Annotated in this window: 241 protein-coding genes, 7 tRNA genes and 12 pseudogenes (2 of these 260 running past the window's edge); 128 read left to right on the top strand and 132 right to left on the bottom strand. The window is 38.2% G+C overall.

The features are described from left to right. The 9 genes and pseudogenes from RQ359_RS02360 to RQ359_RS02320 all read left to right on the top strand — a co-directional run. Positions 1–1,511, top strand: partial view of a M61 family metallopeptidase gene (locus RQ359_RS02360; protein ID WP_156016165.1) — the 3' portion only. Its footprint begins 7 nt before the window's first position; 1,511 of the gene's 1,518 nt are visible here — the last part of the coding sequence; its start codon lies beyond the left edge, outside the window; its stop codon occupies positions 1,509–1,511. Further along, positions 1,511–2,923: an elongator complex protein 3 gene (locus RQ359_RS02355; RefSeq protein WP_156016166.1), complete on the top strand. Its 1,413-nt coding sequence runs from the start codon at positions 1,511–1,513 to the stop codon at positions 2,921–2,923. The genes RQ359_RS02360 and RQ359_RS02355 overlap by 1 nt, the downstream gene beginning before the upstream one ends. Before the next feature lie 123 nt (positions 2,924–3,046). Next, complete coding sequence (locus tag RQ359_RS02350; RefSeq protein WP_054838077.1) at positions 3,047–3,358, top strand: 4Fe-4S dicluster domain-containing protein; 312 nt, start codon at positions 3,047–3,049, stop codon at positions 3,356–3,358. A gap of 3 nt (positions 3,359–3,361) precedes the next feature. Then, on the top strand, positions 3,362–3,934 hold the full coding sequence (locus RQ359_RS02345; RefSeq protein WP_054838078.1) for a class I SAM-dependent methyltransferase: 573 nt from the start codon (positions 3,362–3,364) through the stop codon (positions 3,932–3,934). A gap of 23 nt (positions 3,935–3,957) precedes the next feature. Continuing rightward, entirely contained in the window at positions 3,958–4,530 is a 573-nt protein-coding gene (locus tag RQ359_RS02340) for an alpha/beta hydrolase family protein (protein WP_054838079.1), read from the top strand. A 40-nt stretch (positions 4,531–4,570) separates the two neighbouring features. After that, positions 4,571–5,905, top strand: coding sequence for a DEAD/DEAH box helicase family protein (locus RQ359_RS02335; RefSeq protein ID WP_157042940.1), 1,335 nt, complete (start codon positions 4,571–4,573; stop codon positions 5,903–5,905). After that, positions 5,892–7,318, top strand: a pseudogene (locus RQ359_RS02330) (DUF790 family protein). The gene RQ359_RS02335 and the pseudogene RQ359_RS02330 overlap by 14 nt, the downstream one beginning before the upstream one ends. A gap of 308 nt (positions 7,319–7,626) precedes the next feature. Further along, entirely contained in the window at positions 7,627–8,718 is a 1,092-nt protein-coding gene (locus RQ359_RS02325) for a zinc-binding dehydrogenase (protein ID WP_156016167.1), read from the top strand. Positions 8,719–8,760: 42 nt separating this feature from the next. Further along, positions 8,761–10,182: an acyl-CoA synthetase family protein gene (locus RQ359_RS02320; protein ID WP_156016168.1), complete on the top strand. Its 1,422-nt coding sequence runs from the start codon at positions 8,761–8,763 to the stop codon at positions 10,180–10,182. A gap of 51 nt (positions 10,183–10,233) precedes the next feature. Here RQ359_RS02320 and mvk read toward each other — a convergent pair whose 3' ends face one another. From mvk to RQ359_RS02305, 3 genes are read right to left on the bottom strand one after another with little or no spacing between them, the layout of a single operon-like run. Beyond that, positions 10,234–11,172, bottom strand: coding sequence for a mevalonate kinase (gene mvk / locus RQ359_RS02315; RefSeq protein WP_054838081.1), 939 nt, complete (start codon positions 11,170–11,172; stop codon positions 10,234–10,236). Next, positions 11,169–12,356 carry a threonyl-tRNA synthetase editing domain-containing protein gene (locus RQ359_RS02310; protein ID WP_156016169.1) on the bottom strand — a complete coding sequence of 396 codons (1,188 nt, stop codon included), beginning with the start codon at positions 12,354–12,356 and terminating at the stop codon, positions 11,169–11,171. Before RQ359_RS02310 ends, mvk begins: the two co-directional genes overlap by 4 nt. Beyond that, positions 12,353–13,621, bottom strand: coding sequence for an MBL fold metallo-hydrolase (locus tag RQ359_RS02305; RefSeq protein ID WP_156016170.1), 1,269 nt, complete (start codon positions 13,619–13,621; stop codon positions 12,353–12,355). Before RQ359_RS02305 ends, RQ359_RS02310 begins: the two co-directional genes overlap by 4 nt. Positions 13,622–13,678: 57 nt before the next feature. On the opposite strand from RQ359_RS02305, the gene RQ359_RS02300 reads away from it, so the two are divergent. Then, complete coding sequence (locus RQ359_RS02300; RefSeq protein WP_173571498.1) at positions 13,679–14,041, top strand: nascent polypeptide-associated complex protein; 363 nt, start codon at positions 13,679–13,681, stop codon at positions 14,039–14,041. Here the strand turns inward: RQ359_RS02300 and RQ359_RS02295 are convergent. Continuing rightward, on the bottom strand, positions 14,004–14,732 hold the full coding sequence (locus RQ359_RS02295) for a helix-turn-helix domain-containing protein (protein ID WP_420856763.1): 729 nt from the start codon (positions 14,730–14,732) through the stop codon (positions 14,004–14,006). The two genes, RQ359_RS02300 and RQ359_RS02295, sit on opposite strands and share 38 nt — an antisense overlap. Positions 14,733–14,777: 45 nt before the next feature. Here RQ359_RS02295 and RQ359_RS02290 point away from each other — a divergent pair. Further along, positions 14,778–14,852: transfer RNA gene (locus tag RQ359_RS02290), tRNA-Pro, on the top strand. A gap of 99 nt (positions 14,853–14,951) precedes the next feature. Here RQ359_RS02290 and RQ359_RS02285 read toward each other — a convergent pair. The 9 genes from RQ359_RS02285 to RQ359_RS02245 form a co-directional block, all read right to left on the bottom strand. Continuing rightward, a complete protein-coding gene (locus RQ359_RS02285) occupies positions 14,952–16,019 on the bottom strand; it encodes a sugar phosphate nucleotidyltransferase (RefSeq protein ID WP_054838084.1) in 1,068 nt (355 codons plus the stop codon). Then, positions 16,016–17,776 (bottom strand): glutamine--fructose-6-phosphate transaminase (isomerizing), encoded by a 1,761-nt coding sequence (glmS, locus tag RQ359_RS02280; protein WP_156016172.1) that lies wholly within the window; start codon positions 17,774–17,776, stop codon positions 16,016–16,018. Before glmS ends, RQ359_RS02285 begins: the two co-directional genes overlap by 4 nt. Before the next feature lie 82 nt (positions 17,777–17,858). Further along, a tRNA-Gly gene (locus RQ359_RS02275) sits at positions 17,859–17,934 on the bottom strand. 200 nt (positions 17,935–18,134) lie between these two features. Continuing rightward, positions 18,135–18,218, bottom strand: a tRNA-Ser gene (locus tag RQ359_RS02270). 17 nt (positions 18,219–18,235) lie between these two features. Continuing rightward, complete coding sequence (locus RQ359_RS02265) at positions 18,236–18,790, bottom strand: class I SAM-dependent methyltransferase (protein WP_420856774.1); 555 nt, start codon at positions 18,788–18,790, stop codon at positions 18,236–18,238. Further along, positions 18,768–19,493 (bottom strand): RNA-guided pseudouridylation complex pseudouridine synthase subunit Cbf5, encoded by a 726-nt coding sequence (locus tag RQ359_RS02260; RefSeq protein ID WP_054838086.1) that lies wholly within the window; start codon positions 19,491–19,493, stop codon positions 18,768–18,770. Before RQ359_RS02260 ends, RQ359_RS02265 begins: the two co-directional genes overlap by 23 nt. A gap of 64 nt (positions 19,494–19,557) precedes the next feature. Continuing rightward, positions 19,558–19,815 (bottom strand): tRNA pseudouridine synthase A, encoded by a 258-nt coding sequence (locus tag RQ359_RS02255; RefSeq protein ID WP_240899951.1) that lies wholly within the window; start codon positions 19,813–19,815, stop codon positions 19,558–19,560. Between the two features lies 1 nt (position 19,816). After that, positions 19,817–20,107, bottom strand: a complete 291-nt coding sequence (locus tag RQ359_RS02250; RefSeq protein ID WP_054838087.1) for a 50S ribosomal protein L14e — start codon at positions 20,105–20,107, stop codon at positions 19,817–19,819. 51 nt (positions 20,108–20,158) lie between these two features. After that, positions 20,159–22,903: a DEAD/DEAH box helicase gene (locus tag RQ359_RS02245; protein ID WP_156016173.1), complete on the bottom strand. Its 2,745-nt coding sequence runs from the start codon at positions 22,901–22,903 to the stop codon at positions 20,159–20,161. Between the two features lie 175 nt (positions 22,904–23,078). Between RQ359_RS02245 and RQ359_RS02240 the strand changes: the two genes are divergently transcribed. From RQ359_RS02240 to RQ359_RS02230, 3 genes are read left to right on the top strand one after another with little or no spacing between them, the layout of a single operon-like run. After that, a complete protein-coding gene (locus RQ359_RS02240) occupies positions 23,079–24,734 on the top strand; it encodes an ATP-binding protein (RefSeq protein ID WP_156016174.1) in 1,656 nt (551 codons plus the stop codon). Positions 24,735–24,745: 11 nt separating this feature from the next. Next, positions 24,746–25,111, top strand: a complete 366-nt coding sequence (locus RQ359_RS02235) for an RNA polymerase subunit Rpo13 (RefSeq protein WP_156016175.1) — start codon at positions 24,746–24,748, stop codon at positions 25,109–25,111. Beyond that, positions 25,108–25,860, top strand: a complete 753-nt coding sequence (locus RQ359_RS02230) for a beta clamp domain-containing protein (protein ID WP_054838091.1) — start codon at positions 25,108–25,110, stop codon at positions 25,858–25,860. Before RQ359_RS02235 ends, RQ359_RS02230 begins: the two co-directional genes overlap by 4 nt. Here RQ359_RS02230 and RQ359_RS02225 read toward each other — a convergent pair. The 6 genes from RQ359_RS02225 to RQ359_RS02200 are packed head-to-tail and all read right to left on the bottom strand — an operon-like array spanning position 25,832 to position 29,727. Further along, positions 25,832–26,944, bottom strand: coding sequence for an amidohydrolase family protein (locus tag RQ359_RS02225; RefSeq protein ID WP_054838092.1), 1,113 nt, complete (start codon positions 26,942–26,944; stop codon positions 25,832–25,834). The genes RQ359_RS02230 and RQ359_RS02225 overlap by 29 nt on opposite strands. Then, entirely contained in the window at positions 26,923–27,618 is a 696-nt protein-coding gene (locus tag RQ359_RS02220; protein ID WP_156016176.1) for a GTP cyclohydrolase IIa, read from the bottom strand. The genes RQ359_RS02225 and RQ359_RS02220 overlap by 22 nt, the downstream gene beginning before the upstream one ends. Next, positions 27,615–28,076 carry a 6,7-dimethyl-8-ribityllumazine synthase gene (gene ribH, locus RQ359_RS02215; RefSeq protein WP_156016177.1) on the bottom strand — a complete coding sequence of 154 codons (462 nt, stop codon included), beginning with the start codon at positions 28,074–28,076 and terminating at the stop codon, positions 27,615–27,617. Before ribH ends, RQ359_RS02220 begins: the two co-directional genes overlap by 4 nt. Beyond that, positions 28,057–28,521 (bottom strand): riboflavin synthase, encoded by a 465-nt coding sequence (ribC, locus tag RQ359_RS02210; RefSeq protein ID WP_156016178.1) that lies wholly within the window; start codon positions 28,519–28,521, stop codon positions 28,057–28,059. The genes ribH and ribC overlap by 20 nt, the downstream gene beginning before the upstream one ends. Further along, positions 28,514–29,176, bottom strand: a complete 663-nt coding sequence (locus RQ359_RS02205) for a 3,4-dihydroxy-2-butanone-4-phosphate synthase (protein WP_156016179.1) — start codon at positions 29,174–29,176, stop codon at positions 28,514–28,516. Before RQ359_RS02205 ends, ribC begins: the two co-directional genes overlap by 8 nt. 35 nt (positions 29,177–29,211) lie before the next feature. Continuing rightward, positions 29,212–29,727, bottom strand: a complete 516-nt coding sequence (locus RQ359_RS02200; RefSeq protein WP_156016180.1) for a hypothetical protein — start codon at positions 29,725–29,727, stop codon at positions 29,212–29,214. A gap of 37 nt (positions 29,728–29,764) precedes the next feature. Between RQ359_RS02200 and RQ359_RS02195 the strand changes: the two genes are divergently transcribed. Beyond that, entirely contained in the window at positions 29,765–30,541 is a 777-nt protein-coding gene (locus RQ359_RS02195) for a DUF2208 domain-containing protein (protein ID WP_156016181.1), read from the top strand. Here the strand turns inward: RQ359_RS02195 and RQ359_RS02190 are convergent. Then, on the bottom strand, positions 30,507–31,811 hold the full coding sequence (locus tag RQ359_RS02190; RefSeq protein WP_156016182.1) for a cobyrinate a,c-diamide synthase: 1,305 nt from the start codon (positions 31,809–31,811) through the stop codon (positions 30,507–30,509). The genes RQ359_RS02195 and RQ359_RS02190 overlap by 35 nt on opposite strands. Positions 31,812–31,858: 47 nt before the next feature. Between RQ359_RS02190 and pcn the strand changes: the two genes are divergently transcribed. Genes pcn through RQ359_RS02170 form a run of 4 tightly spaced genes read left to right on the top strand, consistent with a single transcriptional unit; the run spans position 31,859 to position 35,067 of the window. Next, the gene (gene pcn, locus RQ359_RS02185) at positions 31,859–32,605 is read left to right on the top strand and encodes a proliferating cell nuclear antigen (pcna) (protein WP_054838096.1); all 747 of its coding nucleotides are present in this window, start codon (positions 31,859–31,861) and stop codon (positions 32,603–32,605) included. Next, positions 32,605–33,570, top strand: coding sequence for a uroporphyrinogen decarboxylase/cobalamine-independent methonine synthase family protein (locus RQ359_RS02180; RefSeq protein WP_156016183.1), 966 nt, complete (start codon positions 32,605–32,607; stop codon positions 33,568–33,570). Before pcn ends, RQ359_RS02180 begins: the two co-directional genes overlap by 1 nt. After that, on the top strand, positions 33,566–34,597 hold the full coding sequence (locus RQ359_RS02175) for a methionine synthase (protein ID WP_338117015.1): 1,032 nt from the start codon (positions 33,566–33,568) through the stop codon (positions 34,595–34,597). Before RQ359_RS02180 ends, RQ359_RS02175 begins: the two co-directional genes overlap by 5 nt. Positions 34,598–34,602: 5 nt before the next feature. Continuing rightward, entirely contained in the window at positions 34,603–35,067 is a 465-nt protein-coding gene (locus tag RQ359_RS02170; protein WP_156016184.1) for a 30S ribosomal protein S15, read from the top strand. A gap of 125 nt (positions 35,068–35,192) precedes the next feature. Here RQ359_RS02170 and RQ359_RS02165 read toward each other — a convergent pair whose 3' ends face one another. After that, positions 35,193–35,579 carry a CbiX/SirB N-terminal domain-containing protein gene (locus RQ359_RS02165; RefSeq protein ID WP_054838178.1) on the bottom strand — a complete coding sequence of 129 codons (387 nt, stop codon included), beginning with the start codon at positions 35,577–35,579 and terminating at the stop codon, positions 35,193–35,195. A gap of 73 nt (positions 35,580–35,652) precedes the next feature. Between RQ359_RS02165 and RQ359_RS02160 the strand changes: the two genes are divergently transcribed. From RQ359_RS02160 to RQ359_RS02135, 6 genes are read left to right on the top strand one after another with little or no spacing between them, the layout of a single operon-like run. Beyond that, positions 35,653–36,291 carry a 30S ribosomal protein S6e gene (locus RQ359_RS02160; protein ID WP_054838100.1) on the top strand — a complete coding sequence of 213 codons (639 nt, stop codon included), beginning with the start codon at positions 35,653–35,655 and terminating at the stop codon, positions 36,289–36,291. A gap of 4 nt (positions 36,292–36,295) precedes the next feature. Beyond that, complete coding sequence (locus tag RQ359_RS02155) at positions 36,296–37,543, top strand: translation initiation factor IF-2 subunit gamma (protein ID WP_054838101.1); 1,248 nt, start codon at positions 36,296–36,298, stop codon at positions 37,541–37,543. Next, on the top strand, positions 37,522–37,956 hold the full coding sequence (locus RQ359_RS02150) for a type II toxin-antitoxin system VapC family toxin (protein WP_054838102.1): 435 nt from the start codon (positions 37,522–37,524) through the stop codon (positions 37,954–37,956). The genes RQ359_RS02155 and RQ359_RS02150 overlap by 22 nt, the downstream gene beginning before the upstream one ends. A gap of 3 nt (positions 37,957–37,959) precedes the next feature. Then, entirely contained in the window at positions 37,960–38,496 is a 537-nt protein-coding gene (locus RQ359_RS02145; RefSeq protein ID WP_054838103.1) for a DNA-directed RNA polymerase, read from the top strand. 6 nt (positions 38,497–38,502) lie between these two features. After that, entirely contained in the window at positions 38,503–38,700 is a 198-nt protein-coding gene (gene spt4 / locus RQ359_RS02140) for a transcription elongation factor subunit Spt4 (RefSeq protein WP_054838104.1), read from the top strand. After that, complete coding sequence (locus RQ359_RS02135) at positions 38,673–39,218, top strand: GTP-dependent dephospho-CoA kinase family protein (protein WP_156016185.1); 546 nt, start codon at positions 38,673–38,675, stop codon at positions 39,216–39,218. The genes spt4 and RQ359_RS02135 overlap by 28 nt, the downstream gene beginning before the upstream one ends. A 227-nt stretch (positions 39,219–39,445) precedes the next feature. On the opposite strand, the gene RQ359_RS02130 is transcribed toward RQ359_RS02135, so the two are convergent. Both RQ359_RS02130 and RQ359_RS02125 read right to left on the bottom strand, forming a co-directional pair. Further along, positions 39,446–40,693 carry a 2,3-bisphosphoglycerate-independent phosphoglycerate mutase gene (locus tag RQ359_RS02130; protein WP_054838106.1) on the bottom strand — a complete coding sequence of 416 codons (1,248 nt, stop codon included), beginning with the start codon at positions 40,691–40,693 and terminating at the stop codon, positions 39,446–39,448. 2 nt (positions 40,694–40,695) lie between these two features. Then, on the bottom strand, positions 40,696–42,948 hold the full coding sequence (locus RQ359_RS02125; RefSeq protein WP_240899953.1) for a CDC48 family AAA ATPase: 2,253 nt from the start codon (positions 42,946–42,948) through the stop codon (positions 40,696–40,698). Positions 42,949–43,004: 56 nt separating this feature from the next. Between RQ359_RS02125 and rgy the strand changes: the two genes are divergently transcribed. Next, positions 43,005–46,730: a reverse gyrase gene (gene rgy / locus RQ359_RS02120; RefSeq protein WP_156016187.1), complete on the top strand. Its 3,726-nt coding sequence runs from the start codon at positions 43,005–43,007 to the stop codon at positions 46,728–46,730. Position 46,731: 1 nt separating this feature from the next. After that, complete coding sequence (locus tag RQ359_RS02115; protein WP_338116942.1) at positions 46,732–47,604, top strand: carbon-nitrogen hydrolase family protein; 873 nt, start codon at positions 46,732–46,734, stop codon at positions 47,602–47,604. A 133-nt stretch (positions 47,605–47,737) separates the two neighbouring features. Here RQ359_RS02115 and RQ359_RS02110 read toward each other — a convergent pair whose 3' ends face one another. Then, a complete protein-coding gene (locus RQ359_RS02110) occupies positions 47,738–48,064 on the bottom strand; it encodes a 30S ribosomal protein S25e (protein WP_054838109.1) in 327 nt (108 codons plus the stop codon). Between the two features lie 43 nt (positions 48,065–48,107). On the opposite strand from RQ359_RS02110, the gene RQ359_RS02105 reads away from it, so the two are divergent. The 5 genes from RQ359_RS02105 to RQ359_RS02085 all read left to right on the top strand — a co-directional run bounded on the left by RQ359_RS02105 (position 48,108) and on the right by RQ359_RS02085 (position 51,223). Then, positions 48,108–48,830 (top strand): TrmB family transcriptional regulator, encoded by a 723-nt coding sequence (locus tag RQ359_RS02105; protein ID WP_054838110.1) that lies wholly within the window; start codon positions 48,108–48,110, stop codon positions 48,828–48,830. 54 nt (positions 48,831–48,884) lie between these two features. Then, positions 48,885–49,031, top strand: a complete 147-nt coding sequence (locus RQ359_RS02100) for a ribbon-helix-helix domain-containing protein (protein ID WP_054838111.1) — start codon at positions 48,885–48,887, stop codon at positions 49,029–49,031. A gap of 108 nt (positions 49,032–49,139) precedes the next feature. Beyond that, entirely contained in the window at positions 49,140–49,907 is a 768-nt protein-coding gene (locus RQ359_RS02095; protein WP_156016189.1) for a tRNA (adenine-N1)-methyltransferase, read from the top strand. 15 nt (positions 49,908–49,922) lie between these two features. After that, positions 49,923–50,255 (top strand): hypothetical protein, encoded by a 333-nt coding sequence (locus tag RQ359_RS02090; RefSeq protein WP_054838112.1) that lies wholly within the window; start codon positions 49,923–49,925, stop codon positions 50,253–50,255. Further along, the gene (locus RQ359_RS02085; protein WP_054838113.1) at positions 50,252–51,223 is read left to right on the top strand and encodes a V-type ATPase subunit; all 972 of its coding nucleotides are present in this window, start codon (positions 50,252–50,254) and stop codon (positions 51,221–51,223) included. The genes RQ359_RS02090 and RQ359_RS02085 overlap by 4 nt, the downstream gene beginning before the upstream one ends. On the opposite strand, the gene RQ359_RS02080 is transcribed toward RQ359_RS02085, so the two are convergent. Further along, entirely contained in the window at positions 51,188–51,532 is a 345-nt protein-coding gene (locus RQ359_RS02080) for a hypothetical protein (RefSeq protein WP_156016190.1), read from the bottom strand. The genes RQ359_RS02085 and RQ359_RS02080 overlap by 36 nt on opposite strands. Positions 51,533–51,588: 56 nt before the next feature. On the opposite strand from RQ359_RS02080, the gene RQ359_RS02075 reads away from it, so the two are divergent. Further along, positions 51,589–52,569, top strand: coding sequence for an aldo/keto reductase (locus tag RQ359_RS02075; RefSeq protein ID WP_054838114.1), 981 nt, complete (start codon positions 51,589–51,591; stop codon positions 52,567–52,569). Here RQ359_RS02075 and RQ359_RS02070 read toward each other — a convergent pair. Genes RQ359_RS02070 through RQ359_RS02045 form a run of 6 tightly spaced genes read right to left on the bottom strand, consistent with a single transcriptional unit; the run spans position 52,553 to position 56,114 of the window. After that, entirely contained in the window at positions 52,553–53,113 is a 561-nt protein-coding gene (locus tag RQ359_RS02070) for an XTP/dITP diphosphatase (RefSeq protein WP_156016191.1), read from the bottom strand. The genes RQ359_RS02075 and RQ359_RS02070 overlap by 17 nt on opposite strands. After that, positions 53,100–53,801, bottom strand: a complete 702-nt coding sequence (locus RQ359_RS02065; RefSeq protein WP_083476926.1) for a Kae1-associated kinase Bud32 — start codon at positions 53,799–53,801, stop codon at positions 53,100–53,102. Before RQ359_RS02065 ends, RQ359_RS02070 begins: the two co-directional genes overlap by 14 nt. Then, positions 53,762–54,757, bottom strand: a complete 996-nt coding sequence (gene kae1 / locus RQ359_RS02060; RefSeq protein WP_156016192.1) for a KEOPS complex N(6)-L-threonylcarbamoyladenine synthase Kae1 — start codon at positions 54,755–54,757, stop codon at positions 53,762–53,764. Before kae1 ends, RQ359_RS02065 begins: the two co-directional genes overlap by 40 nt. Next, positions 54,757–54,987, bottom strand: a complete 231-nt coding sequence (locus RQ359_RS02055) for a 30S ribosomal protein S27ae (RefSeq protein WP_156016193.1) — start codon at positions 54,985–54,987, stop codon at positions 54,757–54,759. Before RQ359_RS02055 ends, kae1 begins: the two co-directional genes overlap by 1 nt. Then, positions 54,944–55,279 carry a 30S ribosomal protein S24e gene (locus tag RQ359_RS02050; protein ID WP_457921267.1) on the bottom strand — a complete coding sequence of 112 codons (336 nt, stop codon included), beginning with the start codon at positions 55,277–55,279 and terminating at the stop codon, positions 54,944–54,946. Before RQ359_RS02050 ends, RQ359_RS02055 begins: the two co-directional genes overlap by 44 nt. Before the next feature lie 46 nt (positions 55,280–55,325). Then, positions 55,326–56,114: a sulfide-dependent adenosine diphosphate thiazole synthase gene (locus RQ359_RS02045; protein ID WP_156016194.1), complete on the bottom strand. Its 789-nt coding sequence runs from the start codon at positions 56,112–56,114 to the stop codon at positions 55,326–55,328. 228 nt (positions 56,115–56,342) lie between these two features. Between RQ359_RS02045 and RQ359_RS02040 the strand changes: the two genes are divergently transcribed. Beyond that, positions 56,343–56,978, top strand: a complete 636-nt coding sequence (locus RQ359_RS02040; RefSeq protein ID WP_156016195.1) for a UbiX family flavin prenyltransferase — start codon at positions 56,343–56,345, stop codon at positions 56,976–56,978. A gap of 171 nt (positions 56,979–57,149) precedes the next feature. Here the strand turns inward: RQ359_RS02040 and RQ359_RS02035 are convergent, their stop codons facing one another. Genes RQ359_RS02035 through glyS form a run of 6 tightly spaced genes read right to left on the bottom strand, consistent with a single transcriptional unit; the run spans position 57,150 to position 61,237 of the window. After that, positions 57,150–57,545: a hypothetical protein gene (locus tag RQ359_RS02035; RefSeq protein ID WP_420856775.1), complete on the bottom strand. Its 396-nt coding sequence runs from the start codon at positions 57,543–57,545 to the stop codon at positions 57,150–57,152. A 27-nt stretch (positions 57,546–57,572) separates the two neighbouring features. Then, the gene (endA, locus tag RQ359_RS02030) at positions 57,573–58,118 is read right to left on the bottom strand and encodes a tRNA-intron lyase (RefSeq protein ID WP_054838118.1); all 546 of its coding nucleotides are present in this window, start codon (positions 58,116–58,118) and stop codon (positions 57,573–57,575) included. Continuing rightward, positions 58,119–58,763, bottom strand: coding sequence for a hypothetical protein (locus tag RQ359_RS02025; RefSeq protein WP_054838119.1), 645 nt, complete (start codon positions 58,761–58,763; stop codon positions 58,119–58,121). A gap of 23 nt (positions 58,764–58,786) precedes the next feature. Continuing rightward, positions 58,787–59,185: a hypothetical protein gene (locus tag RQ359_RS02020; RefSeq protein WP_156016196.1), complete on the bottom strand. Its 399-nt coding sequence runs from the start codon at positions 59,183–59,185 to the stop codon at positions 58,787–58,789. Next, positions 59,182–59,526, bottom strand: coding sequence for a hypothetical protein (locus RQ359_RS02015; RefSeq protein ID WP_054838121.1), 345 nt, complete (start codon positions 59,524–59,526; stop codon positions 59,182–59,184). Before RQ359_RS02015 ends, RQ359_RS02020 begins: the two co-directional genes overlap by 4 nt. Beyond that, positions 59,519–61,237, bottom strand: a complete 1,719-nt coding sequence (glyS, locus tag RQ359_RS02010) for a glycine--tRNA ligase (protein WP_338117016.1) — start codon at positions 61,235–61,237, stop codon at positions 59,519–59,521. Before glyS ends, RQ359_RS02015 begins: the two co-directional genes overlap by 8 nt. Before the next feature lie 50 nt (positions 61,238–61,287). Here glyS and speB point away from each other — a divergent pair, with 50 nt between their 5' ends. Continuing rightward, positions 61,288–62,190: an agmatinase gene (gene speB / locus RQ359_RS02005; protein ID WP_156016198.1), complete on the top strand. Its 903-nt coding sequence runs from the start codon at positions 61,288–61,290 to the stop codon at positions 62,188–62,190. A gap of 48 nt (positions 62,191–62,238) precedes the next feature. Here speB and RQ359_RS02000 read toward each other — a convergent pair whose 3' ends face one another. Then, positions 62,239–62,385: a DNA-directed RNA polymerase subunit P gene (locus RQ359_RS02000; protein WP_083476929.1), complete on the bottom strand. Its 147-nt coding sequence runs from the start codon at positions 62,383–62,385 to the stop codon at positions 62,239–62,241. Between the two features lie 93 nt (positions 62,386–62,478). Here RQ359_RS02000 and yciH point away from each other — a divergent pair, with 93 nt between their 5' ends. After that, complete coding sequence (yciH, locus tag RQ359_RS01995) at positions 62,479–62,781, top strand: translation initiation factor (protein WP_054838122.1); 303 nt, start codon at positions 62,479–62,481, stop codon at positions 62,779–62,781. A gap of 225 nt (positions 62,782–63,006) precedes the next feature. On the opposite strand, the gene RQ359_RS01990 is transcribed toward yciH, so the two are convergent. Next, positions 63,007–63,939, bottom strand: coding sequence for a transcription initiation factor IIB (locus RQ359_RS01990; protein WP_054838179.1), 933 nt, complete (start codon positions 63,937–63,939; stop codon positions 63,007–63,009). A gap of 189 nt (positions 63,940–64,128) precedes the next feature. Between RQ359_RS01990 and RQ359_RS01985 the strand changes: the two genes are divergently transcribed. Next, positions 64,129–64,201 (top strand) — tRNA-Gln (locus RQ359_RS01985). 247 nt (positions 64,202–64,448) lie between these two features. On the opposite strand, the gene RQ359_RS01980 is transcribed toward RQ359_RS01985, so the two are convergent. The 11 genes from RQ359_RS01980 to RQ359_RS01930 all read right to left on the bottom strand — a co-directional run bounded on the left by RQ359_RS01980 (position 64,449) and on the right by RQ359_RS01930 (position 70,598). After that, a tRNA-Arg gene (locus RQ359_RS01980) sits at positions 64,449–64,526 on the bottom strand. Positions 64,527–64,559: 33 nt separating this feature from the next. Continuing rightward, positions 64,560–64,892: a transcription factor S gene (locus RQ359_RS01975; RefSeq protein ID WP_054838180.1), complete on the bottom strand. Its 333-nt coding sequence runs from the start codon at positions 64,890–64,892 to the stop codon at positions 64,560–64,562. Positions 64,893–64,916: 24 nt separating this feature from the next. Next, on the bottom strand, positions 64,917–65,174 hold the full coding sequence (locus RQ359_RS01970; RefSeq protein ID WP_054838123.1) for a hypothetical protein: 258 nt from the start codon (positions 65,172–65,174) through the stop codon (positions 64,917–64,919). After that, a complete protein-coding gene (locus RQ359_RS01965; protein WP_054838124.1) occupies positions 65,171–65,446 on the bottom strand; it encodes a DNA-directed RNA polymerase subunit L in 276 nt (91 codons plus the stop codon). Before RQ359_RS01965 ends, RQ359_RS01970 begins: the two co-directional genes overlap by 4 nt. After that, positions 65,418–66,005, bottom strand: a complete 588-nt coding sequence (locus RQ359_RS01960) for an exosome complex RNA-binding protein Csl4 (RefSeq protein WP_054838125.1) — start codon at positions 66,003–66,005, stop codon at positions 65,418–65,420. The genes RQ359_RS01965 and RQ359_RS01960 overlap by 29 nt, the downstream gene beginning before the upstream one ends. A gap of 1 nt (position 66,006) precedes the next feature. Next, positions 66,007–67,011 carry a diphthamide biosynthesis enzyme Dph2 gene (dph2, locus tag RQ359_RS01955; RefSeq protein WP_054838126.1) on the bottom strand — a complete coding sequence of 335 codons (1,005 nt, stop codon included), beginning with the start codon at positions 67,009–67,011 and terminating at the stop codon, positions 66,007–66,009. 14 nt (positions 67,012–67,025) lie between these two features. Next, on the bottom strand, positions 67,026–67,541 hold the full coding sequence (locus tag RQ359_RS01950) for a 50S ribosomal protein L16 (protein WP_054838127.1): 516 nt from the start codon (positions 67,539–67,541) through the stop codon (positions 67,026–67,028). Positions 67,542–67,570: 29 nt separating this feature from the next. Then, entirely contained in the window at positions 67,571–67,819 is a 249-nt protein-coding gene (locus tag RQ359_RS01945; RefSeq protein ID WP_054838128.1) for a KEOPS complex subunit Pcc1, read from the bottom strand. Beyond that, positions 67,809–68,831, bottom strand: coding sequence for a single-stranded DNA exonuclease (locus RQ359_RS01940; protein ID WP_156016199.1), 1,023 nt, complete (start codon positions 68,829–68,831; stop codon positions 67,809–67,811). The genes RQ359_RS01945 and RQ359_RS01940 overlap by 11 nt, the downstream gene beginning before the upstream one ends. Further along, positions 68,812–69,732 carry a lysylphosphatidylglycerol synthase domain-containing protein gene (locus RQ359_RS01935; RefSeq protein ID WP_054838129.1) on the bottom strand — a complete coding sequence of 307 codons (921 nt, stop codon included), beginning with the start codon at positions 69,730–69,732 and terminating at the stop codon, positions 68,812–68,814. Before RQ359_RS01935 ends, RQ359_RS01940 begins: the two co-directional genes overlap by 20 nt. An 11-nt stretch (positions 69,733–69,743) precedes the next feature. Beyond that, positions 69,744–70,598 carry a HesA/MoeB/ThiF family protein gene (locus RQ359_RS01930; RefSeq protein WP_156016200.1) on the bottom strand — a complete coding sequence of 285 codons (855 nt, stop codon included), beginning with the start codon at positions 70,596–70,598 and terminating at the stop codon, positions 69,744–69,746. A 67-nt stretch (positions 70,599–70,665) separates the two neighbouring features. On the opposite strand from RQ359_RS01930, the gene RQ359_RS01925 reads away from it, so the two are divergent. The 12 genes from RQ359_RS01925 (at position 70,666) to RQ359_RS01870 (ending at position 81,994) form a co-directional block, all read left to right on the top strand. Further along, on the top strand, positions 70,666–71,490 hold the full coding sequence (locus tag RQ359_RS01925) for a transketolase (RefSeq protein WP_054838130.1): 825 nt from the start codon (positions 70,666–70,668) through the stop codon (positions 71,488–71,490). Next, the gene (locus tag RQ359_RS01920) at positions 71,459–72,397 is read left to right on the top strand and encodes a transketolase family protein (RefSeq protein ID WP_054838131.1); all 939 of its coding nucleotides are present in this window, start codon (positions 71,459–71,461) and stop codon (positions 72,395–72,397) included. The genes RQ359_RS01925 and RQ359_RS01920 overlap by 32 nt, the downstream gene beginning before the upstream one ends. After that, positions 72,398–73,447: a chorismate mutase gene (locus tag RQ359_RS01915; RefSeq protein ID WP_156016201.1), complete on the top strand. Its 1,050-nt coding sequence runs from the start codon at positions 72,398–72,400 to the stop codon at positions 73,445–73,447. It begins immediately after the preceding gene. 15 nt (positions 73,448–73,462) lie between these two features. Continuing rightward, on the top strand, positions 73,463–74,458 hold the full coding sequence (aroF, locus tag RQ359_RS01910; protein ID WP_054838132.1) for a 3-deoxy-7-phosphoheptulonate synthase: 996 nt from the start codon (positions 73,463–73,465) through the stop codon (positions 74,456–74,458). After that, positions 74,455–75,510 carry a 3-dehydroquinate synthase gene (aroB, locus tag RQ359_RS01905; RefSeq protein ID WP_054838133.1) on the top strand — a complete coding sequence of 352 codons (1,056 nt, stop codon included), beginning with the start codon at positions 74,455–74,457 and terminating at the stop codon, positions 75,508–75,510. Before aroF ends, aroB begins: the two co-directional genes overlap by 4 nt. After that, positions 75,510–76,292, top strand: a complete 783-nt coding sequence (locus RQ359_RS01900) for a shikimate dehydrogenase family protein (RefSeq protein ID WP_054838181.1) — start codon at positions 75,510–75,512, stop codon at positions 76,290–76,292. Before aroB ends, RQ359_RS01900 begins: the two co-directional genes overlap by 1 nt. Next, positions 76,270–77,439, top strand: a complete 1,170-nt coding sequence (gene aroC / locus RQ359_RS01895; protein ID WP_054838134.1) for a chorismate synthase — start codon at positions 76,270–76,272, stop codon at positions 77,437–77,439. Before RQ359_RS01900 ends, aroC begins: the two co-directional genes overlap by 23 nt. Further along, positions 77,412–78,212: a shikimate kinase gene (locus RQ359_RS01890; RefSeq protein ID WP_054838135.1), complete on the top strand. Its 801-nt coding sequence runs from the start codon at positions 77,412–77,414 to the stop codon at positions 78,210–78,212. The genes aroC and RQ359_RS01890 overlap by 28 nt, the downstream gene beginning before the upstream one ends. Beyond that, the gene (aroA, locus tag RQ359_RS01885; RefSeq protein WP_156017844.1) at positions 78,187–79,422 is read left to right on the top strand and encodes a 3-phosphoshikimate 1-carboxyvinyltransferase; all 1,236 of its coding nucleotides are present in this window, start codon (positions 78,187–78,189) and stop codon (positions 79,420–79,422) included. Before RQ359_RS01890 ends, aroA begins: the two co-directional genes overlap by 26 nt. After that, complete coding sequence (locus tag RQ359_RS01880) at positions 79,415–80,053, top strand: type I 3-dehydroquinate dehydratase (RefSeq protein WP_156016202.1); 639 nt, start codon at positions 79,415–79,417, stop codon at positions 80,051–80,053. The genes aroA and RQ359_RS01880 overlap by 8 nt, the downstream gene beginning before the upstream one ends. Before the next feature lie 310 nt (positions 80,054–80,363). Then, on the top strand, positions 80,364–81,569 hold the full coding sequence (locus tag RQ359_RS01875; protein ID WP_156016203.1) for a hypothetical protein: 1,206 nt from the start codon (positions 80,364–80,366) through the stop codon (positions 81,567–81,569). A gap of 218 nt (positions 81,570–81,787) precedes the next feature. Beyond that, positions 81,788–81,994 carry an SWIM zinc finger family protein gene (locus tag RQ359_RS01870; RefSeq protein ID WP_054838139.1) on the top strand — a complete coding sequence of 69 codons (207 nt, stop codon included), beginning with the start codon at positions 81,788–81,790 and terminating at the stop codon, positions 81,992–81,994. 79 nt (positions 81,995–82,073) lie between these two features. Here the strand turns inward: RQ359_RS01870 and RQ359_RS01865 are convergent, their stop codons facing one another. From RQ359_RS01865 to RQ359_RS01810, 12 genes and pseudogenes are all read right to left on the bottom strand, one after another. Continuing rightward, on the bottom strand, positions 82,074–83,126 hold the full coding sequence (locus tag RQ359_RS01865) for an inositol-3-phosphate synthase (RefSeq protein WP_054838140.1): 1,053 nt from the start codon (positions 83,124–83,126) through the stop codon (positions 82,074–82,076). Then, positions 83,119–84,513, bottom strand: a complete 1,395-nt coding sequence (gene nuoN / locus RQ359_RS01860) for an NADH-quinone oxidoreductase subunit NuoN (protein ID WP_156016204.1) — start codon at positions 84,511–84,513, stop codon at positions 83,119–83,121. The genes RQ359_RS01865 and nuoN overlap by 8 nt, the downstream gene beginning before the upstream one ends. Beyond that, positions 84,510–87,890: a proton-conducting transporter transmembrane domain-containing protein gene (locus RQ359_RS01855; protein ID WP_156017846.1), complete on the bottom strand. Its 3,381-nt coding sequence runs from the start codon at positions 87,888–87,890 to the stop codon at positions 84,510–84,512. Before RQ359_RS01855 ends, nuoN begins: the two co-directional genes overlap by 4 nt. A gap of 21 nt (positions 87,891–87,911) precedes the next feature. Next, positions 87,912–88,199, bottom strand: coding sequence for an NADH-quinone oxidoreductase subunit NuoK (locus RQ359_RS01850; protein WP_054838142.1), 288 nt, complete (start codon positions 88,197–88,199; stop codon positions 87,912–87,914). Between the two features lies 1 nt (position 88,200). Beyond that, complete coding sequence (locus RQ359_RS01845; RefSeq protein WP_054838182.1) at positions 88,201–88,701, bottom strand: NADH-quinone oxidoreductase subunit J family protein; 501 nt, start codon at positions 88,699–88,701, stop codon at positions 88,201–88,203. Next, positions 88,685–89,176, bottom strand: coding sequence for an NADH-quinone oxidoreductase subunit NuoI (gene nuoI, locus RQ359_RS01840; RefSeq protein WP_054838183.1), 492 nt, complete (start codon positions 89,174–89,176; stop codon positions 88,685–88,687). The genes RQ359_RS01845 and nuoI overlap by 17 nt, the downstream gene beginning before the upstream one ends. A 116-nt stretch (positions 89,177–89,292) precedes the next feature. Continuing rightward, positions 89,293–90,348 carry an NADH-quinone oxidoreductase subunit NuoH gene (nuoH, locus tag RQ359_RS01835; protein ID WP_338117018.1) on the bottom strand — a complete coding sequence of 352 codons (1,056 nt, stop codon included), beginning with the start codon at positions 90,346–90,348 and terminating at the stop codon, positions 89,293–89,295. Between the two features lie 17 nt (positions 90,349–90,365). Then, entirely contained in the window at positions 90,366–91,544 is a 1,179-nt protein-coding gene (locus RQ359_RS01830) for an NADH-quinone oxidoreductase subunit D (protein ID WP_054838143.1), read from the bottom strand. 37 nt (positions 91,545–91,581) lie between these two features. Further along, the gene (locus tag RQ359_RS01825) at positions 91,582–92,061 is read right to left on the bottom strand and encodes an NADH-quinone oxidoreductase subunit C (RefSeq protein ID WP_054838184.1); all 480 of its coding nucleotides are present in this window, start codon (positions 92,059–92,061) and stop codon (positions 91,582–91,584) included. Beyond that, on the bottom strand, positions 92,058–92,447 hold the full coding sequence (gene ndhC, locus RQ359_RS01820; RefSeq protein WP_054838144.1) for an NADH-quinone oxidoreductase subunit A: 390 nt from the start codon (positions 92,445–92,447) through the stop codon (positions 92,058–92,060). Before ndhC ends, RQ359_RS01825 begins: the two co-directional genes overlap by 4 nt. Before the next feature lie 94 nt (positions 92,448–92,541). Then, a complete protein-coding gene (gene thyX, locus RQ359_RS01815) occupies positions 92,542–93,288 on the bottom strand; it encodes an FAD-dependent thymidylate synthase (protein WP_054838145.1) in 747 nt (248 codons plus the stop codon). A gap of 170 nt (positions 93,289–93,458) precedes the next feature. Further along, a pseudogene (locus RQ359_RS01810) lies at positions 93,459–93,625 on the bottom strand (zinc ribbon domain-containing protein); the annotation flags it as partial. Between RQ359_RS01810 and RQ359_RS01805 the strand changes: the two are divergent. Beyond that, positions 93,626–93,908, top strand: a pseudogene (locus tag RQ359_RS01805) (IS200/IS605 family accessory protein TnpB-related protein); the annotation flags it as partial. It lies immediately after the preceding pseudogene. Here the strand turns inward: RQ359_RS01805 and RQ359_RS01800 are convergent. Continuing rightward, positions 93,906–94,188 (bottom strand): annotated as a pseudogene (locus tag RQ359_RS01800) (transposase); the annotation flags it as partial. The pseudogenes RQ359_RS01805 and RQ359_RS01800 sit on opposite strands and share 3 nt — an antisense overlap. Before the next feature lie 164 nt (positions 94,189–94,352). Next, positions 94,353–94,685, bottom strand: coding sequence for a DUF2175 family protein (locus RQ359_RS01795; RefSeq protein WP_054838146.1), 333 nt, complete (start codon positions 94,683–94,685; stop codon positions 94,353–94,355). A 45-nt stretch (positions 94,686–94,730) separates the two neighbouring features. On the opposite strand from RQ359_RS01795, the gene RQ359_RS01790 reads away from it, so the two are divergent. After that, on the top strand, positions 94,731–95,882 hold the full coding sequence (locus RQ359_RS01790) for a hypothetical protein (protein WP_054838147.1): 1,152 nt from the start codon (positions 94,731–94,733) through the stop codon (positions 95,880–95,882). Here the strand turns inward: RQ359_RS01790 and RQ359_RS01785 are convergent. The 3 genes from RQ359_RS01785 to RQ359_RS01775 are packed head-to-tail and all read right to left on the bottom strand — an operon-like array spanning position 95,869 to position 98,305. Beyond that, complete coding sequence (locus RQ359_RS01785; RefSeq protein WP_054838148.1) at positions 95,869–96,552, bottom strand: Rossmann-like domain-containing protein; 684 nt, start codon at positions 96,550–96,552, stop codon at positions 95,869–95,871. The genes RQ359_RS01790 and RQ359_RS01785 overlap by 14 nt on opposite strands. After that, positions 96,549–97,637 carry a sugar phosphate nucleotidyltransferase gene (locus tag RQ359_RS01780; protein ID WP_054838149.1) on the bottom strand — a complete coding sequence of 363 codons (1,089 nt, stop codon included), beginning with the start codon at positions 97,635–97,637 and terminating at the stop codon, positions 96,549–96,551. Before RQ359_RS01780 ends, RQ359_RS01785 begins: the two co-directional genes overlap by 4 nt. 32 nt (positions 97,638–97,669) lie before the next feature. Then, positions 97,670–98,305 (bottom strand): superoxide dismutase, encoded by a 636-nt coding sequence (locus tag RQ359_RS01775; protein WP_054838150.1) that lies wholly within the window; start codon positions 98,303–98,305, stop codon positions 97,670–97,672. 333 nt (positions 98,306–98,638) lie between these two features. Between RQ359_RS01775 and RQ359_RS01770 the strand changes: the two genes are divergently transcribed. Next, on the top strand, positions 98,639–100,540 hold the full coding sequence (locus RQ359_RS01770) for a rhoptry family protein (protein ID WP_156016206.1): 1,902 nt from the start codon (positions 98,639–98,641) through the stop codon (positions 100,538–100,540). A gap of 133 nt (positions 100,541–100,673) precedes the next feature. Here RQ359_RS01770 and RQ359_RS01765 read toward each other — a convergent pair whose 3' ends face one another. The 4 genes from RQ359_RS01765 to RQ359_RS01750 form a co-directional block, all read right to left on the bottom strand. Further along, on the bottom strand, positions 100,674–100,892 hold the full coding sequence (locus tag RQ359_RS01765; protein ID WP_156016207.1) for a sulfurtransferase TusA family protein: 219 nt from the start codon (positions 100,890–100,892) through the stop codon (positions 100,674–100,676). A 110-nt stretch (positions 100,893–101,002) separates the two neighbouring features. After that, positions 101,003–101,776: a thioredoxin family protein gene (locus RQ359_RS01760; protein ID WP_156016208.1), complete on the bottom strand. Its 774-nt coding sequence runs from the start codon at positions 101,774–101,776 to the stop codon at positions 101,003–101,005. A gap of 1 nt (position 101,777) precedes the next feature. Then, positions 101,778–103,430: a helicase C-terminal domain-containing protein gene (locus tag RQ359_RS01755; protein WP_156016209.1), complete on the bottom strand. Its 1,653-nt coding sequence runs from the start codon at positions 103,428–103,430 to the stop codon at positions 101,778–101,780. After that, positions 103,431–103,721: a hypothetical protein gene (locus RQ359_RS01750; RefSeq protein WP_054838157.1), complete on the bottom strand. Its 291-nt coding sequence runs from the start codon at positions 103,719–103,721 to the stop codon at positions 103,431–103,433. 117 nt (positions 103,722–103,838) lie between these two features. Between RQ359_RS01750 and thiC the strand changes: the two genes are divergently transcribed. The 3 genes from thiC (at position 103,839) to RQ359_RS01735 (ending at position 106,267) form a co-directional block, all read left to right on the top strand. Then, positions 103,839–105,161 (top strand): phosphomethylpyrimidine synthase ThiC, encoded by a 1,323-nt coding sequence (gene thiC, locus RQ359_RS01745; protein WP_156016210.1) that lies wholly within the window; start codon positions 103,839–103,841, stop codon positions 105,159–105,161. Further along, entirely contained in the window at positions 105,136–105,441 is a 306-nt protein-coding gene (locus tag RQ359_RS01740; protein WP_054838158.1) for a Rieske (2Fe-2S) protein, read from the top strand. The genes thiC and RQ359_RS01740 overlap by 26 nt, the downstream gene beginning before the upstream one ends. Before the next feature lie 130 nt (positions 105,442–105,571). Continuing rightward, positions 105,572–106,267 carry an HAD family hydrolase gene (locus RQ359_RS01735; protein WP_054838159.1) on the top strand — a complete coding sequence of 232 codons (696 nt, stop codon included), beginning with the start codon at positions 105,572–105,574 and terminating at the stop codon, positions 106,265–106,267. On the opposite strand, the gene RQ359_RS01730 is transcribed toward RQ359_RS01735, so the two are convergent. The 3 genes from RQ359_RS01730 to RQ359_RS01720 all read right to left on the bottom strand — a co-directional run bounded on the left by RQ359_RS01730 (position 106,264) and on the right by RQ359_RS01720 (position 108,228). Further along, positions 106,264–106,425 (bottom strand): AbrB/MazE/SpoVT family DNA-binding domain-containing protein, encoded by a 162-nt coding sequence (locus tag RQ359_RS01730; RefSeq protein ID WP_054838160.1) that lies wholly within the window; start codon positions 106,423–106,425, stop codon positions 106,264–106,266. The two genes, RQ359_RS01735 and RQ359_RS01730, sit on opposite strands and share 4 nt — an antisense overlap. A 163-nt stretch (positions 106,426–106,588) precedes the next feature. Continuing rightward, a complete protein-coding gene (locus RQ359_RS01725) occupies positions 106,589–106,987 on the bottom strand; it encodes an OsmC family protein (protein ID WP_156016211.1) in 399 nt (132 codons plus the stop codon). Positions 106,988–107,037: 50 nt separating this feature from the next. Beyond that, a complete protein-coding gene (locus RQ359_RS01720; RefSeq protein WP_457921231.1) occupies positions 107,038–108,228 on the bottom strand; it encodes an MFS transporter in 1,191 nt (396 codons plus the stop codon). A gap of 211 nt (positions 108,229–108,439) precedes the next feature. On the opposite strand from RQ359_RS01720, the gene RQ359_RS01715 reads away from it, so the two are divergent. From RQ359_RS01715 to RQ359_RS01700, 4 genes are all read left to right on the top strand, one after another. Then, positions 108,440–109,324 carry an aromatic ring-hydroxylating oxygenase subunit alpha gene (locus tag RQ359_RS01715; RefSeq protein WP_054838163.1) on the top strand — a complete coding sequence of 295 codons (885 nt, stop codon included), beginning with the start codon at positions 108,440–108,442 and terminating at the stop codon, positions 109,322–109,324. Between the two features lie 95 nt (positions 109,325–109,419). Then, the gene (locus RQ359_RS01710) at positions 109,420–109,965 is read left to right on the top strand and encodes a hypothetical protein (RefSeq protein ID WP_156016213.1); all 546 of its coding nucleotides are present in this window, start codon (positions 109,420–109,422) and stop codon (positions 109,963–109,965) included. 342 nt (positions 109,966–110,307) lie between these two features. Next, positions 110,308–110,652, top strand: a complete 345-nt coding sequence (locus RQ359_RS01705) for a hypothetical protein (RefSeq protein WP_156016214.1) — start codon at positions 110,308–110,310, stop codon at positions 110,650–110,652. Positions 110,653–110,999: 347 nt separating this feature from the next. Beyond that, the gene (locus tag RQ359_RS01700) at positions 111,000–112,091 is read left to right on the top strand and encodes an MFS transporter (protein ID WP_156016215.1); all 1,092 of its coding nucleotides are present in this window, start codon (positions 111,000–111,002) and stop codon (positions 112,089–112,091) included. On the opposite strand, the gene RQ359_RS01695 is transcribed toward RQ359_RS01700, so the two are convergent. The 5 genes from RQ359_RS01695 to RQ359_RS01675 all read right to left on the bottom strand — a co-directional run bounded on the left by RQ359_RS01695 (position 112,081) and on the right by RQ359_RS01675 (position 118,294). Beyond that, complete coding sequence (locus tag RQ359_RS01695; RefSeq protein ID WP_054838170.1) at positions 112,081–112,632, bottom strand: hypothetical protein; 552 nt, start codon at positions 112,630–112,632, stop codon at positions 112,081–112,083. The two genes, RQ359_RS01700 and RQ359_RS01695, sit on opposite strands and share 11 nt — an antisense overlap. After that, complete coding sequence (locus tag RQ359_RS01690; protein ID WP_156016216.1) at positions 112,629–114,296, bottom strand: DNA polymerase domain-containing protein; 1,668 nt, start codon at positions 114,294–114,296, stop codon at positions 112,629–112,631. The genes RQ359_RS01695 and RQ359_RS01690 overlap by 4 nt, the downstream gene beginning before the upstream one ends. After that, complete coding sequence (locus tag RQ359_RS01685) at positions 114,293–114,499, bottom strand: hypothetical protein (RefSeq protein ID WP_054838174.1); 207 nt, start codon at positions 114,497–114,499, stop codon at positions 114,293–114,295. Before RQ359_RS01685 ends, RQ359_RS01690 begins: the two co-directional genes overlap by 4 nt. Positions 114,500–114,562: 63 nt before the next feature. Further along, the gene (locus tag RQ359_RS01680) at positions 114,563–117,649 is read right to left on the bottom strand and encodes a S41 family peptidase (protein ID WP_083476933.1); all 3,087 of its coding nucleotides are present in this window, start codon (positions 117,647–117,649) and stop codon (positions 114,563–114,565) included. 303 nt (positions 117,650–117,952) lie between these two features. Continuing rightward, on the bottom strand, positions 117,953–118,294 hold the full coding sequence (locus RQ359_RS01675) for a DUF2173 family protein (protein WP_054838054.1): 342 nt from the start codon (positions 118,292–118,294) through the stop codon (positions 117,953–117,955). Between the two features lie 269 nt (positions 118,295–118,563). On the opposite strand from RQ359_RS01675, the gene RQ359_RS01670 reads away from it, so the two are divergent. Then, positions 118,564–122,424 (top strand): protease pro-enzyme activation domain-containing protein, encoded by a 3,861-nt coding sequence (locus RQ359_RS01670; RefSeq protein ID WP_156016217.1) that lies wholly within the window; start codon positions 118,564–118,566, stop codon positions 122,422–122,424. Between the two features lie 214 nt (positions 122,425–122,638). Here RQ359_RS01670 and RQ359_RS01665 read toward each other — a convergent pair. From RQ359_RS01665 to RQ359_RS01640, 6 genes and pseudogenes are all read right to left on the bottom strand, one after another. Further along, positions 122,639–123,303 (bottom strand): annotated as a pseudogene (locus tag RQ359_RS01665) (DUF47 domain-containing protein). Between the two features lie 26 nt (positions 123,304–123,329). Beyond that, a complete protein-coding gene (locus RQ359_RS01660; RefSeq protein ID WP_156016218.1) occupies positions 123,330–124,448 on the bottom strand; it encodes a citrate synthase/methylcitrate synthase in 1,119 nt (372 codons plus the stop codon). Then, complete coding sequence (locus tag RQ359_RS01655; protein ID WP_054838050.1) at positions 124,435–125,559, bottom strand: DUF763 domain-containing protein; 1,125 nt, start codon at positions 125,557–125,559, stop codon at positions 124,435–124,437. Before RQ359_RS01655 ends, RQ359_RS01660 begins: the two co-directional genes overlap by 14 nt. Positions 125,560–125,619: 60 nt before the next feature. Further along, positions 125,620–125,922, bottom strand: coding sequence for a hypothetical protein (locus RQ359_RS01650; protein WP_156016219.1), 303 nt, complete (start codon positions 125,920–125,922; stop codon positions 125,620–125,622). 371 nt (positions 125,923–126,293) lie between these two features. Continuing rightward, positions 126,294–127,958: an oxidoreductase gene (locus RQ359_RS01645; RefSeq protein ID WP_156016220.1), complete on the bottom strand. Its 1,665-nt coding sequence runs from the start codon at positions 127,956–127,958 to the stop codon at positions 126,294–126,296. Positions 127,959–128,835: 877 nt separating this feature from the next. Beyond that, positions 128,836–128,910: transfer RNA gene (locus RQ359_RS01640), tRNA-Thr, on the bottom strand. A gap of 121 nt (positions 128,911–129,031) precedes the next feature. Here RQ359_RS01640 and RQ359_RS01635 point away from each other — a divergent pair. Continuing rightward, entirely contained in the window at positions 129,032–129,247 is a 216-nt protein-coding gene (locus RQ359_RS01635) for a zinc-ribbon domain-containing protein (RefSeq protein ID WP_156016221.1), read from the top strand. Here RQ359_RS01635 and RQ359_RS01630 read toward each other — a convergent pair. After that, positions 129,235–130,167, bottom strand: coding sequence for a S1C family serine protease (locus RQ359_RS01630; RefSeq protein ID WP_054838048.1), 933 nt, complete (start codon positions 130,165–130,167; stop codon positions 129,235–129,237). The genes RQ359_RS01635 and RQ359_RS01630 overlap by 13 nt on opposite strands. Positions 130,168–130,460: 293 nt before the next feature. Continuing rightward, on the bottom strand, positions 130,461–131,882 hold the full coding sequence (locus RQ359_RS01625; RefSeq protein WP_054838066.1) for an ABC transporter substrate-binding protein: 1,422 nt from the start codon (positions 131,880–131,882) through the stop codon (positions 130,461–130,463). A gap of 226 nt (positions 131,883–132,108) precedes the next feature. Between RQ359_RS01625 and RQ359_RS01620 the strand changes: the two genes are divergently transcribed. The 4 genes from RQ359_RS01620 (at position 132,109) to RQ359_RS01605 (ending at position 138,583) form a co-directional block, all read left to right on the top strand. After that, positions 132,109–133,068 (top strand): ABC transporter ATP-binding protein, encoded by a 960-nt coding sequence (locus RQ359_RS01620; protein WP_156016222.1) that lies wholly within the window; start codon positions 132,109–132,111, stop codon positions 133,066–133,068. Further along, complete coding sequence (locus RQ359_RS01615; protein ID WP_338117019.1) at positions 133,062–134,714, top strand: ABC transporter permease; 1,653 nt, start codon at positions 133,062–133,064, stop codon at positions 134,712–134,714. The genes RQ359_RS01620 and RQ359_RS01615 overlap by 7 nt, the downstream gene beginning before the upstream one ends. Positions 134,715–134,757: 43 nt before the next feature. Beyond that, on the top strand, positions 134,758–135,330 hold the full coding sequence (locus RQ359_RS01610) for a cyclase family protein (protein WP_156016223.1): 573 nt from the start codon (positions 134,758–134,760) through the stop codon (positions 135,328–135,330). A gap of 1,219 nt (positions 135,331–136,549) precedes the next feature. Further along, positions 136,550–138,583: a xanthine dehydrogenase family protein molybdopterin-binding subunit gene (locus RQ359_RS01605; protein WP_156016224.1), complete on the top strand. Its 2,034-nt coding sequence runs from the start codon at positions 136,550–136,552 to the stop codon at positions 138,581–138,583. Positions 138,584–138,670: 87 nt separating this feature from the next. Here the strand turns inward: RQ359_RS01605 and RQ359_RS01600 are convergent, their stop codons facing one another. Beyond that, positions 138,671–139,945: an ArsB/NhaD family transporter gene (locus RQ359_RS01600; protein ID WP_156016225.1), complete on the bottom strand. Its 1,275-nt coding sequence runs from the start codon at positions 139,943–139,945 to the stop codon at positions 138,671–138,673. Between the two features lie 37 nt (positions 139,946–139,982). Continuing rightward, positions 139,983–140,819: a DMT family transporter gene (locus RQ359_RS01595; protein ID WP_156016226.1), complete on the bottom strand. Its 837-nt coding sequence runs from the start codon at positions 140,817–140,819 to the stop codon at positions 139,983–139,985. A gap of 230 nt (positions 140,820–141,049) precedes the next feature. Here RQ359_RS01595 and RQ359_RS01590 point away from each other — a divergent pair, with 230 nt between their 5' ends. The 10 genes from RQ359_RS01590 (at position 141,050) to RQ359_RS01545 (ending at position 149,711) form a co-directional block, all read left to right on the top strand. Then, entirely contained in the window at positions 141,050–142,054 is a 1,005-nt protein-coding gene (locus RQ359_RS01590) for a precorrin-8X methylmutase (RefSeq protein ID WP_156016227.1), read from the top strand. Continuing rightward, positions 142,047–142,793: a precorrin-3B C(17)-methyltransferase gene (locus RQ359_RS01585; RefSeq protein ID WP_156016228.1), complete on the top strand. Its 747-nt coding sequence runs from the start codon at positions 142,047–142,049 to the stop codon at positions 142,791–142,793. The genes RQ359_RS01590 and RQ359_RS01585 overlap by 8 nt, the downstream gene beginning before the upstream one ends. Before the next feature lie 9 nt (positions 142,794–142,802). After that, on the top strand, positions 142,803–143,861 hold the full coding sequence (gene cbiD, locus RQ359_RS01580) for a cobalt-precorrin-5B (C(1))-methyltransferase CbiD (protein ID WP_156016229.1): 1,059 nt from the start codon (positions 142,803–142,805) through the stop codon (positions 143,859–143,861). After that, entirely contained in the window at positions 143,827–144,420 is a 594-nt protein-coding gene (gene cbiT / locus RQ359_RS01575; protein ID WP_156016230.1) for a precorrin-6Y C5,15-methyltransferase (decarboxylating) subunit CbiT, read from the top strand. Before cbiD ends, cbiT begins: the two co-directional genes overlap by 35 nt. Continuing rightward, entirely contained in the window at positions 144,417–145,067 is a 651-nt protein-coding gene (locus RQ359_RS01570; protein WP_156016231.1) for a cobalt-factor II C(20)-methyltransferase, read from the top strand. The genes cbiT and RQ359_RS01570 overlap by 4 nt, the downstream gene beginning before the upstream one ends. 1 nt (position 145,068) lies before the next feature. Further along, positions 145,069–145,872, top strand: a complete 804-nt coding sequence (gene cobM, locus RQ359_RS01565) for a precorrin-4 C(11)-methyltransferase (RefSeq protein ID WP_156016232.1) — start codon at positions 145,069–145,071, stop codon at positions 145,870–145,872. Positions 145,873–145,875: 3 nt separating this feature from the next. Continuing rightward, positions 145,876–146,838 (top strand): cobalt-precorrin 5A hydrolase, encoded by a 963-nt coding sequence (gene cbiG, locus RQ359_RS01560; protein ID WP_054838043.1) that lies wholly within the window; start codon positions 145,876–145,878, stop codon positions 146,836–146,838. 1 nt (position 146,839) lies between these two features. Further along, a complete protein-coding gene (cbiE, locus tag RQ359_RS01555) occupies positions 146,840–147,502 on the top strand; it encodes a precorrin-6y C5,15-methyltransferase (decarboxylating) subunit CbiE (protein ID WP_156016233.1) in 663 nt (220 codons plus the stop codon). Continuing rightward, positions 147,483–148,199, top strand: coding sequence for a transglutaminase-like domain-containing protein (locus RQ359_RS01550; protein ID WP_156016234.1), 717 nt, complete (start codon positions 147,483–147,485; stop codon positions 148,197–148,199). Before cbiE ends, RQ359_RS01550 begins: the two co-directional genes overlap by 20 nt. A gap of 672 nt (positions 148,200–148,871) precedes the next feature. Continuing rightward, positions 148,872–149,711, top strand: coding sequence for an undecaprenyl-diphosphate phosphatase (locus RQ359_RS01545; protein ID WP_156016235.1), 840 nt, complete (start codon positions 148,872–148,874; stop codon positions 149,709–149,711). Positions 149,712–150,129: 418 nt separating this feature from the next. On the opposite strand, the gene RQ359_RS01540 is transcribed toward RQ359_RS01545, so the two are convergent. Next, positions 150,130–150,684, bottom strand: coding sequence for a hypothetical protein (locus RQ359_RS01540; RefSeq protein ID WP_156016236.1), 555 nt, complete (start codon positions 150,682–150,684; stop codon positions 150,130–150,132). An 83-nt stretch (positions 150,685–150,767) separates the two neighbouring features. Beyond that, positions 150,768–151,115, bottom strand: a complete 348-nt coding sequence (locus RQ359_RS01535) for a helix-turn-helix domain-containing protein (RefSeq protein ID WP_054838040.1) — start codon at positions 151,113–151,115, stop codon at positions 150,768–150,770. Positions 151,116–151,212: 97 nt separating this feature from the next. On the opposite strand from RQ359_RS01535, the gene RQ359_RS01530 reads away from it, so the two are divergent. Beyond that, entirely contained in the window at positions 151,213–151,434 is a 222-nt protein-coding gene (locus RQ359_RS01530; RefSeq protein WP_156016237.1) for a hypothetical protein, read from the top strand. Here RQ359_RS01530 and RQ359_RS01525 read toward each other — a convergent pair. The 7 genes from RQ359_RS01525 to RQ359_RS01495 all read right to left on the bottom strand — a co-directional run bounded on the left by RQ359_RS01525 (position 151,406) and on the right by RQ359_RS01495 (position 155,663). After that, the gene (locus RQ359_RS01525; RefSeq protein WP_156016238.1) at positions 151,406–152,299 is read right to left on the bottom strand and encodes an Mrp/NBP35 family ATP-binding protein; all 894 of its coding nucleotides are present in this window, start codon (positions 152,297–152,299) and stop codon (positions 151,406–151,408) included. The genes RQ359_RS01530 and RQ359_RS01525 overlap by 29 nt on opposite strands. 5 nt (positions 152,300–152,304) lie before the next feature. Beyond that, positions 152,305–152,862, bottom strand: coding sequence for an adenylate kinase family protein (locus RQ359_RS01520; RefSeq protein WP_054838064.1), 558 nt, complete (start codon positions 152,860–152,862; stop codon positions 152,305–152,307). 116 nt (positions 152,863–152,978) lie between these two features. After that, entirely contained in the window at positions 152,979–153,140 is a 162-nt protein-coding gene (locus tag RQ359_RS01515; RefSeq protein ID WP_170267522.1) for a hypothetical protein, read from the bottom strand. Positions 153,141–153,143: 3 nt separating this feature from the next. Next, a complete protein-coding gene (locus RQ359_RS01510) occupies positions 153,144–153,701 on the bottom strand; it encodes a rhomboid family intramembrane serine protease (RefSeq protein WP_156016239.1) in 558 nt (185 codons plus the stop codon). A gap of 4 nt (positions 153,702–153,705) precedes the next feature. Then, positions 153,706–154,380 carry a zinc metalloprotease gene (locus RQ359_RS01505; protein ID WP_054838063.1) on the bottom strand — a complete coding sequence of 225 codons (675 nt, stop codon included), beginning with the start codon at positions 154,378–154,380 and terminating at the stop codon, positions 153,706–153,708. Positions 154,381–154,397: 17 nt separating this feature from the next. Further along, positions 154,398–155,027: a hypothetical protein gene (locus RQ359_RS01500; RefSeq protein ID WP_054838038.1), complete on the bottom strand. Its 630-nt coding sequence runs from the start codon at positions 155,025–155,027 to the stop codon at positions 154,398–154,400. Positions 155,028–155,099: 72 nt separating this feature from the next. Further along, positions 155,100–155,663, bottom strand: coding sequence for a LysE family transporter (locus RQ359_RS01495; RefSeq protein WP_054838037.1), 564 nt, complete (start codon positions 155,661–155,663; stop codon positions 155,100–155,102). A gap of 172 nt (positions 155,664–155,835) precedes the next feature. Here RQ359_RS01495 and cbp1 point away from each other — a divergent pair, with 172 nt between their 5' ends. Beyond that, positions 155,836–156,285 carry a CRISPR DNA repeat-binding protein Cbp1 gene (gene cbp1, locus RQ359_RS01490; RefSeq protein WP_156016240.1) on the top strand — a complete coding sequence of 150 codons (450 nt, stop codon included), beginning with the start codon at positions 155,836–155,838 and terminating at the stop codon, positions 156,283–156,285. On the opposite strand, the pseudogene RQ359_RS01485 reads toward cbp1, so the two are convergent. After that, a pseudogene (locus RQ359_RS01485) lies at positions 156,260–157,400 on the bottom strand (tryptophan--tRNA ligase). The gene cbp1 and the pseudogene RQ359_RS01485 sit on opposite strands and share 26 nt — an antisense overlap. 58 nt (positions 157,401–157,458) lie before the next feature. Beyond that, complete coding sequence (gene cdvB1/B2, locus RQ359_RS01480) at positions 157,459–158,094, bottom strand: cell division protein CdvB1/B2 (RefSeq protein ID WP_054838036.1); 636 nt, start codon at positions 158,092–158,094, stop codon at positions 157,459–157,461. A 116-nt stretch (positions 158,095–158,210) separates the two neighbouring features. On the opposite strand from cdvB1/B2, the gene RQ359_RS01475 reads away from it, so the two are divergent. Further along, positions 158,211–158,474, top strand: a complete 264-nt coding sequence (locus tag RQ359_RS01475) for a hypothetical protein (protein WP_054838035.1) — start codon at positions 158,211–158,213, stop codon at positions 158,472–158,474. Between the two features lie 198 nt (positions 158,475–158,672). On the opposite strand, the gene RQ359_RS01470 is transcribed toward RQ359_RS01475, so the two are convergent. Continuing rightward, positions 158,673–160,313: a cbb3-type cytochrome c oxidase subunit I gene (locus RQ359_RS01470; RefSeq protein WP_156016242.1), complete on the bottom strand. Its 1,641-nt coding sequence runs from the start codon at positions 160,311–160,313 to the stop codon at positions 158,673–158,675. A gap of 102 nt (positions 160,314–160,415) precedes the next feature. Further along, positions 160,416–162,335: a 4Fe-4S binding protein gene (locus tag RQ359_RS01465; protein ID WP_420856776.1), complete on the bottom strand. Its 1,920-nt coding sequence runs from the start codon at positions 162,333–162,335 to the stop codon at positions 160,416–160,418. 251 nt (positions 162,336–162,586) lie between these two features. On the opposite strand from RQ359_RS01465, the gene RQ359_RS01460 reads away from it, so the two are divergent. Next, a complete protein-coding gene (locus RQ359_RS01460; protein WP_240899964.1) occupies positions 162,587–163,909 on the top strand; it encodes an FAD-binding oxidoreductase in 1,323 nt (440 codons plus the stop codon). Next, positions 163,910–164,158 (top strand): hypothetical protein, encoded by a 249-nt coding sequence (locus tag RQ359_RS01455; protein WP_156016244.1) that lies wholly within the window; start codon positions 163,910–163,912, stop codon positions 164,156–164,158. It abuts the gene before it with no gap. Here RQ359_RS01455 and RQ359_RS01450 read toward each other — a convergent pair. Next, positions 164,142–164,537, bottom strand: a complete 396-nt coding sequence (locus RQ359_RS01450) for a hypothetical protein (protein WP_054838062.1) — start codon at positions 164,535–164,537, stop codon at positions 164,142–164,144. The two genes, RQ359_RS01455 and RQ359_RS01450, sit on opposite strands and share 17 nt — an antisense overlap. Positions 164,538–164,567: 30 nt before the next feature. Here RQ359_RS01450 and leuS point away from each other — a divergent pair, with 30 nt between their 5' ends. Further along, complete coding sequence (gene leuS / locus RQ359_RS01445) at positions 164,568–167,390, top strand: leucine--tRNA ligase (RefSeq protein ID WP_156016245.1); 2,823 nt, start codon at positions 164,568–164,570, stop codon at positions 167,388–167,390. A 159-nt stretch (positions 167,391–167,549) separates the two neighbouring features. Here the strand turns inward: leuS and RQ359_RS01440 are convergent, their stop codons facing one another. Then, positions 167,550–167,735, bottom strand: a complete 186-nt coding sequence (locus tag RQ359_RS01440; protein ID WP_083476919.1) for a zinc ribbon domain-containing protein — start codon at positions 167,733–167,735, stop codon at positions 167,550–167,552. A 76-nt stretch (positions 167,736–167,811) separates the two neighbouring features. On the opposite strand from RQ359_RS01440, the gene RQ359_RS01435 reads away from it, so the two are divergent. Beyond that, positions 167,812–168,744 carry a nucleoside hydrolase gene (locus tag RQ359_RS01435; RefSeq protein ID WP_156016246.1) on the top strand — a complete coding sequence of 311 codons (933 nt, stop codon included), beginning with the start codon at positions 167,812–167,814 and terminating at the stop codon, positions 168,742–168,744. Between the two features lies 1 nt (position 168,745). Here the strand turns inward: RQ359_RS01435 and RQ359_RS01430 are convergent, their stop codons facing one another. The 3 genes from RQ359_RS01430 to RQ359_RS01420 all read right to left on the bottom strand — a co-directional run bounded on the left by RQ359_RS01430 (position 168,746) and on the right by RQ359_RS01420 (position 172,040). Beyond that, positions 168,746–168,904 (bottom strand): AbrB/MazE/SpoVT family DNA-binding domain-containing protein, encoded by a 159-nt coding sequence (locus RQ359_RS01430; protein WP_156016247.1) that lies wholly within the window; start codon positions 168,902–168,904, stop codon positions 168,746–168,748. An 80-nt stretch (positions 168,905–168,984) separates the two neighbouring features. Next, positions 168,985–170,973: an acetate--CoA ligase family protein gene (locus RQ359_RS01425; RefSeq protein ID WP_156016248.1), complete on the bottom strand. Its 1,989-nt coding sequence runs from the start codon at positions 170,971–170,973 to the stop codon at positions 168,985–168,987. A gap of 89 nt (positions 170,974–171,062) precedes the next feature. Beyond that, complete coding sequence (locus RQ359_RS01420; RefSeq protein ID WP_218185284.1) at positions 171,063–172,040, bottom strand: tetratricopeptide repeat protein; 978 nt, start codon at positions 172,038–172,040, stop codon at positions 171,063–171,065. 88 nt (positions 172,041–172,128) lie between these two features. Between RQ359_RS01420 and RQ359_RS01415 the strand changes: the two genes are divergently transcribed. The 3 genes from RQ359_RS01415 to RQ359_RS01405 all read left to right on the top strand — a co-directional run bounded on the left by RQ359_RS01415 (position 172,129) and on the right by RQ359_RS01405 (position 173,416). Next, positions 172,129–172,440 (top strand): hypothetical protein, encoded by a 312-nt coding sequence (locus RQ359_RS01415; RefSeq protein WP_054838032.1) that lies wholly within the window; start codon positions 172,129–172,131, stop codon positions 172,438–172,440. 67 nt (positions 172,441–172,507) lie between these two features. Further along, positions 172,508–172,849: a hypothetical protein gene (locus RQ359_RS01410; RefSeq protein WP_054838031.1), complete on the top strand. Its 342-nt coding sequence runs from the start codon at positions 172,508–172,510 to the stop codon at positions 172,847–172,849. Between the two features lie 6 nt (positions 172,850–172,855). Next, positions 172,856–173,416 carry a hypothetical protein gene (locus RQ359_RS01405; RefSeq protein ID WP_156016249.1) on the top strand — a complete coding sequence of 187 codons (561 nt, stop codon included), beginning with the start codon at positions 172,856–172,858 and terminating at the stop codon, positions 173,414–173,416. A gap of 161 nt (positions 173,417–173,577) precedes the next feature. Here the strand turns inward: RQ359_RS01405 and RQ359_RS01400 are convergent, their stop codons facing one another. The 3 genes from RQ359_RS01400 to RQ359_RS01390 form a co-directional block, all read right to left on the bottom strand. Beyond that, positions 173,578–173,778: a hypothetical protein gene (locus RQ359_RS01400; protein ID WP_277022106.1), complete on the bottom strand. Its 201-nt coding sequence runs from the start codon at positions 173,776–173,778 to the stop codon at positions 173,578–173,580. Positions 173,779–173,844: 66 nt separating this feature from the next. Continuing rightward, positions 173,845–174,276 (bottom strand): DNA primase noncatalytic subunit PriX, encoded by a 432-nt coding sequence (priX, locus tag RQ359_RS01395; RefSeq protein WP_054838028.1) that lies wholly within the window; start codon positions 174,274–174,276, stop codon positions 173,845–173,847. 2 nt (positions 174,277–174,278) lie between these two features. Next, positions 174,279–175,229, bottom strand: coding sequence for an ATP-binding protein (locus RQ359_RS01390; RefSeq protein ID WP_156016250.1), 951 nt, complete (start codon positions 175,227–175,229; stop codon positions 174,279–174,281). Positions 175,230–175,288: 59 nt separating this feature from the next. Here RQ359_RS01390 and RQ359_RS01385 point away from each other — a divergent pair, with 59 nt between their 5' ends. Then, positions 175,289–175,978, top strand: coding sequence for a hypothetical protein (locus tag RQ359_RS01385; RefSeq protein ID WP_156016251.1), 690 nt, complete (start codon positions 175,289–175,291; stop codon positions 175,976–175,978). Positions 175,979–176,225: 247 nt separating this feature from the next. On the opposite strand, the gene RQ359_RS01380 is transcribed toward RQ359_RS01385, so the two are convergent. Continuing rightward, the gene (locus RQ359_RS01380) at positions 176,226–177,926 is read right to left on the bottom strand and encodes a glycosyltransferase 87 family protein (protein WP_156016252.1); all 1,701 of its coding nucleotides are present in this window, start codon (positions 177,924–177,926) and stop codon (positions 176,226–176,228) included. Positions 177,927–178,150: 224 nt separating this feature from the next. Further along, positions 178,151–179,395, bottom strand: a complete 1,245-nt coding sequence (locus tag RQ359_RS01375; RefSeq protein WP_206338975.1) for a hypothetical protein — start codon at positions 179,393–179,395, stop codon at positions 178,151–178,153. Between the two features lie 71 nt (positions 179,396–179,466). Between RQ359_RS01375 and RQ359_RS01370 the strand changes: the two genes are divergently transcribed. The 3 genes from RQ359_RS01370 (at position 179,467) to RQ359_RS01360 (ending at position 181,393) form a co-directional block, all read left to right on the top strand. After that, complete coding sequence (locus tag RQ359_RS01370) at positions 179,467–179,712, top strand: hypothetical protein (RefSeq protein ID WP_156016254.1); 246 nt, start codon at positions 179,467–179,469, stop codon at positions 179,710–179,712. A gap of 156 nt (positions 179,713–179,868) precedes the next feature. Next, positions 179,869–179,966 (top strand) — tRNA-Glu (locus tag RQ359_RS01365). A 38-nt stretch (positions 179,967–180,004) separates the two neighbouring features. After that, on the top strand, positions 180,005–181,393 hold the full coding sequence (locus tag RQ359_RS01360; protein WP_240899966.1) for a tyrosine-type recombinase/integrase: 1,389 nt from the start codon (positions 180,005–180,007) through the stop codon (positions 181,391–181,393). 82 nt (positions 181,394–181,475) lie between these two features. On the opposite strand, the gene RQ359_RS01355 is transcribed toward RQ359_RS01360, so the two are convergent. After that, positions 181,476–181,703, bottom strand: coding sequence for a hypothetical protein (locus RQ359_RS01355; RefSeq protein ID WP_083476918.1), 228 nt, complete (start codon positions 181,701–181,703; stop codon positions 181,476–181,478). 268 nt (positions 181,704–181,971) lie between these two features. Beyond that, a complete protein-coding gene (locus tag RQ359_RS01350) occupies positions 181,972–183,486 on the bottom strand; it encodes a restriction endonuclease (protein WP_054838021.1) in 1,515 nt (504 codons plus the stop codon). A 171-nt stretch (positions 183,487–183,657) separates the two neighbouring features. Between RQ359_RS01350 and RQ359_RS01345 the strand changes: the two are divergent. The 7 genes and pseudogenes from RQ359_RS01345 to RQ359_RS01315 form a co-directional block, all read left to right on the top strand. Next, positions 183,658–183,819 (top strand): annotated as a pseudogene (locus RQ359_RS01345) (RNA-guided endonuclease TnpB family protein); the annotation flags it as partial. Between the two features lie 513 nt (positions 183,820–184,332). Then, positions 184,333–185,178 carry an SDR family oxidoreductase gene (locus RQ359_RS01340; protein WP_054838020.1) on the top strand — a complete coding sequence of 282 codons (846 nt, stop codon included), beginning with the start codon at positions 184,333–184,335 and terminating at the stop codon, positions 185,176–185,178. A gap of 2 nt (positions 185,179–185,180) precedes the next feature. Continuing rightward, positions 185,181–185,732 (top strand): dTDP-4-dehydrorhamnose 3,5-epimerase, encoded by a 552-nt coding sequence (gene rfbC / locus RQ359_RS01335; protein ID WP_054838019.1) that lies wholly within the window; start codon positions 185,181–185,183, stop codon positions 185,730–185,732. After that, positions 185,733–186,089 (top strand): PaREP1 family protein, encoded by a 357-nt coding sequence (locus RQ359_RS01330; protein ID WP_054838018.1) that lies wholly within the window; start codon positions 185,733–185,735, stop codon positions 186,087–186,089. A gap of 177 nt (positions 186,090–186,266) precedes the next feature. Next, positions 186,267–186,845 (top strand): helix-turn-helix domain-containing protein, encoded by a 579-nt coding sequence (locus tag RQ359_RS01325; RefSeq protein WP_457921230.1) that lies wholly within the window; start codon positions 186,267–186,269, stop codon positions 186,843–186,845. Further along, positions 186,842–187,810 carry an aminotransferase class I/II-fold pyridoxal phosphate-dependent enzyme gene (locus RQ359_RS01320; protein ID WP_156016256.1) on the top strand — a complete coding sequence of 323 codons (969 nt, stop codon included), beginning with the start codon at positions 186,842–186,844 and terminating at the stop codon, positions 187,808–187,810. Before RQ359_RS01325 ends, RQ359_RS01320 begins: the two co-directional genes overlap by 4 nt. A gap of 11 nt (positions 187,811–187,821) precedes the next feature. Next, the gene (locus tag RQ359_RS01315) at positions 187,822–188,256 is read left to right on the top strand and encodes a GtrA family protein (protein WP_256201841.1); all 435 of its coding nucleotides are present in this window, start codon (positions 187,822–187,824) and stop codon (positions 188,254–188,256) included. Here RQ359_RS01315 and RQ359_RS01310 read toward each other — a convergent pair. The 3 genes from RQ359_RS01310 to RQ359_RS01300 are packed head-to-tail and all read right to left on the bottom strand — an operon-like array spanning position 188,253 to position 191,404. Then, positions 188,253–188,948: an alanyl-tRNA editing protein gene (locus tag RQ359_RS01310; RefSeq protein ID WP_156016257.1), complete on the bottom strand. Its 696-nt coding sequence runs from the start codon at positions 188,946–188,948 to the stop codon at positions 188,253–188,255. The two genes, RQ359_RS01315 and RQ359_RS01310, sit on opposite strands and share 4 nt — an antisense overlap. A 45-nt stretch (positions 188,949–188,993) precedes the next feature. Continuing rightward, positions 188,994–190,709 carry an ATP-binding protein gene (locus tag RQ359_RS01305; protein WP_054838015.1) on the bottom strand — a complete coding sequence of 572 codons (1,716 nt, stop codon included), beginning with the start codon at positions 190,707–190,709 and terminating at the stop codon, positions 188,994–188,996. Between the two features lie 2 nt (positions 190,710–190,711). Further along, positions 190,712–191,404, bottom strand: coding sequence for a hypothetical protein (locus RQ359_RS01300; protein WP_156016258.1), 693 nt, complete (start codon positions 191,402–191,404; stop codon positions 190,712–190,714). Here RQ359_RS01300 and RQ359_RS01295 point away from each other — a divergent pair. After that, complete coding sequence (locus tag RQ359_RS01295; RefSeq protein ID WP_054838012.1) at positions 191,404–192,315, top strand: thiamine-phosphate synthase family protein; 912 nt, start codon at positions 191,404–191,406, stop codon at positions 192,313–192,315. The two genes, RQ359_RS01300 and RQ359_RS01295, sit on opposite strands and share 1 nt — an antisense overlap. On the opposite strand, the gene RQ359_RS01290 is transcribed toward RQ359_RS01295, so the two are convergent. After that, entirely contained in the window at positions 192,293–194,779 is a 2,487-nt protein-coding gene (locus RQ359_RS01290; RefSeq protein ID WP_170267523.1) for an MMPL family transporter, read from the bottom strand. The two genes, RQ359_RS01295 and RQ359_RS01290, sit on opposite strands and share 23 nt — an antisense overlap. Positions 194,780–195,093: 314 nt before the next feature. Between RQ359_RS01290 and RQ359_RS01285 the strand changes: the two genes are divergently transcribed. Continuing rightward, entirely contained in the window at positions 195,094–195,597 is a 504-nt protein-coding gene (locus tag RQ359_RS01285; RefSeq protein ID WP_156016259.1) for a hypothetical protein, read from the top strand. Between the two features lie 9 nt (positions 195,598–195,606). Here the strand turns inward: RQ359_RS01285 and RQ359_RS01280 are convergent, their stop codons facing one another. The 3 genes from RQ359_RS01280 to RQ359_RS01270 form a co-directional block, all read right to left on the bottom strand. Next, positions 195,607–197,439, bottom strand: a complete 1,833-nt coding sequence (locus RQ359_RS01280; protein WP_054838009.1) for a cation:proton antiporter — start codon at positions 197,437–197,439, stop codon at positions 195,607–195,609. Positions 197,440–197,494: 55 nt separating this feature from the next. Further along, the gene (locus RQ359_RS01275) at positions 197,495–198,202 is read right to left on the bottom strand and encodes a phosphorylase family protein (protein WP_156016260.1); all 708 of its coding nucleotides are present in this window, start codon (positions 198,200–198,202) and stop codon (positions 197,495–197,497) included. Between the two features lie 569 nt (positions 198,203–198,771). Further along, positions 198,772–200,091, bottom strand: a complete 1,320-nt coding sequence (locus RQ359_RS01270; protein WP_156016261.1) for an APC family permease — start codon at positions 200,089–200,091, stop codon at positions 198,772–198,774. A gap of 211 nt (positions 200,092–200,302) precedes the next feature. On the opposite strand from RQ359_RS01270, the gene RQ359_RS01265 reads away from it, so the two are divergent. The 10 genes and pseudogenes from RQ359_RS01265 to RQ359_RS01220 all read left to right on the top strand — a co-directional run bounded on the left by RQ359_RS01265 (position 200,303) and on the right by RQ359_RS01220 (position 207,929). Beyond that, positions 200,303–201,400: a glycosyltransferase gene (locus tag RQ359_RS01265; RefSeq protein WP_156016262.1), complete on the top strand. Its 1,098-nt coding sequence runs from the start codon at positions 200,303–200,305 to the stop codon at positions 201,398–201,400. A 700-nt stretch (positions 201,401–202,100) separates the two neighbouring features. After that, positions 202,101–202,268, top strand: coding sequence for a hypothetical protein (locus tag RQ359_RS01260; protein WP_054838000.1), 168 nt, complete (start codon positions 202,101–202,103; stop codon positions 202,266–202,268). Positions 202,269–202,270: 2 nt separating this feature from the next. After that, positions 202,271–202,702 carry a conjugal transfer protein gene (locus RQ359_RS01255; RefSeq protein ID WP_156016263.1) on the top strand — a complete coding sequence of 144 codons (432 nt, stop codon included), beginning with the start codon at positions 202,271–202,273 and terminating at the stop codon, positions 202,700–202,702. A 347-nt stretch (positions 202,703–203,049) separates the two neighbouring features. Further along, a complete protein-coding gene (locus tag RQ359_RS01250) occupies positions 203,050–203,421 on the top strand; it encodes a hypothetical protein (protein WP_054837999.1) in 372 nt (123 codons plus the stop codon). 77 nt (positions 203,422–203,498) lie between these two features. Next, positions 203,499–204,077, top strand: a complete 579-nt coding sequence (locus RQ359_RS01245; protein ID WP_156017852.1) for a hypothetical protein — start codon at positions 203,499–203,501, stop codon at positions 204,075–204,077. Between the two features lie 391 nt (positions 204,078–204,468). Continuing rightward, a pseudogene (locus tag RQ359_RS01240) lies at positions 204,469–204,915 on the top strand (winged helix-turn-helix domain-containing protein); the annotation flags it as partial. Positions 204,916–204,924: 9 nt separating this feature from the next. Continuing rightward, positions 204,925–205,111 (top strand): annotated as a pseudogene (locus RQ359_RS01235) (IS1 family transposase); the annotation flags it as partial. Positions 205,112–205,275: 164 nt separating this feature from the next. Beyond that, the gene (locus RQ359_RS01230) at positions 205,276–206,112 is read left to right on the top strand and encodes a hypothetical protein (protein ID WP_156016264.1); all 837 of its coding nucleotides are present in this window, start codon (positions 205,276–205,278) and stop codon (positions 206,110–206,112) included. A 2-nt stretch (positions 206,113–206,114) separates the two neighbouring features. After that, positions 206,115–206,849 carry a 7-cyano-7-deazaguanine synthase gene (locus RQ359_RS01225; protein ID WP_156016265.1) on the top strand — a complete coding sequence of 245 codons (735 nt, stop codon included), beginning with the start codon at positions 206,115–206,117 and terminating at the stop codon, positions 206,847–206,849. A gap of 6 nt (positions 206,850–206,855) precedes the next feature. Beyond that, positions 206,856–207,929: a hypothetical protein gene (locus RQ359_RS01220; RefSeq protein ID WP_156016266.1), complete on the top strand. Its 1,074-nt coding sequence runs from the start codon at positions 206,856–206,858 to the stop codon at positions 207,927–207,929. A gap of 242 nt (positions 207,930–208,171) precedes the next feature. On the opposite strand, the pseudogene RQ359_RS01215 reads toward RQ359_RS01220, so the two are convergent. The 4 genes and pseudogenes from RQ359_RS01215 to RQ359_RS01200 form a co-directional block, all read right to left on the bottom strand. Continuing rightward, a pseudogene (locus RQ359_RS01215) lies at positions 208,172–208,866 on the bottom strand (helix-turn-helix domain-containing protein). 418 nt (positions 208,867–209,284) lie between these two features. Continuing rightward, positions 209,285–209,806, bottom strand: a complete 522-nt coding sequence (locus RQ359_RS01210) for a PaREP1 family protein (RefSeq protein ID WP_338116945.1) — start codon at positions 209,804–209,806, stop codon at positions 209,285–209,287. A gap of 349 nt (positions 209,807–210,155) precedes the next feature. Continuing rightward, positions 210,156–210,296, bottom strand: a complete 141-nt coding sequence (locus RQ359_RS01205; RefSeq protein ID WP_156016267.1) for a hypothetical protein — start codon at positions 210,294–210,296, stop codon at positions 210,156–210,158. 175 nt (positions 210,297–210,471) lie between these two features. Further along, positions 210,472–210,795, bottom strand: coding sequence for a hypothetical protein (locus RQ359_RS01200; protein WP_156016268.1), 324 nt, complete (start codon positions 210,793–210,795; stop codon positions 210,472–210,474). Between the two features lie 180 nt (positions 210,796–210,975). Between RQ359_RS01200 and RQ359_RS01195 the strand changes: the two genes are divergently transcribed. The 7 genes from RQ359_RS01195 (at position 210,976) to RQ359_RS01165 (ending at position 213,418) form a co-directional block, all read left to right on the top strand. Further along, positions 210,976–211,155, top strand: coding sequence for a hypothetical protein (locus tag RQ359_RS01195; RefSeq protein ID WP_156016269.1), 180 nt, complete (start codon positions 210,976–210,978; stop codon positions 211,153–211,155). An 86-nt stretch (positions 211,156–211,241) separates the two neighbouring features. Beyond that, positions 211,242–211,556, top strand: a complete 315-nt coding sequence (locus tag RQ359_RS01190) for a hypothetical protein (RefSeq protein WP_156016270.1) — start codon at positions 211,242–211,244, stop codon at positions 211,554–211,556. Positions 211,557–211,619: 63 nt separating this feature from the next. Next, on the top strand, positions 211,620–211,988 hold the full coding sequence (locus RQ359_RS01185) for a helix-turn-helix domain-containing protein (protein ID WP_156016271.1): 369 nt from the start codon (positions 211,620–211,622) through the stop codon (positions 211,986–211,988). A 62-nt stretch (positions 211,989–212,050) separates the two neighbouring features. Then, positions 212,051–212,533 (top strand): hypothetical protein, encoded by a 483-nt coding sequence (locus RQ359_RS01180; RefSeq protein WP_157042931.1) that lies wholly within the window; start codon positions 212,051–212,053, stop codon positions 212,531–212,533. A gap of 414 nt (positions 212,534–212,947) precedes the next feature. Then, positions 212,948–213,088 carry a hypothetical protein gene (locus tag RQ359_RS01175; RefSeq protein WP_240899970.1) on the top strand — a complete coding sequence of 47 codons (141 nt, stop codon included), beginning with the start codon at positions 212,948–212,950 and terminating at the stop codon, positions 213,086–213,088. Then, on the top strand, positions 213,085–213,249 hold the full coding sequence (locus RQ359_RS01170; RefSeq protein WP_240899972.1) for a hypothetical protein: 165 nt from the start codon (positions 213,085–213,087) through the stop codon (positions 213,247–213,249). The genes RQ359_RS01175 and RQ359_RS01170 overlap by 4 nt, the downstream gene beginning before the upstream one ends. Before the next feature lie 10 nt (positions 213,250–213,259). After that, a complete protein-coding gene (locus RQ359_RS01165) occupies positions 213,260–213,418 on the top strand; it encodes a hypothetical protein (RefSeq protein ID WP_156016272.1) in 159 nt (52 codons plus the stop codon). Positions 213,419–213,493: 75 nt separating this feature from the next. Here RQ359_RS01165 and RQ359_RS01160 read toward each other — a convergent pair whose 3' ends face one another. Beyond that, a complete protein-coding gene (locus RQ359_RS01160) occupies positions 213,494–214,534 on the bottom strand; it encodes a glycosyltransferase (protein ID WP_156016273.1) in 1,041 nt (346 codons plus the stop codon). Between the two features lie 72 nt (positions 214,535–214,606). Beyond that, entirely contained in the window at positions 214,607–215,533 is a 927-nt protein-coding gene (locus RQ359_RS01155; RefSeq protein ID WP_054838058.1) for a glycosyltransferase, read from the bottom strand. Between the two features lie 396 nt (positions 215,534–215,929). On the opposite strand from RQ359_RS01155, the gene RQ359_RS01150 reads away from it, so the two are divergent. The 5 genes from RQ359_RS01150 (at position 215,930) to RQ359_RS01130 (ending at position 220,767) form a co-directional block, all read left to right on the top strand. Then, positions 215,930–217,567: a hypothetical protein gene (locus RQ359_RS01150; protein WP_156016274.1), complete on the top strand. Its 1,638-nt coding sequence runs from the start codon at positions 215,930–215,932 to the stop codon at positions 217,565–217,567. After that, positions 217,564–218,088 carry a hypothetical protein gene (locus RQ359_RS01145; RefSeq protein ID WP_054837991.1) on the top strand — a complete coding sequence of 175 codons (525 nt, stop codon included), beginning with the start codon at positions 217,564–217,566 and terminating at the stop codon, positions 218,086–218,088. Before RQ359_RS01150 ends, RQ359_RS01145 begins: the two co-directional genes overlap by 4 nt. 460 nt (positions 218,089–218,548) lie before the next feature. After that, on the top strand, positions 218,549–219,073 hold the full coding sequence (locus RQ359_RS01140) for a glycosyltransferase family 2 protein (RefSeq protein ID WP_240899974.1): 525 nt from the start codon (positions 218,549–218,551) through the stop codon (positions 219,071–219,073). 192 nt (positions 219,074–219,265) lie between these two features. Beyond that, positions 219,266–219,748 (top strand): glycosyltransferase family 2 protein, encoded by a 483-nt coding sequence (locus tag RQ359_RS01135; RefSeq protein ID WP_240899975.1) that lies wholly within the window; start codon positions 219,266–219,268, stop codon positions 219,746–219,748. A gap of 125 nt (positions 219,749–219,873) precedes the next feature. Continuing rightward, entirely contained in the window at positions 219,874–220,767 is an 894-nt protein-coding gene (locus tag RQ359_RS01130) for an FkbM family methyltransferase (RefSeq protein ID WP_054837990.1), read from the top strand. 65 nt (positions 220,768–220,832) lie between these two features. Here RQ359_RS01130 and RQ359_RS01125 read toward each other — a convergent pair whose 3' ends face one another. From RQ359_RS01125 to RQ359_RS01115, 3 genes are all read right to left on the bottom strand, one after another. After that, positions 220,833–221,789: a glycosyltransferase family 2 protein gene (locus tag RQ359_RS01125; protein WP_083476916.1), complete on the bottom strand. Its 957-nt coding sequence runs from the start codon at positions 221,787–221,789 to the stop codon at positions 220,833–220,835. A gap of 85 nt (positions 221,790–221,874) precedes the next feature. Continuing rightward, positions 221,875–222,873, bottom strand: a complete 999-nt coding sequence (locus RQ359_RS01120; protein ID WP_054837989.1) for an FkbM family methyltransferase — start codon at positions 222,871–222,873, stop codon at positions 221,875–221,877. Next, the gene (locus RQ359_RS01115) at positions 222,873–223,907 is read right to left on the bottom strand and encodes a glycosyltransferase family 2 protein (protein WP_156016275.1); all 1,035 of its coding nucleotides are present in this window, start codon (positions 223,905–223,907) and stop codon (positions 222,873–222,875) included. The genes RQ359_RS01120 and RQ359_RS01115 overlap by 1 nt, the downstream gene beginning before the upstream one ends. Before the next feature lie 61 nt (positions 223,908–223,968). Here RQ359_RS01115 and RQ359_RS01110 point away from each other — a divergent pair, with 61 nt between their 5' ends. From RQ359_RS01110 to RQ359_RS01100, 3 genes are all read left to right on the top strand, one after another. Continuing rightward, positions 223,969–224,286, top strand: a complete 318-nt coding sequence (locus tag RQ359_RS01110; RefSeq protein WP_054837988.1) for a hypothetical protein — start codon at positions 223,969–223,971, stop codon at positions 224,284–224,286. Positions 224,287–224,391: 105 nt separating this feature from the next. Continuing rightward, positions 224,392–225,132 carry a glycosyltransferase family 4 protein gene (locus tag RQ359_RS01105; protein ID WP_240899984.1) on the top strand — a complete coding sequence of 247 codons (741 nt, stop codon included), beginning with the start codon at positions 224,392–224,394 and terminating at the stop codon, positions 225,130–225,132. Positions 225,133–225,530: 398 nt separating this feature from the next. Beyond that, the gene (locus tag RQ359_RS01100) at positions 225,531–225,875 is read left to right on the top strand and encodes a hypothetical protein (protein ID WP_240899986.1); all 345 of its coding nucleotides are present in this window, start codon (positions 225,531–225,533) and stop codon (positions 225,873–225,875) included. Positions 225,876–225,980: 105 nt separating this feature from the next. Here the strand turns inward: RQ359_RS01100 and RQ359_RS01095 are convergent. Together RQ359_RS01095 and RQ359_RS01090 are read right to left on the bottom strand one after the other, a co-directional pair. Then, positions 225,981–226,094: pseudogene (locus tag RQ359_RS01095) on the bottom strand (IS5/IS1182 family transposase); the annotation flags it as partial. A 685-nt stretch (positions 226,095–226,779) separates the two neighbouring features. Then, the gene (locus RQ359_RS01090; protein WP_156016277.1) at positions 226,780–227,865 is read right to left on the bottom strand and encodes a glycosyltransferase family 4 protein; all 1,086 of its coding nucleotides are present in this window, start codon (positions 227,863–227,865) and stop codon (positions 226,780–226,782) included. A 54-nt stretch (positions 227,866–227,919) separates the two neighbouring features. Between RQ359_RS01090 and RQ359_RS01085 the strand changes: the two are divergent. From RQ359_RS01085 to RQ359_RS01065, 5 genes and pseudogenes are all read left to right on the top strand, one after another. After that, a pseudogene (locus tag RQ359_RS01085) lies at positions 227,920–228,824 on the top strand (glycosyltransferase family 2 protein). Between the two features lie 20 nt (positions 228,825–228,844). Then, the gene (locus RQ359_RS01080) at positions 228,845–229,744 is read left to right on the top strand and encodes a glycosyltransferase family 2 protein (RefSeq protein WP_240899991.1); all 900 of its coding nucleotides are present in this window, start codon (positions 228,845–228,847) and stop codon (positions 229,742–229,744) included. 148 nt (positions 229,745–229,892) lie between these two features. After that, positions 229,893–230,051, top strand: a complete 159-nt coding sequence (locus RQ359_RS01075) for a hypothetical protein (protein ID WP_156016278.1) — start codon at positions 229,893–229,895, stop codon at positions 230,049–230,051. A 102-nt stretch (positions 230,052–230,153) separates the two neighbouring features. Beyond that, entirely contained in the window at positions 230,154–230,306 is a 153-nt protein-coding gene (locus tag RQ359_RS01070) for a hypothetical protein (protein WP_156016279.1), read from the top strand. Positions 230,307–230,358: 52 nt separating this feature from the next. Then, positions 230,359–230,686, top strand: the 5' portion of a protein-coding gene (locus RQ359_RS01065) for a hypothetical protein (protein ID WP_240899993.1). Its footprint extends 20 nt past the window's final position; 328 of the gene's 348 nt are visible here — the first part of the coding sequence; the start codon lies at positions 230,359–230,361; its stop codon lies off the right edge, out of view.

The following is a 230,686-nucleotide window of genomic DNA, read 5'->3' as shown; positions in this document are numbered from 1 at the left end:
TTAAAGTAAAGCCCTCACATAGGTACATAAAAGTTGAAGCCGAAGGCGTAGAAGGAAATGTTACTTTCCCGGTTTGGCTGCCTGGCTCCTACATTCTTAGGGAACTTGAGAGAAACGTAGTTCAGATTGAAGGATACAGGATATCCAAGAACAAGTTCAATGTAAGGGAAAAGTTCTCATATAAGGTTTATGCTATGAGTAACGATCAAAGGGAGGCCGTATCGACTAGCGACTACCTTTTCATTAACGGACCAGCAGTCTTTCCTTTCCAACTCTTCGACGAAGAATACTGCGTTGAGTTTTCCTTGCCAGAAGGGTGGAAACTTCATACAACGTTGAAGGAGAGAGGGGGAGCTTATTGCGCTGACAGCTATCACGAACTGGCGGACTCAAGTTTTCAGGCATCTCCTTACTTGAAAGAATATGAAATCGACGAAGGGCACTCGATTTCTACCATAGACGAGTTAAACGACGATCTGATAGAGAGAGTAAGGAAGGTGGTAAAGGATGAGGACAAAATTATTAATTCTGTGAACCATTCAATCACGTCGCATAAATACCTCTTTTACTTTAGATTTTCCACCTTACCTAAAGGTGGAATAGAGCATAGGGACTCTTCATCTATAGTTGCGTCGTGGAATGCAGACGTAAACTCCTTGACTACGCTCTTTGCACATGAATATTTCCACAGACTAAACGTTAAGTATCTCAAACCTAAGGACCTTGAATTGAACTATGAAAAGGAGAGTTATACTACCCTTTTATGGTTCGCCGAGGGAGTAACTGATTACATAGCCTACAAGTCTTCGTGGACCAGTAAAGCTATTCCCATTTCAGAGTTCCTTAAAAGGATAGCCAGTGCAATTTACCCTCTTACATTCAATGGAGGAGAAATGAGCCTATCTGAGTCGTCCCTCACTACGTGGATAAAATATTACAGGAGGGACGAGAACTTTCCCAACTCTGCGGTTTCTTATTACGACGGAGGTCTCCTGATGGGGCTCCTGATAGACCTTTCACTGTTCAAGGCTGGTTCAAAGATAGAGGATATATTTAAGGAAATACCGCGAGAATACACATTCCAAGACTTGGAGGAAGTTTTCACTGGGTATAACGTTGATTTAACCTTGGCAAATAGGCCTTCTAGAGAGATTGTGGAAGCTTTGAAGGACTTTATAAGCGTAGAGTTAACAGATAAAGGAAAGCCATTTCTAGGCTTAATCATGGACGGTGATACTGTAGCTTTCGTTGAGGACGGGTCTCCAGCGGATTTGTGTGGACTTTGTCCCAATGATAAGATTGTAAGCGTCAACGGGAAGGCTTCGGATTTAATCGCTAAGATGGATTCTAAAGAGCTATCTCTAACTATCTCAAGGGAAGGCAGACTGAAGGAACTGAAGTTGAAAATAGGACAGAGCCCAGGTCATAAGGTGAAAATTTCCCATAAGGACGTATCTAAGGCGTGGGCTGGAACTGATTTCTCATTTGAATTTGATTCTAAGGTGATGTAATGATTAGAAAGATGTCGAGACTGATGTCTGGAGTTACAATAGTTTCCATAATGACTCATCCGCATAGATGCCCTCACGGTAAGTGTATTTTTTGCCCTGGTGGTGTAGATTACGGAACTCCGCAGAGTTACTACGGAAGGGAACCAACCCTAATGAGAGCAATAGAAAATAATTATCATCCATATCTTCAGGTGAACTCTAGACTTTCACAATACGTGTCTCTAGGTCATGTACCAAGCAAGGTGGAGTTAATCATAATGGGGGGAACTTTCCTTTCTACTGACTTGGATTACCAGGAATGGTTTGTATCTCAAGCCATAGAGGCAATGAATAGGTTTCCTTCCAGGGAGAAGCCTGGTTTCGTCTACCTAGAAGACGCCCAGGAGAGAAATGAGACTTCTAGGGTTAGATGCGTCGGAATGACCGTGGAAACTAAGCCCGATTGGGGAAAGGAAGTTCATGCCAACATGGCACTGAAGCTCGGGGCAACCAAGGTAGAACTTGGAGTTCAAACTACCCACGATGAACTTTTATTAAAGAGCAACAGAGGACACACCACAAGAGACTCCGTTGAATCCACTAGAATATTGAAGGATTCGGGATTCAAGGTAGTTTATCACGTTATGTTAGGCATGCCAGGTTCTGATCCAGACAAGGATCTAGAGTCGTTCAAGGAAATAATGACAAACCATGATTTCATGCCTGACATGTTAAAAATATATCCAACTTTAGTAGTTGAGAGTTCTCCTTTAGCAGAGCTATGGAAAAAAGAGGAGTATCAACCATACGACAGTGACACTCTCGTTGATCTAATATCGGAAATGTATAGATATATACCGCCTTGGGTCAGAGTCATGAGAGTCCAAAGGGATATACCAGCTAACATAATTGTAGCTGGTAATAGGAAGGGAAACCTAAGGGAAATGGTAGAAAAGGAAGCTGAAAGAAAGGGAATAAACATCAAAGAAATAAGGTATAGGGAAGTGGGAGTATCCTTTATTCATGGCAGGGGGAAGTTAGAAGAGCCAGAGGTCGTAGTCAGGAAATATGAAGCTAGCAAAGGGATTGAAGTCTTCATTTCTCTAGAGGATTCCAAGGGAATATTGGTGGGTTACCTTAGATTGAGAATACCCTATAAGTCTCACAGAAAGGAGATTGACGATAAAACTTCCGTAGTTAGAGAACTTCACGTCTACGGTGCTGAGGTTCCAGTGGACGGAAGTCCTATAGTAGACGAAGCCTCCTTCCAGCATAAGGGTTACGGGAGAACTTTGTTGAATGAGGCTGAAAGGATCTCACTTGAGTTCGATAGGAAAAAGATAGCTGTTCTATCCGGCATAGGGGCTAGGGAATACTATAGGAGGCAGGGTTACTCTAAGGAAGGACCTTACATGTGCAAATCGTTATCGTAATGTTTAAACCATCATTTAATCTCCATCTGTTTTTTAATTCGGCAATCATTTTCAATAACACATTCTAGCCCTTTCACATAAGTCTTAAATATAGATCCACAAAAATCACATGGGTTAACCTATATGGGAATAGATCCGAACTACAGGTCCCTTCCTGTGGTCAAGGAGGAACAAGGTGTGAAGATATACGGCACATATGAGCCTCCCACAAAACTTGGAATTTGGGGGACTATTGTAGGTGTAGACTTCGACTTATGTATAGCAGACGGCTCATGCATAAACGCGTGTCCAGTTAACGTGTTTCAATGGTTAGACACACCCGGTCATCCGGCCTCAGAGAAGAAAGCCTTCCCGATAAACGAACAAGCTTGTATATTCTGCATGGCTTGTGTAAACGTGTGTCCAGTAGCAGCAGTAGACGTAAAGCCTCCATGAAACATGAACTGGGAGACTAAGAGAAAGCTTGTTGAAGCGTATAATAAGATAACATATAGAAGGAAACCCTTTTTAAGGATACTAGATTTTTCACCTGAACCTCCACTTCTTGACGTTGGATGCGGAGGAGGGCAGAACTGCAAAATTCTACGTGAAGTTATATGCCTAGACATATCTGTTAAACAACTAACAGACGCTCGGGAACATGGATGCAACTTTTTGGTGAACGCAGACATGGAGTTCCTCCCTTTCAGGGACGAATCATTTTCCACCTTGCTTTATATGGCTTCTCTACATCACTTGGATGACACGAAGACAGCTATCCATGAGGCTAAGAGAGTTCTCAAAGAAGGAGGAATGATCATGGCCACCATTTGGAGTTCCAACGTAAGAATGTCCTTCGTTAAATCAACTTCGTCTGGAGAGAGGTATTTCAGGCTTTATTATCCAGGAGAGCTGAAGGAGGAGATGGAGATATCAGGCTTCGAAACAATTCATGACGAGGAATTTGAAAGGCTATCTAACCTTAATGAATTTTATGTAGGAAGGAAACGTAGGGAGAGTAAGTCTATTTAATTGATTTCGGTTTCTTTAACAACATGAAATGTTTAGTTTTACATGGTAAAAACTCGTCTCCAGAGAAAATACGTTGGCTTACGGAACCCATTTCTAAGTTCGCTGAGGTAAATGCACCATACGTAGAGCAGGAGGTTGAAGAGATAGTCTTGCGTTTCAAGGACGATAGATATGAATGCGTAGCTGGGCATTCACGAGGTGGGACTGCAGCTCTCATCCTGGGGTCCTTGATGAAAGCAGAGTATGTCATAGCGGTTTCCTCTCCTACTGATAGGAATATGCAATTGGAATACCTTTCCATGTTTGAGGAAGGAACGGTACAAAGTCGTCTCTACAAGGATTTATCTGTACTTAAAAACCTAGACAAGACATCTCCAATAAATTACGCTAATCAATTAGTTAACTCTAAAGTATTGTTAATATATGGAGAAAAGGACGAGATCGTTCCTCTTGACCACGGAAGGAAAATGTGCGACATGTTGAAAGGAAACTCTTGTAATTTTGTCATAATACCAGGGATGAAGCACTCTCCTGCCGGACATCAGATAGGGGAGCTCTCAAAAGTCATAGAGGACTTTCTGGTATTACGGGTTTAGAGGGGGAATCGTTTATTTTCAATGATGTATAAATTCTCTAGTGGCTTACTTAAGGTATTCCAAAGGACTTTTGATGTCAGATATCTACGCTCCTCAACTCGAATGGAACGAGAGGGCAAAATGCTATATCGGATATGCGAAGAACTATCCCCTCGTTTTAAATTACTTTCAGGAATCAGAGATTGAATATAAAGACGACGTTCTAAACCTAGTTCCGTTTCCTAAAGTTAAAGAAGTAGAGAGCCTGAGGGACTATCAAAGGAAGGCTATAGAGGCGTGGTCTAAGAAAGGTAGAGGAATAGTTGTACTCCCAACGGGAGCTGGGAAGACCATGGTAGGTCTTGCTGCTATTTCTAAGACCAAGATCTCCACTTTGATAGTGGTACCAACAGTGGATTTACTATATCAATGGGCTAAATCCGTGGAGAACGTTCTGGGAACAAAACCCGGAATAATAGGCAACGGGGAGGACGATATAAGGGGAATAACTGTCATCACCTATGACTCTGCTTATACTAGGGCTGAGGGCTTAGGCAACAAGTTCGGCATGTTGATATTTGACGAGGTTCATCATTTGCCTTCGGAGGGGTATTCACAGATAGGGCTTCTCTTTGCTTCACCTTATAGGTTAGGACTCACAGCAACTCCGGAAAGGGAAGACGGTAGACATAGGGTTCTCCCCTCCTTGGTCGGTCCAGTTGTATTCAGAATGGACGTTAATCAGCTTAAAGGAAAGTATGTTTCAGACTTCGAGGTTAAGAGAATATATGTAGAATTAAAAGAGGAAGAGGTAGAACGTTACACTGAACTCAGGAAAAAGATGAACTCCTACCTTAGGAAGAAAAGGATCAAGATGTCTAGCTTAAAGGATTTCAGGAAGCTAGTTTACTTAGCCTCAAGGGAGAAGGAAGGTAGGGAGGCATTGTTGGCATGGCAGGAAGCTTTGAGGCTTGCAGTCAACTCTGAAAGCAAAATGAACAAACTGAGGGAAATCCTAAGCAACATGATTAACGATAAGGTGATAATCTTTACCAGGGATACGTTCATGGCTTATAAAATATCTAGAGAATTTCTCATCCCTGCAATTACGTATAAGACCCCCAAGGACGAAAGGGAGGACATCCTCAAGAGATTCAAGGAAGGAGAATACAAAGTCATTGTTACCAGTAGCGTGCTAGATGAAGGAGTTGACGTACCCGACGCGAACGTGGCTATAATGATGGCTGGGTACGGAACCAGAAGACAGTTTTTGCAAAGACTAGGTAGAATACTTAGGAAGAAGGAAGGAAAGAGCGCTTTGCTTATAGAGTTGGTCACTAAAAACACGTCAGATCACGGATTGAGCGTTAGGAGGAGGAAAAATGCTACAGTATGAGCTTGCTAGGTTTAAGGTTAAGGGAGAGGAAATCATACCTCTCTTTGCCAGACCAGATGAGGACGCGGCATATCACGTTATGGAGATCTTCAAGGAAGGCAAAAAGGTTTCAGAGATAGGCGAAGAAATTAAGATGCTATCTAAGGTTTACGATTATAAGCTAGTTAAGGGATTAGCCACGGTGATGCTTAGGCTTTGCGTTTTAGAGGGGAAGAAGGTTTCTTCGTTTTCTCCTACGGAATTAAGGAGGTTTCTTTTCAGCAAGGGTCCTGTGATAGACCACGAGGAAAGGGAGAGGATCTTGAGGGAGGCTCGGAGAAGTTCAAGGTTGACCCTATAGAATACATGTATTCTGACATGAAGGATGAAATGATTATATCCAAGGTTCCAAAGGTAACCCCTTATGAACTTGTGAGCAAGTACAATCTCAGCTTATTGCAAACCATATTGTTCAAAGCTTTTAGAATGAAGGTTCAAATAAAATCAGGATGGAAGGAAGTTATAAGACTTTCAAAGCTCTTAGGTCTAATGTATTACGCTTATAAGGACAACATTGTGGAGTTCATTGGACCTATGACCTTATTGAAGCTGAGCGAAAGATATGGAAGGAACTTAGCTCTTCTCTTGCCTGAAATAGTCAAGAATGATGGATGGAAAATAGAAGCTGAGGTTGTAGTTGGCTTAAAGAAGAGAATTTATAAGGTAAATATTGAAGATTTTCCTTTCGTAGATCGTAAGGCTCAAGACACAACCTTTGATAGCTCAGTGGAGGAAAACTTCTATAAAGATTTCAAGACGGTAGCGAAGGATTGGGAGATAGTCAGAGAGCCCGGTTACCTACTGGTGGAAGACGGTAGCGGAAGAGTAATGGTTCCAGACTTCGCAGTAAAGAAGGGAAAGTACTCCTTTTACATAGAAATAGTTGGATTTTGGACGAAGGAGTATCTTGAGGAAAAAGTTCACAAGCTCAAGAACGTAAAGGAGAAAGTACTGATACTCGTAGACGAGGAACTAGCAGGGGAGAAAATGAATTTCCCCGACATGATAACCTTCAAGAGGAAGGTCGACGTTACAAAGGTCTATAGGTGGCTCAACCAGAACTTGCCTAAACCCGCACTTGAGGAGATCGAGATAGAAGGAGATTACGTCAAATTGATGGACATTGCCAAGGAACAAGGAGCTACAATAAAGGAAGTGAAGTCGTTGGTTGAGAAGGAATATCCTGAATACGTAGTCCTGAAGACATTCGCAGTAAGGAAGTCTTTGTTTGAGGCAATGAGGAATGAGGACTTTAACGGCAAGGACGTTCAAGAGATAAAGAAAAAATATGGCGAGTTCGCCGAAGAGGCTATGGAATTTCTAGGTTACAAGGTAAAATATAAGGATCTATTTAATGCCGTAGTATGCAGGTAAGTTGTTTACATTTTATTCATATATGTCCTTGTTTAAAGAAGAGATATTTATTCAAGATAACCTATAACTGAGCTTAGAAATGTGTATTTTATTTATATGCATATATAATGTACAAAAATAATATAGTTGCTTCCATTTCCTTTTTCTTGTAAGAATATAAAGATATTTGAGAAGCTCTTCTTTTTCTTAAGATTATCAAAATGTTGAAAGACTCACCATGTCAATAAGAAATTCAGCTCTTAGAGGTATGAAGGTAAAGGAACGTGGAAAAGATCAGAGATTTAAATTAGTTTAAACCTTTTCTTAGTATGAAAGCTGCTGTTCTCTTCAAATACAAGGAACCCCTAAAAGTAATGGATAACATCGAGCTAGATCCTCCTAAGGAGGGCGAAGTTAGAATAAAGGTTGAAGCCACGGGAATGTGCCATTCTGACGTTAACGTCTTCGTCGGTGCGACTCCAGTTCCTCCACCAGTAATAGCGGGACATGAAATTGCGGGGATTGTGGAGGAAGTCGGTCCAGGAGTTACTAGAGTTAAGCCAGGTGATAGGATAATCTCTGCTTTCGTTCATCCATGCGGTAAATGTAGAAACTGTGTGTCAGGTCACGAGAACGTTTGTGAGGTATTTTCAGCTACTAGACTTAAGGGACTTATGATGGATGGAACTTCCAGACTCCACTTCAAGGACGGAACCCCTTTAAGGTTCTTCTTAGGTGGCGGGTTCGCAGAGTACGCTGAGGTAAGCGAGAACGCTCTTACAGTGGCACCTCCAGAGATCGATCTCAAGAAGGGCGCAGTTCTAGGCTGTGCTGGACTTACTGGATATGGTGCGGTGGACTCGCTGAAGTTAGAGCCTGGAGAGAGTGTTGCCGTAATTGGAGCTGGAGGAGTAGGTCTTTCCGCAATTCAGCTACTCAAAGCAGCTGGAGCTGGGAGAATAATTGCGGTAGGAACTAAGAAGTGGAAACTGGAGAAGGCAATGGAACTTGGTGCGACAGACGTCGTAAACTCTAAGGAAACAGATGCAGTGAAAGCCCTGAAGGAAATGACCAATGGAGGTCCAGATGCTATAATAGAGGTAGCAGGAGTTCAGGATACAATAAAGATGGCTCTGGATTCCGTTAGACTAGGAGGAAGGGTAGTGCTAGTTGGATTGCCTCCAGCTACGGCGGAAATACCACTTAGGGTAGCAACGATAGTGAGGAATGGTATCCAAGTGATAGGAAATTATGGAGGTAGACCTAGAGTTGATATGCCAAGATTAATGGAACTAGTGAAGAACGGAAAATATGATCCAACTAAGCTTGTTACTGGGACTTATCACTTGGAGGAAATAAATGAGGCAGTGGAGTCGTTAGAACGTGGAGAAGCCCTTAGAAGTATAATTCTCCCAGATTGAAAGAAGGTTTAAATTTTTTAAATAAATATGACATCGGACAATATGAGTTCATCCCTGCAAGAATATGAGAAAATTCATAAAGAATTAAAAGATGAGGGTTTTATAAGGCGCGACTACCCTCTGGATCCTTCCACTGTTCTATGGAACCAGAAAGTAATGACTATGAAGAGGGAGGATCTAGATAAGGTCAAGAGCTTTAGACTAAAGAGAATAGTTAAGTGGGCCTGGGAAAACTCGGAATTTTATAGAAAGTTTTGGAAATCTAAAGGTTTCGATCCAGACCAGATCAAAAGCTGGAAGGACATAGTGAAAATACCTATACTCAGAAAGGACGAACTAAGAAACGATCTGTCGCAGAATCCTCCCTTCGGTTCAATAATGGTGCCTGACCTAGCTAGAAGGATCAGATTCGTAGGTGCTACCTCTGGTTCAACTGGTATGCCTACATTTCAGGGATGGGGTGCTTTGGAGCTGGACTATTTCGAGGAGGCTCAAGCTAGATATCTGTGGACGTTTGCCAGCGTGAAGCCAACTACTGTATATGCCAATTATCTCAACATGTCCGGATTCTATAGTTGGGGACCACCACTTGTGGAGGCTGCCATGTGGAGGTGCGGTGCTACTGCTATAGCTGGAGGAGGAGAGACATATTTCAGCTGGAAGTCGAGGCATAATCTAATCTTCAAGCTATGGAAGGTAGACGTAATGGCCACTACCCCTTGGCTTCAAAGGCTCATAGGTGAAGAAGCCAGACTTGAAGGGTGGGAGAGCCCGTTTAAGGTGTTGTTACTTCATGGAGGAGCAGCCGCTGAGAATACTAAAAAGAAGCTATTCCAAGTACATCCAAATGCTAAATTGGCAATAAGCGTATGGGGAACCACCGACGGTCATATGGCTGTGGAAGTGCCAGGATCCGAAGGGCAGCTTGTTGTGTGGGAAGACCTCGAAATGTTTGACATAGTTGATCCGAAGACAGACGAACCCGCAAATGAAGGAGAGAGGGGAGAGCTTATTGCTACACTTCTGAACCACTTCACCATGCCTTTAATTAGGTATAGCCTCGGCGATTATGTTAAGAATGAGTTCATTACGGATCCAGATCCAAAGTTCGGAATAACTCACATGAGATTCGTGGAACCAATCCCAGGGAGAGTAGAATGGATGTTCAAAGTTCAAGGAAAGTTACTTCTTCCAATATATGTCGAGGACGCAGTGAACGAAATACCAGATACGACTGGTATGTTCAACATCTTTATATACGACAACAATATGGATAAACTCAAGATAAGAATTGAAAGTAGGAAACCCGTCACTGATGAGTATAACAGAGAAGCGAAGAAGTTGTTAGGGCAGAGAATCGGAATAGACCCAGAGAATGTAGATATAGAGTGGGTAAAGCCTGGAGAGACTATATGGACTGGATACAAGCTTCAGGTATTCGTGGATCAAAGAAAGAAAAAATAATAACGTAAAGAAGATGAATGCGCACTAAGAAAAGTAGATATATATAGATTATTATCTTATTCTCTTTATCGTTACTCCGCCTTCAGAAAATGATGCATTTATTACATATGCTCCAAACGATCTAAGTAGAAAAGCCGAGGGAGGATCTGGAGTCATTATAACTGATCCGCCTGCTCCTCCTCCGCTTATCTTTGCACCCTTTATTCCAACGTTCCTAGCTCTGGATATAACCTCGTCAACCTCTGGAACAGTAACCCCCATCGAGAACAATAATCCATGATTGACATACATCAACCTTCCAATTCCATCCTCATCATTATTGACCATGTATTCCTTAGCTTCCATCACCAGATCCCCTATTGAATCTATTATCCTTGAGAATAGATTATTGTTTTTCTCCTTGAATTCCTTTACTTTCCTCAGCATTTCTGCCGTGGTCATGGATCTCTTGAAGTAGCCAGAGACAAAGGAAAGTTTACTCTCTAATCTTTCCTCCTTATTACCATTAAATAGAATAATCCCGCCCAAGCTTTCAACGTATGTGTCCATTCTGCTTCCTATTCCTTGTACCTTAAGTTCGACCTCATGACTTTTCATAGCTATCTCCTCTTTAGTTAACTGATTCCCAAGGAAGGTGGAGTAAGCTGCTATTGTTCCAACGATCACGGCCGCGCTGGTTCCCAAACCTACTGAAGGTTCTACGGGAGATTCTATCTCCACTTTAACGGGTTCATTCCCAACGGCCTTTATGGATTCGCTAACATAATTAAGTAATCTAGAAACTTGCTCGTTCTCGACCTTCATATCGTCTAGGTTCACCTTCACTCCCTTGAGGTTTAGCGAAGGTGAAACAACGGTGAATCTGTCGGATTTAGTTACCTTAACTTTAAGGAATTCAGATATGGTAGCTGCTATGGCAGGCTTTCCATAAACTACTGCATGCTCGCCGAAGAGGGTTAACTTGAGTGGAACGCTGGCTTCAATTATCACAAGTATTCAAACTTCGGTCTACGTGATAAAAGTATTGGAAGCTTCCTCTTCAGCTTTAACTGATCTGCTGACATAACAATTGAGGCTATTTCCTCTACGGTAAGGCTCTTCTGTTCGGTCTCTTCCCTTATCTTCACCGTTAAAGAAGAAGTTTTTCTTTCCCTCTCTCCCAGAATTCCAACTAGGGGTATCCACTCCTTACCAGCTCTCCTTATCTTGTTGCCTAGTCCATCGTTTAAATCATCTATATCAACTCTAACGTCCCTAGATTCCAATTCCCCAGCTATCCTAATCGCGTCGTCTATGAAGTCCCTCTTTACTGGAAGTATTCTAACTTGAATTGGGCTCATCCACATGGGTAACGTAGGATACACCTTGTCTTTTACGCTCTGAATCATGAAATAGTAGGTTAACGCGTTTACGTTAATCTTGGTCACTCCTCCTTCATTAAAGATCACATCTACCTTGTTAGCCGAGTCATGGAAGGAGTAGGGAACGTCCATATCCATAACCCCACCGTAAATCGCTATGATATTTGGGTTCTCGTTGAGGCATGGGATTATTTTACCCTTCGCCTCAAAGTAGTTCACCGAGAACTCTCCTTGCGAAGGCTTGGTATTTCCTACCGTTTCTACTACCATATCTCTAGCCTTGCTCTTTACCCATTCCAATACGGCATTCCGCACAAAAGTTGCGTGGGGAGAACTTGGAAATCCGAATTTCTCGCAATATTTTATCTCCTCTGATTGTTTCATCAAGTGAACTGGGTTATCCTCTTCTTTCCCGATCCTTCTGGAGAGCTCGCTCAAAGGATGTCCGTAACACGATATGGTGAACGCCTTATACCATCCGAAAGGAGCTCTAATTACCTTAATTTTTTCAGATAGAGAATTTTCTATCTCCTTCATCAGGGAAACTGCAACGGAAGGTTTAGCTAGCTTATTGGATAGATGAGCATAAGGATATAGAACCACCATGGAGGGCTTAACCTTTTCGACGTCCTCCATGATGTATTCCATTGCCTTTAACGCTAAGTCTGAGTCGTCTCCTTCCTCAATCGAAATGAAGATTACAAGCACATTTTCTCCTTTAAATTCATTGATGGGATTCTCTTCCGCAGAACTAATCGCTTTTTCCCTTACTTCATAGGAAAAAAAGGAGGAATGTATCATCAACAATATCATAGCTTTATCTCCTGACCGTTCTCTGGAGCTATTACGTCTACTCCTATTTCCTCTTTAACTACTGCTGCAAAGTGCTCTGCGCTATCTGCGGAGGAGTGAACTATTATTAACTTCTGGAGGTTCTTTGCACTCCTAACTAGCTTCATCAGATCAGCCTTTCCTGAATGGCTGGAAAAATCAAAGAGCTCAAACCTAGCTTTAAGCATAGGTGAGAACTCATCGAACTTGCCAATCTCGAGGAGCTTCCTTCCAGGAGTGCTAGGTGCTTGGTAACTCACCAGAAATACCGCGTTCTTTGAATCCTCTGCAAGCTTCTTGTAATAATACACCGCTGGTCCTCCCTTTAACATTCCCGCACTAGCAACTATTACTCCCTTGTCTTTCCATACCTTTTTCCTTTCGTTAAATCCGTTCACGTAATGGAAACTGTCGTAAGCTTTCTTCAAAAGCTCTGGTTTGTGTAGATAGTCCTTGTGTTGAAGCATGACTTCCGTTATTTCCCTAGACATTCCATCATAATAAACTGGATAAGGAAAATCAACGGAAGCGAACAGAGACAGTAATTCTTGACTTCTATTCAGACTGAACGCCGGAACAAGAACAGTCCCTCCTCCTTCTATTACTTCCTTAACCTTATCCAAAAACTCCTTTTCCACGCTTTCCCTACCAGGGTGATTGAATCTACCGTATGTTGCCTCCATAATGAGGACGTCAGTATCCCTCAAATCGTCTGGATTGGCGGGGTTCATCAATTTCGTATCTGCGGTGTTTATGTCACCAGTATATGTGACCTTCATCTTCTCAGTCATTATATGGATTTGTGCACTTCCAGGAATATGACCCGCGTTAGTCATCCTAACCTTAAACCCTTCAATTTCCTCTTCCTTGTCGAATTCAATTGTATTGAAATTCTTAATAGCCTTATCAACCTCTACCCATTCGAACGGTATCTTAGGTCCAGAAAGCTTTACGAAATCTCGCAGTATTAAATGAGCTAAGGCCTTAGTCATTGGAGTTCCGTATATTGGCTTCTTCAGGGTAGATATTTCATAAATTGGAAGAGCACCTACGTGATCAAGATGCCCATGAGAGACCAAAAAACCTTTGACTTTCCCCGGCAGCTCCTGCAACGGAAAGTTGGGGTTGTCGTTCGAATCAAAGTTAACCCCGTAATCCATCACAAGGCTGCCGTTACTGTTGCCGATCTCGATGGCAGATCTTCCAACTTCTCTGCCTCCTCCGAGTATCTTCAGATAGTAGTCCATTTGTTTAATACCTCAGCACCGCAAACTATTAAGTTTGCTATGAATGAAAGTAAATTGATGAAGATCAAAAACAACGACCTGAAAAAACTTGAAAAGATGGGAATTAAAACAAATCAGATAAATGCTACGCGAGTAATCATAGAAACTGCAGATGGTAAGAGGATAGTAATCGAGGAGTGCCAAGTTGCTAAGATGTCTGCACAGGGAAATTCGTTCTATACTATAATGGGAGGGAACGAGAGAGAAGAAGAAGTAAAACCTGAGACTGTTGTTCAGATCCAGCCCAGCATAAACGAAGAAGACGTAAAGTTCTTAATGGAACAAACTGGAAAAGGCGAAACAGAAGTAAGGGACGCTTTGAATAAGAACGGAGGAGACATAGCTAAGGCTCTTGCCTACTTGACAGGAGAGACCTCATAGAGTTTATGAGTTCCTCCTCAGTTTTCTTGGTTGAAATCACTATGTTTATTCCTTCCTGTTCGCTCAGGTAAAGCGCGAGCGGATCTATTCTCACGGGTCTATGAAGTACAACAACCTTAGGTTTAACCGGGGCTACCTTAAGCGCTATCATTGGAGATCTTCCTCCAGCCACTTTTGTGAAGACTAAGACTCTATTCAGAGACAATGAAAGGAACTGGTAAAAATCTGTACCGCTCAGTGTAGATATTGCCTTTATGCTGTTTGCCACCATGTATCCATAAACTGTAAATTGATTTACAAAGGAGTTCAAAATTACTCCGTCAACAGCTCTTATTATTTCATGTGTTGGAAGAGGAGAAATGAAATCTCCCATGTCCATGATGTAAGGAAAGTTTAAGTTGAACATCTTTACGAGTTCTCCTATTACCTTGAAGCCGTTCTTTGCGTCACTTCTTATTAGAGCTGAAACGTATCTCTTTATGAATGAACTGCCTGGCTGTCTTCTTCCTCTCTCGTAATCTGCAATCACGGTCTGTTTCACGCCTAGTTCCTTGGCAAGCTCCTGTTGAGAAAGTCTAAAGGTTTCTCTCCATTTCCTTAAGGAATTATAAACGTCGTTACTCCATACTATGTCACCGGCTATTCTCTTGCCTACCATATCTATGACGAATTTGTCATAAACGTTTTCCATGCTCAATCGATGAAGTTTTATAAAACCAGCTAAAAATTAAATTATGGGCCCGTGGTCCAGCTTGGCTAGGATGCGACGTTCGGGTCGTCGAGGTCCCGGGTTCAAATCCCGGCGGGCCCATAACTTCTGAGATTTCATAGGTCTCTCACCGAAATCTTGAAGGCCGATAAAATAAGGAGAAAATACATGACCCATTAATCTCAAATTCTAAACATTGAATTAGCCCTCTGCGTAAAAAGGTTTAAGTACGGAACCGTGGTCCACTTTCCCTTTAGGAGGTATAACACAACCGAACTTATTAGACCTTCCTCTTACTACCTTGTTTGTCATAGATGTTTTAGTTATGGTTCCAGCTCCTATCTTGGCTTCCCTTCCTACTACTGAATAGGTTAGATAAGACTTAGATCCTATCTCCACTCCTTGTCCTACCAGCGTATGAGCGACCTCGCTGTAGGCTCCTATTATAGCGTTTCTCTCAATGGACGAAAAGGACCTAATCAGCGAAAAATTGCCAATATACGCATCTTTACCAATGTAAGCTGGTCCCTTGATAACTGCATAATCTTCAATTGTTGCTCTATCCTCTATTATAACCTGATTTCCCAAGACTGCAGATCTGGCCACATTTGCACCATCAGATATGAAAGTTCCTCTCCTTTCGTTAAGCAAGTTTTCTATTGCCGTCAGGATATCCTCGGGATATCCTATATCAACCCAAGGCCCAGACCATACGAAGTAAGATGGATTTAAGGATGATAGATATTCCTCGAAGTTGTCCATAGTTTCTGTGGGTAATACGTAAGCTCCAGCCAGAGCTAACGTGGATCCGGATCTCACCACCTTTATCCTTCCACCTTCTATTTCAACCAGACCATAAGTGTTGAAACCTTCGCCTATAGGTGTTAAGGATATAGACGGTTTACCGTTTGTGTAATAGAGTGAAAGTAGTGACGAATAAAGCTGGCTAGAAGTTATTATGTCCCCGAAAGCTAGAACGTAGTACTTGTCAGATATTTTCGATATTCCCTCGCTTATTGCACCCTCTATACCTTCCTTCTTCTGGTAAACTACCTCGTATCCTGCATCTGTATTAGGTAATTCCCTTTCAATTTCCCTTCCCTTATCGCTAGTTACAATAACGAACTCAGAAATGCCTGCCTTCATTAGACCTTCCATAACGTACGAAAGCACCGGTTTACCTAACACTGAAAGCAATTCCTTCTGTTGTCCTTCAGTTAAGGGATAAAGTCCCTCCCCTTTTCCTCCGGCCAATATCACGGCTTTCATTCTACTGTCACCGTCTTAGCTAAGTTCCTTGGTCTATCCGGATCTATTCCCTTGTTCACTGAAACGTAAAACGCCAAAAGCTGCAATGGCGGAGAAAGAGCAAAAGGTTCTAGATCTCTCTCAGATTTTACTATGACTTCGTTGTCGGTCAAATTAGTGTTCACTGTTGAAATGGAGAAGATCTTGGCACCGCGAGACTTCATTTCCTCCATGTTTACTTTAAGTTCATCCAAACCAGGATTGACGAAGATTACAGGGAAACCTTCAGAAACCAAAGCTATTGGTCCGTGCTTGCTTTCCCCTGCTGGATATGCCTCTGCATGAACGTAAGCTACCTCTTTTATCTTTAGGGCTCCTTCCATGGCTAAAGGTACTCCTATACCTTTGGAAAGGTAATAAACTGAAGGAAAATCTATCAACGTGCTCCACCTCTTCATCTTACCCTCGGTCTCTTCAACGGCGTCTTCTAAAATCTGTGGTGCCTTGGCTAAGTAACTTGTATCCTCATTTAGAACTCTGGACTTTAATATCATAAGTGAAGCTACTTGAGACACGAAAGTTTTTGTTGCCGCAACACCGAGTTCAGGTCCTGCTCTCATGTATAACTTAACATCACTTTCTCTAGAGATTGTGCTCTCTATCACATTAGTTATTGAAATGATCGACGCACCGTCGTTCCTGAACTTCTTAATTGCCATTTTAACGTCGAGAGTCTCTCCGCTTTGACTTAAAGCTAAAACTACATCTCCGGACTTAGCCTTGTAAGACGAATACTCTGAGGCTATAACTGGAATAGCTGTTAGACTTGAGAGATTAAGATATCTAGTAAAGAAGAGACCTGCGTGATAACTCGTTCCAGCTGCAACTACGAATACGCGGTTGGCGTTCGAGATTATCCTAGACGCTTCCACAACTGCTTCGTCTGATAGCATTGTGGAAATAGTCTCTTTCACAGCTAAGGGTGACTCGTGGATTTCCTTCAACATAAAGTGAGAATATCCTCCTTTAGAGGCAGAGATCACACTGAAGTTTAACTTATGAATTCTGTCGTTTATGTCAACTACCTTTCCATCTTTTTCAATATAAACAGAGGACGGAGTAACGAAACCTACCTCCCCGTCCTGGATAGTAACAACTGTGCTAGTAAAAGGTAAAAATGGTGCATACTCACTAGCAACGAAGTTCTTGTTATCCTCGCCTAATCCTATTACAAGCGGATTGTCTAGTCTGGCGAAGAATATCCTCCTTTCCCCCTCCATTATCATGAGTATTGCATAGCTTCCCTTCAATGAAGAGATAGCAGCCTTAAAGGCAGAGAAACTGTCCATACCCCTTTTCATGAACTCCTCTACAAGATGCGGTATAACCTCAGTGTCGGTGTCGCTTCTGAACTTGTGCCCTAGGGATTCCAACTCTTCCCTCAATTCCTTGTAGTTGGTTAAAGTTCCGTTATGCACAACCGCTATTTTACCCGTGCAATCTATGTGAGGGTGAGCGTTTTGATCGTTTGGGGCTCCATGTGTAGCCCATCTGGTATGACCTAAGAAAAGATATCCATTCATCTCGTTTATCTTCTTCCTTTTAACTACTTCGACTACCTTTCCCTTAGCCTTCCTTACATCTATTCCTCCCTCGTCTAAGGAAGCTACACCGACGCTATCATAACCTCTGTATTCTAGTCTTGCAAGAGAAGACACTAGTACATCGGTTAGCGTCCTATCCTTCTTGCTAGACGCTATTCCTATTATTCCACACATATTCGAAAAGCTATCGTAATTCATATTTTACTTTTTCCGTTATTCGCGAACATTTAGAACGACATTAAATCCAAATAAGAGGTGCGGCCACCGGGATTCGGACCCGGGATCTCCGGCTTGGGAGGCCGGCGTCCTAATCCAGGCTGGACTATGACCGCATTAGAAGTTTAAGCAATTTTCCTAATAACTTTTACTCTAAGAGGTTTCAGCATTTCCAGCGCATTTCATCGATCAATCGACCCTCTTCTCATCAGTGATAAAGAACAAACATCGCTTCGTTAAAAACGTTGCTAACTTCAGACGGGAATAATCATCGTCATTTAATCTGCCTACATCGAGGTCATCACAAGGAGCCCAACGCCGGGGACGGGATTTGAACCCGTGCAGGGATTTCCCCTAATGGCTCTCAAGGCCATCCCCTTAACCACTCGGGCACCCCGGCTTGCCCACTTATATTCCTCACTTCTTTTTTATTAAGATTATCGAGTAGCCTTTTACTCTCTTTATCACATTTATACTAGGAAAGTATGGAGAAAATTCCTTCTTGACGTTTTCTTCACCCCTGTAAACTACAATTTCCAAGAACCCATCTTCCTTGATTTTATCGTTAGCACACTTGGCGAACTTCTTTAGGAAATCTACGCCCTTTGAAAGTGGGGGATTGGAGAAGATTGCGTCAAGCTTCTCGTTTACGGCTGAAAGAACATCGCTTTTCATCACGGTGACTCTGGAGGACACTCCATTTATTTCAACGTTTTTCTTTGAAAGTTTTACTGCGTTCGGATCTATGTCTAACATGATCACCTTCAGGGAAGGATTCTTCAATGCTAAAAATATTCCTACTGGACCGTAACCACATCCCACGTCTGCTACGATACCTCTCTCCGGTATGACGAGGTTCTCCAAGAGTGCCCTCGTACCAACGTCCACTTTTCTCTTGGAAAATATTCCTGTACTAGAATAAAAAGAGAGAGGAATTCCATCAATTACGTCAAGAACTACCTCCGTCTTTATCACCCCAATGCTTGGGGTAAACGTCCCTATCTATGAATACTCTGTCAGTGCTGGCCACCTCTCCTTTATCAACCTTTGCTAACCTTCTATAATCCATTAGAGCCTTGCCTACGGAAACCAACTCCCCTTTGGTAGTTATTACGCATACTACGTCATCCTTTTTGAACTGTTGAAAACCAACCACTCCTGGCGCTGTTAACTTTGCACCATAAGCTATGGCACTAACTGCATTGTTATCAACCATTATTTTAGGGATTCCACAAGTTGCTATCTCCATGGGCATGATTATCTTCCTAATGAAAGATTCATCCTTACAATTCTTCCACATGTAGACAGCCTCAGAGAACTCATGCATGGTAACTAAGTTCCTCTCATCGAATATGCCAGTTCTAGTTCTCCTTAGCTCTCTCATATGAGCTCCATAACCGCTTAAGATTCCTATGTCATGGCATAGCTTTCTCATATATGTTCCGTGCTCTGAGATTACCTTCATTAGAACTAACCTATCCTCTATTTCAGTTACTTCAATATCGTATATCTTCCTAGTCCTTAGCTTTCTACTTACAGAGGATCTAACTGGAGGTCTTTGGTAAATCTTTCCCTTGAATTTCATTATCCAACTCTTTAAACTCTCCTTTTCGAAATCAGAGTGAACCTGCATCACGCAAACATACTCCTTGGTTGATCTTGAAACGTAATGCATTATTTTAGTGGCATTATCTAATCCTACGGGTAAGACCCCGGTAACTTTGGGATAACCCCGCCATTTACAGCAGCTCTAGGGTCCCGCCGTGTCCTACCCTGTTTAGGGAAAGCCTCTGCTTTATCCAGAAGGCTACCTCGTGGCTAGTAGGACCAGGAGGTTTATCCACATTAATTATTCCGTTTCTAATTAACGAGTTAATTTCCCTTTTATCTGGATAAGAACCATGAGACTCATCTATCTCAGGTTCCGTCTTGAACGTCCAGGGATTATCATATGAACAAAAAGAATCAATTGACTGGATGAAGTCGTAAAGCTTCATCCTAAATCACAGTCATCTTTGGCTTCACGACTTCCTTCTGGAAGTCAAGGAGGGAAGCCTGCTGAAGCGCGTTCTTTACTTCCTCATCTGTTGCACCCTTGTTTACTTCTATTTTCTTATCGGTTGGATCTATGTGAAGTATGTTGGTCCTCTTCCTCTTTACTCCGTTCACGTCTTTAGGACCGGTCACCAGAACGAAATTCTCATCTATTATATCAACTATTACGACTTTCTTTCCTGCGTCTTTACCCCTAGTTTTAACGCAAATTCTACCTACTTCTATGACCGCCATGATTTGATCTACCCATCTCTTCTGAAAAATAGGTAATTTTAAACTTACTGCCTACTGCCAAAACTTCCTGTTTTTCAAGAATCTCCTTTCCTCCTCTAAAAGGGCTGTATAGAACTGCTCTTCGCCTTCGCCTAGCTTGATTAGAGCTCTGCCTATATTAGAAGGACCTACTCCCGGCGTAGCTAGGGCTATCAGAGCGTTCCTGCCATAGGAGGAAAAGAAAGAAGCAACTTTCTTCACATTTTCCAATAATTTCTTCTCATTTTTGTCCAAATTATAACCCTTTAGAGCCTTCCTCACAGCCTTGATTGAATCCGTTTCAGACGTTTCTGAGGCTCCTATGAATACAGATCCACACTTAGGGCACTTTGAAGGAGAATACTTAACTTTCACCTTATCGCTCCAGCCGCATACTAGGCATACTAAATTAAACTCTTTCTCCAATAATCTTTCCTTCATCACCCCCATTATGAAGGGTGAGTTGTCCTCCCAAGATTGAAACGCCATAAGTCTGTTAAGGAATTGGGATGCAAGAGGAGAAGGAGATGGTACCTCAACAATTTCCCAGTTCAAAGTTTTCAATATAGAAATCGCTTGTTCGTCATAGTTCTTGACCAAAAGTTCTCTAACCGCCTCCCTACCCACTAAGGTGTCAGCATATGCCTTAAGTATTGTGCTTGATACATCGACGTCAGATTTAGGATCAATCACTCCGAACCTCTTGACTTCCACTAACAACTTCCATCTAAACTGAGGACTGTCCCTTATACCTCTTTCAAGTATTCCTAAAAGTTGTTCATAGGACAAGGACAGCATCTCGTCTTTTACCTTTCTTACATCCTCGGAGAATATTGGAACCATGGATGACAAAGCTACGTGGTAGGAATCCGCCCTGAAGGAGGATCTGGCCATCTTTATACCATTTAATAGCACTGAAAATAATGCACCTAAAGTGTTGTTTCCCCTATTACCTAGAGGAGAATGCAATATAATTAAATCGTGATTAATAATTTCTACTAAGACGGTGTCCCTTTTGACTTCAGGGTATCCTCTTTCCTTGTATTCCCGTATAAGTGCTTTACTCTCTTGAGGTAGAACTACGTCGTCTTTAATGTTACCTTTGAACATTTCGTTTATCCTGTCGTACACCCACATCGCAGTTTCCCTCTCCACCGGTATGGATTCACCGAACCAGCTAGGCAGAACCCCTTTCTTTAACTGCCCCCTTTCCACCAACACCTTATCCTGCTCTATAGTAACGACCTTCCAGAGTCTGCCTCCAAGGATAAATAAACTGTCGTCCTCAAGAGTGGATACAAAATCTTCATTAAGTGTACCCAGCTTCGTGCCAGTTAGTGAATCAATTACAGAAAAGCTCCTAATTGAGTCAGGAATCATGTTAGTTCCATAATAATATCTCCAAATTCTCCAAGATACACCTAACTTTCCGTCATCTTTCCTCTTAATAATCCTTGCACCTTGAAGAAGTTCTATTACTTCCTCAAGCTCTTCCCTCTTCATGTCCTTGAAGTATAGCGATCCTCTTAGAACCTTCTCTATCTCATTTACGTTATCATATCCTTCTAATACCATACCAGCAATCTGATGAGCCATCACGTCTAAAGGTGTATACTCAACCAGAGGTTTCTCCACATAACCTTGTTTGGCTAACCTTACTATAGCGTTACATTCCAACACATCATAAAGATCATTTCCAGGCATTACTATGCCCTTGGATATGCCTGATAAGTGATGGTTGCTTCTGCCTATCCTTTGAATTAACCTTAGGCTCTCCCTTGGAGACATGTATTGCACAACCAGCTTCACAGAACCTATGTCTATTCCAAGCTCTAAGCTAGACGTTGCTATTACAGCGTCAACGTTAGAGTTTCTAAAGTCCTTCTCCACAGTTACCCTTAATTCCCTAGATAGAGAACCGTGATGTGCAACTACTTTCATTTGAAAAACATTAGACATGGAATTTGCTAGGAACTCCGTCATTTCCCTTGTGTTAGTAAATACAAGGAGCGGTTTGTTTTCAGTTGCTATTTCCTTAAGTTTCCTAATCCTTGATGCAACCTCAGGTGATATTGAGTGAGACTTAGCTATCTTAAGATCTTCCTCAGTAACTTCTGGAATCTCTATTGTCACATCCATGTTTTTAGTGAGATCTACCTTAGCTACCTTGACATTGCCTGAAACGTTAAGATACTTCCTTGCCATATCCACGTCTCCGACTGTCGCTGATATTCCTATTAATTGCAACCTCCTTCCTACAAGCCTCTTAAGTCGCTCTAGCGTGACCGATAGATCTACACCCCTCTTCTCGTCAAGCATTTCCTGAAGCTCGTCTATAATTATCCACCTCAAATTCCTCATGAGTTCCCTCATCTTCTTATTGATCAGAAAATACTGAGCCGACTCCGGTGTCGTTATCAGAAGGTCTGGTGGATCATTGATTATATCCTTCCTTTGTTTCTCTGTGGTATCTCCGTGTTTCACTCCCACCTTAATTCCTAAAGCGGAGCCTATTCTCTTGAGTCTATCCTCTACATCGCGATTTAGTGAACGCAAAGGTGTTATATAAAGACATGAAACTTTCATGGGACGATTAAGGTAAATTGAGTAAAAGACTGGCAAAACTGCTGCTTCCGTCTTACCGAAGCCCGTAGGTGCAGTGATTAGAACGTCATTTCCTTTTTCCACTAAAGGAATTGCAATCTTTTGAATAGGAGTTAGTTCGCTGTATCCTATTGACTTTATCCTTGATATGAAGTCTTGTGCCTCACTCAACATTACTTAAAGAAACCATAAACTAAGATATTAACTTCCTGACTCCAAGTTTAAGGGAAGAACTAATCATATAAGGAAAATACTTTTTTGTGATAAAAAAGAGACGTCTTGCTAAGCTTGATCTTGATTTAATACGATGATAAGTTTTTTATTAAGGTTTCATTATTAACTCATAAAAATGTTGGAAGAGAGACACGTAGTGTTTGTTGCAATCCTAATTTCTGAATCTATCGCACTTACTGCGATCCCAGACTTCTTTCGCGGAGTGCAAGGAATAACTTCTTACTTCTTTTTCTTTTTCGTAGTTCTATTCCTTGACGCATTCTCTTCAGTGATAGTCTTCTACTCTCCATTAACATCGCTCATATATTTCTTGGGAGTTTATTCCTCATTTTCAATTATAGGAATAAATCTAATAGACCCCATAGACTTGAGCGTCTACCTATTTGGATTTTCTTCTGCTTCATTTATCCTATTTATTTCAAGGAGAAACTTTTCAGACTTTCTAATAAACATGTTATCTAAGCATAACGTATCTAAACCTACTAAAGGAAATTTGTTAATTCTTCTTTTTCTTACAATAATTGGATATTTGGTCTTCTTTTTATTGGGCTTTCCGTTTCTAGCCTTTGGCTGCGTAGCGGATTTCTTAGCTATGGTCTTCTCTCAGAAAAGAATATATCCCCTGATTTTCATGAGTTGGCTATCTCTTCCTTTGGCTCTATTCTCCATAACATCCACTAGCGGATCCGGAATTAATATAGGTAAAGTGACAAAAGTGCTATTAAAATCGTCTACTAGTTTTAGATTTAGGGGAAATTCATATACTTGGATTAAGGCAAATCAGGAGTTCAAAGTTAACTTAAAGGAAAGCAAAAACTATAATTCAGTAATAGTTGGCTCAAGCGGTTCCGGTAAATCTTTCCTAGTTAAATGGATCATAAGACAACTTAACGTTTCGTTTACAATATTCGACCTTCATGGCGAGTACCCTAGTGAAGGGGCAAAGAAAATAGATATGTCAAAGGTATCAGTTAATCCATTGTCCTTAAACAACACGTCCCCAAAGAAGAGATCTTTAGAAGTAGCTTACATGATCAAATCGATCTTCAATTTGGGTAATCTTCAGACTATTGACATGTTTAACCTTATTTCTGAAACTTACTTCGAAAGCGGTATTGAAGAGGAAGATCCTAGAACTTGGAACCAGAAACCGCCAACGTTTAGGGACGTGTTACTCTATTTAGAAAGGAAAAAGAAATTGTCCACGTCCACTCAAGACATTAACAGACTGTCCTCCCTTGAACCGTATCTGCTTTTTCTCTCAACTGAGGTATTCTCCAGGGACAGCGTAAACCTAGAAGAAATATTTGAGGGAAACTTCGTGCTAGACTTCTCTAGCGTTTCAGCCAACGAAATAAAGTATATAATGATAGAGACAATACTGAGGAATTTAAGGGACTATATGCTTAGAAGAGGACAATCCGACTTTTGGAAAGTTTTTGTGCTAGACGAAGCTCCATTCGTCCTATCAAAGGAAACTGGAAGGGACATTGTAGAGAGGATATTCGCAGAGGGAAGAAAGTTCGGAATTGGTATGATAGTTGTTTCCCAGTCCGTTGAATATGTAAAAAAATTGATGAATAACTCAGCGTCTTTCTTCATTTTCCAGCTATCTGAACCCAATGAGGTTGACTATATAGTAAGGTTTTTAGCCGGAGATTCGGAAGCTTATACGTTAATACATGATACAGCTTTATCTCTCCAGACAGGAGAGTTTTTAACGAGAAGTAACAGAGGAGATATCTTTTTAGTCAGAATAGATGTTGAGTAATCTAGATTATTATGTCAGAGGGAGAGGTTGACGAAAAAAGGGACATGCATGAGGACGATGAAACTGAACACGAAATAGAACGTGAGGACGATGATCTTCCATTTCTTTCAATTCAAGATATTGAAATTCTCATGAGAAATACTGAAATATGGGATAAGCTGTTACAGGGGAAAATAAACATAGACGAGGCTAGGAGAGAGTTTGAAGTGAACGGTAGGGTTTTCGACGGAATAGAGGATAGAAAGAAAGCTAAGAAACAAGCATCAAGAAAGAAGGCAACTAGGAAGAGAGCTACCAAAAAGGCCAAGAATGAGGAAAGCGAGGAGGAAGCTAAAGAAGTCGAACCTAAGGAAGACCATGAGGTAGAAGAGGGGTGACATTCTCCTTCGTTTATCCCAGCGCAAAGGATTTCAGCAGTTTTGTCTCTGCGCTATCAAAGGTAACTGACAACTTTGTGTTGAACATAACTGAAGAAGGAGTAAATGGCAGATATGTAGAACCAGATACTAAATCAATGATGATAATACTAGATATTCCTAAAACGTATTTCTCATTATTTGAAGTAGAAAAACCACTATCTGTTGAGTTAAACCTAAGCTCCTTGAAGAAAGTTCTCCTCAAAGCTAAAAGTAAGACAGCTACGGTAGAGGTAGCTGAAACGGATTCTGGAATAAGAATAACTGTAAGGGATCAAAAAGTAGGTACTAAGAGCAACATCTATTTAGCCTCCAATAAAGGGGACGTCAATCTTGGAGCCGAGCCGAAAGTGGAACATACTGTCAAGTTCTCTCTTGAATCTAAAGTCGTAGAAAGAATTGCAGGAGATTCGTCAGTCATAGGCGAGGAAGTAACGGTAAAAGGAGAAGGAGAGGAAGTGATGTTTTATACTTCTGAGGAGGGGAAGGAATACACTGCAATCCTTAGGAAGGACAAGCCCCTCAAATACCTAGAAGTGAATGATATTGCTGAATCCAAGTTTAGGATAGAGTTAATAAAGGAAGGAATAGACGTAGTATCCCAATTCTCAGATGTTGAAGTTAACATAGGCTCTAACATACCTATGAAATTAAGAAGCGAAGCTGACGCAGGAGGACAATTCACGGTTTGGATAGCTCCTGTAGTTTAACAATATAATCTCCTCCTCTTTTTAAAATTGCAATATATTTATTTTTTGCTCTTTTTATAGCCGAGTTTTCTACGTCAATTAAATTTAGCATCCATAAAGGAGTACCTTCCTTTACGGTATTCTTTATTCCAAAGAAGTCTGAAGGTTTGGTAGTTGCTCCCATCAAAATTTCCCTTGAGTAATCCGAACCAGGCTTCCTAATTCTAGATATTAGCAAGGCTAGCTCTAAGTCCCTCCATAGATTTGGGCTAATCCAAGCTGCATTATCGCTACCCAAGAAGAGATCTACTTCGGATTCTATGATAGAATCAACCTTTGGGATCCCAACCGAGAACCACATGTTGCTTCTTGGGCATATCACCAATGGAATTTTGCTCTCGGCTAATACCCTCAGTTCGTCATCTCCAAGCCAAGATCCATGAACTATAAATGAAGGTGAATATAAGTTCAAGAATTCCTCTAAATTGTATTTTAACCAATGTGATAAAGTCTCGGCGAAATGAGAAGCTCTCAACTGGAAGTAATTCCTAATTGACGAGTAATTGTACTTTACCGAAGGACTAGGAAGACCGTATCCGTCAGCAATGTCCTTCAGTTTCTTCAACGACACGTCTGAGAACTCGTCCTCCTCTAGCCTGCCAAGAATTATGTAGTTAAGTTTGGAACTTTTCTCTTTTACTTCCTTAGCATTCATGCTTCCCTTAATTCCCTGCTCCCTGAAGTCTACTACGGTTTTAACTCCTATATCGTAGGACAAAGAAAGGAACATCTCTATTGACTTCTTTAAGTCGTATTGAGTGGAGTTTATGACACTATATTTGAAGCTTTCTGGATCTCCCACGGCTTCCCTTATATTGAGATTATACCCGTCTTCCAAAATGAGGAAATCCCCTGAATGAACGTGAGAATTAACAAGGGAGGGCATAAGAAGTCCCCTCAAATGCTTAGCATTACCTACATAACCGTTTCCAACGTGAGTGATTATGCCTTCCTCTACTTCAATGTTAAGTTGCTCTCTCCAATCTAGCTCGGTACCTACTAATGAAAAGTCAACGTTGAGGGTTAAACGTCTACTAATTTCCATCTGGAATCCCTGCTTTCCCTAATCCTAGTTAAAGCTTCGGTAGACCTAGCTACCGCACAACGAGGATTGTTACAGATTCCTATGCCCATTTTCAATCCTTCTGGTATTTCACTCAACAAGTTCTTGATCTGATTTTCTCCTAAAAACATCATAAAGTTGTCACCTCCTAGGTATTGTAACAGACCTCCCATTGAGTATACCCTCCTTTGTAACTCTATCATAACATCCATGCTTCTCTTGAATGAGGTGTATATTGACGTGGACTCCGTAAATTCCGTGAAGGAATCAACGTCAGCATGGACTGCAACGACTTTAGAGTCTGGATAATCTTCAAGCCATATTTCTTGAGGGGAAAGTTCATTAACGCAGCGTGACGCATTTTCCTCAGCTTCCCTCAATGTATCTCCAAAGGAAAGACAACCCTTTAATGGAACTGGAGAGTACTTCTTCAGTTTGTTAAAGAGGAAAGATAATCCCTTGTTACTAACGCCGTCGGATATTATAATTAAGTTATCGAACCTAGTAACTAGCGGGAAAGCCCATATTCTAGAAGAAAGAAGATTAACAAAAAATGACAGTTTAGCTTGTGTTTTCTGAATTTTCCACTCCCTATCATAACCTAAAGTCTCGGTCCACTCTCTGTAATGGTGTAAACGTATTGCAAATACTTTCACTCAATTAACACCGTCTCCTGGGATTCCTTCATAGTCTCCAATTTTTTGTACCTTAATGCAAGCTTTACTGCAGATTCCACTGCCCTATTTGCATACTCCTCGATCCTTTCCACTGCTTGTTCATGGGTAGCCCCTGGTCCTATGACCCCTAACGTAACGGGCTTGCCGTATTGCAGAGAAAGATCAGCAATTAACCTAGCTATTTGGGCTCCTATTACTTCGTCATGTTTAGTCTCTCCCCTGATTACTGCTCCAAGGGTTACCACGGCATCGACGTCCCTCTCTAATAGCTTCTTAACTGCCAATGGCATATCGTAACTGCCAGGGACCTTGAATACTATCTTCACTTGTGCACCAAGGAACTTAGCGTGGGATATGGCCTTCTGTAGCATTAAGTATGTTATGTCGTAGTTAAAGTCAGCTACTACTATTCCTAACTTAACTGAGTTCTCCTGCATTTCTATACCCCTGTCTCAATCCCTTACCAGCATATCCCCTTAATGAGCTTTCCCCGTCCCTAACTAACCTTACTAAGTTGATTGCATGCTTAGTTGCTCTGTCCTCTGCTATCCTCACCAAGTCATCTGGATGCTCAGCTTCATCCTCATGAACTGTGACGTCTATAACGTGCTTGGAAGTGAGAATCTGAACCATGATTAGTCCTATGCTTGTAGAGAGGTAACTATACTTATCCAATTGCGTCCTTCCTACCCATCCTAGAGTAATAACCCCATCGCTTCCCCAGTCTATCAGCTTCTTAGCTGCAACTGGTAGGTCTTTTATCCCAGGAACGGTATACCTTTTTATTTCACAGTCATTGTCTTCCTTCTTTATAGTTCTCTCAGCTATATCTCCCATGTTTACTCTGGAAAAAGTCGTATCTACAACTCCGTATTTACGCAACCTTTAGCACCTCCAATATATCCTTCCCAGTAATCAGAGGAATGTCGTTGTTCTTAGCGTAAATTTCGGCTTTCTGCCGCTTCATGCTGTATCTTTCATCTAGCATTTCTGCTATTACAACGCTTTTCTTTAACCCTAGAAATTCCATTAAGGAGGACGTAAGTTCAGTGTGTCCTCTACGCTTGTTTAATCCCCTGGATAAAAGAACTGGGACATGACCGGGAGCCATGAATTCATTGAAGAACTTTTCCTTAGCTTCCTTCTCGTCTATCTGTAGCATCTCTATTGTTTTATGTAATTCGAGTATGGTCTTAGCTCTGTCCTCGTCTGATATTCCCGTTCTGGTGCTCATATGGTTTACCCACATGGCGAAGGCAGGCTCATCACCGTAAACTGGTCTCTTCACTAGTCTAGAATACTTCTGATAATTCCTCAGTTCGTCCGTTATGAGGTTCAATCCAAGCTTTTGTCCTTCTTCTTTTCCTGTGACGTAGCAAATGAGTCCTCCAGCATCCTTCCTCAAGGTATAAATGCTCTTCCACGAAACGCTGCCCCCATAAAAAACCATGTCTATTTCCTCCTCCCTTCCGTCGAAATCATATACCATTATGGGAAGTCCAGACAAGAGACGTTTTGCTAAATATTCTTTGTCCATCAAAATAGTCCATACGTAAAAATATAAAAGAGTGTTTACTTACGCTTATTAACATAAGTTAATAAAACATAAACAATTAAAGGAATTATGAATAACAATACTAAATATTCTGGGTTAAACCTTGAACCTTGATGAGATGAAGCTGTAGTAGTGTTGTATAGTTTTTGAAGAAATGATGTAACGTTAGCTTTAGGAGGATAAGTTCTGATCAACACGGTGCCGTTTCCGTTCTTGAAAAATACGTGAATCAAAAGGGTTTCTCCCTGAGGTGGTATTGCGTAAAACTCTATGAGCAACAAGCTTCCGTTAACCGATATGCCCGAAGTCAAGTTGTCGTTTATTCTCGTTATTGTAGAATTGAAGGTTAGTCTTATTCCATTTACCGATACAGATGAATTAAACGAAATTGGATTCCTTGAATTATCAGTGAAGCAGGCGCTAACATTGTAATTGGCCACGTTTAGTTGATTACATTGCAATGCAAGTGTGTCATCTACAAGCAATGAAACAGAAAACATCAACGTCAGTACTAAGTATAAGACGATTTTCACAAAGTATATTTAATGGCTCAGGTTATAGTTTATACTGATGTCATTAGGTTACGGTAACCCATACAGCAACTGGAGATACATTCTGTTATCTCAATTTTCCATCCTATTCATCTCTGCTTTGCTCAGCGTATTCCCACCTCAGTACTACATTTACGGGTATGTAATCTATCTTGTTGTGGTAATGTCGATAACTTTCTTCATATCATTCAGAAGCAATCCTCTACTAAAGGAACGTAAATACATGGGGGAAATTATGAAATCTAGAACGATATTCGAGGAAAAGGATGCTAAGGAAATTATGGAAAAGGACGAGGAATATATTAAGAAATACAAGGAAAGCCTAAAGAGGAACGGATACTTTATGCTTTATTTCGTTGTATACCTAGCAATAATTCTAGTTATATACGACGATGTTCTTGGAATATATAGGAAAATGTTCGCTGCAAACCACCTTGAACTATTCCTGGTTTTCTTCGTTACATTAGATGCAATTACCCTCATCAACATCTTCTTGTCTAGAAAGGTAATGAAAGGTGCAACGTCACAAACAATGGCACCTACAAAGTACAGAGTCACTGAGAGAGGTATAATATCTAATGATGCCACTGGAGTCTTCCTACACGCCAGACACTTGCCCAACTCTGAGGTTACTGAGAACAGGGAGAAACGTTACGTAGAGATAAAGTCAAACACCATCAAGTTACCCTATGACATAAGGCTTTATACAAAAGACATAGATAGATTGTTGGACGCTATAGAGAGAGTTAAAAAGATAGAGATCAAAAGACAACAGTCTTCTTCTTCCCAGAATTGAGAAAGTGAAAGTGGGAATAGGTTCCTAAACTGTTCTTGACTAATGCTCCATCTTTTCCATTTAATATTCCCTTCCCTATGACATTCGTGAAGACGAATTCTTTCTCATTAACACGAACGGGTGAAGAAACGTGAAATTCGTGTCCATTCATGATTTCTCCTTCCTTAATTTTACCTACACTTCTTGTGGCCTTAAGAGTAGTGTATCCTATAGTCAGCTTATCCTTTACCTTTATATCTATATCATATATTCCTACCATAGAATATTTTCTCTCTCCTATTAAATTTTCTGAGAGATACATTAAGCCGCCACACTCAGCTAATATTGGTATATCCCTATCTGAGGAGCGTTTAAGCCATTTCTTCGTCACGGAGTTAGACTCAAGGACTTCAAGGTGTAACTCCGGGTAACCCCCTCCAAGATATATTGCGTCTGCATTAGTTACTTCCTCGTTCTCAAGAGGGCTGAAGAAAACAAGGTTATAGCTGCCCTTAAGTAGATCTAAGTTTTCTTTATAATAGAAGGAAAATCCCTCGTCGAATGCTATCGCCATGATCTTCTTTTTTGTCTCTAGATCAATCTCATCATAATTGAAATCTATAGTGGAAGTCCTAGTTATCTCCAAAAGCTTGTCTAAATCCACGTTGTTTTCAACTACTTTAGATATTTTCTCTATAATCTGCTCCACTTTGTGGTTGTCCTCTACTGTAAGCAAACCCAAGTGTCTGCTGTTAACCTCCAGCTCTTTGTTAAAGGGTATTCTTCCTAATACCTCCACTCCATCAGGTATGGACTCCTTGCAGTAACCGTAGTGAGTGTCTGAACCAACCTTGTTAAAGATAACTCCTCTTACATCCACGTTTTCATATTCCTTTAAACCCTTCACTATGGCTCCTATTGTGGAGCTTGTATTGCTGCAATTCATGACCAATATTACTGGAGTACTTGTAACTTTAGATAGCTGAGCTGAACTGAAGCTCGTATGAACTCCATCGTATAAACCCATTACTCCTTCTATCACGGCGACGTCGTAACCCATAGAGTACTTAGACAAAGATTTGAGAACTCCATTTTCACCCATCATCCATAAATCCAAATTTATTGCTGGAGTTTTGGAAGCCTTAGTCAGATATCCCGGGTCTATGAAGTCCGGTCCGGCCTTGAAAGGTCTAACCTTAAACTTCCTCGATAATGCCCTCAATATTCCAGACGTAATCAGAGTTTTCCCTGATCCGCTCCTGTCAGAGGATATAAGAAACCTAGAAAACATCTTTCAACCTTAAAATTGTAGATCTAGATTAGTATATAGAGATTATCATGTTTAAGGTGCTTTACGCAAAAGCCTCAAACTTTAGAGCCATTTTGGACGTGCTCAGCCACATGGTTGATGAGGCGGTGTTTAAGTTCGATAGTAACGGAATGAGCTTAATAGCAATAGATAAGGCACATATATCTCTTGCCACAATAGAGATTCCGAAGGAAGCATTTAAGGAATATGAGGTAGACGAGGAATTCAGCTTCGGTTTCAACACACTTTACTTGTTGAAACTATTCAAGGGAATTTCTGGCAGTGATGAGTTAGAAATTAGCTCAGAATCTTCTGAAAACGTGAAAGTTTTAATATATGGCGAGACTCCAAGGGAATACGATATCAGAAACTTGTCAATTACTCAACCTACAATACCTAAGGTAAACATGGAATTGTCTGTGAAGGCTAGGCTATCTTCCAAGGGATTTAAATCCGCCGTCGATCAGATATCTAGCGTTTCCGATACTATTGTGATTTCAGCGAACGAAAAGTCCCTAATCATGAGCACACCAAAGGAAAACAAGGAAGCTCAAGTTGAGGTAGTTTTCGATGAATCGGAAGGGCTTCAGGAACTTGAAGTCAAATCTAACGCAGAAAGCTCGTATTCCTCCGATTACTTGGGTTATATAATGAGCTTAACCAAGATTTCTGGGAGTACTACCTTAAGTTTCGATGAAAAGAAACCAGTCAAGGTAGACTTCGAGAGCCAAGAAGGGGGGAAAGTTACTTATTTGCTTGCCCCTAAAGTAAGCTAATGCGTATCGCTAGATCGATAATCGGGAGCTACCCAAAAAATCCAAAATTGGCTAAAATTCAAAGTAAATATCTCTTGGGTAAGGTTGACAAAGAGAGATACGAAAAGGAACTGAAGACATGGACTTCAAAGGTATTTTCTTTAGCTAAGGAAATTAATGCTGAATATACAACCGATGGACTTCTCAGATGGGATGACGTTGTTGACGTCACCTTCAGCTTCCTGAGAGGAGCGTCAAAGGGTCCACTCATAAGATTCTATGACAATAACTTCTACTACAGAAAGCCTATAATTGAATCAAAGATTTCAAAGGACGACGAGAAACTGTTGGAAGCTATGAGCTTCTCCAGACAAGTGAAACAGGAGACCGGTTGCAGCTCTAAACTGAAGGCCGCGTTTTTAGGTCCGTTTTCTTACTACAGGCTGAGCGAGGATAAGCATTACAAGAGTCCAGAGAATCTAATGGAGAATTACGCTAACGTTGTAGCTGAGGTTATAGATGACCTAAAGGGCGTTGTGGATGCTGTAGAAATCCATGAACCTTCTATATTTGAAAAAAAGATAAAGGGAGAGTTAGTTACAAAGTTACCTGAAATATACTCGCCTATTTCGTCAACTAAAATGGAGAAGCACCTGATATCATACTTTGAAATGAATCATTTGGAAAGAATAACGGACTTTCTTACAATAAAGGCTGATTACCATGGAATAGACCTTTCAGAAAACTTAACTAAGGTAGCCAAGATATATCCCCACTTGAATGGCGTTAGACTAATAGCAGGCGTACTAAACACTAGGAATACCAAGATGGAAAAGGTAAGCTCTATTAATAAGGTTGTAAATAATCTTGCAAAACACGGTGCAAAGGAAGTGATCTTAAGTAATTCCTCCTTAATGGACTTTATACCTGAAATTATAGCAATTAAAAAGATTAAATTATTAAACAAGGTGGGTGATAACAATTAAGAATTATCCAGAAGTTCCAATACTACCAACTACCGTAATTGGAAGCTATCCTAGGCCTAAATGGCTTAAGGAGACTATTCAGTTAGCTAAGATGGGAAAAATTTCCAAAGCGGACTTAGAAGAAGCATTCAACGATGCTGTCGTAGACGTAATGAGGGATCATCAGTTAGCTGGGATAGACATACCTACGGACGGTGAAATGAGAAGAGACGAAATGGTAGAATTCTTCGCTGAGAATTTGAAGGGATTTACCTTCTACGGCTTCGTTAGAGTTTGGGGCGATGCTTATTATAGGAAACCTTCTGTAGTGAGTAAAATTGAATATAAGAAGCCCATGCTGGAGAACGAGGTTAGATTTGCCCAATCAGTTTCATATACTAGCAACTTAAAGGTTACAATTACTGGACCTTACACAATAGCTGATTGGTCATTCAATGAGTATTACAAAACCAAGGAAGATCTAGTGTTTGACTTAGCTAAGATAATAAATCAAGAATTGAGGAACCTAGTTAAGATGGGAATTCCATTCGTTCAAGTAGACGAGCCAGCTCTTCCAACACATGAGGAAGAGATACCTTGGGCTGTGCAGGCTATAAACGAGGCGATTAAGGGAATAGACGTAAAGGTAGGTTTACACATATGTTACGGAGATTATGCTAAGGTCATGCCGTTTGCAGAAGAAATGAAGGTTGATCAGTTAGCACTTGAGTTTAAAAACAGAGATTTCAAGGACTTGAACCTTCTGAAGAAGTTTGGATATACTAAGGAAATAGGCTTGGGAGTTGTCGACGTTCATTCCAGTGAAGTTGAGAGCCCTGAGGAAGTGGCTAAGGGAATAAAGAAAGCGTTGCAGGTGCTTGAACCTGAAAAGATATACGTTAATCCAGACTGTGGACTCAAGAGACTATCCAGGAGAGTTGCATATCAAAAATTAGTTTCTGTAGTGGAGGGTACTAAAATGGTAAGGGAAGAACTTAAAAAGAAAGGATTATCTACTATCCAGTTGAAGCCAATTGTCAATAGGTGAAGACGATGAATAAGAGGAGAGCTAGAGGTAAATCTCATTCAATTAGACCCGCAAGAGCAGGATCCCCTAAGTGGGTTAAGTTTACCAGAGAGGAAGTTGAAGTTCTAGTCGAAGAATTAGCCAAAAAAGGATATCCTCCTTCCATGATTGGACTTGTACTCAGGGACCAGTACGGAGTACCGTTAGTTAAGCAGATAACAAGAAAGAAGGTCAATCAGATATTAGAGGAGAGAGGAGTGGCACCTAAGATTCCGGAGGATCTATTCAACCTGATAAAGAAGGCTGTAAACGTAAGGAGGCATCTTAACGAGTATCCAAAGGATAAGAAGGCTAAGAGAGGTCTGGAGGAAGTTGAGTCTAAAATAAGGAGGCTTAGCAGCTATTACGTAGGCGTTGCGAAGCTACCTAAGGACTGGCGTTACGATCCTGCCAAGGCAGAGTTACTCATAGCCTCCGCAGAAGCCTCATGAAAAATATAACAGTAGAAACAAGTTTTTCTCTTTCTCATATGGGCTAAACTTATACACTTTTCTTCTTTTAATGTTACACTTTTTGTGCTTCGCAAAATAAGGGAGACACGCTACTACATAAAATTTCAATTTGGTTTAGAGGTTTCAATTACACCTTCAACTCTCTCCTTAAGAATCTCCGCTACTCTTTCATCTAATCCAATAGGCTGTGCTATCTTTACGTTTATCTTTTTTCCCAATACTGTATTATTTTCTCCTTCTATTCCTAAAAGTCTAGGTATATCCTTAAGGAAATGGGTACCCGTAGCGAAGAGTAAGGGAACTACAACTACCTCTTCTGCCCCTTTAGCAACTAGAGACTCTAATGCAGATCTAAGGTCAGGCGTATCGAACTCTAAAAAGCCATATTCGACTAGAGGAAAGTTCTCTCTAAGCATCGACGCATATCCTACTGCCATTTCTTTCCATTGGGGGATCTTACTCCCATGTAATACAAGAAGAACACCTAACAAGGCTATCATTGTATTCCTTTGAGTACGATTTTATATACTTGAATTAAGATAAGCTCATGAAGGTGGATGTATATTGCCAGACTTTAAACTCGTCATTTCTGATCCTAGCTCGACTTCTTCAAAGGTAGAGAACGTTAAGGTCAAGGTATCAGATAAAGTTCAAGCTCAGAGCGGAGAAAAAGAAGGTAAGAATTTGCCTATTGCAAAAATGAACGAGAAAATCAAGCAATCATTGAACGCTGATATGTTCGTAACTTTAGAGATAATCAAGCAAGAGGGAGACAAACTGTCTAAGATAAAGACACACTTCAGAATTGAGGTAGATTCGATGGTTCCTGACAACGAGATATGGATAAGCCAAGAGGCGTCCGAAAAGTATGGGGCTTCCGAGTTTGAAGCCAAAGCCTACAGAACTAAGGCTTTCCAGTTAACTATAGATCAGAATAAGTCCTCCTTAATTGGGCGTAAGATAGGTGACGTAGTGGAGTTGGGAACATTAGGAGTTCCACTTAAGTTGAAGATAACTGGTGGTTCTGATAACTCAGGTTTCCCGATGAGACCTGATGTTGGAGGAGGAGTTAAGAAAAGGTTACTAATAAGCGGACCTCCAGGGTATCATCCAGAGGAGGACGGCGAAAGGCGTAGAAAGACCGTTCGAGGTAACATGGTAGTTCAGGAATTAGTCCAAGTAAATGCAATAATTTTAAGGTGATGATTTGTCCTGGCCAACAGTACAACCCGAAGTAAACATAGGAGTTGTAGGACATGTAGATCACGGTAAAACTACTCTAGTCCAAGCAATAACTGGAACTTGGACCTCTAAGCACTCAGAAGAGCTAAAACGAGGAATGACGATAAAGTTAGGTTACGCGGAGGCCAGCATAGGATTATGCGAAACTTGTAGAAAGCCGGAAGGATACGTCACCGAGCCTTCATGTAATCAGTGTGGATCGGACGAGAAACCTAAGTTTCTGAGAAGAATATCGCTGATAGACGCTCCTGGACACGAAGTTCTTATGGCTACCATGTTGTCAGGAGCAGCGTTGATGGATGGAGCTATTCTGGTTGTTGCAGCAAATGAGCCTTTCCCTCAACCTCAGACTAGGGAGCACTTTACGGCTCTGGGTATAATAGGAATAAAGAACGTAGTGATTGTACAGAATAAGGTAGACGTAGTTTCGAAGGAAGAGGCCTTAGCACAATACAAATCAATCAAGGAATTCATTAAGGGAACTTGGGCTGAGGGATCGCCAATAGTTCCAGTAAGTGCTCTGCATAAGATTAATGTTGATGCGTTGATAGAAACAATGGAGAAACATATTAAGACTCCAGAAAGGGATCCGTCTAAGAGTCCGGTTCTGCTAATTATAAGGAGCTTCGACATAAACAAACCTGGTACATCTTACTTGGACTTAAAGGGAGGAGTGGTTGGAGGTACAATCATACAAGGAAGTTTCAAGGTAGGACAAGAGATAAAGATAGTCCCAGGAGTGAGGTTTGAAAAACAAGGAAAGGCTTACTTTGAACCATTATATACAAAAGTCTCCTCATTGAGGTTCGGAGACAACGAATTTGATGAAGCAAAGCCTGGAGGACTGGTAGCTATGGGGACTTATTTAGATCCTTCCTTAACAAAGGCGGATGGTCTTCTGGGAAACATAGTCGTACCTGCAGATGCAAAGGTAAGCGTTCTAGACAAGCTAACAATAGAGTATCAATTATTGGAGAGAGTTGTTGGAACCAAGGATTTGACTAAGGTTGATTCGATCAAGGCTAGAGAGACCTTAATGCTTTCAATAGGATCCGCTACTACCATAGGTGTAGTGAAAGCTTCAAAGGCAAATTCCATAGAGGTAGAGCTGAGGAGGCCCGTAGCTATATGGGATAACAACGTAAGAGCGGTAATCAGCAAACAAATCGGAGGTAGGTGGAGGCTAATAGGATGGGGGATAGTGAAATCGTAAACAAAGAAAAGGAAGGAGTTGTCCTGGATACTAACATTTTGCTCTACATCTATGAGGGTTTTGATCCACTTCTTTCTATTGTTGAAAGATTTGATTATAAGCCGGATTTTTACATACATAAAGCAGTCATAAATGAACTTATGACAATAAGAGGGAGAGAAAAGGGTTTCGCTAAAGCGGCCAGAGTTAACGTTGCTCTACAGTACCTCGATAAGTTCTCCAATAGCTGGAAGCTTATAGATATGGAATGCAGAAAGAGAGTCGACGAGTGTCTTCTTGACACGGCTAAAGAAATGAAATTGATTTTAATGACCAACGATAGCAGATTGAAGGAAAAGGCTCTCAGAAGTGGCATTAAAGTACTCTACATTCAGGGAAAGGGTAAAATTATAAAATCCTTAGTTCCATTGTAAGCTATGTATAAACTTATAAAGGCAAGGGGAATAGTCAGAATTCCTCCAGAGTCCTTTGGAAAGCCCTTAGAGGAAGTAGCGTTGGAAAACCTGAAGCAGGAATATCAGGAGAAGTTATCTCCAGAGTTCGGCTTAGTGCTGGCAATATTGAACGCTAAGGTAAGCGAGGAAGGGCAAATAATTTACGGAGACGGAGCCACATATCATGAAGTTGAATTCGAAATGTTATCCTACGTTCCCATGCTTCAAGAGGTGGCCGAGGGAGAGGTACAGCAAGTAGATCCTTACGGAGTTTACGTTAATTTAGGTCCAATGGACGGACTTCTACACATATCTCAAATAACGGATGAGGGAATGAAGTTCGACAAGAACAGAGGAATAATATATGCTGAAAAGACAAAGAAAATTGTTCAAAAGGGAGACTTGATGAGGGTTAGAATTGCAACTATAGCTACGTCAGCAGGAAGGTTACCTAAGATCGGATTAACCGCCAGACAGCCGGCCTTAGGAAAAGTGGAATGGATAACTAAGGAAAAGTGATGAGGATTGGCGAAAAGGGAGTTTAAGGCTTGTAAGAATTGCAAGGCTTTAACGACGCCAGATATTGCAAAATGCCCAGTCTGTGATGGACAGTACTTCACTGATGAATGGGAAGGAATGGTGATTATAATCGATTTGGAATCTGATATCGCTAAGCTAATGGGTGTACAGAAACCTTGGAAATATGCAATAAGCCTGAAGTAGACGTATGTCTAGTGCCTACCCCTCAAGCCAGAGTTGAGCTTTCTAGACCTTATGGAATGTTGATAGTAGACAAGGATTGTGTAGTAAACGTAACTAAAGGAAGAAGAATAATAACTGTAGGTGACTATGTAACTAAAATATTTGAGGACAGAAACGTAAAACCATTTTTAAGTATAATAGATGGAAAAACCATGAGAAACAAGTCAATGGAAGATGAACAAAAGGGAGATGAAGTAATAGAAAATGAAGCTGGAATTCTTAGATTATCCTCCATGGAAGTTGTAAAGAGAAAAATCGACGGGAAAGGCGGAAGACTATTTGTAAAGGGAGAAGAAGACATGCTAGCTATAGCATGTATACTGTTTGCAAACGAAGGTGACGCTGTGGTTTACGGTCAACCTAGAGCAGGATCTGTAGTAGTCATAGTTGATGGAATGATTAAGTGGAGAGTTAAAGACATCCTCTCAAAGTTTGAGAGAAAAGAGTGTCAGACCTGCGCGGGGTCTTCATCAATCTGACCTTTCGAGCCTCATCACGAACAGTATATTATGATAATACTTTCCAAGTTTTTATTTTCTCTTTAGTCTAATCCTTCTTCAGCTTTTCTGTATTTTTAATTAAAAATAACAAAAATGAGCTAAATCTATTCTATCTAGAGTAATAATGCACAACCAATAAGAACAAGGGAGAGGAGAATAAGAAGAAAAACGTTTATTCAGTCATTATCTTGTCTAGGTTATACATATCAGGCTCCGTACTTTTCTGCTCTCTGAGAGTAATTAAGTAGCAAGTTTAAGATATCCAGACCTCTAATCTTTAGTGAACCCTTCTTCGCGTCAATTTCGTTGAAGTCTTCCACGCTATCGTAAGATATCGGATAAGGTACATGAATGAAGATTGGCACTGGATCCCCTGCATGCTCCTTCTTCTCAACTGGTGTTGAGTGATCTCCTGTCAACGCTATTATCATATCGTCACCTACAGCGTCTAATATTTTACCTATTACGTAGTCTATTTTCTCTATCGCCTTAACTTTTTCTTGAATCTTCCCATCATGGGACGCTGCATCAGTAGCTTTAATGTGAAGGAAAACCAAATCATAATCATCGGATTTTAAGAAGTCTATTGCCGTATTAGCCTTAGAATCATAATCTGTATCTATCCCTCCCGTAGCCCCGGGTGGAGTAACTACGTTCATTCCAAGTTCCTTGCATATACCTTTAATTAGAGCAGTTGCTGCAACAGTGGCGCCCCTTAAACCCGCATAATCACTTAACTTTGGTAGCTTAACGTAACTGGCGGCTCCCCTAACTAACACTATATTAGCTGGAAGCTCTCCTTTCTTTACTCTTTCCTTGTTAATTTCGGATTCATTTAGTACCTTGTACATGGCTTCAGTGAGTTTGTTCAGCACTGAAGACGTTCTCTTGGCTTCATGGGAACCATCAATAGGCTCACTCTCCTTTACTCTCTTGCCTACTTCATGTGGGTCTGTATCTCCAACTTTATCGCTCAATGAATCTCCAGATAGCACAACAGCTACCCTATGTTCTGTACCTTTGTAGAAGGACACCTTGACGTCATCTATTGTCCCTATCTTCTGGTTTAATTCGTCAACTAAGGCTTGACCTTCGTCCAGTTTCCTTCCAGCCCTCCTATCCTTAACTATCATGTTGTTATCCACTGTAGCGAAGTTGCCCCTGAAGGCTACATCTCCGTGTTTTAGTTGTGCCCCTGCACCTAATGCTTCAAATGCTCCCCTACCTCTGTAGTACTTGTATGGGTCTAATCCAAATATTGCCAAATGAGAAGTGTCGCTCCCTGGAATTACGCCAGGAGAAATTGGATCCATCAGTCCTACAATGGAAGTCTTCAACAGTTTATCTATGTTGGGTTTTCTGGCATATTGAAGGGGAGTCATTCCTCCTAACGACGTGACCGGTCTATCTCCTAACCCATCTCCTATGACTAGAAGTATCTTATATTTCCTCATTTTTATATCACGCTTTGTTTCAACTGCTTTGACATGGTTTCGTATCTCTGTATGTCAGCTTTTGTTAAGCTTGGTGTGACTATCTTCATTCCTTCCTCCAAATCTTGGGTCGTAACTTTCACGTCTACGTTGTTCATGCATTCGTTCACTACCTTATTCTTACATTCTTCCTCCTTGCATTCGCTGTTTGCCTTTTCTACGCATCCTGAATATACGTTCCTTAGCTTGAGCATTACCGTTTCTCTAACTAGAGCCTCTATGTCAGCTCCGGTGTATCCTTCTAACTTCTTCGCTATCTCCTCCAAGTTCAGATCTGGGCTCGTTGGAACCGACTTAAGGTGTACCTTAAGTATGTCAATCCTTGCTTTGAGGTCTGGTGGTGGGACGTAAATTATCCTGTCGAATCTTCCAGGTCTAAGTAAAGCTGGATCCAATAAAGTAGCTCTGTTAGTTGCTCCTATAACTATTACTCTGTTTAGAGCCTCTATTCCGTCCATTTCTGAGAGAAGTTGATTCACTATTCTATCTGTTACTCCAGAGTCTCCATGTATTCTTTCCCTAGACGGAGCTATTGCATCTATTTCATCGAAGAAGACTACACAAGGTGCAGTTTGTCTCGCTCTCTTGAATACTTCTCTTATTGCCTTTTCGCTCTCTCCTACCCACTTAGAGAGAACTTCAGGACCTCTTACGGCTATGAAGTTTGCGTTGCTCTCAGTAGCTACTGCCTTAGCAAGCATGGTCTTTCCAGTACCAGGAGGACCGAACAAGAGAACTCCTTTAGGCGGTCTTATTCCGGTTTTCTCGAACAGCTGAGGGAACCTCATTGGCCACTCCACAGCTTCTCTCAACTGCTGTTTGACGTTATCTAAACCTCCTATGTCTGACCAGTGAACTGTTGGAACTTCAACATAAACTTCCCTGAGGAGTGTAGGCTGAACCGACTTCATGGCTTCCATAAAGTCGTTCATGGTAACCTTCAGCTCTTTTAATACATCTGCAGGTATTTGAGGAGTGTCAAAGTTAATCTTCTTTTCCTGCATGAATCTCCTCAAAGCTGCAATCGCAGCTTCCTTAGAAAGAGCTGCCAGATCTGCACCTGTATAGCCGTTAGTTAACTCGGCTATCTTATCTAAGTCAACCTTGTCTGGTCCTTCGTCTACTAGAGGCATATTCCTTGTGTGAACCTGAAGTATATCCTTCCTTCCTTTAGTGTCAGGCGGCCTAATTTCGATTTCCCTGTCAAATCTGCCAGGCCTTCTTAAGGCTTGATCCACCGCGTCGGGTCTGTTAGTAGCTCCGATTATAACAATTTTACCTCTACCCTTTATACCGTCCATTAAAGTGAGTAGCTGCGCTACTACCCTCTTTTCTACTTCTCCTGTAGATTCCTCCCTCTTGGGTGCTATTGCATCTATTTCGTCTATGAACACTATTGACGGAGCGTTTTTCTCAGCTTCATCGAATATTTCTCTAAGTCTTTGCTCGCTTTCGCCGTAGAACTTGCTCATGATCTCTGGTCCATTTATTGAAGTAAAATACGCACCTATCTCATTTGCCAATGCCCTAGCAAGCAGGGTCTTTCCAACGCCTGGAGGTCCATACAAGAGAACTCCCTTTGGTGGCTCTATACCGAGGTGCTGAAACACCTCTGGGTGCTTCATCGGTAATTCAACTATTTCTCTAATCTTGGACTTTACGTCTTCTAGGTCACCTATATCCTCCCATGTTACCTTTGGGAAGCTTGCCTGCTCCTTTACAGGTTCTTCCCTTATCTCTATCGCAGTGTTACTAGTGACATATACGCTGTTGGAAGGCGTTGTATTAATTACAACTAAATCGAGAGACCCCGTATATATGGGAATTGGTATTGTTTCGCCCTTCGAAAGTGGCTTATCTGTAAGCAACTCTTTTACATAATTAACGAAGGATTGATCGAATCTAATTGGCTGAGTTGGTGCAAGTACTACCTTATTGGCTGGAGACACACTAGCTTTCTTAACAGTGACTTCATCTCCTATGGAAACACCTATAGCCTTTCTAACGTAACCGTCTATCTTAATCTCGGAGTCAGACACGTCATAGGTAGGCATGGCCTGGACTATGGAGGAACCTGAAGGACCGACAACCTCCACATAATCTCCAGAATCTACGCCCAACTTATTCATGATGTTAAATGTAAGTCTACCTATCTTCTTCCCTACATCTCTCTGTCTAGCCTCAGATACTCTTAACCTTATACCGTTGGACGACATGTATGTAAATAGCAGAACCATTTAAATAAGTCTTTTCAGTAAAACACACGAGATACTTGTCTGATATTCCTTTTTCTACATATGCAGAGTCCTGTCCCAACTGCGGAGGGGACATAGATGCACTTAGACTAGTTAAGGGTTTAGTGTGTTCCAAGTGCATGCCAAAAGAAAGGAATATAGCAGACCTAGGTTCCCTTCTACAATATCTTGAAAAGGACGGTAATTTAAAGAACATGAAGGAAATCCTTTCAATATATAAGGAAACTCAGTTCATGTCCGAATTCTTCAAGCTAGCAATGAGAGCAGGTCCAGTAGGTCCTCAACGTTCATGGATAGTGAGGTTAGCTAAGGGAGAGAGTTTCTCGATCATAGCTCCTCCAGGATTAGGAAAAACCACCTTCGGGATTATATCTTCAGTTTACTTTGCTACGAAAAAGCAAAAACGTAGCTTGTTAATGTTCCCTACAAAAACGCTTGTGAACCAAGTTAAGCAGAAAATACAGGAGGTTGCCGTAAACACTTCGTCTAACATCAAGCTTCTTGTCTACGATTCTTCTATGAAACAATCTCAACGTTCTGAGTTCATGAAGAGTCTTCAAGCGGAGGACTTTGACATTGCTCTACTGAGTTCTAGGTTCGCCATGATGAACCTTCACACATTAACTACCTTGGACTTCGGATTCCTTTTTGTTGACGACGTTGACTCCGCACTAAAGTCAAACAAGAGCGCTATGGCGGTAACCATGCTTGCAGGCTACAGCGAAGAGGACATTTCTAGAGTTAAGGAATTGCTTAGAATATCATACAGAGATCCTTCAGCTTTCTCCAAGATCGCTGAGCTAAGGCGTAAAGATAAGATTGTTGTGTTCTCATCTGCTACAGTAAACAGGAGCAATCCAGTCCTTTCCTCACTTATGGGATTCAAGCCAGGAAGTTCAAACATTTATTTAAGGAAAGTAATAGATTCCTTCACAAATTTACCAGAAAACGAGAACCTAATAGTTAAAAAAGTGAAAGAAATTATAACTAGGTTAGGAACTGGAGGTCTAATTTTCGTTCCAATAGATAAGGGTAATAAGTATGCAGAGCAGCTAGCTAAGGAATTAGATGGCGAGAAAAGAGTAGTTTCGCTTTCATCTTCTTCCGTCAAGAAAATCGATCAATTCAAGAACGGTGATATAGACGTTATGGTAGGAGTTGCCACACATTATGGCGTACTAGTAAGGGGAATAGATATACCATGCAGGATCAAGTATGCAATATTTGTAGGAATACCTAAGTTTAAGTTCTCGATCGGAGAAACTATACATCCTTTAACTGCTCTAAAACTATTGACGCTGATAGCTCAAGTTAAGAAGGACAGTTCCATCAGTTCTATGCTTTATAAAGCTAAAAGGAGGCTAAGAAGAGCTAGCTCAGCTTCACTCTCTATGATAGCTAGGGATGTAAAGGACGGTAAATCTATCGACACTGTACTGAAGGATATGTATTCGACGCTGTACGATAACTTGAAGGACGAGATAGTCTTGGAGAAAATCTCTGAAATAGGAGACGTGGTCGTGAGGGGAAAATCTATAATGATGCCAGATTACGTTACATATATTCAGGCTAGCGGAAGAACGTCCAGACTTTTTGGATCGGAACTAACCACTGGCTTATCCTTGGTTATGATAGACGATCAACGCCTTTTTAGCATGTTGCAAAAGAAATTGTCCTTCATATTGGATGAAAACAACTGGTACGAATTCGATTTGGATTCAGGAAAAATTGGAGAGAAATCGCTCTCTCAAGTCATGTCAGATATAGATAGGGAAAGAAAGGAGATAAGTGTAGCCAGATCTGGTGGATATTTGGAAAACTCCATCTCAAAAATTAAGACTACTTTACTGATAGTGGAGTCACCACACAAGGCTAAGACCATCTCGGGATTCTTTTCCAGACCTACAGTGAGGGAAACTAACGGAATAAGAGTGTTCGAGACAGTAATAGGTGACAAGGTATTGATGGTAACTGCAAGCATAGGACATGTTTATGATTTAACCACCGAGGACAGAGGTCTTTACGGAGTTGAAGTGAAAGAAAGTAGCAGAGGAAATCAAGAATTCGTTCCGTACTATACTACAATAAAGAGATGCGAAAACGGTCATCAATTCACAACTGACAAGGAAGGTGTTTGCCCAAGATGTGGAGGCAGAGTTGTGAGTGATAAAAAGGTGGTGATAAACGGTTTACGTAAACTGGTCATGGAGGCGGACTCAGTACTTATAGGTACAGACCCTGATACTGAGGGTGAAAAAATTGCTTGGGACTTATACGTTGCGTTAAAGCCTTACAATAGAAACATAAAGAGGGCCGAGTTCCACGAAGTTACAAGGAGAGCTATAGTAAACGCCATAAACAACCCGAGGGAGTTCATGATTCCTTTGGTCAAGTCTCAAATAGTCAGGAGAGTTGAAGACAGATGGATAGGCTTCAAACTTTCATACGTGCTTAGAGACTTCTTCTGGAAGAGTTATTGCAACAAACTCAACGAAAAGAAATCCACTTCTTATTTGAAGGAAATATGCAACAAGAACGAGCCGTATTATAACCTAAGTGCGGGAAGAGTTCAAACTCCAGTCCTGAATTGGATAGTAAATCGTTACTTGAATGAGTACAAAAAGAATGCTAAAAAAATTTTAGTAATATCTCTAGATAAATTTAATTTCACTGTAATAAAAGAAAAGGGAATCAAAATAGGGGACAGCGTTAATGTTAACGTTAATAACGTAGAGATCTCGGAGGAAACCTTCGGTCCTCTTCCGCCTTACACTACAGATTCCCTCCTTTCCGATTCATCACAGCTTCTGGGCATATCGGCTCAAGAGAGCATGTCTGTGGCTCAGGACTTATTTGAGAGCGGTCTAATTACTTACCATAGGACGGACAGCACAAGAATATCTAACGTTGGAATCTCTGTGGCTGAAAATTACCTAAAACAACTCCTTGGGGTATTGCCGGAAGAATTCAAGCCGAGAGGATGGGGGGAAGGAGGAGCACATGAGGCTATAAGACCTACTAAGCCAATGGATTCAGATCAATTGTATACCGCAATAGAATCAGGAGACATAGAACCCTCTAAGCAGTTTAAGAGGCAACATTTTAGAATATATGAACTGATCTTTAAGAGGTTCATTTCGAGTCAATTGAATCCTATTATAGTTAAAAGAGTAAAATTACATTTGAATGCTGAAACAAAGGGAATTAATTTATCCTTGGACCCGACGGAGGTTAATTTACCTTTTTCGGTGTTAGTAAGTAACAATAAGGAAGTAGATTCCAAACTCAGGGACAAGGTTTACGTTCCTTTCAGGATTTACAATGAAGTCGAGGTCTACGTGAAGGGCATAATGGGAAAAACAGTAGAAGGTAAAATTACTAGGGAGTTTATAAAGTCCGAAAAACCGCTCTATACCGAGGGAGATCTTGTGACTGAAATGAAAAACAAGGGTATAGGAAGACCCAGCACTTACGCCACAATTGTTAACACATTACTAAGGAGGGGGTACGTCATAGAGAGTAAAAAAATTAAAAGGCTAATTCCTTCAAACCTAGGAATAGCAGTGAACGATTACCTCAATTCAAATTACGGTAATTTTGTAGGCGAAGAGAGAACTCGTCAATTACTATCCAAAATGGATAAAGTAGAAAGAGGCGAAATAAATTATACTGATCTACTAAATGAGCTTTATAAAGAAATACAGCTAATTGATAGAGTTAAGGAAAAAAATAACGGTGATTAACGTGCTTATAGCTCTTCTTCATTTAAAATTAAAGGAACTCTCGAGAAAACATAACGTTGAGAAGGCAAAGAAACTCATGAAAATGGCAAGGGACAGAAACGTTAAGTTGGTTGTCCTTCCCTCATTGTTTCCAGTTGGTAATACCTTTGAGATATATAGCAATGAAAAGAAACTTAGAAGCATGGTGAAGAACTTGGCCGAGAAGATACCTGGCAACAACACAGACATTTTGATAAACCTCGCAATGGAAGGGGAAATGCACGTTATAGCAGGTCCCTTGTTGGAACAAGCAGGACCTAAGATATTCCTTACCAGTCTGGTTCTTTCTCCACAAGGAGAAATAATAGGAAAATATAGGAAAGTGATCATCTCCGATAAGGACATAAAGTTGGGCATATCCGGAGGAAAAGAACCAGTGTATACACTGTTGGACAAGAGGTATGGCATAATTTCAGAGGACGATCTCTATTCTCCTGAAATTAGCAGAATTCTTTCAATTTTTGGAGCACAAGCAGTAATAGGAACAATGAAGGCAATGGCTAACAATCAAGAAATGTTAAAACATTTGGCAATAGTGAGGAGTATAGAGAACGGAATTCCGTACCTAATTAATGGGGAGGTTATCGAAGACGAAGAAGGCGAAATAAAGGGATCATCTCCGACGTTCATCACTACGCCTGACAATATGATATATAAAGAAGCTGAGGAATCTGATACAATACTCACCGTTGAGTCTGAAGTGTTAATTAACAATAAAGGAAAGAGAACAAATATGGCGATGTTGGACTCCGTCATAGGAGGGCTTTGTAAGAACTACAAGAAGCAGAAAATGGAAAACAGTAAGAAGAGCGTTGATGCTGACGAGGAAGATTAAATGGTCTCATTGAATAAAAAGGACAATTGAAGGAAATCCTGCTCTTTTAATTAGAAAGAATAAATCTTAAAGTTTAACTTTCAACATTTTAATGATTTATTTTCTAATCAGTCTTAAGATACTGAATTGCAAATCATGAGGATGCGACGTATAATGAAACTCTTCTGTTTTTAGATACAAGTTTCACTATTCCCTGCTTTTCCATCTCCTCAAGCATTTTCTTCGCTACGCTTATCGTCATTTCACTCTTGGAAGCTAGAGAATATGGAGTTACTATCTTTTCTCTCTTCAATTCATCCATAACCTTCTTCTTAGTTTCATTGTCCAAAGTGATGGTCTTGCTTATAACTTCCTTTCCGGTCTTGCTGCTCTTCTTTTCTACCTTCTTTTCCTCCTTCGCAGCTTCTTTTTTCATCTTTTTTTCTACGTTGCTTAAAGGTTTCTTAGATACTCCACCCATACGTTACACCAGTCTTTAATTCTCGAAGTGAAATAAATAATTAATGAGTAACCAGCTCCTCGACGAGATGATAAGTAGAATTTCTAAGTTCGCATCTATATTCGGCATATCAAGATCCGAACTGAAAGTTTACGCGTTCCTACTTCTTAATGGAAAGTCAACAGCTAGGGACATTTCCGAGAAATTGGAAATGTCTTATACCAAGGTTTACTCTATTTTAGCTAGACTGGAGGGAAGGGGTTGGATCATTAAAATAGCAAGGAGACCTACACTTTATGAGGCGGTTCCGGTAAAGGAGGTCTGGGTTAACATAAAGGGCGTGATATCTGCTAAGTTAGAACAGTTGGAAAGAGATTTCATAGAGCCACTTTCAACTTTCACCTTTTCGTCTCCTTATACTGTAATAATAGTGCCATCTAAAGATATAATCAGTGCAATGAGAGAATATTTATCTGAGAGCAGCCAAAGATATTTGATAGCAATATCTTATCCTGAGTTACTCGCGGAACAAGTAGTAGAATTGATAAAGGCTAACTCGGTAAAAGGAGACACCAAGCTAATCATATCTAAAAGCATACCTTTTCCGGATATACCTTCTATAAAGATTAAGAAAATAGATTCCATGTTCGGTAGTGGAGTGATCACCTCCTCTTCCATGCTTCTAATAGTTAAGTCTGGAGAGACGTTGCTAGGTTTATCATCCAGTCACAACTACTTCATTGAAATAGCCACAGTTTACTTTAATCATCTATGGGAAACGCATTGACGCGGGGCAATTGCTTATAAGTCTTTTCATGATAAAGAATGAAATCGATCTAATATGAAAATAATTACCGTAAAGTTACCCGAACAGTTCCTTGAGTCAATAGATGAACTAGTAAACACAGGAAGATATACTAACAGGAGCGAAGTTATAAGAGCCGCGCTAGGAGATTTTATACGAAAAGAACTCTGGATCTCAGAATGATGAAAGCTGGTATTTTTGATTTGTGATAGATGACATCAGAACTGAAAACCTAAAGTCAATACGTTTTGGTGTGTAATTATTTAAGTCACACTTTTCAATCATTCGAAGATGATAAAAGAAGGAGATCTAGTTGTAATTTGGATAGATAGCAGAAGAATCTACCTTGTGAAGGTAGATCCTCAGAAAAGATTCAGTTCAGATAAAGGTTACATTGACATGTCAAACTTGATAGGCAAAGAATATGGGGAAAGAATTTCTCTGTCTACAGGGAGGGAAGCATTTGTGTTGAAGCCTACTCCATTTGATATCTACAGAGGATTGAAAAGACCTACTCAAGTGCTCTACCCCAAGGATGTAGCTTATATCCTCTATATGATAGGCGCCAAGCCAGGATCTACCGTGGTGGAGGCTGGAACTGGCTCAGGATTCCTCACAATATCCATGGCTTATTTCCTTGGAGAATCATCAAAAATTATAACTTATGACGTAAGGGATGACACCCAAAGATCTGCAAAGAAGAATGCTGACTTCTTGGGATTGGCAGATAGAATTATATTCAAATTAGGTGACGTAAGGGAGAAGATAGAGGAAACAGACATTGACGCTGTGTTCTTCGATATGCCAGATCCTTGGAATGCCGTGAAATCAGCTTATGATTCACTTTCACCCTCAGGATCACTTGTTGTTTTCGTACCTACTATAATTCAAGTGGAAAAGACTTTCATGTCCATGAGGGATCTTTTCGTTGACGTACACGCAGAGGAGTTGATGTCCAGGGAATATCAACTGAAAGAAAACGCAGTTAGACCTAAAAGCATAGGGGTTTGGCACACGGGTTACATCATCTACGGAAGGAAATCGTTAAAAGGGGATTAGCATTATAATATCTCCATGTCAGAAAGCAACCCTGGTGTAAACGTTAAGCTTGTTATTAAATTTGAGAAGGAGTTTAAATCCTTAATATCAGACATAGCAGAAGATTCCAAGAAAATATTATCCCTTGCAGATTCCTCCTATGCCGCCCTTAAGGATGAGGCTGAAAAACGATTTTCCGAGATTCAAAGCACTATCGATAACGACAAGAAGGCAATTCTGGACGACATGAGAAAGGAATACGCACTAGACAGAGAAAAGAAGATATTAGCCATAAAGTCAGCTGGAGAAAAGAATCTAAACAAGGCAGTAGATATGCTTCTTGATTCTGTGCTCGGTGCCTTCAAATGAGCGCAGTTAACGCTTACCTACATTCAATAAGTAGAACCGTTAAAACAGAAACCCTCACCAGGGGTGATATGGGCGAACTAATGGCTGAGGACGACTGGAGGCAAGTTTTCAACACGTTAAAGGAAAAGGAATACATAGACGAAATTCCCGCAACCTTAGAGGAGGGAGAAAGGATCATAATTGATAGACAAACAAGAGTAATGGAAAAGTTGATGGGTTATTCCTATAATTCTAAGATTTCTAAGGACATAACTTCGCTTTACCTTTATGACATGATGCTGGACGAATTTAAGAACATAGTGACTTCTGTTTACAACAAGAGACAACTAAATGGACTAAAATTCCATAGGGAGTTATCAAAGTTTAACGAGGGAATTCCATCCTCAGAGGAGGAGCTTAGATCTGCAATCAACGGAACTATATTCGGAAACGCCTATAACTTCGCGTCAAGCTACGGCTACAAGAACGTGACACAACTTCTGTCCCTTTTAGACCTATACTTCATATATAGAATTTCTTCAATAATTGAAACATTGAGGGGAGATTGGAAAATGGCTGCAAAGTCAATAGTGTGTGGATATCAGGATTATTATGCCCTAAGTCTCGCCACTTACCAGGCAATGGTAACAAAGAACTTGTGCGAGACTAATGAAGAACTTATCAAGGATCTTGCGTCTACCGATTACAAGGGCAAGACTGAAGTGCTTAGAAGGTTTGAGCCAGTGAAGTCAATCTCCTCTAAATCTGCCCCTGAAATTCTATCCAAAATACTAAATAGAGCAAGGAAGATGGCAAGGAAGAACTCGTTGAACGTATTCATGGGCCAGACTTTCAGCCCGGTTATAGTAATGGCTGCTAGTGAAATGCTAAGGCTAGACAAGGGTGACATATTAGCTATTGCTAACGGAAAGAAGCTAAAGTTAAGCAACTCTTTAATACAGGAGCTCGTGTCGTACGATCTTGTTTAACATCCTTTCATCTAATATGTAAGTATTACCCTCCATTACTATGGTGAAATTTACAAGGGAAGGCGGATCAGGCATTTCGCCTATAGGTTTGCTTCTACCAAGGTAAATCCACTTGAGTTTTCCGTTTACTTTCATTATTTTGTACCAATATTTCCCTATATAGATATATTTCTTTTCTTTTTTGTAAACTATGTGATATGGCTTTAGATAAACTCCATAATCCTTTATTTTAGTATTATACCCATAAACTCGCTCCCTCAACTTATCAAGAAATTCTTCTACGCTTTCCTTAGGCACTTTGACTAACATAGTTATGTCATGTTTTTTATTTTTCTAAGCATAATGTCAATCAAGAGTGGTATTACATGAACTTCAGGAAGCTGAATCATACTAACGAGCAAGTATCAGAAATAGGTATCGGGGTTTGGAGCCTCGTAACTGATTGGTGGGGGGCTGACGTCTCAAAGGCTGAGGAAATTATGAAAAAAGGTTTCGATGAGGGGATAAACTTCTTTAACACGGCAGACATGTATGGAAACGGTAAAGGAGAGGAAATAATAGGAAAGCTTTTCTCTTCAAAAAGAGATAGGATAGTGATAGCTACAAAGATTGGATATGACTTTTATCATAAGAAAGACAATCACCTAAAACAGAACTTCAATTTAGACTACCTTCAGTTCGCGTTGAAGAAATCCCTAGAGAGGTTGAATACTGACTACGTTGATGTCCTCATGATACATAACCCTAAAATGGAAGTTATAGATAACGATGCCGTATTGAATTTCATGAAAGAAGTTAAGAGGGACGGAATAGCTAAGACCGTAGGTGTTGCCCTTGGACCTACCCTTGGATGGGGAGAAGAAGGTACAGCTGCCCTAAAGAAAGGATATGAAGGACTCGAATATATCTACAATATAATTGAACAGGAGCCTGGAGAGACTTTCCTCAAGAACCAAGAGGCGTTTCATTTAATTAGGGTACCACATGCCACCGACGTGCTTAATGAAGGAAAATGGCCAATAAAGGAGTCCCCAAATATGCACAGATCACTCAAGGACTTTGAGTGGGTCAAGAAAGCATATGAAAGGACTCAAGGTCTACTTGAGTTTTGTAGAAGGAAAAATGTCAAACTGTCACAATTGGCACTCATGTTCGTCCTATACAACCCTAATGTAACTTCGGTTTTCCCCAATATTTCCAACTTGGACGAGTTGGAGACTTTTCTCAAGGTTGAGGAATTTGAACCATTAAACGAGGAAGATATGAAGGTGATCTCTTCCTACTATAGACGTAACTACAAGGACCTTAACGTAGAGAGTATAGGAGAGACTATACGTTATAAGTGAGGAAGAAATCTAGAAACTTTTGAAAGGCTTTAGCTCTATGGGAATATAGGTTCTTCTCCTCAATAGACATTTCGGCAAAGGTCTTATCTGAACCATTGGGTATGAAAATTGGGTCAAATCCGAAACCCATCTCTCCCCTTGGGGACAATGATATCTCACCGTTCACCTCTCCTCTAAAAGTAATAATATTTTTTCCATCAACAAAAGTAATAACTGTCATAAACCTTGCACTTCTTTCCTTAATTCCGTTTATGAGCTTCAATATCCCTTCAATGCCTATAGTCTTCTTTACAAACTTAGTGTATGGTCCCGGGAAATCATTGAGGGCATTTATGAAAAGTCCGCTGTCGTCCACTATGAGCGGGGTCCTGAAACTCAAAAACGAATCTATTGCAGAATGCATTGAAATTTCCTCTAAGTTGTCACCTTGAACTTCAACCTTAGGACAGTTTACCCATTCTAATTCTATTCCACTTTTATTGGCTATGTCCTTCATTTCCAAGTATTTTCCTTTGTTCCCCGTGATTAACTTAATCGTCTTCATAGTCAAACACGTATTTCTTTCTTTCATCCTTGCTTACATACCTACCTCTTGACCTAATCTCTTGTGCAGTCTTAAAGACAGACTGGGTTCTTTCTTTCCCCATGACCTTTGAATATCCTTCTATGAAATGGACTAGAAGTTCATCCCTAGCCTCTGGATGAACAGTATCTAGTGATCTATAGAAAACCTCAATGTCGGTTCCGAAGTCCTCAATGTCGTCTGTTCTCTTTGACAGACCGAAGTCGATCAGGAAGAGCTCTCCTTGGTCGCTTACCATAAAGTTGTTGGTATTGACGTCGCCGTGAGAAATGCCTCGAGAGTGAAGCAGACCTATAAACCTGCCCATCTCTCTTAAAAATTCATAATCAATTTTAGAACTCTCTAATATTTCCTTGATTGACTTACCTTTTATATACTCTAAAACTAGAGTGAAATTTTCCTTATCAACAAACAGAACTGCTGGAGAGTTTACTCCAGCCTTCAATGCATTGTAAATGAAATGTGCCTCCATCATGGTTCTTTGACTGTTTATGCTTCTATCTACTATTGGATTTCTATAATGTTTAGACAATCTTTCCTTGAAAACTACATGATATCCTAGAAAATATCCTTCATAAATTATAGATTCTGCGCCCCTTTTCAGAACGTTCAGCTTCTCCATTTTACATCTACCTCGTCTACCCTCCATCTAGGTTTCACCTGAGATTTATCTACAGAAATAGTTATGCCGGATCTTGCTTCCAACGTTCCAGCGTATGCTATCATAGCTCCGTTATCTCCTGAATACTCTGGGGGAACGATCTTTAACTCAACTCCCCAGTCCCTACTCAGGGCATCCAACTTGGACTTTAGACTAACGCTAGCTGCAACTCCGCCCACGGCTAAAATCTCCTTCTTTCCTGTTAACGCTAATGCCCTTTCTGTAGCTTCCAATAACATGTCAAAGGCTATTTCCCTTAAACTCAAGCAAACGTCTTCTTTCTTATTTTCCTTCAGTGCCTTTTCTGATGCTGTCAACAGACCAGAGTATGATATGTCTTGCCCCTTAACTACGTATGGCAAATCTATCAACTTATCACCCTTGTCAGCACAAATGTCTATAACGTGTTTCCCACTCGTAACATAAGGCGGGGCTAATCCAGCGTCTCTAGAGAATGTATCCATGAGGTTACCCAGAGCTATATCCAAGGTTTCTCCGAATACCCTAAATTTACCTTTATATAGCGTAATTATTTGTGTGTTTCCTCCAGAAAGGTACAAAACTAAGGGGTCTTTAGCGTTAGTAGTTAAGTAACCTATTTCTATATGCCCAATTCCGTGGTTCACTGGTACTAACGGTTTGCCATATTTAAGCGAAAGAGCCCTTGCTACTGTGGCTCCTACCCTCAAAGCAGGACCTATACCAGGGCCCATTGAGAAGGCTATATAATCTATATCGTCAATTCTTAGCTTTGCCTTGTTTAAGGCGCGTCTAATTATATCGGGAGCAACGGAAGCATGGTGAGCTAGAAGATCCGTAGGCCGCATTCCTCCCTCTTTCGGCACGTAGGTATCTCTCTCATTAGCTAAAATAAAGGGGTATTCGTCTTTCGCTATACCCACGCCAAAAGTATGGGCGGTAGACTCGATACCTAAAACAAACATTACTTACCTTTCCTACCTACATATTCAGTATATTTACATTTTCCGCAAGACCATCTTTCAACGGGTTTCATGTGATGCGCCATTATGCTACCGCATCTGGGGCACTTCTTGTTCTTTAGTTTTATTTCTTCACCTTGAACTTCATAATAAAGCCTAACTACGGCTTTAGATCCTCCTTCCTTTTTGTTAGCCATTCTTCTTACCTCCCTTCTGGGATTTAGTTCCTGCATCTCTATCTAATATATGTTTTAGTTCCATTTTCTTCATTGTCTCCTCCGAGTCATAAACATGAACACGAGCTAAACTATAGCCTGCACCATAAGGTGTATCTATTTTCCTGACTACCACTAGTCCTTCCTTCGACTGCAAAAGCGAGGCAATTGCATTCCTAAGCTCCTTTCTAGATGGAGTCGAGCCGCCTATATGATAGATCCTTACTGTTAACTCTTCTCTACCTATTACGCTGTTCTTAACCCTCTTTTCTACTACGCCTTCAGCCTTTTCGGAAAGCTTAACCTTCATTTCAGACAAGGCAATCATCAATTAATGTCATGTGTAAGTTTTAAGACTAACGGATATCCCTTAGTATGTCCTCAGCGACCTTTCTACCTGAAAGTAACATTGCACCGAATATAGGTCCCATTCTCGGTAGACCTCTAACCTCAGCTGTCGCCATGCCTGAGCTATAGAGCCCTTCGGCTACCTTGCCTGAATTTACGACTACCAATTCCTCAGCTATCTCGCTATACGCTGACTTCTCTCCAGGTATTTGGACGTTAAGCTCTGGTAACTTTCTTGAAGCAACGGAGATAATTTCTGCATCGTGTCCAGTTGCATCCAATACAGCCTTGGCAGAAACGAATAATGGATCAACGTGAAGTCCAGACATCTGAGTGGATGTCCATTCAACGGCGACTCCAGCAACCCTTAGCGGGTCTTCCCTGAATATTACATCGTCTACTGTTACACCGTGGAGAATCTTAACCCCAGCATCTACTGCAGCTGCTCCCAGTTTAGCCATGAACTCAGCGGTATCCACTATGAAAACTCCGCTTTCAACCTCTGTCATTCTTACTCCTATCTCCTTTAGTATCTCCTCTGCAGGACTCTCAATTACCACCTTGTGAAAGTTCATGGCACCACCTCCTATACCTCCCCCGAAGCTTAGTCTTCTCTCGAAAACTACCACCCTCTTCCCAGCCTTAGCCAAATAATATCCAGCGGTCATACCTGAGGGACCAGCCCCAACTATCACAACGTCTGAATCCACTATGTTCATCCAATCTTCCATTGTATATTTAATAATATATTGACTAATTTTCTTCTCATCTATCTGCTTAATTTTAACTTCTTGCATGCGTAAAGTGATTATAACTAGCTTATAAACTAACTTATAAAAGGAAATGCGATAAATAATTTATTAATTTATGAGATGTTCAACTATTATGCCATTAAAAATTGAATATGACACTACGTCAATAAAATGTGACTGGTGTAAACAAGTAATTAAAGGAAAACCTTTAACTGTTAAGACGTGTTGCAACAATAAGCCGTGGGTTTTCTGTAGCGAAAGGTGTTACAGACAATGGATGACGGAGTGGCTCAGAAGACAGGAACAAATAAAGGGAAAGAGGAAAACGGGCAAGTTATTGTAGGAATAACGGGAGCGAGCGGAATAATATATGGTATAGAAACCGTTAGATGGCTCAAAAGATTAGGATATAAACCTTTAGTTATAATATCTAGAGCCGCAGAGCGTGTTGCAAGGATAGAGAACGATTTAGACTTGAGGGAAACCATAAGAAAGGAAGCTGAGTTTTACATGGAGGAGGAGATAGATGCTCCAACTTCAAGTTCAAGCTTCACCATAAAAACGTTAGGCATGGTAATAATACCGTGTAGCATAAAGACGCTTGCAGAAATAGCAGGAGGTATATCCTCTAACTTAATATCAAGATCCGCATTAAACTACTTGAGGACTGGGGGTAAACTTATCCTTGTTATAAGAGAAACCCCTTTAGGTGCTATAGAACTTGAAAACGCCCTAAAGTTAGCTAGATTAGGATCAATTATACTACCTGCCTCCCCTGGATTCTATGTCAAACCTAAGACTGTGGAAGATATGGTCAATTTCATAGTTGGAAAAGCTTTAGATGTTCTAGGAATAAAACACGACATTTACGAGACATGGAAGGGAACGAGAGAACCTAATTTCGAATAATTCTTTAATAAATATTAAAAAAAGGTAAGTATCATTTCTTTAAGTAAAACGTGCAACACGTTTACCCTATACAAAACTATGATAATTTAAAAAATTAAGGAAAAACATAAACTTTACTTCCAACAATCAAAAATGCATGGTTTAAGATCATATATGCTGTCATGATTTTGCTTAGATGATATCTATATCTCTTTTTCCAAACTTCTTCGATATTATGTCTTTTACTTTATCTACCTCATCGTCTCCAGCCAGATCCTTCTCCAAATCATCTTCATTCTTTCTAGAGTTCGCAAAGGCACATTTGTTTCCAGGCAAAAGAGCTCTCTTCTCGCAGTATGCGTACTGGCAGTCGCCAGTAATGCAAGTATCGCCTACCCATCTGCACCAACCTACCTTTTGTGGATTACCCTTGTTGTACTTCTGTTGTATTAAAAGAGCTTTCTTATTGCACCTAAAATAAGGGCAAAGATAGTTACATTTACCCCCTATGGGTAGAGGTTTCGGCTCTCCCTGAAGGGGCACTTTATCGTTGAAACGAGCTTTATTTTGCTGATCTCTCAAGCAGATTAACCCCCATTCTACTTTTATATCAAGTTACATTTTTACCCATTTAAACATTACGTACTTTATCACGTCTCGTTGCAGGTCTACCAGTCCCAAGACTAAGGTTTTCCTAGTACTATGGGATACCCTTCCAAAGCTCATAAGCTCAACTGGTGATATCTCGTTCTTTAGATCTAAGGCAATCACAACAAAAGGAGCGTGTTCTATTCCTGGTCCTATGGTGTACACTGCGAAGTCAGCTCCGAACTTAATCCCTGATCTTACAACGAACTTCCTCTTCCTTAGATCGGAGTAGATTTTATAAAGAATATTGAATTTATCTACTCTCTCCTTTGCGTATTCCCTTAAAAACTGAGGTGAAACTGAGTTTCCTTGCTTGTCTACTACATTTATAACTGAGTTTTCCATTAGGTATAATGCTTCTACCAAAGATAACTCCAGTGGCCTGTCAATGTCATTAGGACCCTTCGGTTTAGATACACCAATCGGTTTACCGAAGAAACCGTTACCGTAAATTTTCTTCGCTTCCTCAACGTTAAGTATAACGACCCTGCTTTCAAGTAACAGACCTTGCATTTAGCTCCTCTCTAGAGCTAGATAAGTTACTGTGTCAGAAGAAACCTTCAACAAGTCCTCCGAATCTTCCAGTCTGTCAGCAACGTCCTTAGCCAACATAATGTAGACCAAATCGTTACCGCTCTTTTCATAAAGTTTCAGTTCAAAGCTTCTATACAGTTCGTCAACGTCCTCTTCCATTCTCACTACAGCCTTCGAGCTTTCGAGGCTCTTATTTGGATTCACCGATAGAAGTCTAATGGATTCGCTGAGTTGTGTTATGGTAGCCATTAGCTTTTCAGCCATAACTACTAACAGCCTATAAGTAACGTCGTCCATCTTGTTTCCCCTAGATAGAATAACGCTATATCTGTAACCCGCCGCATCTATATTTTGGGCGCTCCTTTCAAGATTGTTTAAAATCTCGAGGTAGAGATCACCGTCTTGAATTGCCTCTCTAACGCGAATTATGTACTCTCCTAACTTGTACTTGGTGACCTCCACATCATCCTTCACACTACTTATCTTTGAATATACCTGAAGTGGATTAACATTCAACTCCTGATTTGTAAGCAGTTCGTAGAATATTCTTATTTCATCTAGCACTTTAGAGCATATTTGCTGTAGTTGCTCTTCTATGGTTAGGTTTGCTATACCTCCACTCATCGTTATAAATCAGCCCAAAGGGTTTAAAAACTAAATCTAGAAATGTTGTTTAAAATTCTTTGAATTTGATCTACATCTTTTTCCAGATCGTTTTGTATACCTCTCTTCGTTAGGCTATCCTTGAGCTGCATCAGCATTTCCTTCTCTTCTTTTAATCCGACAGTCATTAAATAGTTCAGAATACCCAAAGCCTCTTCCTTCATGTTTGTTTCCGACATAGACTCTACGTTCTGAGTTATTACGTTAATACCGCGTTCCAAATCCCTCCTAACTCTCCTCATCCTCTTGATAAGCCTTTCAGCTTTTTCCACGTCAAATTCAGGAATCTCAATCATGTTCTGAAGTTCGTCCAAATAGAAAGAGTGATCCTTTATTATAGTCTCAAATTCAAAAAGAATTCTACTTACTTTTATATCGCTCATTGAGATGCCCTCACAGTAACGGTGCTATTGTCCATCAAGCCTAACTCTATCATGTCTGGCGAACTAGCCCATATCTCATAATCAACTATTCCTTCTTGTACTACCGCCTTAAACTTCTCCCTTCTTCCCTTAACTGAAATTTCCAATGAGCCCTTTATGGACAATTCTGACGCCAGCTTTGCAGATATCAATACAGTTCCTTTTCCTACGTCAGCCCTTTTCCTTATCTTGACTCGCTTCTCCTTTAGTCCCTGACGCGTATTTCCCTTTAAGGCAGAGGCAGGAGGTATTACGTTCAACAAGGACTTTACGTCCTCCTTCTTTTCTGAGTCCTCACTCATTGTTATCCGCCTTTTCTCCTATGTTATTGAGTTTTGTTCCGTTAAATAGCTTTTCTAAAGAGCAAACCAGAGAATCTACCTTTACCCTTGATTGCTCCCAAGTGTCCCTATCCCTAATTGTGACCGAGGCGTCATCTAACGACTGCGGATCAACAGTGATATCAAATGGTATTCCTATTTCGTCTGCTCTAGCGTATCTCTTGCCTATACTTCCGCTCTCATCGTAAAGAACAGTGTACTTGGCCTGCAGTAAATCTCTGATTTCTTTAGCTTTCTTGATGATTTCTTCCCTTTCAAGTAGAGGAAATACTGCAACATCGTAAGGAGCAATATCCTTAGGTAAAGAAAGAATTATTCTATCCTTCTTTTCCTTGTACGAGTTAACCACTACTAAATATAGGGACCTCTCTACTCCAAAGGAGGGCTCAACTACATGTGGGAAGAACTTCTCTCCATTTACTTTCTCTTCCCTTTCTGTTATGGAAACCACTGAGGAGATTGGAACCGAGTCTACCCTGAAGTCCTGCCTTATGAGTTCCTCTATTTGTTCTGCAGTCAGGCCGCTGATCTTCTTCATTATTTCCTTTCCTACGTCCTTTAGAGAAGAGATCTTTTGTTTATTTATTACTACAGTCTTCTTTTTAACTATTTGTGGAGTATCATATTTTTTAAATACAGTTAGGTCCTGCCCGCTAATCCTTGAATGACCTGAAAGATCATAGTCTCCCCTGTAAGCATGACCTGAAATCTCAACTTTTTCTCCTCCCACTATGGCTATCTGATCAAAAGTCTGCTTTGAGTAATGGGCCCTCTCTTGAGGTAACTTTTCCTCGAAGAAGAACTCGTTTATACCCAAGGAGTTCACGAACCTTGAGGCCTTTGCCATCCAGTAAGCCATCCAAGGATGAACTACGACTTTTTCGCTCACAAGTTCTTTGACAGTGAAAATGTCCAGTTCCTCTCTTCCAGCTTCCTTGGTTTGTGCCCTAAGTATCTTGACCTTATCGTTTTCTAAATCAGCCAATGGAACGTCCGTTTCCTTTGGGTCCATGAAGAACTCTACCTCCATTATGGAGAATTCTCTCATCCTCACTAGTCCTTGCCGGGGGGAGATCTCGTTTCTAGCAACCCTTCCTATTTGAGCTATACCTAAAGGTAAACGTTGCCTATAGCTCTCGAATACCCTCTTAAATGCGGTGAACATACCTTGAGCTGTCTCTGGCCTAAGGAATCCCCTTTCTCCCGTATAAGGACCTATTGTTGTCTCAAAAAGTAAGTTGAAATACCTTACTTCGCCGAGATCTCCACCGCAGCTGGGACACTTTATTCCGTTTTCCTTTATGACTGAGTCTAACTGGCTGGGAGAGAGGGACTCCACGTTTTTATGTAATATTTCTTCCACCAAATGATCTGCCCTGAATACCTTCTTACATTTGGAGCATTGAACCACCGGATCTGTGAAGTTCTTTAAGTGACCGCTGGCCTCAAATACCTTTTCAGGGGTAATCATTGGAGTCTCCACTTCCACTACCATTCCCATGGTAGATTCGACGAAGTACTTCCTCCACAAGCTTACTATCTTGTTCTTTATCATAGTGCCTACTGGTCCGATGTCATAGAGTCCTGCAATTCCCCCGTAAATTTCGTAAGAGGGCCAGAATATTCCTCGTCTTTTGGCTAACTCTACCGCCTTATTATATACGTCACTCACATGACTTAGACCTACAGAGAGTTTATAAAGTTCCTTCATTTATGACCACTATGAGCGATCCGAGGTTACTTTACCTTAACGAAAGCTCAAGGAAATTTGGAGGCTTTGAGAGAAAAGACTCAAAGTTCACGGTAGTAGGTCTACCAATGGATATAACTAGTAGCTACAGACCGGGGAGTAGATTTGCACCGGCCTATATAAGGGAAGCTACTCAATATATAGAATTTTTCTCCCTTAGATCTAATGTTAATGTAGCAGATATAGGCTTCTATGATGTAGGAGATGTAGTGATGCATCCCTCGTCTGTGGAGGAGAACTTGAAGAGAATATCCGAGGTAATAAGTTATTATCAATCTCAAGGTAAAATCACGGTATCAATAGGAGGAGAACATACAGTAACGACTGGCGTCATTAAGGGAGTAATACAATATCATAGAAAGAACCTTTGTGTACTTAGTTTCGATGCCCATTTGGACTTGAGGGATGAATACATGGGTTACAAATATGATCATGCATGCGTGATGAGAAGAATATCCGAGATGGGAGTAAAGGTAGTAGAAGTAGCAACTAGGGCTGTAGGTAAGGACGAAATAGAGTATGCAAGTAGAGAGGGCATACCTTTCATCACTGCCAAAGAGGTTAAGTTGCTAGGTCACAGAGAGGTTGCAAGGAAGGTCAGTAAGACACTTGAGGAATGCTCCTCAATTTATATATCTTACGACATGGATGGGATAGATCCGAGCTTTGCCCCTGGAGTCGCTACTCCGGAACCAGAAGGTATTGATCCTACTACGGTTTTGGACATAATGTCGCTCATAGTCGACAAAAGAATAGTAGGATATGATGTAGTAGAGGTGTCTCCTCCATACGATCCGTCTGGAATTACTGTAGTTCTAGGTTCAAAACTAATTCTAGAAACTACAGCTGCTGCAGCTAAGGCAACACAACAATAAAAATTTAGAATAGAAATAATTGACATTATTCAAAAAACTCATACATTTTTAAGTTGCCTTTACGGTCTTTATTCCCGGTCTTCTAACCATGTAAATTATCTTGTAACCGCAGTATGGACATCTTATACCAGGTAATACTTTCAACTGCTCGTCAGAAAAGGTTTTCCAACATCTACCGCATCTATAATTTGCCATAGACTAAAACCTAATAATTCGGCTTTTAAGCTTTTCACATGAAATGCCATAGAAAAGTTAAAATGGAGGATATACTTAAAGTCTTATTTGAGAATGGCAGATAATCTGTGCGGAGGTTTACCCGCAGATATATGTGAGCAATTAAATAAGGAGGAGCAATTTATAAAAATTAAGTTAGAAAAAAGAAGATATGGAAAAGAGGTTACAATAATAGAAGGGTTAGCAGATTCAGACGAAGAGTTAAGAAAGAAGGCCTCAGAGCTAAAGTCTAAACTCGCCGCCGGTGGTACAGTGAAGGATGGGAAGATTATAATTCAAGGAGACCATAGAGAAAAAGCTAGAGAAATACTGATAAAGATGGGATATCCTGAATCTAACATTTTAACCATAGAATAGGTGTATATCCAAACGTAATTTATAATTTAATTATCACTTCTTAAATTTAATGTTAATTTTTAGATTTTTATGTTTGTTGAAGAATTCTTCTCATTTTTACAATCAATGTTAAATATTTCTATAATTTACAACCATAAAGAAAAGTTTTCGATTCAAAACAATGCTATAAAACGAAGTAAAATATTTCTTTCTTATTTAAAAAATAAATGAAATAAAATTTAAATATTATTGCGTAGGTATTTGTATTTTTAGTTCATTTATCAACTCTTTATATCTGTTCCTTACTGTAACCTCAGTGACACCAGCCACTTGTGCTATCTCTTTCTGAGTTCTCCTATCGTCGTTCTGAAGCGCTGCTATGTAGATTGCTGCAGCTGCCAAACCGGCCGGATCCTTCCCTGCAGTAAGGCCAACTGTCTTAGCCTTATCTAATATCTCTGCTGCAGTCTTCATTACAGCTCCGCTAAGGCGAAGCAATGATCCTATTCTTGTGACATAATCCTTAGAGTCACTTACTGGAACTTCAACGTCGAGCTCTCTAAGTAAAAGTCTATAACATCTAGCCACCTCCTTCCTGTTTGCCTTCGTGTATTGAGATATTTCATCTAAAGTTCTAGCTATCTTCATTCTCCTGCATGCTGCATATATTGCAGCTGCTACTACGCTCTCTATGCTCCTTCCTCTTACTAGACCTTTCTCCACTGCCTTCCTGTATATTAGGGCTGCCTCGTCCTTTACGGACTTAGGTAAGCTTAGTAGGTTTCCTATACGCTCCAGCTCATTCATCGCCTGAGCTAGGTTACGGTCTATTGAGCTTTGAATCCTGGCTCTTATCTGCCATTTCCTCCAACGTAGAGCCTCCAACCTTCTCCTGGGATCAAGTGTCCTGCCCATTGCGTCCTTATCCTTCCAATCTATAAGGGTTGATAGACCCCTATCATGTATAGTCTGATTTAGAGGACCTCCCACCCTGCTTCTCTTCTCCTTCTCTTCAGGAGTGAAAGCTCTCCACTCTGGACCTTGATCTATAGCTCTCTCCTCTATGACCTCTCCGGTTTCAGTACAGATATACTCTCCCCTTTCCGCGTCGAAAATTATTTTATCTTGTGGACATGGAGATGAACTGAACTGAGAATCCTTTTCCGAATCTTGAGACATGTGTTGACCACCTAAAGGTTTGCGGTTAGCCACAAACCTTATAAACTTAAGCATTTTCCTATATATAAGCCTTTCGGTATTCATATAACTGCACTTTAACGTTAAGTTAAAAAGGACATAAAAGAAGATAAGTGTCTTTACCAATTAACGAGAAAAAGTTTTAAATGAGCGTAGAACGATAAGAAGATTAGCCGGGTAGTCTAGCGGCCAAGGATCTAGGGCTTTGGCCCCTGGGACCAGGGTTCGAATCCCTGCCCGGCTATAAGGTCCTGTGGTTTTGCCACACCTTGGCCTCTTTTTACCTTGGGTTTCAACTAATTAGCGATAATTATTAATGTTACAATTATTCTTTGCTATATTCTTAAAAAATCTGAAATTAGAGATGAATAATGCTACTAAACCTCAATTCGATAAGAAGCTCTTTTTTTATCGCCAACTAGACGAAAAGATTTAGCCGAAAACCTCCAGTCATGGATGAACTAGAATGTAAGAGTGGACCCAGCCGAATGTGGCGGACCCGGGGGGATTCGGACCCCCGACCACTGACTTAGAAGGCCAGCGCTCTATCCTAGCTGAGCTACGGGTCCACACTAACATAAAACTGCCTTTATTAATAAGATTTACTCGTACTCCCTCCAAACTTTGCCACATTTAGTGCATTTATAAAATCTGGTTGCAGGCTCGTCAGCACTCCTAGTTTGCAGCATCCAGAAATATGCCTCACCGTTACCGCAGGAAGGACATGAAACTCCTTTTATTAACTGTGCTCCCTCTGGTTTGTCACCGTCCTCTAATACCAAAGTTTTTTCCTTAACTGAGTGCTTCACCTTGTTGGTTATTACTACGCTCTGTTTAACCTCTTCTTCGTAGCCACACTTGGGACACTTGTAGACGGTTCTACCTTGAGACTTTCTTGGTGACATCATAGAGTTGCATTTTGGACAGAACTTCAAATCGACCACCAGAATAGAGACTCTTTATTGTTTTATAGTATTTAACCTTTCTGATATCCTAGAAACAATTCTATTGCAAATCGTTTCCAATTCGCCGGTATATTTTTCCTTAAAGCCGAAGTTGCTTTCCATGACTTCTTCCTTAATTGAACTGGATAAGAACTTACTTTCTACATCCTTTAAATCTAGAAACAGTCCCTCTAAGAACTTGCCTCTAAATATACAAATTCCCTTTAGGTTTCCCGTATCAACGTAGATTGCCGTCCTACGTTCAGTTTTCATTTTAACGACTTCATCTCCTCCATGTATTTTCTAGAGTATTCCTTCCCTAGATTTATGGCTTGTTTTAGAGCATCCTCGGGAGTTAATGACCCGTCAGTCATTACTTTTATCACTATTTTATCGATAAGAGGGTGGGGCTTATAGTAAGAAGCGAAGGTTACCCCTTTTACTCTCTGTAACATTCCAGCCATTAAATTGCCTAAAGTATGCTCTTCACCTTGCACTTCCAACTCTAAGTAATTTTCACTCTTTTTGAGAACCTTTACGTCCATTCCTCTTCACCACATATAAGCCTATTTTCCTAGTTTCCTGATTGTTACAGTAGGTGCACCTTAAATGTTCTTCGTCCTCCTTGAACATAATATTACCGCATACGGAACACTTAGCAAGGATAACCCCGCAGTCGTTAGGTTTTGTAGTCAGGGATATGGGAATTCTTCCCGTTATAGGTTTAGCCCTTATTATGTCACCTACCTTTATATAGGTTGAAATCGATTTTACTCTTTTATTGGCGATTTGTGATATATGTAGAATTGCAGAAATTGAATCTCCAACGTTCTTCTCTTCAACGCTATAGACGGAAACTTTAGCGTTTTCTCCAGTCACGGAATCTACAACTCCTATGACATATTTCGCCTTCTTGAGGTTAATTAAAGGAGATTTCTTTACCATTATTACGTTACTTTTTCTATTTAACATATCGTAAAATATTTTTCCGACTATTGAAGATCTTACAATACCATTAATTTCATAGGTTCCATCGCCCGCCATGAACTCTTCAGCTACGGCCAGGTCTTCCCCAGGAAGCGCTAAGTCACCTTGTTTTTTCATCTTACCACGGGAAAATGTATGGCTCCAGCTTATTATTAATAACCATTTTAGTTTCTCCAGGAGTAAGCACAGGTTTCTCATAGGTATAAAGGTCATCTGTGGGCAACCTAGGACAAGAGGTAACAACGAATGCATCTATGTCTTTTCTATCCAGGTTACGCATGGTCTCAAGATTCAGGATCCTGGAGGATATTACAAAAGTTGTGAACCTCTTTTGTCTCATGCTGGACTCGAGGAATTTAACCATTAAAGGTCTGTCTTGTCCTGTCATAACCCCGCGTATTATTACCCAGGTCTTTGCAGACATTGCCTGCATTATCTTGGCGTACCTTATCTTGAGGAATTTGTAAACTTCTCCGCTTATATCTTCGGCTCCGTTCATGTATGGATCCACCTTAATTACAGGCTTCCCCGTGGCTAAGCCTAAACCTAAGGAATGAAAGAGACCTCCTGAAATGTTGACGTAAACGTCTGCATTAACATTGAGACCAGCCTTATAATCGCAACCTAAAACTTGACCCTCATGCATGAATGGACTAGATGCCTTACCTACTTCTACCTCTATTCCAGCTTCTTCAATCTTGGATTTAAGCCTCGGTATAAGCTTAACGTGCTGCAACGTAGCTGTAATCCCAACCTTCTTAGGTGAGTATTTAGATACAAGCTTTAAGGCTTCATTTACCATCTTATCCGTCAAAATTAGATCACTATGGGTCTCCACGAAAATTGTGGGAAACTTAGGATAATACCAAGTATAAGGCGAATGACCGTAATGTACTATCAAGTCAACTCCAAGTTCCCTAGCTTCATGCTCAGCTACGTCACATGCTCCCCAACTGGAATCCCCAGATATTATTACGTCAACGCTAGGTAAACTTTCCTTAATTTTCTTTGATATATCAGTTGAAAAATACCTTAGACCCTCAGGAAATTGAAGGAGGACTTTCTTAGCCCCCCTTTTGCGTATTTCGCTTATTACATAAGCGTCCTGAAAGTCATACGGCAAAAGAAAATAACACCTTATTTCTTTAAAGGAACGTATTCTACTCTCACATCAAGAGGTACCTTAGATGACGCTATTTTCATAGCTTCCTTTGCAAATTCTAGGTGCTCCTTCTTTACCTTTAGCAGCATTATCGTTTCTCCCAACTTTTCTATTCTAGCCGCTGTACCAATAGGTTTTCCGAACGACAAGCGCATCCCGTCCTGAAGCCTGTCTGCTCCTGCAAAAGCCATCATCTTGTTTTCCCTTATTACATGGTGAGGGTACTTCAATACCCAAAGGTAAAAGCCAGTTTCGGAACCTGTCTTCTTGGTCATATATTTAAGTGCCATCTGCCTAGCCGACTCCAAAGCATTGTGCCTTATCTGTCCGGTTTGAGTTGCTACAAGCCTAACCTCAAAGTCATAGTCCATCTTAGCGTCACCCATGGTAAATTTGGTTATCTTTGGCATAGGTATTCCTGCTATATACTCCTTTCTCGTGTAAGCTGGTCCAGAGAATTCCCTATAACATCTTCCTGGTCTTAGTCCCATTTTTATCAGCTAACCTTTCCTTCCATTTCCTATATATTTAACCTTTCCATAGTCTTGACCAAGGCTTCTACGTGCCTCATTATCTCATCTGCGGTACTCTTCAGAGTAAGCAAGTCCTTGGGTCTAGAAACTTCCATTTTCAAGTTAATAACTAGAATATTTTCACCTTCAGTTACCATGTTAATCGTCATTCCATTAGGAAGGTCAACGTTATCAACGTCAAGTGACTTCCGTATTTCCTCTGCGTCCTCATGCTCTATCCTTATTTCAATTGACATTATCAATTCTCATCAACCCATTGCTCTTTAACTGAGGGAAAAAGAACTTAGTGGAAAACATTTTGCCTCCATCTACTATTACAACTGGCTTGCTTTTGCCTTTCTGCTGTAACGCTATTAAGTGAGCCAACTGAGGGGATTTCAAGTTAGTTTCTACTTTATACACGTTCTTTTCATCCCTTATGTCGAAGAAGAAACCCTTCATAGCATGGGATCGGAATTCGTCTATCATAGTCTCAGCGAAGGAAGGATTGAAAACCATTTCAAGTATTCTATTAGGACCGTGAAAGTCTAAACTTAACAAGGAAGCAAAAGCCATTTCCAAAATGTCATATTCCATAAGAAATATTCTACTTACAATTATGTCTTCGCTTGTAGCTTGTCTGTATTTAGACATTGAAGCCAACATCCTGAATGCCAAGGTATTGCGTTGTGTCTCGTTAAGTTCCTCCAATTTAGACGTTTCGTTCTCTCCAAGTTCCTTGACAAGTTTTATGGAGTTTTCTCTATTTCCTGTGAGTTCAGGCAAATAAGGATCTATAGAAAGCATTATGGAGACGAATAAAGGAAGTTGTTTATAATTGGGTATTTTGAAGCTGTTTTCAACGCTGACGCCTAGAGATTGGGAACTTTCAACCATTTTTTTCTCAGTCTCAGTCAATTGTCTTCTTTCCTGTATGGCTGAGGTCATCATCCCAGTTAAAATAGGAAGAATATCGTTCACAGACAAGGAAAAAAGAGAGGAAAAGGAGGTCTTTCCCAGGAAATATTTACCTATGTTAGGAAACTCAATCCATCTACCTGAGGCCTCATTTCTTAATAGCAAATCACAGCCTTCCGTAGAGGAAAATGACAAATAAGCGTTTCCTGAGGAGTACTTCATCAATAGCCCGGAAAAAATGATAGAGTCAAGATCAAATGGCAAACATATTTTTAAATTTTCGTTTTGAGTTAATCCTATAACGTTACGTCTTATCACTTCGTAATTTGGATCAGTCAAGAAGTTTTCCATTTCTCTCTTTACTAATTAATGTGATCCCATTTTTAACTTCCTTGAAGCTCAAATCTCCGGAAAAGAGAAATCCGCTCGCGTTGGATATAAGATAGGAAATTCTGGTTATAATAACGTTTTGAGGAGATAGAAGTAAAGATAAAATCAGTTCTCCTACTCCAGCCTCAGACGGGATGGGTATTAATGCACCTACCATATATATGCCCATTATAAAGGAAGATAGAATAACATTATGAGTTATAACATAGAAATATAAACCTTGAACCCAGAAGCTAGCAAAAGATATTATTAAAAGCAATGGAAATTTATCCTTTATTCCGCTTCTTATGTAGGACTTGAATTCCATGTAATTTAACGTCAGGCTATCTAGCCTTAAGGAGTTCATTATGTAATCCTCTATTTTTCCGATTCTATCATGTGTATGATATATAAAAGATATGCCTATTCCCCAGCCTAAAATGTTACCCAAGGCTACCAAAATAAAGATTAATTGAATAGAGGAGAAGTAGAACGGAAGGAAGACTAAATACAGAAGGCAAATTGCAACTGTATCTATGAAGCCTTCAGCTATGGAAAAGCCCAGACCCTTCTTTAAGTTCTTCAACTTAGGGTTATAAGACAAAGCTCGAGTTAACTCCTGTCCCATCCAGCCTGGTAATATCAACCCGTAAGCGTTTCCAGTTAACCTAGCCTTTAGGACAGTCCAATAAGGTAAATTAGTGATTAGTTTGTCCCTTATGGCGTCGATCATGTTCTGCAGTAAATAAAAACCTAAGAACATGAGTATAAGAAAAGGCTTTTGCTGTATCACGCGGAGGGGATCTATCTTGTATATGGCTGAGTATACTGCTATCACTATTATCGGCAGAAGTCCATAGACGACGTTCTTCAATGATTTCATTATATGAGCCTCTAGCTTTTTACCTTCTTAAAACATTTCCCATTTTCATGACAGATAATAACGTCCTTACCTCTAATCACAGTAAAACCTTTCCCTTGGATTTCTCCAGAGTTGATCCTTATTAGTCCACAAGTGGGCTTTAGATTTTCATTAAGGTGAGGAAACTCTCTCTTCACGCACGTTTTACATTCTGGATTCTTGCCTATCTTGAAGGACTTGACGGTTAGATCTTTCATATCAATGTAAAATAGACTCTGATCTGGATTTCCGTTCAGCGCCTTTAACATCAAACCCACTTGAATTGAAACCACTGCTGAAACTACTATTCCCAGGGTTCCCGTGACTTCACATGCATCCTCCTGGGATTCAGCCATAAAACATGAAAGACAAGGACCTTGAGAGGAAACGAACATCGCAGAACCGTACCAGGAGGTAACTCCTCCGTAAATCAGAGGTATTCCTGACTTTACACAAGCGTCATTTAATATCAATCTATAAAAAGGAGTATCAAGAGCATCGAAAACGAAATCTGAACCTTTAATTATATCCTCAACGTTTTTTCCATCGACAACATCAAGAATGTAAGAGACGTCTATTTCGTGATTTATCTTTCTCAATTTCTCGGCACAAATCTTCGCCTTTGGCTTTCCCACATCTTCCTCATCAAAAAGGGAAACCCTATGTAAATTGGATAGCTCCACAACATCTGCATCAACCAGCTTTATTGAACCCACTCCTAAGCGTGCTAACTCCTCGCTTAACTTGGATCCAAGTGCTCCACAGCCTACAATTGTAACTTTCAATGAGGATATCTTTTCTTGTCCCCCAAGCCCTAATACTAGTAGTTGTCTAGAGAACCTTTCCATGGTTTCATTAATAAAAATACTTAAAAATAAGTGTTAGATAGACCAATTGGGGTCTGATATTGCTCCAATGGGAATAAAAGGTGAGCGTGATGGAATTCCAATATCAATAGATGAAATAAATAAGCTACGTATAGTAGCTTCTAAGGCAAGGAATAACGTAATAAAAATGCAGTTCTACGATCATTCTATACACGTAGGTTCTTCGCTAAGTAGTATAGAAATCTTAACGACGCTAATTTTCAAGTATATCAGAGATTCTCAATCCAAATATGATAGGGATTGGTTAATATTAAGTAAGGGTCATGCAGCTCCTGGCTTATATGCTGTGCTAGCAGAAAAGGGACTAATACCGGAAGAGGAACTATGGAAAATTCAAGACATAAGCGGTCTACTTCAAGGACATCCAGAAGTCTTTATCCCCGGTATTGACATGTCAACTGGAAGTCTTGGACAAGGATTAAGTTTCGGAATAGGAGTAGCAACAGGAATAAGAATGCAGGGAGGAAAAGGAAGAGTTTACGTAATAATGGGAGACGGAGAACAAGATGAGGGAGAAATATGGGAAGCTATGACACACGCTGTTACCAGGAAGTTGGATAACTTGATCTCTTTCATAGAAGTTAACAATTACCAACTCGACGATTCCACCGATGCGGTAAAACCCAAACACTTCCTTCCAGACGTATGGAAGGCGGTGGGTTGGAGAACTTTGTTCTGCGATGGGCACGACTTCGCAAGCATAGTAGACGCGATAGAAGAAGCTCATAAGATAAGGGCACCTGTTGTAATATTTGCTAAGACTCTAAGAGGTAAAGGTTTCCCCGTAATAGAAAACACGAAAGTACAGAGGGCGAGTCCAGATGATGCAAGGAAGTATCTTATCAATGCGTGATACATTAGGTAAGCTCCTTGTGGAGCTTGGAGAGAAGGATCCTGACATAATAGTAATGACAGCTGATGTTGGAGACTCAACCAGGGCCTCCAAGTTCAAAGAGAGGTTTAGCGATCGCTACTTTAACGTAGGGATATCGGAACAAGATCTGGTAAACTTCGCAGCGGGGCTTTCCGCAGTGGGAAAGAAGCCAGTAGTGGTAAACTTTGCCATGTTCCTTATGAGGGCTTGGGAACAAATAAGGAATTCTATAGCTAGAATGAACTTAAACGTAAAATTGGTAGTTACGCATTCAGGATATAGCGACAGCGGTGATGGATCCAGTCATCAAGCATTAGAAGATATAGCACTGATGAGGACGCTTCCTAACTTTTCAGTGGTTATCCCGGCGGATTCTGCAGACATCAGAAGAGGACTTCCAAAGATACTTCAGCATAGCGGTCCAGTGTACTATAGAGTAGGAAGAGAATATTCACCTCAAATCACAGAGAACATGGATTACGAATTCGAGATAGGCAAATCTTACGTCCTAAGGGAGGGATCGGATATTACTATAATAGGAGCAGGGGTACTACTATGGGATGCAATGAAAGCAGCAGAGGAGTTGGAGAAGAAAGGGATAAGTGCAGCAGTCATAAACATATCCTCGGTAAAGCCAATAGACGAACAGACAATTGAATACTATGCCAGAAAAACAGGAAGGATAGTTACAATAGAGGAACATAGCATTTACGGTGGAGTTGGCTCAGCTGTAGCTGAAGTAGTAGTAAAGAAATATCCAGTTCCAATGAGATTCGTCGGAGCTACGACCTTCGGCAGATCTGCCAGAAGCCAGAGGGACTTAATAGACTTCTACAAGGTTAACTATGAAAGCGTAATAAAGGAGTCCCTAGAATTGATGAAGTGAATGACTGATATTTCGTGGGTAAGAGAAGAGATAGATAAAGTAGACGAACAGATTTTATCTTTAATTTCTTTAAGATTTAAATTAGTAGGTGAAGTAGGTAAAATTAAGCAGAAAGATGGTAGAACGATAACTGATAAGAGAAGAGAAAATGAAGTGATGGAAAAATGGATATCCAGAGCCAGAGGTTTAGGCATACCAGAGTCGTTTGTAAAGTCAATTTTACCTTTAATTTTCTCTTATTCTAAAATGCTTGAGTTAAATCCAGATGAGAAGAGAAGAGTTGTGATATTAGGATATGGAGGTATGGCTAGAAGCCTCACCTCCCTTTTATCGTTAGTTGGTCATGAAGTAGTAATAACTGGAAGAAACCTTCAGAGAGCCTCAAACTTGGCGTCTGAATTCAGAACAGTAAGCATGAACATGAAGGATGCCTTGAAATGGGGCGAGTTTATAATCGTTGCTATACCCCCTGCTGCAATAGTTTCTGGATTCTTAGACAATGTTCTTCCCTTAGCTAGGGGAAAGACATTAATGGACATTAGCTCGTCGAAAAACTACGTTTTCTCATTTCTGGAAAAAGCCTCCGTGGAGAACGGATTTCGGTTCGTGTCAACGCATCCGCTCTTCGGTCCGTCGCTTTATCCTGTTGGAGAAAAAATAGCAATCATTCCGTCGTCTACGTCCACTAACATAAACGACGTTATAGAATTCTGGAGGAAGTCCGGTTTATCAGTAATCGAGACTGACCCAGATTCTCATGAAAAGGCTATGTCTATTGTTCAAGTTCTGGTACATTTTTACATGATGGGACTTAGCAAGGCCATAGACGAGATCTCTTCTGAAATGGGAGTTAACCCTTCAGATTTCGAAACAACAAACTTCAGAGAAGTCTCCAAATCGCTGCAAAGAGTGAATTACCTTAAGGACGTGATCATGGAAATTCAGGAAAATAATCCGTACTCAAGGCAAGTGAGAGAAGCTGGGATTGATACTCTTAAGAGAGTGAATGAAGAGATAAACCTGAAAAAAGGTAAAGAAAACAAGACTTGAGAAGTGTGAGAAAAAATGTACATGTTTATACTTAAAAAAGGAATAGATGAGTCTACACTTAAAGAAAAATTAAAGTCAAGTTCTGCTTCGTACAAGTTCGTGAATATTTACGGAATGGAGATTGCGTTGGTGTGGCCAGACTCCGAGGCCGAGAAAATATACGATTATGCGATAGAAATTTCCACTAAGATAAAGAGACCTTTCCCGTTGGCAAGCAATGAGTGGAAGAAGGAACCCACTAAGATAAGGGTAAAGGACGTGGAAATAGGTGGTGATAAGATAGTCGTGGCTGCTGGTCCATGCGCTGTGGAAAGTGAGGAGCAAACCCTAACGGTAGCCAAGGCCGTGAAGAGGGCAGGAGCTTCACTCTTAAGGGGAGGAGCATATAAACCTAGAACTAATCCATATTCTTTCCAAGGATTAGGAGAGGAGGGAGTTAAGATACTCATGAATGCTAGCCAAGAGACTGGATTGCCAGTAGTTACAGAAATAATGGATACGAGAGACATTGATGTATTCAGGAAATACGTGGATATGGTTCAGATCGGAGCAAGGAACGGACAAAACTTCAACTTGCTAAGGGAAGTAGGGAAGTTAGGTAAACCAGTCCTTCTAAAGAGAGGTATGGCAAATACAATAGAGGAGTGGCTTCAAGCCTCAGAGTATATACTCTCGGAAAACAACGGCAATGTAGTCCTATGTGAACGCGGAATAAGGACATTTGAGAAAGCTACTAGATTCACATTGGACATAGGAGGAATGATAGCTGCAAAAACCATGACTCATCTTCCAGTTTGTGCAGATCCCAGTCATCCAGCAGGAAAGAGAGAACTAGTTCACTCGTTAGCATTAGCTTCAGTAGCTGCAGGAGCTGATATGTTGATAATCGAAGTACATCCACATCCAGAAATAGCTTTAAGTGATTCGGAACAACAGCTGACTCCTGAGTCATTCGAGGTATTAATGAACAGGATAAGGGGAGTTGCCAACGCGTTAGGTAGGAAGTTATGATTGAGTTCTATACAGGGATAGGCGACAAGGAAGTTAGAACGATTGTTGGAAAGGGAGTACTGGAAGACGTAATCCTTTCTGCGAAGGAAAAGAAACTATTGGTTTATCCAACTTCACTTAAGGAATACGTTAACAAGTTGAAATCTGATGCAATAAAGTACGAGGTTCAGGACGGAGAAGGAGTTAAGGACTTAAACAGAGCAATGGAAATCGTTGAGTTTATGTTCTCTAAAGGCTTCGACAGAGGAGACACCGTAATAGCTATGGGAGGAGGAACTATATCTGACGTAGTGGGATTTGTAGCCTCGGTATATATGCGCGGACTGAACCTAATTATTGCACCTACTACACTCCTAGGTATGGTGGACGCTGCCATAGGCGGAAAGAACGGAGTTAACTTCAAGAACGTTAAGAACGTAATAGGTACTTTCTATCAGCCGTCAACTATAGTAGCAGATATAGATTTCCTTTCTACTTTGCCTAGACAGGAATTAACCAGAGGCATGGCTGAAGTGATAAAGTATTCCATAGTTCTGGACAAGGATTTCTATGATTTCCTTGCGATGAACCAAGAGAAAATAATGGAAGGTGATCAATCTGCAATGGAGGAGGTAATAACTAGGTCCATACGTAACAAGTTAAACATAGTGTCTCAAGATGAGAGGGAGACTAAAGGTATTAGAATAGTCCTCAATTTCGGTCACACAATAGGTCACGCTATTGAGGCTGGCTCTTCCTTCTCTGTGCACCATGGGCTTGCAATTTCTGTTGGTATGACTTGTGAGGCAAAGATATCAGAAGAAATAGGTTACTCCGAGGAAGGTATTGTGGAGGACGTAACATGGATGCTATCTTCGTATGGATTACCTATCACTATTGATGAATTAGAAGGCAAAATAGACGTTAACTTAGCTCTATCCTCAATTTCAAAGGACAAGAAAGTGAGATCGGGTTATCTAATGATGCCGCTTCCCACAAGGTTGGGGCAGTGGAGAAGAGTAGATATACCATTGGAAACTCTTAATGGCTTCGCCAAACAATGTCTCTCTTGATGATAGATCAAAACACTAAGCTGTTGGGAGTAGTTGGACAGAATATAAGCTATACCTTATCTCCAGCCATACATAACTTCTCTTTTTCAAATCTAGAAATAAACGCAGTATACTTATCCTTTGATATAAAGGAGGACAAGTTGAGAAGGGCTGTTGACGGTCTAGTGGAGGTCGCCAAAGGTCTTAACTTTACAATACCTTACAAGGAAAAGGTAATTGAACTTTTAGACGAAGTAGATAAGGCTTCTGAAATGTTGGGTGCGGTGAATACAACGATGGGAAGAAAAGGCTATAACACAGACTTTCTTGCCGTGAAGTCGCTTGTACAGGAGAAGGTAAACTCCTTAGATGAGAAAGTATGTTTAATATATGGAGCTGGAGGTGCGTCTAGGGCGGCAGCTTTCGCTCTAGCTGAATTGGGATGTTCGCTGGAAATAATCAATAGAAGTAAGGAAAGGGCTGAGGAGGTAGCCGATAGAGTTAGATCCTATGGCTATGAGGCGAAGGTTGTTGAAGAATGCAGGGAAGCATATGTGACTGTTAACACTACACCTGACTGGGAGAAGGTACCTTGTAATGGAAGTAAATTGTCTATCGAATTTGTATACAAACCGTTAGAGACTACCTTAATTAGGGCGTCAAGGAATCTAGGAATAGATGTGATAAACGGAATACAAATATTAGTGAGACAAGCGATGGAAGCTGAAAAGATATGGTTTAATAGTTCTCTTCCTGATGAAAAAGTGCTGGAGTATCTTTATGCCAGGAAGCTCATTTGGTAGGCTCTTCAGGATCACAACCTTTGGCGAAAGCCATGGCCCTGCAGTGGGAGTAATAGTAGACGGAGTACCTGCTGGGTTACCTTTAACAAAGGAAGACGTAGAATTTGAGCTTTCTTTTAGAAGACCTGGGAGACTTTTCGTGTCGGGTAGAAGGGAAAAGGATGAACCCGAAATACTCAGTGGCATATTTAACGGAAGAACTACTGGATCTCCCATTGCAATCATGGTTAGAAATAACGATATAATATCATCTCTGTATGAAGAAGTAAAAACTAAGCCACGTCCAGGCCACGCTGACCTTCCTTTCATATTCAAGTACGGCTATGAGAACTGGGACTACAGGGGAGGAGGTAGGTCCAGTGCTAGGGAAACTGTAGGTAGAGTTGCAGCAGGTGCAATAGCAAAGAAGTTAATCATGTCTAAGGGTACACTGGTTGCAGGTTATCTTAAGTCGTTAGGTCCTGCCAGCACTAACGCAACAGATTTTCATTCAATTATATGTTCTAAATACAGTCCAGTTAGAGCTCCAGACAAGGAAACTGAAGAAATATACGAGAAACTGGTAAAGGAAGCTACAGTTGAAGGGGATAGTTATGGAGGAATAGCGGAAATTGTTGCTGACAACGTTCCTAGAGGATTAGGAGAACCTGTTTTTGATAAAATAAAGGCGGACCTAGGTAAGGCAATAATGTCAATTCCTGCAGTTACAGGGTTTGAATATGGACTTGGATTTAGGGCAGCGTCAATGAAGGGAAGCGAAGCCAACGACGAGATCGTGTCAGAAAGCGGGGAAATAAAATGGAAGGATAACCTATCGGGAGGAATACTGGGAGGAATAACCACGGGGGAGAGGATAGTAATTAGATGCTCGTTTAAACCAACGAGTTCGATCAGAAAGCCTCAAGGGACCGTGGACTTGAGGACTGGAGAAAAAACTACAATCTCGGTTAAGGGAAGACATGATCCTGCAGTTGCAATCAGAGGAGTTACAGTTGCAGAGTCCATGGTTGCTCTAGTTCTGGCTGACCACATGCTTAGATCTGGAGTAATTAGTCTTTCTAAATTGGAAAAGGAAGAGGCTGAAGCTTCTCAAAGAAACTGGGAGAGGTATGTAAAGGAATGCGTGCCTATGGAGGGATCTCAATAGTAAATGCAATACCTTGTTGGTTGGGGTCTTCAGCAGCAGTGGACCTGAAAATCAAAGTATCAATTGAGGAAACCCGAGAAAGAGACCCTTCTGAATCTAGACTAGTGAAAGAGATCTTAGACTTCTTCGAGAAAAGATGGAACATACCTCACGTGAAGGTCAAGGTTGAAAGCGACGTACCCTCTAGAAGCGGGCTAAAGAGTAGCAGTGCGGTCTCCGTTGCCCTCATCCATGAACTTTACAGTAAATTCTCAATAGAAAATTATTTATCTCCACCTAAACTCTCAGCAATTCTATCAATTAAGGCAGGAGTTTCATATACCGGAGCTTTGGATGATGCTGCGGCCTCCTATTACGGAGGGATATCGTTTACAGATAATAAATATCTAAAGATATTGAAAATGTCCAATCCGCCTAAGGATGTAGTAGTCATGATCCTGCCAAGAGGAGATAGACCTAATGTGGATTTAAACAAGCTCAAGCAGTTCTCTTCCTCCTTTGCTGGAATATTCGAACTAGCTAAGAGGTCAATCTTTGACGCGATGAGAATAAATGGAACTTTAATCGCCGAGATATTAGGATATGATAAGACTCCTATAAATGAAGCCATTAAAAGGGGAGCCATAGCTGCAGGCATCAGTGGTAACGGACCATCGTATTTCGCGTTGTCAAAAGAGGGGGAGGAGGGACCAATCTACGACTCACTTAAAAAATTTGGAGAGCCTATATTAACAAGGTTCGTTGAGCTTGAGGGCGATAATCAAACGATCTAAGGTTGGGGGAAAAGTAAGGGCTCCTCCATCCAAAAGCCAAGCTATAAGGCTAATCTTCTATTCACTGCTCTCGAAAGTGGAAATAGAGGATATGCCTGATTCCGAAGACATAAAGGATGCAATAGATGCTGTAACAGCCTTAGGTGTGAAAATGGAGGGACGTGAGTTAATCCCTCCTCCAAGTCCTTATGTTAAAGAAAATTACGTAAAATTTAGAGGATCTGCGACAACCCTTAGGTTCTTCATACCTATAGTCGCCTCAATAGGCGGGGAGATAGTCATAGATGCGGATTATCCTTTAAGGGATAGACCTATAAGGAGAATAGTGGAAGCTCTTTCAACTAAAGGAGTGAGTTTTTCCTCTCATTCTCTCCCTGTGAAATTATCTGGCAAGATAAAAGACGATATAGTTGAAATTCCAGGGGATGAAAGTAGCCAATACGTTTCAGGCTTGATTTACGGCATGATTATGAAGGGAGGAGGAAAGATTATCATAAAACCTCCAGTCTCTTCCTCATCTTATATTAAAATGACCGCGTCGTTATTAAAGAACTTTGGCGGTAAGGTGGATTTCCAAGGTAATGTAATTTCGGTAGAAAGAGGAAAAGACATGATTCCTTTCAAAGGGAAAGTCCCAGGGGATTATGCACTATCCTCGTTTTACGCAATATCGTCCATAATAACTGGGGGAAGGCTCAAGATAACTGGTTTAGACGTTCCTGAGGATTATTTCGGAGATCATTCAATAGTTGAAATATTTAGAAACATGGGCGTAACGAGCCAATGGGAAGACAACAGTTGGAACGTTGAGCAGGGCGAGCTCAGGGGAATAAAGGTTAACGTAGATGACGCACCTGATCTAGCAGTTTCAATTTCAGCCTTAGCTACCGCTGTTCCGTCCTTAACTATCATTGAAGGAGTTGAAAGACTCAAAATAAAGGAGAGCGACAGAATATCTACAATAATAACTACTGTTAAGGCTTTTGGAGGAGATGCGCATTACGATAAAGGTAAAATAGAAATAGTAGGAGGAAAGATAAAGGAGGGTTTCATTTCCTGTCCTTCGGATCATAGGATAGCAATGATGGCTGGAGCACTGGCGACTTATGATGGAGGTGTAGTAGACAATGCATGCTGTGTCAACAAGAGCAACCCTAGATTTTGGAAAGATTTAGCCTCATTAGGAGCTAAGGTGAGTCTTGTTGGATAAACCTAAGGTTGTGGCGTCGCTCCCTGTAAGGAAGCCGGAGGACCTATCCAACATAAAGGAGATAGAATCGGACTTAATAGAACTGAGACTAGATTACTCTTCAAATCCATTTTTCATAATTGATGAATTAGATAAATTTTCCAGCCTTTCAAGTAAATTAATATTCACAATAAGAGACGTAAACGAGGGAGGAATAAATCAAGTATCTCCAGATATAAAGAAAAAAATATACGATAAAATCTATGATAGTGGGTTCATTTATGACGTAGAAGCCAAGTTCGCAAAAAGATATGAGATAAACGTAGACTGTAGAACAATTTTGTCTCTACATTATTTTAGTGATGTACCTAGCTTAGAGGAGGTAGTTGAACTCTTTGAGCCTTTCAAGGGAAAAGATCCACTATTCAAGGTTGCTATAATAGGCAAAGGAAAGTATAAAGAAGTTCTATCTTCTCTTCTTTCTCTCAAAAAGGTAGCCGTGATGCCTATGGGAGTAGATCCTTTAGAAAGGATAGCCTTCGGCATTCTTGGATCCAGGCTAATATATGCCTCAGTAATTGAGAGCACTGCTCCTGGGCAGATGAATTACAGGGAAGTTAAGCGAACGTTAGATTGCATATTTAGAACTTAGTCATTATTGATTAATAATTAATTACTTTTCTCTTAATTCTAGTCAATTATACCCGTAATTGTTATTCTTAAAATTCATGAAGCGTATTTTAGTACTCTTCGTACCGTTAAAAGTAGTGATGAAACGTCTAAGCTATTCTTCATTTCGCTTTTTATATTATAATAATGTAAAAAATAATTTTCTATTACAGCTTGCTCTTTTTCTTGCTTATGTAATATAGTACAATTAAACTTATTCTTGATATTTATTAGAGCTAGTGAAATATGGGAAAAGCTTATAATTATAGATTAGCAATGAACTTAGAAATAGAATGGCAGATATGAAAAATGTAGGATTGGGTATTATAGTTCTCATTCTTATAATTATAGCGGTAATAGGGTTTTTTGAGTATAACTCAATAAATTCCAATTACATGTCATTGAGTTCCTCTTACTCGTCACTGTCCGCATCCTACAGTAACATAAGTTCAAGTTATAACGCACTCCAATCGAATTACACTAAAATTAAGGCTCAAGTAAACCTAGAGCCTATGTTCGTTGAGAACGGGATAGAAACGGTAACAATTAATTCGTCGTCTAAATTGCCTTATCTTCTAAAGGTAGGTTCAATAGAGGTTACTGTAAAACCAGGGACAATGGCTGAGTTCAATAACGGTACTTTAATGAAGTCTTTCCAATTCTCTCTGGTAACTTTCAGCTTGAAAAACGTGAATTCTCCAGAGAAGGGACTTACTCCAACTTACGCGTTCGCGTTTATGGTAAACGGAAAAATCACCCCTGAAATAACATTAGTTCATAACGTAAGTGGAAAGCTAGTACCATATGCACCCATAACTATAGTATCGGCAAGCGACAACACAACCTCGTGGACTTGGCTAGGAGGTAAACTCTACAGTAATGGAACTTACATAGGAGGAAAATACGCCTTTGCAGATAAGTGGTTATATGGAAACAACACGATAGTGAACACGTTATTTGTAAAACCAGTAATTTGGATCTTTGAAACTCAATCTGAGTCCGCCTTGAGTCCAAAGCAAATTTCCCTGCAACAGAGCCAAGTTTTTGGACTCACTCCTATTACATCTTACACCTATATGGTAAATGGAACTGAGGGTGCTGTAATAAACGCTGGTAACATTTTAGTAGTAATTCAACCAGATACTATGATAGACACTGGAAAGGCTAACTTAACTACTTTTAACTTCTCCGTAGTATTCTACCCGGTTTATAACGTATCTACCCCAGGAGGAGGTTACGTACCATTTGAGGTTTTCGCCTTTGCCATTAACGGAAATGTAACTTTCGATTACACCAGCTTGAATCAGATGAGTGGTAAACCACAACCATTCTTAACTATCATGAACGTACCAACCTCAAGCCCAGTAGAAATGTTGACTTGGGGTGGCACATCTGGAAACTACCAATACGTCCTTCACGATCCTATATTTGTGTACGATGGAACCCTAGTTAACTACTCATTCGTAAAACCAGTACCTTGGGTTGTAGCTATAGAATAAAAAAGAGATATATAAGATAAAAATTTTTTATAAATATTTCCCCTATTTATATATACATTTATAAGATCTAAAAAGAAGATTAAAATTTATTCTATAAAGGATCAAGAAATGACTTATCTTAGCCATGAAATAAAAATCCATTAGACAGAAAAGGATAAAGTAAGCTGAGAATTGCCTTTCTGGAAAGTTAATTAATTATCAGGAGGAAGTTAGTATACATGATAAGAATTCTCAATTCTAAAGGAAAACAGATCGAAGGAGAAGTAGCTGCAAAGTGCGCTATGGGTTACTACAAGGTAACCATAATTGTTGATGAAGGAAAGCTAGTTGATTCTTCATGTGAATGCGGAGAGAAGATATGCAAGCATGCAATTAAACTGTACATGAGATACATGAGACTAAAGGGAGAGGGAATAATAAAGTAAACAAGAACGAAGTTAACGTGTAAAAATGAAATAAAGTCTGTATGTTAACTGTATTCAGCACTCACACGAATAGCATCATTTATTCAGTCCGGGGTTCTCTCATCAAACTTTTCGTAAATTTATCTAATGCTAACTTTGCCTCTTCAAAGGAATTATATTTATCTATGCTATTCTTGAAGTAGTAACCACATACCTCTTTGATTGGACCACCCATATTGTTATCCTTAAGCATTTTTGAGTACCTAATCAAGTCTATTAATGGAGCTACTGCATTAGGTGCGTCCATAGTCTTAAGGGATATGTCAACCCTTATTGGTACTCCGATGGAGTAAGTTCCTTCAATAACCATGTAACTGACTCTCTTGTCTCTTAAGAATTCAACATAGTCTGATGTTCCAGCTACAACGTCAGCATCGGAGTGAGACGATAGAAAAGATGATTTTATACCTTTCTTTAAATCCTTCCTCTTGTCCTCTAGGGTTACAAGAGCTTCGGTAGTGCCTGCAATATCTATTTGATAAGATCTGGTTACCTTAACACCTCGTGACTTTAAGAAGTCTATTAGACCTGCATGAAAAGCCGTTCCTCCGATTTGACTTAATAAGTCATCTCCAAGTAGAGGCAATCCAGCCTCCACGAATTTATCGCCTAACAGTCTGGTGACAGGAGAAGGAGTAGCGTTAATGAAAGATGAACCTGCTTCTAAGGATCTCTGAGCGTAATAAATTGAAGCTTTATCTGCTCCGGTAGGAAGAAGATTTAGAACTACCTCTGCGCCTGACTGACGTATCTCCTCCGCCACATCAACTGGTTTATCCTCTGATTCCTCTATAATTTCACCTAATACTCCTTCCCTTCCATCTAATGTAGGTCCTCTCTTCACCATAACGCCCCAATCTCTAACCTGAGCTAAAGGTTCAACTACATTAGGTCTTTCAAATATTGCCCTAGATAGGGGTAATCCTACCTTTCTCTTATCAACATCGAAAGCTGAAACTACCTCAATATCAGAAGGACTCAGTGGAAGATCTTCTCTTATCCCCTGAACTTTAGAACCGTTCTTAACCATTTCCAAGGATTGTAGCAAGGCGGAAGCTACGTTCCCTACGCCGATTATCGCCACTTTAACCAAGCTGTGACACCACTATCCCAAATAGAAGTGGGGCTAAAATTCCCAACGCTATGCTAAGTACGGCGGATGAAATGACAGTATCTCTGGAAGTAGAATTTACTTTGACGAATTCTCCATCTCTAAACATTTCTCTCATTATTGGTATGTAGTAACCTGCGGATATGGCGCTGTTTATTACTGCTATTATAGTCAACCAAGGATAAGCGAAGGATGACTCGAAGACGAATAATTTTCCCCAGAAGCCAACTATCGGAGGTATTCCCAGCAAGCTTAAGACTAAGATAGTAGCTCCAAATGCAAGCCATTTATCTGATCTAGCCATTCCACGAAGACCCGATAAATCAGCAGTGCCCGAAATTCTTTCAAAATGATCTACAAAGTGAAACAGACCAGCTTGTGCTACTACATAAGCTATGCTCTGTATTAATATTGCTACAATAGCAACGTTTAGGTCGGAGAAAAGCATGGCAAACGCAACTAAGAAGAAGCCCATTTGGGACACGGATGAAAATGCCAGTATGGAGGAAACGTCTTGCCTAGAGAACGCTATGAAGTTTCCTACGAATAAGCTAGCTATGGCTAGAGCTATGTAAATTACTAGCTCGTACTTGTTTGGATCACTGTAAACTAAAACCTTGAAAAGTGGAACTATCCCTATCAATTTACCTACACTGGATATGATTGAGATTGACGTTCTGTCAGACATGGAATAAACGTCAGGCAGCCAACCCTGGAAAGGAAATGAACCTATCTTGAATAAAAATGAAACTGAAAGCAATGCCACGGAAAGTAAGAATAAAGGCTCATAGAGAACTTGCTGTGTAAATACTAGAGATCCAGTAGATGCAACGTAAAGAGCAAATCCCATTATCATTAAAGAACTTGATATTAATCCCATTACTAGATATTTTATTCCAGCCTTAGTTGATCTAAAGTCCTTCCTTGCCATTGCGATTACGTAAGTTGCAGCTGAGGAAACAGCCCAGGAAACTAATATCATTATCACGCTAAATGAGAACGACATGTAAATTATTCCTAACACAAGTAACATAGTTAAAGAGATTAAGGAAGCTCTGGCCTTCCAGTTCATGATGTTATCGTAGCCTCCCAGAAGTCCTATTATTCCTCCCAATAAGGCTGCTATGGAAAAGAGGTAGGCTTCCACGTCTATATAAACGTTCTTAGAGAAGAGGTAAAACCCATATATACCTTTAGCCCAGAACACTACCTCTGCCGCTAAAGTAACTATCATGGTAATTATCGCTAAGTTAAATGAAATGGAAAATCTATCCTTCCTTCCATCGTCTATGTAAAGCACTGCAATAGAAGAAAATACCAGAAGAATTGAAGGTATTATTAAAGGTAAGTAATCTACGAAGGATATCATCCGACCACCCCTAAGTATAGCAAGAGTAGTATGAGAATGAACGCAATTCCCCAAGTGTAAAGGGAAACGTAGTTTGACAGAACTCCGTTCTGAACCGTTTTATATATCCTAGAACCAAATTCAGTTATGAAAGCAGGCAGCATCTCGTTTATACCTCTATCAAGTATACCTTTCTCTATATAACTATAGACTCTTGTCGCTAAGGAAGCGTATCCGTAACCTATTAGGTCAAATATGGGATAAACTAACCATCCGTAATAAGCGAAGTTTATTAAAGGCATTATAGGCTTAACATTAATGTTCTTAAGATAAATCGTAGAGATTCCTATTCCAACTAGAGATAAAACTATTCCCACAACATCTATTGAGGTGTACGAATACAAAGTCGGAGTGATCGATTTAAAATAGGAAAGTAAAGTGAAGACACTTACTCCTAATATAACTGAACCAAGAACCAGGAAAGCCGAGGAAATAATCATCAATGGACTTATCTTATGCCCGTGTTCCTCAGAATGTGGCTCTCCCTTCCATAAGAAGGTCTTTATTATGTATCTCAAGATATACAGTGAACCTAGAAACTCCACTATCAAGTATAAGTAAAAGAAACTTGATGCGAAAGCAATATCTCCTATGAAGTCATGAGCCCAGAAGCCAGCTAGTGGGGGTATGTTAGCCAAGTTCAATGAAGCTATCAATTGAAGAACAAACACAGCTTTCAATTTTACATATAAATTAGGATAAGATTGAACATACCTGCTTTCTGTAAAGTGAATCACTGATCCTGCGTTCATGAATAAAGATGCCTTATACAATCCGTGTGCAAATAGCTGGATCAGTCCTACTAAGATTCCCACTAGTGGAATTCCCAAGATGACTCCTAAGGAAGATGAGAAAAGCATCAATGAAATCTGATCTGCAGTTGAATTAGCTAGTATGACTTTTTGTTCATTGCTGACCAAAGCGTTGATGCTTGTGTATATGGCAGTGAAAATGGCGAGTGACGCTATTACGTAGAAGAAGGTCGAAGTGTTCCCATTAAATGGAATGTAAGGGAATAAGAGGAAGGACAGGATTGCACCTAAATTGACCATTGTTGCAGCATGTATAAGTGAACTAACCGGAGTCGGACCTGTCATCGCAGTCAGTAGCCACTGGGTGAAGGGAAATTGTGCGCTCTTCGATAGACCTCCCAAGAAAAGAACAAGCAGTATGATCCACGCATATGGCATCAAGGAGATTGTTTCTAGAGCCTCAGTTAAGTTCCTTCCATCGAAAAGGGAGAACAGAAGAGTTATTCCTCCGTTCTGATTTCCAGTAACAACGTAAATGAGGTATCCCAATCCCATGAGGAAACCTACGTCAGCTGACCTAGTGAATATCAATGCTCTTATTCCACTGGTAGTTGGACGCGATAAGAAAGGTATTCCTAGAACTTTTCTATCGAAGTCACCTACAACGTTCTTATCGTTGTCGTCCAGCCAGTAGCTGATTAAACCGTAAGATGCTAGGCTAGTTCCCTCCCATCCAGCTACGAGTGACAAAGCGTTATCTGACAGAACTGCCATTAGCATGAAGGAAACGAATATTCCGAAGAAGCCCCAATATCTCCTTAATACTGAGTCTTCCTTCATATAGCCTATGCTATAAATTGAGATGAAGAACGATAGCCCTGAGACAAAAACTGCAAGTATGGATTGCAACAAAGTTGTGCTGAACTGAAGATAGCCTAGCGAGAAAGTGAAGGAAGGAGAACTAAAGAAAGGTTTGTCTATGTTTTGGGTAAGCAGGTACCCAGAAGCCAACACGGATACTCCGATAAACAAAGCATTTATCGCGCCTCTCAAGTCCTGGTTTAAAGACCTTGGGGTAACTAAAGCTATAAATGAACCTAGAGCAGGCATGAATACAATTAGGGGTAACAAGTATGTGTTAGTGTTTAGAGGTTGAATGAAGTTATAGAACGATAAATCCGCCAATTGAGGGAAGAAGAAAAGTATAATGCTGACTGCAGCCAAGAATAGCATAGGTATGGAATATTCCTTTACTCCATCTATTTCCTTAGCGTTCTTAAGCCCTGAGTAGACCTTCTTGAAGAGTATTCCTCCGTACGCCGAGGAAATGCCAATAGCTATGAAAAGCAATAGGAGCAGAATTAGGAACCATCCGACACCTAAGGCATTATATGTTTCTCCTGCAGCAAAGACCAAGAGAGCTTCGCTGATTAGACCTATTGATGGTGGTAGACCTAAAATGTTCAATAAACCTACAAATGATAACGTAGTATGTAGAGGAGAGGACCTGAAGAGACCCCCAAGCTGGTTCACGTTTCTATTCTCAAGCTCTGTTATGGATGCGCCTGCACTCATGAATAGCAATGCCTTTCCAAACCCATGTGATACATATATTAGAACTGAAGCCAACACGCCTATTGGTAAGAAGGACACGTTCCCCGTAAGGCCCAAAAGGAACGATATCGAAGCTCCTAGCAACATGTAGCCCATTTGTGAGACGCTGGAGTATGCTAAGAACCTCTTGAAGTCAAATTGAGATATTGCGTTTATTCCTCCATAAATCATAGTGAGTAAGGCCCAGCCTAAAAAGATGGGCGCTAGGAAGGACAATGATGGAAATAGGTAATAATAAATTAGAACGACGAATATTCCAAGACCTACCATGTTAGGGCTAAGAAGCACCGAAACTGGCGTAGGTGCCTCACCGTGGGCGTAAGGAAGCCATACATTAAAACCTGCCATTGCTCCTTTTATGAACATGCCTATTACCGCAATTAAGAACACCAATGATGCAAAGGAAAGACTAGAGTAATTATACAAGGTGTCGTATGAGGAATAAATGTCCATTCTTCCGCTTTCTAATCCAATTATTATAATGGATGCTAACAGAAGTATTGTTCCTACATGCGTCCAAATGAAATACATTAAGCTAATTCTCTTCCTGTCTCCGTATCCATATACTGCTATAAGCACGAATGATGTCACTAGTGCCACTTCTAGGAATATGTAAAGCTCTAGCAAGTTAGTTGAGAGTATTACGTAAAGCATTGAAACAGCAAAAAGTGTAAACATCCCATAATAGAGCCCCCAACTTTCATTTCCTTCAAACTTATGTTTCATGTATCTTAGGGAGTAGGGGACTGTAGCTATTGTCACACCCAGTATAGTGATGATGAATGGGAAGTTTAGATCGTTAATCACCAGACCAAAGTTCCCTATATAAGACCCTAGGTAGAACTCCTCAAAGAGCCCATATCTGAAAAGGAAAAATGAGTTTACTGCTATAGATATTCCAGAGAGTAAGGCTGAGATCCTCTTATCTTTAACCAGTAAAATTGAGGAGGCCAATATTAGACTAATTATCATAACTATGAAACCTAGCACCTTTCAATCCACCTCTAAAGAACCCTTTTGACGATAGTAAAGTATTATGGCCGCAAAAGCGACCACTACTTCAGTTAGAGCCATACCTATCGCAAAAACAGAAAAAATAATTGGCTTATAAACTAAACCTAATACTAGGGATACTGAAAAAAGGAAAAGTATTGACGCATTTAGAATTATTTCTGAGGATAGTAGAACCCTGATCACGTTCTTGCTAGCTATGATCCCATATAGACCTACAGCCACAAGAACTATGGACAAGGAAAGAGACATATAACCTAAGAGTATCATCCTAATCCCTCCTTGCTAGAGTTATAGCCTCAATTAAGGTGGTAAGTAAAGCTACCACCAAAACTATAGCTGGAAACCAAAAACTAGTTAATAAATCAGTAGCTAATTCTTGAAGTGAAACCGGAGGAACGTTTGTACCTGAAGAGCTGGAAAGACCAAATATAACTGCTAAGAACAAGGCAACAGCCGTAACTGCGACAGCTATTCCCGAAGGTGTGACTCTTTCCTGTTTAACGTAAAGATCTTTAAATATTACCATTGAGATAGATAAGAATACTACAGTAGCACCCACGTAAAGTAAAATATGGAAAGCCGAGTAAATAGAATAGGAAGCTGGAGCAAGGTCTGCAATCAGGACAGCTATTGCTATTCCCAGGAATGCAAGGCTAACTGCGGCGTAAAATACATTCTTGGAATTTATTATATACACTGCTGCTATTAAGGATACAACAGAGAAAATTCCGAAGATTATCAATTGTAGCAGTTCACTCGTCAGGAACATACCTGATCCCTTTCTTTTCATCTATTACGGTCTTCATTTTTCTCACAGGTTTGTCCATAGAGACGGGTTGATCAAAGTTACGATTGAACTTGTCAGGATTGAAAACCAGGTCCCTCCTGTTAGAAAAGGCAACGTCGTGAACTCTGGTTTCCTTTAGAGCGTCGACAGGACACACGTCAACACAGAAACCACAGAACACACATCTACCGTAGTTAATCATAGGAAGTTTTTTCCCTTCCTCCGTAGCCATCTTCATCGCGTCGGCTGGGCATATTAGGGCACATAACGTACAGCCTATGCATACATCCTTGTATAGCCTAATTAACCCACGGTAGCCCGTAGGGAGGGACAAGGCTTCTTCTGGGTAGAAAAGAGTTATCCTCTGAGGTTTGACAAGATACTTTAGTCCAGTTCCTATGCTCTGTACATGTTCGGCGAATAGCTTCAGAGGATTAGCCTTCTGATATTCCTTCATTTTGGGAGCTCCTCCTCTTTTCTCCTTGTTCTCCCCGCTACTTTGTGGAGAATTCTGAGCTTGAATATTTTTGTTCTGTTCTTCCTTTAATTCATCTTTTTTATCTTCCTTCTTATCTAGAGCCATAAATAACCCACCATCATACCTATAACGAGAGAAACTAATGAGAGAGGAAATAAATACTTCCAACCTCCCCTCAAAGCCTGATCTACTCTATACCTACCATAAACCGACCTTAAAAATACCGCAAAGAGTACGATTAGCGCGGCCTTGAATACCGTAAATATCAAACCCGGGAAGCCCGAGAATGGTAGCCAGCCTCCTAAGAAAAGATCCGCGAAGAGCAAAGCGTAAACTAAGTTAACAATGTAAGTTCCAGCCATATTAAGCACGAAAAGGAAACCGCTATACTCAGTATAAGGACCTATAACTACTTCGGTCTCCGCTTCAACTATATCAAAGGGAAACCTTGAACTTCCTATCAACATAGCGACAAGGAATACAAAGGCTGCAATAGGATCTGCAATAACCCCTGGAATGCCACTTTGTACTATCTCTACTATATCTAAAGTATGATATTCTAAAGCTAAGGAAAGAGTTGACATTAGTATCAGAACGTCGTAAGATACAGAAAGGAAAGTTTCCCTTATTGCACCTACTATTGCAAACCTATTATTTGTAACCCAGCCTAGGAAAACTACAAATATTGGATATATTGCCTCTAAACCTAATATAATCACTAAGTTGAACCTTGTAAAGTAACCCGCGACAACGCCTAAGTTGAGTCTAGGATCTAGGAAGGAATAATAATAAGGGGAAAATATTGAACCAGTCTTAGGTATTACGGAAACTGGTAACAGTACTATAGGGATGAATGATACGACTAAAACTAATACTGGGCTTAAAATATACAACGTCCTATTAACACCGCTTGGTATTATTATTTCAGAGAAAACGAACTTGAAGGCGTCAGCGAAAAGTTGGAAGAAACCTCCAATTCTCTTAGAGGCATAATAAGGACCTACCCTCATTTGAACCCTTGCGGCGGCCTTACGTTCAAACCATATAACGAAGAGCAAGAAAACTAGAGCGAATATCGCACCAGGAAATATCACTGTAACAAAAAATGAGGGATAAAAGATATAAAATTTCAATAAAGATAATATAGTAATGAAGCTAATCATCTGGATCACCTATCAGCTTCTGGGGGGAAATAATCTAAACTACCATAAATGGATACTAGGTCTGCGAATCTGGATCCCTTTAGGAGCTGTTTGAAAGGGTATATCATTCTGTATGACGGAGTGATCATCCTAAGCCTGAAGGGTTTAGGGGAGCCGTCGCTTACTAAGTAATAGAAGAGCTCTCCACGGGCAGACTCAACCCTGGCTGTAGCCTCCCCCTTTGGAGGCCTAAAGGATGCATAATATCCTGGAAGTACTATCCTATGCTGTCCTTCCCAATATTTCTTAAGTCTTATAGGAGGTATCTGTTTGAAGAACCTGTCCGAAAGTATATTACCTTCAGGTATTTCCTTTATAATCTGCTCTAAGATTCTCATGCTCTGTTCCATCTCATCTAGCCTAACTAGACCTCTCGCTAGACCGTCTCCCTCCTTGTAAACTGGAATTTCGAAGTCCAGTTTAGAATATGCAGCATAAGGATCCGCTCTTCTAACATCGTAAGGTACACCAGAAGCTCTTAGGTTAGGGCCAACAGCTCCCCATTCAATTGCTTTTTCCTTAGTCATTACACCTACGTTTTCCAGCCTGGCTCTAATAGTAGGATTGTAGAAGAATATTTTCCTCCAGTCTAGGAGTTTCTTTCTGGTGTATTCGATAGCCTTCTTTGTCATATCCATTATAGAAGGAGTGATATCCCTTCTTACTCCTCCAGGGATTATATATGAATTGGTTACCCTGGCTCCTGTTAAAGCCTCAAGTATTGTGACCCATACTTCTCTATCTCCAAAACCCCACATAAAGGCTGTAGAATGACCTAGAAATATTCCAAGGATACCTAAGCCATACAGATGACTAGCTATTCTATTTACTTCTGCAGCAAAGCTTCTAAGGTACTGTGCTCTTTCAGGAACATCCGTCGCTATTATCTTCTCCACTGCCATTACGTAGCCCAAATTCATATGTATCGAGTCAAGGATCGCAGGTCTCTCCACGAGCGGAATTAAGTGCATGTAGTTCCTGTTTTCAGAAAGCTTCTCCACAGCCCTATGGACGTATCCTACGTCCAGCTCTGCGTCATCTATTATATCGCCGTTGAGCTTTACGTAAATCCTCATATGACCAGATCCTGGATGTTGAGGACCTACATTGAGCTCTCCCTCAACTGGAACTATATCTATTTCCATCCCAGTTGAGGACAAAATTTTATTCATATCAGATATATCAGACTGGCTTGTCAATGAAAACACCTTCCAACTTTATCTTAAAGGACTTTCTTAGAGGGTAAACACCCTCAAAGTCTTCAGGGAGGAACATTCTCCTCATATCCGGATGGTCTCTAAAGTATATTCCCAATGTTTCGAAAGTTTCCCTCTCTCCAGTCCATACGCTTTCGAAAATAGAATAAAGCGACGGGAAGTTAGGATCCTCGTATGAGGTTGAAGATCTAAGGGCAACTATGGCATCTTTCAGTTCCTCTACGGTATAGGAGGAGAAGTGATATACAACCTCCAACTTTGACTGCTCTTGATAGTCCATCCCAGTTACTGAAATAACATGATCGAAGCCCTTGCTCTTCAGCAACGATGCTATCTCCCTTAATTTATCCTTATCTACTACGAGTGTAGCTCTATTGGGAGATTCAAGCTTAGCTTGTAGTTTGAGGGATTGAAACTCCTTTATTAATTCGGATAAGGTCGTCATCTTCTCAACTCCCAATTGAGGACTATGTTGATTTGCTTTATTGCATAATTAAGAATTGGATAGAGTACCACTATGAAAGTCCCAACTACTGCGACTAGGTTCCTGAAAAGTATTAAGTTACCAGAGTAAGATGCTGAAGCTACTAGGAATAGGAAAACTATGAGAGGTTCTAGCGTAGTATATACCAACAAATATCCATAATATTGAAGGGGAAACCATAGTCTTCCTTCTCCAGTCGGAATGTTGCCTGCCTCGAATCTACTAAGTTTCACTGGGTTGGGTTCGGATGGGACTATAAGAGAAATTATCTTGTACCCTCCCAAACCAGCACCTAGAAATATTATTATCGGTAGCCCGAAGGCAAGAAAAGCCTGTGTTAGAGCCATAGCATCTTAGTAGAACGTGGAAGGGCAAATAAGGGTATATTCAAAAAGTTTGTTTAAAAAGTTTAAGTAAAGACGTATACTATCATCACAATTACTAGAAATGTTTTGAGTTAGATATACACTTTACTATACCATCCCTTGTAACCCCTTCTATGCACCTTTCAGATACGAAGGTTCCCAGAGTTTCAAGAGTCATCGGTTTCTCCCTTATGAAGTTCTCATGTATTAAACATGATGGACCAGCATACTTGAAGAGGCGAGGATGGACTTTTTTCACTTCGTCCAACATTGCCCATGCGATTTTTCTGATCTCCCATTGAGCCCTTGAACACAGACGAAGAGAGAAGAAGTTGTATAATTCACGGGCGTTCATTGTAACGACAACGTTAGTGTTGACTCCGTTGGGTAGAAGATAACGGGCATCCTCTTCTGGAACGCCCTGGGATAATAACGAAAAATATACGTCGTATGCCTCCTTGTAACCTTTCTCTGCAAGCTCTGCGGCTCTCTTCTCCATAGAGGGAGGTACAATAGGTTGATAATACTCGTCCACGGGCTTTGCGAAACGATGGGACATCTGAGTATACGACGCGATACGGTGCCTTACCAGTTGATGGGAGGCAACCCTCGACACGCCTTCTATCGAGAAGGTGTAGGAGGAGTGTTCAAGGGGAGACCAATAACCGTGGAGAACTGCGTCCTTTATCCAAGTCTCCGCTTCTTCATCAGACATGGTTTCTTCATGGTGACTCCATCCCTTTCTGCTTCTGGACATCTTTGACGCTATTGCGACGACGCGTTCTCCGTCGCGAGTATAAGAGACAAGCTTAACTGAGAACATTTGATTTAACATTTTATGAAAGCACTTTTTAAGACAACAGGCACGGAAGCGAAATTAAAGTGTCCAATTCATAGATAGATAATTTTTCAGTATAGGCAAGGCTATACAATTTCTATAAATAATTTGTGAACTTACCTGCCCTTAAGGACAGCGCTTCCTGCCTCCTAGCCTCACCTAGCAACGCAGAGGACGAAGCTACACAGTGAGGGTCGTTCCGACCCCGATCTCCTCAGAATGTTAGAGAAGCATTTAAATCAAGATCAGTGTCTAAGCCGCAGTTGAGACAAGAAAAGATACGATCAGCCGAAGTTAGGTCGTCCTTAACGTGACCGCACCTAACTGGTTTAAGGCAAAGAATAAGCTAGCAAGGGTTCATGAGCACCTTACTAACTTGAGGAAGAACATGTAAATGAAACTTGGCAAACACTTAGCTGAGCGTTACGACATCATGGTCATGGAGGCCACGTGAAGCAACTTATAGGTAAGTCTCTCCGAAGGCTGAGGATAAGGCTACACAACGTTGCTCTTCATGAGCTTAGGAACATCATGACTATCAACCGGAAAAACACGGTAAGAAGCTTGTCTTTGTGAGCTCTGCATACAATTTAAGAACTTGTGCTACGGGAAAGGAACATCTTCCTTGAAAGGGCTTTGTGGAGTCTCTTAGTCTTGTTGAATGCCTTCTCGTAAGGTCTCACGTTGGGACCTTTCTCCATCTGACTTAGTAAGAAGTTTCTCTACACCAACGTCAACAGCAACAGCTTTCCCTGTCTTGGAGAGTTGAGGGTCCTCGTGGTCTTCAACTAAGATGATGTAGACTCTCTTCCTGAAGGTGTTAGTTTCACTATCACTCTTTGCACCTTGTCTATTAAAATCCCTATGTACAGTGACGTTGAAGATCTTAGCAAGCTATTATCAAGGTTTAGCTAATTTTACAACAAAATACTCTCCTTTGATCTATATACTCTCTGCATACATTTCCTTAGTTAGTAAATGATAAAGAAAGAGTAGAAAAATTGATTTAACTTAAAAATAGATTTTATATATTAATCTCCTAAATTAGATTATCCCTCAATTTGGCTGTTAACCGCTGCTATCCTGGTCAATACGCCTGACTGCTTTTCAGCGTCTTTTTCTATCTGATCTAAACTTTTCTTTATTTCCTCGTTTGTTATAGATGACATTACCTTCTTATATTCGGTAATTCTGCTAAGTTCTTTTTCTAGTAGATCTAGGACTGTCTGCATCTCGTTTGGTGGAATCTTGGATGTCTTCATTGCTTTGTCTCTGAAGCATGTATAGTGAACGACTCCACTCTTCATGAAGGTAAAAAGTTCGTCCCAATATATTGTATTTCCACAAAAGGCGCATGTCCACTTTGTTGCTGGTCTAGACATCAGAAGTAGTAGAAATTAAATACAAATAAGTGTTACGCTTTAACAATGATAAGCGAGAAGACACTAGAGGATGCCAAGTTCTACGGTAAAATGATAGCGTTAGTTTTTAGTGTAGATAATCTTGAACCCGTGAAGGAATTAGACAACGTTCTAGACAAGTTCAGCGATAAAATCACTAAGATTTATGTGAACGCAAGCGAATACCTTCAATACGCTATTAGGCTTACCGCAGGAAGGTATCCCGCAGTTACTTTAATTTCTCCAGAATTTAAGATAATATCTTTAATAGATAGAATAGACCAAACATTAGAAAATAGAATCAGGGAATCCATAGATGCTTTCAAGTTCAAGGGCTTCAAGGGAGTTGAACTATCAGAATTCGTACCAGTACCTATAGATCCAGATCCATCTTTGTTCTTCAATTCAATAAATTCCCTCATGATGGGGTACCCAGTGGATTTAAGGGGCCTAGAGGTATTCAGAACCTACTGCAACGTTTACAAGGAGTACGGTAGAATGATAGAAAAGTTGAATTTGGATAATGACTCTTCAGCTTTAATTAAAGGGGGAAAGTCTATCGAAACTATATATACGGCACAGCTTTCTTTGCAGGCTTACTATGGACTCAGGAAAATCGAGGAGATAATAGAGCTATCCCAGGAAGATGGAAAGGTTTACAGAAGTAAGAGAAAAGAAAACAGAGGTTTACTTGTTGATCAGTCTTACGCTGGGAGTGCAATCCTAAATGAATATGAGAGAACAGGAAATACTGAATATCTAGATAAATCATTAAAAATAGCAGATTACATTCTTAACAACCTTAAACATGAGAAGGGATTCATGGACGTAGAAGGAAGGGATCCACTCACTTCAAAGGTAATGTTAGAACCTCTAGCTAACGCCGAGGCTTCAATATTCTTTGCAAAGCTCTATCAAGTTACGGGAGAACAAAAGTACGGTGAAGCCTCCAAGCTAGCTATGGCGAGTGCCAACGGAGGTGCTCCTCATAGGATCGAAGTTCAAGAGAGGGTCATGATAGCTTATTTAAAGTTAAATGAGGGAATCAAGAGCAACGACGCGTCATTTTTAGGTAAAGATTGCAGAGTAGAATTACCTAAAGAAAAACCTCAGTGCAAGTTGCAGCAAGACGACAAATGCTATGATGATATTTCTATGATTCAGTTCAAATCTTTTTAAAGTATTTTTTGATTAACGCTGAAAGTTCGCTTCTACCACCTTCGCATACTACCCTCATACCCTTCTTTCCGTCCAGAAACTTCGAAATTCCTATCAAATTAACTCCATACTTCCTCAGTGTGTGAGGTGCATATATAGATGAAAACCCCAGAACGGCTATATTGTCAGAGGAAACCTGAGATAATATCTTGTCAATGTAACCGTTTACTATCGCAGAACCATAAATTACTACGTTAACGCACCTATCTCCTTGAAACGAGGAAAAACTTTTCCTCTTCTCGGTAGGGTTTTCAACATCGTAGAAATCATAAATGACGTAGTTTTCCGACGAAAAAGAAGGGCTATAACCAAACACGCATGTTTTTCCCTCTTCTAGAAAGTTAATCAAATCGCCCTCCTGAAATCCCTCCACAGTATTCAACGCTGATAAAATTGACAAGGAAAGCGAACGTTGAAGGGGAGTTTCCAGATTCTCACGAACCACTTCAAATGCGTTCTTGCCGATCAATGAACCTGCTCCATTTATCTTACCTTCTCCTATCGTATGGGAAATCCCTACTTCTCCGTTGTCAAGAAGCGTGGAAGTGAAAGAATAACCCACACATGTATTTAAAATCTGCCTTCTCTTTAATTCGACCTTTATCTCGTCTACAATTTCCTCCAATATCATAATATGATCTTACCCTTTTCAGTTACTGAATCCGAGACTTCTTTATATGGTAGAATTATCGTTTTCTGATTTAACATGACCCCGTCCTTTGTTATAACCTCTTCTCCTAGTATTGAGCCTTCCATTATCCTATTCCACTTACCTATCCTACTGTTATCCGCTATTATTACGTTAGAAATGTAGCTATGATCTCCAACTTTTACTCCTTCCATGAGTAATGCCTCTTGTAAGTAAACTCCCTCACCTATTTTACTCCTCTTCCCTATTACCGTATTTGGATTCACATAAGTGTCACTTCCAATTGAAACTTGGTCACCTATGAAATATGGAGGATTTAGAACTGACCTCTCGCTTACCTTGGCTGTAGGAGATACATAACCCTTAGGATGTTTTTTTACCAATAATTGAAAGTTTAACTTAAGATAATCTGAAGGTAATCCTATATCAGCCCACACTCCGTTGTATTGATAAACTGAAACACAGCACCGTCTCAAAATCTTCGGCATGAAGTCCTTGCTGATCGAATAAGGAAACCTATCTATCTCCTTAAAGAGCTCCTTTTTAAATACGTACATTCCTGCGTTTATTAGATTAGAGATTGGATTCTTCGGTTTTTCTATTAACTCAATCAGCTTCTCATTCTCTTGGTAAAGAACTCCATATCTCCTTGGATCGTTTACTCTAGTGCCTACAATTGTAGCACTACATCCATTTTTCATGTGAAAGTTTATTAAATCCTTAAAATTCATTTCACTAAAGATATCTCCATATATAACTACTACGTCATCATCGAGGTCAAAATTTTGATGTATATATTTAAGTGGACCGCCGTCACCAAGGGGTTCTTTCTCAATTATAGGTTTCACATAAGAATTAACACCAGCAGACTCTACGTAACTTATGAGCTTATCAGCCATGACTCTTAATGAAAGATATATGTTATTAACCCCTGCTTCCTTTAGTGCTTCTAACGTGTACTCTAGAATGGGTTTATCCAGTAAGGGAAAAAGCGATTTGGGCTTTGTCAGGCTAAGAGGCCTTAACCTAGTTGCATATCCTCCAGCCAAGACTATAGCAGAAACCATAAAATAATATAAAGGAAAAGATAGAAAAAGTTTTAGCTCTTTAGGTATTTTTGCAACTTCTTCTCTGCTTCATCCCAGTTGGCTAAGTTCCACCAGGCGTTGATGTAGTCCGTCCTCTTGTTCTTATACTGTAGATAGTAGGCATGCTCAAATTCGTCTACAATCATAACTATAGGTAGTTCAGCTATATGATTCTGGAAATGGTTCTCAAATGTCATTATTTGAAGGTTTCCGTTTTCTTGATCGTAGTAGAGAACTGTCCAACCTGTGCCAGGCAGGGAGTTGGCTGCGTCATTAAACACCTGCTTAAACTTCTCAAAGCTACCATATTGCTTGTCAATTAAATCTGCCAGAGCTCCTCCAGGCTTTCCTCCACCTTTTCCATTAGGAGCCATCATGTTCCAATACATTGCATGTAGCTTGTGCCCGTTTATATTGAAGACCAATCCTCTCATTAGACCCATCATATCGTACTGTCCTGAAGCTAACTCTCCCTTCACTAACTTATTCATCCTGTCCAAGAACGAATTAGCGCCATTTACATATCCCTTATGATGACCGTTGTAATGAACGTCTATTATATCCTTGCTTATATATGGTTCTAATGCATCTAATTTGTATGGAAGAGGAGGCAGTTCGTATTTTTTAAATTCTACTTGAATAGCCATGGGTGAAATAAGACGTCATCGGTTATATCTTTTATGTTAATAGAGTTCATATATCATGAAAAATCATTTTAACTAGAAGATATACCTAAAGGAATATATAGTACTTATAATTATTATTATTGTTATCTTTAATTAGTTTTTATAGTAAATAGTCTATTTACTACAATAATGTAATAATAACTCAAATGTAAAGACTTGGAATCGAATTTCAAAAACAAACTACACTACGCTGAGTTTATAAATAGTTAAATTGGAGACCTAATATCTAATTATAACAATGAATATCTTCTAGAGAGATAAGTCTATTTATTAGACATTATAAATCAGTATATAATGCCTATTAGATTTCCTACCGTAGACAAATTATACAGTTACGTTGATAGAGGTTTAATTGGAATATTAGCTGGATTTCTATCCTTTTATTTGCTTAGAGCAGTTTCACTTCCTGACGGAATAAATTATTTCGTAACAGCGTTAATAGTTGTATCCTCAGTAATTTTAGCAGGACTAATGCCAGTTATATTATTGGTTGCAGCTATAATACTACAGTTCCTAAAAAATTACACCGTATTGGGAACTTACGTATTGGGAAAGCCTAGTGTCGAGTTCCTAGTAGCTTCTATATCATCGTTTATATTGCTGATCATCGTCCCTACTGTAAATTACGCTAAATTCGTAGATCTCAGCTCTTACGTAATCTCCATGGGTATAATTGCATCAATAATTGGGCCTAATGTCAACTACTTCCTAGTCAACTTCCCTATTTTATTAGGCATAACGTTTTTTGCAACCACACAGAAGAAGACAACCCTAATTTCTGCCATTATATCACCTCTGCCATTATTTTCACTTATTCTACTTAACTTATATTCACCTGATAGGTTTTACATAATTGCTGCGGTTATACTGCTTGAAATATCGAGCGTGATAGGTTTCGCCTTGAACAACGGTGCTGCAATGGTAAGCGCAGTTCCTGCAATAGTTTCAGCTTTGCTATTTTCAAATTCGTTCTCATATTCTAAAACTTTGACGCTTCTTTCATCAGTTCTAGCAACTGCAGGAATTGCTATTTATGTGGGCTATTCATACGCAGTGGCTAAATCTGTGTATAGTAATGAGTTAAAACTGAAAAAGAAGAGCCTGACAGATGATCTGCAGGAAACTCTTAAAGGACTCAAGGATCTGGAGACTATGAAGAACGACAACTTCCCTATTACTAACAGCGTTGAGATGACAATAGCTAAGATAGAGGACATAAAAAAGAGGACCGAGGAATGCAGTACCCCAAAATGCGTGGATGAACTTAGGACCGAGATGGAAGCCTCAATAAAGAGCGTTTCGAACTACATCAATGATGTGATCTTTGAGAAGATAATCGCTTTCAACAACGTAGCTGAGGAGCTGAAAAGTAAGGGTCTGGTTATAGAGAAGATAGAGATACCAAAAGATGAGTTCAAAATAGATTCGAACTTAACCTATTCCATTCAAAGAATAATATCTAAAATAGAAATGGAGTATAACTCATCTGCCCAAGTGATCTTAAAGATAGCTGATAAATTAAAAGAAATAACTGGATTGGAAATGCAGAACGAAATTAGGGTACTACCGAGTATGGATAAACTGCCATCGCTCTACGATAAAGTTGCTGATCCCGTAGTTATGGAGAAAATAAACAGCTGTTTAGATAACCTCCTAGTTCTACTCCAGAACATAAATGAAATGAAACCAGAAAAGGAGAGAGACACAGATATATTTAAGTCTATAATTGACTCCAAGCAACTTAACGGAATAAATAAGATAAACTACTCCTACGATACTATAAAGAGAGGGTTAACGTATGTACAGAACTTCATAAAAAACCTCATCCAAGAGAGCACAGCGTTAACTACAGCTTATCCGTTCCTAAACGACGTGATAAACATCAACGTCGTAGAAAGAATTCAACAGACATTATATGACCAAGGAGTTCCCATGTGCAGAAAAGTTACGTTACTTTCATCATCAATTAAGATTTTAGAGGATCTTTCTTTGGTAGTAAGATATAAGGAATATGTAAGAGACTTAAACGGTATACTGAACAACGTAACGAAAGAACTACTATCTGATGGGAAGGAGTGTGTTCCTTTGGCTGAACTAGGCATAAGAAAGGATCTAGCACCTTTGATTAGAGCAAAAATAAAGGAAAACGGAAACGGAGTAAGCTTAAGAAATGATAGTATTTGTAGAGGAAATTAGGGATTTTAGCCAAGAAAGTTACATATTATAACTTAGTACTACATTGTTACGATATGCCTTTTTGCTCGTTTTATATTATACTACATTTATGCATGGATATTACAGATAGCATCAAAATAATCCTACTTCACTGCTATCTCATCCTTCTTATCACTATTTCAGCATGATCACCCACAGTATCGGCCTTGAATACAAAACGTGGGGCATTCCTTAGAAGCTGATGAGTGCATATTATTCTGTCCTGATCTGTGACTACCTTTAAGCTATCTCCTACCTTCAAGTTCACCAGATATTTTGAAATTTCGAGAATAAATTCCTCGCATGGTTTTCCACGTAAATCTAGCGTTTCCATACGTATTAAACGTTATCATTGCTTATATTTTCTTATCTAATCAATAAAAAAGATAATAGTCATTTATATAAAATGAAAGTTACAATAGTGTTACATAGACTTATAAAAGATTAGCTATTCAGAACCTCTCCCTCCTCTAACTTTCTCTGCTCATTTATGACTTTATCCCATAGTTGATCATAATTTTCAAAAACATAAAGATAAACTTCACTTATTCTAGATAACACTGCAGAGTCAGAAAGTGGATATATTCTCAAGCCTACCCTTCCAAGCGCACCTCCCCTAACCATTAGCCAGTGAGCGAAAACCTCTAAAGGATATTTTGAGGACACCTCTTCCTTACTTAGTTTACGTTGATATAACCAATACATTTCCCTAATGAAATTGGAAGATATATTTCTCTTCATTCTCTCCTTCCATTTATCCAGGAGTTCAGTTCCATTGGCCTTTACTCCTTCCTTAAGGGCTTCGTATAGCTCATCCCTCTTTTCGTCGTTTATTATCCCTGTGACTGCCATGACGAAGTCTTTCTGTTCTACAAAATGAGGAAGATCATTATTGACATATATCCACGCTGTGGCTGCGAATGAGTCTACAATACCCTCCATGAGCTTGTTTATAAGGTCTTGCTCGGAGATTTTCTTGTTTATTTTTTCTCCATTTAATATTTTCTCTAACTCTACAAGATCAACTTGACCTGCGAAGATGAGTTCACCGTCAACGAAAATTGAAGGTGTGGAGATTACTCCCCTTTCAAATGCCATGAAAGGATACTTCTCAGTATCTATGACGTCAACCTTATCCAGAAGCCCCTTTTCCTTCAGAAAGTCTAAGACTATGTGACACTCAGTGCAATTCCTATGGGTAAATATTTCAACTTTCATCTTACAGACGAACGAGTTTAGGATTGAAACATTTAATGTTTTTCTTCCACCATATGTTGTTAAAACGCTTATCTAAAAGCCAAACTTCGCTCTTATCTTCAGGGCTCCTTATACTTCTGCCTATTGCTTGTCTCACTGCTATGTAAGCGGGCATCTGCATAAGCTCTTCCAAATAGTTCCTCCTAGTCCTTTTAGAGACCTCCTCCGATCTAGCCTTCATGTAGTCGTCTAAAGGAGGATAAGGAATGCCTACTATAGCTACGTCGTTTATTAAACTTCTACCATTTTGAGATATCTCAATTCCTTCTGATAGTTTCCCCCTTGCAGTTGCCATTATCATGATCTTTGGCGTATTTCTAGCATGCTCAATTAGATCGTCGACCTTAGTGATAGGAGTTTCCGTAAAGGTATTCACGGATCTAAGATAAAGCGAAACTTTCTCTATCATTTCATAGCTAGGAAATACGGCTAAAATATGACCCTTGGCTTGATAATATATTCTTAATAAATAGGAGGCAAACCTCTTATTCATTTCCTCACTTCTGAGAGAATAAGACGAAGTTACATCTAAGGCAATGAAACACTCATAGCTTCCCCCCACTTTACCAACTTCCTTTTCTACGTCAACGTAAAATGTGTCTTTTGATAATCCTAAGACTGATGAAAAGTATTCCTTGGGCTGAAGTGTACCAGACATAAATATTGCCTTCACGTTAGATCCGTTGAAAATGCTCATATATTGGTCTGAGGTCACTGGCTTAGCTATGATACTATTTTCAGAGGAAAATACCCTAAATCGATCCTCTTTAACCGAGTTGAAGAACTTTACTATTGACATCAAGTGGTTAGTTACTATTTTCCTCTGAGTTATCATACGTTGAGACAGATAACTGGCTTCCTCTTCAATTGCGTCAAGCTCATCCTTGAGTAACAAAGACTCCACTTTTTCCTTGCTTAAGGCTATGAACTTCTTTTCCTTGAATGTAATCTCAACTACCTTTGCCTTTAGCTTTTCCAATATCTGCTTAACCTCTAATCCGAAGGATTGTTTAATAGCCATGTTTATTGAGTTAGGGGATAGCCTTCTTTCCTCCAAGTCTATGAGACTATCGACGTTATGCGCCTCGTCTACTATAACCACGTAGTCGTCTAAGGATATTCCTATTGTGTCCCTTAAAGAAGGTATGAATAAATAGGGATAAGTTACAAGTATAACGTCGGCATCCAACGCGGAATTCAATATGGAGTGATATGGACAAAATTTTTCATTTACCCCTTCCTTTTTCAACTTAGCTAAGGTCTCAAAGGGCGATCCGTAGAAGTCAATCTTTTTCCATGTTAAAAACTCACAGCCAGAACACGTTATATCTTCAGCCTTAACCTTCTCTGATGCGATAAGACAACCGTTGGACCTACCTATTAAGAATGCGTACCTCTTTCCATGAAAACGATTTGCTATTTCTCTATAAAAAGGGTAGAATTCGTTATGTGTTCTCACAGCTACAAGTACTTTATTTCCTACAGAGAATGCTACATCTAAGGCAAAAAGAGTCTTTCCACTTCCAGTCGGAGCTTGAAGCAGAACTACCTTGTTGTTCTTTAACTGAAAAATTATCTTTTCCCTTAAAGATGATTGCCATTCTCTATAATTCAATTAGTATTCCGCCAGAGAGCTTATTACTATCTCCTCCAACATTATGTACTTTACATATTCCTTCTGAGCTAAGGAAGCTACATCCTTAGCTTTTCCTTCAACTTTTATTACAGACATAAAATTATACACTTTATTTACTTTTACGGAGGATGATACGTCCTTGACTATTTCCTCTGATGGAGGAACGTTAGTAAGGACTATCGCTTTTACGTCGGTAGAAGGTGAACTCTTTGAAACCTCTACAATTCTATAGTCCACCTTAGACCTTATGGAATCCTCTAAACTTATCATAAGCACTACCTCTTATTTACTTATAACGAAGTCTGACATTATAAATTAAACCCCAACTCTTATCAATAAGAGGAACCTATATAACTTAGTTATAAAGTAGATTATATTGATCTTATAATGCCAACTCAGATTGAACTAGCAAGAAGGGGTCAAGTAACCGAGGAAATGAAAATAATAGCAGAAAAGGAAGGAATTGACCCAGTTTTCCTGAGGGAAAAGGTAGCATCAGGAAGGGTAGTAATCTTCAGAAACTTGGTCAGAAATAACATTACAAGGCTCACGGGAATAGGCGAGGGATTAACAACTAAAGTTAACGTAAACATAGGTGCATCTACAGACCATTACAACGTAGAAGAGGAAATGAAGAAAGTTGAAATAGCTAACGAGTTTGGTGCTGACACAATCATGGACCTCACGGACGGAGGAGATATTGATTACATGAGGAAACAAGTAATCTCTAAGGCAATCATGCCTGTAGGTACGGTACCAATATATCAAGTATATTACGAGATGGTGGCCAAAAGAAAATACGTAATAGATTTCACTGAGGATGATATTTTTCGAGTAATTGAAAAACAGTTCAAGGACGGTGTAGATTACGTAACAGTACATACAGGGGTAACTTTGGAATTAGCAAGAAGAATACCTAAAGCTAACAGGCTAGCTGGAGTTGTAAGCAGGGGAGGAACAGTAATGGCTGCATGGTCAATATATAACGAAAAGGAAAATCCTTTGTATTCCAACTTCGACTATTTAATGGAATTAGCGAAGGAATACGACGTAACCTTGAGCTTAGGTGATGCTCTGAGACCTGGAGGTACTGCTGATGCCCATGATGAGCTTCACGTAGGGGAATTAATGGTGAATTCTAGTTTAGCCAAGAGGGCCGTAGAACATGGCGTTCAAGTTATGATAGAAGGACCGGGGCACATGCCACTAGACCAGATAGAGATGGACGTAAAGCTTGAGAAACAGCTCTCCGGAGGAGTACCTTATTACGTTTTAGGAATATTAGTGACTGACATAGCTGCAGGATACGACCACATAGCTGGGGCTATCGGAGGTGCAATAGCTGCGCAAGCTGGAGCCGATATGTTGTGCTATCTGACCCCAGCTGAGCACCTATCTTTACCTACCCCGGAGCAAGTGAAGGAAGGATTAATTGCATTCAAAATAGCAGCTCATGCCGGAGACATGATAAAACTAGGAGATAGAGCAAGACAAATAGACAACAAAATGAGCAAAGCTAGATCCTCCCTAGACTGGAAGACCATGTTCTCATTAACGTATGACCCAAATAAGGCAAAGTCAATTTACAGACAATATAAAGGAATGGAGGCAGGATCATGCACCATGTGCGGTGATCTATGCGTTTATTTAGTACTACCGAGAGCAGTTAACAAGAAGATAAACAATGCCACTCAGGGTAAGAAAATCTGACATTAAGGTTGGAGAGAAAAAGGTTTTCAAGGATGGAGAGAAAGAAATTTTAGTAATTTATTTAGGTGGAAATAAATTCATTGCAGTAAATAACAAATGCCCTCATCTTGGCTGTAAGTTAGATAAAACCGGAGTTATAATACGAGAAGAATTAATATGCCAGTGCCATTTTACTCACTTCTCTCTTTCAACTGGAGAGCCGAGAAAGGGAGCCACAAAGAAGCAGCTGATAATTTACAAGGTAAATGATAAAGGCGATGAAATAGAAGTAGAAACGTAAGTAATTGTTAAATGTTTGCGTAGATAATTGTACAATGCTAGACTCTATTTTAATCCTCATTCACGAAAGTTCTTTTCTGAAAGATTAAATTAAGAAAAGGCTTTTAGTTTGTTATTGAATTAACTTCTATATGATAAAAACCGTATCGCTGGATCTTGGGGATACTTTAGTGTACAACAAACCATGGGGGTACGAGGTATTAGCTGAACTATTGAGGGATTTAGGTTACAACGTTAGCGCCAGTGAACTCTTTAGAGCTTCGGCTAAACTTAGAGGCAGTAAACTTAAACCTAACCCTAACGGAAACAACACTCCCTCACTAAGGGAAGTATTATCCTCAATCGGAATCTTTCTAACGGAAGAGCAGATACTAAGCTTAGAAGAAGCAAATAGAAAGGCTGAAAGGGAAGTCTTCCTCTATGATGATGTAATAGATTTTCTTGAATGGAGTAAAAACGTAGGGATTACGCTTGTCCTTATAAGCAACGCAGCAGTCAACGGTAAAGCTAAGAAACACGTGGAAACTTTTTCTCTATCCAAGTATTTCGATAGAATGGTTTTTTCCTTTGAGGTGGGCCTTGTTAAGCCAAACCCAGAGATATTCAAGGTTGCTCTATCAGGTTTCATAAAACCTATACATGTAGGCGATATATACGAAGTTGACATAAAAGGAGCTAAAATGGCAGGTTACGATGGAGTTCTCATAGATAGGAGAAACGTATATCCAGAGATTGAAAACAGAATTAAAACTTTAAAACAACTCATGGAAATTTTAGAAAAAGAAAAAGAGGAAGGGGAACTAAAACAACAGGATTTAATAGATTAGAAACCTTTAGTATCAAATACCTTTATTGTAACTTCGTTCTTCCCTTCATCGAAGGTTATTTTTACTAAATCCCCTTCCTTTATTTGGAACTTTTGTCTTACCTTTGCAGGTATAGTTATCTGGTAGTTTCTTGACACTTTTACTATTTCTTCTACCATGAAAAAAATGTTAGTAATCGACTCTTATAAATTCTTTGATTTGAGCAGTAATCTTGCACTTTTTAAAAATTAACAGTTTAATCATGACTAGGTAGTAATACTTTAACATTTTTAACAAAAGTACGCTATTGTTTTATATTTTTCAAGTTAAATTAGTTTTAACTTAAGAACTGGAAGCGACAGATTTGGATTCTATCTCTATTTTTTCAGGGAAGGAATTGTAAACTGGACAATCGTTCTTAAGTTCCTCCACTACCTTCTTAGTCTGTTCCTCAGTTAGACCTTCCAACTTTATCGTAACTAAGATCTTATTTATTACCGTCTTTCCCTCAGTTCTTTTTTTCTCATCATCAATAATGAAGGTTGATTCTATCTCTACCGAATTAGGCTTCAGATCGTTCATGAAACAGACTTGTCTAGCCATCACGAACATGCAGTGCGGTATAGATACCATGAAGGCGAAAAGCGGACCTTGGTCGTACATGTCCCTCAACGATCTAGTTACTCCGCCTATCTCAACTTCAGGATTTACTCCTCCCTTTAAGGTAAAAGTCATTTTCATATAAAAATACTAAAATAATTAAAGTTTAAAAGTTTTAGTCTTAAGAGAATTCACTTCTTTGCCTTTTTATCAAGGTTGATTCCTCCTTCGGCTTCTTCAGAAGCGTCAAATAGAGGATTCCGCTGATCGCTTGTATAATTCCTCCAAGGAAAAGGGGATATAGTAAGTCCATTTCCATGAGGGGCCCCACTCAGCCCCGAGCTCATTTGAGCTCCTCTCGTAGCAAGGCCTTCTATGCTAGAGGCAGCGCCGAAGTCCTCAGACTTCACGCCCCTAATGTTTACAGCTGTTCTGTTTGGAGCACCCATGCCAGCGTTCATTCCCCTTATCAAATATAAGGCTGAAGCTAAGACAAACCACGGCGATAGCGCCATGAGAATTAGAAAGATTCCGTTCATTACTCTTGTTACCGAAGCCACTTTTAATACGTCAAGGTGAATCCTCGTAGCAAGAAATGAACCAAATGACGTAAACAAATAGGATAAAGTGAAAACTACGCCTATATCTGAGGAGTTAACACCATACCTTATCTCGAACCAAAGTGGCAAAAGTGGAATTGCAAGACCTATTCCAAACCCAGCTAGAGCGTTAGTTATCATTACCTTGTAAACGTACCTAAGACTACTCATAGAAAGTACCTTCGATGTCTTCCTTGGTCTCGGATTCTCCTTAACATTGATAATCGATAAAAGCGAAGCCAATAAGAAGAATGAAGATAGAAGAAATAGAACCCTATAATTTTCTACGCTTCCGAAGGGAAGATAATTGTGAAGAATCAACATAGAACTACCTGCTATTGAGGCTAAGGAAGCTGAGGAAGTAAGTATGCCCATCCTTCTTACCCTTTCCCGTTCGTTAGGCCAATTGCTTACTACTAACGCGGATAAGCCAGGAGAATAAACTCCCCTCATTCCTCCAGCAGCGCCTCCTATGCCAGCTATCATAAGCGATGCAGTAATCAGGTAAAAATTAGTTGATAATGCGAAAAGGAATGTACCTATGGTAGAAATGGATTCACCTATTATAAGAGACTTCTTATAACCATATCTGTCACCTATAATACCTAGAGTTAAAGACAAGGCTGAGTTAAATCCTATAACGCCCAGAAACACAACGCCTATCAGGACAAGGGATACGTGAATTAGGTTAAGATATAGAGAAGATGAAAGGGTAATGAAGATAATCCCAATGCTCCTCATAATCCTGGAGAAAACTATCCACTTGAATCCCATGTCCTGCATGACTAGAATACTACAATGTTTAACTTAAAAATTATCTTTAAGAGTAACAAAGAAGTTTTTCATAACCTAAACTATTGCATAATTAAATTATATCCTACCTAAATTGTTTGTTAATATAAATAACTCAAAAGATTGGAGGAAGGAACGATCCGGTATTTTAGACAGTTAAAAAGAATATTTTATTCTTTGTAACATTACTCTATTAAACAAAATGTGGTACGCTGTTTCAAGGGATTCTGGAAATCCAATTCACGTATTAGTTAAAGGTCGAGACTTAGTTTTATGGAAATCGAAGAATGATTGGATAGCATTTGATGATAGGTGTCCCCATAGAGGGGCTAGCCTCTCTTTAGGCAAGGTTAAGGACGACGTATTAATATGCCCTTATCACGGCTGGGAATACTCAAGTGAGGGTTACGCAATTAGAGTTCCAGCTCATTCAATGAGGGGACCGGCTAGGGCAAAGAAATACGAGGTGAGTTATAAGTACGGTTTGCTTTGGGTGAATCTCGATGAGGGATCAGAGGAAATCCCAGACTTCAGAGAATACTACGATAATTCCTTTATGAAAGTAGAATGTGGACCTTATCTTTTCAATGCTTCGCCCTTTAAAGTAGTAGAAAACTTCTTGGACGTCAGTCATTTTCCGTTTGTGCATGAAGGACTTCTGGGCACACAAGAGACCCCTGAGATACCTAAATATGAGGTGAATGAGGAACATGGAAAAATAATAGCTAAAAATATAAGAATATATCAACCTGATCCTGACGGCAGCGGAAGGGGAGGCTGGGAGAACTACACTTACGAGATACTATCTCCGTATTCGGCCTATTTCATCAAAGAGGGAGACGGTTCAAGAAGTTTTTCCATTTTTATGACTGTAACCCCGCTGGAAGAGAGGAGAACTTTAATGTGGATGATAATAGCAGTCAATTATCCAGGAGATCCTAAAAAGATGAGAGAATTTCAAGATACTTTAGCTGAGCAAGATAGAAAGGTAGTAGAAAGCATAAAGGAAGGCCAGGAAACTTTCGTAAGTTCTGACGCGATCGTAGTTGCGTATAGAAAGTTATTGAAGAGAATGGGCTATATATAATTAAAAATACACGCATAGGATGGAGAAAAACGTAAGGAGAAGATTTGTAATTAGATTCAGCAAAGTTATTTAAGTGACTCAAGTGCTTATTAATTGTGAAAGGTCCGTTCTCATCGCTTACTTTAAAGTTACCGAGTAGGTTTGAGCTTAACGACGGAGAGACCGTATCCCTCAAGAATGAGGATTTAGTAAAGGAAAGGACTTTCTGTTTAAGGGTCAGCCCTAAACATGTGGACGACCTTGCGTCCTCCCTGTTTAGGGTAGGCTTTAAGAAGCCTTCATTATCCTTTAGAATGGGTGAGAAATACTCCCTTTCTAAGGTATTGATCTTCCCCTGGGAGCTTCACATGAGAATATACAATAATGGCTGTATCTTTTCCCATATAGAAGTACAAAGAAAGTATATTCAACATTTGTTGGGTTATGTTCTTCCCTCCTTGGAGGAGAGCTTCTCTATCATTTCCAAGTTTCAGGACGTAGAGATAAACTATGAGTTAGATAAGAAGCTAAGAAAGGTATTAGAATACTCAGTCTTCAAGCTAAATGCACCAAGGTTCCTCCTACCTTGGCAACCGTTCTTCATGCTTTCTGCATTTCTAGTAGGATTTAATTTAACTAAAAGAAAGATATTCAAACACTAGATAAAACTAATTCCTAAATATAGGACGAACACCTCGTTCTTGATCTACCCTTTAACTAAGACAACAGCATTAACTGGGTCTTAGTATTTCTTCTTTAATTTTTATTTCTAATTTTATTTTAGAAACAATGAAGATATCAATATGTAATCAATTTTTAAAACATGAAAACCTACGCTCCTTTCCTCATATCATATAAGCTGTCCTAATCTCAACTATATAGGTTAATAGATCTATATTCACTATATAGAAGATAAAACCTTTATCATAGTTATATTCCTAAATATTTAGTCATAAAATGAAAAGCTTAAATTTGTTAAAACATTAGTATTAAAGGTGATACAAATGAGCAGAGCTACTAACAATAAAAAAACGTTGGAATTGCCGGGAGTATACAGAAGCTGGTATGAAATAATGACATGGATTGAAATGAACGAAGACTTCGGACCGGTGGGAACTATTGAAGGCCTAAGCGAGTTGGAGAATTTGCTGAAGGAACTTTCGTTCGATAAGATGAAATATGATAGTGACACTGACATATATGAGAGAAATGTAAAAGAAGGAATCTATAGAGTTTACATAATAAAGAGCTCTTGCTTTATAGCAGGAGAGCTTTTCCCTAGGGAAAATAAGTTTGAGAAGATAGCTAGGAATTTCATTAGAAAGCTCAAATCAATATTCATCTATTAACACCTATGAACTTACATTAGAAAACGTTGTTTGATCTTATAATATAAACAAAAAAGTTAAGGAGAGTTTGGCATTTAATATGAACTATATTAAAGTAGAAACGAAACATACTAGGGAAAGAAGAGGCAATACGTGAAACGTATAGTCTATAGGGATAGAAACCTGCTAACCGCCTTACACATTCTTACTGTATATCATTATATATATGTTTGTTAAATTAATAATAACATTCAGAATACATTTTTCGCAAGCTACACTTTCTTCAATTGACTTAGTTCGAAAGATGTAGCCTTGAACTTTCATTGTTAAAAGATAGCTCTATATAATAAACTATCCCAACGTGAAGTATGAATAGACTGCTGTTTCTGATTGTCTCTTCAATGATTACCGGAATTACGTGGGGGGCTAACTCCCTCTTAATGCCGCTGTATCTTAAGGATTTAGGTCTAACACCGTTGGACATAGGAACGATAATAGCTTTATCTATACTTTTCTCAGCGTTCATGTCCCTCATTTTATCAGCTTATGCAGACGCATTTGGTAAGGTAAAGGGTCTAACAATACAGACTTCTCTTTCTATTTTAGGTCTAATTCTTCTTATAGCCGGAATACCATTTGGTTACCTTACTCTGGGAGGTTTTGGAGGTGGAACAATAAAGATGGCTATGATATCGGATTTAAGCGATAACATGGAAAGGGACCTAAGTAGAGTTAACTCTGGATCTATCCTCTTCTCTGTTCTAGGATCCGCCATGGCGGGACTTCTCTATCCTAAATATGTTTTCCTAATTGAAATAGTGTTATTCCTTGTTTCCATATCTCTTGTAGTAATTGTGGGAGAAGTTGGAAAGCCAACCGGTAAGTTCAAGCTAGGCATAACGTCAAAAAGGACCGTATTTAAGTTCTCGACGGATTCCCTCATAGGCTTAGGTGCCGGTATGGTAATACCTCTGATGTCACTTTGGTTCTATCTAAAGTTTGGAGTAGGAAGAGAAGAATTGGCACCGATATACATTATATCTGAGTTAACTTTAGCAGCGTCCAGCATGTTATCGCCTATTCTATCTAGGAAGATAGGAACTGTAAATACCATATTCCTCACCGAGTTGGTATCAATACTCCTTTTAGTTTACCTTCCGTTCACGGGAAGCTTCATTCTAGCTTCTGCTGTATATGTAGTTAGAAACGTGCTCATGAACATGACTTCTCCGATAAGGGAAGCATTCATATTGAAGCTTATACCGAGGGAGGAGAGAACTAGGGGAAACGGAATAGTGAACATGTTTCACGCAATACCCAGAGCTATAGGACCTGAGATAGGGGGAACTCTATTTAATCTGGGCAATCTAACTTTACCCTTTCTAATTACGGCTTCCCTTTACTCAGTTTCTGGATTAGCGTTCTTTTTAATGTTCAGGAAGACTTCAGCTAGAGGTTAACCCATTTCAATATCCCTTGTTCTTGCCTGAAATAGAGGATACGAGTTGGAAACGTCATTCTTAGATTTGGATATGAAGGGCTTTTCCTTACTATGATAGAGAAGAGGTTTCTTTTCTCAATTTTTTCTATATCGAGAATTGACGTCTCTGCCCTCAAACCCAATGGCTCGTTCAAGTAAAAGAGGAAGGTTTTTCCTTCCCTTCTTCTCATCAGACTATCGTAAACGTTACCATATACATAAGGATTCACTATGATTAGGTTTCCGTACATTGATTCTATAGTGGGGAAAACGTCTTCCCTCTTGAATGCTCTCTTTACTTTAATTCCATCTAACGATTTACCAAGTATTCTTGAGAAGGATAGAAGAAGGTAAGGTTCTAGAATTCTACACCTTTCTCCAAGCAAGATTAGGTTCACTGGAGCTGACTCAACCAGAGCCCTATGATACATTATCTTCATCAACTTTCTGTCTTGAAACCTAAAACCAACGACTCTATCCTTTTCTATTATCTTGTCTATCTCCTCTATTCCTATCTTCAAGAGAACCAGCCTTTGAGTTCTAGAGCCGCCCTTTTCACGAAGTTTTCGTAATAAAGCGGATCATGACCCGCATATCTCCATGCCTTGTACAACCTCTTTCCCTTAATATAAGGTATTCCCTTTATCTCCATAACGTAATCCGATGGATCTCCAAAGTAAGCTCTCCTGAGGTATTCCTCAGTGATCTGAGGTAAAGATTCTCTAACAACCCTTTTAACATCGTGAGAGTTAGCCTCCCTTGAAGCTACGTTTAAGATGTCAGTGAGGAAATCCCTAACAAGTTTAGGTTGATTCCTCCTTATGACTCCCCTTACCTTTAGATTTCCAGAGGGAGTTCTACCAAAGTATCTCTGAGGATAAGATTCCCCCTTTCTAGATGAAGTGAAGCATATCCAATCGAATTCCGTGTCTACCTTAAGTCCTATTTTCGTTTTCCTTTCTATGTTCTCTATCAACGAATAAATTCTGGAACTATCCCCCCTTACTACGAGGGAGTCTATCAGCCCATGTATTACTTCGAAACCCATCTCCTGAGCCTCCCTTATGGCTATCCTCATCGTCTTTCTAGCTAAGTAAGTGACTAATTCATATGCTTCAATTTTTCCAAATCTAGAGTTCCTATAGCCTAAATAACCGAATGACGCTACAAGAACCCATTTTATAGCCTCAGCCCGTACTTTATCGACTTCCTTCATTTCCTGTTTCCTCTTGACTAAATATTCCAAGGATTCAGGTACTATACCCCTTTCATTAGCACAAATAGTATGCCCTAATTCGGTTGTAATTTCACGTCCATTGCATTTTGAGTTAACCGTCTCTGCGGAAATATTATAATTGATTATAATGTTGGGATACATCGAATTGAAGTCTATCTGAATTGCATCATCGTAAAGCCCAGTAACCGGAAATACTATAAGACCTCCCTTGTCGGCTTCCCTTATTTCGGTTATTGTCCTTTCCCTTTCTACGTTAGGCCTAGCATCTGGAACTATGAATTTCCTTTTTATTGCTGTCCATGCCTCATTAGTTGTTAATATCTTTCCTATGCTAGAGCTCTCAACTTCACGTAATGGTAACTTAGAGATTATACTCCATTCTATTAAGCCCTTAATCCCTAGTTTGATTCTAAGATTGCTCGGGTCGATTCTAACCTCAGAATTTACCCTTATCCATTTTGGTGCAATTGCAACGTCTACCTTAGTTTTCTCAAGTTCGTCTAAAGTAGCATCTTCATTGTTAATTCTAACCTTAACCCTTCGCCTAGAAATTGGCCATTGGAATTCCACTTCTGCTACGCTTATATTTACAGCCTCACCAATTGTCGCCACACTACCTGAGATTTCCACTTCATGAAAGGGAGAAAGACCCATTCTCACGTAAGCTTGAGCCCAACTTGGAGGGAATGAATTGAACACCTTAGCTCTAATTTTCATCCAAGGATTGAGGCTATCAACTCTTAACAAGTTAACCTTTCCTTCAAAGGAATTCCACGTCTCTCTTTCCACTTTCAGTACGTCTGGATTTGAATACAGAGAAGACGAAATCCATCCATCATCGGCTAAGTAAAAAGGATAAGTGGTCTTCAAGTAAGTTGTCCTACCTTTATCAAGAACTAACTTAAGCCTGCCCCACTCAGGCACAATATCCAGTAAGGTCCCCCTCATTCTGACACCAAAATAGCTATCATTATAACTTCTAAAGGATCCGTTAGTTCGTCTTGTAGGGCTTCCTCAACTATCCTTACATTCTTCCTCACATTGATAAGTTTCTTGCTCATCTCGACGTTTCTAAGCTTCTTTGATACACGTTCCAATTTCTCTATTTCCTCTTCAATAGCTCTTGTAAGGGAAGGCTGAGTTCTGCCCATTTTTCTCTAAAAAAATTGCGGTTATTTAAAAGGGAGGGATATAACTGAAAGTGCCGAGAATACCTAAACGTTTTTCACTTTACCTGCAACGATACTTTCCCTGTCCTTTTCAGCTTCCTCTAGGATATCCTTACTCTTTTCCATAGCCTCTAGGCTAGCCTTTATTCCTTCGTCTAGTTGAGGGTCAATCCCGTTCCTATAGTCCTGAGGTGAAATGTCTACCCATAGATCTGGATCCACGCCGTAGTTTTCAATGCCGAACTTAACATCATCAAACCAGCTTGCGAACTCAGGTTGTGTAACCGTAGTGCCATCTATCAATCTAATTTTAGGATTTATACCAATTACTCCTCCCCAAGTTCTTACACCGATCACTTTACCTAGTTTAAGCCTCTTGAAAACATGGGTAAATATATCACCGTCAGAGCCGGCATGTTCGTCAGTTAGGCAAACCATTGCTGGAGGTGGAGAGAAGGGCAAATATGGAGATGGCTTCCTATCCCTAGGCAGATCGGCGCCTATTCTCTGTCTCGAAAGGTAGCTTATTATTAAGGGCGATACATGACCTCCTCTGTTATATCTTACATCTACTATCATAGCTTTCTTATCCATCTGATGCGTGAAGTCCTTCACGAACTCAGCAAAACCCATTGGCCCCATATCTGGTATGTGTATGTAACCAACTTTACCTTCAGTTTTCTTTTCAACGTATTCTCTGTTCCTCCTTACCCAATCTCTATATACCAAGTAGCTCTCGTTCCTTACGGTCTTTACGCTGACTGAAACTTCCTTTCCGTTATGAACAATCTTAACAAGTACTGGGACGTCTTGTTTGTTGAGCAAAATCTCCTGTGGAGTAACTTCCTTAGTTAGCTTCACTCCATCTATGGAAGTAATGCAGTCGCCTTCCTTCATGTCTAAGCCAGAGGATAGCAGGGGGCTCTTCTCGTTTTCAGCCGATAGATCACCATAGAAAATCCTGGTAATCTCGTAACATTCTCCGTTAAACCTTACTTGTACTCCGAGTCCTCCTACAGTATAAGGTTTCTCAACCCTCAATTCGTTAACAATTTGATAGGAATGCGAAGTTCCGTTTTCACCTTGAAGTTCATTTATTACGTCCATGAGCTCGTATCTAGTGTTTACCTTTTCCAGCAGTTTCTCGTACTTATTCAGGACTTTATCCCAATCTTCATCAAGTCCCTTCCAATAGTTATGCTTCATTAAGTACCACGTCTCCTTAACCATCTGCCTCCATTCCTTGGCTGGTTCCACCCTTATCTTAATCCTGCTCAAATCAATGACTCCGCTCCTTCTCCCTGGATCCCTTGAAGTGAGGTCTGGTCTCTTATCCACGTTTATAATTCTCATTAAGTTACCCTTCTCCCTGACTATGACGTTACCTTCTAACACCTCAAAGTCAATAGCGTCGTTTACAACCTCTTCCTGCTGACCTGTAGTCATGTCATATATTATAAGGGAACCAACCCTTTCAGCTGAGGAGTAAAGCCAATATTTAGCTCTTCCTTCTATGGGGGACTTCAATAGTGCTACTTTGCCCTCCTTTACATGTCTAACCTTTCTGTATATTCCTGCATCAATTGGGAATGCCTCTACTCTCCTTATTGCATCGTCGGGGTTGAACTCACCATCACCCTTAGTTGAAAGGAAGGGAGAGGGAACTCCCTTTTTCATTACGGCAACAAAAGGCTTAGTTGAGGCTGGGAAGTCATAGTTAAAGACAATTTCGTCTAGAACTGGATCAAAATGCCTAATAGATAGGAAGAAGAGGTACCTTCCATCCTTGCTAAACGACGGCATAAAGTCCTTTCCCGTCGGGTTGGTAATTCTGTACTTCTTTCCGTCTAGAGAGGAAACCCATATTGATGAGGTTTCTGTCCCTTCCGGTTTAGAGTACGCTATCCAACCATCTGGTCCAACGCTGAAGTCAGAAAGTTCTCCATAATCTGATTTGTCTAAAACTGTCTTGTTGCCTGAGGATAGAACTATCAATTCACCACGCTTGTTTGCTATGATCAGGTTTGACTTGTAAACTGCGATCCTAGTTATCGTTCCTACGTCTGGCTTGAGTTCCTCCTTCAGATTCCCTTCCTTATCGTAAAGCTCAACTACATCGTCATACTTAACTACAGCAACAGTCTCTCCGTCAGAATGAATCATCTTGTACCTAGTGAACCCTGTGTTATCTCCCAAGGGTAAAGGTGCACCTTCCCAAGGGTTTAACAAGAAAGCCCTGCCCCTAGTTATGATTCCTATCTCCTCGCTTGAGATAGGATAATAATCGCTCACGTTTCTACTTTCGTCGAAGAAGATCTGTTTCTGCTTTCCACTAACCGGTGCCCTTATGTCGAGTTTTATTAATTTTTGATCATCGTACAAATAAATGTCTCCTCCTGCTTGGAACACTATCCTCTTTCCGTCAGAATTGGCATTTCTAACGTAGAAGTCGTTCATATCAGTGTGTTTCCTTAAGTCCTTCCCTTCTAAATCAACCGAGTAAAGATTGCCAATCCCCTCATGGTCTGAGACGAAGTAGAAACGATCCCCGATCCATATTGGCGAAGTTAGGTTGCCATTCAAGTCGAGGAATTTAACGAAGTTACCAGTGTAACCCCTATCTATCCAAAAGACTCCTCTAGTTCCGCCCTTATACCTTTTCCAATAAGTTAGGTCATAATTGTTCCTTCCAATCACTAGAGCTTTCTCACCGTACGCGATTGAGGTAACGGGTCCTAGATCTAGCCTCTTGGGCTCTCCTCCGTTAGGATCTATCTCAAATAGGTTCCTCCAAGCTGCGAAAGGAGATTGGAAATCGGAGGACACTATCACTTTGCCTTCAGGACTCCAACCCAAAACGTTAGTTGTTGGACTCCCGAACCAAGTGATCCTCTTTGCCTCTCCTCCTTCGCTAGGTATAACGTAAACTTCAGCTATCGAGCTTCCCGACGTCTGAAGTCTGGTGAATGCTATAAGGGTCCCATCGTTAGAAAATTTAGCTCTAGTCACAGCACCCAGACCTGAAGTTAACCTTAAGGGTTTCCCATCGTTTAAGTCCATAACCCAAAGGTCGTCCTCCGTAACAAAAGCTAGTTTGTTTCCATATATATCTGGATACATTAAATAGGCCATTTCGTCTCTCTGTGATTACAACTTGATTATAAATTCGTTTTAGCATTAGCTACAAAGATTAGGAGCTGTCTTTGTTTGTGTTTTCACGAGAGAAACGTCAACGTTGTTTAGATCGTAATTCATTAAGTCACTCCTCAATGGAGATTAGGTCGTGATAATATCACAACTTTATAAGATTACTTTATCTAACTCAGTTAAGAATAATTATATTTAAATTAACTAAAAAATATATTTATTGTGTATAAACATAAATATATATTTATTATTTCCTTTCTAATCTAAATAAAAAAAGATAATAATGTTTTACCCCTTATGCGCAACCTCGTGGAGAACCTTGAAGACCTCATTAAAGTCTGTTTGGTTCAATTGTAGGAAGACTCCATAGTTACCCTCTACACATACCGCATAGTCGCCTGCAGCTACTGCCCAACCAACTAGTGGACTCCATTTCATCCCAGTCATCTTTGAGAACCCTTCAGCCTGCATTTTAGCCATCATCGTGTTTGCAGCACACATCATAGCCACCATCTTAGCTAAATCCTCTGGCATCTCACCCTTATACGACACAAGTTCTCCGTTCTCCTTAAACTCTCCTGCGGCTACCGCGCCTTTTAATTTCATTAAAGTCTCGAGCTTTTCTTGCATGGACACACCTATCTTTATCTATTTTATTGCATATATATAAGATTTTCTATTAAACAATGTTAAAAAAATAATTATTGATTATTAATCTAGTTAAATGTTAAACGATTCTATAATGATAAATTATGGGACACCGTGGCTTGAGACGACCTATGGAAGTTAGAAATAAACATATAGAAAATTATAAGGAGTTTTACTTAATCTAGAATTTAAAAGAAAGTATTTTACATCCTGATAATTTTTAAATATTAGTTATTAGCCTTTATCTAGACATGGAAGATACAAAAAATTTTGGTGTACTACTTTTAACAATAATTTTAATCACAATAGGATCTTCCATGACAATTTCGGCAAGCAACGTGCCTACATCTAGTCCAATGGAATTGCAGAACCCAGAGACGCCACAAATAAACGGATTTCATTACGAAGGAAAGCTAGATCCATCAACGAATGTAGTAGTTACATTTTCAATACCGTTGAGAAACTTGAACATGCTCTATTATTATGCCGAAGAAACCTCGAACCCTTCATCATCGTTGTATCATCACTTCTTGTCAAAGGAACAAGTTGAGAAACTGTTCTACCCATCGAGTTCATATCAAAAGTTAATGTCGTGGATAAATGAGGAGGGACTGAAGGTAATATCAACGTCTACTGATTCAGTTGTTGTTGTAGAGGGCAAAGCTTCGCAGTTCGAGAAATTAGGGCTATCCTTCTCTGTATTTAGCAACGGAAGCGAAAGCTATTATATAGCAAATGGGCAATTTAACCTTCCAGTTCATGCCTTCATCTATTCGAGCAACATATCCAACTTATTCTTTGGGCATCCTTCTACTCTGTTTAATAAAGCTAGAAGCTTTGGAGTTAACTCTACAACCCCAATTGAAGCGTATCCAATTAAGGCTTTAAGAGAGGCATATAACGTTACTCCCCTTTACTCTAACAACGTAAAGGGAAGCTCCAACTATAGCATAGGAATCTTGGACTTTTACGGTGATCCTTACATAAATCAGGAACTAGCGTATTACGATCAACTATATAACATTTCGAATCCTCCTTACTTCAAGATAGTCCCAATTGGGCCATATGATCCTAACTTAGGAATAGAGACAGGCTGGGCTGGAGAAATAAGTCTAGACGTAGAATCTTCTCACACAATAGCTCCCAATGCAGGAATAACCCTTTTCATAGCTAACGGAAATCTTCCTTTGTATAGCATCATTTCTTACATAGACGAAATAGGAAATGTGACTGACGTTTCTCAGAGCTTTAGTATACCAGAGACTTATTTTTCGCAGTTTAGCGGACCTCAATTTTACTCATGTGTTGTCCTGACTGATCAGTACTATGCTATGGGATCAGCTGAGGGAATTACTTTCTTAGCATCTTCGGGCGACGCTGGAGGAAGCGGTTACAGCGCAGGTCCTCTAGGTACAGTTGGATACCCTGCCACTTCTCCTTGGGTCACCGCAATGGGAGGTACGACTACCTACATAGACTTCGGAAAAGGCTTCGTCACTACGTCATGGTCAAATTACGGTTTTATCCCCAACGGAGTAAATTACGGAGGTAGCACAGGAGGAATAAGTATAATTGAGCCTGAGCCATGGTATCAAGAAGGATTAAGTGCACCTTCCTCTTACCCTGATGGAAGGGAAGTCCCAGATCTTTCTGCCAATGCTAACGTTTACCCAGGGGTTTATATAGTGTGTCCGGGGAACGTCACCGAAATTAGCGGCGGAACAAGTGAGGCATCCCCCCTTATGGCAGGAATGGTAGCCTTAATGGCTCAATATCTAGGGCACAAACTTGGAGACCTTAACCCCATCATATACGAGCTAGCAGATAACTCTACAGACTATCAAAAGGCTTTCGTGCCAATAACTTTCGGATACAATATTCCTTGGACTGCACATTACGGATATAACTTAGTTAATGGCTGGGGATCCATCAATCTAGGATATTTGTCGAATTTAGTGAAGGAATTATCAGTGAAGCCATCATTGAGCGTGTCAATAAAAGTGCTTAACGGTACACCTAACGTTACTCTACCAGAGGAAATATATCCGGGTCAGAACTTAACAGTCGTCGCTAACGTAACCTATAACGGAACTCCTGTGAAAGCTAATGTTACGTTATATCTAAGTGACGTTATGGGTCAAGTGCTAAAAGCTGAGATGACAAAAATGAACGGTAGTTACTATGCACTTGTAAAAGTGCCCTCAAATGATAGTGGAATTACCTACTTTACCGTTAATGCTACTTATATGAATCAGAGCAAAATTGAAGGTGTTGGCATGGTGAGCAGTTTCGCTGGATATTACATTTGCTTCCTAAGTCCTATAATAATGAAACCTTATTCCGTAGAAAATAACGTTACAGTTGAAGCACAAGTCGAGAACGTGTACGGAGAACCATTCCCTCACTCTCACGTGGAAGTAGCAGTATATTATTACAACTTCACTTCCAATCAATACATCAAAGTTGGAAATGTAACTCTAACGTTTAATAATTACACCGACCTATGGACTGGATATCTTCAAGGAAATTATAACGCTGGTGTAATGCTCCTAATGGGAGAGAACGCTTATGGCTTTGTATCGTTCTACAACGGATTTGATTTACAGAGCTTGTTCATTCTACCTCAGGTAATATCCGAGCCTGGAGCCGTCGGAGGAGGGCAATATGTCATCATACAAGGTAACATAGAGCCTCCCGTTAACATACCGCCCTCAACTATGTCAGATTCCGTTTTCGGAACTACAATAAACGCCTCGCTTACTTTCAACGGTAAATCGGTGAGTTCTACTCAGCTGCTAATGACGTCTCAATTACAATACTTAGGCTTCCTATACGTGCCTAAAAACGTGAGTGGAGGGCTTTACAACATTATACTTAACGCGCAGTATCAGTCCTTCTCTTTAGGTGAAAACATCTCGGGATACTTCTATGGTCAGATCTACGTTAGTCCTTCAGTTTCTACTCCTGTAGTTGAAACGTCAAATTACTCAATACAAGGGCAACTACTTGAGATATATGCTAACATAAGTTATCCAAACGGTACTCCAGTAAGATTTGGAATGTACTCTGCTACGGTATTCCCAGTTAAGTTATCCTTCGATTATTCATATATTAGTAACTTAGTCGAGATTCCGCTCTATTTTAACTATACGTCCGATCTCTGGCAGGGAAACGTAACTTTGCCTTCAATATTGAACGACGGAAATCTTTCTTATCTAGATAACTCTGTAGTGCAGGGTCCTTTCAGAATACTTGTGACCGGGGAAAGTTATAACGCAGTTCCTACTAACGTCAGCCTGAAGTACGCAAAAACGATAAATGTGGAGCCATTCAGTCTAATAGAGAGCCAGAAGATAACTGAACCCACAGATAATTCGTACTTTAAGAACGATACAATATTGGACTTCTCAGGAGAGCTGATGAACGATGTGTTCTATAATACCACAGTTGAAGGTGGAACTCAGGACATTTTGATGGCAACTGGATCCATGAGTTTGATGGACGCTAACAGCACGATAATTCAGGGCAATCTAAATGACGTGTATGCTTACGACTCACATTTGACGCTGATAGATAGTCATATAGAAGAGCTAAAGCTAGTTAATAGCACAGTAACTTTAATTGACTCTAACGTTTCATCGATATCTCCATCTGCACCGGAAATAGTTACGACAAAGTACATAAATGCAACGTATAATGCATCGTTAACGTTTAACGTAATCGGAGAGAACATAAAGCAGGTCGTAGTTACATTAAATGGAACGCCGATAGGAGAATTCTATACTAATGGCACACATTCTGTAACCATAAATACTACGAAGCTGCCTGATGGTACATATAGCTTGGAAATTAGGGCTACACAGAGTGATGGCATTTCGTCAACGTACACGACGTTATTGAACGTTAATGGACAACTGGAAAACCTTAACAAGAATTTAGGAAACTTGTCTACACAATTCTCTAACAAAACCTCCTCCATCGACTCAGCTTTATCGAGCCAGTCTAAAGAGGAAGGTAAGATCATGACCTATGCAGACGTAGGGATTGTTCTCGCTATAATTGCATTAATAATAGCTATAGTAGCCTTGATAAGAAGGAGTAAGAGCACGTAACAAAATAAATAATTTGTCCCTTTTTGTGTTTTTCCTCTATTACAGAAAAGAGATTCTTTTTTCCTCCCTTGTCTCTCAGCTCATGGTCTGTTACCTAATTATGATACCCACGCACGATTTCCAGACATTAAAATAATATTAAAATAATAATAAGGATAAAAGGAAGAAAAGACTCTACCATTGCGAAAATCACACTTCCAAAGAAGGCAATTGATTATGCCTTCATTGTAGCGTAGAGTAACTCCACGCTTATTGTGGCTCCTCCATGCTGTCAAGTATTTCATCTATAAATAGAATTATATCCTTCATTTGAAGTATTGAAATTATATCTACCTCTTTTTCCATATCATACAATCTCTGCAACAAGGTATCCTTTATTTCATCTCCTTGTCTTTCCATGGCTTGTATTTCCTTTCCTACCTTAATTGCCTCTTCCATGTCAACCTGAATTGCGGAAATCAAGTCAGAGGTCTTCTTAGATGCCTCATTTACTAGAGAGAGATAGGTCAAAAGCCCCTCTGATAATGATATTATGCATCTCTCATTGGGTGTTCTAGAGCTCATGGCTCTAGAGGCGTCCTTTACAGCCTTCACCGTACTGTAAAGCGACTGCGTAAGCATAACTATTGTCTCCTTGAAGTCTGGAAGAAAAGCCTCACCGTAAAGCGTGGAGAGTATCTCTTCCCTAAGCATGGCTATTCTTTCGTGGTAGCCTTTTATCCTTATCATCTCAGAAGCTATCGGGTCCCTATCTCCTCTCCTGATGGCTGAAAACTCATCCTGTAATGTGGTTACAGCTTCCCTAATCATGGACGACATCTTCATTAGGTTCGAGTAAATTTGTCCTTCTTTATTACTAAGTATTCTAAACTTAAGCATCTGAATATTTATAAAAAGAGTATTATTTAAGATCTATCCTCTATAGGAACGTATGGTTTTTCCACGTCGCCAACGTAAATTGCCTTGGGTCTTATAAGCCTATTATCGTTTAGATATTCCATCACTTGAGCCGTCCATCCCACAACCCTAGACGAAGCGAACACAGTCGGGAAGAACCCAGGTGAGAAACCTAAGCTGTAGAAAACTAAGCCTGAATAAAAGTCAACGTTAGGGTAAATTCCCTTTTCACCTAAAGTCCTTACCGCCAAGTCCTCAACCTTCCTAGCTATCTCGTATAGATGATGATTTCCCTTCAGTTTAGTGACCTTATCTGCATAAGACCTTAGAATTATTGCCCTAGGATCGTAGGTTTTATATATTCTGTGGCCGAAACCCATCAATCTCTCCTTTCTAGATAACCTCTTGTAAACGTACTCCTCAACCTTTTCTGGAGACCCAATTTCTAGAAACATCTTCAATGCCTCTGAGTTAGCTGCACCGTGAAGTGGACCCTTAAGGGCTGAAATACCTCCAATAACTGAAGAATATATATCTGATAACGTAGAGGCTATGACTAGGCATGCGAAGGTAGAGGCGTTCATCTCATGGTCAGCATGAAGGATCAATGCAACGTCCATAGCCCTTTCCTCAATTTCCGTTGGTTTCTCTCCGCTCAACATGTAAAGGAAGTTGGACGCATGAGATAAAGACGGATCAGGAGGAATAGGCTGTTCTCCAGATCTTATCCTCTGGAATGCGGTAATAAGGGTAGGTATCTTAGATGTTAGCTTAATTGATTTAGTCATTATGTCGTCCTGTGAGGTATCTGCTGTGCCTATCATGCTAACAGCCGTCCTTAGAACGTCCATAGGATTTGAAGATGGATCAACGTTAGTAAGGTATTCCATTACTTGATCGGGCAGGTCTCTGTGTTCGCTCATGGTCTTCTTGAAGGACTCTAGCTCTCGCATGTTGGGTAACTTGTTCTTCCAAAGAAGGAAGGCAACCTCCTCGAAGGAAGAAAACTCCGCCAGGTCGAAAATTGAATAACCTCTGTAAAATAGCCTTCCCATTTTACCGTCTATGTAAGTTATAGAAGTCTCCTTTACTGCTATGTCCTCCAAACCCTTCTTAAGTACGTCCAATACTCTCCTTTAACCTTCTGAAGGCTATCTTTTTATCTTTTCTATCGAGTTTCGATCTTTCTATCATGTTCTCTAAAGTTCGAATTACCTCATATGCCACACGTCTATTTACGGGATAAGGTACGCCATCCTTACCTCCTACTGCAAATGCATACTTGAAAGGATCATAAGGAATATTGGCTACGTCTGAGTATGACGGTGGCTCCCTATATATTAGATCTGCAACCAAATACAACGCTTTTGCAGTTGAAGGGCCCAAACCCTGCAAAAGGGCCTCATCAAACGAGGCGGGGGAAAATTCGTTCAATTTTGAAATTACCTCACCTATTTTCTTTATATCTATAGGTTTCATATAAACCAGTTTAGCTTGAGGAGAAACGAAGGATTCAGTGCCACCGTTAACCCAAAACATTATGTTTGACCTGCCCTTCAACATAGATTCTGCCTCCTCTATCTCCCTAATCACTTTCCTCGGGTCCTGCCTTATTAAATCCAGGACGACCCTCCTGGCCCCTTGAGCTTCATCCATTACTACGTTAACTGAGGAATTAGACTTCAAGCCAGCAACGTCATGAACAGAAGTAGTGGAGGCTTGATTCACCCAGTGGTAGCGCCTAGCGAACTTGGTTTCTTCGTTCATCCCTTGTTGTATTATGCCCCATTTACCTTCGTCTGACACTATAAGACTCTGATGGTAGAGTTGATACCCGTCTTGTATTGCTGTAGTGTCCACTTTTGCTACAAGCTTTGATACTTCCTTCAGCTTTTCCTTATCTACGTCAAAATTTAACGAATCTATCTCTTCCGGTATACGTAAAGAACTTTTTCCCTTGCCTCCAAGTATGGCCAAGCCGTACTCATGTCCAACAACCTCCTTCAATATTCCCAGCGTTACTGTGGTTGACCCTGATGAATCCCAGTCCATCCCTATTACGTTATTGAGTCCCTGAAACCACAGAGGGTTAGACAGCCTTTCCACTACTTTTGACGGACCCCATTCATCTATCATTATCCTGATTATCCCGCTGGAAAGTCTTCGCATTATCGGAATGAGATAAGGGGGAACGTGACCTGTATGCAAAGGTAAGTCGGCTATGCCTTCAACTTCCATTGTTCTATATATAAGGTAAAAAATAATTTTTAATGTTTCTCATTTAGCCTTTTAAATCTATTATTGATTTCCTTCCCCTTTTTCGTCATTATTCCCCTTCTTTGCCTTAGTTAGAAACTGTGCAGTCAGATTATCTATCAAATTGTTTATCTTCTCTATTAATGAAGGACTAAGCCTACTTTCTATTGTACCTTTGAGTACATTAGAGAGAGTCTGAAACGCTATATAACAAGCTATAGTATCGTCGTCGCTCTTTTCCGTATCCTGCAAATATTTGTTCATATATTCGTTAAAGTACTCCATGATTAAGTCCATTAATCTGTCCTCTCCATTGACACCAGTTCCATCAGTTCCGTCTGCCATGAAAAGAGGTGTGCTTTCTATACTATTAAGTGTTTAGAGTTTCCGTTGAAAACAATTCTACGTATAAATTTACTTGTAACTTTAATTATATTTTAGTAAAAATCAAAGTTTACTCTATTCCATTTGAAGGGATAGACACTTCATTATACCAGGATATATTTGTTATTAATATATTTATTTTTCTATTTTATTAGAATAATTTGTAGACAGTTATAGATACCTTGTAAAGAAGATCATTTTATTTCATTTTGTTCCATTTTCTCTTTAAGAACTCGTAGCTATATCTTTGTTCTCAACTTTCTTATTTATTACTGCATTACTGCTTGCCGCTTTACCGCTATTTAAAAACAACATCATGAAAGTAAGCAAAATTATCTCAAACTGAAGGTTCTACCTAACCAGTATCCCCTTTGGATTGACTTGCCTATTGTTGGCTGATCCCTGACCCTCTCGTTGAATATAACGTCAAAGTTACCGGTAGCCTTTTGAACGAAATTCACGCCCACTTCCTTCAAATTCTCCTCCAACAGAAACTGTCTGGTTCTGTCCAAGATAGAAAGTGAATCCTCGGTCATGTAAACTTCGTTATCCTTAGCCAAATAGAATGCATAGTCATGGTACGCGTATAAAGTTGAATCTATTAGTATTCTCTTTCCCTTAAGTTCTGGAGGTTCTGGACTACGCTGTTCCGGAACCGCATAGATACACTTCCCGTTGTCACAATTCACCTCACTTCTAAGCTTGATTTCTACTCCCAATCTCTCCAACTCGTTCTTGTAGAAATCAACGATAGAGTTGAACTCATTAATCTTCCAAGGATCCTTGAAGAGAAGGAATTGGCCTCCTAATTTATCCTCCCTTTCGTATAACGTTACGGAAAACCCCCTTTTTGCCAATACCCTGGCTGCCTCCATGCCCATCGCTCCTCCTCCTACAACTTCTACCTCGCCATTACCTCTCTCCATGGGCGGTAAAATTTCCCAGCCTAGCTCTGGGTTAACATCACACCTAACTTCCCTATATACCATACCCCTACACGACTGGTTACACCTTATGCAAGGCCTTATGGGTTCGTTAGTTAAGGCTTTCTTCAACCAGTACGGATCCGCAAGCAAACTTCTCCCAAGCACCACAACGTCTGCCACTTCCCTAGCTTTTAAGGCGTCATGGAGGTTCATTATAGAACCTACAATGAATAGAGGTACATGAATTTTATCTCTTATTGATTCTATTTCTTCCAAGAACGATAGGTGCTTATAATAGAAGGGCATGCTTGAATTCATAGGACCGTCCCTTCCAGCAGATAGGTGAACGTAATCTATTCCAGCTTTCTCCAGCCTTTTTACTATCTCAGCTACATCTTCAGGATGCAAGCCCAAATCGTCGAACTCCGTCACGCTTAGCCTTATTCCTACTGTCATCTTTGACTCCTTTATTCCCTGAACTATCTCCTCTACTAGCTTTACTCCATCCTTGTATTCATCATTTCTCCTGTTTACAGCAGGAGACATGAACTGAGCCAACAAATACCCGTGAGCGCCGTGCAACTCTACACCGTCAAACCCTGACCTTCTAGCCCTAATAGATGCCGAAATGAATTCCTGCTTTATCCTCCTTATATCGTTAAGGTTCATTTCCCTTACTTCGTCCGTCAGAGGCATTGGGGAAGGTGCTATGGGAGTATTACCCCATATAACATCCCTCTTAGTTTTCCTACCCGCGTGGACTAACTGTACAAATATTTTACTTCCTAATGCATGAATCATTTCAGTAAGTCTCATAAATTTAGGAGTTAATTCATCAGAGTAAAGACCTAGTTCGTTTACTGCGCCCCTGGAGTCTAATTTGTTGATATAGGTATATTCAGTGATTATTAGTCCCACTCCTCCCTTAGCTCTCTCAGACAAGTAAGCAATGTAAGCATCTGTAGGATAACCTTCAGGCGAACCCAGGTTGCTTATCATAGGCGACATTGCTATTCTGTTTTTAAGGTAAACATCGCCTACCTTAATAGGTTCTAGAAGAGAAGTTGTCATAAATTGTTTACTCTATAAGAGATAAAAGACTAACTTAATTTTTTGATATCTAGTTGCTTGTAGTAAATTATCTTAATTGATTAAGGTCTCATTAGTTAATCTTATGCCGTTTTTTTTGAATAGCTAATTGAAGATTTTAATGTAATATTACTCTAGATAAATTGTATAAAATATTAGTCAAGTTATGAGAATTTTTCAAAGTATTAATACTATTCTTTTGTATCAAGAGTAGATAGTGGAATGCGTAACATCTTTTAGGTGATCAATAGTAAAGGGATCATACCTTAGACCGTTATATCATGAGATATGGATTTCGAACCATTATCGACTTAAACTGTATAAAAAGTATAACTAAATATTTAATCGTTGATAATGAGTATTTTGCTCTATTTGGTAGAATTTCTGTTTTACGTTTTTAGTTAGGTACTGCCCTTAACATTTTTTAGCCTATCTATTATAGCTATTATCTTATTATTGTACATTTTAGCCCCTAGAATATAAGGGAACTTGAAACGAGACAATTTTTACAGTAATTCTAGCTAAAATGCTCTTTAACAAAATTCAAACCAGAGGATTGAGTAGAGAACTGACACTACCATAGAAGTGGCCTTAACACTAGTGATTCTGATAGATATATCAATTACTTTCACTTACTTATTATTTTCAGATCTTTTTAACTTAAAGTGTAACTTCACGCAATAATTACGGCTAATCTTCCCTTTAACAATTAATGCGATATAATAATTATTACTTAAAATAACAAAGAATATGACTCGGTAAAACAAAAAGGCAGTAATCGATTATCGTACCATAAACTGACATCGAGGGAGAGGGATCTTCCAAATAAAGTAGAATTAAGAATTTTCCCATTAAAACGAGCCGCGGCCGGGATTTGGACCCGGGACCTCTGCCTTACCAGGGCAGCGCTCTAGCCAGGCTGAGCTACCACGGCATAATTGATAAGGAAAGAATCGTATAAAATATTAACGCTTAAGCTTTGCTCCGTTTCCAGCTATTTTATAAGGGCATAGTCACTCTAACGCTTATATTTGTCCAATTTATCTTTTTACTTAATGGTTAAATATTGTCCAAATTGCGGACATCCTAACTACGATTCCAACGAGATTTGCATAAATTGCGGTTTTAACTTTAAGGCTGCACCTTTCGTTAGGGAGAACGTTAAGAAAATAGAGAAGGAGAAACCTGGGCAATTCTCTAGGAAGGATTACGTGGCTATAGCAATGTCTATCATTTTAATAGTGATAATACTTCTACTTTATTCTAAGTGACCTTGATGTTCAATTTTACGTCCCTCAACTTCTAATCTAGCAGCGTATTTTCTTCCATCCCTTAGGACTATCAGGTTTAGAACTCCTGGGGCTACCCTCTCGCTCACCTCCCAAAGGGATAACGTACTTGGGGTTTCCGCTCCGTTGGCGTATAATATTACGTCTCCAACAGTTAAACCAGCTCTCTCTGCAGGGCTACCAGGTGAGATCCTCTGAATCATCAGACCACGTTCCACGGGTAGGTTGAACATCTTTGCAATTGTTTTATTTACAACTCTAACCCTCTCAATTCCGGTATAAGGAGCTACATATTGTCCATTTTTGGAAACATTTGCTATGAAGCTATTTAAGGATATCATGGGTACCATGAAATTTATGTTCTCGGATTTCTCCAAATGGCTCTGTGCTATGCCGACCACTTGACCATCCATGTTAATTACAGGACCACCACTGTTACCAGGGTTAACCGCTGCATCCGTCTGATGGACTATCATGTTATAACCAAAGGGCGACTTAATCTCCCTGTTTGTTGAACTAACTATACCAAAGGATACGGTTAGATCTCCTAAATCAAAAAGGAAAGGACTTCCAAGAACTATTACGAAATCGCCTATTCTAACGTTGTTACCCTTTGGTAAGCTGGGAACTTCTATGTTTGTCTCTATAAGAGCTAAATCCGTTATCGGATTTACATGGACCACCTTCCCCTTTATAGTAAGTGAATCCTTAGTTAATATCTGAACTTCGTCTGCTCCTTCAACCACGTGCATGTTAGTTGCAACGTAATTCTTAGAGACGAAGAATCCTGAACCTCCTTGAATGGTTCTTCCTTGAACGTAATCGTTTATTGAAAAGGGTCTGGAAACTATGGTGACCACTGATTGCGAAACCCTTTCTATCAAATCATTGAGGCTTATCATCAACTGAAATTATCTTCATGTATAATAAGGGTTTAAAGTCGCTAAATAACGGAAAACAACTATATCTAATCAAGCAGAATTAAGAGAGTATGTGTATATATATGATTAGATTTAAACTAGAAAAACATAATTTTGATTTCTTTTGTATCAATCTAGAAGTATTGAAAACTAAATGGTTAAAAATAAACTTGTAAATACGTTACATTTTTCTTCCTTTGTCTGGATAAAAATAGAAATAAAACAAAAATATATATACCTATATAGTTTTAATATGTGTATAGCTTATATTTCTTTTATGAATAATATGACTGAAGGCTTGACATCCACTCATTTGCGGCAGTTTGAAGCGCAGACGATGGTGAAACCGTAGTAGAAGTTAGATAATTGAATACCTGATTATTGAAATCACTTATGAGATACGTATACGTTATTGGTATGTTGGGTGGGTTCGCAAATGCATTGGAAGACGCTGTGTAAACTTCCTCTAACCATTCCATTTTCTGTGCTCCCAACGATGAGTTAGACATTAACATCTGAAATGCCTCCTTTGACACAGGGAACTTGCCATAATTTAGGAACCCCTCTTCTTGTACCTTAGGAGACACTAAGAACTCTAAGAATTGCAATGCTATTTTCTGCTCCGATGCTGGTATGTACTTGTTTATGCCTAGGAAATCTGTTCCTGTCTCAGCATAACCTCCTGGTAATGGCGCTAAGTACGTATCTGAAGACACATTAGAGGAAATTGAACTCAGCTGTGTTGTAAATAGAAAAGCACCAGGGGCTTGACCTGAGGAATATATTTCCGGCAGATTTCCGTACTCTATTTGTTCAGTAGAAGGTGGTATTTCATAAGAAACTAGAGTTTTATACACTTCCAGTGCAGTTATACCACTACTAGAGTTAAAGGAAGGTAAAGGATATTTGTACCCTGGAAGAACGTAACCCTCAAACATTATATTGAAACCTGAAATTCCAGAGTAGTTACCATGATTTAGAGAATAGTCTCTCATATAATAATAGCCGTAGACTGCAGGGTATGCGTCAATTATACCATGTTTTACATGGTCATCTATCAAGAAGCCATACTTAGTTATATTATTAGAAGTTAAAAATTGATCTACGTCCTCTACCACGGTCCAGTTCTTCCAAGTGTTAGGAGAGAAGTTCATATGATATTGAGAATAGAACTCGTTAGCTAGAGTCGAATTATCGAATATCTTAGCGTTATAAGCAGTCAGATATATTGCAGTTTCGTAAGCTATTCCTATCATCTCATAGGAGTGAGTAGTAGTATTGTAAATTATACCTCCGAAGTCTTCCTGCGGTGCAATTATATCGCTCATATTAAAGTCAGACGAGTTGAGTTGAAGGAGATATTTAGATATGTCTTGTGCTGAAGTTGAAGTATAACCTAAAATTGCGTACTGAGTCCCGTGATCTGCAAGGGACGTCTCTTCGTCGGTTATGTACTCGGAGAAAGGCTCTTGTATAACCTTTATATTAACGTTTGGATGTGAAGACATGAACTGATCTGCTGCATACTGTATAAAATCAGCAGATTCTCCGCTGAATGTAATCACGTTTAACGTAACCTTTGAAGATGGTTTACTTACTAGCATATATCCTCCTATAGCAGCTATTATTACTACAGCCACTATAATTAAAACAACAATGGTTTTACTTATAGCTTTCCATTTGCGGTTCAAATGCATAAGTTCTGAATGCATTGTCACTTAAAAAAATGTAGGTTGGAATTAACTTCTGTCTATGCGGTAATAAATAGTGTCTAAATAGTTTAAGAAAGATAGTACACAACTATACTTTAATGGAGGCTAGTTCTCTTCTAGGAACTAATAGATTGTGGGAGATTTTTAAACCGAGACAAAGAATTTAGATCGATGCCAGAAGAGAGGATTAGGAGAGACGGGGCGATGACGAATGAGCCTTGAGGTTAACGATATTATTAAGGCATTTAATAAGAAGATGATCCTTGACAAGATTACCCTGAAGGTAGAGAAAGGTGAGTTCTTCGTTATATTAGGTCCATCTGGATCGGGTAAGACTACTCTTCTAAGAATAATAGCTGGATTGGAGAAACCAGACGACGGCAAAATAATAATAGATGGAAAGGATGTAACCACATTACCTTCAGGAAAAAGGAACATAGGAATGGTTTTCCAAAACTACGCTTTATATCCAAGCAAGAAGGTTAGAGAAAACTTGTATCTACCTTTAGAGTCAGTTGGTGTAACAAAGGAAGAGGCAATAAAGAAAATAGAGTTCATTTCACGTAGACTTGGTATCGAAAACTTACTGGACAGATTTCCATCAGAGCTTTCAGGAGGACAACAACAGAGGGTAGCCCTAGCTAGAGCCTTGGTAAGAACTCCTAAGTTGTTCCTAATGGACGAACCATTGTCAAACCTCGACGCTCCACAAAGGGTTTCCGCCAGAAAGTTGATAAAGGAAATTCAAGAGGAATATTCGATTACGTCAATATATGTTACCCACGACCAAACTGAGGCAATGGCACTCGCAGACAGAATGTGCATTATAGATCAAGGTAAGATACTTCAGATTGGAACTCCAGAGGAAATATATGAGAACCCAAATAGCGAAGAGGTTGCAAGCTTCATTGGTAATCCTCCCATGTCTATTATTGACGGCAAAATTCTTGGAATAGATGGAGCAGTCGGAATTAGGGCTGAAGACGTTAAACTTGAAGGGGGGCAACTTAAGGGAAGGGTAGCAGATTGTGAATTCATGGGTGATAGATATCTAATTCATATACACCTTGAAAACGGAGAAATAAGGGCTTTCAGCAAAAACAAAATCAAGGAAGGATCAGATGTATCCTTCGAGGTTTTAAGGTTTAAACAGTTCGGTGGTAAATCGTGAAGTACTCAATACCTTATATTGCATACATAACCGTGTTCGCAGTTATTCCTTTCATCTCCACTTTCGTCATAGCTGGAGTTAATTACAACCTCAAGCCAATAGACCTAATACCACTAGAAGAAGTACTATATAATACTTTCATTTTTTCTGTATTTACTGCAATATTTTCAACAATAATAGGGTACTTCCTGGCAATAGCAGTGGATATGTTGACTAGAAGATGGGCAAGGATAATGTCTTTGTTAATAGTTTTACCATTCACTATACCTTTCACCGCATCTGCTTTAATCTGGTCAATTAGCCTATACGGTGGAGGGTATGGATGGTTTACGTATTTACTTCACATACCATACGATCCGCTTTACTTTTCGTCTACAGCCATATACAGCGTAACTATGGTTAGCATATGGACGTCAATTCCTTTCGCGTTTCTAATAATATTTTCATCACTTAAGTCAATACCTCAGGAGATTACTGAAAGTGCGAGGGTAGATGGACTTAAGCTTTCTGAATATTACTTCAGCATAGCAAATCCTTTAATAGGAAAGGCATTTTGGACCGCTTTCATACTCAACTTCGTTCTGTCACTAGGTAACTTCGACCTACCATACGTGATGACAGGAGGTGGCCCAGGTTATGCATCTACCACATTACCTTTGGTTGTATATCAAGAGTTTTTCCTTTTGGGCAATGTGCCTGCCGGCGCTTTCTTCGCAGCCATCTTATCTATTATTGCAACAGTTCCTTCAATAGGGCTCCTTTACGCGATAAAAGGAAAGAGGAGCCCCATGCCGTCGATTAAAATAAGGATTAACGACAAGGTATTCAAGTCTATACTTGCAGCCTTCACTGCAGTCATCCTGTTCTTCTTGGATATGCCAGTGTATTGGATGGTAATCGTATCAATAAGGTCACCTCTAGACGACTTCGTATCGCCTCCAGACTTTCTCCCAAGTAAAATAGATCCTTCATACCTTATTTTAGCAGCGAAAACTTCCGTTCCTTACATCATAACTAGCCTAGTAGTAAGTATTTCTGTTGCAATTATTACTATATTAATATCATCTGCAGCCTCATTTGAAATAAACAAGAACAAGAAGCTTTCCTTCCTGTTACCTCTTTCAATATATTTCTACTCCTTACCTTCTGCGTCTTACATCATCCCAGTATATTTGCTGATAGGTTTCTTAGGACTACTCAACACTTGGTGGGGTCTGATACTGGCTAGCCCGGTCTTCACTGCCACCTATAGCGTTTGGTTGATGTTCAACTTCTTTTCAGGACTACCCAAGTCATATGAGGAAGCTGCAGACGTATTTTCAATTAAGAACAAATTCATAAGAATAATATTACCCTTAAGCAGACCAGTTTTAATCTCGTCCTTTCTACTGTCGTTTATTTTCTCATGGCATTTGCTCTTCTATCCTCTAGTTTTGACTTCTACACCTTATTGCATGGACTTTCCACCTCAAGGTGCACAGACAGTTACCATATTCGCATTAAATTCAATAGGTAATCTAACCATTAATTGGGGAATACTTGCATCTTCTGCTTTAATATCCTCTATACCAGTTTTAATTGTGTCTTGGTACGCTATAGACAGAGTTATAAGAGGAGCGTATAGAGGAGGAATAAAGTTCGTCTAACTTTTTTTAAAAAGAAAGAAAGAAAAAAAATAAGTGATGCCAATTGATACTTGACTTGAGCCTTCCAATTGAGGAAGAGATGCCATTCTATCCAGGGGATCCTAAACCTCAAGTAAGGAAATTCCTTTCCATACCTAAGGATGGATATGACGTTAGCGAAATCATAATTGGGACCCACACCGGTACTCACATTGACGTACCTGCGCACGCAATACCTAACGGGAAGACAGTTGATGAAATTGACATATCGAGCTTCATTGGGAATGGAAAGGCTTGCGGGATAAACGAACCGGAACTTGATACAGAAGTTCTATTGATATACACGGGTACAAACAAAAGATGGAGAAAGGGCTGGAACATGGAAAATATCGAAACTATAGACGAGAACCTTGCAAATAAGATTGTTAGGAAAGAAATTAGGATTGTTGGAATAGATTCTCCTAGCATAGGTTCAATAGATGTACATAAAATCCTTCTATCAAATAACGTGATAGTAGTTGAAAACTTATCCGACAAACTGAGCTACCTAATTGGAAAGAGGTTCGAATTTTATGCAATTCCACTACTCATAAACAAGGGTGACGGTGCCCCAGCGAGAGCTTTCGCTAAGTTATAAAAAATTCTAAAAAGAAATCTCTAATTTTAAATCTTAAAAAAGTATTTTTATTATCATTATATATACACATGTTAGTCAAATACAACTTATTTATCTATAACGCACGCTACTAGACTACACTTATCATCTACGCACTCATATAGTCCATAGCCCGTCTTGCAGGTCATGGTTTTCATTACGGTGAAATATTTGTTTGTCTTCATTCTAATCATCCTAAAATGGTTTTCTTAACTAAAAAACTTTATTAAAGAAAATTTAGCATGACTTTTTAAAGCCTTCATGATGGATGAAAGTGACATTATACTTGATAATACCTATAGCGCATAGTCTAAAACAAAAAGAGCAAAGTATATACAAAATGAGTGTTATAAAAGTAAAATTATAAAAATTTAAGTATGGTATTACGTACGAAAAGAAATAATATCAGTTATTAACTTATGACTTGTAATACTTTACGCTCTACTTCAAGCAGTCTTCCGTTGGAGAAATAAATTGGAGCACGATAAAATACATTAATTCTAAGGGTGTACTGAAGTTCAACCCAGCTCCTGTTAACTGGACTTGCATTTCACATTAATTAGCAGGTTCTTCTACTTGGAAATAACCAATTCTCTAGCCGGAAGGTCTATTGCTAGCAATATTTGTAAATCTGTAATACTGCCCATTGACGCTATAATGTGCCATAGTGACAGTACATGATATACATGGAAAGCAAAAACTAGGATAGTCTACGGATTCTCATCACCCTACTACTTCCCTACCTTCCTAATGAAAATAGTAAGAATTAAGTTCCAGTATTATCATTAACACTATTGATAATATTATGTGGATTACTTCTGCTACCATCCCCAACATGACAAGTGCTGGTCAACATAATATCTTCAACTTCAGTGTTCGCATGCATTATGAACGAAATTGCTCTGGAATCTCCTAAGGAGGACAACATCATGCATGGACAGATATTTTAGGCTTAAGAATTCTAAAATATTGACACCATTATCAATGATATCTACTAGGCTAATAATATGCTGAGAAAGGTTCAGCACGCTCTTCTACGTAGTCGCCGCGACAATGTTTGGATTATTAATGTTTTATATTTACTATGCTTATAGATCATTAAAATTAAAGAAGGAAACCTAGCCTTCGATATTGATGAAACCTGAACTTTTAAGCGTAATCTTTACACGATATTTTAAAATCAAGACACAAAACTATTTTAATGAAAAGAAGTGATCTTCTATCTATTATTAAAGGTAAAGGAGAATACTTGGACGATCTTCCTTTCTCAGGATACCATGCAGTTTTCGTAAGGAGTCCGTATGCTCATGCTAAAATAAGAGGAATAGACGTTAGCGATGTAACTAGAAAAGGAGGATTGGTATTAACCGGAAGGGAGGTGTTTAATGCGATAAATACTTCATCTGATGAAGAAGGTAGCTCTGCCTCAACTCCTCCCATCGCATTAGATAAGGTAAGGTTTTACGGAGAGCCAGTTGCCCTTGTGTTGGGAAGAGACCCATATGAGGCACAGGATCTAGCTGAGTTAGTTAACGTGGACTATGAACCGTTGGAACCCGTAATGACCATAGATAGAGCGTTAAAGGATGATATATTGGTATTCGAAGAAAAGGGGAGTAATGAGGTATATAGACGCACAACAGAGTACGGTAAGATGCCTTCGGATAGAAGGATAGAGCTAGAGCTCTACTGGAGTAGATCTTCTGGAAATCCAATTGAAACTTTTGCGTCTTTTGTAATACCTGGCGATCCTTTAGTTATTTATACCAACATGCAAGCAGCAGCGTATCAATCATCATTTCTATCTCCCTTAGGTAGAGTAAAGTTGAACCCAGTTAGACAAGGAGGTAGCTTTGGGTCTAAGTTTTCCTTGCTAAAATACGTGATTGCCCTTGGCGTTGCTTCTAAGAAGTTTAATGTTCCAGTCAAATGGGTTGAAACTAGGACTGAACATTTAGCTGCATCGAATTCCTCAGGACCTGAGAGGAAATTCAAGATAGAGGCATCATTCAAGGATGATGGAACAATCACGGGTTTGAAATTTAGAGTATGGGAGGACGTAGGAGCTTCCTTGTTCAACGGCCAAGCATTCAAGCCGCAAGGGATATTAGCTGGACCTTATAAGGTTAAGAACATAGTTTACGACGCCTCTTTGATAGCTACAAATAAAAATCCTGCAGGAGCTTTCAGGGGTGCGGGAACGCCACCCCATACTTGGGCCATAGAGAGAGTGATTGATGCTATAGCAGATGAACTTGGAATGAATAGAGCCGAGGTTAGGAGAAACAACTTAGTGGACCAATTCCCTTACGAGGCACCTTACGCAGTTTACGATTCAGGCAACCCCAAGAAATTATTGGAAATGGCGTTGTCTAGAAACGATTTATGGTCTATGAGGGAAAAGGGGTATGGGGTCGGAATAGCGTGCTCTACTGACCCTAGCACTCCAAATGGAAGTGAGGAGGTCTCAATTAGGACCGGAGAGGGAAAGGTAATTCTCTCTGTAGGATATGGACCAGAAGGACAAGGTAATGAACACGTTGCCAAGGAACTTTTATCGTCAATGCTTAAGGTACCTATGGAAAAAATAGACGTTGAAGTAGATGGTACTCTCCATAGCTTTGGTCCGGGCGGAAGCAGAATGGCTGTTTTCATGGCTGGTGCAATCAAAGGGTCCGTGGAGGAGCTTATCGCTAAAGCGGAAAGAAAAACTGGCGGGAAATTCGTGGAAGGGAAGATAAGGACAAGCGAAGGAATAATTGATATAACTGATGTTAATGTTGAAAGTAAATACACATTCTCGTTACAGGGAAAATATAGGTTCAACGCATATCCTTTCGCATGCGATATAGCAGTGGTAAAGGAGGTTGAGGGGAAGATAACCCCCGTGAGGTTCGTCGTTTATCTGGATCCGGGAACCCCATTAGACGAGGATGTAGTAAAGGAACAAGTGATCGGGGGCACAGCTATAGGAATATCAGTAGCGCTTTACGAAAGATATATCTACTCTCCTGAGGGACAGCTCTTGACTTCGAATCTAAACGATTACGGTTTACCTGCTGCTCCTGACTTACCTCCCATAGAGGTAAACTTGATACCGTCTCCCTCTCCATTTACACCTCTTGGCGCTAAGGGAATTGGAGAGATACCAGTAGGAGTAGCAGCCGCAGCAATTACAAGTGCAATAGAAGATTTAACTAAGAAAAGAATAACTACTATTCCCTTCGAGAAATGATAGGGAATGTTTCTCCTATTATGTACAAAATTTAGATGTTTTCTCTCTCCTAATATTTTTATATAGTTGATATGGTTGTAAGATGTATCATAGAAATAAAATCCATAAGGAGAGAATAGTTGCCACTAGAACTATAGGCGTAGTTATCAGACCTAAGTAAACATAAATCCTTAGAGGTATCTTTACGCCGTGTTTTCTTTCTAAGGAATATATCCAGAGTAGAGTAGCCAAGGACCCTATAGGAGTGAACTTAGGTCCTATGTCATTGCTTATTACGTTTACTAAAGCTAAAAGGAAATGATTAGTAGAATGGGTAGAGTTTATAGCTAGAGAATTTATCATAACTGAAGGAAGATTGTTCATAAAGGCTGCGGTAAAGGCAAAAAGTAATCCTTCCATTATCACGTTAAATGGGGACGGAAGGCTAAACAAGGTAGAGTCAGTACTAGCTAAGAAATTAGTAACGCCTTGCTTCCCCATGCCGAAAACTACTATGTACATGCCCAAAGAGAAAAGCACAATCTGCCAAGGTGCCTCTCTTACAACCTTATATATATCTATTTTTTTCCTACGCTTAGCTATAATACCTAACAGGGTGGCCGCAGGAATGGCAACCATTGCAACTGGGATCTTGGCAAATGAAGTAAGAAAGTAAGCTAGAACTAATATTGCTATGAAAGGAAAGCCTAGCTTAACCAAAAGTTGATCATTGATTGTAGGTTGAAAACTAGGCAATTCTTGATTCTTATCGGTCTTTCTAACTAGAAGAAAATAATAAAGTATTACTGAGGTTATTACAGATATTATAAAAGGAAATATCATATATTCTGCATAAAGGAGAAATGAAATATCAAAATATGTAGCATCTATTATATTTACTAAGTTACTTATTATGAACGGGAGGCTTGCAGTATCTGCGACGAAACCTATTCCCATCATAAACACAATCTTAGAACGCTCATCAATGCTGCTCCTAGATATTATTGAAGTGGCTATTGGAGTCATGACTAACGCTGCTCCATCGTTTGCAAAGAGCGCGGAAACTACAGCGTCAAGCAAAAGCAAAAGAACGAAGGCTTTGCCTAACCTATTTCCTAATCCCAATATTTTGTACGCTATATAGTCGAAGAAACCTGCTTCATCCAATATTAAAGTCATAATTATTATAGCAACGAAAGTAAACGTAGCGTCCCACACTATATCGAAAACTAACACAACGTCGTGAATATTAGAAATACCCAGAATTAGAGTAAGGGCTCCACCAATTAGTGCTGAATACCCTATTGGAATTCCCTTGGGTTTAAAATTAACCAACAAAAGCGTAGCTACGAATATTAGAATTGCAATCAGTAACTTCAGCATCCATTTTCAACCTAAGATAAACACTTTTAACATTGTCTCAAAATGTATCTTTTCCTTTCGATAGGGATAAATACACACCAAATAAAGTAATAGCAGATCCAACGATTTCTAGAGAAGTAGGTAAATCACGAAGAATAATGAAAGTCATAAAATACGACGTTACTGGAACTAGCAGGGATGACGAGGAAGCAACCACACTACCCATTTCCTTAACCATGTTAAACCAGATAGTATATCCCACTACTTGAGCTAATATCGCCAAAGATATGAGCATTAGAAATGAAAATGGACTAACCTTGAAGTAAAAGTCAACTGGAGTGAAAGGGATCAATATAGGTATTGATATTAATGACATAAACGCATTGAGCTTTATAACGTCAGAATCGGGTATTTTCCTCGAGAAGAATACAGTTCCTCCAGCCCAAGTTAATCCTCCCACGAGAGCTATTATTTCACCTATTCCAAAGTTGGAAGAAGAAATTGAAACTAATACCCCTAAAAATCCTATTACAATTCCTATGACCGCCATCTTATTCAATCTAGTTCCTAACAGTTTCTCTAAAACTAGAACAAAAATAGGTTGAGTGTATATCATGACGGATGCTAGACCAGGATTAGATGACAAAGCCGTGCCGAAGTTCAACAAAAGCATGAAGAGGGCAACGTTAAGTATACCAACAATAAGCTCATTTTTACCACGTTGCATTTTTCCTCTTGTTATGGCCAGGAAAAATATGGAAGAAACTATTACTCTAGATAAGGATATTATCACAGGAGATGCATAAAACGCAGTGATCTTTATAAGAGGATAAGAAGAGCCCCAAACCAATGCCAATAGAACTACTAATCTTAGCCCTCTAGGTGTTACTGCCATCAAGGAAACAGAATTGCATAGTTAAAATGATTGTGTTTAGTCTTTATCGTAATTATTGAATGATCAGTTTTTAGTTATATAAAAATAAAATTATAAAATAATAAAAAAATAATTAAAAAGAACTCAGGGAAAATATCTATCAGATAATCGAAGTTTATCTTTTAATTAATATAAGGATATAGAACTTTCTCTGTCAATAACGCTTTTTAACCCAGTTAATCATCTAGCCTATGGATAGCTTATCCAACTACGCTGTTGTATTGATAGGTCATGGATCAAGGAGAAACACATACAATGAGGATATTGAAAGGATGGCTAGGTCCCTAGGAGTTGAGATGAAGGTTCCAGTTTATCTTTCATATAACGAATTCAACTCCCCCAACTGGAGAGACCTTTTACCAAAACTACTGGAGAAGGGCATTACTAACGTTATTTTTGGGCTAGTCTTCCTTGGGAGAGGAAATCACGTTTACCACGATATAATGGGAGAGATGGGAGCAACTAAGATTGGGGAATGGGAAGATGTTCATTACTCAGGTAAACGCATGAAGGTTTTCTTTACCGAAACTCTTGGTAGATCTCCGTTAGTTAAGATCGCCCTGAAGTATAGGTTGAGCAGGGCTATCGGTACACTACCAGGAATTGAGGATGTTCTTATGGACCCAGAAGCCATAGAGGACGGTTCAATAAGCAAGATATTGGAAAGGATTGACGAAAAGGACGACACAAAGAGGAAAATAATAGCCAAGGCAGTTTTCGCTGCAGGAAATCTGGAAGTTTCCAAATATATGTACATCTCTGACGATGCCATCCAATCTGGAATCGAGGCTTTGGCTTCTGGTACTTCTATTTTAGCTGACGTAAAAATGGTTAGCGCTGGAATAAGATGGAAAAACGTTCGTTGCCTCATTGACGATCCATACGTCATAAAGAGTGCAAAGGAAAAGGGAGTCACAAGAGCATCAGAGGCTATAAGGAAGGGGCTTGAAGAACCTAGCATAGTTGTAGTAGGAAACGCTCCAACAGCCTTAGCTGAGGCTTTACAAATGGCTAAAGAGGGACGTGACGTACCATTGATAATAGCTACGCCTCCTGGCTTCACTAATGCTGTGGAGGTTAAGGAAAAACTGGTTAGGTCCGGAATACCAAGCATAGTGTTAAGGGGAACAATGGGAGGTAGCGGGATAGCTGCATCCATAACCAACGAAATAGTGAGGATGAGCAGAAATGGGTAACGGAAGTATTTTTGTGGTAGGGCTGGGCCCAGGTAGCAAGGAGTATAGGACAATAAGGGCACAGCAAGCCTTAGAGGAGGCCGACGTGATCGTGGGCTATAATACTTACCTCAAGATAATCAGAGATGTAACTGAGGGAAAGGAAGTAATAGGAGCAAAAATGAAGGAGGAACTTTTCAGGGCAAGAATCACAATTGAGAAAGCTCTAGAAGGGAAGAAAGTGGCTTTAGTATCAAGCGGTGACCCTCAAGTTTACGGAATGGCCAGCTTACTTCTGGACATGATGGCGAAACATGGATATGACATACCAGTAGAGATTATTCCTGGGGTCACCGCGGCTTTAGCCGTATCATCTAAATTGGGTAGTCCTCTCTCGCTAGATTATGCTTCAATTAGCCTAAGCGACTTGCTCATTCCTAGGGACGAGATATTAAATAGAGTAAGGAAAGCCGCAGAAGGTGACTTCGTTATTGTTCTCTATAATCCAATCAGCAAACCTCTGCTTGAAGCCTCCATGGATATCATAAGGGAGATTAGAAAGAATCCCACACCTGTAGGAATAGTTGATCATGCGTTCAGGGAGGATGAGAAGGTCATTATTACAGATACTGAAGAGTGGAAGAAGTTTGAAAACGTAATAGGCATGGTTACTACAATAGTCGCAGGAAACTCTAAGACGTATGTAACTGGGAATAAGATGATAACCCCAAGAGGATACGAAAGAAAGTACAGTTACTAGGCGATCCAATTGTTAGATACGCTAAAGCGTTTTGGCATAACCACTGGAGGGGCAGCTGCTGCTGCCGCCAAGGCAGCGACGCTATTCATGATGGGTATAAAATGTGATCGCGTTGTCGTACCCACCCCAGTAGGTTTGAGGATAGAGGTTCCCATAGATTCCTTTGAAGAAAAGGGAAAGGAGTTCTGCGCGACCGTGAAGAAATTTGCTGGCGATAATCCGGATGTCTTGGACGGAATAGAAATAGTAGCTTGTGTATCTTCTTCAGAGGTGTTCACGTTGGAGGGAGGAGAGGGTGTGGGCGTGGTAACAAGACCAGGACTGAGAGTAAAGGAAGGTGATAAGGCGATAAATCCCATGTCAAGAAAAATGATAGCTGAAGCCGTAAGCGAAGCTTATCCTGATATGAAACTGAAGGTTAGAATAGAAGTCCCCCGCGGAAGGGAAATCGCATCAGACACTATGAATAAGGTAGTCGGAATAGAGGGAGGGATATCAATTCTTGGGACTACCGGTGTTGAGTATCCGGTTAGTGATGAGGATTACATTGAGCACATAAAGTGTGAGCTTGATGCCCTGAGATCTTCCTTTACTTCCGTGGCTCTGGCTCTCGGAAATACTGCGTTCTCCTTTGCTAAATCCAAAGGGGAGAACGTTGTAAAGATAGGGGATAGGGTTGGAGATTCCCTCGAACTAGCCTGCGAGAAGGGATTTTCCCACATATCCCTTTATGGAATGCCCGCTAAGCTTATGAAAGTAGCAGCGGGAATTATGAATACACATAACAAATTCGGAGACGCCAGAATTGAAACAATGGTTTTTCTTGCCTTCCTGGCTGGCGTAGATAATGAGACAATCCTTAAGATAGCTAATTCCTACTCCGTTGAGGAGGGTTTCCATTATATGGGAGATATGAAGTTTAAGGTGGCTAAATTGTTAGCAGAAAGAGTTATTTTCAGAATAAAAAATATTAAAAATATAAGAAATAATATTCAAGAAAAGAAATTAAGTCTTAAAGTTGTGGTGGTAGGATATGAGGGAGAGGAGCTTGCAGAGATGGGCATTTGAAACTCCTGGAATACCTGATTCCCTTTTTGTAAGGGATGAGGAAGTACCGATGACCAAAGAAGAAGTGAGGGCTATGGTTATCTCTAAGCTAAGACTAAGGGAGGGACAAGATGTCTTAGACGTGGGATGTGGAACCGGAAGCGTAACGGTGGAAATGGCACTAGTAACTGGATATGCAGTTGGAATAGACGAAAATGAAAAAGCCATAGAGCTAACCAAGACTAACGCTGATAATTTTAAAGTAAATATAAAACTAATTCAAGGTCACGCACCAGATGTCATGAGGGACTTAGATAAATTTGATAGAATATTCATAGGTGGCGGATCAGATATGCTAGAATCAATCTTAGAAGAATCCATGATGCACCTAAAGGAGGGAGGAAGAATAGTGTTAGATGCAATCCAGCTTGAGACCGCAACTAGAGCTATTTCTATAATGTCAACCAAAATGGATGTTGAAGTGACCCAAATCACTATTTCGAAGGGAATGAGAACGAAGACTGGAACTGCAATGTTAGCTAGAAACCCCGTCTTCATAATATCGGGTGAACTGAAATGAAACTAAACGTAATAGGCTTAGGTCCAGGCAGCCCCGACTTGCTAACAGTAAGAGCTGTAAATAGAATAGCTGAATCAAGAGTGGTTTTCGTGCCTTATTCTAGTAGTACCGGTAGAAGCTTAGCCATGGAGGTGGTTAGGGAATACGTTAAGGGTAAGATTGTGGAAGTAGGGTTCCCCATGGGAGAGCATGTGGATGAAACTACGCTCCAGGGACTTGGAGAGAAAATTTGCCTTGAGGCAGAAGATCCTTCAGCTTTCGTTACCCTAGGAGATCCGGTTCTATACAGCACCTTCTATAGGGTCAAGAAATTCCTAAATTGCTTTAGCGAATATGAAATAGTCCCTGGCGTTTCATCAATTACGGCTTGCGCTTGTAGAGCTGACATCAACTTAGCCAGTGAAAAGGAAGCCATAGCTATTATCCCGTCATCCAGAAGAGATCTACTTGAAGCTGCAAAGAACTCTTTTGAAACGATAGTTGTGATAAAAGGTAGCTCTGGACTTGAGGAAGCTTCACAAATATTGAAAGAGTATGACATTACCTATGCAAGACGATGCTTCATGAAAGAGGAGAAGATAGAGACATGGAAGGGAAAAAGTGACAGAGACTATTTCTCTATGTTGATTGCAAGAAGGGGTGAATGATATGTCATTTCAGGTGACTAAAGGTAAAGTTTACTTCATCGGTTCCGGTCCAGGTGATCCTGACTTAATAACTGTAAAGGCAATGAAGGTAATACAGCAGGCCGACGTAATATTGTATGCTGGTTCTTTAGTTAACCCTCTAATAATTGAAAGATACGCCAGAAAGGATGTCGAGGTTCATGACACTTCTCCTCTGACCCTTTCTCAAATAGTAGAGATCATGGTTAAGTCTTCCACAGAGGGAAAGACAGTTGCAAGGATGAAGTCTGGGGATTCAGGAATTTACGGCGCCCTGATGGAGGAAATGTGGGGATTGCAAGTAGCAGGCGTTCCTTTTGAAGTAATTCCAGGGATAACTGCTGCGATAGCTGCAGCGTCGGTGATTCCGATAGAGTTAACTGTTCCTAAGCTAGGTCAGACTGTCATAATAACCAGAGCGTCTCTCAGGGTTCCAATGAAGGGATCTTTGAAGGATATGGCCAAACATGCGAATAACGGTGCTACGTTAGTGATATACACAGCAATACACGTAATCGAGAGAGTGATAAATGAACTAAAGGAGGGAGGACTCTCTGACGATACTCCAGCCATCGTAGTTTACAGAGCAACGTGGCCCAATCAAAAGATTATAAAAGGAAAACTATCTGACATAGCCTTAAAGGTGCATGAGGCTAAAATATACAGAGATTCTGTGATTATAGTTGGACCTGCGGCTAACGAGGATGAAGTAAAGCAGTACGTTAGGTCAAGTGTTTATGATCCATCATTCAACCATTCATATAGACCTTGGAAGGTGGAGGAATAGAACTTGATCGAGAACTTATGGAGAGGAGTCGCAATAATATATACAAAAACGGGAGAGGAAACTGCAAAGAAAATAGAAAATTGGATAGAATCCGAAAAAGAAGTGCCTGCGATATCCTTTACGTATTCTTCTACAGACTTAAGCTACATCTGGTCTTGTTATGACGCAATAATTTTTGTAATGGCAATTGAGGGTGTAGTTAGAAGCGTATGTAAGCTAGCGTCATCCAAAGACAAGGATCCTCCTGTTATAGCTGTAGATGACGCCGGGAACTTTGTGACTCCGATTCTAGGCGGACATTGGGGGGCAAATGAGATTGCCAAAGAAATTTCTTCTATATTAGGTGGAAAACCTATAATAACTACAGCATCAGAAATATTTGGAAAGGATAGCGTGGAATCGATAGCTAGAAGATTAATAGCTAAGATAGTTAATCCTGAGGCTATAGTCAAGATTAATTCTGCGATCCTAAGAGGAGAGGAAATATGCACTGATGGGTTTTCAATCCAAGGAATGAGAGAAGGTAAAGATTGCAAATATATTATAACCACGTCGAATTTCCAAGACCCCAACAAAGTAGTCCTTAAATTGAGACTACTGCCTTTACATGTAGGTATAGGGTCTAAAAGGGAAGTTGACGTAAACCTGATTTATTCTGGACTTATGGAAGCATTATCAAAAATGAACATAGAGCCTAGTAGGATATCCTCAATTTCCTCCGTTAGGGAAGAAGTAGGTAAGATAGCTGAGATGTTGAAAGTTAAGTTCATCCTTTATAATTTAGAGGAAATAAGAATCTTCTCGAACCCTTGTTTAACTCCTCAGAGCGAAAAGTTAAAGGAGGTTGGAGTTAAAGGAGTTGCCGAGGTATGTGCTCTCATGTCTTCGGGTCTGAATCCCAGACTTGTGTTGAGGAAAGTTAAGCTGAGTAAATCTGCTACCATAGCAATAGCAACCGGTGAGTAACTTGATAATCATAGGAGTTGGACCGGGAGACCCTGACCTAATAAGCGTGAAGGGAAAGAGGGCGATAGAGGAGTGCCAAGTTATTGTCGGATGGGGTTCAGTGATAGATAGATTCAACGACATAATAGGTAGAAAGGAGGTAATCAAACTTTCATATAAAAAGGAGTCTGAGGGCTTAGAGAAAGCATCAAAGCTAGAGAAACAAGGAATCAAGGTATGCGTGCTTGATCATGGAGATCCAGGCGTTTCAGATTGGCAGTTCATAGACAAACTTAGATTGTATTTCGAGAAAGTTTCTATAATTCCAGGAATCTCGGTGGTTAATGCCGCATTAGATGAGCTAGGGGAAGACCTTGGTAGAAACTGCTTTGTAACGCTTCATGTAAGAGGAGAAATCGACAAGTTCCTGAAAGATATAATTAATTGCTTGGAAATGGAAAGGGGAGTACTAGTTAATCCAGAACCATACCCTGACGGTCCTCAAAGGGTTGCAAAGTTTCTCTTAAATAACAACATAAATGCTAAAATAATAGTTTTAGAGAACCTAACTTTATCAACTTTTTCTAGAAGCGAGTTCACCTCAACTAGCTTGTCAACGTCAGATAGGAAGTTCAGCGATCTCTCGATTATGCACGTGAAGAGAATTGATAGAAATAAAAGTTAATTCTACTATCAAGATAGGCGGTAAAAGGGTAAAAGGAAGCTTATTGATAACTCCCCATAAAACCCAGGAGATTAAGGACTTAGAGATTGATTATCCTAAATTCCTTAAAGTTGAGAGACGGACAGACAGGATGTGGAATGAGTTCTTAGATATCGAAATGAAAGACAAGGTTGAAGCTGAAATTACGATCTCTTATTCCCTCTATAGGAGACCAATAGGTGACATTAGTGGAGAGGACTTTCTCAGCGAGTCAAGGTACATTAAGTTCAAAGATATACCTAATTTAGAAGGTGAAAATTTAACAAAAGTGAGGAATGCCCTAATGATTATAAAGGGAAAAATGAAATATGACAAGGAGAAGGCCAAGGTAAAAAGTGCTAGTTCATCGTTGAGGCTTGGCTATGGAGTCTGTGTAAACTTCTCCCACGCTTTCATAGCAATGATGAGAAAGAATGGAATTCCAGCAAGAATTGTAGTGGGAATACCTCCAGGCATTTACGATGCGGCTCATGCTTGGGTTCAAGTAAAGTTAGACAAACATTGGATAGATGTTGATCCTACTGTAGGAATAGTTACACGATTTTTGCCTTATGCACCGTGGGGCATAGGAGAGGATGAATCTGAGGTTAAGTCAAAAATCATAGGTATAAATCCTCATATTTTCGAAAAACATATAACTAAAATAATTAACAAGTAATAATATAATATTTGTAACCTTAGATCTTCCTGAGTTGAAAAATGCTTTTGGATTTAGTAGCTAGATCTCCTTTATCTCTGCTCTTAGGTACAGCTTTATTTTGGACTGCCATTGTGGAGCACTATCTTCGGAATCATATCTAATTTCAAGGGAAGAAAGGTAGTATACGGTTATTGAGACTCTTTTGCTATCCATAGATCAGTTTTATGTGTCTTCTCAGTGAAGGTACACGAGCTTATACTTATTCACATGATATTTGGAAGGAATAGAGGGAGATTTCGTCATGTATCCTATAGTCTTGGGTGAGTTCGCCAATAGAAAGGATAAAGAAAATTACTAGCTTTCAAAGTAGTATTTCTGAACCCATAGGAAGCGTTACGAGTATATTGACCTTAGTTATCTTACTTATCCTTAGGTATAAGAAATAATATATCTTTAACAATAGTTCCGTACCAACTTTGTTCATAGTTCCTGAAATTAAGCCAGGTAAGTTTGGAAGATAGCTCTAACGAAGACCTCTGGTTTAATATAGAAAGTCCGCAACGAATTGGATCTTTCAGATATTAAGTTGGCTATATAAATAACATAGGGATTTATGACATTATATTTCTATATAGGATATATATCTGTTATCTACTAATATTTAAATTAATAATTTGTTATATGAGTTGCATGAATCCTCTGATTCTGGGCTTGGTCCTTGGCGTAGTCCAAGGAATAAGTGAATGGGTACCTATAAGTAGTAAAACGCAAATTTTACTTGTATCCTCTTTCATTTTAGGTCTAGGATTCGCCTCCGGCTACGCTTTCGGCTTGTTCATGGAAATAGGAACGCTCGCTGCGGCTATTATCTATTTCAGGAGGGAGCTTTACGGTGTGATTCTGGCAATTTTTAGAAAAGGAACAAGGGAGGATGAGATACTCTTGAAATATTTGATCATATCTACAATTATCACGGGTTTAATGGGAGTTCCAATTTATTTGTTTATAGTAAACCTAGTTAAAGGACCCATAGTTGGAATTCCAATGATGATGCTGGGCTTTGTTCTTATTGTTGATGGAATTACGATATATTTTACTAGAAAGTCATATATACTGAAAAAGGAACTGTTCCAACTTACGTGGAAGGATTACGTTATAGTTGGCTTGGCACAAGGTTTAGCGGCACTCCCTGGAGTTAGCAGATCTGGGATGACTACCTCTGCTCTGATTTTGTTGGGCGTTAAGCCGCAAGAGGCTTTCAGGCTGTCCTTCTTGGCACTAATACCTGCATCAATTGGTGCAATAGGCGTCACACTACTGTTTTCTAGACATGCTATAGAGAGTACCTTGGGTTTGATAAGTTATGATGCTCTAGGCATTTCCATCTTGGTAGCTACGCTAGTAAGTTTAGTTCTAATAGAAAGTTTACTGAAGTTTGCTAGAAGCAACAAGATACTTTTATTGGTTTTCACTCTTGGAATTCTAGCCATCATAAGTGGTTCAATAAGTTCAATAACAGGATTTGGGTAATATGAAGTTTCAATTAATCTTTTTATAAAAATTATCTTTTTATTAATTAAAAATATTACTATAATAATTACAGCTAACTCTAAAATTATAACTGGCCTATAAAAGAAGTTCAAACTAACGTTTACGGTCATGGTTATGGGAGAAATACCTTAGGTCTATCAATGTACAGTTCTTCAAATTGACAAGCCACGATCTAGCTATAATAAGAAATTCTATGAAGAAATGCAGCTAGGACAACAAGAAATAATAATATAGGATAATAAATGTAAATTATTCACTTCCTCGCAATTTCTAAGATGGTATTATCTCCGTATAAAGATTACTTTTTAAATATTAGATTCAAAAATTTTCAAAGATAGGTTACGCGTTAACGATCAATTAGTTAATTTTAAAAAACGTGGTTTATTTACACTTAACTTTACCAATAATACGAAATTCTGCTGCTCTTCTGTCCCTGCTTAAATGCTGTATACGAAATCACGAATCCTATTCCGAAGGCTATAAGGAGAATTACTATTACATCTAAAACTGAGAAGTCACTGGAATCTATTGATCTCCTTATATCTTTCCAAGATGACATAAAGCCTGAAATGTAATCCCATGCATCAAATATCGTTACAAAAGCATCATAGCCTGCCACTAGACCTGCTATCCAATTATGAGAACCCCTAAATGCCATTATGCTGGTCAATGTTGCTATTATACCCCATATTATAAACGTTAGACCAAAGAAAAGAAAGTTAAAAGATAAAATAAAGTAAAAGGTGGATAACGAAATATAGCCTAAATATCCTAAAAAGAAGGACACTAGAGCAGAGGCCACATAAGACATCGGCAATAAACCTCCAAAAATATAAAACAACTCTCCAATTCCCCTCCTAGTGGGAAATATTTGGCCTGCATTGTAACTATTCCATATGGAGAATACTAAATCTAGCACTATAAAAAGAAAGTAAATTATCTCCCCTAACATGTGGTCAATTTATGGGGAGAGAAATAAAAAATTATTGGAAATTCTCTTTTATTCGTCTTAATTACTAAAGAGAGTTTAACTTCCTAAACCGAGGATACTATCTCTTGTAGGTCTTGGCAAAGTTCTGCGGCCTTTTTGGATAGCTTGTTGCGTAATTCTGGCTTATTTACGGAATATACGAACTTAGGTCTACCTCCTTTGTTAACTGGACTCTTCTGTTTCTCTATTAATCCGGCGTCAGACAACTTCTTTAGTATAAGACTAGCTCTACTTTTACTTATCCCTAAATCACTAGATATAGAATCTACATCCTTGCCTTCTGCACTTTTCACTATTCTAAGGAACGCATCAACGTCAGCTTCAGAAAGTGCATAGGCCACAATCAAGAATCTTTTTAATAAAAAGCTTTTTTCATTAATTTCATAATTCATTAAACTTTCACCTATGTTAATTAAGTTTTTTTTAAGTTTTTAAATTTTCCGCTAAAAACTCCTTAAACTTATAAACTGTATGGCTTGATTTAAGTTTGTGGACCAGAAAGCCATGGTTGAAGAGGAAATAATTACTCTTCTGAAAGAAGGAAGTTTAACATCGACCGAAATAATGGAGAAAGTAATAAGAAAAGGGATAGACGCTACAGCTGAGGACATTAGGCAAGTGCTAGCTGATATGGTAAGAGAGGGAAAGGTAAATAAAAAAGTTGATTATGATAAAAAGAAATTTATTTTTTATCTGAACGTAGAGAGTTAACTATAGCGTCTGCTATTTTAAGAAACTCCTTTGATGCTGGACTTTCAGGATGAGACAGGAAGAATGGTTCGCCTGCGTCGTTAGCTTGAGCTATAGAAGGTTCTAAGGGAACTTGACCCAATAGAGGAACTCCCATTTCATCTGCCATCTTCTTCCCCTTACCTTCGCCGAAAATGTAGTAAGGTTTGTTATCTGAAGGACACATGAAATAGCTCATATTTTCAACTACGCCGATAATCTTGGTTTTCACAGCTTTAGTGAAATTTATGGATTTCTTTACAGCAAGAGTAGAGACCTCAGATGGGATAGTTACTATGACAAATCCGTCTAAAGTAGGAAGTAATTGTGTAATTGAAAGTGCTTCGTCTCCAGTGCCTGGTGGCATATCGATGAGAAGAAAGTCTAAGTCTCCCCATATCACATCTCCTAGAAACTGCTTAATTGCGGTATGCTTAATAGCTCCTCTCCATACCACTGGAGTATCATCCCTTGGTAGGAGAAAGTCAATTGAAACTACTTTTATCCCGAACGGGCCGGTAACCGGATTTATTCCATTATCATCGGCAGTAAGGAATTGACCCCTAACCCCTAACATTTTAGGCACCGAAGGACCGTGAAAATCAATGTCTACAATACCTACCTTATTGCCTGAAGCAGCTATTGCCATTGCCAAGTTAGAGGAAACGAAAGACTTACCTACTCCACCTTTTCCGCTCAAAATAGCTATCTTATATTTTATTTGTTTCATCTTTGCTTCAATTTTTGGGTCAGATTGTTGTATTGAAGGCGGGGATTTCCTAAGATCCTTGGGTTGTCTAGCTGGCTTCGGAGAGGCTATTCTGAATGGGTTATTTCCTTCGCTCATAACATTTAATGTTCTGAATATCTGCTAATAACATTATCTAAGAAAGAAAGAAATTCTTCCATACCATCATAAGACAGCCAATCCACCTTGTCCATGCACTTCCTTGAAATAACCAAATTAGCAGTTTCTTCTACGTTTAATTTAGTAACGTCTATCTCACAGACGTTAACGAACGTATCCCAAGCTTCTGAAGCTACATAACCGATAGCTTCAGACATAGCGTTTTCAGCTGACTTAAGCTCGCTCCATCCTCTATTTATAAGTTCTTTATATAGGATTCTGGGGTCCTTACGTAGAAGAACCACCAGATCAGGATTTTCTATCACTGATGGATAAATAGTTTCTACTATAACGTTCCCTTTCTTTAGTTCGTCCCTCAATGCGTCAACAAGTCTATCCTCGTCTATTACATAACTTTTCCTAAGCTCGTCGTAGTCCGTATAGAGCTTCCTTTCAATCACAAATTGGGAAACAGATAATATACTTAAAGATAACTTCTCACTCAGTACTTTAGCCAAAGTAGACTTTCCAGTCCCTGGCGTGCCCGTAATGACCAGTAACATTTGGAGAAATATACACTTGAAACTGAAAAGGTGATTGGTAAAAAGTATCATTTATCATGTCATTATATTTCCTAAAAATAGTATAATACTGTGTGTATATATATTATCATCTATTTTCATCTAATAGTAAGTAAAGCCTCTACTAAGAAGAGAGCAGCGGAAGTACCTATAATACTCAGTTTGGTCTTAAGGGAACCGTCGCCTTTCATTATCTCGTAAATTCCATATGGGAACATGAGTAAACCTATGACTAGAAGAATTTCCTCAAGGAGTAGCATAACCTAATATTTGCCCGATTTGCTTTTAAGAGATATACCTCCCGCTATGGTAATTCCGCTTAGAATTCCGCCTATATGCGCTGCCACATCTACGTTGGACAAGAATACGTCACTGAGAAGAAAAACCACGAGCAAGTAGAGTAGACCGTAAATACCTAGCTCCCGTTCTTTTACGAAGTCGTAGAAAACGTAGAATGATAGGATAGCAAAGATTCCCCCTGACGCACCTGCAGACAAGGTTATGAGAGGGTAAAAGAAAAGGGAAAATACATTCCCTATTATCCCTCCTGCTAGGAAAACTAATAATTCAAGCCTTCCTGCCTTGTTTCTGAAGAGAAGGTAAATTACATACATTGATATTGAATTAAAAGCAAAATCAGCAAAACTATTTGTAACAAAAATGGACGTGATTACTTCATAAAAGAAACCGTGAAAGACTAAATAATTGAATTGCTCACTATAAAGCAAATAGTATGGGTTTATTAAATATTCTATCTCACCTAATATAAATCCTATAACTATTAATGATATTATTAAAAAAGAATAATTCAACTTCCCCATTTAATCACACTATTATATGGTAAAAAGGCACAATAAAAGTCAGCACTAGTGAAGGTATGAGTAATGCTAGCCATACCTTGAAGTTCCACCTTATAACCTTTAGACCGTCTAAGACCCAAAATGGGATAAGGTTAAAGAATGCTACATAGGCGTTAAAGTTTGCAAGCTCAAGGAAAAAGTAGCCTAAGATTATTTGAGGTACTGGCGATGTAATTAAAGGTGGTACTAGGTAATACATTACCTCCGAAATTACGGCGATTACCAGATTTGTGGCTGGACCTGCGGCTGCGGTTTTCCCCTGAATTGCGTTATCAAAATTGCCTCCAAATATACAGTTAATTCCAGTATAACCAGAGAAAAATACTAAAAATCCGAGAAAATGGTTCAAGAGATTTATTATGAGAGTTGCCAGAAAACCCCTAAAGCTGAGTATAAAACGGGATCTACACCCAAACCTTCTAGCCATTTGTCTATGAGCCAACTCATGAGGAATTACAGCAAGAACAGCTACAGCTATAGATATAAGTGCCAGAATACCTGCAAATAAAAGTCCATAATAAGGTATGGAAAAAAGGAAATTCACTATAAACGCAACAGCTAAAGATAAGGAAGCTAAGAACAAGGCTAATAATTCGTTAATATTAGCATAATGATATTCCATTTCCTTTAATTTTACCATTAGATTATCAAAGAAGCTCAACTATAGTCGCCTTCTATTAGGCTCTTCATTTTATTTGGTATTAATTCGTTACTTATATAATCAACCTTTGGCGTGTCCACTTCCCAGATCAAGGACTTAGCCTCAGTTTTAGAGAACATGAAACTTGATCCGTTCATTCTAACTATACCTTCTATTACATTATTATACACCTTTTTGAATGCGTTGAATGTATCAAAGACAACAAACATATAAGGAAAAGTCATCACGATACTACTGCAGTCATACTTGACATTGTTTGAAAGAATAGTCTTCGCTAGTTCACCGAAGAATTCAGGGTAGACGAAACGTAACTCCCCCACACTGCCTAGTCCAGTCACAGTCATTATCACATGGGTTGATTTAACTGCATCAGTAATCCACAGATCAATCACCTTAGTTACGTTACATTTGTTTTGATTTTCCTTCATAGAAACTAAGTAGCTAGAAGATATTCTGGATCCGCTCTCGTTAAAGTCAGCTATTACTTCGCTCAACATAGACGGAGAAATTCCACTACCTTCGCATTGCTCAACTAATTCCCTAGATAATGTCACCAATCGCCCATCTTTGGTAAGGAATCGCCTCCCATAAGGCTGCAGGATATCCAAGGAGGCTTCAAATCTCATAAAAGAAAGTTGTTTAATCAAAAATTTAAAAACTTTTTGGAGGCAGGAGCTCAAATATTATTTAATATTCTGTCAAAAAACTTGAGTTAGACCGCTATATATTATAAATAATGCAAAGACAAATATAACAAGAAAGGAGGCTATTTTAATGTATTTGGAATATCTGTATCCTAGATAGTTAACTAATCTTGGAAATGTCAATATCCAAATCAAAATCCCTAGAAAGAAACCTGGAGCTATCAGAAGCGAGAATTGAGTCAACATGAAAATTCCCACTGTTAGCCACCAAAGTATTTGAAAGGGATTGGTTATACCAACGCTTAACCCTATGAAATAGTTTCCCTTCTTAGAGGTAGGAACCATTGTGGATTTTAGAACACCGTAAGATAAGTAAAGCATGTATCCTCCTCCAATTAAATATAAGGCAATTAGAACCGGCTTAGGAATTATACCTTTTATAAAAAAAGTAATTAAAAAGAAAATAAAATCCGCAGTCATAGCTCCCGCTCCCACGCTAGTGCCATGAAGAGGAGACTTAAGCGAAGAATTTGCTATTAAAGCGTTCATCGGACCTGGTGGAGCAGCTATGGAAAGGCCTAGAATCACGCCCACCGGTAAATAAAGAAGTCCATACATGTCTTCATGTCTTGTACTAATGGTTTGATTTTTATGTTTTGCTTTAGCCTAGCGTTTGGCGTTAACTGTGTTAACGTAGTAATAGGAAACCTTCAGAAATAAGCTAATATGATACTGAGTGTTAAAAACATTTGGGAAAAGTTTTAAAGCCGTATGAAACTACAATACTATTATGTCTGAAGGGGAGTTGAAAGAAAAAATAAAGAAGATGTACGATGAGGGCAAAAGCATTAGACAAATAGCATCAGAGCTAGGAATGACTTACTCTAAGGTAAGGAGGATGTTACTAGAACAAAACGTTAAGTTTAGGGGTAGGGTTGCCGAGGAAGTAGTAAAGGAGATATTAGAGAGAGGCAAAAAAGGTGAGAGTGCAAACAAGATAAGTAAGGAGATGAATATGAATTTCAATACTGTATTAAGAATACTTAGGAAATATAACTTGGTAAAGAGAAAGAGGAAGTTAACCCCAGATGAAACTCTGAAGATAAAGAACGACTTCCAAAAAGGAAAGTCGATATATCAAATAGCTAAAGAAATGAAAATTTCCACTAATTTGGTAGTATATTATCTAAAGAAATACAATGTATATAGGCCTTCTACTCGTGAAGTTTCTCCCACATAGATCTTGCTAACTTTCCATCATACTTGAACGTATTTACTAAATCCTTGGCTTCATCCCTCTTTCTTCTATGATCTTCTAGGAAGTCATTTAACTTGTCCACAAGTAGTTGCTTCAATTCCCCTGAAAGTATCTTACCTGACTTATAGTCTTCCCTTATTTCCTCTATTCTATTATCATCCTCTTCAAAGAAGTAATATAACCACTGAAATGGAACGTCTATTTCGGGGTTGCCTCCTAGTCTTCTATGCAACTCCACCGTCGGCTGACCGCCTGAAAAAGCATACTTCATTACTTTCCTTTTAACAGTGTCCTTATCGTCGGTAAGGTAAATTGCGCTCTCCGGCGAAGAAGAGCTCATCTTACCCTCCACGCCCGTAATAGGCGGCAAGAACTTGCTGTGTATTTGAGAAGCCTTAAAGAAGCCTAAGGATTCAGCTATATCCCTTTGTAATCTCCAATATGGATCTTGATCTATCCCCGCTGGAATGAGGCATCTCTTCCTTTCAAACATAGTAGGAACTATCTGAAGTGCTGGATAGAATATTATGCCTATATTGGATGATACGTCTAGGCCAAACGTCGCCTTTACCTCGGAGAAGGTCATCTTCTTAGCTATCTTTACTGCCAAAGGGTACATGTTCCTTATGTATTCCGTATCTTGAAATATGAAAGTTCTATTCGGATCAAATCCTACAGCAATTATATCCAGAATATTTTCGTAAGCCCATTTCCTAGTATCATCAAGGGAATATTCAGGATTCCTCATGAACTTCTCATCGTCCGTTATTTCAATGTACAAGTTTACCTTGAACTTCTCCTGGAGCCACTTAGTGAAAATAAAAGGTATCAAGTGTCCTATATGCATGCCCAATGATGGGGGCCCTTCCAGTGTAAAGGAAGAATCCCTTTCCCTCCTCATAATCCTTTAACACAGACTCTAGATCTCTATGTGAAAAGAAAATCTTCCTTCTAAGCATAACATGAAGATCACCTGCATCTCTCCTTATTCTTTCCCTAAGTTCATCGGTGATAGGTTGAGTCCCAAATTGCACAATAAGCTTATCATAATCAACTTTCCCTTTCACTTCCCAAGGATTAACAGTAAAATCTTGCATAAAGAAAATGAAGAAATAAGAAGCTAAAAAGGTAAAGTAAAATATAGGAAAGAAGGGATCAGGCCTTTTGCCTTGCGGCAAGAGGTAGGCCTGAAGAGGGAAGGTCTGGGAACTGCTCCTTCATTTTCTGTTCCGCTACAGCTGTAGCTTCCTCTAGAATCTTCCTCGCCTCTGGAGATTCTGCGGCACCGTATGAGGAACCACCCATGAACTCTCCAGATTCCATTACAACCTCCTGTAGCCCGTCTCCTAACTCTGACAGTTCTAAAGATATCTCAGGCATTACACCCTTAAGGGATGTTCTCAACTGATTAACCACACCTACTACTGGCATTAGGTTAACGAATACATCGCCTATCTCACTCACAGTTTCCATTCTTAATTTGACCTGCTCTAGAGCTATCTGCGTCACAAGTAACTGCTTAGTTGCCTTCCTTATCTCAGCAACTTCGTTAGCATACATTGCTGCTCTAGCAGTGTCCTTACTCATCTGAGCCTCAATTACCCTTTCAAATAAAGCTCTGTCTCTTTCCTGCATTCTAGATATGTGAGCATCTAATCTACTTATCATTGCACTGAGTTTATACTGAGAGTGAATGAGGGCATACTTCAATGGCTCCTTAAGCTTATAATTTTTACCTGAGAAGCTTGAATCTGTATCTCCCCATATCTTTTGGAAATCCTTTCCAAACATCTTATATTATATGTTCTACAGTTAGTTTTTTAAAGCAAGAGGGATAGTCGCAGGTATTTTCTTATGAGAAATTACCTAGTCATGTTTTAATAGTAGATTAATGTAAAAGTAATATTATGAGTTCCCCTTTCGAGATAAATGATGATCCAGAAGTTGACATTTTGAGAAGAGGGAATAACGTCGAGATTTTTCTTGATTTACGTTTCAGAGATCTAAAGTTAGAGGAGTTAGATGTACGTTGTGATTCTAGCTCAATCTACGTTTATGATAGATTATCTAACAATGTAGTAAAGATTATTACTTTACCTTTTAAGATGTCCAAAGATATAGAAAAGAATATAAAAAATGGAATAATAATTGTAATAGGTAGATTATTATAAAATAATTTCACTTGTTTAAAAAATTTTTAAAAGTACATAATTTACGGTATATTTATGATGATCTCGGATCGACGGATCGATGACGAGGGTCTTGAGTGCTGATCACTAAGCTAATTGATAGAAAAATCTCTTCCCTTCATGAACAAGTTACAAACCGAGTAGAACAACAGATAAATAGGAAAAATTTAAAAAAGAAAATTATGCATCCTGCTTTTTGGAATGTATAAAGTGTATGTTAAGCTTTTTCACTAAGTTTGCTGGAGAAGATACCAATTGACGCATATCTATCTTATCGGGTGCTTTGAAAGACATTGCGACAGTGTTTATTACTTGAGGTAGTTCCTGTCCTTCCAATTCCACTGGCTTCCCTTTTACTAAGGTCAGTACAAGGTTAATTAACCATCCTATTGTTGCCACATCAGCTATCACTGCACCTACTGTGGATAGTACTTCTCCAAAGATATAGACTGGTATTAATGGGAATATTAGCTCTTTCCTTACCAGACCTCCAATTCCAACCATACTGAATCCAACTATTATCATCACTGTTCCTAGCATATAACCTGCGTAGTGTATCCACGCTGTCTTGTTAGAGTACCACATTCTACCAGTCATCATAGGTATCATGTAATATAGAACTGCAAAACCTGCTGGAACTATAGCCCAATATATCATTTGATGGAAGTGACTTACAATAAACTCTGTCTCATGTTCTACTGCATCGTCTGCTAATATTGAATTAAATATTCCAAGTACACCTCCAGCTATAGACCCGGCCCACGCTGTTGCTGTCCATAGAGCTATTATGTTAAGTTTTATTGTAGAACCTTTAACTGTAGCCCATAAGTTGAAGAACGTCATCATGGTTGGTATGACTACTCCTAGAGTAATGGCTTCTACAACCAGCTTTAATGCTAAAGGTAGATCTGCCATATATATGTGATGTATTCCTATCCCTCCAGCAGAGAATACTAGATATAGTAAGGCAGATAATCTTCCTGCCCTCTCACTGTATAATGGTTTCCCTGATAGAGTAGGTATTAGTAAATATAAAGATGCAACTGCAGGGAACCATGTTATGTAAACTATTGCGTGCCACAGATCTCCGAATGCTACTTGATTTGCTATTACATCCATCCCAGTTATCCCGTAGAAAGTGGTTAAGTCCCATACGTTAGCTACAACTTCTCCAGCATATCCTATCTGTATTAGGAGCATTATCATTAAACCATATGTTAAGAATACTGGAAGTTTTTCCTTCATTGTTTTTGTGGCTTGATAGAAATGATAAATTAGATAACCGCTAGTCATGTAGGTTCCAATGTCCATCAGCATCCAGGCCCAATACCAGGTTGAACTTGCAACATACAAAGAATAACCTGGAAGCCCTAGAGGAGCTAGATAGTACCAACCCGTAGCTCCGAAGTAGTTATCAAAACCAGGTTGATTGGTCAATATTATCGGTCCCTCGAAGAGCATGAAAGATATGTTGAATAGTATGAAGCCTATGTTAAAGAACCACTTTGCTCTAGGCTCTACTTTCAGCATCTTGAAGGTGAAGTAGAAGAATACTGCAAATATTAGTTGTTGGGCGAATCCAAACAAGTCACGTATTCCGTGTAGCGTTATACTTCCTTCGTACTCCTGAGGGCTCAGGGGAAGATACTGGAATAGAGCCCATGAAGCTTCCTCTATTCTCACCATTAGAGCGTCAATTATTCCTAGAATTCCCCAAATTAGAGATAGCACTATCATAGCCATTGTTACACGAGTTACCCAGTCTTTGTCGAGCAGGAATATCGATGATACCAGTTTAACTAGAGGATTACTTTTTTCCATGAGTGAGTAATTTTACCGTCATAAAGTTAAGGTTATGTTAGAAAACGATTAACCAGTTTATATAAGAAAAACTTAAATAGTATAAGATTTAAGTTACAATTTTTAACCAAGTTTGTTTTGTTTCTCCAGTTTCTTTATTTTTTCTTTTAACCAATGCCTTACGTCATAGAACAGAATGTTATCGTATGGACATGCCTCTACGCAGTCACCTACCCCTATACATTTGAAGGATTTAAATTCACCCTTCTTTATGAAGGAAGACCTCATGTCGGTAAGACCAGTTGGACATGCATTTGCACAATCTACAGTTTTACAGTTTAAGCAAGTCTTAGGATCTTTCACTTTAAGTCTCCAGAACCCTAATGACGATACTGCTTGGTTGAATGAGCCCCAGCTACACCAACCTTGTGTTGCACATGCATAAGTTCCCATGAAAGGAATGGATATGAATACAATGTACCAAAGGAAGTTAAAAAAGAAAGTGTAAAGGAAAACTGTAACATCGTTACCAAATATAGTAAATGATATAATATTAGCTGAGTTAAGGTAAGATATTATTGCAGATGTCAAATATATAGTCCACACACCAAGGATTATGAATTTAAACCAAGGCTTCAAGCGTGATGTAAGAGTCTTCCTTCCTAACTTTGACGTTCTGTTGAATGACTTTGTAGAATCGTAGAAAGTCCCCTGATACATTAGGGGGGCAGTACATGTAACGGAGCAAATCTGTCTGGAACCGAACATGAATGAAAGAATAGCTGATACCGCATACGTTCCTATTATTCCTGGTAGAAGAACTGATGCAGTAACTGGACCATTAGTGCCTAAACCCATGCTCCACATGTATGGTATATAACCTACGTTATTAGAAATGGGAGAGAAAGAAGGCAGATATAAGGTATAAATCGCGTATGCACTTATCATCAGTATAAATCTTACCTTGTTTTCCTTATTCTTGAGACCTTTTATTCTAAATACTGCAAGCAAGCCCATTTCGGTTCCCATCATCACGAGGAACCAAACGGAACCAGTGACTGTTCCAAATATAGAAAAGAAATCGAAAATAGCTCCAAGACCTAGGTAAGAGTAAGGTGAAATAAAACCTAAGGAAAGGGAAGACAGAAATCCGGCTATGCTGGGGGATAATAATCCCTCTTCGAAATCTAGAACTGCGCCCATAAACCACTCCATTACGAACGTTAACACAATAATTGAGAAAGCCAGTTTTTGGTCCTTCAAGTAACTTCCCTTGAATGAGGATGGACCTTGGATACTTCTATAGATGAACCAGAACATACCCGCAAGCATTGCAAAATCGTAAAGATACCAAGAACCGACCAGAAAATAGGTGAACTCTCCAGCCATCATTAATGTATAAACTAACATTAACTCTATTGCGGTAAAGGTTGACTGAGACGCTCTCATTCTTTCCTTATATAAGACTTCGTAAATTGCCACCGTAGAAACTATCATGAAAGATGCCGATAACCAAATTGCGGTAAACACAAATGAATGAAGATCTAGGGCTACAGGAGAAACTGCCATTACTGGTAAAGTGAAGGCTAAGAAAGTTCTCAGACCTCGATCTAGTTTCTTAAAACCGTAAATTAGGGCGAAACTCATTTCAGCGATCATAGTAGCCTGATACCAATAGTTTTGAACTCCAAGCAATAAGTTCCCTACGTTGTTATAGAGAGCCGAGTAGAAGGCTTCTCCCATAGAAGCTTCGCTAAAAACCATTATAATGGAGAAAGCTGCAATTACGAACCATTTCTCTCTAAGTCTGGGCTTAGAGTTCTTCGTGACTAAATAAACCACAGGCAATAGTCCTATAATCATGTAACCGCTACTTGAAGCTAAAACCATTGCCAGATTGTAGATTGAAGGAGACGCAAAGTAAAAGGAGAGTGGAATGAACATGAATATCATGCTTCCAGCCAAGTAAAGTGTTATTATCAAAGGTATTCCATCAGCACCACGTTTAACTAAGTAAATGAGATAAATTGAAAAGACTGCCATCAAAGATGCAATAGCCCAAAGTTCATAATAGTTAACGTTAATCATTAATGATAAATCTAGCTCATGCTAGATATAAAACTTTATGAGACTTTGTAAACTAAAAAAGATAAAAATTTTTAATTAAACATAAAAAACTTCAAGCCAAAAGTGACGTAGTGTGCGAATTAAGAAAAGAAGAATAAAAAACATGCATATAACTTGCGTTTAACTTTGGGAAAAATAAATTATCCGACAATCCACATGACTATGAGATGGATATTCAAAGAGATCTAAGCAAGTTGGGTTTGATGCTCGGAGATCCAGAGAAGTACGCAGAGGACATGGGGTACTTCAAGGGAAAGCCAGAAGCGGTTGTAATAGCTAGAGGCGTTGAAGACGTAAGGAAAACTCTCGAAATAGCCAGGGAAAAGGCAATAAAAGTAACACCTTGGGGTAAAGGAACAAGCGTCACTGGAGCTGCGATAACTAATGGTGGTATATTAATAGATCTATCAAACATGAATAAGATACTCGAATTCAGCGACGAGGACTGGACCATACACGTTGAAGCAGGAGTCGTCTTAGATGACATAAATAAATTCCTAAAACCTAGAGGTTTCTTCTTCCCTCCTGATCCTGCAAGCAGTTTCATGTGTTCAGTAGGCGGTGCAACATCTGAAGGGTCAGGGGGAATGCATTGTGTTAAGTACGGAACTATGAAGGACTGGGTCTTAGCAGTTAAGGTAGTTCTGCCAAACGGAGAGGTAGTCAAAATAGGAGAACCGCTACAAAAAAACAGAGTTGGTTACGATCTAGTACATCTAATGGTGGGAAGCGAAGGTACATTAGGAATAATAACAGAGGTTTGGCTTAAAGTAATTCCAATACCAGACTACAAGGTATTAAGGGTTCTTGCTTTCTTCAATAAGGAAGATGACATAAGTAGAACAATCATAAATCTCAGAAAGAACAGAATTCAACCAGAAATTGCTGAATATATGGATTCCAAGGTCTTGGAGGCGTTAAAGAAATCCTTTAACATAGAAACTGAAGGAGTAGGGGCTCTTCTAATAGATATACCAGAATTCAGCCTTGAGAAGTTAAAAGAATCGCTTCACAACTCTATATTAGTAAAGATAGCGGAAAACGAAGACGAGAAGGAGGAACTTTACAAGGCTAGATCTTTCGCCTATTTGGCTATTAAAGCGACCTCAAAGTATTCTATGTCTGAAGACATAGTGGTCCCCGTAAGCAAGCTGCCAAAGGTTTTCAAAAAAATAAGGGAACTAGAAGGAAAATATCAAATAAGCTCACCTATACTGGGACACATAGGAGACGGAAACCTTCACCCAGTAATAACCTATGACGATGATAGCAAGGATAGAGCCATGGAATTCTTCAAGGAACTGTGTGAGTACGTTATAGATGAGGGTGGATCGGTAACTGGTGAACATGGTGTTGGAATACAAAAAAGAGAATTAGCTATAGAACAGATCAAAAAGCATAACGGTGATGAAGTCTTAAGGTTAATGAAGAAAATAAAGGATGTCTTCGACGATAAGGGCATCATGAATCCAACAAAGCAGGTAGTATGAATGGGATATATCTGTAAGGCATCGAAAGTCCTCATTATATTAGGCTTAATTTCACTTGTTATTGCAGCCCTATCTTCATCAAATGAGTTAGGAAATTACGCATATTTTTTCCTACTTGGAGGAACTTTAATGTCAATTATATCCATGAAATACGATTTTCAAGGTAAACTAAGAAAGGGAAGCAAAGAAACCACGAAAAAGAAAAGTAGTAGTTATAAAAAAAGAAGGAAAACTAGGAGGAACGCTTAATCGGAGGGAAACCTTTACTCTCTCCAAAGGATTCAAGGGATCTTATTTGATCTTTATGAAAACCTAAGAATATTCCTTTTCCCTTTCCTCCAACGTAAAGGTTGCCGTCCATCTTTATGATTTTACCTAAAGTTTCGCTCTCTATAACTACAACGTGACCTTTGACTGAAATTTCTACCCTGCTCCCCCACTTTACAGATGGATAATCGCTATGCCTAGGCAATATAACCTTCTTTAAGGACTGATGCTCTACATCTACGTGTGTTACCCTTGCCCTGCTATATCCCTTTATGTGCACGTAAACTTTTGCGTCAGGCAGAAGGGATCCATCCAAGTAAACTTTCGCGTCGTCTATGGGAATTTTGCCGACTCCAACCATATATAACTCTCCTCTCTATATCAACAACATATGGAATCAGAGTTTTTTAATTCAATCGCAGAAAAGTGGCAAACCTTCTGGGAAGAAAACAAGGTATTCCAAATAGATGCAGGAAACGATAGATCTAAGAAGAAGTTCATAACTGTCCCTTTTCCTTATACAAACAGCCCAATGCATATAGGACACGGAAGGACTTACATCTCAGCTGATGTATACGCTAGATATTTGAGAATGAAGGGTTTCAACGTACTATTCCCCTTTGCCTTTCAGTTCACTGGAACTCCAATCCTAGCTGTTGCAGATGCTATTAAAAGAGGGGATATAGAGATGATAGAGTCTTTCTCTAGCCTGTATAATATTCCCAAGGAAAAAATAAAGGAAATGGAAGATCCGTACAGATTAGCGGAATACTTCAAAAATGAAATGGAGAAAACTGCGAAGAGGTTAGGCTTAAGCATTGACTGGAGGAGATCCTTCACGACAACCCAGGAAGAGTTCCAAGATTTCGTTCAATGGCAATTTAGAAAATTAAAGAAAGAAGGTTACCTAGTATCAGGTTCTGACGTAGTGGGATTCTGTCCATCTGATAACTTCCCTGTAGGCATGCATGACACTAAGGGAGATGTGGAACCAGAAATAGAAGACTTAGATATAATATTTTTTGAGGGAGATAATTTCATGTTTCCGGTTGCCACTTCAAGACCTGAGACATTATTCGGTTCAGTAGCAATAGCCATTGGAAAAGACAGTTATATGATAGTGGAAGAGGAAGGTAAATCTACAAAAAGATATGTTATATCTAAAAATGCTTTCTATAAAATATCATTTCAGAAAAAATTGAAGAAAATAAGGGAAATTTCTCCAGAAGAGTTAGAAAGCATGAATGCTAGAAACCCCATCACCGGCAAGGAAATCAGGATAATTAAGGGAAAATTCGTTGATCCTTCCTTTGGAACTGGTTTAGTGATGCTTGTTCCAGCCCACGATCCATTTCATCTGATAATGGCTAGAGACGCAGGAATACAAGAGGTAATTCCAATTATATCTACCCCCGATTTGCCGGAAATACCTTCCATAGGGATAGACACAGAAGATCCTGCTGAACTGAAGGACTACGCCGATTCCATATATAGAACTGAATTCTACAAGGGAGTCGTAAGGGACGACGTAACCCAGATGGTTCCCGAATTCATGAGACAGAAGGTAAAGGATTACGTTGCAGGGAGAAAGGTCATGGATGCTAGACGAAACATTATTGAACTGCTTAGAACCGTGGATAGGTATGATGAATTATACGAAATAATCAACGGTCCCATATACTGTAGGTGCGGAGCCGAAATAGTAGTCAAGAGAATAGAGAACCAATGGTTTCTAATCTACGATGATCCGAAATGGAAAAACGACACTCTGAGGGCTTTAAATCACATAAATTTCATACCTCCTGAAATAAGGAAGGACTTCGAAAGGGCTATTTTTAACATGAGAAGAAGGGCAGTAGGCAGATCTAGAGGAATAGGAGTTAAACTTCCATGGGATGAAAGTCAAATTATAGACAGTCTCAGCGATTCTACAATATATACTGCATTTTATACAATTTCTCACTTAATTAGAGGAAAGAAAATCAGCGACGAGATTCTAGATTACGTTATGCTAGGTAAGGGGAATCCGTTGGAGTTAGCCAAGGAATCTCAGATTTCTATAGAAGAGATAAAGAGAATGAGGGAGGAGTTCGAATATTGGTATCCTGTTGATTCAAGACATAGTGGAAGAGACCTAGTGCAGAATCACCTTCCCTTCTACATTTACAATCACTTGGCAATCTTTGGAGAAGAAATGCTTCCTAGACAGATCGTTCTAAACGGCTTCATAAGGGTTGGAGGGAAGAAGATGAGCAAAAGCCTGCGAAATATATATCCACTTGAGAAAGCAATAAGCGAGTTCGGTGTTGACCCAGTGAGGGTAGCTTTAACGACTTCATCACAAATAATTCAAGATACAGACTTTGAACCTAAGGTGGTAGAAAGCGTATCTGAGCAGTTGAAAAAGATCTTTGGACTTGTATCTAAAATGGTAGAGCTTCATGGCGAAGCTGAGATAAGGAGTACAGCAGATAAATGGCTCTCGACGCTAATAAGAAGAAGGATCTCTGAAATAGATAATTATTATGCCAAGATGATGTTTAAGGATGCATTTAATCTCGTAATTTACACAATTTATGAGGACATAAAGGACTATACCGAAATGGGAGATCAACTTAATCCCACTTTGCTTAAGAAGGTAGCCTCAGCGTGGATAAGGATGATGTCGCCTGTGGTACCTCACCTCGCTGAGGAGTTATGGTCTAAAGGTTTCCAAGGTCTAGTTTCAACTCAGCCATTTCCTACTGAAGATGAATTTAATGAATATGAAGAAACAGAATTCCAAGTTGAATATCTTAAAAACCTGATAGAAAGCATAAGGGAAGTAGAGAACGTAATTTCGAAGGAACCAGAGAAAATAATATTATATGTAGATAGCGACAAAGAAAGAAAAGAGATCGTGAGAAGATCTCTAGAATTCCTTAACCAGGGCAAGGGAGTAAGAGACTTCGTAATGGAAGTGAAAGGAGATGAGACTGATCTGGAAAATATATATAGAAGAATGGAGCAATACGACAGAAAGTTCCGCATTCTTCTTTTAAAATACCTAGATACAGATGAAATGAAAATATTAGCAGATAATGTAAACTTCCTAATTAGAAAACTTAATGTTACTGAGATTTCTATATTTGACTCTAGAGATCCAATGTCTCCAGACGTTAAGGGAAAGAAGAATACTGCGGTTCCGTTTTCCCCATCCGTCGTTATTATATAAGATTAATGAGGAGAAGGAAGAAAAGTATTTTTAATTAAATTAATATAAATTTGTGATATATCTTTTTAAAATTCCCTTTATACCTTTTTAGCTTAAACCATGGAAAAACGACGATAATCACTACGAAATGTATAACATGATATTATCATTTTAGTACTTTTAGTTTTTATTGTTTACAATTCTGATGATAGTAGACAATGGTACTCCACAGTTAACGCAGAATTTTGCACTAGGTTTATTATGAAACCCGCACCTCTCACATTTTATATGCTTCAACGGTGCACCACAGTTATTACAATAGTTTGATCCTTCTGTATTATGTGTTCCACAGTTAGAGCAAATCATATATACATTTTGTATCACATCGTGGCTTTAAAAATAATTTCCTATAGCTTATTTGCCTCTTCTCAATCACTATCTTATGAGACATTTCATAATAGATTGTGATACCGCTGAAGATGACGTAGCAAGCATCTTCATGCTTTCTAAATATGGAATGAAATTGGATGCAGTAACCATAGTTGAGGGAAACGTTTCCTTTCAACAACAGATTACTAACGCACTATGGGCATTGGAACAAGTTGGATATAAAGACGTGCCAGTTTTCCCTGGAAGCAAAAGGCCTATAGTGAAGAATTTCTCTACGGTAGAAGAAGTACATGGTAAGAGTGGACTAGGTGAGATAACTCCGTCAAGTAAAAGAAAACCAGAAAACAAACATGCAGTACAAGCTATAATCGAGCTATCTCATCAATTTAAAGGAGAATTAGAGATACTTGCTATTTCTCCTCTAACAAACTTAGCCTTAGCTTACTTACTAGACAACACCCTCCCAGAAAGAATAAAGAAGGTATGGATAATGGGTGGTACGGCATTTTCCCACGGTAACATAACTCCAGTGGCTGAGTATAATTTCTGGGTAGATCCAGACGCTGCAAGAATAGTCTTCAATGCTGGTTTTAACACTACAATGGTTCCGTGGGACGTAGTGATCAAATACACAATCGACGACAATGAATGGAATCAAATAAAAAATATGAGAACTCGTCTTTCCGAGCTCTACGTTAAGATGTTTTCACATTACAGGCAGTACGATAAAGAAGTTCAGAAGTTGGACGGTCATCCTCATCCTGACTTACTTACCACTGCAGCAGCAATTAATCCAGAAATTACAGAAATTACTAAAAAGGAATATGTAGTTATAGATAATTCCGATTCACTAACTAGAGGTATGACATTGATAGATCATTTCGACTCAGATAGACCTTGGTCTAACTCGCCTAATACAGAAATAGTTTACAGCATAAAAAAAGAAATTTTACTTGATATGATTAAGAAAATGTTATCAGAGTGATTTAAACGGTTTTCAGTGGAACTATTCTTACTGTACCTTCTTTTTCGTCGAATATTACTTTAACTAAGTCTCCTTCCTTAACCTGAAACTTCTGCCTTATTTTTGCTGGTATAGTGACTTGATAATTTCTTGATACTTTCACTACTTCTTCAGCTGACATTTTTATCAGGAAATAATATAGAGATGTAGTTTATATATTTTTCATTAAAAAGGCATTTCAATAAGAGAAAATGATGTTATCTATTTCAATATTAACCTTACGTCTACTGCAAACGCACCCTTTTCATTCACTATTAGAGGATTTATGTCCATTTCCTTTATGTTTAGGTCTAACATCATTCTTGACACAGAAGTAATAGTTCGTATTACACTTCCTGAATCATACCCTCTCTTCCTTGCATTAAGCATATCGTAAACTTTACTTTCCTTTAGAATGTCTAGAGCTTCATCTTCATCTACTGGACATATACCATAACTGACGTTCTTTAACACCTCCACATATATTCCTCCGCTTCCAACTACCACAGTGTGACCAAAAACTGGATCCTTAATTCCTCCAACGAAAACCTCCATACCGTTAAGCTGTTCCTGTAACATGACTCTTTTGGTAATCTTGCTTAACGTCTGATAGATCTGTTTAACTTGTTCCTTCTCAACGTTCATATATACTCCTTTCATTTCAGTCTTATGGACAGGAGAATCTGCTGATATTTTCATGACCAATGGGTATCCAATCCTATCAGCTTCCTTTTCGGCCGAGTCCACGTCCTCAACTATGCTCCATTTAGGAGTCCTAATACCGTAAATTTCCATTAACTTCATGGATTCGTAGTCCTTGAGAAATTCCTTGTCCTTTACTAACTCCAACGCTGATTCCATGGGCTGCGATATCCTTATCTTCTTCCTAGGTGGAACTCTCGACGTTAAATAACGAATAGATTTTACTGCGTCTTCTGGAAAATTGAAACATGGAATATCAGCTGACTCCATGATCCTTGAAGAGAATTCCTCATCGCCTCCCATGAAAACTCCAACTATTCCTTTTCCCTTAAATGGAAGAACTGCCTTTGCGACCTCTACTGTGCTTAGGAAAGGAAGCGATTCCGCTATTACTACCTTAGTACAGTCTAAATCACTGACCAACTTCAGTGCCTCAGTGTATCTATCCTTTCCAGCGTCTCCTGTCAGATCTAGCGGATTCCTTACTGAACTAGTTGGAGGAAGTATCTTCTTAAGTTCCTCCTCAATCCTAGATGGTAAAGTTATCATAGTCATGTTGTTCCTCTCTATGGCGTCTGAGGTTAGGACTCCATGACCTCCAGAGTTAGTCACGACTAGAATTTCAGGTTTTAATGGCTCCGACGATTCCACCAGCTTCGTTAGGTTCAAGAAATCTCGAAAGTCCTCTATTAATATTCCTCCAGTGGTCTTTACTGCAGCCTTGAACACGTCAAATGATCCTGCTAGACTTCCGGTATGAGACATTGCAGCCTTAGCTCCCTTACTAGTTATTCCACCTTTAATGAAAACAACGGGCTTCTTCTTAGTCGACTCAGGCATAACTTCAAGGAATTTTTCGCCATCCGAGATTCCCTCTACGTAAGCGAAAATAGCTTTCGTCTCTGGATCCTCCGATAGATACTGAATCACCTCGTACTCCTTTACATCAGCTTGGTTCCCCATTGTAACTAAATAGCTTATTCCGGTTCTACTTTTGTGAGCCCAGTCTAACATGTATGCGCCTATTCCGCCGCTCTGTACTACCAGAGCTATGTTTCCTCTTCTCATATCTGCGAATGCAAAAGTACCGTTGTATTCGGGAGAAACTAACCCCATAGTATTAGGTCCAAGAAATCTTATTGAATATTTTAATGCTGTATGAATTAATTCTTCCTCCAGTTTTACTCCTTCTCCTCCTACCTCCCTAAAACCCGCTGTGATAACTATCGAAGCTTTTACCCCCTTTTCCCCTAGCTCCTCCATGACCTCTACAGCGGCTTCTCTAGGAACTGAAATGATTCCTAAATCAACGTCGTCCTTTATGTCCTTCACTGACTTGTATGCTGTAAGTCCCTCAACGGATTCTGCCTTGTTATTTACAGGGTAAATCTTTCCTCTAAAAGATGATAACAAGTTTCTTGTTATTACGTTTCCTACCTTTTCCCTATTTCTAGAAGCTCCTATAACGGCTATGCTCTTAGGTTTAAACAACGGATCTAGATCTTCCATATATTTTACAAGTAGTCGAATGATTTAAACGTTCTCAGTTACTTCCTTTTGATAGTCTTTTTTCCACTTTTTATTCTACTTGTCTAGAATCAAACTTTACCTTCCCTAGTTGTGTTGATATATTTCTCATAAAACTCTACTGATTTCTTTAGATTATTCAAAGCATCCTCCCTTTCTGATAACTCCCTATAACCCCTAGCCAGGAACAGCCAGTTCTGAACCTTCTCTGCAATTCTAAGTGACTCCTTAAGTAAGGGGATCATCTTGGTTCTTTTATAAAGGTCAAACAATATCTCCATTTTCTCAATGTCGTCTGGGAGCTTCTCCACTAGATTTAGGGCGTCGGGTAACTTATCTTGCTCCATGAGAGAAAGGGCATAAAGGGCTCTAGCTTGACCATTCATATCATTAACTCGTCTAAACAAAGAAAGGGCTTCATTCAACGATTTTTCATCACCCTTAACTAAAAGGGCTTCTGCGATCAATCTCTCGTCTCCGTTCTCTCTGGCTAATTTAAGTGCTTTTTCAGTGAACTCATTCCCCTTAGCTTTAGCTAAAATTATGTAAGATAGCACTAACTCTTCAACTGGCTGTTCTAAAGACTCTAAAAGGGGTACTGCTTCCTCAACGTAATTCACGTCTTTTCTTGCTAGGGAAATGCATGTCTTTCCGAAGAGTCTTATAAAAGAAGGTGACTTGTTATTCTTAATTAGAGACTTCATTATCATGTAAGCTTCCTCTTCCTTGCCACACGAGAGTAGAGAAAGAGCATAATTGAAGTCAAGCATGTATTCGTCCTCATTTTTGCAGACCTTCCTGGCGTTATTGAATACATCCATAGATTCCTGGCATTTGCCTAAATACATCTCGCATAATCCTATGTTATTTAGAACAACGCAGTCCTTCTTTTCAACTTGTTTATAAAAGGAAAGCGATTTTTCAACATATTCTACATTTCTGCTCCTCAAGTATTGCTGAAGATAATAATAGCCTAACTCTCTCAAAGCCACGTCCCTTTCTTTACCTTTCAGTCTTTGAAGCCTAGCCTCAAGTTCTTCAGCCCTCACAACTAAATTTACTCTGTCAATCAAGATAAGCGTTTCTTGGAGGGTGTTTCATCAAGAGTAATTAATCTTTTTTAATGAATTTCCTAACATGTTAAAATATGCCGAATACACAAGACATTCCTTAACTGAGCCACTTTTGACTGTTACTCTTTATAAGAAGGTAGAGGACGGCAAAATAGTTGGCGCATTTAGATTTCTATATTTCAAAAACCACATTATAATTCTCTATGAAGATGACTCATATAGCGGTGCAGACGTTATATCTATAGAGACTGCTTCCATAGGTAAGCTCGCAGAAAACATAAAGAAGTTCTACGATAAAGATACAGATGATCTGTCCATAATAGGGGAGAAAAGCATCTTAGACAAGGCTATAGAAGAGATATACGAAGACAACTAAAAACCTTTATTTATTAAAGAGAATAGTAACGAGGGTTATCATTATTAGTCTAAACAGGAAAAACTTAATGAAAGTTGGTAACATTTTAGTGTTCCTAATTAGTGCATTAATCTTGTTTCTAATTAATGGAGGCATTAATGGTATTCATGAATCATATAATCAAGGTTTATTGCAAGTAAGTCAAGAAACACCAAAATTTACTATCGTGGAAAACTATAATGGAGCGTATTTAGCTGTAAACAACACCCTCGCAGTACCCATAAAAGTAGCATTGTATGGCCACCAAGTCAAAATATCTCCAGATGAAAGTGCAACAATTCCCATTAATAACAGCGTCTTTAAGACACATGAAATAAGGATAACTTTAACCATAGAAAACTTAAGCATACTCTTTATAGAAAGGGTGTAATAGGCTTTGATATCAGGAGCTTTGTTTAGACTTATATCGTCGTTTTCTTACTTTATTGTAGCCGTTTCCCCTTTACCTTGGTGGTATACTTCCATTGGAGGAGCGATAAACGTATACGATTCGCCATTCTTTGTAAATGTGTACTACATGGAACAAAACCTTTCATGCACTCTAGTCTATCCGATAAATCTGTTACTCATCTCCCTAAGGTTAGCAGAAGTCTTTACGTCTGTTGTTTATTTGTTTTCTTCGGTTGAGGGAATTGTTAAAGGAAAAATCTCAGATACCCCGCTTTTCACTTTCTACGTTTCACTCTTTTATCTTCTTGATTTAATTCTCTTCTCAGTCATAGATTACTTTATGATAGGAAAGCTAATCGCTCCAGTTGGGGCGTTCAAGGAAAACGTAAGCCTTTCCAGAATACCTTTCCTCAATTTAAATGGGGATATCTCAGCCGAGATTACCAATTACCCATTACCAATGTTTTACGTGACCTTAGCGTCAGGATTATTTAGTTTGGTCACGGCTATTATATCAAATGATGAAAGAAAAATAACGAGGAGATGAGATTACCATTCATGCACTGATCAAAAAAGCGTGAAATGAGAAATCAATACATGTTTTAAAATATCGCAAAAATAAATATATTAGGGAAACAAGGCAAAAAGAAGATTGGTATATACCATTCTCCTTATTTAGAGATAAAATATTACTTGGTAATAAATGGGCTAGAAGAGTACCTTTCCGAACTTAAATCTCCAAAGTATTCCTGCAACACCGAAAACTATTGCAAAACCCAGAGCTATCGGCGCTATGGGTCTGTACATGGGGTTTTGATATAATACATAAACTACCCAAATAGTTAAAGCGAAGAAGGCTACTATAGGACCTAATAGAAGTAACCAAGTAGTTGCGCTGTACTTTTCCATAAGATACATGAACACGCTTGAGGTTAAAATATTATCCATAAGAAAAAAGTAATAAAATGTACCAATTCAGCCTTGAAGTACCCTTTGTATCTCCTGGTACATCTCCTTATCATTGTCTTGAATTTTTTTAAGTGACCATGGACGAAAGCCCTTCTCCTTCACGCCTCTAAGAACCGATCTAACCCAAGCATCATAAAGCTTACCGCTTCCATCCTTATAATAAAAATCTCGTATTACTTGAACTGCCTCGTCTTCATCCAGCTTCTTAACGTTCATAAGATACCTCGAAGCCACGAAAAGTATGAACCTCTTACGTGAATCTTTAAGACCCTTAGATAGAACTTTATCTATCCATGAATAGTCCCTTCCTCTTGGAGGAAATCTACCTATAAACGTGAAAAGAAGCTCTCCCTCTTGACTATAAACCTTGGAAATTTTGCCATCGTATTCCACATAACCCGCGTCGCTTCCGTCTGGATATTTTAGAGGTATCTTCAAGTTTAGGTCACACTTTTTATTTTCTTCATCTTTATTCTAATTGCGCAGAAAGAACAAATGTCCCTTCCCTTAGATGTTGGCATTCCACAGATTTTACACTTACTTACCTCCTCCTTCTTTAGGTATTTTTCCTCTAACGCAGGCCTTATCTTTCTTTCAAAGTTCTCGACCAAGTTTAGCATATAACCGGGTATCTTATCTTCCATCTCCTCAAGGTTCCTCCTTACTGCGTCTTGGGTTCTCCCACCCACTCTAAAAGTGTTAGGACAGGAGTCTATAATGAAAGGTATTCTCTTTATGAGAGCGTAGGTTAAGGTTTCCTTTTCGTAGGTTAAGAAAAGTGGTTTTATTTTCTTAACTAATCCGTTCTCTGCTGGCGCAACATTCCTTAACCTAGACAAGTTCTCAACGTCTCCTGTCAGGTATCCCATACTTATGAATTGAGCGTTATCATTTACATTATGACCTGTAGCTATGGTATCTATTCCTTCCTCTAACGCTATCCAATTCATAACATACCTCTTGGACAGACCGCATGTACTGCATACCGGTCTATGAATATTTTCTTTGGCTTCGTCTATGGTGAAACCATATTCCTTCGCTATGTTTACTATTCTATAGTTGACATTTAGCATTTCGAAATTCTTTACTGCAATCTCTGTACTTTTACTTGAATAGGACTTACCTTGGTCTATTCCCAAATCTATATTAATGCCGAAGATCTCTATGCCTTTCTTGTCGGCTATTTTCTTCATAACATGAAGCAGGGTTGTACTATCCTTCCCTCCTGACACTGCTATTCCTAACTTCCTTGTTCCTTCCAACATCTTGTACTTCTCCACCGTTCTTTCAATCCTCTGCTCCAACCATTCCACAAAATGAGATGCACATAAGATAATGTTTGAATAAGCTATCCTAATTGACGCTTCGTTATCGCATTTAGAACACTTCAAGGTAAATCAATCTTCTCCGGCTTCATAAAAAATATTACCCGCAGTAGGGAGTATTCGTGATGAAAATTCTGGCAGAAATACATCCAAAAAAGAAGCTGGAAAAATTAAGCCTACAGCTCGAGGATTTACTTTCGTCCTTTGACGGAATAGATATACCGGATTCCCCAATGGGATTTCCATCTCCACTCCCGATATCAGTGGCTATATTAGCCAGGAGAATAAGTGAACAAAAGGAAATTATAATTAATCAAAGATTGGCCGACGTGAACGAGCTTTACGTAAGGTCACTTTCCATTACCTCTAGAATTATGAACTTAAGGATAGCATTTACCAGAGGAGATCCTCCTAAATTTGGAAAGGAAATAGGATGCCTAAAATCCGAGGATGCAGTAAGGATATCTAAGGAACAAGGCGTGAGCGCTGGAATAATGCTAAGCTTCAACAAAGGATTAATTGAAATGGAGAGAAGGGCTAGATCCTTACCTGAAGCAGACTTTTATTTTCTATTAAGAGCAGATTCAAATAAGATATTACAGATAGATAAAGAAATATTAAAAAAATCCATTCCTTATATAATAGTAAGGACAGAAGGAAATTCCGAAATTATTAAGGAGATATCTCAGCCGTTTATAGATGAAAGTGATTTGGTTGATCATTTGGCCGTATATAAGAGGGCTGGAGTTATGGGAGTACTAATCTCTACCTTAGGCCATAATGGGTCTTTGTTTAAATTAGCTAAAAGAATATAGGGAAATATCCTTTACATATTTTTACAAAAAGTACATTATGATGTCATTTTTTAATCTCTATTCTTTTTGCACAAACATAATTGAACTAATTAATATACACCCCCAGCTGGATCGAACACAAATACTATTGACTCGTTTCTTCTAATATTTAGAAAAAATATATGATTATATATAAAAATAAAATGAAATATAAATGGCAAATCGTCTTGAATAAAGGAAAGGCTTTTCGTAGCTCTATCTCATAAAATTACCCCGGATTTACCAAGACGTATCCTTGGAGCTGCCCATAATACGCCTCCACCTCGAACTGTTGTACCTCAAACTTCTGAGTGGGAAAATATGGATACAATTTAACGATCTCCCATTGTCCTGGACCAAGATAACTTGCATTGGATTTCCACATTATTCCGTTTATAGACTTCCAGCCGTAGTAAGGTAATATTCTGAAAAGAGGTACAATTTTCCCCTGCGCGTAAGGGTTATTGGAGAAGCTAACGTTGAGAATCAAGCATTGAACATAACCTTTACTCTGGTCTACATGAAGTACTTGTACCTCAAATGAGCTTGCGTATTGTAGAAAAGGATAATGAAATGCTGCAGCAAGGAAAATTATTCCCACTGAAAGGAAAGCCAATGTCCTAAGCGGTACGTTGCTTTTTATATTCATTTTTTTGGTACTTCTTGATTTTAACGCAAAGAAAAGGAAAGGCCAATACATCAAATAATTCCATAGAGATCTATAGTTGAATAAAAAAATAAAGAAAGGAAATCCTACCCAACTTTCTTTAAATTTTTCATAATATTTTACAAAAAAATAAAATTCTCCTAAAAAAATTATAAACATCGAAACGCCAAAGAAAGGTTTAAAGAGGAAGAACAAGTTACCTACTGATATTTGTGAAATTCCATCACTAACTTGCAACAAGTTAGCAGTCTCCGGAGAAATAATATCCTTAAAGTAAGAAAGAGGAGACTTTACAATAAAATATATATTAAAAATTACAAATGTAAATGCAGAATAAAAAACGAATTTAACTACACTATACCCTTCTCGCCTCAGATAGTAAAGGTAAAAAGGTAGTAGAGCCAACGGAACCTGCTTTAAGGAAATGGCTACTCCGTAAAATAACCCCTTCCAGAAAATCTTCTCCGATTGCAGAGATAAGATAACGAAGAACACCCATATTATGTCCGGAATTCCACCATCGGGGAAAAGGGTATAATCTAGGTTAATCAGAGTAGGGAACAAAAAGTATGGGTAAATCTCCAAACTTTCCCCCTTCCTTAGGATTAAGTAAAGTGAAACAAAAGTAAGTAGATAGAAGAAGAAATTAACGTAGTTTGGATCGGAATGAATTATGTTAGATGGAACTTGAACAAGAAAGGACAGAGATGGATAACCTAACGTAGTCACTACTCCTCCAGTAGTAAACGGAGTTCCGAAACAAACTGGATTAAAGAATGGAAAGTGAGAATAAACTGAGGCAGTGTTCTCGGGTAAGTATGGATTAAGACCTTCAAGAAACACATGCGCTGAGTAATAATCTATCATTTCCTCATCTGTCCCAAGCCTCGCGAAGGCAGACATGAGAAAGGAGAAAAGAATTCCGTAAATCAAGGAAAACTCAGGCACCTTTTCATAAGTCCTAGAGATTGCATAGAGTACCGTTAAAAATAACGCCATTAAAGCTACAGCATAATTAGATAACGGAGATAAGTCGCCGTGAAAGAAAAATATTTCGGTTATTGAGACAAAAAATTCTATATCTATTAGAGCCCATGAATATCTAGCAGGAATTTTTATGAAAAGTAGAAATCCTGAAGTAATAATTAAAATTAAGTTAGTTACAACGACATAAGGATCAATATATGAGTTATTATATAAGAGCATGGACATTAAAAACGTAAGCATGGAAACATTTACGGCAGTAGCTTGCTGATAATCCACACCTTTCCCTCTCTTGCATATAGCTTAAAGATCTTATCTATAACATCGTCTTGTAAGATGACTATATATTCAATTAACTTATTGGAACAAGGCATAAACACCTCGCGTTAATTCTATTTCTAAAATTTAATTTGAAGTAAATATTATAAAATTATATTTCAAAAAATATTTTCATTTTATTCAAATAGCCAACCTATATATAAAAGCTCCTTTTATTACTATTATTATATAAGAAAATCCTTAAACCAACCCCTATTTTTAAGTTCCCCGATTACAGATTTCCTTAATTCGACATAATGAGATATTTCCTTACAATGAATTGGGTCACTTTCACCTAAAATTTCAGTTGAGTACCAATACTCAACTGGGTCGTAGAATCTCACTTCGTCTTGGGTTACGCTCTCTACTATAGGACTTATTGACATTGGATTTGAATCTATATCCATTATATCCTTTACTAGGTGAGATGGTATTCTTTTCGATACGCCCATGTTCATTATGGAAGTCATAACCTTACTATAGAACGAAAGTGAATTCGATACCAGCAGTGAATTTAGCAGGATGTACTCGTTTAAAGTCATAACACCCTGCTCATGACTCTTGAGTAAATCCAATCCCCCAGTTCTAACTAAAGTCTGTCCGTCCCAGAAGAAGAAACCCACGCCTAAATTGACATCTTGAGAAACTGAAATCACCTTCCTTGATATAGTCCTCACGGATCCCTTATTTGATAACCTGAAGAACGTGTAGTCCTTTTCAACTCCCTTAGCTTTCCTTCCAATGAAAGTGAAGTCCTTATCTTCACCCTTGCCTTCACCTAAGAACATAGCTGAAAAGAAAGTTATCCTGTTGTTTTCTACTTGAACGTCTGCTATGGGGTTTCTCTCCCTGAATGTGTCCATTTTAGCTTGAGACAGGACGACGTAGATTGACTTTAGGTCCTTGATCTGGTATGGAATAGCATTCCCATCCTTAATCATGAAAGGAGACGCGTTAGGGAGATTGAACATTTCTCCTAACGTAGTTTCTAATACCATTGAGAAGAACGACGTTCCAAGTTTAAGTAAAGGGTATAGATGAACGTTATCCCTAATTCTGAGTGAGTCTAAAGGGTTAGCTATTGGAGCTTCCTTTCTTTCCCTTGGTTTTCGTATTACTCTTCTCTCCTCTCTTCTTTCTTCCCTCTTAGGATACATTGTCTCTAAGAACTTTGCAGCGTCTATTTCCTTGGCTATCTGAAGGTCTGAGAGATCGGAGGAAAGCCTTTCCTTTAGATCATCAATTACCTCATATATTACCTTGTGAAGATTAGTAGGAAGGAAATCCTTCCTAATCTTAGCTATATCCTCACCCTCTAAGATATAAATACTGAATGTGAACCGCCCATCCTTAATTAGGAACAGAACGTTGCCAGATACCTTGAGAGGTATTATAGAACCCTCATTAGCATGCTCTACTAAGTATGACAAAAGGGTAAAGGGGTCTTGAACCACTTCACTTATTTGGCTTAAGCGTATTTAATTGTATCCGATGTAGACGTATGGAATTAGATGATGCCACTAAGCTAATACAAGCTGGTAAGATCTTTTATGCAATAAATTTTCTAAAAGATTTCGTACTAAATAATGAAGATAAAATAAACACAAACGAAAAAGTCTGTGCTGAGATGGTAAAACTAATGAAGACTTTTCCTTCTCTGAATGAAAGCTGGGGAGTTTTTGTGGGCACAATAGACAAGGATGAAGCTATGAGAATTGTAGAGGTACTCAGACTTTGTCTAAAGTAAATAAAAGATAAATTTATCCAAATAATTATATTATTATAATATTTATGAGATTAATCAAAAATATTCAATCTATCAGGCTTGCGTTAGGTGACAACAAAAAATCGACTTTTTATATTAGATCGCAGAAAAGGCTATCTGGGTACAACTCCCCTTAGAGCCGCGGTAGTATAGACCGGTCAAGCATTGTGCGGCCTGCGCCGAGAGTATGCGGGCCTCTCGAGCCCGTGACCCGGGTTCAAATCCCGGCCGCGGCACTAATTTTTCCTTGAATTGAAAGGTTAGATGAGAAGTTATGGCCGAGGTCGGAAACCATCTAGGAAAAATCGGAAACCATCTTAAACATATACTGGAAACTAATATTATGCCAATACTGGATATAGATAAACTCACCAATGAGCAAAAAATCCGATTATTTGCATATGTAACTGAAGAAAAGGGAATAACTTATGAGCAGTTAGGAATTTCAAAAGCTACTGGTTGGAGGTATAAGAAAGGGCTTAGGGAAATACCTAAAGAAGTAATAGAGAAAGTACTGAGTTTTCTTGCACCAGATGAAATAGCCAGGGTAGTTTACGGTAAGAAGATAGAGAAAGCTGATATTAACGATTTGTTAAAAGTGATAAATACTACAGTAGAGGATCCTCAGTTCCGTTCTCTTCTTTTTATGATGCTAAACAGGTTCTTAGGAGAATATGTAAAACAGAACACTAACAGTTATGCAGTAACTGAAGAAGACCTAAAACTGTTTGAGAAAATTTTAGAACAGAAAAGCAAGGCAACAAAGGAGGAGAGACTAAGACATATAAAATATGCAATGAGGGATCTAAGTTTTTCACTTTCACCAGACTCTCTTAAGGAGTATATAGTAGAATTAGCAGCGGAGGAAGGGCCTAACGTGGCTAGGCATAGAGCTAACACACTGAAACTCTTTATTAAAGAAGTAGTAATGCCAAAAAACCCAATTTTAGGGCAAATGTTATACAATTCCTTTAAGGTGCCTAGAGTTGAGTATAAGTATTCTCCACCACCGCTTTCTTTAGAATTGTTAAAGAAGATCTTTAACTCAATAGACCACTTAGGTGCTAAAACATTCTTCCTAATTTTAGCCGAAACTGGACTACGGGTAGGAGAAGTGTACTCTCTAACCTTAGAGCAAGTAGATTTAGAAAATGGGATAATTAAGCTGATGAAAAGCAGTGCAACAAAGAGAGCTTATATTTCATTCCTTCATAAAGAAACGATTGAATGGATAAAGAAGAATTATTTACCCTTCAGAGAAGACTTCATTTCTAAGTATGAAAAAGCAGTGCAACAGATTGGAGGAGATGTAGAGAAGTGGAAACTAAAGTTCTTCCCATTCCAATTAGCCGATTTAAGGAGTGAAATAAAGGAAGGGATGAGGAGGGTAGGGAAAGAATTTAGGCTATATGATTTGAGGAGCTTCTTTGCATCTTACATGGCTAAAGCTGGAGTATCTCCCTTTATTATAAATGTATTGCAAGGGAGAATTGCTCCAGGGCAATTCAAGATTTTGCAGCAGCACTATTTCGTTATTTCGGACATAGAGCTGAAGAAGATATATGAGGAGAAAGCCCCCATCTTATTGTTTTCCAATCCCTCGGCAATCCATAAGAGTGTAGTCTCGCTTCTAACCTCATTAAATACTGATTCTGGAATGTAAATTAATTCGAAGAGCTTGAAGATTAAGTCACGCCTAGTATACTTAACCCAATCTATTAGAAACGACATATCCGTAATCGCTATCATATACTCGGGATCCTCGCCTTTATTCTCAATTCATTAAACTCCTCCATTGACATACCAGCTAATCTAGAAGCATTATACAAGTCTCCGGTTTCTATATAGTAATCGAGAGCTATTCTAAGCCTCACCGGCTGAGACTTTATAAAGTTCCAATCAGCATATTTCCTCCTCAACTCCCTAGCCTCCTCAAACCTCTCAATCCACTCTTCCAATTTTTCTTTGTCCATATAATAAAAGGATGCGTAGAAAATTATAAGCGTAAAAGTAAAGGGTTAAAACTCAATTAATAATATTGAGGTTCTCTCTAAGACGTGAGTTCGTAGTTAGTAGAAACGAAGGGTATCGTTCAACTATTTCATTAAAAGTTGTACACACATTATACGTCTCATTACAAGCCCTATGTACTCACTATGAGAAAAGTCTCGTACTAATCCAAAAAACTCAGAACGCTCAATAGACGTAAACACCAACACTTGTGTGTTTGACAGAAATTACTCACACTAGTTCTAGTGGGTCGTTCGTATCTATGGAGTAATCGGACGTGATGCCGTTACTTACCGAGAACTTCAGCTTGGAGAATATCCCCTTAGGTATCTCTTTTCTTTCTACTACTCCGCTAGCATCGATGACCTTGATCACATCTCCCTCTCTAACTATTAAGCACCTCCTTTTCCTGTTATAACCCTTTTCTGTGCTCGCATATACATTTACATCTGGCACTATCACATTATCAACAATCCTACCCTCGTTATCTACCCTAGCTAGGTAGTGATAGTTATTGAAAAGGATGTCGACTTTAACTCCATCACTTACCTCTTTGAATCTACTTACCCCTCCTTGAACGCGATAAAAAGCTCTGGTTATACTCACCGCATATTCGGGTTTAACCCTCTTCGTGCTTTTTACGGTTTCACCTACTTCATTAATCGTAAGTTCCTCCAAGAACTTATCGTCAAATTCCCTAACCACTTTTACCTCTCCGTTTAGCTTTACCACTTTTCCTCCGAAAAACTCCCTCACTCTTCTTTCATCCAATGGGTCAAAGATGGTCTCCTTCACCTTACCTTGTCTGTCTACAATTATTTCCGCCTTAGTCAGGCCTACCGTGAATCGCAACACATAGTATGAAACGACCCACGCTAACTTATAACTCTCCATCTTTACCTCTATGTCTGTAGCTTCCTGAGGTGCTTGCTTCTCAGCCTCCTTCGTTAGTTTATCCCTCACATTATGATAGAACTCAGAATCTGTCTCATATTCAACTTCACAACTGATGCTCTTAACTAGCGTTGGCACTTCCTCATATACTTTTCCGTCACCGTCCATACCCAGTATGAGACTTTGGCTCCTCCTACCCTTTAACTTATAACTCACTTTTACCCTGAAAATATATAGCCTTTTTAAATGGGCTTTCACTGAAACCAATTTAACCTCCTTATAACGGGAGAGCTTCTCCTTTGCGATTTTCACGGCTTCGCTCACCGAGATGGGCAAGAAGGCACCATCATCTTTTACTTTTGTAGAAGAGGGTTCCTTCTCCTCTTCCTCGTTCATCTCTTCTTTCCTTGTTCTCCTGCTATTATCTGTTCTCTTATCGTCCGACACTAACTTTGACGTCAAAGATATGGGAATATTATACTGCCTTATCATCGCTAATAGCCTTGAGCCATTAATATAGTCTATTCCCTTGTCTTCGGACTCTTTTAACGCCGGACCGCTAAGTTCTGATGTTGTGACTATGAGCCCTCTGTTACATCTGTAGTGTTCCATCCCGAGGACCACATCCTTAACCTCTTTTGCACTTACCTTCTTATTTTCAGAGTACCTCTTGACTTGTACACACCACTTATTTCCAAACTTGCTATCGAAAGCAATAATATCACAACCCGCATCATTAGGGCTGCCTGTGACAGAAAGTACTGTTAGACCAAGTACGGGTAGTACTCTTTCCGCTACAAACTTCTCGAAATCTTCAGGATCTGAAGACCTTAAAATATCAAGTTCATCCATATAATACTATTCAAATATAAAGTTAATTAATTTTGATAGAATAGTACGAAAACGTGAAAGAAAGCACAGTACTCATTAATACTCAGTGCAAAGTTCTACTTCATATCAACAGCGGTTTGATAACAACTCAACCTATCTCATTAACTGTTAATGGCAGACAGATACTGATCACAATGCGTTAAAAAAATGGTTGAGGTCTCCCCTCGTTGGTTTAAGTGTACTTGTGGTTATGAGAATGATAGGGATGTTGTTGCTGTAGTTAATCTTAATGGGAGGGGTTCTCTGACCCTCTCGACTGCCCCTCAAATGAGAGATGTAAGAGCGAATCGATGAGGGGAACCTCCGCCCTTAGGGCGGGGAGGAAGTTAGATCTCCAGTGGTATTAACTTTAGCCAGCCATATCTCTTTTTCTGGGTAACTTTCTACTGGTGTATAATTTATAAACAATTTCCATTTTTTTTCTATTGACTACTAAGTCCTGTTCTTTCCAGGTAGCATATGGTTTCATTAAGAAATGGCTGCAGTGCTAACAACTTGGTATAATACGTAAACTAAGCCTACACCTATTGCAGGTGTAGGACCAAAAGCTGTAGCTACATAACCATAATATCCAGCGGCACTAGTATATGTCTTTTAGATAAATGGTATATAGTGTATTTACTTCCAGAGCTATCTTAGCTCACTCAATGAACCGTATGCTTTTTAGCTTAGCTAAATTGCCCTAAAAACTTAGGGAAATATAGTACATTTATAATCATAATATTTAACTTATCTCAGAATCTATACTTGTTGTTTAACATAAAAGTCTCCTATATACTTTTTAATTGTATACAGAATAGTAGCATTATGCCTCAAAGGATTCTAATAATTGGGGCTTCTGGGCAAGTAGGACGCGAGATGTTATCTTCGATTTCCGAGTCTATGGAGATTTTACCCACATATAATGAAACTGCATTAAACGGGGGGACTAGACTTGACGTTTTACAAGAATTAAATGTAATTGACTTAGTACTTAAATTTAAACCTAATATTATTATTAATCTGTCTGCACTAACTAATGTTGATAGATGTGAAGTTGACAAAGACTTGGCTTACAAGATAAATGCAATGTCAGTGAAATTCATTACTAGAGCTGCCATGGTGAACAATTCATATCTAGTTCACGTATCTACTGATTATGTATTTGATGGGGAGAAGGGTATGTACAAAGAGGACGATTTTCCAAATCCCATAAATTACTACGGATTAACCAAGCTAATAGGAGAGACCTTTGCGTTATCTTACGATCTTTCCCTAGTAGTTAGAACTTCTGGAGTGTTTGGAGGTAAATCCAACTTCCCTAAATTCGTTATGGATAACCTAAAGAAAGGAAATACAGTAAAGGTAATAAAGGATTCATTTTATTCCCCCATCAGCGCTAAATTCTTGGCTAAAGCGATCTTAGATATCTTACCTATGCGAATTACTGGGATAATAAATATAGCCGGAGAAAGAATCTCCAGGGAGGATTTAGCCAAACGCATAGGCTCAAGGTTAGGCAAAGAAGGGCTTATAGATATAGTTAATGAAAATGAAATGAAATGGAAGGCTAAAAGACCTAGGGACTCTTCTTTAGACATATCTAAAGCCAAGAAACTGATTTCGTTTAATTTTTATGATATAGATAAAAATCTAGATACATTAGGTGATTAAAAATTCCTTTCCAGTTCAAAGAAACTCCTATAAGTGGTGTAATACACATTTCCTCAAAGAGATTCGAGGATAAAAGAGGTTTCTTCATGGAATTGTTTAAACTGGATGAAATGAAAGCGCTGGGAATTTCACAATTCGTTCAAGGAAACATGAGCTTTTCTAAAAAGGGAATAATAAGAGGATTACATTATCAAATTAATCCCTTTCCACAAGGAAAATTAGTAACCGTAAGCAAAGGTAGCATAGCTGACGTGGCTGTGGACATCAGAAAGGGTTCTCCTACGTTTGGTAAATATGTTATGTATATATTAAATCCAGGTGAAATGTTATGGATTCCTCCTGGTTTCGCCCACGGTTTTCAAGCTCTAGAGGAGTCATATGTAATTTACTTTATAACTCATTCAAAATTCTCTCCGCAACATGAAAGATGCATTAAGTGGAACGACGATGAAATAGGCATTAAGTGGCCCCTAAAGGAAGAAATATTAAGCGACAAGGACATGTCTTGTCCGCCATTGTCTCTTGCTGAAAATAACTTCATATACAGTGGTTAAATGAAAGCTAAGGATCTGTTTAATTTAGCTAATGATCTACTGAACGAGGGTATAATGGAAGACTCATGTGAAATATTCTTCAAGGCTGCAGTTGAGGCTGTAAAAAACATTGCCAAAGGCTTGAACGCTAAGGAAATTTTAAATAAAGTGAAAGAAAAAGGCGATTGGCAAGTTGAGGATCTGTTCAAGGTGATAATATTTGCAGAGGAAAGGGGAATCCATCTAAAAAGATACTGGGACTCAGCCATGATGGTACTAAACTGCGACGGAACTACGGAGCTAACTAGAGAGCGCTCTAAGGATATACTTAAACTGATAGAAATATCTGATGAGCTAATATCAAGTAATATGCAATAGAAAATAAAAATTCCTGCTAGATTTTTTTATTTATTTCCCCTTCCTTTGATACATCAAAAGATAGAATAAAAAGAGTGCGATTATACTTCCATGCACAACTAACCTCTATTCGTAATGCCTCAAAACTGCGGAAAAAAAAATAAGACATTAACCAGCAATAATGTTACTGTATCCATTTTGATACTTTACGCAACAATAAAGACTCCATATATATTCACATTTGATAGCAACATGAAGGGAGAATTTATCATATTTGATGTTAAGGCTAGCGGTCCTTCATCGAGAATACTGTTGGAAGTAAAAAGCGATCAGGCAGTAGTAGAAAAAGTGTGCAATACCTTCTCTAGGGTTGGAAAACAAACCTTCCTTTGCTCTATGACGTCCGATTCCAAAATAGCTAGAGTCGTAGCTTCTTATTCTATCCTTAGGGGAATCATGTTTGCGGATTCGGTAGTATGGATCTTCATTCTAGAGGGATATGGAGAGCTCAAGAACGTGTTGAGGGATCTTTTAGAGGTAACTAAAGGAGTTAGGGTCCTAAAAGTTAGGAAGGTAAACAGCACCGAACCATTAACTGTCAAACAAGAACAAATCGTAAAAATAGCTCTGGATTCAGGTTTTTACGACTTCCCACGTAAAATAACAGAGAAAGAATTGGCTAAGAGATTGAATGTAAGCCAGTCTTCCCTTAGCGAAATACTTAGAAGAGCAGAAAAAAATATTATAAGTGATTATTTCAGAAGGAGGGGTTTATGAAACACGGAGGTTTCTCATGGAACAAGGGTGAGCCGCCCAACGTTAAAGACTTCAGCGTCAACCTTAATCCCCTTGGAGTACCAAAGGAGATAGAGGAATTAATTAAAGATGCAATAAATTTAAAAGTATACAGATATTATCCTCAATACAACTATAAATGTTTAAAGGAAAATATAGGAGAAATTTTTGATGTGAACCCTTCCTATATAGAGATATACAACGGTGTCTCAGAATTCCTGTCACTCTTGACTGATGAATACTCTTGCCCACAGCCTAACTATGGTGAATATCCTTGTTATAACAAATATACAGTCAAAGAGGAAGGTAACAGTTACGTTTATGATTTAAGAGGAACTAAAGTGATAACCAGTAACCCCGTAAATCCTACTGGATCTTTAATCGATGAGAGTGAAATACTTGAATTTCTTGCAGACAAAAGAGAGCTCGTATTGGATGAATCATTTATGGATTTAAGCGACGGAAAGAGCTTTAGAAACAAGATTGAGGAATATCCTAACCTTGTTGTGTTGTCATCCTTCACTAAGTCCCTATCTATACCAGGTTTAAGGATGGGTTTCTCATTTTCGATAAAACAAAAGGTAAGACATATTCCATGGAGGGTTAACTCCATAGCTAACTACGTTTTTTCCAACGCCAATCCAAAAAAAATTAGAGAATTCCTAAATAAATCCAAGGAAAAAGTTATAGAAATTAGAGATAATTTCGAAAAAATGTTCCCCTTTAAAATCTACGATACCCATGCTCCTTTTGTTTTGGTTGAGTTCCCTATTCCAACTAAGATAATTAATAAGTTTCTAATTGAAAATGGATATTATATCAGGGAACCTGAAGGGTTCATTGGATTAAGGGATACACACGCTAGAATCTCCTTAAGGGATGATGTTCAAGACCTTGTAAAAGTCTTGAACTCACTATCTCCAAAAACTTTTAAATTGAAATCTTAGAAAATTAGTTTGTGTCGAAGCTACTGAAATTCATGATTGTCGGAGGTCTCGGTACAATAGTTAACGAGGGAGTTTATATAACATCTGCAAAGTTTATACCTATAGCGGGAGCCCTCCTTTTGGGAATAGAGATTTCAATTATATTTAACTTCTTCCTAAATGACTGGTGGACGTTTAAGGGAATGGGAGTGAATACTACATTACCCTTGAGATTAGTTAAATTCCATGTATCATCAGCTTTAGGGGGTGTAGTACAGTACTTTACCACTATATTATTCCTAATAGAATTTTTACACTTTACTACGTTATCTGAGATATTTATTTATTTGTTTCTATATAATTACCTTAATAGTTCGTCTTTGACCCTATTATTTACCAACTTCCTAGGGATAGTTTCAAGCTTTGCAATAAGGTTCATAACTAGCATTAAATACGTATGGTCTTAAGGTACAGTATAATAGACCCTCTTTCTTCCCTTACCCTTATTTTCAACTTTTATGAACTTTATTTCTCCTATCTCGGAAGTGTTCTTAACGTGTGGTCCACCGTCAGCTTGTATATCTACTCCCTCTATCTCGACTATTCTCCAAGTAGGTAATTCTGGAGGACTTCTTCCAGCTAACTTAACTATAGCGGGTATCTTCAGCGCTTCTTCTCTAGGAAGGAAATAGACCTTTACGTTTAAGTTTCTTTTTATAATTGAATTAGCTTCATCTACTATTTCAATAATTTTGTCCTTAGAGTCCAAAGAGAAATCGTCCTTAGCTTGGTCTGGCGATATATTACCACCAGTTACAAGTGCTCCAAATTTAGATAAAGCAACTGCTGCCATAACATGTGAAGCAGTATGGAGTCTCATCATTCTATATCGTCTATTCCAATCAATTTTACATCTAACTTGATCTCCTGCTTTTACATCTATAGGAGATTCCATAACATGAATTATTTCCCTATTTTCATTACGTTTAACATCTACTACCTTTATACCGTTTATTTCACCATGATCTTTCTCTAGACCTCCTCCACCGGGATAAAATATCGTCTCATCTAAAACAAGGATATTATCCACAGGTTTCTCTACTACTTTTGAGATATTCTCCTTTACATATGAATCGAATTGGAAGAGTTCCTTTGCCATTATTGACCCTAATAACAAATTCATGAAGAGACTAAAAACTGGATCTTACGACATTTCTTTCCTAAGTATATCCAAATTATTTTCAGCTGTAAAGAAAACTGGAACGTCATGAGGTAACGCAGCCTTAAAACTAACTAAGAGCCATTGCCCAGATTCCAGATCAAGGGTTCTATCTAGGAGGGAATCACTTATGCCAAAGGTTTCTGCTACCAATTGCCTATCATAAGGTCTAGGTAACGTACTAATGAAATATGTGTGAAGTTGTTGCAATACGTTGGTATTAAGATATGCTAGCCTCTGCGTGCTTATTAAAGCATTTAGGTAATACTTCCTCCCATGCCTTAGAAGTTTCTCTATTGATGAGCTAGAAGCCTCACTGTTTCCCCTAGATTTTGTATCGTAAGGTATGAATTCTTGAGCCTCATCTATTATGAATAGGACCTTTGGATCCGTAGAATAAGACCTCTTCCTCCTAGCATAAACATTTTCAATTATTGATGAAACTATCTGCCTTCCTTCATCTAGATTAGGAAGTTCTATAACGAAAAGTCGAGGGGATTCAGGAGAATCTTCCAATATTTCAATAGCCACTTTTTCAATATCATATTCCTCATTTTCACTCATATCTATTGAAACGTAAGATCTGAGAGAGAGTATGAAAGTAAATATTGAGGCGTTCTCCCTGGCGTGAGAATCTTTAGCTAATTTTTCGGTTTCTTCAAGCAAAGGTAAAATTCTATCGTCAACTAAGTCTTCCCTTGAAAGTTTGTTCTCCCTCATGAATTTATCTAGTGAGGTAAGCATTGAATAAAACACAGGCTTTAGAGAAACTGCCGTATACTTATCTTCGGCTTGTGTTCTAACCATGTCCACCAGATCTCCATATGTCATGTAAAGTGTACCCTGAGGAGGAACGTAAAGCTGTTTCATTTTGCCTTGTCTAAAAATTTTGCCCAAGTTTTCACCCATTTTCTTCTTTAGGTCTAGGATCTCCTCTGGTATCACATGACTCCTGAAAAATCGTTTCTTAGCTTCTTCCTCAGAAAAGGGAATTCTATCTGTAGAAATTATACGAGAATTATATTTAGAAATTATATCATTTAGTAAAACGGAATATTCCATCGAAACGTCAAAGACAACAATCTTAGTATTGGGACAGTTAGACAAGATTTTTCTTACTAGTAAGGAAGAAAGGTTAGACTTACCTGATCCGGTGAATGCAAAAATTCCTATATGATAACCTATTGCTCTCTTTAGGTTAATTGTAATATCCATATTTTCGCCATATATCTTACCTAGAGAAGGGCCATCGTAACAAACGAAGCTCTTGTATGTAGTTTCGTCTAGAATTCTAACTGTAGATCCAGGTAGAGGGGGAAGGTAACCCTTAATGAACTTAGGCGAATTAGATAGTTCCATGATGTATCCTATTGGATATGCGTAAACGTCTACCCAGGCCTCCATAGGGTTTTCCTTCTCCCAACTCTCCTCTACGCCTTTCATAACTTCCCTCCTAATAGTTAATGGAATTGAAGGATCTAGATTAACCATTCCGTAATGGAATGGCTGAAAGTCTGCTACCTCTAAAAGTAGAAACTTGCCCTTCTCTATCGTTGGAGTGTAGAGTAACTTTCCAACGTTAATCTGAGACCTAGAAAAAGGAAATTCTATTACATAAGATCTAAATGATATAGAACCTCTTCCGTCTGCGGTTTGCCTGGTGATGACTTTTACGTCCCTCAATTTCCCCATTAGATCCATACTTAGTAAAACCTGCTAGAATGTCTTAAATGCTCCACTAAACCTCTGAAATCTCTGTAACGTGAAGGGGAAAGCAATAATTCAATTCCGCGATATTCCTTGTCTCTGTAATATTTTACTAATTTATCAGCTAAGAAAAGTGGATAATTGTAGCCTAATGCCTCAGGCAATGGTACGTTGCCCATAATCGTAAGCACCTTTAGTAGCGTAGAATCGTCTAGTATGTTGGTTTCAAACATAAAGACCCAAGAGTAAGGATATAACCTAAAGTAACCTTGCCTTAATTCTGATTTAGACTCGGATTTTATCCAAGGTGTATGATCATTAGCTTGTAATTCTTTTCTAGTGTTTGGATCAAAGTCTTTCACTATGCCTAAATATCTTTTTGGAGGAATGATACCTAGGGAAGTATCAAAGGAAATTTTCCTATCCATCAGGACTATATCAGATTTAGCTTTACGAGCCTCTTCGTACTCTGCTACTCTCATAGCATTTTCCCCACTCCCTTCGTAAATTCCCTTTACGATTTCAATCTCTTGTATATCTAACGATGAACTTGTAACCTTACCTTTAACGATACCAACCACTACGAAACTCCTGACTCCTTCCTCGGTGAATATCTCGTGAAATGTCCCATCAATGGCTGAAAAACTTAGAGAGAAGTTATTATCAAGCTCAATGTTAGGTGTAATCAATGTTAAAGTCACCATTATATCTGATTACAGACCATCTTCTACCTTCATTAAGGGTGCTTGAAGCTAAAAAGCTTAGAGAACAAGGTATGAGTCAAACTAGAATAGCGTCCCTTTTAGGTGTTACTCAGCCTGCAGTTAAACAATACTTAGAGGAAAATGAACAAGAATACAAGGAAAAATTAATTCAAATGGGATTGAATAAGGAAGAAATTGATGAGATGTTATGCTCTTTGACAGAGGTATTAACTAGAGAGGGTGTGAAGAGTGCAATGCTATTTATCACAACTAGATCTTTAATATTTCTAAGTAATCTAAGATTTTGCAAATTTCATAGAGGAATGGATAGGGAAATTCCGGCCGATTGTGCTATATGTGGTGAAATATATAGACAAGACGAGGAGACTATTTTCTATGATGCATTAAAAATAATACAAAATCCACTAATTTCGTTCCTCATACCACAAGTATTAAGCAATTTGGCATTTGCAAAGAGAGGGGCTAAGGATTACAACGACATTTTAGGAATACCAGGGAGAATAGCCAACATAAGGGGAGTTCCGATTGCAGCTTCGAAACCGCAATGGGGAGGAAGTAAACACCTTTCTGAAATTTTAATTAGAATTATGGACAATTGTCCAGATGTAAGGTCCGTAATGGACATAAAGTACGATTCTAAGGTTGAATCCTCAATAAGGGCTAATGGTCTTTCCTTTTCTAAAGTTGGCCCACAAGATTCTGTAGATGATAAAATGATTGCTGAAGCCGTTAGCTCGGTCTTCAACTGCAAAGAGGACGCAGTAATTCACTTGGGCGGAAAGGGATTAGAACCAGTTACATATATATTCGGCAGAAATCCTCTGGAAGTTGCTGAAAAAGTTCTTAAGATAGCTAGGTCCTATGCCTCAAGTTAGGCCACCAGTTGTTTTCCTTTAAGACACTTAAAATGGCAGGTACGAGAATTGGCCTCACTACGAACGTATCAAAAAGCACAGAAATTCCGACTGCGAAGCCTATCTCTTGTAAAAACCTAAGGTCTGAAACCATAAGGGAAAAGAAAGCGCCAGATAATATTAAACCGGCCGCAGTAACCACAAGACCCGTTTTCTTTATAGAGAAGATGATTCTATTATTCCAGTTTGGCTCGTTAGTCTCTATTAATCTTAAGATTATAAATAAATCATAATCTATTCCTAAACCAAATAAAAGCGCAAATACTACAAGAGGTGTTATCCAATAAACAGAGCCAAAAACAGCATACATCATTGCAACACCAAATACAGAGCTTATGCCTATGGTTAGAACAAGTCTAAGTGGTATAGATAGCGAACCAAGTATTATAAATAAATATAATATAATACCTATTATTGTAAACAACAAAGTAAAATGGAAATATACATTTTCAGAATTATCTATTATAACTATCCTTTGAGCGTTCGAGCCTCCAACAAGAGCTCCTGTAGATATTAATTGATTGGTCTCATTTATTGCACCTTTTGAGAAAACTGGATACGGAATATAAACTACCATTAGAGTATATCCATCTCTATAGAAATGATTAGTCAGCGAAGTACTCTTGTTAACTATATACTTACCTATTGATGCAGGTCCGTAAACTATGTCTCCTCTATTAATTAAGGTCTTGGTTAAGTTAAGGATATGACTATAGCTTGAGTTGGGATTGCCTTTTAGTACTATATAATCTATACTGTAATTATAAAAATTGGATAATTGATTTTCTGCTTTTAATGAAGATGCATATGAAGGTATAATTTCGTTTATGTTGCCGTTGGTTGAATGAACCATGGAAAAGCCTATAGAGAAAACTAAGAGTACTATCATCCCTACTATAACTAAATTCCTTTTATTAATTGAAAGAGATGCAACTTTCTCAAGGTAGCTTTCTCTAACGTCCTCACTTTTTGGTACCTCCTTCCTAGGAAAACCTAGCTTGTTTACAGGTATGATCGAAATTATTGTATATGTTAAAAATACTGCTACTATTACAGATGAGATTGATGAAATTACTAAAGCTACTCCTATATTCTTAAGGAGGGACGAAGGAGAAATTATGAAACCGACAAACCCTATCACGATAGAGAGGCCGCTAAACGCTGCACCCTTTCCTGCTGTCGAGAATGCTCTTCCAATAGCGCGTTCTTTATCCATTCCACCTTTTCTGAGTTCTTCAAAGTATCTATATAGGAACAAAATGGCGTAGTCAATAGAAATACCAAATACTATAGGTGGAGTAACTAGTCCAGAAATGTAATATATTTTATATCCTAGTAAGGAGGCTAAGTACATAATACCGTACGAAAGTATAACACCAACACCTGCATCAATAACTAAAACTAAAATAGGTATCAAAGCTCTCAACAGAAGTGCCAACAGTATTCCCACTAGAGCAACCGTGGTAATATCAATTATCTCAATGTTGCTTTGGGTATAGTAAGCTGATTGAGCATAGAAAGGAAGATGTCCTGTTACTTGTGCATTTTGTAATGACGACATAAACTTTTCTATGTTGTCCAGACTTTCGTTGTTAGGAACTTCTACTAAGAACAGCCATACATTACCCTTATGAAAATTTGAAATCGATATAGGAGGAGGTGGAACTTTCTCTTCTACCTTAGATAATACATACGCATGAGGATTCTTTAACTCCTCTATCGTAACGTTAACCCCGGTTAGCTCCTTTATCAATAGAGGATAGTTAGGGTCATTTATGACCTTATTTATCAGAGTTAAGTTAGTATAGTTTTTGTTACTGAAACATAGAACAAATGGGTTTTCAAATACCTTAAGAGATGCATTTCTTTCCCTTTCTATAATACTTCCATTTGACGAATTAAAATATGTTAAAAACTCCTTTAATTTTGGAGAGCTAAAATAAGAGCTAAAATAATTATAATGTGTCGGATACCAATACGTGAAGTTTAGCTCTTCTTCAAACAGCGAGGAGTTCTGAAATAGAAAATCCCGATAATGAGTTAAGTTAACATATAGACCATGCAACTTAGAAATATTGTCACAATAGCTTGATATTAGAGGCTCTAAGTAACGCTCATATTCTATCATAGTGTTATTTATATATTGGTATGGAGTAATTACCTTAGCATCATTTAGGAGATATAAATTGGAATATATCTCCTTTAATCCGTTATTGTAGGAACCGTTGTAAAGGACATAAATGCTGTCTTTCTCGCTTATGTTAAAATACTTCGTAATAATATTCTCTGCTTGTACGCTTTCCAAATTTTTTGAAAGAAAAGGAGAATCAGAGTAAACGAAATAGCTAGAAATTGTTGCAGCAAAAGGAGCCAAAGTAGCTATTAGTATTAGCCATAAGGCTAACTGTGACCACGCTCTATGCATTTAAGAAGTGTTTGCCAAAGTATTAAAAATGATTTTGGAAATAGATCTTTGACCAACATTACCAATTTTGATAATAAATATTAAAAATTAATAAATAAAATACATTTAAAAAAGATAAGCTCTCAAACTAAGGGTATAATTAACGTGATTCCACATACTTTGGATTTGGAAGAATTTAAATAAGGGTAATACTATAAAAGGTGAAAAGTAAAGTTTCTTGTCCAATAAACATTATTCCCTACAGAATTTTAGTATGAGGTATATCCGTTTTAGCATAGGGAACTATTTAAATAAATAGGCTACTAAATGCTCTTATGACATATGCCTTTGATACTGGCAAAACGGTTGTAACGTTAGCTTTGATGTCTAAGACGAGAGGATATCTTAGACAGATGAAGAGAGCTATAGATTTGTTCTTGGAAGAGAACAAGGACTTCCCCGTTTTGCTACCTTTGAGCAAAGAGGAATTCCTTGGAGAATTACTCCTCAGAATTTCAGATCATATTCCAATTATACTAAACTTTAAGTTAAAGAATCCGTATATGAGGAATATCATCAAACAGATTCAGCTGCCCCCATTTATAGAAAGGGAAAAAATAGATTCAAGCAAAAGTGGAACAGTTATAGTCATGAAAATAGAGGAAAGAAAAGTTAGATTGTTATTGGTAATTAAAAGAAAGAATTTCATACTTAAGACAGAGATAAGTAACGAAATAGATATAATTAAAAATTTTAATGGGAAAATTAGTGACAAAAGTCCTTTGAATATGATTATATCCAAGGCAATTGAAGATATGGCACCTATACTAATTAATTAGTACCTTTATTTAGACTCTAGAAATAACTTCCTCCAGTTTCTTTCCAAATTGGGAATTAAGATCTTTATTAAATATCCTCTTTTTACTCCTCTTAATGGAAGACACTGTAATCTTTAACAATTTCTTATTTGAAGGAGGTTTACCTATTATGCTCGAGTCTATTTTATAGGGCACATAAAATATTGATAGATAGATAATAGAAATTAATGCGACTACCAATAAAATAGGTAAAAGATTAATTAAATATCCATTAGACAAAATAGAGCTACTTAGATCAAAGATCCAGAAAATTGAACCTGAAGTTAATAAGTAGAACCTCTGACCAACATAGATAGGGCTTAACACTACCTTCCAGAAGTTCTTAAGCCACTTGGCTCTTACCTTCATTAGATTAATGACGATAATCGTATATAATGTGTAATAAATTTTAGATACTTGTATGGAAAACCCAACAAATATAATCAGTCCTACAAAGATATCTGTTATAGATTCTGTTATCGTTATAAAAGATATGCCAACTAGAGGGCTAACAAAAGTGTATATCAACAGGTTAAGCTTACTAAAGAGAAATAAAGGCAAAATAATGTAGCCTACTGTAATAATAAATGCTTTAAAAAGTGAAGATCTTGCTATAGGAGATATTCCCTTCATTACGTTTCTATTCAACCATAGAAACGCAGAGTCCATAGTTCTGATAGTAAAGGACTTACTGTACACATAAGATACCATCTCCTCAAGGTAGTCAATTTTGATATCTACAAAAGATACAAGTATAGATGACAAAAGGACAACTACAACCGATAAGTAGTAAATTGCGAAAATATTTATTCCACTATTTATAGCATCAATACTGACAATTATACCAAATTCACTAATTGCAATCATATAAAATCCGTCAGTAAATGCCCTCTTAAAGGGAGAACCCGTTATCCACGATGCAGTACTGAAAGAGAAATATTTTATTCCAAGTACTAAAATACCTATTATTACATATTCCAATATAGATAACGAAAGCTTTAGATAACCTCCCACAGAAAGGAAGAAGAAAATCAAAGATAGATCTCTAATAGGAGAACTTAACTTAAACACTTTGTCACTAGACGAAACGGAAGCAAATGCTATCCCTGCTAGTATCATTGAAAGAGTGGTAGGAACTCCTACAGAAGTAGAGATAAATTGAAAGACAAAAACTAAAGTTACTGGTATTAACGTGGTTATGCCCTGATCCTCAATTCTAATTATGCCATTTATTACACGATTTACAAAGAATTTAGCTATTACATATATTAGAGCAGATGCAACTAATAACTCTATAATCACTGATACTACTGTCAATATTCTAAAGGAGCCATTCAAGGCTACAAAAAAGGAATAAAGGAAGAAGACCTCCACGTCCTCTATAGAGGCAACTGCTATCAGTACGTCCCTATCCTCTACATTTTTTCTCTCAAAAAGTTTATATAATATAGAAGTACTTGTATCTAATGAGGCTAAAACTAGAAAAGTAGAACCTAAAGGGGAAAAATGCAAAATATAAATGCCAGCTAAATAAGATATTGTCGTAATAAAAGATAGTTCCACCAACGCTATTGTAATAGATTTCCTTAACAAAGGTCCTATTTTCGAAATGTTAAAACCTGCACCTATCTCGAAAGATAAAAGATTCAATGCAAGGAAAGTAAGTATGGAAAAATAAGACGAGTTGAAGTTTATTCCTAGAAAAGACGTACCTATTACTCCACCTATTAGGTAAGCTACAATGGGATTAAGCTTGACCTTTGAGAGAATGTAGGCTAAGGTTAAAGTAAATAGAAGGACAATGCTAAGATATTCGTAATTCATTAGCCAATATAGAAGTACGCATTATTTTATTAAAAATATTTGACAGCTAACTTCGTTATAATTTAGTTAACGCGTCAAGTATAGACTTGCTTATCTCCTTCTCAGTCCTTTCTATGTCAGCTTGTGACATTGACTTACCAGTCATTGGATTTCTATAAATTAGGTGAACTGCACCAGTGCTTATTCCATGTCTTGCCCCTTCAAAATAAAGTGCTGCACCTTCCAAGTCTACCGCTAAATGATTCAAAGATCTCCATTTCTGAAGGAATTTTTCATCGTGGCTGTGAATTGAGTCGCTTGTAAACATGTTTCCCGTAGCTACCTTAACTTCTGACTTCTTTAGGCTATCCACTAATAAGTTAATTAAGTCTAGGTTGCCAGTAGCAGCAAAATTTATCATTTCTCCTAGTTCCTGAAGTGCAAATCCTCCTATGTTATATGAATAGCCTATTGGCACTACTGCAGTGCCCGCATCTGCCTTATCGCTTACGCCGGTAGCAGAACCGAACCTTACTATATACTTCGCCCCTAGACTAATCAGGTCGTTAGTTATTAGGGCCAATGATGAATTTCCAATTCCGTGGAAGTTTACTGTTATCCTTTTTCCATTATATTTCCCAGTGTAAGTGTAATAGCCTGCGAACTCGTTTACGGTCTCCAGCTCATTTAGCATAGAGGTTATAGTTTTCATTCTTCCAAGATTACCTACAATTATTACTCTTTCAGCTATTTTTCCTTCTTTACCACTTAGAATTATGGCCATGGCTTATCTAATCAGCATTATAATGTTGGCTATTAAATGCTTCTTTCTATACCTAAACTAAATTGAGACGACAACAAATTCGTCATTTACGTAAACTGTCTTTAAATTGTCTGTAACTTCGAACCATTAAATTAGACTCAAAAATGTATATCTTTAAAATTAAGCTATAATGTATTTTATTTATACATGAAATTTATAAATTTATTCCAATTTTTAGACTAAAACGACACTCAGCTAATAGATAATTTTATATATGAGTTTGAGTAATGATCTTTATGCATCTTCTAAAAGACGATAGATGCAATGCATTTTTTGCAATAAAATATTTAAAGATGAAAGATCAACTATAATTCATATAAAGAAGGCCCACGAAGGAATAGACAGATGTCCAGTTTGCGATGCAACCATTAGAAGGAAAGGAATAGGTTATCTTAGAAATCACCTAACAAATAAGAAGGATGAGGCTCATATTAGGTTCCTTCAGTTACTTATTAGCGAAAATATATTCAAAAAACGTAAGTATTAATAACTTAATTCTATGTTTTGTTGTATTTTTTAGACTTCTAATATTAATTTTCTTCCTGTTCGTTCTGACTCTTTCTTATTATGTCTAGACTTTCAAGATAGAAGAAACCCAGTACCATCCAACCTAAGAAGGAATAAACTATGTATGGCTGTACTTGCAATATTGTATTTAAAAGAAGATAAAATGACAAGGACATAGCGACAACTCCTATAATAAGCTCACCCATTTTTTTCACTTTGAATCTCCTGGTGGAGATTCTGATTAACGATACGTTAGAAGAGGAATGAATAAACAAGTTAAAGATTCCTGATATTGCACCCACTGTAACCAATGCCCCATATATTCCGGCAATTAAAGTAGGTATCAAAATAACAAATCCCATTCCTAAAATCGAAACAAGTTCTGCCACATAAGGTTTATTGTTCTTCATTAAAGACAAAGCCTTATGTAAAAAATTATCTTTAGCCATGTTGTAGATTACCCTGGACGATGCTGTAAGAAAGGATATTCCTCCTAAAACTCCATCAGATATTGCAACAATTGAAATTAAAATATCTCCTATAACCCCAAATCTCATTACTAAAAAGCTAGCTAGATTACCTTTGAAGTTTATATCTGCGATAGAATAAAAAAATAGAGTAGCGAAAAGGCCGCCAACAAGAATTGCCGATATTGCAACTTTACCTATAGTCGACTTAGCGTTCTTGACTTCCTCTGTAAGGGGAGTTATAGATCCATAACCGGTGGGAATTCCTATACCATATAAGGCACCTAACCATATTAGCGATATGTCTCCTAACGATACTCTATTAAACGGATTATATATTCTAAAGCCCGAGAGGTAAAGGAAGTAAAGGGACAAAAAAAGGAGTATAATTAGTTCTGCACCGGCAAATATTTCTGCAAATTTAGATGAAATTTTTACACCTTTTAGGACTAAGAATGTAGAAATTATTAATACCACGGTTATAGAATATATTGGAGGAAATCCAGTTATCAAGTTAAAAATATAGCCTCCTCCAAGCATGAGGGAGCCTCCGTAGCTTAATGAATAAACTATGTACATCCAACCAGTCTCAAAGCCCATGCGTTGAGATAGCCCGTACAGCCCATATGTATAGTAACCTCCACCTGAGGAGAACCTTTTTGAAAGATAATAAATAACTAAACCGTTCATTAATACAACAAGCGTAGCAGTAGCCATAGATAACACAGCTAAGATCCCCGCTTTTTCTATCATTACAGTTCCGAAGGCTATTAACGAGATGAATGGACCTTGTCCGCCAATGGAGAGAAAGAATAAATCTTTGAATGTTAGTGTTCTTTTCAACTCGTCAACTTTTCTCTTATTCTCATTTTCCATTTCCGATGATATACCTTCTCATAAGCGAAGTATTTGAGCTTTTAACTAAAACAGAATTAAATAACTGCTAACAGCTATATATATATAATATATTAATTAAAGTTTTGATTAAAAGTATATTTCCTTTACCTTGTTAAGTCTCCCCAGCATAAAATAAATATTACAAGCAAACTTCAGCTAATCTTATCACGTTTTAACTTTGTAAGACTTTATGAAGATAGAGTTGCAGAATCAAGATTTCACTCTGTTTCACCATTCATTCGAGGTACTCGGAGGAAGTGAAAGGGTCGCAATAGCTGTATTAAATGTGCTAAAAAGTCTAGGCTTTAGAGTCAAACTAATAACGTTAACTAGCATTGATAAAGATAAAATAAAGAAATGGGATGAAAATTTCGTAGAACCAGACGAAATAATAATTAAGAAGTTCCCTTTCAAGTTCGGAATCTACAGAGCACTTTTCCTTTCCCTATATACTGGACTACCAAACAGCTTCAGCACAATAGGAGATATCACACGAAGCACATACAGTTATATTCATTTTCCCTGGTCTTTGACTGATAATTTAAAGTTGATAGATGATAAGTATTATAAATCTGAACCATATATAAGCAATAAAAAATTAAGAATGTATTATATTCCTTATAAATACATGCATAGGCTTTTTCTTAGCAAAAACAAGAGTAAATTACTAGCAAATTCTAACTGGACTAGGAAAATATTAGAGATCTCCGGATATAGCGCGACTGTGTTATATCCTCCAGTATACTTCAACTCCAGAAAAACAATAAACAAGAAGAAGGATCCAAACCTGATAATCTATATTGGAAGGATATCTCCTGAAAAGAACGTTAATTTCATTGTGGATGTAGCTAAGAGGCTAAATGAGTTTAAGTTTGTTATAATAGGAGCTTCTGGAAGAGATAAAGAATACATTAATAGTATTAAAAGAGCTTCAGAATCGCTAGACAACTTGACGTTAAAGTTAGATGCCACTAAAGATGAGATAGATAAATACCTTTCAGTAGCAAAGATATATTTTCACCCGAAGATAAATGAACATTTTGGCATTTCAATAGTTGAAGCTATGGCTTCACAATTAATACCAGTTATACATAAGAGTGGAGGAGCTTGGTACGATATTGTCGAAGAGGGTAAATATGGAATAGGATACGATAGTCTAGAAACAGCTATTGATGCAATAAAGGAAGCTTCAAAGATGGAAATAGATTTTTCCGATAAAATAGCCCAATTTAGCTTCAATGTTTTCAAAGAGAAACTAAGCAGAATAATAGAGAATGGATATTATTAGGTATATGAATTAGAATAAATTAGGGAAAATTAAAAAAGATTAAATATAATTTGTAATAAAATGAGGATAAAAGAAAAATACAAAAGAACGTTATGTTAATATCTTAGATAAGACAAGTCTAAAATTAACTTGACCCTGGAGAGATGTGAGTAGTACCCACATCTCGACAGTGCCGCCGCGGGGATTTGAACCCCGGACAACCGGATGTTCAAAACGTTAAATTAATAGGCTTGATTTAACACCTTTGTGTTGAAGGGTTAATTTTCATTCTAATATTATAATTTAGATTAATTATTAGATGAAAGAATCTACATCATATGAGACGTTAAACCCTTATACACCTCAGTTACTTTGTCATTCTCCTCTATTCTAGTGTATAAATCTTGAACTTCTTGCCATAATATTTTATTTATAACAAAATATTATTCCCTTTTTGATTTTTGAAAACGTTATTAAAAATAGATTTTTGTCATATTCGAGCTTTTTAGACCAAACAACCAATATGCATTAACTTTTGCAGCTGGTATTGTTATTATTGTCTCCTAACACTTATTTTTCTCCTCTTTTTCTGAGTGAAGAGACATTCTAAGCTTTTAAATGCTAAAGAACCAAGCGCACTAACATCTCTAGTTCAAAAATTCGTTAATAGAGCATAGCAGACAAAGTTATAGTCCCGCAATTTCATATTTAATTTGAGAGTATGATTACTCCCATCAGGGTTATGAGGAAATATTACGCAATAGATCATAATAGGAGAATTGTTGCCGAAGCTGATTCAGAAGAGGAGATTGATAGGATTATGGAGGAGAAGGGTTACAAGAAAGGGACTTACGATATTTTAGTTTCCATCAAGTATATAGAGAGTTGATAATGCCTCGTGAGATAGAGGTACCTTTTGTTAAGGTTAATGATACGTATTTACCTTTACTTAAAGTGGAAATGGAGTGTCCAAAACTAGGTAGTGATTATTTAATTTACGCCCTTCCAGATAGTGGAAGTAGGTTTTCTGTCATTAGAAATGATACGTTCTTAAGGTGCTTTGACGAATCCTCATTAAAAAGCCGTTTAGTTGATAAAGTTATTATTTCCAATCTGCTCACTCCAAAAGAGAGGTATAACATAAAATTTCGCTTCGTAGAATTTAATGAGATGTTACAGATACCCGTGACATCTTTAGACTTCGTAAACTTAGGTGAGGGTATATATCCAAGCCTAATTTTAGGTAGGGAAGATTTCTTTTCAAGAACGATGATATGCTTCGACAGAAACATTAGACTAATTATTAAGGCTAACGATCTTTAACTAAATATTTACAAATTTTCTTTAAATGCACAAAGAGTTATATACACCATCTTCTTACGTGTAAATTTTGTCTTTATACTCAACACTAATTAATTTTTTATTGATGCAACTACGGTGTTTTACATAGCTTTATCCTCTTTAACCCTCTTATTCATATCTTGGGTATCTGTTAAGGCTGTTAGTATCTATATGCTGATTTAAGGAATTCTTCTGTTGCATCCAGTTCTAAAAGACAATTGTACACTCTTTCAAACTATAACCTAGTTAAGTTAGAAGCAAAACAAGTGATGAACAATGTTAAGATATTCCATTATAGTTAACTTTTTTTTAAAGATCTCAATTTCTTTATGCCTCAGAGTTTAAAGCCTAAGAGCATTAAATTGTTGCATTATGAAGAGAAGAAAGATGATAAGCGAGTTTTTAGACAAGGAGTTACATTAATAGAATATGAGGATGCTCCATCAAAGATAATTCAGTGGAGTCAGTTAATAGAGGGTGATCCTTTCGGTGAGCACGAGATAACTTATAGGATAAATTACGGTTCCGAAAGTATACTTAGAAGTTTTAAAGTGAAGTACATAGGAAAGGAAGGGGACAAGCATAGGGTTTTAATTAAGGAAGGAGTGTCTGGGTGTGGAACCAAGACTAAGAGGATAGAGAATAAGGAAGTGTTAACACCAGATAAACTATACCAACCTTACCCTTTGCAACAAATGTGAAAAAGGTGGATTTTGTTGCTAATTTTGTTTAAAAAAAGATAAAGGTAAAGGTGATAAATACTTAGATCGTGATTACTATGGTGAGTAAGAAGGAAAAGCATGAAACAAGGAAGGTTATCTTTGGTCCTACTAAAGAGATATCAACTTTAAAATATTACTTACTTGTCATACTTACGGGATTACCAGCAGTTATAGTATCAATTTTAGTCGATGATATTACTCATAACTTTTTGCTAAGCTCTTTAATATTTGTGGCAGTAGGTGCGACATCGGCAACTTACCTTCACAGATATCTTATGAGGCGTGGGATAAGACCTCCTGGAATAAGGAGAAAAGAAGCTAAAACTAAGTACATACTTTCTCCAGAGAGCGGGCAACCTATTGATGAAAAATTGATTAAGAGGTATGAGAGAGCGTTAAAGTTTTCAGATAAGGAGTCAGAAAATTATGTGGCACAGTTAGCTATGCTCGGCATGATGTATTTGCAAAACGCTGTAGCTTATAATAACAAAGACCTCTACTTGAGGGCTAAGGAGTATCTGGCAAGGGCTGAGGAGGCTATGGAAGGGAAGAGTGTGAGCTTTGAGACTAAAATGTTGGTTGATAATTTGAGAAGTAAGATTGAGACTTACAAGTACCGCTTTGGAGAAAGATAAAAGCTTAAACATATACGATTGTATTAATTATTGTTGTCAAATCTTACTCTTTTGGTAGTTATTCTTATCGAGAAAACTATCCGAAATTATTAGCAAATTTAGTTAAAGGTGCCGCCGCGGGGATTTGAACCCCGGACAACCAGATGTTCAAAACGTTAAATAAACCCCTAAAATTTAACGCGGTTTGTTAAAGGCATAACGTTATACATTATTATATTATTATAATGAATATCTGACTTCTTCATCTACTGCGCATAAGCCGTTAAACCGTTAAACTCCCCCAGTTAACACATTTCAAAGCTCATCTCTATATTTAAGACAATACTCTCATCTTATACTTTGTCAGACCTCAAAGGGCAAGATTAATGTTTCATGAGTAATACTAAATTGTATGCCGAAATCTAGTATGCACGGTATAAGTCTCAACAAGAAACAAGAGGAAGAGAGGAGAATTAGTGTATAAAAGACGTGAAGAACGGTATGAGAATAAAGGAGGTGGTCAAGAAGTATGATGTCTCCGTCTTTACGTGTGCAAACAGTTGAGAAAAGATGACTTGAGCGCTAAGCCGAGGAAGGGATCCACAAAACTGAAGAAAGAGAAAAAGCTCGCCCAAATCTTAGAAAAGAGCCCAAGAGATTTCGGCTTGAACTACGACTTTTGAACCTTGAATCTCATAGCCTATACACTTGAGAAGGAATTTGGAATAAAATACAACCCGAGGAGTTTAAGCCCAATCCTCAAGAAGTTGGGCTTCAAATATAAGAAAGGAAAAAGGACTTACGTGAGAGACGAGAGGACAGTAGAAGATGGGTGAAGGAACAAGGGGAGAAGCTTTTTTAACTTGTCTGGTTGAAAGGTAACTTAGTTGTCTCACCCGTTAATCCTAACTAACCGCTACACTATTCATTGAGGGACATTCTCGTACATCTTAGGAAGGCTACTAAGGCGGTAAATAGGGGGCATTAGTACCATGACGTATTACATAGTCATAGTCTTGTGGGAGAGAATGTTAATTCCAGAATTTGTAGGTTAATGAGGACACTACCTCCAGACTGTTGTAACTTCGGCAAAAATATATTATTACACGGAGTAAGATCGGGAAAAAACTTAATATAATAGATATGTTCCATATATATATCTCTATATTCTAAATACAGTATCTTTTTAAACATATATGAAATATTCTACACAGAAAAAATGGAAATCAGTTCTAAAGTTGAATATATAACAGAGAAAAACTTAATATACAAAACAAAGTTCAATTTTTCTAATATCGAAATAAAAATTGAAAATAGTGAGTTAGACGATAAACAATTCAAAGATTTTCTAAAATCGTATTATAACTTTTATGAAAGTTCCAAGATAGATACCATTTTTATTATTGAAGTTAATTTAAATGATGAAACTTATAGAGGACTTGGCATTGGTTCATATGATACAAAGACTAATATCTCGTCTCTCTATTTCGAGTGGGAATCATTAACTAAATATGAAGTGCAAGCTGCTAGTGGCGACTCCATAATTTGCTGGAGTTACTCTACTTATTCAAAAGCGTATAAAGGTGCTGTTAACATAAGTTCTGTCGCGGGAACATTAGAAGGTTTTCCATTAGAAGCAAATGTTACATATTTAACCCTAAATGACGAGGGTGAGATAGTATTCCAAGGATATCAGAAAGGTATAGTTAAGACTATTAACGGGATACGAGTTGGTAAAGTTAAATTAGTTGGGTTTATTGATGAAAAATTCCGGTTAAATACTTCGCCAGGTTATGCAGTGTATCTTACACAGAAAAACGACAATATAATATCTGGAGTTTATAATCAGATACAAGTAGACCCCATGGATAGAATGTATTATGAGGCAGCCATTAGAGAATACAAAATATATAGTGGCAGAAAATTACCATTTGATGAGGTTATGATATTTAAATATAAAGATCCTAATTTCAATCAGATAAAGAATAGTAAAAGAATAGATTCAATGTCACATATAGCATATTATATGCCGGCAAAAGACCCTTACGGGAAATAATCATGGTTGAGGAAGCTATTATTCAACTTACTGGAGGAATAGATTCCACAGTGTTAGCGTATTATCTTGAAGATAAATATGTGTTGCATGGAACTTTCATACATTACGGTTATCCTCCCCAAATAAGAGAATTAGAGTTAGTCAAAGAATTGTCTAAAAAGCTCGATATTCCTTTACATATCATTGATTTTTCCTCTTATATTAAGTCTTTCGATCTCCCTCCAATAGATTCTATACAATACATAATTAAGTACCAGTTTGTGATAGAAATCCTAGCATCTTTTTCAGCTTATCCGAATCTAAATACTATGTTTGTGGGCTGGCTTAAGGATGAGTGGAATAATAGAATGAGTCTCTTGAAGGATATTGAATCTCTTATGGGTTTTAAGGTTATAGCACCTTTTCGCACAATGGTAAAAAGCGAAGTTATTAAATTGGGTTATGAATTAGGCATAGATTTCACAAAAACTCATAGTTGCATTGTATCTGGAAAAATGCACTGCGGCATATGTATGGCGTGTAGATCTAGAAGAAGAGCTTTCGAAGAGGCAAAAGTTAAAGATCCTACAATCTACTACTATAATTTACATCCTGCTGAGATAGATAAGTTATCAAGAGAACTAAGTCTGGAAGAGTTAGTAGAGAGGTATTTTAGGCCATTCTTGCAGTATACTGGAGAATATCCTAAAGACTTCGTGGATAACTTAGTCAACATTTTGAAAAAATATAATGGATGAATCTAAATGAAGAATTATTACTTAGCATATAAGTCAATTATCTCATTTTTCATAGGTTTCATGAGTTTTGCGTTCCTAGCTTTAATGAAAATATCAGGCTTAAATGACTTCCAAATAGGGTTAATATTAAGTACTATATCAATATCTCAGTTTATCACATACATTATTTTGGTGTCTTTCTCGACAAAGAGGAATCTCTTGGTCTCAGCCGCATTAGAACTTCTTATACTAATAATCTTAATTATCCAAAGGTCCTCCCTTACTTTCACCCTCTCTGCAATTTTTATGGGTATCTCCAACTCTATAAATTCCTCAGTTATAATACTTCAAAAAGGATTTACGAGAAAGGATTATTCAATAATGATGACCTTAACTTATGCCCTTAGCTTGGCAGGATTAGGAATATTCTACTTAAGTAGAATAATAGGGATAAACACTCTCCTAATATTATTTATTCCTCTATTGTTTACAAACCTAGTATTATCATCAATGCTTAGATATGAAGAGAATAAAGAGAGTTTATCGGAACTCTACTCTTGGTTAAAAAACGTCGGGAAGTTGGTTATATTCTTTGGCTTCTTTGCAAGTTTAAGAAGAGTTGCAATCACAAGTTATATACCTTTAATTCTGCTTACAGTATTTTATGCATATACCCCGCAGGAAATAAGTTTATACCTCATGATAATTCAAGTTCCTCTAATTATTTTCTATTATGTAGCTCACAAAATAAGGGAGACAGTTTTCATAACATTATCTATAGCAGAATTAATTCTCTTCTTATCACTTTCTATATTTTACCGAGAATCGATATTTCTTTTCTTATCCCTAATATTCTTAGCCAATATGTCCTCATCTTTAAGGGCACCAGTCGTTGAAGAAACAGTAGTCAAATTGTTAAATTTTAGCACAAAAATTTCTTCATTTTATCACTTGATGGATACTATCTTCTCAGCGTTAGCCTCAATCTTATTTGCATTTATCGTAAAACTGGATTTGTTTTATGGAATTTTTATAATAGCAGGGTTATCTTCAATCTTGCCATCTTTGTTTGTATACAAGGTTATAGTAGAAAGGAAATAGTAAATAATTATAGTAAATAATAGTGTTTAATAATATCTTGAATTACTTATTGAGTCAGTGCGAGCATAGTGCAGTCATTAAGTTATGTATATTTTGTATAACCAGTATTATTTATGAGCAGAAGGCTTGCAATTAGACAAGACCTAGCATGTCCTTCATGTAGTAGGGGCTCTTTTGAGGAGAAAAAAGATCCAAGCGGAATTTATTGCTTTAAATTTTCCCAGCTGACTGGTCACTCATATTTAACCTTTTTGCATAAAGCTTATATATATGTTCCAAATCGATTGGACAAGGGCTATGGAGTACATCATGGTGCGAATGCTCATATTTACTGCCTTCTTTGCTCTCTTGAATCCAATTAGCCTATCCCTTAATGAGGAATGATAGGACTCATTCGGGTTAACTGGCGAGACAACCGTGTGGTCTTTCAACCAGAAGTACAAGTTATAATCATCGCTCACCCATCTACCCTCGTCAAGCAAATACTTTTTGACCTCAAGGAAAGTACTCTCATCCCTATCCCCCACAGAGTAAATGAGGTAAACTCCCAGCTTCGTGTAAACGTAGCAAGTGAAAAGCCCTAGTATTCTTGTACAAGTAAGTCCACACCTTATCAACAACCTTAGCAACAACACCACCCTTGACCAGCTCCTTAGCCTTACCCCACAACTCAACTTCTGCCCACCATACCGCTTAATCCAAGAACACAGTACCCAAGGGGACGTTCAAAACCCTAGAAATGGCTCTCATACTCATACCGTTAGCATACAACCTCAAAGCCTCCTCCCTCAACTTCTTGGAATGATGGTAAGTAGCGTCACCCAAGAAGTATCTACCACAATCCCTACACACTGCCTACCCAACCACACTTAACAACATGATGACTACCACAAGAGGGACAAGAAACGTCTTACCTAACTACAGCCTTCCTACCCATAAGTAATACTCGTTATACAAATATAAATAGCTTAACGACGACACTCTCACCACACTCGATTAAATAATGGAAAATTTTACGTTAGAAAAAGGGCAGTTCATCTATTATGCTAACAGAGAAATATTTCCTGAGTTCCTAATTAGATTAAATAAACTATTATTAGATAAAAATAATGTATGATTTTCTTAAGATGGTACATGTGTAAAAACGCTTGCGGAATAATCACCACAGTTGAAGGAAAAGTATAGTGTTTACCAGTGGCGTAACTTTTCCTCACTTTTAATTACTTCTAATTCCGCCACGGGCACACCTATATAAACATAACTTGTCAAAACGATATTTAGAAGCGATTAAAAATAATCAATGAGTTACGTGTAAATGTTAACTCTAAAGCCCAAACCCTATGGCTATGGCGATATTAATCTTTAGACACATTTACCAGATTTTCCAATTCTTTTTTCAATTCTTCATTCCAAAAATCATTAAAATATTTCTTGGCATTGTCGATGACAAACTGTACTACGTTTTTTATATCCTTTTCAACCTCTTCCTTATCTTTATAGTTAACTAAATTGGGATCAAAACCGTTATATGAAAAAGAATGTAAAGATAGAGCTATTCTTACTACTAAACTTACGTTATAGCCTAATTTTTCAAGATCATATGAAACTCCTATAAGACCTGTTGTTGGGGCAGAATAACCTATTCTCTCATACCACTCTTTTTCCTTTTCAGGCTTATTCTGAATTATTTTATCAAAATCCTTTACAATTAATGCACTTATAAATGCCTTTATGGAAATAAAAGCTTTAGACGACGCGTTAATTAAAAGTCCTCTTTTCAACATTTCTAATGCTAACCTACTTTCGACTAAACTTTCCATAACTTTCATGTGGATATAAGATTTGGGATTTCCCTTGTAATCTAATACCTCGTACACAATATTATTATTCTGATTCTCCTAATAATACGTTTTATTGACAATTTATGATCAGTGACTTTTAGTTATTTTTGCCTAGATATTTAAAACAAGTAAAAGATAAAATAAAACTTCACGGATTATTAAAACGAAGATTCTAAGCTACAATGATTTCTACGCTGTTTGCTCTTTAACTATTTTATGCCTTAAAGCTAAAATTCTCTTTAATGCTTCAGACTTAACCTTTTTCCAATTATCTACATCAGCGGATATTCTTAACGATATTATAACGTGTTCTTTATCGCTTTGCTCACTTAAATACGGTCCTTCCTCTATTTCAAAACCTTTTAATGCCTCCTTAATTTCTTCCTCAATTGTATTCAGGCTTCATGCCTACAAGTTCAAGGTTTAGCAGTTTCTTTAATCTATCATTTACGCTGGCAAAACTAACGCTAGATAGAAAGTTATTTATGAAATCGACAGATATTGGATTAGGAATAGAGAACGCCACAAATCTATAGTTAGGTAACCTCCATATCTGGAGTTATATCTTGTATGCTAAGTACAGAATTTTGAGCCATATCTATTCTTAAAATCCTATTACCTTATCATCTTTAGTCAACTTAAATCCGTTAGGTAAAGCTAGATCTGAAGAGGCTGAATAGGACGCACCTTGAATAAATCATCTAAAGAAGCATAATCCTAAATTCATTTAATGAAATATCCATGCCCCCTTTAGCTAAGAAATAATGCCATAAGGTGTCCATCCTTAAAGTAGAGGCCAAAGTAAAGGTAGATCTCACGTTATACACGTTTGGTGAAATTATTGATAGCGCTACCGTTAATGCTTCAAGGAAAGTAGTTTTAAATGATCCATTGCAACCCACAATTACGTTAATTTTCCGAGGGTGTAAAGTTGGGATCCCTCCTTTTTCGTGGTCTATTACGCTAAATCCTCTAAGTTGGCGTACTGTTATGCTCTCAACGGTCTTCCTTTTTAGTTCTTCCATATATTTCATCTGCGTTAAAGGTAAAATATACCTATCTATAACCTAATAAACGACTTCGAGCAAGCTTATGTTTAGCCGATCATAAAGCTTCTTTCTCTACCTTTGTAATTCTGCTTTATGTAACATACCGTAAATTAGCCAACAATCTTATTTACTCAGTTCTTTTTAGAAATTTTTATATTGACGGAACTTTGTGTAGTAAAATGCGATGAAAATGAAGTTAAAAAGAAATCTAAGGAAATAGTTGAAGGTCTTAAGGAAATATATGATAATTTTAATGATTCACTCATAAAAGAGATTAGAGTTGAAGAATCGGTATTTGGGATAAGGGTTCTTACGACTATAATTCAAAGATATTAACATTATATTGTATTAATTGTATAATATGCGTTGAAACTATTGTCCATGAAATAATTCATTCGAATAGCTATAAGCAGGCGAGAGATATGTATTTTGAAGGTTTAACCGAATTTCTTACATTGTATTATCTAAAGAAGAGAATTAGAGCATGCCTAGATCATAGATTTATTGATGAAATTTGTCGAATTAATAAGGAATACGAAATTTATGCTACATTTTGGGGTAATCTAGCTTTGATTATAGGAATAAAAGAATTATGGAGATATTATTCTAAAGGATGCAGTCATAATAATATAGATAATTTGTTAAAAAATGATATTTACAAAGCCTCTCTTGAGTTAGCAAAGAGATATAGTATTAAGTTAATGGATCTAATTGACGTACTAGAGAAACTAGAATAGAACGCGATACTTTGCTGGAGTCTATTAGTAAAGCTTTTATTAGTATGTATAGTATAGCTATACATGAGTTTTGGTTTTTATTATGCTGGAATAATTACCAAGGCTGACGCTATAAGGATTATTGACTTATTAAATAAAAAGGGTCTTTCTAAGTCGGAGATAGCAAGCAGGATAGGAATAACTAGGGGTTCTATTTATCAATGGATTTGGGATATGGTTAAAGATATAGATTATGAAAATAAAGTGAAGCTCCTAGATTTATTTTATGAAGTGGATAAATTCGAAGCCATAAATTTTATAGAAGGAATACTAAAGGAACATCTAAAAATTCTAGAAAAGGAAAAAGAGATAAATTTTAAGCCAACGATAAAAGTGGAAAAAATACTAGTTCCTGCTTCAACTACGGTTCAATTGGGAGTTGTGGATCATTGATTATAAAAAGCATAAGAATTCTGTTTAAGTTTTCCTATCCTTATACTTTAGACTTAAGGGACATGATTAGAATCCTCAAAGACTTAAGCTACGTTATCTCCGATAATTTACCATTAACTCCTCCGGGGTCTATGATATTAGGAAGTGTAACTGCATTAAAAGATGATTTAATAGTAGAATTCAATAACATTACCGGTACTATAAGTTTCTTTATTCAGTCCCTAGATAAAATAGACTTAGTTGAGGAAGACTTACGCAGGATCATTGGTAATTTAAACTTGGGCAAGATAGATTACATAGAATTATCATTAGAAATGATATTTAATGGAAAATTAAATTTAAATTTAAATATGCTAGGAGGAGAAGTTGTGGGTCTGGAGGTATCGTCAGAGAAGAAGAACGTTAGAATTAACTCTTACATGGCAATGGCTAATTCCTATTCTGTGTTAATTACCTATAAGCTAAACGAAATTAAAGAACTAGACAAAGTCACTGAAGAAATAAATAGAGATATTCAAGAACTTGAGAATAAAGGATTAAGATAACTACGTCTACTCTTCCTAACGAGATAGTTTATCATACCTAAAGTAAGATCAATTACTGCATTACTTCTTGCCCAAGTCTCGCAAATGACCCGATTGAGCTCTAAAAGAACTGTTACATTAAATCTCTTAGGTGCTATACTCAAACTTCTCTGGTCTACCCTCAATTCTAAAACTCGTAAATACTACACGGCTTACCGTATGCGACGTCATTATAACTTAAAGAGTATAGAACTATTCCCCAGATTTAGTTCTGGAGTATACTCCAAAACTCTTCCGATTAACTTATGGAGTATACTCCAAAAGTTTAAAAATGCAAAAAACCCTATTATGCGTGAACGTTGAGGAAATAAAAAGCATTATAAAGGAACAAAGAGAAGATGCAGAAAACTTAATGAGTAGGCAATACCCAGAGATATGCCTAAAGAGGAGTTGCTAACAAACTTATCAATCCTAAACGTCCTAGCAATATTAGGGGTTAGGAGGAGCGGGAAATCTACTCTATCACTCCTAAAGACAAAAACTTCGCTTATGTCGATTTTGATGATGAGAGGTTGAGAAATTTAAAATCTGACGATCTGCATATAGTTGAACAAGCAATTTACGAACTTTACGGTAACGTGGATTACAAAAAATTGGGATTAAGGGGGCGTAAAGCCTCACCCCTTCCAGGGGCAGGGATGGATAGCCCCCTTATATTTAAATATGAGTTCTTCTAAATTTCTCTTAGTGACTCTAGCTGCGCTCCTCCAGCTTAATGGGACTGAGAGAGGAGCAGATATCATCTCACTTAAGGGACTAGACGTAATGGATAAAAGCGCAAGTGGGCTCTCCGGCTATCCCTACTGCTCACCAAATGGAGTCCAGAATGGATGGTGGAAACGATGATGACGTAACCCTCACCCTTCCAGAGTGGTGAGTAGTCAGATAAATACACACTTATATACTCGTGAAGGCCACAGATCACTTGCTCTCCTTTTTCCACATCAAGAATTCACCCCTCAAAGCCTTAAATTGTGCCATTATTAGAAAGAACTGATTAGGTACCCAGGCTTTCACTAACTCCCTGGTCTGAGGTATAACTAACGCGATTAATAGTACTAATAGTAAGAAGAGGAAAAGCTTCGGCAAATAAATTGCCGTCAGAACTACACCGAGTACTAAAAACCATGGGTTTATTAAGTGCAGGTAAAACTCCTCGAGAAAAATTGCCTTATATTTCCTGTTCTTACTCCTCATCACTTTAGGCAAAAAGCGTATAAAGTGCCTTACCAAGTGTAACCCCCTTCTAGTCTTCCAACTAAAGTAGTCTAACCCCTTTGGCGAGTACTCAAATGCTCTTACTTTAGTGCATATGGCTCTATATCCCTTTAAAGCGATGAGCGTAGCTATGCTGCTATCATCAGCACCGGCATTAGGAATTTCGTCTGCTGAAAGCAAGCTCTTCCTGAAAGCCGTTAGCTCACCGTGGAAAATCGGAGTGGAGTAAACAGCAGACTCAGACAGCCTAATCACATTATAAAAGTTCCTATAAGCGTTTTCAGTCCCTCTATTACTCCTCTTAATACAGCTAACAGCACCGATCTCGCCCTTCAAGTACTTTATAGCATCTATTAAAGGATCATCCCACAAAGCGTCAGCGTCGGTTATTACTACTATATCATTACTAGCATTCCTTATTCCCTCTTTTACTGCGAATATTTTACCTCTCCTCTCCTTCTCCTTGACTATTTTTATCGGAATGCCGAGTGATTTGGCTACCTCTGTAGTGTTGTCCGTGGAGGAGTCAACGAGTATAATTTCGGCGTACTCCAGAGGGTAACTCTTCATAACGTTTAACAACTTGTCCCTGATTTTATCTCCCTCGTTATATGTAGGGATTATTATGCTTACGGGTTTGTAGCCTTCGGCTTCAACTTCCGCTATTCTCTTATCTTTTATGGCAAAGAAATAAGCTAAGGGTTCCGAGAAGTGGAGTGTTAAAAGCTCTAAGCCTAAGAGCATTAGGAAAATAGCATGGTTTTTATTAATAAGCTTTCATTTCAATGAATACAGCTAAATTACAACCTTTAACGTCTAGGATTTTTGAGGTGACACGTAACCTATAAAGAACCCTATTAAAGACATGTAGATCAGGAAGGGGGCTAATAGCGTGTACTTAGACCACTTATATTGTTTACACGTCTCTAAATTTACTTTTATATAGAGCATAACATAAAATAGCAGTATTAAAGCCAAGAATAACAGTATTTTATCAGTTACAATTAATATCACTGGTAACGCAAATGAAATTAAGAGAGTAAGTAATCTCGTCATAGAATCCTTAACTATCCACTTCTCGCTAGTAAAAGCCTTATAAGCCTTGGCACCTTTAGCGGCCTCGACGTTCTGCTTTATGTAAGACCTCAAAGAGTTTCTGTGGTAGTGATAAATATAGTCAGAATAGTTGACGTAAAAAGTATAGCCAGCCTTCTTTAACCTATGTAACAACTCATCTTCCTGCAAATAGTTCATTTTCTCGTTAAAACCACCTACTTTAAGTACCGCATCACGTCTGTAAACAGCACCGTTAGCAGTAGTAAATCCCTTACACAAGAAAGTATCTATCGCCTTTTGCATTATCGTAGAGTCAAGGGGCGAGTACACCTTAGTGAAAACAACTGCTACCTTGTCGTCGGCTTCCATAACCTTAACCGCGTCGCTTATCCAACCTGGCGTAGCTATAGTAGCATCGCTGTCAAGAAACGCAACGTACTTACCCTTGCTCTCCAAAACACCTCGGTTGTAAGCAACTCCCCTACCTCTCCTTTCCTCAATTACAATTCTTAAGTTGTAAACATTTTTGTACTCTTTAACAATATCCAAAGTACCGTCGTCCGATTTACCGTCAACTACTATTAATTCAACGTTAGGGTAATTCAAAAGCTTGATAGACTCTAAAGTCTTTCTAATAGTCTTAGCTGAATTTAAGGTGGGAATCACTATACTGACCAGAGGTTCCATGAAAGGTGTCCTCATTTGCTTTTAAAAAGCCTTTTCTCAAATCGACTTAGACCTTCTGTACTGTTTTTGGAATAGTAAAGGGTAACTATTTATCCGGCCTTTAAAAATCTTCCATAATTATGAACTGTAAATGTACTATAAGGTTTATAAAATTTAATCTTTTGTTATCATCTATCTAAAAGTCATTATAATAGAGCTTAAGACAACTGTTCGTCGTGTACTTCGCTAAAATCTTTGTAGGTTTAGTTATACCTAGCATCACGAGTGTTCTTATATAACTTGACATATGCAATCAACCCATTTTTTCTTTCATCTAAGTAATATTCATTTATTGAATATTTGTACCAAAATAAAGGCACTATAAATACTTTTAAGTAAATTTTCATAAATATTATTATGGATTTAGTAAAGCTTATTGGGGCTATTATTGCTGTAGCCTTTTTCTTGGCTTATATTATAGTAACTGACGTTCCGGCAAATATAAATACATATGTAAATCAACCTAAGCAAATAGCTAATAAAATAAATTGTATAATACCTAAAAATTTTTCTATTTCCTCGTTTAACATAGATCTCCAAAATCTCACTCAGTTAGCCAATGAGTATAAACAAGTTTCCGGCAAGTTAAGTATTGAAGTTCCCTCTTTTTATCATAATTTAACGGGAAATTTGAAAATAAATATGCCTAAAATTCCTAAGCGGATCACTGGAAAGCTATTCGTAAATCTTAGTTCTATAAACATTAGAGGAGTTTATTTAAATATTTACAATGATTTCAATCAGAGTATAATAATAGAAAATATTACAGGAAAGTACCTACTTCTTTCCTCTGAGCAATATTTTACCCCAATGGAGGAGAGAATGATATTTATCAATATAACGAACTTTACGGGGTTCTATGAGCTTTATAGCAAAGGAGAAGAAAACGTCACTTTCCACATAAACGTTGATGGAATAAATTTTAGTAGTTACACGATTTTATCTAAAAACTCAAATATCTCTCTATCTGTACCAAATTATCAAGGTGGAACAGTAAGTGTGAATATTACCAATACTTTCCCATACTGCATAATTATTAACAATATAACTGGAAAATATTTGTACTTAGAAAAGAATATTACCATAGGAAGTAATGCTACTTCTACTGCAGTATTTTACGTTAGTAATTTTACTGGGTTTTATAATTTATATAATCAAAGTAAGGAAATGGTTAATATTAGTGTAGAAGTTGATGGAATAAAAATAAGCAAGGAAGAATTATTAGGCAAGAATTTCAACATTTCATTACCTAATACTCTTGGAGGAATCGTAAATATTAAAGTATATAATCCATTTAATTTCACTATCATGTTATATAAAGCTTATGGAGAGTATTTCCAACTAGAAAGTGCATATGCTTTGAAGCCTGGTTACTCGTATTTGCCTTTTAATGTAACTAATTTCTATTTATTATATAATAATATAAAAGATAAGGCAGAAAATATAACTATATTAGTTGGAATAGGAAATATTAATATTACTAAAACTTTTCCTTTGTGTAGTTCTATAAACTTAACGTATTACGAAAGTGGAGAAGTATCCATAACTGTTAGCAATCCTCTGGACACTACTCTTATAATCTATAATATTACCGGCAAATATTTATATTTATTAAATAAAACTGAAATTAAACCTTTCAGCTACGGGATTTTAAGAATTTATGTAACTAATTTCACCGGCATTCCTAACGAGAAAATAACGCTCCTTGCCAACGTTTATGGAGAAAATATAAGCGAAAGCTTCGAAGTAAGCAACTCATTATCTATATCCATAAATCAAGTAGATGTTCCAGTTCACAATCCTTTCAACGAAACTATTATCATATATAACATAACCGGCAAATATTTATATTTAACTAAGATTTATACAATTCCTCCTGGGTGTACACAATTATTGGAAATCAAAATAATAAACGAAAGTGAAGTGTTCAACGAAAATATTACTATAAAAGCTCAGATAAGCCAAACAAATATTACATACGTGATGGGACTATGATAAAGTATCCCTTCACGTTAATTTACCTAATTTCTAGCCTAATTATAATCGTACTACCTTTTTACTGGTGGACTTATAATTTTGGCGGACTTGTAGTAATAGAGACTTCCCCATTCCAAATGTCCATATATTTCCTAGGAACGTTTCTTAAGATTTCATACGTAATAAGTGCAGCTCTGGAAGCTTTTAGAATATTTTTAATAATAGTAATAAGTAGAGATATTTACTTATTTTTAAAAGGAAAAATAGTAAGAAACAGAATTTTACTGATGTTAACGATCTCATATTTAGTATATCCTTTCATAATATATATAGTGATAACATATTTAATGTCATCGCACGGAATATACTCTAACTATTCGTTTTTAGAAATTGGTGAGGAATTAGTGAGCGTAAAATATGAGAACGCTAACTTACTATTAACCTTTACCTTCTATCCTCAGATCATATATTGGATTGCGTTAGCAATAAGTTTTCTATTTATTCCATCGTATTTAGAAACTAGAAAGCTTAAAAAATGAGCTTCTCTTCTTCTTTTTAATTTTTATTGATTTATGTAATTTTAAGAGCCATATTAGTGTGTTAGCTTCTTGTATCTAGGTTAGCTAATAGCTGCTTAGATAGAACAACTGCTTCCCTTTTTAGTTCCTAACTTCTCTTCTTACTAGATAGCCTAAATAATCGGTAAGAGAAACACCTCCTAGGACAAAACCTCACTCTTTAAGCTTATCACGGTCTTCATACTAAAAACATTTTATAATATAAAAACTAACTGTATTAGACTATTTAAAGAGATAAATACCATGATTTATCTTAATTCATGCATCCTAGTAAAAACCAACGTTATTATCGTACCGTATTTTTAATCTTGGAAGGGACGATCAGCCTTTTGTAACGCTTTCGGCAACATTTGTACAATTCTGGAGTCTTTTAAACCTCAAGAAAAAGGCTTATAAATTTATTTCAAAAATTACTACCAGAATGGGTTTAGAAGAAGTAGTGACGTTCTTAATACCCACGCTTAACGAGAGGGATGGAATTGGACTAATAATTGACGAAATAAAGTCCTTAGGCTTTAATAAAATAATAGTGGTAGACGGAAACTCAACTGACGGGACTGCAGAAATAGCAAAAAAGAAAGGAGCTAAAGTGATCTACCAACAAGGGAAGGGAAAAGCTTCGGCCATGATGACCGGATTAAAACACGTAGATACACCTTATGTGGCAGTAATTGACGGAGACTACACTTACAATCCTGCCGATGTGTTCAAGGCGTTAAAAATGATGGAGGATTACGATGAAGTAATTGTTGTGAGAGGGAATAGGAAAAACATACCTTTAATTAATCGCTTCGGTAACTGGGTTATAACTAAAATGTTCAACATACTTTTCGGGACCAGATTGAAAGACGTTCTTTCCGGTTTTTACGTCTTGAGGACTAATGAAGTTAAAGGAGTTAACTTTGAAGCCAAAGGTTTCTCCATCGAAGTCGCTTATTTAACGTAGGGCTTATATCACTTCTCCTATCCGTGCTAGCCCTTTATTTGAAGAGAATGGAGTACAGGCTAAATGAGAAAATAGAAGGTTTGAAGAGGGATGTGTAAACTAGCAGTTCTAATACTTCCTATAACAGATCGGAGTTATTCAAAAAGACGCTGAATAGGGCAGTATACCCCGACTTCTTCTTAAATCTCCCAATTGCAGGACCCGTTAAGTAAAGCTTTAGGTTACATCTTTTTAGACGTTAAGCACGGCCCTAGATTTGCAGAGTTTGTCCCAGCTTTCTTCATGATAAAGGGTGAGGCTGTGAAAGATGTTAGATATGATGAATTCTACGACAGTACTAACGGGTTTAGAGAGGAAAGCGACTTTCAGCAGGGGGTTAAAAAGGCTGGATATAAACTAGTCTTTAACCCATATTTTTACGTTTACCACATACCTATTGAGGAAGGAGGAGATAGAGGGGTATCTTTATCGAGACGAATTTTCGGTAAGTCTAGGGCTAATACTTATTTTTCTTTTAAGTGGTACTCTAGACCTAGAGCTATATGGTACGTTTTAGTATCGTCAATTATCCTTATATTATATTCACCTAATAGTGCTTTAGAAGTAATGAGAGGGATTAAGGATGGTATTAAGGAATATCGATTAAGGCTTACCAGACAAGGGAAGTTTCAGTAACTCATAACAACAATGTTTTAATAACGGGAAAAGAAATTAAGATTGTGTATTTAACTAGGAAAATCAAAGTATTCCTAAAGAGCAGATAGATTATAGACAACTGGTTATCATCAGCATTAGAATATATGAAAGGGAATGAGGAAATTAAGATCAAAGTAGCAGGTAAAAAGTTCGTAGTAAGTAGGTGGTTTTATTCGGATATTGTAAATATGTTTTATGATAAAGAAATTGAAGGTTTAAGTATAAAAGATGGAAGAATTGTAATAAAAACAAAAGCACAAGAAGTTAAAGTCGATAATAAGATTTTACACGAAGGATTTAGACCTTTATACTCTCTTATAAAAAGAGGATGGAAATATGAGGACGGCATAATAGTGAAAAGCGATGGTTCTGTAAAATTTAAACATATAAGTTATTCCGTTTTGGAAGTCTTTGAGGAAAATGTATATGGAAATACAAATGTTTCAAATAAAGAGGTTATTGACATAGGTGCTAATGTAGGTGACTCATCGGTCTATTTTGCATTGAAAGGAGCTAAAAAAGTGATAGGAGTTGAGCCTTTACCTAACGTGTACACTCAAGCTATAGAGAATGTCAAGCTTAATCACTTAGAGGATAAAGTATTTTTAATAAATGCTGCTATAGGCTCTAAGCGTGGAAAGCTTAAAGTACCTTGTAATATGTCAACGCCTATCTCAATCGGTTTTTCTACTTTAAAGTCTAATGGAGATTGTGAGGTTCCTATAGTAACCTTATCTGAGGTTATGAAACAGCTTACTGAGCCATATCTTCTCAAAATGGATTGCGAAGGTTGTGAGTTTGACGTAATATTGAACGACTATGAGCACGTTAGGATGTTTGAGAAATTAATTATTGAACACCACGCAAAGTTTACTGGTATTGAGTATACAAAATTAGTAGATAAATTATCTAAAGACTTCCACTGTGAATTAACTTCTGCAGTACCCTCGTACTCCAAAGAGGAAGTGGGATTGCTATGGTGCGATAAAATTAAATAAAATCTTAGAGTGTTTAAATAAAGAATAATCTTATGAACATGATATTAATATTTTTATATTTTTGATCAGTGTTTTACTATTAAACCTTTTTTGATTAATTCTTCTTCGTTAATGAAAATTTCATTCTTCCTCTTTCTGTAAATTTCTGGTAATTTGGATATAACCCAAAGTAATGCCTTAACCCTAGCTTTAAATAAATAAGTCTTCCTCCTCTTAACTAAGTCCATTAGCATTGAACCGAAGAAGTAGAAGAGAACTTTAGGCATTTTCCTTAGCAAATACCTCCTACTGAAGTTCTTTAAGAGGAAATAAAGCCTCCTACTCTCAAGAAAATACGTTAGCCTTATTTCCCTACTTCTCAAATCTTTAGGTAACGCTCCGTGCTCATGATGAATTATATAGGTAGGCAATAACTTTACTTTATATCCTCTTTTTATAGCCCTAAAGCATATATCAGTATCGTCATACTCGTAAAAGTAATTTGGATCAAAACCTTTAAGCTCATCAAGAAGTTTTTTACTGATTAGCATAGCCGAGCCTTTAGCATAAAGAATATCGGTAACATCCATACATTGATTTTCTGCCGGTTCTCCTTTCCTAAGTTCCCTTGGATAGCCTAGTTCATCAATAAGTCCTCCACAGCTATCTATCAAACCGCTAGGATAAACCAATTTTAACTGAAAAACAGTATTATAATTCTCTTTATTTAATATAGTGGACAACAAGAATAATGTCCTTGGAGGTAATGTTACATCGTGATCTAAAAAGAGAATGAATTCTCCGCTTGCTTTATCAATTGCAGCATTTTTACTGTTTGCGACACCTAAACTTTCCTTATACTTGTAGTACTTTATTGATAAAAGATTCATATACTTTTTAATTATCTCTTCAGTCTTATCCTTAGAACCGTTATCTATTATGATTATTTCATAATCGTCATGGAAGTCTTGAGCTTTAATGCTTTCTAATAACTCGCCAATTGTATCCTCAGCATTGGAAGTAGGAATAACAATAGACAGCACATTAACATATTAGTTAAATAATAATAAAACTACTGTATCATTATCGATCATACAATGGTGGGGTAATATGATAAATAAAAATGAACTATTTTCTTTTTACACAATAAAGTATACCTATCTTATTTTTATCCCAGTTTGGATCATTTTTCCTGTATATGTGTTCATCCACAAATTCACAGTTGTATTCTCTTTCAAGCAATTCTATCAACTTATAGACAGGCATACCAGTATTATACGCATGGTATTCAAACGCTAATTGATCAAATTTAGATACTGCCTCATAATCGTTTAAAATTAAGTTATATTCGCATCCTTCGCAATCCATTTTTAATACATTAGTTTCTAAATTATACTTCTTAATAACATTATTTAATGTTTCCATTTTAACCTTTATTCCATTTCCTTCAGACTCTTTGAACAGTGTCACCGGTGCTTGCTTAGTTTCCACGTTAGAGATGTCAATATATCCTTCTTTATCTCCTACAGCGATGTTTAATGGAACGATCTTTCCTTCAAGATCGTTTATCCTAATATTTTCCACTAATTCTTCATATGCTGCAGGGTGAGGCTCTATTGCATATACCTTTTTAGCCCCCTTAATTGCGAAATAGATTGCCGTATCTCCTACGAAAGCCCCTATATCTACTACTGATTTATTCTTAACATCCACGTAACCGTATTCTTCATCCTCAAATGTTGCAATAATTTCAGCGTGAATATGTTTAAATTTTATATCTCCTTTTTCCCAATATTTACTATTATATCTCAAGTTATAATAAAGGGCTTTTAGAATGCTGTTAAATTCTCCACTAGCTATAAGTATTTCATTAACCGGTATCCAATAAGTATTTCCTTTAACATAAAACTCGATAGAATTATTTGAACAATTAATTATCTTTCCCTCATAATATAACGATAAAATATTCGCAAACATATTTCTGCTAACTTTAATTACACTATTATCCTTGCATTTAAGGAGAATTTCTGGATTTTTACGAGCATATTTAAGAATACTATTTGCCCAATTTTTCAGTAATTTCCTAGACTTAATCGCTATTTTAGCTCTTTTTATATAATTACTCATTACCTTTCACCTTTAACTAGTCTTTTAATTAACATTTTTGTCCGTTTTGAAGGAATACCATTATAAATAGTATATGGGAGTAAACTAAAATATTCGTGTAGGTCATGAGTAATTAAGTATAATGCCGAAAGGTCTTTAATTGCACTTAATACGTTCTGTTTGTAGCCTAATTTTTCTTTAATTTCTTCTGGTGAGTTATACAAGGTTAATTTAGCCCTTAATAACCTCATTTTTATAACACTTCGAATCCGATTTTTTGGAGAGATATTATTAATTATAATTTTTCCGTCATTTATAAACCTCATGTAGTAAAAGAGAGTTCTTAAAGTATCCTTTTCGTTAAGTGCTATTGAGGTGTTCTTATTATGGATTCTATATCTCGTTAATCTATCTGCAGTATGAAATAGTTTACCGTATTCAGCCGCAAAGGCAGGGATAAAATCCTCTACACCAATATTTATTTGTTTAAGAAGAGCTAATTTATCCTCTATGCAGCTACGTCTAACAGCCATTAAACTTACAGTTGCTACAGTACCATAATACTTTATCAGAAAATTTTCCATTCTTTTATCAAATGGATTTATTAGAACGTCTTCATGAGGGGTTATTTCTTCAAGAAATCTGATAATCCAATTAATTTTAGGGTCTTTAGTGTTTATATCAACTATTTTATCATTATAAATATACTCTCTTGTATCATGAAAATAAGACACTTCTTTTTGTGTACTAAATACATTATATATTTTACTTAGTTTTTCTTGTTTAAACTCATCATCATCCTCTAGGAATGCCAGAATTTCACCCTTTGACTCTTCAATTCCTACGCTAATTTGCTCTCCATAGCTAGGAGTGTCGCATACAATATTTTTATAGCCTAATTTTGCAATATAATCGTCTATGTCTTTATCTTCAAAGTTCTTAACTATAACCACTTCATATAATCTTTTATCTAATAACTGGCTGTAAACGCTCCTTATTGCGTTTTTAAGGAACTCTTTTCTATTATAAGCTGATATAATTACGCTAATTAACATTTAGGAGTATAATATATAAGCGGTTAATAAATTTTTTATTACACTATCAATAGATTAATTTATGAAAATTTTGTTCGCATTAAATCGCACGGGATTAGCCGGCGGAGTTAGATACATCTTTGAAGTAGCTAACGGGTTAAAGGATAAAGGTCATGATGTGAAAATAGTAGCAGCTTTAGCCGGAGATCATAGTTGGTTCAAGAATTTAAGGGCAGAAGTTATTTATAAGCCATTAAACTTAAACACGTTTAGTTCGATAGTATACGCTTTTTACAAGTTTTATAGATACGTTACCCTACGAAGTGCTAAGATGAAACCTTATGATACTTTTCTTTTAATTTCGTCTAAACTCGGTGTAAGACCGGACATTGTTATTTAATTAGCTGAGTTAATCAGAAGCTTTGACTCAGACGTTACTGTTGCGACTTATTACTTGACAGCGTTCTCAGTTTGGTTTTCACAAAATAAAAACCCATTTTATTTGATGCAAGACTTTCCAGAACTGGTAGAAGGAAATGAAGGAAAGTTAGGCTTAAACATGTTTTATCACTCGTTAAAATTACCATTCTCTTTTATAACAGTCTCTTCTTATGCTAAACAACTAATTGTGGAAAATAATCCCACAGCGAAAGTTACCATAGCACATCCTGGAATTGATTTGAACATTTTTAGACCAAGAAAAGCGAATAGCCAAAATCAAAAGAAGAGAATTATGGTAATATTAAGGGGGTCTAGGGTTAAAGGTGACGAAGTAGCACTAGAAGTCTTAAGGAACGTTAATAAAAAGGTTCCTATTCATGTAGTTTTTGTTGGAGGTAAAAGTCTTGTTAGGCATTATTCAAAGACTATAGGATTTGACTTTGAATACTCAGTATTTTCTAACGTATCAGACGAAGTCCTTGCCAAACTTTATTCGTCCTCGGACGTTTTTCTCCATACATCTTATGCTGAAAGTTTCGGTTTACCGCCTCTAGAGGCTATGGCTTGCGGAACTCCAGTAGTTATGACTGATAATAAGGGTTCTAGGGATTATGCTATAGATGGTTTTAATGCGTTAATTTCACAACCTGGTGATGTTAAATCATTGTCAGATAACTTACTAAAAGTGATTCAAGATGATAAACTGAGGGAGAGAATGATAGAGAATGGACTAGAGACTGCCAAAAAATTTACATGGGCAAAAACAGTAGAGAATTTTGAGAAAGCTTTAAAAGAAATAAATTAAACTATAAAATATTATGATAAAATAGTATTAATTATTGATTTACTATAGAAATATATAAGCTTCAATTGTTATGGAGTTTATTTTTATAATTTAAATACATCATTTCTACTTTTTATTGACCGCTGAGCTAGAAGATTTGATTTAGTATTGCACTTGATAAGGACAAACTATCTTTAAATCACGATATAGCTGTCGTTAGTATAGTTTACGCTATAGTTCTATAACAGTAAACGTATAAGGACTTTGGTAATCCCTTTCTCAAAAAATATTTACTAGTAATTTAAGCTATACTTGTGAAGTCGGCAGTAATAATTATCGTTTACAAGAGGTATAAGTATATTAATGAAGCGTTAAATTCAGTTTTATCTTAAACAGTCAAACCGGATCAGATAATAATAGTGGCTGATAATCCAAAAATGTTGAGCAGCTCTATAAATACAACTGTAATTGAGGCAGACTATCCGCAATTAGGAAAGAAAATTTTTGAGGCAATTAAGGCTTTAGGAGATGATATCGATATTGTATATTTCCTTGAGGACGACGATATGTTTCATAAAGATAAAATTGAATATATAAATAAAATATTTGAAAAAAGGAGAGACATAGTAACTATTCATAATTCAAGAGAATTGATAGATGAAAATAATAATAATCTAAACAATGAATTAGATAGAGTTCACTATGAAATTGAAATAGATAAGAGAAAGCATGACATAATAATAGGAATAAGTTCCAGTATATAAAGGAACATTTACGTTCTAAAAATTATGTAAGTACGGTCAACGCTCAAAATCTCTTTTTACTTCTCATCTCAGATACCTTCTTTTTACCTAAGATTATTTGCCCCAAAACACCTTTGGCGCCTTGTACTTTGTTTTCGCGTACCTATTCTCCTCCTGGAGTAATTCCCACCAGTGTTAGAAGACGTAGAAGGGGAACATTAGCTTGTATCTAGTTACCACGTTCTCGTCGTACTTGCTTTAATTCCTAGTGTTCCTCTTTTCTATAGGTAATACTTTGTATAATTACTTAAAAATTTTTGTATAATTCTGAAGCGATCCACAACGTATAGAAGACGAGAAAACATATAAAGAATACAGCGAAAAAGCAAAACAAAGAGCTATGTTCTTCTCTTTTAATACATTTAAAGAAAATATTATGAAATATTTAAACGTGTATCTCAAAAATAACTGAAGACTTAGAAATAGCCTATTATAAAGTTTTTAATTCTGTGATAACTTATAAAGAATAACGAAAGTAAGGATACTCACTGAGACTCAGCAAAGGGGAACTTATGCAACTATTTTAATCGCATACGAGAAATTAAAGGAAAAAGGAATTGATACTGAATTTTATACAACTTTTAAATCTCCATATAATGTTTTACCTCCTCCTCCTAAGAGCAAAATTTTTGGAGAAGAAAGTATGCTTAATTCTGAGGAATATTCAAAAAGAATTCTTGATATAATTTCTCCAGAAATGACGGGATTTCCTACATTAATATAAAGTAATCTATACATTTGTACTCTATTTTTAGATCATTATTTAAATAAAAAGTTTTATGGCTTGCTGCATAATAAGGTTATAAACAAAATGTGTATTATTACTGCCTAATATCTTTATCATTATTATAATATTTAATTAATTTCAAACTTTTACTAATTCCAAATAATATTCAAGATAAATGTTAAGAATTTTGCTAAGTCTAAAATTTTCGGCCCAACTTTTAGCTCCATCCGATAATTTTTTATATAAAATATCATCTTCCATTCTAATAAACGCTTCTGATAAACTTTCTACATCGTTATTTACCCTTATACTTGCCTTATCTGGCGGAGCAGCATATTCTTGACCACCATGACCTACAATTATTGTGGGTTTACCTATAGCCTCTGCTTCCAATAACGTAAGACCAAAACCTTCATATGGACTTGGATTAACTAAGGCCCTACATCTCGATAACAAATTTATTTTATCTTCCTCTGTAACCTCCCCTATATATTTTGCATTTATATTGTGAACTCTAATATATTTTATAACTTCCTTTGCTAATCCATTATCTGGTCCAGCTAAGATTAAAGGCCTCTTAACATTTGATTTTTCATAAGCTCTTAACATTGTTAGAATATTTTTTTCATTACTGATTCTACCTATATAAAGATAAAAATCGCCACCCTTAGAACTTATAGAAAATAGCTTATCATCAACCCCATTAGGAATTAACTTAGAGTTCATTCCGAATTTCTTGATCAAAATCTCTTGTTCAAATGGAGTCATACTTATAATGTTATATTTTCCAATTATAGACTTACCTAATAAATTATCTATAAATTTATAGTAAATATAAGTGATATATCCTACTTGTCCTATATTATAAAAAGGTGAATGAGGTTGTAGAATTTTAACACTACCAATTTCACTTAACTGAAAAACATGAGGATGTCTCCATACATGAACGTGAACGATATCTGGATTCAATGATTTAACAATTTTAGGTATCGAGGGAGAGTAACTACCATGAGACCATATTAATAAAGGTTTTACTCTAATTACCTTTACACCATTTATATCTTCTACTGGTTTAAAATTTGTTATATGTCTTCTATCTCTATTATACGTAACTACGAAAACCTCATGACCTTTATTTACTAGAAATTCAGAAATCTCCTTAACTACTTTTTCAACCCCGCCTATTATAGGATAATAAAATGGTGCTACTTGTACTACTCTCAATACAATCTCTCATTAATATTTTAACTTATAAGTCCTAATGTGAGGTTAATAATAATGGAAGGAATTCCAATAGAAGTGTTGAACTACAATGGAATAGAGTTATTAGAGAAATATCTTCCATCGGTTTTAGAGACTAGATATCCTTATAAAGAGGTTATAGTAATGGTTCCACCGATGACAGTAAAGAATACGTTAAATCTTTGGGAGCAAAGTTAATTTCATTAGATGAAAATTATGGACCTGCTTATGCTAGGAATATTGCATTAAGAACTTTCAAGAGTAAATACATTGCTTTTTTAGATAACGATGTGAGAACTCCTCCAGAATGGCTAGATCCTTTAATAGAAACTATAGCTCAAGATGAAAAGATAGCTGCTGTTCAAAGCTTATACACAGACTGGCCTTATGGAGATGAACCCAGATTAATCCCATGGTTTTCCACAGCAGCAGCCTTAGTTAGAAGGGAAGAGATAGCAAGATTAGGTGGTTTTGACGAGCACTATTTCTTTTATTGGGAAGATGCAGAGTTATCATGGAGACTATATAGAGCAGGTTATAAGATATTAATGGTTCCTAAGTCAAAGGTATATCACGAAGCTCATGGCACGTTTAAAAAATTACCATCGCCATTTACATCTTATTTAACATTAAGAAATCAGATGTTACTTCTCCTCACTTACTATGATTTAAACCAATTACTCACCACGTTCCCAGCATTATATATTATCAGATTTATTCAAGCTTTTAAGGGGCCAAATACCATTGCTCAAATAAGGGCACTTCTCTCATTATTTAGAGAGATAAAATATGTAATTAATGAGAGAAAGTATTTAAAAGGCATAAGTAAAGAAGGCAATATATTTTTACAGATGTTAGGAGATCAAGTATTCGGATATGAAGAGCTCTTATCATTACGTAGAGCGATTAAAAAAAGATATATTAAAAGAGTTAATAAATAATCATTAGGGCTATTTTAGCAATGGTTACGCTAAGTATAATAGTAGTTAACGTTAAGGAAAAGGAAAACTTACCTAGACTAATGGCATCTTTAAAAAAGTCTACCTATAAAGATTTTGAGCTTATAGTTGTTGACAACGAGACGACGTTAGGGGATTTTAAACTCGTTAAAATCGAAAGAGATTTAGGACTAGCTTATTGTAGAAATAAGGGGGTAGAAATTTCTAGCAGTAGATTTCTATTATTTCTAGATAACGATACGGAAGTAATGGAAGATACTATAGAAAAGTTTTTTGAATTTATTAACAAAAATCCAGATTTCATAGTACAATTAAAGCTCATAAAGGATGATGGAAGAATTGACGCGGCTGGAGGTATAATAGATGATTTAGGCTATCCATTAGAGTTATTTAAAGGAAGTATAGTAGCTGATTTTATTCCACCTGCTAATATTCTTTATGCAAAGGGTGCTGCTATAGGAATGAGTAAAGATGTTTTCAATATGTTACATGGGTTTGATAATGAATATTTCTACGGTTATGATGAAACAGATTTTTGTCTTAGAGCCGTAAAGAAAGGTAAAAAAGTAGTTTTTCTTTCATCTGCTGTAGTTATTCATCATGAACATGGATCTTTCTCTAAGCTCTCAAAAGAAAGGGAAAAAAGATTGGCTTACTATCTAGAAAGTAGAAGATTGTATTTTGTATTTAAAAATTTTAATTATAAATTTCTTCTTCCTAGAATCCATAAGATATTTTTCTATTTCATAGGAAGCATATTTATGGATATATTCCATAGAAAGAAAAATTACCTAGCTATTTCGCGAATAAAAGCACTAATATGGTTTATATCAAAATTTTATAAAATAATTATAATTAGATTAAAAGATAGAAAAACTACCTTTTTGACGAAATCCAATTAATGCGAGAAGGACTTATAATTCAACATAGTGATTTAGTTAAGAGATCTATAATTCTACCTAATAGTGAAAAATCTTCTTCAAATAACGAGAATATATTTCAGTAATCCTTTATATTAGGTTTTATATAACGCTATTTTAATAACTTATAATGAGCAAGATAAGGAGAGAAATTAATAGAATTCTTTATTATTATAAAGTATATAAAAATTTCATTAATGTAATTTTAGATATATTAAAGAAAAAAGAGTTAATAAATATCGTACTTAAGAATGGTCAAGAAGGATTATGTAAGAAAAGAACAGTTTGAGTACTTGTTGATTTAGCACAATTAGGATTTAATATAATAAATGCAAGTTGTAAGGACTCTTATTATGATAAGGCTCTCATTTGTAGAGAAATTTGCCTATGGGTGAGGACTAACATAGGTGCTGATGTTTTTCACATTGTCGAAATCTTTGGACAAGAAATTTACGGTAAGTCCTTTAAAGGTACTGTAATAGATGTTGGGGCATCAAATGCGGACTCATCCATATATTTCGTAATTAGGGGGAGGAAAGAGTAATAGCACTGGAACCCTTTCCAGAGAGGAATTCCATTATACATATAGCTAATGCATGGTATGGAATAATACCAATTGCAAAAAAAGAGGAATTAAGACTACTATTAATGTACAATACTGGTGGCCTACTTGCTATTTTAATCCAATGGAAAAAGATGATTGTGATTGTAAAAGTATTTTAAAGGTAAGTAGGTGCATAAGATTTAAGAAAAGTGGAGTAAGGAAACTTACATCTCCAGCTGAGGCTTTATATGCTATAAGAAAATTGAATAAAATTAAGAAAAACGTTTCAAGCGCTTCTGCTATAATAGCAGTAAGTAAGGTAGTTAAAGACGTCTTAATAAATAGAGGTTATCCTAAGGAAAAAATAAAGGTAATTAAAT

This window comes from Sulfuracidifex metallicus DSM 6482 = JCM 9184 (assembly GCA_032834875.1).
GTDB lineage: Archaea > Thermoproteota > Thermoprotei_A > Sulfolobales > Sulfolobaceae > Sulfuracidifex > Sulfuracidifex metallicus.
The sequence above is the reverse complement of the archived record's forward strand: the minus strand, read 5'-3'. Positions and strand labels throughout refer to the sequence as shown.

What these genes read in the sequence shown, in the direction of transcription:
- RQ359_RS02295 (WP_420856763.1), bottom strand. Translation starts at nt 14,732, where the DNA reads ATGGAAAACGTTTATGACAAATTCGTCATAGATATGGTAGGCAAGAGA.
- RQ359_RS02310 (WP_156016169.1), bottom strand. Translation starts at nt 12,356, where the DNA reads ATGATATTGTTGATGATACATTCCTCCTTTTTTTCCTATGAAGTAAGG.
- RQ359_RS01310 (WP_156016257.1), bottom strand. Translation starts at nt 188,948, where the DNA reads ATGGCAAAGGAACTCTTCCAATTCGATTCATATGTAAAGGAGAATATC.
- RQ359_RS01645 (WP_156016220.1), bottom strand. Translation starts at nt 127,958, where the DNA reads ATGACAACTTCTCTTCTAGAACCTATTAAGGTAGGCGATGTTTACCTT.
- RQ359_RS01330 (WP_054838018.1), top strand. Translation starts at nt 185,733, where the DNA reads ATGAAAGCTAAGGATCTGTTTAATTTAGCTAATGATCTACTGAACGAG.
- RQ359_RS01785 (WP_054838148.1), bottom strand. Translation starts at nt 96,552, where the DNA reads ATGATATTGGAGGAAATTGTAGACGAGATAAAGGTCGAATTAAAGAGA.
- RQ359_RS02320 (WP_156016168.1), top strand. Translation starts at nt 8,761, where the DNA reads ATGAGTTCATCCCTGCAAGAATATGAGAAAATTCATAAAGAATTAAAA.
- kae1 (WP_156016192.1), bottom strand. Translation starts at nt 54,757, where the DNA reads ATGTTTGTTTTAGGTATCGAGTCTACCGCCCATACTTTTGGCGTGGGT.
- RQ359_RS02300 (WP_173571498.1), top strand. Translation starts at nt 13,679, where the DNA reads ATGAAGATCAAAAACAACGACCTGAAAAAACTTGAAAAGATGGGAATT.
- RQ359_RS02145 (WP_054838103.1), top strand. Translation starts at nt 37,960, where the DNA reads ATGTATAAACTTATAAAGGCAAGGGGAATAGTCAGAATTCCTCCAGAG.
- RQ359_RS01075 (WP_156016278.1), top strand. Translation starts at nt 229,893, where the DNA reads ATGAGCAAGATAAGGAGAGAAATTAATAGAATTCTTTATTATTATAAA.
- RQ359_RS02015 (WP_054838121.1), bottom strand. Translation starts at nt 59,526, where the DNA reads ATGAGTGAGGACTCAGAAAAGAAGGAGGACGTAAAGTCCTTGTTGAAC.
- RQ359_RS02105 (WP_054838110.1), top strand. Translation starts at nt 48,108, where the DNA reads ATGAGTAACCAGCTCCTCGACGAGATGATAAGTAGAATTTCTAAGTTC.
- RQ359_RS01715 (WP_054838163.1), top strand. Translation starts at nt 108,440, where the DNA reads ATGTGGTACGCTGTTTCAAGGGATTCTGGAAATCCAATTCACGTATTA.
- RQ359_RS01520 (WP_054838064.1), bottom strand. Translation starts at nt 152,862, where the DNA reads ATGTTACTGGTCATTACGGGCACGCCAGGGACTGGAAAGTCTACTTTG.
- RQ359_RS02100 (WP_054838111.1), top strand. Translation starts at nt 48,885, where the DNA reads ATGAAAATAATTACCGTAAAGTTACCCGAACAGTTCCTTGAGTCAATA.
- RQ359_RS01080 (WP_240899991.1), top strand. Translation starts at nt 228,845, where the DNA reads ATGGTTACGCTAAGTATAATAGTAGTTAACGTTAAGGAAAAGGAAAAC.
- ndhC (WP_054838144.1), bottom strand. Translation starts at nt 92,447, where the DNA reads ATGGCTCTAACACAGGCTTTTCTTGCCTTCGGGCTACCGATAATAATA.
- RQ359_RS01515 (WP_170267522.1), bottom strand. Translation starts at nt 153,140, where the DNA reads ATGCTACTCCTTGAGGAAATTCTTCTAGTCATAGGTTTACTCATGTTC.
- RQ359_RS01675 (WP_054838054.1), bottom strand. Translation starts at nt 118,294, where the DNA reads ATGCAAGAAAAGCTCGAGACTTTAATGAAATTAAAAGGCGCGGTAGCC.
- RQ359_RS01875 (WP_156016203.1), top strand. Translation starts at nt 80,364, where the DNA reads ATGGCAGATATGAAAAATGTAGGATTGGGTATTATAGTTCTCATTCTT.
- RQ359_RS02340 (WP_054838079.1), top strand. Translation starts at nt 3,958, where the DNA reads ATGAAATGTTTAGTTTTACATGGTAAAAACTCGTCTCCAGAGAAAATA.
- RQ359_RS01740 (WP_054838158.1), top strand. Translation starts at nt 105,136, where the DNA reads ATGCCACTCAGGGTAAGAAAATCTGACATTAAGGTTGGAGAGAAAAAG.
- RQ359_RS01655 (WP_054838050.1), bottom strand. Translation starts at nt 125,559, where the DNA reads ATGGAAGTTGAAGGCATAGCCGACTTACCTTTGCATACAGGTCACGTT.
- RQ359_RS01280 (WP_054838009.1), bottom strand. Translation starts at nt 197,439, where the DNA reads ATGAATTACGAATATCTTAGCATTGTCCTTCTATTTACTTTAACCTTA.
- RQ359_RS01290 (WP_170267523.1), bottom strand. Translation starts at nt 194,779, where the DNA reads ATGCATAGAGCGTGGTCACAGTTAGCCTTATGGCTAATACTAATAGCT.
- RQ359_RS01600 (WP_156016225.1), bottom strand. Translation starts at nt 139,945, where the DNA reads ATGCTGAAGTTACTGATTGCAATTCTAATATTCGTAGCTACGCTTTTG.
- RQ359_RS01175 (WP_240899970.1), top strand. Translation starts at nt 212,948, where the DNA reads ATGCCTAAAGAGGAGTTGCTAACAAACTTATCAATCCTAAACGTCCTA.
- RQ359_RS01435 (WP_156016246.1), top strand. Translation starts at nt 167,812, where the DNA reads ATGAGACATTTCATAATAGATTGTGATACCGCTGAAGATGACGTAGCA.
- RQ359_RS01680 (WP_083476933.1), bottom strand. Translation starts at nt 117,649, where the DNA reads ATGGCCTATTTAATGTATCCAGATATATATGGAAACAAACTAGCTTTT.
- RQ359_RS01795 (WP_054838146.1), bottom strand. Translation starts at nt 94,685, where the DNA reads ATGTCTAGACCAGCAACAAAGTGGACATGCGCCTTTTGTGGAAATACA.
- RQ359_RS02020 (WP_156016196.1), bottom strand. Translation starts at nt 59,185, where the DNA reads ATGAGCGATATAAAAGTAAGTAGAATTCTTTTTGAATTTGAGACTATA.
- RQ359_RS01825 (WP_054838184.1), bottom strand. Translation starts at nt 92,061, where the DNA reads ATGACGACCTTATCCGAATTAATAAAGGAGTTTCAATCCCTCAAACTA.
- RQ359_RS01915 (WP_156016201.1), top strand. Translation starts at nt 72,398, where the DNA reads ATGACTGATATTTCGTGGGTAAGAGAAGAGATAGATAAAGTAGACGAA.
- RQ359_RS01765 (WP_156016207.1), bottom strand. Translation starts at nt 100,892, where the DNA reads ATGGAAACGCTAGATTTACGTGGAAAACCATGCGAGGAATTTATTCTC.
- RQ359_RS01500 (WP_054838038.1), bottom strand. Translation starts at nt 155,027, where the DNA reads ATGAGATTTGAAGCCTCCTTGGATATCCTGCAGCCTTATGGGAGGCGA.
- RQ359_RS01620 (WP_156016222.1), top strand. Translation starts at nt 132,109, where the DNA reads ATGAGCCTTGAGGTTAACGATATTATTAAGGCATTTAATAAGAAGATG.
- RQ359_RS01625 (WP_054838066.1), bottom strand. Translation starts at nt 131,882, where the DNA reads ATGCATTTGAACCGCAAATGGAAAGCTATAAGTAAAACCATTGTTGTT.
- RQ359_RS01320 (WP_156016256.1), top strand. Translation starts at nt 186,842, where the DNA reads ATGAAACACGGAGGTTTCTCATGGAACAAGGGTGAGCCGCCCAACGTT.
- RQ359_RS02000 (WP_083476929.1), bottom strand. Translation starts at nt 62,385, where the DNA reads ATGGCAAATTATAGATGCGGTAGATGTTGGAAAACCTTTTCTGACGAG.
- RQ359_RS01200 (WP_156016268.1), bottom strand. Translation starts at nt 210,795, where the DNA reads ATGGAAGAACTAAAAAGGAAGACCGTTGAGAGCATAACAGTACGCCAA.
- RQ359_RS02180 (WP_156016183.1), top strand. Translation starts at nt 32,605, where the DNA reads ATGCGTATCGCTAGATCGATAATCGGGAGCTACCCAAAAAATCCAAAA.
- RQ359_RS01465 (WP_420856776.1), bottom strand. Translation starts at nt 162,335, where the DNA reads ATGGCAGTCTTTTCAATTTATCTCATTTACTTAGTTAAACGTGGTGCT.
- RQ359_RS01270 (WP_156016261.1), bottom strand. Translation starts at nt 200,091, where the DNA reads ATGGAAAATGAGAATAAGAGAAAAGTTGACGAGTTGAAAAGAACACTA.
- RQ359_RS01635 (WP_156016221.1), top strand. Translation starts at nt 129,032, where the DNA reads ATGGTTAAATATTGTCCAAATTGCGGACATCCTAACTACGATTCCAAC.
- RQ359_RS01140 (WP_240899974.1), top strand. Translation starts at nt 218,549, where the DNA reads ATGGGTTTAGAAGAAGTAGTGACGTTCTTAATACCCACGCTTAACGAG.
- RQ359_RS01605 (WP_156016224.1), top strand. Translation starts at nt 136,550, where the DNA reads ATGAAAAGAAGTGATCTTCTATCTATTATTAAAGGTAAAGGAGAATAC.
- RQ359_RS02355 (WP_156016166.1), top strand. Translation starts at nt 1,511, where the DNA reads ATGATTAGAAAGATGTCGAGACTGATGTCTGGAGTTACAATAGTTTCC.
- RQ359_RS01190 (WP_156016270.1), top strand. Translation starts at nt 211,242, where the DNA reads ATGTATTTTGAAGGTTTAACCGAATTTCTTACATTGTATTATCTAAAG.
- RQ359_RS01475 (WP_054838035.1), top strand. Translation starts at nt 158,211, where the DNA reads ATGAGTTCCCCTTTCGAGATAAATGATGATCCAGAAGTTGACATTTTG.
- RQ359_RS01505 (WP_054838063.1), bottom strand. Translation starts at nt 154,380, where the DNA reads ATGGTAAAATTAAAGGAAATGGAATATCATTATGCTAATATTAACGAA.
- RQ359_RS01725 (WP_156016211.1), bottom strand. Translation starts at nt 106,987, where the DNA reads ATGAAAATGACTTTTACCTTAAAGGGAGGAGTAAATCCTGAAGTTGAG.
- RQ359_RS01585 (WP_156016228.1), top strand. Translation starts at nt 142,047, where the DNA reads ATGGGTAACGGAAGTATTTTTGTGGTAGGGCTGGGCCCAGGTAGCAAG.
- RQ359_RS01930 (WP_156016200.1), bottom strand. Translation starts at nt 70,598, where the DNA reads ATGGAAAGGTTCTCTAGACAACTACTAGTATTAGGGCTTGGGGGACAA.
- RQ359_RS02285 (WP_054838084.1), bottom strand. Translation starts at nt 16,019, where the DNA reads ATGAAAGCCGTGATATTGGCCGGAGGAAAAGGGGAGGGACTTTATCCC.
- RQ359_RS01355 (WP_083476918.1), bottom strand. Translation starts at nt 181,703, where the DNA reads ATGGACAAAGAAAAATTGGAAGAGTGGATTGAGAGGTTTGAGGAGGCT.
- glmS (WP_156016172.1), bottom strand. Translation starts at nt 17,776, where the DNA reads ATGTGTGGAATAATAGGAATAGCGTCTAGCAAGAAGGATAGGACGCTA.
- RQ359_RS01960 (WP_054838125.1), bottom strand. Translation starts at nt 66,005, where the DNA reads ATGAAAAAACAAGGTGACTTAGCGCTTCCTGGGGAAGACCTGGCCGTA.
- RQ359_RS01735 (WP_054838159.1), top strand. Translation starts at nt 105,572, where the DNA reads ATGATAAAAACCGTATCGCTGGATCTTGGGGATACTTTAGTGTACAAC.
- aroB (WP_054838133.1), top strand. Translation starts at nt 74,455, where the DNA reads ATGATTGAGTTCTATACAGGGATAGGCGACAAGGAAGTTAGAACGATT.
- RQ359_RS01460 (WP_240899964.1), top strand. Translation starts at nt 162,587, where the DNA reads ATGGATATTCAAAGAGATCTAAGCAAGTTGGGTTTGATGCTCGGAGAT.
- RQ359_RS02040 (WP_156016195.1), top strand. Translation starts at nt 56,343, where the DNA reads ATGGATGACGGAGTGGCTCAGAAGACAGGAACAAATAAAGGGAAAGAG.
- RQ359_RS01845 (WP_054838182.1), bottom strand. Translation starts at nt 88,701, where the DNA reads ATGTTCCTGACGAGTGAACTGCTACAATTGATAATCTTCGGAATTTTC.
- RQ359_RS02050 (WP_457921267.1), bottom strand. Translation starts at nt 55,279, where the DNA reads ATGAAGGTTAAGCTTTCCGAAAAGGCTGAAGGCGTAGTAGAAAAGAGG.
- RQ359_RS01970 (WP_054838123.1), bottom strand. Translation starts at nt 65,174, where the DNA reads ATGAAAACTGAACGTAGGACGGCAATCTACGTTGATACGGGAAACCTA.
- RQ359_RS01220 (WP_156016266.1), top strand. Translation starts at nt 206,856, where the DNA reads ATGAAGAATTATTACTTAGCATATAAGTCAATTATCTCATTTTTCATA.
- RQ359_RS01470 (WP_156016242.1), bottom strand. Translation starts at nt 160,313, where the DNA reads ATGGAAAAAAGTAATCCTCTAGTTAAACTGGTATCATCGATATTCCTG.
- thiC (WP_156016210.1), top strand. Translation starts at nt 103,839, where the DNA reads ATGCCAACTCAGATTGAACTAGCAAGAAGGGGTCAAGTAACCGAGGAA.
- RQ359_RS01510 (WP_156016239.1), bottom strand. Translation starts at nt 153,701, where the DNA reads ATGGGGAAGTTGAATTATTCTTTTTTAATAATATCATTAATAGTTATA.
- RQ359_RS01360 (WP_240899966.1), top strand. Translation starts at nt 180,005, where the DNA reads ATGGCCGAGGTCGGAAACCATCTAGGAAAAATCGGAAACCATCTTAAA.
- RQ359_RS01900 (WP_054838181.1), top strand. Translation starts at nt 75,510, where the DNA reads ATGATAGATCAAAACACTAAGCTGTTGGGAGTAGTTGGACAGAATATA.
- RQ359_RS01920 (WP_054838131.1), top strand. Translation starts at nt 71,459, where the DNA reads ATGATGCAAGGAAGTATCTTATCAATGCGTGATACATTAGGTAAGCTC.
- RQ359_RS01830 (WP_054838143.1), bottom strand. Translation starts at nt 91,544, where the DNA reads ATGGAAATAGATATAGTTCCAGTTGAGGGAGAGCTCAATGTAGGTCCT.
- RQ359_RS02055 (WP_156016193.1), bottom strand. Translation starts at nt 54,987, where the DNA reads ATGCAGGAACTAAATCCCAGAAGGGAGGTAAGAAGAATGGCTAACAAA.
- RQ359_RS01115 (WP_156016275.1), bottom strand. Translation starts at nt 223,907, where the DNA reads ATGTTAATTAGCGTAATTATATCAGCTTATAATAGAAAAGAGTTCCTT.
- RQ359_RS01780 (WP_054838149.1), bottom strand. Translation starts at nt 97,637, where the DNA reads ATGGTTTCTGCTATAGTCTTGGCTGGAGGATATGCAACTAGGTTAAGG.
- RQ359_RS01450 (WP_054838062.1), bottom strand. Translation starts at nt 164,537, where the DNA reads ATGGTTGGAGTCGGCAAAATTCCCATAGACGACGCGAAAGTTTACTTG.
- RQ359_RS02250 (WP_054838087.1), bottom strand. Translation starts at nt 20,107, where the DNA reads ATGGCGGTCATAGAAGTAGGTAGAATTTGCGTTAAAACTAGGGGTAAA.
- RQ359_RS02025 (WP_054838119.1), bottom strand. Translation starts at nt 58,763, where the DNA reads ATGAGTGGAGGTATAGCAAACCTAACCATAGAAGAGCAACTACAGCAA.
- RQ359_RS01120 (WP_054837989.1), bottom strand. Translation starts at nt 222,873, where the DNA reads ATGAGTAATTATATAAAAAGAGCTAAAATAGCGATTAAGTCTAGGAAA.
- RQ359_RS01790 (WP_054838147.1), top strand. Translation starts at nt 94,731, where the DNA reads ATGATAAGCGAGAAGACACTAGAGGATGCCAAGTTCTACGGTAAAATG.
- leuS (WP_156016245.1), top strand. Translation starts at nt 164,568, where the DNA reads ATGGAATCAGAGTTTTTTAATTCAATCGCAGAAAAGTGGCAAACCTTC.
- RQ359_RS01700 (WP_156016215.1), top strand. Translation starts at nt 111,000, where the DNA reads ATGAATAGACTGCTGTTTCTGATTGTCTCTTCAATGATTACCGGAATT.
- RQ359_RS02190 (WP_156016182.1), bottom strand. Translation starts at nt 31,811, where the DNA reads ATGTTTTCTAGGTTTCTTATATCCTCTGACAGGAGCGGATCAGGGAAA.
- RQ359_RS01255 (WP_156016263.1), top strand. Translation starts at nt 202,271, where the DNA reads ATGCCTCGTGAGATAGAGGTACCTTTTGTTAAGGTTAATGATACGTAT.
- RQ359_RS01750 (WP_054838157.1), bottom strand. Translation starts at nt 103,721, where the DNA reads ATGATAAGTTTAGAGGATTCCATAAGGTCTAAGGTGGACTATAGAATT.
- RQ359_RS01705 (WP_156016214.1), top strand. Translation starts at nt 110,308, where the DNA reads ATGAGCAGAGCTACTAACAATAAAAAAACGTTGGAATTGCCGGGAGTA.
- RQ359_RS01965 (WP_054838124.1), bottom strand. Translation starts at nt 65,446, where the DNA reads ATGGACGTAAAGGTTCTCAAAAAGAGTGAAAATTACTTAGAGTTGGAA.
- RQ359_RS02080 (WP_156016190.1), bottom strand. Translation starts at nt 51,532, where the DNA reads ATGTTAGTCAAAGTGCCTAAGGAAAGCGTAGAAGAATTTCTTGATAAG.
- RQ359_RS01890 (WP_054838135.1), top strand. Translation starts at nt 77,412, where the DNA reads ATGCGTGCCTATGGAGGGATCTCAATAGTAAATGCAATACCTTGTTGG.
- RQ359_RS01770 (WP_156016206.1), top strand. Translation starts at nt 98,639, where the DNA reads ATGCCTATTAGATTTCCTACCGTAGACAAATTATACAGTTACGTTGAT.
- RQ359_RS01185 (WP_156016271.1), top strand. Translation starts at nt 211,620, where the DNA reads ATGAGTTTTGGTTTTTATTATGCTGGAATAATTACCAAGGCTGACGCT.
- RQ359_RS02255 (WP_240899951.1), bottom strand. Translation starts at nt 19,815, where the DNA reads ATGAAGCTTTACGACTTCATCCAGTCAATTGATTCTTTTTGTTCATAT.
- RQ359_RS01160 (WP_156016273.1), bottom strand. Translation starts at nt 214,534, where the DNA reads ATGCTCTTAGGCTTAGAGCTTTTAACACTCCACTTCTCGGAACCCTTA.
- yciH (WP_054838122.1), top strand. Translation starts at nt 62,479, where the DNA reads ATGGCAGATAATCTGTGCGGAGGTTTACCCGCAGATATATGTGAGCAA.
- RQ359_RS02205 (WP_156016179.1), bottom strand. Translation starts at nt 29,176, where the DNA reads ATGGACAAAGAATATTTAGCAAAACGTCTCTTGTCTGGACTTCCCATA.
- RQ359_RS01275 (WP_156016260.1), bottom strand. Translation starts at nt 198,202, where the DNA reads ATGGCCATAATTCTAAGTGGTAAAGAAGGAAAAATAGCTGAAAGAGTA.
- RQ359_RS01250 (WP_054837999.1), top strand. Translation starts at nt 203,050, where the DNA reads ATGCCTCAGAGTTTAAAGCCTAAGAGCATTAAATTGTTGCATTATGAA.
- RQ359_RS02305 (WP_156016170.1), bottom strand. Translation starts at nt 13,621, where the DNA reads ATGGACTACTATCTGAAGATACTCGGAGGAGGCAGAGAAGTTGGAAGA.
- RQ359_RS01630 (WP_054838048.1), bottom strand. Translation starts at nt 130,167, where the DNA reads ATGATAAGCCTCAATGATTTGATAGAAAGGGTTTCGCAATCAGTGGTC.
- RQ359_RS01340 (WP_054838020.1), top strand. Translation starts at nt 184,333, where the DNA reads ATGCCTCAAAGGATTCTAATAATTGGGGCTTCTGGGCAAGTAGGACGC.
- nuoI (WP_054838183.1), bottom strand. Translation starts at nt 89,176, where the DNA reads ATGAAGGAATATCAGAAGGCTAATCCTCTGAAGCTATTCGCCGAACAT.
- RQ359_RS01285 (WP_156016259.1), top strand. Translation starts at nt 195,094, where the DNA reads ATGACATATGCCTTTGATACTGGCAAAACGGTTGTAACGTTAGCTTTG.
- pcn (WP_054838096.1), top strand. Translation starts at nt 31,859, where the DNA reads ATGTTTAAGGTGCTTTACGCAAAAGCCTCAAACTTTAGAGCCATTTTG.
- RQ359_RS01110 (WP_054837988.1), top strand. Translation starts at nt 223,969, where the DNA reads ATGAAAATTTTGTTCGCATTAAATCGCACGGGATTAGCCGGCGGAGTT.
- ribH (WP_156016177.1), bottom strand. Translation starts at nt 28,076, where the DNA reads ATGCAGGAGAACTCAGTTAAGTTAGGAATAGTAGTAGCTGACTTTAAC.
- RQ359_RS01940 (WP_156016199.1), bottom strand. Translation starts at nt 68,831, where the DNA reads ATGGAAAACTTCTTGACTGATCCAAATTACGAAGTGATAAGACGTAAC.
- RQ359_RS01945 (WP_054838128.1), bottom strand. Translation starts at nt 67,819, where the DNA reads ATGTCAATTGAAATAAGGATAGAGCATGAGGACGCAGAGGAAATACGG.
- RQ359_RS01855 (WP_156017846.1), bottom strand. Translation starts at nt 87,890, where the DNA reads ATGATAATTAGTCTAATATTGGCCTCCTCAATTTTACTGGTTAAAGAT.
- RQ359_RS01685 (WP_054838174.1), bottom strand. Translation starts at nt 114,499, where the DNA reads ATGGGCAGAACTCAGCCTTCCCTTACAAGAGCTATTGAAGAGGAAATA.
- RQ359_RS01525 (WP_156016238.1), bottom strand. Translation starts at nt 152,299, where the DNA reads ATGAGCGAAGGAAATAACCCATTCAGAATAGCCTCTCCGAAGCCAGCT.
- RQ359_RS01455 (WP_156016244.1), top strand. Translation starts at nt 163,910, where the DNA reads ATGGGATATATCTGTAAGGCATCGAAAGTCCTCATTATATTAGGCTTA.
- RQ359_RS01370 (WP_156016254.1), top strand. Translation starts at nt 179,467, where the DNA reads ATGGAATTAGATGATGCCACTAAGCTAATACAAGCTGGTAAGATCTTT.
- RQ359_RS01425 (WP_156016248.1), bottom strand. Translation starts at nt 170,973, where the DNA reads ATGGAAGATCTAGATCCGTTGTTTAAACCTAAGAGCATAGCCGTTATA.
- RQ359_RS01430 (WP_156016247.1), bottom strand. Translation starts at nt 168,904, where the DNA reads ATGTCAGCTGAAGAAGTAGTGAAAGTATCAAGAAATTATCAAGTCACT.
- RQ359_RS01720 (WP_457921231.1), bottom strand. Translation starts at nt 108,228, where the DNA reads ATGCAGGACATGGGATTCAAGTGGATAGTTTTCTCCAGGATTATGAGG.
- RQ359_RS02065 (WP_083476926.1), bottom strand. Translation starts at nt 53,801, where the DNA reads ATGGAGGGTAGACGAGGTAGATGTAAAATGGAGAAGCTGAACGTTCTG.
- RQ359_RS01570 (WP_156016231.1), top strand. Translation starts at nt 144,417, where the DNA reads ATGAAACTAAACGTAATAGGCTTAGGTCCAGGCAGCCCCGACTTGCTA.
- RQ359_RS01590 (WP_156016227.1), top strand. Translation starts at nt 141,050, where the DNA reads ATGGATAGCTTATCCAACTACGCTGTTGTATTGATAGGTCATGGATCA.
- RQ359_RS02235 (WP_156016175.1), top strand. Translation starts at nt 24,746, where the DNA reads ATGTCAGAGGGAGAGGTTGACGAAAAAAGGGACATGCATGAGGACGAT.
- RQ359_RS01545 (WP_156016235.1), top strand. Translation starts at nt 148,872, where the DNA reads ATGAATCCTCTGATTCTGGGCTTGGTCCTTGGCGTAGTCCAAGGAATA.
- RQ359_RS01535 (WP_054838040.1), bottom strand. Translation starts at nt 151,115, where the DNA reads ATGAATTATGAAATTAATGAAAAAAGCTTTTTATTAAAAAGATTCTTG.
- RQ359_RS01650 (WP_156016219.1), bottom strand. Translation starts at nt 125,922, where the DNA reads ATGGCAGACGGAACTGATGGAACTGGTGTCAATGGAGAGGACAGATTA.
- RQ359_RS01415 (WP_054838032.1), top strand. Translation starts at nt 172,129, where the DNA reads ATGTTAAAATATGCCGAATACACAAGACATTCCTTAACTGAGCCACTT.
- RQ359_RS01760 (WP_156016208.1), bottom strand. Translation starts at nt 101,776, where the DNA reads ATGAAAGTTGAAATATTTACCCATAGGAATTGCACTGAGTGTCACATA.
- RQ359_RS02090 (WP_054838112.1), top strand. Translation starts at nt 49,923, where the DNA reads ATGTCAGAAAGCAACCCTGGTGTAAACGTTAAGCTTGTTATTAAATTT.
- thyX (WP_054838145.1), bottom strand. Translation starts at nt 93,288, where the DNA reads ATGTTCTCAGTTAAGCTTGTCTCTTATACTCGCGACGGAGAACGCGTC.
- endA (WP_054838118.1), bottom strand. Translation starts at nt 58,118, where the DNA reads ATGCAAGGTCTGTTACTTGAAAGCAGGGTCGTTATACTTAACGTTGAG.
- RQ359_RS01180 (WP_157042931.1), top strand. Translation starts at nt 212,051, where the DNA reads ATGATTAGAATCCTCAAAGACTTAAGCTACGTTATCTCCGATAATTTA.
- RQ359_RS02260 (WP_054838086.1), bottom strand. Translation starts at nt 19,493, where the DNA reads ATGCATTACGTTTCAAGATCAACCAAGGAGTATGTTTGCGTGATGCAG.
- cdvB1/B2 (WP_054838036.1), bottom strand. Translation starts at nt 158,094, where the DNA reads ATGTTTGGAAAGGATTTCCAAAAGATATGGGGAGATACAGATTCAAGC.
- RQ359_RS02150 (WP_054838102.1), top strand. Translation starts at nt 37,522, where the DNA reads ATGGGGGATAGTGAAATCGTAAACAAAGAAAAGGAAGGAGTTGTCCTG.
- cobM (WP_156016232.1), top strand. Translation starts at nt 145,069, where the DNA reads ATGTCATTTCAGGTGACTAAAGGTAAAGTTTACTTCATCGGTTCCGGT.
- nuoN (WP_156016204.1), bottom strand. Translation starts at nt 84,513, where the DNA reads ATGATATCCTTCGTAGATTACTTACCTTTAATAATACCTTCAATTCTT.
- RQ359_RS02170 (WP_156016184.1), top strand. Translation starts at nt 34,603, where the DNA reads ATGAATAAGAGGAGAGCTAGAGGTAAATCTCATTCAATTAGACCCGCA.
- cbiT (WP_156016230.1), top strand. Translation starts at nt 143,827, where the DNA reads ATGAGGGAGAGGAGCTTGCAGAGATGGGCATTTGAAACTCCTGGAATA.
- RQ359_RS01145 (WP_054837991.1), top strand. Translation starts at nt 217,564, where the DNA reads ATGATAAAGTATCCCTTCACGTTAATTTACCTAATTTCTAGCCTAATT.
- RQ359_RS02095 (WP_156016189.1), top strand. Translation starts at nt 49,140, where the DNA reads ATGATAAAAGAAGGAGATCTAGTTGTAATTTGGATAGATAGCAGAAGA.
- speB (WP_156016198.1), top strand. Translation starts at nt 61,288, where the DNA reads ATGAGCGATCCGAGGTTACTTTACCTTAACGAAAGCTCAAGGAAATTT.
- RQ359_RS01990 (WP_054838179.1), bottom strand. Translation starts at nt 63,939, where the DNA reads ATGTCTCAAGATTCGGAAAAGGATTCTCAGTTCAGTTCATCTCCATGT.
- RQ359_RS01775 (WP_054838150.1), bottom strand. Translation starts at nt 98,305, where the DNA reads ATGGCTATTCAAGTAGAATTTAAAAAATACGAACTGCCTCCTCTTCCA.
- RQ359_RS01690 (WP_156016216.1), bottom strand. Translation starts at nt 114,296, where the DNA reads ATGAGGGGGACCTTACTGGATATTGTGCCTGAGTGGGGCAGGCTTAAG.
- RQ359_RS01595 (WP_156016226.1), bottom strand. Translation starts at nt 140,819, where the DNA reads ATGGCAGTAACACCTAGAGGGCTAAGATTAGTAGTTCTATTGGCATTG.
- RQ359_RS01350 (WP_054838021.1), bottom strand. Translation starts at nt 183,486, where the DNA reads ATGGATGAACTTGATATTTTAAGGTCTTCAGATCCTGAAGATTTCGAG.
- aroF (WP_054838132.1), top strand. Translation starts at nt 73,463, where the DNA reads ATGTACATGTTTATACTTAAAAAAGGAATAGATGAGTCTACACTTAAA.
- RQ359_RS01225 (WP_156016265.1), top strand. Translation starts at nt 206,115, where the DNA reads ATGGTTGAGGAAGCTATTATTCAACTTACTGGAGGAATAGATTCCACA.
- RQ359_RS02225 (WP_054838092.1), bottom strand. Translation starts at nt 26,944, where the DNA reads ATGGAAATTAGTAGACGTTTAACCCTCAACGTTGACTTTTCATTAGTA.
- RQ359_RS01870 (WP_054838139.1), top strand. Translation starts at nt 81,788, where the DNA reads ATGATAAGAATTCTCAATTCTAAAGGAAAACAGATCGAAGGAGAAGTA.
- RQ359_RS02245 (WP_156016173.1), bottom strand. Translation starts at nt 22,903, where the DNA reads ATGTTGAGTGAGGCACAAGACTTCATATCAAGGATAAAGTCAATAGGA.
- RQ359_RS01105 (WP_240899984.1), top strand. Translation starts at nt 224,392, where the DNA reads ATGCAAGACTTTCCAGAACTGGTAGAAGGAAATGAAGGAAAGTTAGGC.
- RQ359_RS01260 (WP_054838000.1), top strand. Translation starts at nt 202,101, where the DNA reads ATGATTACTCCCATCAGGGTTATGAGGAAATATTACGCAATAGATCAT.
- RQ359_RS02240 (WP_156016174.1), top strand. Translation starts at nt 23,079, where the DNA reads ATGTTGGAAGAGAGACACGTAGTGTTTGTTGCAATCCTAATTTCTGAA.
- RQ359_RS01305 (WP_054838015.1), bottom strand. Translation starts at nt 190,709, where the DNA reads ATGGATCTAATGGGGAAATTGAGGGACGTAAAAGTCATCACCAGGCAA.
- RQ359_RS02070 (WP_156016191.1), bottom strand. Translation starts at nt 53,113, where the DNA reads ATGAAGACGATTAAGTTAATCACGGGGAACAAAGGAAAATACTTGGAA.
- RQ359_RS01730 (WP_054838160.1), bottom strand. Translation starts at nt 106,425, where the DNA reads ATGGTAGAAGAAATAGTAAAAGTGTCAAGAAACTACCAGATAACTATA.
- RQ359_RS01400 (WP_277022106.1), bottom strand. Translation starts at nt 173,778, where the DNA reads ATGGAAAAGTACAGCGCAACTACTTGGTTACTTCTATTAGGTCCTATA.
- RQ359_RS01495 (WP_054838037.1), bottom strand. Translation starts at nt 155,663, where the DNA reads ATGTATGGACTTCTTTATTTACCGGTGGGCGTGATTCTAGGCCTTTCC.
- RQ359_RS02325 (WP_156016167.1), top strand. Translation starts at nt 7,627, where the DNA reads ATGAAAGCTGCTGTTCTCTTCAAATACAAGGAACCCCTAAAAGTAATG.
- RQ359_RS02045 (WP_156016194.1), bottom strand. Translation starts at nt 56,114, where the DNA reads ATGCAAGAAGTTAAAATTAAGCAGATAGATGAGAAGAAAATTAGTCAA.
- RQ359_RS01410 (WP_054838031.1), top strand. Translation starts at nt 172,508, where the DNA reads ATGAAAGTTGGTAACATTTTAGTGTTCCTAATTAGTGCATTAATCTTG.
- RQ359_RS01935 (WP_054838129.1), bottom strand. Translation starts at nt 69,732, where the DNA reads ATGAAATCATTGAAGAACGTCGTCTATGGACTTCTGCCGATAATAGTG.
- RQ359_RS01925 (WP_054838130.1), top strand. Translation starts at nt 70,666, where the DNA reads ATGGGAATAAAAGGTGAGCGTGATGGAATTCCAATATCAATAGATGAA.
- RQ359_RS01155 (WP_054838058.1), bottom strand. Translation starts at nt 215,533, where the DNA reads ATGGAACCTCTGGTCAGTATAGTGATTCCCACCTTAAATTCAGCTAAG.
- RQ359_RS01245 (WP_156017852.1), top strand. Translation starts at nt 203,499, where the DNA reads ATGGTGAGTAAGAAGGAAAAGCATGAAACAAGGAAGGTTATCTTTGGT.
- RQ359_RS01130 (WP_054837990.1), top strand. Translation starts at nt 219,874, where the DNA reads ATGAAAGGGAATGAGGAAATTAAGATCAAAGTAGCAGGTAAAAAGTTC.
- RQ359_RS02075 (WP_054838114.1), top strand. Translation starts at nt 51,589, where the DNA reads ATGAACTTCAGGAAGCTGAATCATACTAACGAGCAAGTATCAGAAATA.
- RQ359_RS01230 (WP_156016264.1), top strand. Translation starts at nt 205,276, where the DNA reads ATGGAAATCAGTTCTAAAGTTGAATATATAACAGAGAAAAACTTAATA.
- RQ359_RS01265 (WP_156016262.1), top strand. Translation starts at nt 200,303, where the DNA reads ATGAAGATAGAGTTGCAGAATCAAGATTTCACTCTGTTTCACCATTCA.
- RQ359_RS02350 (WP_054838077.1), top strand. Translation starts at nt 3,047, where the DNA reads ATGGGAATAGATCCGAACTACAGGTCCCTTCCTGTGGTCAAGGAGGAA.
- RQ359_RS01670 (WP_156016217.1), top strand. Translation starts at nt 118,564, where the DNA reads ATGGAAGATACAAAAAATTTTGGTGTACTACTTTTAACAATAATTTTA.
- RQ359_RS02110 (WP_054838109.1), bottom strand. Translation starts at nt 48,064, where the DNA reads ATGGGTGGAGTATCTAAGAAACCTTTAAGCAACGTAGAAAAAAAGATG.
- RQ359_RS01385 (WP_156016251.1), top strand. Translation starts at nt 175,289, where the DNA reads ATGAAAATTCTGGCAGAAATACATCCAAAAAAGAAGCTGGAAAAATTA.
- RQ359_RS01440 (WP_083476919.1), bottom strand. Translation starts at nt 167,735, where the DNA reads ATGATTTGCTCTAACTGTGGAACACATAATACAGAAGGATCAAACTAT.
- cbp1 (WP_156016240.1), top strand. Translation starts at nt 155,836, where the DNA reads ATGTCTGAAGGGGAGTTGAAAGAAAAAATAAAGAAGATGTACGATGAG.
- RQ359_RS01540 (WP_156016236.1), bottom strand. Translation starts at nt 150,684, where the DNA reads ATGTTAGGGGAGATAATTTACTTTCTTTTTATAGTGCTAGATTTAGTA.
- RQ359_RS02345 (WP_054838078.1), top strand. Translation starts at nt 3,362, where the DNA reads ATGAACTGGGAGACTAAGAGAAAGCTTGTTGAAGCGTATAATAAGATA.
- RQ359_RS01295 (WP_054838012.1), top strand. Translation starts at nt 191,404, where the DNA reads ATGTTAAAGTCACCATTATATCTGATTACAGACCATCTTCTACCTTCA.
- RQ359_RS01950 (WP_054838127.1), bottom strand. Translation starts at nt 67,541, where the DNA reads ATGGGACTAAGACCAGGAAGATGTTATAGGGAATTCTCTGGACCAGCT.
- RQ359_RS01850 (WP_054838142.1), bottom strand. Translation starts at nt 88,199, where the DNA reads ATGATACTCTTAGGTTATATGTCTCTTTCCTTGTCCATAGTTCTTGTG.
- RQ359_RS02125 (WP_240899953.1), bottom strand. Translation starts at nt 42,948, where the DNA reads ATGTCGTCCAACGGTATAAGGTTAAGAGTATCTGAGGCTAGACAGAGA.
- RQ359_RS02195 (WP_156016181.1), top strand. Translation starts at nt 29,765, where the DNA reads ATGTCATTAGGTTACGGTAACCCATACAGCAACTGGAGATACATTCTG.
- RQ359_RS01150 (WP_156016274.1), top strand. Translation starts at nt 215,930, where the DNA reads ATGGATTTAGTAAAGCTTATTGGGGCTATTATTGCTGTAGCCTTTTTC.
- RQ359_RS02085 (WP_054838113.1), top strand. Translation starts at nt 50,252, where the DNA reads ATGAGCGCAGTTAACGCTTACCTACATTCAATAAGTAGAACCGTTAAA.
- RQ359_RS02130 (WP_054838106.1), bottom strand. Translation starts at nt 40,693, where the DNA reads ATGAGGAAATATAAGATACTTCTAGTCATAGGAGATGGGTTAGGAGAT.
- aroC (WP_054838134.1), top strand. Translation starts at nt 76,270, where the DNA reads ATGCCAGGAAGCTCATTTGGTAGGCTCTTCAGGATCACAACCTTTGGC.